Source organism: Providencia alcalifaciens (assembly GCF_020271745.1).
Lineage (GTDB): Bacteria > Pseudomonadota > Gammaproteobacteria > Enterobacterales > Enterobacteriaceae > Providencia > Providencia alcalifaciens_B.
Map to the genome: position 1 here is coordinate 173,015 of NZ_CP084296.1, position 230,686 is coordinate 403,700.

The 230,686-nt window shown below is 42.7% G+C and carries 188 protein-coding genes, 1 tRNA gene, 5 pseudogenes and 1 riboswitch (2 of these 195 cut by a window edge); of the genes and pseudogenes, 82 read left to right on the forward strand and 112 right to left on the reverse strand.

Translation table 11 applies throughout. The features are described from left to right. Both LDO51_RS00765 and leuO read right to left on the reverse strand, forming a co-directional pair. A protein-coding gene (locus tag LDO51_RS00765) for an AMP-dependent synthetase/ligase (RefSeq protein ID WP_225577195.1) crosses the window boundary here: on the reverse strand, positions 1-1,374 show its 5' portion. 384 nt of this gene lie to the left of the window's left edge; only the first 1,374 of its 1,758 coding nucleotides appear in the window; its start codon is at positions 1,372-1,374; the stop codon falls past the left edge of the window. Positions 1,375-1,695: 321 nt separating this feature from the next. Then, a complete protein-coding gene (gene leuO / locus LDO51_RS00770) occupies positions 1,696-2,643 on the reverse strand; it encodes a transcriptional regulator LeuO (RefSeq protein WP_225575992.1) in 948 nt (315 codons plus the stop codon). A 906-nt stretch (positions 2,644-3,549) separates the two neighbouring features. Here leuO and leuA point away from each other — a divergent pair. The 7 genes from leuA to LDO51_RS00805 all read left to right on the forward strand — a co-directional run bounded on the left by leuA (position 3,550) and on the right by LDO51_RS00805 (position 12,334). Then, entirely contained in the window at positions 3,550-5,130 is a 1,581-nt protein-coding gene (gene leuA, locus LDO51_RS00775; RefSeq protein ID WP_225575993.1) for a 2-isopropylmalate synthase, read from the forward strand. Positions 5,131-5,132: 2 nt separating this feature from the next. Further along, the gene (gene leuB / locus LDO51_RS00780; protein WP_225575994.1) at positions 5,133-6,224 is read left to right on the forward strand and encodes a 3-isopropylmalate dehydrogenase; all 1,092 of its coding nucleotides are present in this window, start codon (positions 5,133-5,135) and stop codon (positions 6,222-6,224) included. Position 6,225: 1 nt separating this feature from the next. Next, positions 6,226-7,629, forward strand: coding sequence for a 3-isopropylmalate dehydratase large subunit (leuC, locus tag LDO51_RS00785; protein WP_225575995.1), 1,404 nt, complete (start codon positions 6,226-6,228; stop codon positions 7,627-7,629). 11 nt (positions 7,630-7,640) lie between these two features. Beyond that, the gene (leuD, locus tag LDO51_RS00790) at positions 7,641-8,243 is read left to right on the forward strand and encodes a 3-isopropylmalate dehydratase small subunit (RefSeq protein ID WP_154602516.1); all 603 of its coding nucleotides are present in this window, start codon (positions 7,641-7,643) and stop codon (positions 8,241-8,243) included. A 372-nt stretch (positions 8,244-8,615) separates the two neighbouring features. Continuing rightward, a complete protein-coding gene (gene sgrR, locus LDO51_RS00795; RefSeq protein ID WP_225575996.1) occupies positions 8,616-10,292 on the forward strand; it encodes an HTH-type transcriptional regulator SgrR in 1,677 nt (558 codons plus the stop codon). Positions 10,293-10,860: 568 nt separating this feature from the next. Next, entirely contained in the window at positions 10,861-11,544 is a 684-nt protein-coding gene (gene mutH, locus LDO51_RS00800) for a DNA mismatch repair endonuclease MutH (RefSeq protein ID WP_423810953.1), read from the forward strand. Positions 11,545-11,605: 61 nt separating this feature from the next. Next, entirely contained in the window at positions 11,606-12,334 is a 729-nt protein-coding gene (locus LDO51_RS00805; protein WP_225575998.1) for a TerC family protein, read from the forward strand. Positions 12,335-12,360: 26 nt separating this feature from the next. On the opposite strand, the gene LDO51_RS00810 is transcribed toward LDO51_RS00805, so the two are convergent. Beyond that, positions 12,361-12,600 (reverse strand): helix-hairpin-helix domain-containing protein, encoded by a 240-nt coding sequence (locus tag LDO51_RS00810; RefSeq protein WP_154602513.1) that lies wholly within the window; start codon positions 12,598-12,600, stop codon positions 12,361-12,363. A 216-nt stretch (positions 12,601-12,816) separates the two neighbouring features. Here LDO51_RS00810 and LDO51_RS00815 point away from each other — a divergent pair, with 216 nt between their 5' ends. Then, positions 12,817-13,692 (forward strand): alpha/beta fold hydrolase, encoded by an 876-nt coding sequence (locus tag LDO51_RS00815; protein ID WP_225575999.1) that lies wholly within the window; start codon positions 12,817-12,819, stop codon positions 13,690-13,692. A 55-nt stretch (positions 13,693-13,747) separates the two neighbouring features. Here the strand turns inward: LDO51_RS00815 and speB are convergent, their stop codons facing one another. Together speB and speA are read right to left on the reverse strand one after the other, a co-directional pair. After that, positions 13,748-14,668: an agmatinase gene (gene speB, locus LDO51_RS00820; RefSeq protein ID WP_225576000.1), complete on the reverse strand. Its 921-nt coding sequence runs from the start codon at positions 14,666-14,668 to the stop codon at positions 13,748-13,750. A gap of 13 nt (positions 14,669-14,681) precedes the next feature. Continuing rightward, complete coding sequence (gene speA / locus LDO51_RS00825; protein WP_225576001.1) at positions 14,682-16,586, reverse strand: biosynthetic arginine decarboxylase; 1,905 nt, start codon at positions 16,584-16,586, stop codon at positions 14,682-14,684. A gap of 689 nt (positions 16,587-17,275) precedes the next feature. On the opposite strand from speA, the gene metK reads away from it, so the two are divergent. Further along, positions 17,276-18,427, forward strand: a complete 1,152-nt coding sequence (gene metK / locus LDO51_RS00830; protein ID WP_006661136.1) for a methionine adenosyltransferase — start codon at positions 17,276-17,278, stop codon at positions 18,425-18,427. A 173-nt stretch (positions 18,428-18,600) separates the two neighbouring features. After that, complete coding sequence (locus LDO51_RS00835; protein ID WP_225576002.1) at positions 18,601-19,719, forward strand: Fic family protein; 1,119 nt, start codon at positions 18,601-18,603, stop codon at positions 19,717-19,719. A gap of 78 nt (positions 19,720-19,797) precedes the next feature. Here the strand turns inward: LDO51_RS00835 and LDO51_RS00840 are convergent, their stop codons facing one another. From LDO51_RS00840 to LDO51_RS00850, 3 genes are read right to left on the reverse strand one after another with little or no spacing between them, the layout of a single operon-like run. Beyond that, positions 19,798-20,214: a DUF6691 family protein gene (locus LDO51_RS00840; protein WP_211886330.1), complete on the reverse strand. Its 417-nt coding sequence runs from the start codon at positions 20,212-20,214 to the stop codon at positions 19,798-19,800. Between the two features lie 4 nt (positions 20,215-20,218). Then, a complete protein-coding gene (locus LDO51_RS00845; protein WP_225576003.1) occupies positions 20,219-20,656 on the reverse strand; it encodes a YeeE/YedE family protein in 438 nt (145 codons plus the stop codon). Between the two features lies 1 nt (position 20,657). Continuing rightward, entirely contained in the window at positions 20,658-20,993 is a 336-nt protein-coding gene (locus LDO51_RS00850) for an ArsR/SmtB family transcription factor (protein ID WP_225577196.1), read from the reverse strand. Between the two features lie 117 nt (positions 20,994-21,110). Between LDO51_RS00850 and LDO51_RS00855 the strand changes: the two genes are divergently transcribed. Further along, on the forward strand, positions 21,111-21,638 hold the full coding sequence (locus tag LDO51_RS00855) for a SprT family zinc-dependent metalloprotease (RefSeq protein ID WP_225576004.1): 528 nt from the start codon (positions 21,111-21,113) through the stop codon (positions 21,636-21,638). Between the two features lie 31 nt (positions 21,639-21,669). Here LDO51_RS00855 and LDO51_RS00860 read toward each other — a convergent pair whose 3' ends face one another. From LDO51_RS00860 to hcp, 3 genes are all read right to left on the reverse strand, one after another. Continuing rightward, positions 21,670-22,740 (reverse strand): magnesium transporter, encoded by a 1,071-nt coding sequence (locus tag LDO51_RS00860; RefSeq protein ID WP_225576005.1) that lies wholly within the window; start codon positions 22,738-22,740, stop codon positions 21,670-21,672. A gap of 74 nt (positions 22,741-22,814) precedes the next feature. Next, positions 22,815-22,987, reverse strand: a riboswitch (M-box (ykoK) riboswitch). A 326-nt stretch (positions 22,988-23,313) separates the two neighbouring features. After that, positions 23,314-24,318: an NADH oxidoreductase gene (hcr, locus tag LDO51_RS00865; RefSeq protein WP_225576006.1), complete on the reverse strand. Its 1,005-nt coding sequence runs from the start codon at positions 24,316-24,318 to the stop codon at positions 23,314-23,316. 51 nt (positions 24,319-24,369) lie between these two features. After that, positions 24,370-26,022, reverse strand: a complete 1,653-nt coding sequence (hcp, locus tag LDO51_RS00870; RefSeq protein ID WP_225576007.1) for a hydroxylamine reductase — start codon at positions 26,020-26,022, stop codon at positions 24,370-24,372. A gap of 271 nt (positions 26,023-26,293) precedes the next feature. Here hcp and clcA point away from each other — a divergent pair, with 271 nt between their 5' ends. Further along, a complete protein-coding gene (clcA, locus tag LDO51_RS00875) occupies positions 26,294-27,682 on the forward strand; it encodes a H(+)/Cl(-) exchange transporter ClcA (protein WP_225576008.1) in 1,389 nt (462 codons plus the stop codon). 172 nt (positions 27,683-27,854) lie between these two features. Here clcA and tehB read toward each other — a convergent pair whose 3' ends face one another. The 5 genes from tehB to LDO51_RS00900 all read right to left on the reverse strand — a co-directional run bounded on the left by tehB (position 27,855) and on the right by LDO51_RS00900 (position 32,399). Beyond that, positions 27,855-28,742, reverse strand: coding sequence for an SAM-dependent methyltransferase TehB (tehB, locus tag LDO51_RS00880; protein ID WP_225576009.1), 888 nt, complete (start codon positions 28,740-28,742; stop codon positions 27,855-27,857). Positions 28,743-28,910: 168 nt separating this feature from the next. Next, the gene (locus tag LDO51_RS00885) at positions 28,911-29,990 is read right to left on the reverse strand and encodes a linear amide C-N hydrolase (RefSeq protein ID WP_154602500.1); all 1,080 of its coding nucleotides are present in this window, start codon (positions 29,988-29,990) and stop codon (positions 28,911-28,913) included. A gap of 212 nt (positions 29,991-30,202) precedes the next feature. Beyond that, positions 30,203-30,976, reverse strand: a complete 774-nt coding sequence (locus LDO51_RS00890; protein WP_225576010.1) for a topoisomerase IV — start codon at positions 30,974-30,976, stop codon at positions 30,203-30,205. Between the two features lie 273 nt (positions 30,977-31,249). Then, positions 31,250-31,828, reverse strand: coding sequence for a YceI family protein (locus LDO51_RS00895; RefSeq protein WP_225576011.1), 579 nt, complete (start codon positions 31,826-31,828; stop codon positions 31,250-31,252). 13 nt (positions 31,829-31,841) lie between these two features. Next, a complete protein-coding gene (locus LDO51_RS00900) occupies positions 31,842-32,399 on the reverse strand; it encodes a cytochrome b (RefSeq protein WP_225576012.1) in 558 nt (185 codons plus the stop codon). Between the two features lie 427 nt (positions 32,400-32,826). Here LDO51_RS00900 and LDO51_RS00905 point away from each other — a divergent pair. Beyond that, positions 32,827-32,975 (forward strand): annotated as a pseudogene (locus LDO51_RS00905) (glutathione S-transferase); the annotation flags it as partial. A 175-nt stretch (positions 32,976-33,150) separates the two neighbouring features. Here LDO51_RS00905 and LDO51_RS00910 read toward each other — a convergent pair. Next, complete coding sequence (locus tag LDO51_RS00910) at positions 33,151-33,771, reverse strand: malonate decarboxylase holo-ACP synthase (RefSeq protein ID WP_225576013.1); 621 nt, start codon at positions 33,769-33,771, stop codon at positions 33,151-33,153. A gap of 223 nt (positions 33,772-33,994) precedes the next feature. On the opposite strand from LDO51_RS00910, the gene LDO51_RS00915 reads away from it, so the two are divergent. Next, a complete protein-coding gene (locus tag LDO51_RS00915) occupies positions 33,995-34,972 on the forward strand; it encodes an FUSC family protein (protein WP_225576014.1) in 978 nt (325 codons plus the stop codon). Positions 34,973-35,191: 219 nt separating this feature from the next. Here the strand turns inward: LDO51_RS00915 and LDO51_RS00920 are convergent. Then, a pseudogene (locus tag LDO51_RS00920) lies at positions 35,192-35,338 on the reverse strand (DAPG hydrolase family protein); the annotation flags it as partial. A gap of 360 nt (positions 35,339-35,698) precedes the next feature. On the opposite strand from LDO51_RS00920, the gene LDO51_RS00925 reads away from it, so the two are divergent. Then, on the forward strand, positions 35,699-36,340 hold the full coding sequence (locus LDO51_RS00925) for an NAD(P)-dependent oxidoreductase (protein WP_225576016.1): 642 nt from the start codon (positions 35,699-35,701) through the stop codon (positions 36,338-36,340). A gap of 553 nt (positions 36,341-36,893) precedes the next feature. Here LDO51_RS00925 and LDO51_RS00930 read toward each other — a convergent pair. Then, on the reverse strand, positions 36,894-37,148 hold the full coding sequence (locus LDO51_RS00930; protein ID WP_225576017.1) for a helix-turn-helix domain-containing protein: 255 nt from the start codon (positions 37,146-37,148) through the stop codon (positions 36,894-36,896). Between the two features lie 966 nt (positions 37,149-38,114). Between LDO51_RS00930 and LDO51_RS00935 the strand changes: the two genes are divergently transcribed. Beyond that, entirely contained in the window at positions 38,115-38,999 is an 885-nt protein-coding gene (locus LDO51_RS00935) for a helix-turn-helix domain-containing protein (protein WP_225576018.1), read from the forward strand. 122 nt (positions 39,000-39,121) lie between these two features. Here LDO51_RS00935 and LDO51_RS00940 read toward each other — a convergent pair whose 3' ends face one another. The 15 genes from LDO51_RS00940 to napF form a co-directional block, all read right to left on the reverse strand. Beyond that, positions 39,122-41,164, reverse strand: coding sequence for a TonB-dependent copper receptor (locus LDO51_RS00940; RefSeq protein ID WP_225576019.1), 2,043 nt, complete (start codon positions 41,162-41,164; stop codon positions 39,122-39,124). Between the two features lie 181 nt (positions 41,165-41,345). Then, a complete protein-coding gene (locus LDO51_RS00945) occupies positions 41,346-41,774 on the reverse strand; it encodes a DUF2946 domain-containing protein (protein WP_225576020.1) in 429 nt (142 codons plus the stop codon). A gap of 250 nt (positions 41,775-42,024) precedes the next feature. Next, positions 42,025-43,098: a cytochrome c-type biogenesis protein CcmH gene (locus LDO51_RS00950; protein ID WP_225576021.1), complete on the reverse strand. Its 1,074-nt coding sequence runs from the start codon at positions 43,096-43,098 to the stop codon at positions 42,025-42,027. Further along, complete coding sequence (dsbE, locus tag LDO51_RS00955) at positions 43,095-43,652, reverse strand: thiol:disulfide interchange protein DsbE (RefSeq protein ID WP_225576022.1); 558 nt, start codon at positions 43,650-43,652, stop codon at positions 43,095-43,097. Before dsbE ends, LDO51_RS00950 begins: the two co-directional genes overlap by 4 nt. Beyond that, entirely contained in the window at positions 43,649-45,580 is a 1,932-nt protein-coding gene (locus LDO51_RS00960) for a heme lyase CcmF/NrfE family subunit (RefSeq protein WP_225576023.1), read from the reverse strand. The genes dsbE and LDO51_RS00960 overlap by 4 nt, the downstream gene beginning before the upstream one ends. Beyond that, positions 45,577-46,056, reverse strand: coding sequence for a cytochrome c maturation protein CcmE (gene ccmE, locus LDO51_RS00965; RefSeq protein ID WP_224058332.1), 480 nt, complete (start codon positions 46,054-46,056; stop codon positions 45,577-45,579). Before ccmE ends, LDO51_RS00960 begins: the two co-directional genes overlap by 4 nt. Beyond that, a complete protein-coding gene (gene ccmD / locus LDO51_RS00970) occupies positions 46,053-46,265 on the reverse strand; it encodes a heme exporter protein CcmD (protein WP_036952095.1) in 213 nt (70 codons plus the stop codon). The genes ccmE and ccmD overlap by 4 nt, the downstream gene beginning before the upstream one ends. Continuing rightward, positions 46,258-47,019, reverse strand: a complete 762-nt coding sequence (locus LDO51_RS00975) for a heme ABC transporter permease (RefSeq protein ID WP_225576024.1) — start codon at positions 47,017-47,019, stop codon at positions 46,258-46,260. Before LDO51_RS00975 ends, ccmD begins: the two co-directional genes overlap by 8 nt. A 136-nt stretch (positions 47,020-47,155) precedes the next feature. Then, positions 47,156-47,758 (reverse strand): cytochrome c-type protein NapC, encoded by a 603-nt coding sequence (napC, locus tag LDO51_RS00980; RefSeq protein ID WP_036952097.1) that lies wholly within the window; start codon positions 47,756-47,758, stop codon positions 47,156-47,158. Between the two features lie 9 nt (positions 47,759-47,767). After that, positions 47,768-48,217, reverse strand: coding sequence for a nitrate reductase cytochrome c-type subunit (gene napB / locus LDO51_RS00985; RefSeq protein ID WP_225576025.1), 450 nt, complete (start codon positions 48,215-48,217; stop codon positions 47,768-47,770). Then, positions 48,214-49,077 (reverse strand): quinol dehydrogenase ferredoxin subunit NapH, encoded by an 864-nt coding sequence (gene napH, locus LDO51_RS00990; RefSeq protein WP_006660698.1) that lies wholly within the window; start codon positions 49,075-49,077, stop codon positions 48,214-48,216. The genes napB and napH overlap by 4 nt, the downstream gene beginning before the upstream one ends. Then, positions 49,064-49,759, reverse strand: coding sequence for a ferredoxin-type protein NapG (gene napG / locus LDO51_RS00995; protein WP_225576026.1), 696 nt, complete (start codon positions 49,757-49,759; stop codon positions 49,064-49,066). The genes napH and napG overlap by 14 nt, the downstream gene beginning before the upstream one ends. A gap of 6 nt (positions 49,760-49,765) precedes the next feature. After that, positions 49,766-52,252: a nitrate reductase catalytic subunit NapA gene (gene napA, locus LDO51_RS01000; protein WP_225576027.1), complete on the reverse strand. Its 2,487-nt coding sequence runs from the start codon at positions 52,250-52,252 to the stop codon at positions 49,766-49,768. Next, on the reverse strand, positions 52,249-52,512 hold the full coding sequence (gene napD / locus LDO51_RS01005) for a chaperone NapD (protein WP_225576028.1): 264 nt from the start codon (positions 52,510-52,512) through the stop codon (positions 52,249-52,251). Before napD ends, napA begins: the two co-directional genes overlap by 4 nt. Continuing rightward, positions 52,502-52,993, reverse strand: a complete 492-nt coding sequence (gene napF, locus LDO51_RS01010; RefSeq protein ID WP_225576029.1) for a ferredoxin-type protein NapF — start codon at positions 52,991-52,993, stop codon at positions 52,502-52,504. Before napF ends, napD begins: the two co-directional genes overlap by 11 nt. 757 nt (positions 52,994-53,750) lie before the next feature. On the opposite strand from napF, the gene nrfA reads away from it, so the two are divergent. From nrfA to LDO51_RS01045, 7 genes are all read left to right on the forward strand, one after another. Then, on the forward strand, positions 53,751-55,184 hold the full coding sequence (gene nrfA / locus LDO51_RS01015; protein ID WP_225576030.1) for an ammonia-forming nitrite reductase cytochrome c552 subunit: 1,434 nt from the start codon (positions 53,751-53,753) through the stop codon (positions 55,182-55,184). Between the two features lie 45 nt (positions 55,185-55,229). Then, positions 55,230-55,802, forward strand: a complete 573-nt coding sequence (gene nrfB, locus LDO51_RS01020) for a cytochrome c nitrite reductase pentaheme subunit (protein ID WP_225576031.1) — start codon at positions 55,230-55,232, stop codon at positions 55,800-55,802. Continuing rightward, complete coding sequence (gene nrfC, locus LDO51_RS01025; RefSeq protein WP_225576032.1) at positions 55,799-56,470, forward strand: cytochrome c nitrite reductase Fe-S protein; 672 nt, start codon at positions 55,799-55,801, stop codon at positions 56,468-56,470. The genes nrfB and nrfC overlap by 4 nt, the downstream gene beginning before the upstream one ends. Next, on the forward strand, positions 56,467-57,423 hold the full coding sequence (gene nrfD, locus LDO51_RS01030; RefSeq protein WP_225576033.1) for a cytochrome c nitrite reductase subunit NrfD: 957 nt from the start codon (positions 56,467-56,469) through the stop codon (positions 57,421-57,423). The genes nrfC and nrfD overlap by 4 nt, the downstream gene beginning before the upstream one ends. A gap of 23 nt (positions 57,424-57,446) precedes the next feature. Beyond that, on the forward strand, positions 57,447-59,240 hold the full coding sequence (locus tag LDO51_RS01035; RefSeq protein WP_225576034.1) for a heme lyase CcmF/NrfE family subunit: 1,794 nt from the start codon (positions 57,447-57,449) through the stop codon (positions 59,238-59,240). After that, positions 59,233-60,327, forward strand: coding sequence for a heme lyase NrfEFG subunit NrfF (gene nrfF / locus LDO51_RS01040; protein ID WP_225576035.1), 1,095 nt, complete (start codon positions 59,233-59,235; stop codon positions 60,325-60,327). The genes LDO51_RS01035 and nrfF overlap by 8 nt, the downstream gene beginning before the upstream one ends. Before the next feature lie 105 nt (positions 60,328-60,432). After that, complete coding sequence (locus LDO51_RS01045; RefSeq protein WP_225576036.1) at positions 60,433-60,834, forward strand: hypothetical protein; 402 nt, start codon at positions 60,433-60,435, stop codon at positions 60,832-60,834. A 57-nt stretch (positions 60,835-60,891) separates the two neighbouring features. Here the strand turns inward: LDO51_RS01045 and LDO51_RS19585 are convergent. Next, a pseudogene (locus LDO51_RS19585) lies at positions 60,892-61,127 on the reverse strand (GDCCVxC domain-containing (seleno)protein). Positions 61,128-61,310: 183 nt separating this feature from the next. On the opposite strand from LDO51_RS19585, the gene yegD reads away from it, so the two are divergent. Beyond that, positions 61,311-62,663, forward strand: coding sequence for a molecular chaperone (yegD, locus tag LDO51_RS01050; protein WP_225576037.1), 1,353 nt, complete (start codon positions 61,311-61,313; stop codon positions 62,661-62,663). A gap of 63 nt (positions 62,664-62,726) precedes the next feature. On the opposite strand, the gene LDO51_RS01055 is transcribed toward yegD, so the two are convergent. From LDO51_RS01055 to LDO51_RS01115, 13 genes are all read right to left on the reverse strand, one after another. Further along, complete coding sequence (locus LDO51_RS01055) at positions 62,727-63,398, reverse strand: ABC transporter ATP-binding protein (protein WP_225576038.1); 672 nt, start codon at positions 63,396-63,398, stop codon at positions 62,727-62,729. Positions 63,399-63,443: 45 nt separating this feature from the next. Further along, on the reverse strand, positions 63,444-65,150 hold the full coding sequence (locus LDO51_RS01060) for an ABC transporter permease (RefSeq protein ID WP_225576039.1): 1,707 nt from the start codon (positions 65,148-65,150) through the stop codon (positions 63,444-63,446). Further along, positions 65,134-66,168, reverse strand: coding sequence for a Fe(3+) ABC transporter substrate-binding protein (locus LDO51_RS01065; RefSeq protein ID WP_423810970.1), 1,035 nt, complete (start codon positions 66,166-66,168; stop codon positions 65,134-65,136). Before LDO51_RS01065 ends, LDO51_RS01060 begins: the two co-directional genes overlap by 17 nt. 441 nt (positions 66,169-66,609) lie before the next feature. Then, a complete protein-coding gene (locus LDO51_RS01070) occupies positions 66,610-67,551 on the reverse strand; it encodes a fimbrial protein (RefSeq protein ID WP_225576041.1) in 942 nt (313 codons plus the stop codon). 8 nt (positions 67,552-67,559) lie between these two features. Next, a complete protein-coding gene (locus LDO51_RS01075) occupies positions 67,560-68,051 on the reverse strand; it encodes a fimbrial protein (protein ID WP_423810971.1) in 492 nt (163 codons plus the stop codon). A gap of 34 nt (positions 68,052-68,085) precedes the next feature. Then, positions 68,086-68,622 (reverse strand): fimbrial protein, encoded by a 537-nt coding sequence (locus LDO51_RS01080; protein ID WP_225576043.1) that lies wholly within the window; start codon positions 68,620-68,622, stop codon positions 68,086-68,088. 10 nt (positions 68,623-68,632) lie between these two features. Beyond that, on the reverse strand, positions 68,633-71,269 hold the full coding sequence (locus LDO51_RS01085; protein ID WP_225576044.1) for a fimbrial biogenesis usher protein: 2,637 nt from the start codon (positions 71,267-71,269) through the stop codon (positions 68,633-68,635). A gap of 86 nt (positions 71,270-71,355) precedes the next feature. After that, the gene (locus LDO51_RS01090) at positions 71,356-72,054 is read right to left on the reverse strand and encodes a fimbria/pilus periplasmic chaperone (RefSeq protein WP_225576045.1); all 699 of its coding nucleotides are present in this window, start codon (positions 72,052-72,054) and stop codon (positions 71,356-71,358) included. Between the two features lie 63 nt (positions 72,055-72,117). Further along, positions 72,118-72,654 (reverse strand): fimbrial protein, encoded by a 537-nt coding sequence (locus LDO51_RS01095; protein ID WP_225576046.1) that lies wholly within the window; start codon positions 72,652-72,654, stop codon positions 72,118-72,120. 77 nt (positions 72,655-72,731) lie between these two features. Further along, positions 72,732-73,280, reverse strand: coding sequence for a type 1 fimbrial major subunit FimA (gene fimA / locus LDO51_RS01100; RefSeq protein ID WP_225576047.1), 549 nt, complete (start codon positions 73,278-73,280; stop codon positions 72,732-72,734). Positions 73,281-73,427: 147 nt separating this feature from the next. Continuing rightward, positions 73,428-73,703, reverse strand: coding sequence for a helix-turn-helix domain-containing protein (locus LDO51_RS01105; protein ID WP_225576048.1), 276 nt, complete (start codon positions 73,701-73,703; stop codon positions 73,428-73,430). Positions 73,704-74,832: 1,129 nt separating this feature from the next. After that, positions 74,833-77,121, reverse strand: coding sequence for an FdhF/YdeP family oxidoreductase (locus LDO51_RS01110; RefSeq protein ID WP_225576049.1), 2,289 nt, complete (start codon positions 77,119-77,121; stop codon positions 74,833-74,835). Positions 77,122-77,657: 536 nt separating this feature from the next. Then, the gene (locus LDO51_RS01115; protein WP_225576050.1) at positions 77,658-77,999 is read right to left on the reverse strand and encodes a hypothetical protein; all 342 of its coding nucleotides are present in this window, start codon (positions 77,997-77,999) and stop codon (positions 77,658-77,660) included. A 168-nt stretch (positions 78,000-78,167) separates the two neighbouring features. Here LDO51_RS01115 and LDO51_RS01120 point away from each other — a divergent pair. Further along, a pseudogene (locus LDO51_RS01120) lies at positions 78,168-78,632 on the forward strand (tyrosine-type recombinase/integrase); the annotation flags it as partial. A 21-nt stretch (positions 78,633-78,653) separates the two neighbouring features. On the opposite strand, the gene LDO51_RS01125 reads toward LDO51_RS01120, so the two are convergent. Further along, positions 78,654-78,730, reverse strand: a tRNA-Arg gene (locus LDO51_RS01125). 188 nt (positions 78,731-78,918) lie between these two features. On the opposite strand from LDO51_RS01125, the gene folD reads away from it, so the two are divergent. Next, positions 78,919-79,776 (forward strand): bifunctional methylenetetrahydrofolate dehydrogenase/methenyltetrahydrofolate cyclohydrolase FolD, encoded by an 858-nt coding sequence (gene folD, locus LDO51_RS01130; protein WP_225576051.1) that lies wholly within the window; start codon positions 78,919-78,921, stop codon positions 79,774-79,776. 17 nt (positions 79,777-79,793) lie between these two features. Continuing rightward, entirely contained in the window at positions 79,794-80,006 is a 213-nt protein-coding gene (gene ybcJ, locus LDO51_RS01135; protein WP_225576052.1) for a ribosome-associated protein YbcJ, read from the forward strand. A 49-nt stretch (positions 80,007-80,055) separates the two neighbouring features. Here ybcJ and LDO51_RS01140 read toward each other — a convergent pair whose 3' ends face one another. Together LDO51_RS01140 and cysS are read right to left on the reverse strand one after the other, a co-directional pair. Then, positions 80,056-81,141 (reverse strand): protein-tyrosine phosphatase family protein, encoded by a 1,086-nt coding sequence (locus LDO51_RS01140; protein WP_225576053.1) that lies wholly within the window; start codon positions 81,139-81,141, stop codon positions 80,056-80,058. A 383-nt stretch (positions 81,142-81,524) separates the two neighbouring features. Beyond that, a complete protein-coding gene (cysS, locus tag LDO51_RS01145; protein ID WP_154627527.1) occupies positions 81,525-82,913 on the reverse strand; it encodes a cysteine--tRNA ligase in 1,389 nt (462 codons plus the stop codon). Positions 82,914-83,213: 300 nt separating this feature from the next. Here cysS and ppiB point away from each other — a divergent pair, with 300 nt between their 5' ends. From ppiB to LDO51_RS01170, 5 genes are all read left to right on the forward strand, one after another. Next, positions 83,214-83,708, forward strand: coding sequence for a peptidylprolyl isomerase B (gene ppiB / locus LDO51_RS01150; protein WP_006659258.1), 495 nt, complete (start codon positions 83,214-83,216; stop codon positions 83,706-83,708). Between the two features lie 11 nt (positions 83,709-83,719). Beyond that, positions 83,720-84,442 carry a UDP-2,3-diacylglucosamine diphosphatase gene (gene lpxH / locus LDO51_RS01155; RefSeq protein ID WP_225576054.1) on the forward strand — a complete coding sequence of 241 codons (723 nt, stop codon included), beginning with the start codon at positions 83,720-83,722 and terminating at the stop codon, positions 84,440-84,442. A 186-nt stretch (positions 84,443-84,628) separates the two neighbouring features. Continuing rightward, positions 84,629-85,144 carry a 5-(carboxyamino)imidazole ribonucleotide mutase gene (purE, locus tag LDO51_RS01160; RefSeq protein ID WP_225576055.1) on the forward strand — a complete coding sequence of 172 codons (516 nt, stop codon included), beginning with the start codon at positions 84,629-84,631 and terminating at the stop codon, positions 85,142-85,144. Further along, a complete protein-coding gene (gene purK / locus LDO51_RS01165; RefSeq protein ID WP_225576056.1) occupies positions 85,144-86,229 on the forward strand; it encodes a 5-(carboxyamino)imidazole ribonucleotide synthase in 1,086 nt (361 codons plus the stop codon). Before purE ends, purK begins: the two co-directional genes overlap by 1 nt. Before the next feature lie 110 nt (positions 86,230-86,339). Continuing rightward, positions 86,340-87,593, forward strand: a complete 1,254-nt coding sequence (locus LDO51_RS01170; RefSeq protein WP_225576057.1) for a CynX/NimT family MFS transporter — start codon at positions 86,340-86,342, stop codon at positions 87,591-87,593. A 108-nt stretch (positions 87,594-87,701) separates the two neighbouring features. Here the strand turns inward: LDO51_RS01170 and LDO51_RS01175 are convergent, their stop codons facing one another. The 3 genes from LDO51_RS01175 to ybbA form a co-directional block, all read right to left on the reverse strand. Continuing rightward, a complete protein-coding gene (locus LDO51_RS01175) occupies positions 87,702-89,081 on the reverse strand; it encodes an esterase-like activity of phytase family protein (protein ID WP_225576058.1) in 1,380 nt (459 codons plus the stop codon). A gap of 232 nt (positions 89,082-89,313) precedes the next feature. Next, on the reverse strand, positions 89,314-91,761 hold the full coding sequence (ybbP, locus tag LDO51_RS01180) for a putative ABC transporter permease subunit YbbP (RefSeq protein ID WP_225576059.1): 2,448 nt from the start codon (positions 91,759-91,761) through the stop codon (positions 89,314-89,316). Further along, positions 91,758-92,444 (reverse strand): putative ABC transporter ATP-binding protein YbbA, encoded by a 687-nt coding sequence (gene ybbA / locus LDO51_RS01185; RefSeq protein ID WP_225576060.1) that lies wholly within the window; start codon positions 92,442-92,444, stop codon positions 91,758-91,760. The genes ybbP and ybbA overlap by 4 nt, the downstream gene beginning before the upstream one ends. Here ybbA and tesA point away from each other — a divergent pair. The 5 genes from tesA (at position 92,412) to LDO51_RS01210 (ending at position 96,308) form a co-directional block, all read left to right on the forward strand. After that, positions 92,412-93,047 carry a multifunctional acyl-CoA thioesterase I/protease I/lysophospholipase L1 gene (gene tesA, locus LDO51_RS01190; RefSeq protein WP_225576061.1) on the forward strand — a complete coding sequence of 212 codons (636 nt, stop codon included), beginning with the start codon at positions 92,412-92,414 and terminating at the stop codon, positions 93,045-93,047. The genes ybbA and tesA overlap by 33 nt on opposite strands. Before the next feature lie 114 nt (positions 93,048-93,161). Continuing rightward, the gene (locus LDO51_RS01195) at positions 93,162-93,947 is read left to right on the forward strand and encodes an SDR family oxidoreductase (protein ID WP_225576062.1); all 786 of its coding nucleotides are present in this window, start codon (positions 93,162-93,164) and stop codon (positions 93,945-93,947) included. A gap of 63 nt (positions 93,948-94,010) precedes the next feature. Next, positions 94,011-94,868 (forward strand): co-chaperone YbbN, encoded by an 858-nt coding sequence (locus LDO51_RS01200; RefSeq protein WP_154602450.1) that lies wholly within the window; start codon positions 94,011-94,013, stop codon positions 94,866-94,868. A 13-nt stretch (positions 94,869-94,881) separates the two neighbouring features. Continuing rightward, positions 94,882-95,832, forward strand: a complete 951-nt coding sequence (locus LDO51_RS01205; protein WP_225576063.1) for an SPFH domain-containing protein — start codon at positions 94,882-94,884, stop codon at positions 95,830-95,832. Beyond that, the gene (locus LDO51_RS01210; protein WP_225576064.1) at positions 95,829-96,308 is read left to right on the forward strand and encodes an NfeD family protein; all 480 of its coding nucleotides are present in this window, start codon (positions 95,829-95,831) and stop codon (positions 96,306-96,308) included. The genes LDO51_RS01205 and LDO51_RS01210 overlap by 4 nt, the downstream gene beginning before the upstream one ends. On the opposite strand, the gene cueR is transcribed toward LDO51_RS01210, so the two are convergent. Then, the gene (cueR, locus tag LDO51_RS01215; RefSeq protein WP_225576065.1) at positions 96,262-96,672 is read right to left on the reverse strand and encodes a Cu(I)-responsive transcriptional regulator; all 411 of its coding nucleotides are present in this window, start codon (positions 96,670-96,672) and stop codon (positions 96,262-96,264) included. The two genes, LDO51_RS01210 and cueR, sit on opposite strands and share 47 nt — an antisense overlap. A gap of 117 nt (positions 96,673-96,789) precedes the next feature. Here cueR and copA point away from each other — a divergent pair, with 117 nt between their 5' ends. The 4 genes from copA to ybaK all read left to right on the forward strand — a co-directional run bounded on the left by copA (position 96,790) and on the right by ybaK (position 101,739). Further along, positions 96,790-99,528 (forward strand): copper-exporting P-type ATPase CopA, encoded by a 2,739-nt coding sequence (copA, locus tag LDO51_RS01220; RefSeq protein WP_225576066.1) that lies wholly within the window; start codon positions 96,790-96,792, stop codon positions 99,526-99,528. A gap of 145 nt (positions 99,529-99,673) precedes the next feature. Next, positions 99,674-100,246: an HdeD family acid-resistance protein gene (locus LDO51_RS01225; protein WP_036952163.1), complete on the forward strand. Its 573-nt coding sequence runs from the start codon at positions 99,674-99,676 to the stop codon at positions 100,244-100,246. Between the two features lie 171 nt (positions 100,247-100,417). Beyond that, entirely contained in the window at positions 100,418-101,224 is an 807-nt protein-coding gene (locus LDO51_RS01230) for a TraB/GumN family protein (RefSeq protein ID WP_225576067.1), read from the forward strand. 35 nt (positions 101,225-101,259) lie between these two features. Then, positions 101,260-101,739 (forward strand): Cys-tRNA(Pro)/Cys-tRNA(Cys) deacylase YbaK, encoded by a 480-nt coding sequence (gene ybaK, locus LDO51_RS01235; protein WP_036952167.1) that lies wholly within the window; start codon positions 101,260-101,262, stop codon positions 101,737-101,739. Between the two features lie 47 nt (positions 101,740-101,786). On the opposite strand, the gene ushA is transcribed toward ybaK, so the two are convergent. Beyond that, positions 101,787-103,457 (reverse strand): bifunctional UDP-sugar hydrolase/5'-nucleotidase UshA, encoded by a 1,671-nt coding sequence (gene ushA, locus LDO51_RS01240; RefSeq protein ID WP_225576068.1) that lies wholly within the window; start codon positions 103,455-103,457, stop codon positions 101,787-101,789. 316 nt (positions 103,458-103,773) lie between these two features. Here ushA and LDO51_RS01245 point away from each other — a divergent pair, with 316 nt between their 5' ends. Continuing rightward, on the forward strand, positions 103,774-104,988 hold the full coding sequence (locus LDO51_RS01245) for an MFS transporter (protein WP_225576069.1): 1,215 nt from the start codon (positions 103,774-103,776) through the stop codon (positions 104,986-104,988). Between the two features lie 295 nt (positions 104,989-105,283). Next, the gene (ybaL, locus tag LDO51_RS01250; protein WP_225576070.1) at positions 105,284-107,032 is read left to right on the forward strand and encodes a YbaL family putative K(+) efflux transporter; all 1,749 of its coding nucleotides are present in this window, start codon (positions 105,284-105,286) and stop codon (positions 107,030-107,032) included. Between the two features lie 73 nt (positions 107,033-107,105). On the opposite strand, the gene LDO51_RS01255 is transcribed toward ybaL, so the two are convergent. From LDO51_RS01255 to LDO51_RS01270, 4 genes are all read right to left on the reverse strand, one after another. Next, a complete protein-coding gene (locus tag LDO51_RS01255; protein ID WP_225576071.1) occupies positions 107,106-107,459 on the reverse strand; it encodes a DUF1937 family protein in 354 nt (117 codons plus the stop codon). Positions 107,460-107,574: 115 nt separating this feature from the next. Beyond that, positions 107,575-108,351, reverse strand: coding sequence for a DeoR/GlpR family DNA-binding transcription regulator (locus tag LDO51_RS01260; protein ID WP_225576072.1), 777 nt, complete (start codon positions 108,349-108,351; stop codon positions 107,575-107,577). A gap of 35 nt (positions 108,352-108,386) precedes the next feature. Further along, complete coding sequence (locus tag LDO51_RS01265; protein WP_225576073.1) at positions 108,387-109,616, reverse strand: NAD(P)/FAD-dependent oxidoreductase; 1,230 nt, start codon at positions 109,614-109,616, stop codon at positions 108,387-108,389. Continuing rightward, a complete protein-coding gene (locus tag LDO51_RS01270; RefSeq protein WP_225576074.1) occupies positions 109,613-111,013 on the reverse strand; it encodes an NAD(P)/FAD-dependent oxidoreductase in 1,401 nt (466 codons plus the stop codon). The genes LDO51_RS01265 and LDO51_RS01270 overlap by 4 nt, the downstream gene beginning before the upstream one ends. A 242-nt stretch (positions 111,014-111,255) precedes the next feature. Between LDO51_RS01270 and LDO51_RS01275 the strand changes: the two genes are divergently transcribed. After that, positions 111,256-112,695, forward strand: a complete 1,440-nt coding sequence (locus tag LDO51_RS01275; protein ID WP_036952535.1) for an FGGY family carbohydrate kinase — start codon at positions 111,256-111,258, stop codon at positions 112,693-112,695. A gap of 34 nt (positions 112,696-112,729) precedes the next feature. Further along, positions 112,730-113,980 (forward strand): ethanolamine utilization protein EutH, encoded by a 1,251-nt coding sequence (eutH, locus tag LDO51_RS01280; protein WP_225576075.1) that lies wholly within the window; start codon positions 112,730-112,732, stop codon positions 113,978-113,980. Positions 113,981-114,086: 106 nt separating this feature from the next. Here eutH and LDO51_RS01285 read toward each other — a convergent pair whose 3' ends face one another. The 9 genes from LDO51_RS01285 to apt form a co-directional block, all read right to left on the reverse strand. Further along, positions 114,087-115,400 carry an inosine/guanosine kinase gene (locus tag LDO51_RS01285; RefSeq protein WP_225576076.1) on the reverse strand — a complete coding sequence of 438 codons (1,314 nt, stop codon included), beginning with the start codon at positions 115,398-115,400 and terminating at the stop codon, positions 114,087-114,089. 108 nt (positions 115,401-115,508) lie between these two features. Next, complete coding sequence (gene wzz(fepE) / locus LDO51_RS01290; RefSeq protein WP_225576077.1) at positions 115,509-116,636, reverse strand: LPS O-antigen length regulator Wzz(fepE); 1,128 nt, start codon at positions 116,634-116,636, stop codon at positions 115,509-115,511. Positions 116,637-116,747: 111 nt separating this feature from the next. Beyond that, positions 116,748-117,722, reverse strand: coding sequence for a ferrochelatase (gene hemH / locus LDO51_RS01295; protein ID WP_225576078.1), 975 nt, complete (start codon positions 117,720-117,722; stop codon positions 116,748-116,750). Between the two features lie 141 nt (positions 117,723-117,863). Next, a complete protein-coding gene (gene adk / locus LDO51_RS01300) occupies positions 117,864-118,508 on the reverse strand; it encodes an adenylate kinase (RefSeq protein ID WP_036952549.1) in 645 nt (214 codons plus the stop codon). A 192-nt stretch (positions 118,509-118,700) separates the two neighbouring features. Beyond that, entirely contained in the window at positions 118,701-120,575 is a 1,875-nt protein-coding gene (gene htpG / locus LDO51_RS01305) for a molecular chaperone HtpG (protein ID WP_225576079.1), read from the reverse strand. 340 nt (positions 120,576-120,915) lie between these two features. Beyond that, complete coding sequence (gene recR, locus LDO51_RS01310) at positions 120,916-121,515, reverse strand: recombination mediator RecR (protein WP_036952553.1); 600 nt, start codon at positions 121,513-121,515, stop codon at positions 120,916-120,918. Continuing rightward, entirely contained in the window at positions 121,515-121,844 is a 330-nt protein-coding gene (locus LDO51_RS01315; RefSeq protein ID WP_006659291.1) for a YbaB/EbfC family nucleoid-associated protein, read from the reverse strand. The genes recR and LDO51_RS01315 overlap by 1 nt, the downstream gene beginning before the upstream one ends. Before the next feature lie 43 nt (positions 121,845-121,887). Next, complete coding sequence (gene dnaX, locus LDO51_RS01320) at positions 121,888-123,834, reverse strand: DNA polymerase III subunit gamma/tau (RefSeq protein WP_225576080.1); 1,947 nt, start codon at positions 123,832-123,834, stop codon at positions 121,888-121,890. 118 nt (positions 123,835-123,952) lie between these two features. Further along, positions 123,953-124,504: an adenine phosphoribosyltransferase gene (gene apt / locus LDO51_RS01325; RefSeq protein WP_036952557.1), complete on the reverse strand. Its 552-nt coding sequence runs from the start codon at positions 124,502-124,504 to the stop codon at positions 123,953-123,955. Between the two features lie 143 nt (positions 124,505-124,647). Between apt and priC the strand changes: the two genes are divergently transcribed. Next, positions 124,648-125,196 carry a primosomal replication protein PriC gene (gene priC / locus LDO51_RS01330; protein ID WP_225576081.1) on the forward strand — a complete coding sequence of 183 codons (549 nt, stop codon included), beginning with the start codon at positions 124,648-124,650 and terminating at the stop codon, positions 125,194-125,196. A 10-nt stretch (positions 125,197-125,206) separates the two neighbouring features. Then, positions 125,207-125,377 (forward strand): DUF2496 domain-containing protein, encoded by a 171-nt coding sequence (locus tag LDO51_RS01335; protein ID WP_225576082.1) that lies wholly within the window; start codon positions 125,207-125,209, stop codon positions 125,375-125,377. A gap of 6 nt (positions 125,378-125,383) precedes the next feature. On the opposite strand, the gene mscK is transcribed toward LDO51_RS01335, so the two are convergent. The 3 genes from mscK to acrR all read right to left on the reverse strand — a co-directional run bounded on the left by mscK (position 125,384) and on the right by acrR (position 129,949). Further along, on the reverse strand, positions 125,384-128,785 hold the full coding sequence (gene mscK, locus LDO51_RS01340; protein WP_225576083.1) for a mechanosensitive channel MscK: 3,402 nt from the start codon (positions 128,783-128,785) through the stop codon (positions 125,384-125,386). A gap of 147 nt (positions 128,786-128,932) precedes the next feature. Continuing rightward, positions 128,933-129,286, reverse strand: a complete 354-nt coding sequence (locus LDO51_RS01345) for a DsrE/DsrF/TusD sulfur relay family protein (RefSeq protein ID WP_154602429.1) — start codon at positions 129,284-129,286, stop codon at positions 128,933-128,935. A gap of 12 nt (positions 129,287-129,298) precedes the next feature. Further along, positions 129,299-129,949: a multidrug efflux transporter transcriptional repressor AcrR gene (gene acrR, locus LDO51_RS01350; protein ID WP_225576084.1), complete on the reverse strand. Its 651-nt coding sequence runs from the start codon at positions 129,947-129,949 to the stop codon at positions 129,299-129,301. Between the two features lie 134 nt (positions 129,950-130,083). On the opposite strand from acrR, the gene LDO51_RS01355 reads away from it, so the two are divergent. Continuing rightward, complete coding sequence (locus LDO51_RS01355; protein WP_225576085.1) at positions 130,084-131,274, forward strand: efflux RND transporter periplasmic adaptor subunit; 1,191 nt, start codon at positions 130,084-130,086, stop codon at positions 131,272-131,274. Positions 131,275-131,289: 15 nt separating this feature from the next. Beyond that, positions 131,290-134,448 (forward strand): efflux RND transporter permease subunit, encoded by a 3,159-nt coding sequence (locus LDO51_RS01360; RefSeq protein WP_225576086.1) that lies wholly within the window; start codon positions 131,290-131,292, stop codon positions 134,446-134,448. A 65-nt stretch (positions 134,449-134,513) separates the two neighbouring features. Here LDO51_RS01360 and LDO51_RS01365 read toward each other — a convergent pair whose 3' ends face one another. Beyond that, a complete protein-coding gene (locus LDO51_RS01365) occupies positions 134,514-140,894 on the reverse strand; it encodes a TcdA/TcdB pore-forming domain-containing protein (RefSeq protein ID WP_225576087.1) in 6,381 nt (2,126 codons plus the stop codon). 296 nt (positions 140,895-141,190) lie between these two features. Between LDO51_RS01365 and LDO51_RS01370 the strand changes: the two genes are divergently transcribed. Further along, a complete protein-coding gene (locus LDO51_RS01370; protein ID WP_225576088.1) occupies positions 141,191-141,817 on the forward strand; it encodes a hypothetical protein in 627 nt (208 codons plus the stop codon). 130 nt (positions 141,818-141,947) lie between these two features. On the opposite strand, the gene LDO51_RS01375 is transcribed toward LDO51_RS01370, so the two are convergent. From LDO51_RS01375 to dgt, 8 genes are all read right to left on the reverse strand, one after another. After that, the gene (locus tag LDO51_RS01375; RefSeq protein ID WP_225576089.1) at positions 141,948-143,333 is read right to left on the reverse strand and encodes an SLC13 family permease; all 1,386 of its coding nucleotides are present in this window, start codon (positions 143,331-143,333) and stop codon (positions 141,948-141,950) included. Positions 143,334-143,702: 369 nt separating this feature from the next. After that, on the reverse strand, positions 143,703-150,539 hold the full coding sequence (locus tag LDO51_RS01380; protein ID WP_225576090.1) for a TcdA/TcdB pore-forming domain-containing protein: 6,837 nt from the start codon (positions 150,537-150,539) through the stop codon (positions 143,703-143,705). A 206-nt stretch (positions 150,540-150,745) separates the two neighbouring features. Next, the gene (gene eno / locus LDO51_RS01385) at positions 150,746-152,047 is read right to left on the reverse strand and encodes a phosphopyruvate hydratase (RefSeq protein WP_006659306.1); all 1,302 of its coding nucleotides are present in this window, start codon (positions 152,045-152,047) and stop codon (positions 150,746-150,748) included. Positions 152,048-152,111: 64 nt separating this feature from the next. Then, positions 152,112-153,749 carry a glutamine hydrolyzing CTP synthase gene (gene pyrG / locus LDO51_RS01390; RefSeq protein ID WP_225576091.1) on the reverse strand — a complete coding sequence of 546 codons (1,638 nt, stop codon included), beginning with the start codon at positions 153,747-153,749 and terminating at the stop codon, positions 152,112-152,114. A 364-nt stretch (positions 153,750-154,113) separates the two neighbouring features. Beyond that, complete coding sequence (mazG, locus tag LDO51_RS01395) at positions 154,114-154,908, reverse strand: nucleoside triphosphate pyrophosphohydrolase (protein ID WP_225576092.1); 795 nt, start codon at positions 154,906-154,908, stop codon at positions 154,114-154,116. A gap of 317 nt (positions 154,909-155,225) precedes the next feature. Next, positions 155,226-157,457: a GTP diphosphokinase gene (gene relA, locus LDO51_RS01400; RefSeq protein WP_225576093.1), complete on the reverse strand. Its 2,232-nt coding sequence runs from the start codon at positions 157,455-157,457 to the stop codon at positions 155,226-155,228. Positions 157,458-157,473: 16 nt separating this feature from the next. Then, entirely contained in the window at positions 157,474-158,805 is a 1,332-nt protein-coding gene (gene rlmD / locus LDO51_RS01405; RefSeq protein ID WP_225576094.1) for a 23S rRNA (uracil(1939)-C(5))-methyltransferase RlmD, read from the reverse strand. A gap of 205 nt (positions 158,806-159,010) precedes the next feature. Continuing rightward, a complete protein-coding gene (gene dgt / locus LDO51_RS01410) occupies positions 159,011-160,543 on the reverse strand; it encodes a dGTPase (RefSeq protein ID WP_225576095.1) in 1,533 nt (510 codons plus the stop codon). Positions 160,544-160,674: 131 nt separating this feature from the next. Between dgt and mtnN the strand changes: the two genes are divergently transcribed. Both mtnN and btuF read left to right on the forward strand, forming a co-directional pair. Continuing rightward, the gene (gene mtnN, locus LDO51_RS01415; protein WP_225576096.1) at positions 160,675-161,367 is read left to right on the forward strand and encodes a 5'-methylthioadenosine/S-adenosylhomocysteine nucleosidase; all 693 of its coding nucleotides are present in this window, start codon (positions 160,675-160,677) and stop codon (positions 161,365-161,367) included. 96 nt (positions 161,368-161,463) lie between these two features. Further along, entirely contained in the window at positions 161,464-162,273 is an 810-nt protein-coding gene (btuF, locus tag LDO51_RS01420; RefSeq protein WP_423810972.1) for a vitamin B12 ABC transporter substrate-binding protein BtuF, read from the forward strand. Positions 162,274-162,509: 236 nt separating this feature from the next. On the opposite strand, the gene erpA is transcribed toward btuF, so the two are convergent. After that, complete coding sequence (erpA, locus tag LDO51_RS01425) at positions 162,510-162,854, reverse strand: iron-sulfur cluster insertion protein ErpA (protein WP_225576098.1); 345 nt, start codon at positions 162,852-162,854, stop codon at positions 162,510-162,512. Positions 162,855-163,091: 237 nt separating this feature from the next. Between erpA and hemL the strand changes: the two genes are divergently transcribed. Further along, the gene (hemL, locus tag LDO51_RS01430) at positions 163,092-164,381 is read left to right on the forward strand and encodes a glutamate-1-semialdehyde 2,1-aminomutase (RefSeq protein WP_224058534.1); all 1,290 of its coding nucleotides are present in this window, start codon (positions 163,092-163,094) and stop codon (positions 164,379-164,381) included. A gap of 316 nt (positions 164,382-164,697) precedes the next feature. Here hemL and mrcB read toward each other — a convergent pair whose 3' ends face one another. Then, complete coding sequence (gene mrcB / locus LDO51_RS01435; protein WP_225576099.1) at positions 164,698-167,244, reverse strand: bifunctional glycosyl transferase/transpeptidase; 2,547 nt, start codon at positions 167,242-167,244, stop codon at positions 164,698-164,700. A gap of 211 nt (positions 167,245-167,455) precedes the next feature. Beyond that, a complete protein-coding gene (gene hrpB / locus LDO51_RS01440) occupies positions 167,456-169,915 on the reverse strand; it encodes an ATP-dependent helicase HrpB (RefSeq protein ID WP_225576100.1) in 2,460 nt (819 codons plus the stop codon). A gap of 162 nt (positions 169,916-170,077) precedes the next feature. Between hrpB and sfsA the strand changes: the two genes are divergently transcribed. From sfsA to panD, 7 genes are all read left to right on the forward strand, one after another. Then, on the forward strand, positions 170,078-170,794 hold the full coding sequence (gene sfsA, locus LDO51_RS01445; RefSeq protein ID WP_225576101.1) for a DNA/RNA nuclease SfsA: 717 nt from the start codon (positions 170,078-170,080) through the stop codon (positions 170,792-170,794). Positions 170,795-170,984: 190 nt separating this feature from the next. Continuing rightward, positions 170,985-171,440, forward strand: a complete 456-nt coding sequence (dksA, locus tag LDO51_RS01450; RefSeq protein WP_006659320.1) for an RNA polymerase-binding protein DksA — start codon at positions 170,985-170,987, stop codon at positions 171,438-171,440. A 377-nt stretch (positions 171,441-171,817) separates the two neighbouring features. Beyond that, positions 171,818-173,344 (forward strand): polynucleotide adenylyltransferase PcnB, encoded by a 1,527-nt coding sequence (pcnB, locus tag LDO51_RS01455; RefSeq protein WP_225577197.1) that lies wholly within the window; start codon positions 171,818-171,820, stop codon positions 173,342-173,344. 71 nt (positions 173,345-173,415) lie between these two features. Further along, positions 173,416-173,898 (forward strand): 2-amino-4-hydroxy-6-hydroxymethyldihydropteridine diphosphokinase, encoded by a 483-nt coding sequence (gene folK / locus LDO51_RS01460; RefSeq protein ID WP_225576102.1) that lies wholly within the window; start codon positions 173,416-173,418, stop codon positions 173,896-173,898. 66 nt (positions 173,899-173,964) lie between these two features. Next, positions 173,965-174,756 carry a 3-methyl-2-oxobutanoate hydroxymethyltransferase gene (gene panB, locus LDO51_RS01465; RefSeq protein WP_036952616.1) on the forward strand — a complete coding sequence of 264 codons (792 nt, stop codon included), beginning with the start codon at positions 173,965-173,967 and terminating at the stop codon, positions 174,754-174,756. 34 nt (positions 174,757-174,790) lie between these two features. Beyond that, positions 174,791-175,654, forward strand: coding sequence for a pantoate--beta-alanine ligase (gene panC / locus LDO51_RS01470; RefSeq protein ID WP_225576103.1), 864 nt, complete (start codon positions 174,791-174,793; stop codon positions 175,652-175,654). A 218-nt stretch (positions 175,655-175,872) separates the two neighbouring features. Further along, positions 175,873-176,253: an aspartate 1-decarboxylase gene (gene panD / locus LDO51_RS01475; protein ID WP_006659325.1), complete on the forward strand. Its 381-nt coding sequence runs from the start codon at positions 175,873-175,875 to the stop codon at positions 176,251-176,253. A 130-nt stretch (positions 176,254-176,383) separates the two neighbouring features. Here the strand turns inward: panD and LDO51_RS01480 are convergent, their stop codons facing one another. Continuing rightward, positions 176,384-177,154, reverse strand: coding sequence for an ABC transporter permease (locus tag LDO51_RS01480; RefSeq protein WP_225576104.1), 771 nt, complete (start codon positions 177,152-177,154; stop codon positions 176,384-176,386). Continuing rightward, positions 177,151-178,092, reverse strand: coding sequence for an ABC transporter ATP-binding protein (locus LDO51_RS01485; RefSeq protein WP_225576105.1), 942 nt, complete (start codon positions 178,090-178,092; stop codon positions 177,151-177,153). The genes LDO51_RS01480 and LDO51_RS01485 overlap by 4 nt, the downstream gene beginning before the upstream one ends. A 254-nt stretch (positions 178,093-178,346) precedes the next feature. On the opposite strand from LDO51_RS01485, the gene can reads away from it, so the two are divergent. Beyond that, entirely contained in the window at positions 178,347-179,000 is a 654-nt protein-coding gene (gene can, locus LDO51_RS01490) for a carbonate dehydratase (protein ID WP_225576106.1), read from the forward strand. A 252-nt stretch (positions 179,001-179,252) separates the two neighbouring features. Here the strand turns inward: can and hpt are convergent, their stop codons facing one another. Both hpt and cueO read right to left on the reverse strand, forming a co-directional pair. Continuing rightward, a complete protein-coding gene (hpt, locus tag LDO51_RS01495; protein WP_225577198.1) occupies positions 179,253-179,789 on the reverse strand; it encodes a hypoxanthine phosphoribosyltransferase in 537 nt (178 codons plus the stop codon). A gap of 115 nt (positions 179,790-179,904) precedes the next feature. Beyond that, positions 179,905-181,569, reverse strand: a complete 1,665-nt coding sequence (cueO, locus tag LDO51_RS01500; protein ID WP_225576107.1) for a multicopper oxidase CueO — start codon at positions 181,567-181,569, stop codon at positions 179,905-179,907. Positions 181,570-181,881: 312 nt separating this feature from the next. Between cueO and LDO51_RS01505 the strand changes: the two genes are divergently transcribed. Continuing rightward, a complete protein-coding gene (locus LDO51_RS01505; protein ID WP_036955602.1) occupies positions 181,882-182,229 on the forward strand; it encodes a YacC family pilotin-like protein in 348 nt (115 codons plus the stop codon). Between the two features lie 64 nt (positions 182,230-182,293). Here the strand turns inward: LDO51_RS01505 and LDO51_RS01510 are convergent, their stop codons facing one another. Continuing rightward, positions 182,294-183,334, reverse strand: a complete 1,041-nt coding sequence (locus tag LDO51_RS01510; RefSeq protein ID WP_225576108.1) for an AbrB family transcriptional regulator — start codon at positions 183,332-183,334, stop codon at positions 182,294-182,296. A 191-nt stretch (positions 183,335-183,525) separates the two neighbouring features. Continuing rightward, positions 183,526-184,164, reverse strand: coding sequence for a TetR/AcrR family transcriptional regulator (locus LDO51_RS01515; RefSeq protein WP_225576109.1), 639 nt, complete (start codon positions 184,162-184,164; stop codon positions 183,526-183,528). A 402-nt stretch (positions 184,165-184,566) separates the two neighbouring features. On the opposite strand from LDO51_RS01515, the gene LDO51_RS01520 reads away from it, so the two are divergent. Both LDO51_RS01520 and LDO51_RS01525 read left to right on the forward strand, forming a co-directional pair. After that, entirely contained in the window at positions 184,567-185,787 is a 1,221-nt protein-coding gene (locus tag LDO51_RS01520) for a Tm-1-like ATP-binding domain-containing protein (protein ID WP_225576110.1), read from the forward strand. A 10-nt stretch (positions 185,788-185,797) separates the two neighbouring features. Next, entirely contained in the window at positions 185,798-186,625 is an 828-nt protein-coding gene (locus tag LDO51_RS01525) for a phosphoenolpyruvate hydrolase family protein (protein WP_036955608.1), read from the forward strand. 90 nt (positions 186,626-186,715) lie between these two features. Here LDO51_RS01525 and LDO51_RS01530 read toward each other — a convergent pair whose 3' ends face one another. Together LDO51_RS01530 and LDO51_RS01535 are read right to left on the reverse strand one after the other, a co-directional pair. Then, positions 186,716-187,477, reverse strand: a complete 762-nt coding sequence (locus tag LDO51_RS01530; protein ID WP_225576111.1) for a hypothetical protein — start codon at positions 187,475-187,477, stop codon at positions 186,716-186,718. A gap of 201 nt (positions 187,478-187,678) precedes the next feature. Next, on the reverse strand, positions 187,679-188,575 hold the full coding sequence (locus LDO51_RS01535; protein ID WP_225576112.1) for a diaminopimelate dehydrogenase: 897 nt from the start codon (positions 188,573-188,575) through the stop codon (positions 187,679-187,681). Positions 188,576-188,768: 193 nt separating this feature from the next. Between LDO51_RS01535 and LDO51_RS01540 the strand changes: the two genes are divergently transcribed. After that, positions 188,769-190,115 carry an MATE family efflux transporter gene (locus tag LDO51_RS01540; protein WP_225576113.1) on the forward strand — a complete coding sequence of 449 codons (1,347 nt, stop codon included), beginning with the start codon at positions 188,769-188,771 and terminating at the stop codon, positions 190,113-190,115. 196 nt (positions 190,116-190,311) lie between these two features. Then, positions 190,312-191,637: a serine dehydratase subunit alpha family protein gene (locus LDO51_RS01545; RefSeq protein ID WP_225576114.1), complete on the forward strand. Its 1,326-nt coding sequence runs from the start codon at positions 190,312-190,314 to the stop codon at positions 191,635-191,637. Between the two features lie 171 nt (positions 191,638-191,808). On the opposite strand, the gene yjiA is transcribed toward LDO51_RS01545, so the two are convergent. From yjiA to LDO51_RS01565, 4 genes are all read right to left on the reverse strand, one after another. After that, entirely contained in the window at positions 191,809-192,774 is a 966-nt protein-coding gene (gene yjiA, locus LDO51_RS01550; protein WP_225576115.1) for a GTPase, read from the reverse strand. 39 nt (positions 192,775-192,813) lie between these two features. Beyond that, positions 192,814-193,017 carry a YbdD/YjiX family protein gene (locus LDO51_RS01555; RefSeq protein WP_154602399.1) on the reverse strand — a complete coding sequence of 68 codons (204 nt, stop codon included), beginning with the start codon at positions 193,015-193,017 and terminating at the stop codon, positions 192,814-192,816. A gap of 101 nt (positions 193,018-193,118) precedes the next feature. Further along, a complete protein-coding gene (locus LDO51_RS01560) occupies positions 193,119-195,272 on the reverse strand; it encodes a carbon starvation CstA family protein (protein WP_225576116.1) in 2,154 nt (717 codons plus the stop codon). A gap of 394 nt (positions 195,273-195,666) precedes the next feature. Next, complete coding sequence (locus LDO51_RS01565) at positions 195,667-196,155, reverse strand: WG repeat-containing protein (RefSeq protein WP_225576117.1); 489 nt, start codon at positions 196,153-196,155, stop codon at positions 195,667-195,669. A 359-nt stretch (positions 196,156-196,514) separates the two neighbouring features. Between LDO51_RS01565 and LDO51_RS01570 the strand changes: the two genes are divergently transcribed. Beyond that, the gene (locus tag LDO51_RS01570) at positions 196,515-198,122 is read left to right on the forward strand and encodes a GMC family oxidoreductase (protein ID WP_225576118.1); all 1,608 of its coding nucleotides are present in this window, start codon (positions 196,515-196,517) and stop codon (positions 198,120-198,122) included. 50 nt (positions 198,123-198,172) lie between these two features. Here the strand turns inward: LDO51_RS01570 and purT are convergent, their stop codons facing one another. Together purT and rarD are read right to left on the reverse strand one after the other, a co-directional pair. After that, positions 198,173-199,351 (reverse strand): formate-dependent phosphoribosylglycinamide formyltransferase, encoded by a 1,179-nt coding sequence (purT, locus tag LDO51_RS01575; protein WP_225576119.1) that lies wholly within the window; start codon positions 199,349-199,351, stop codon positions 198,173-198,175. A gap of 161 nt (positions 199,352-199,512) precedes the next feature. Beyond that, the gene (gene rarD, locus LDO51_RS01580; RefSeq protein WP_225576120.1) at positions 199,513-200,439 is read right to left on the reverse strand and encodes an EamA family transporter RarD; all 927 of its coding nucleotides are present in this window, start codon (positions 200,437-200,439) and stop codon (positions 199,513-199,515) included. Positions 200,440-201,082: 643 nt separating this feature from the next. On the opposite strand from rarD, the gene LDO51_RS01585 reads away from it, so the two are divergent. Then, complete coding sequence (locus tag LDO51_RS01585) at positions 201,083-201,712, forward strand: response regulator transcription factor (protein ID WP_225576121.1); 630 nt, start codon at positions 201,083-201,085, stop codon at positions 201,710-201,712. Positions 201,713-202,420: 708 nt separating this feature from the next. On the opposite strand, the gene LDO51_RS01590 is transcribed toward LDO51_RS01585, so the two are convergent. From LDO51_RS01590 to LDO51_RS01600, 3 genes are all read right to left on the reverse strand, one after another. Further along, a complete protein-coding gene (locus LDO51_RS01590) occupies positions 202,421-203,053 on the reverse strand; it encodes a helix-turn-helix domain-containing protein (RefSeq protein ID WP_225576122.1) in 633 nt (210 codons plus the stop codon). Between the two features lie 216 nt (positions 203,054-203,269). Continuing rightward, positions 203,270-204,604: a 30S ribosomal protein S12 methylthiotransferase RimO gene (rimO, locus tag LDO51_RS01595; protein WP_225576123.1), complete on the reverse strand. Its 1,335-nt coding sequence runs from the start codon at positions 204,602-204,604 to the stop codon at positions 203,270-203,272. 165 nt (positions 204,605-204,769) lie between these two features. Next, positions 204,770-205,699 (reverse strand): haloacid dehalogenase-like hydrolase, encoded by a 930-nt coding sequence (locus LDO51_RS01600; protein WP_225576124.1) that lies wholly within the window; start codon positions 205,697-205,699, stop codon positions 204,770-204,772. Between the two features lie 276 nt (positions 205,700-205,975). On the opposite strand from LDO51_RS01600, the gene LDO51_RS01605 reads away from it, so the two are divergent. The 5 genes from LDO51_RS01605 (at position 205,976) to efeB (ending at position 210,020) form a co-directional block, all read left to right on the forward strand. After that, positions 205,976-206,533, forward strand: coding sequence for an iron transporter (locus tag LDO51_RS01605; protein ID WP_225576125.1), 558 nt, complete (start codon positions 205,976-205,978; stop codon positions 206,531-206,533). Between the two features lie 101 nt (positions 206,534-206,634). Then, positions 206,635-206,973: a cupredoxin domain-containing protein gene (locus LDO51_RS01610; protein WP_225576126.1), complete on the forward strand. Its 339-nt coding sequence runs from the start codon at positions 206,635-206,637 to the stop codon at positions 206,971-206,973. An 8-nt stretch (positions 206,974-206,981) separates the two neighbouring features. Beyond that, entirely contained in the window at positions 206,982-207,839 is an 858-nt protein-coding gene (locus LDO51_RS01615; RefSeq protein WP_225576127.1) for an FTR1 family iron permease, read from the forward strand. Continuing rightward, positions 207,832-208,719, forward strand: coding sequence for an EfeM/EfeO family lipoprotein (locus LDO51_RS01620; protein ID WP_225576128.1), 888 nt, complete (start codon positions 207,832-207,834; stop codon positions 208,717-208,719). The genes LDO51_RS01615 and LDO51_RS01620 overlap by 8 nt, the downstream gene beginning before the upstream one ends. An 11-nt stretch (positions 208,720-208,730) precedes the next feature. After that, positions 208,731-210,020, forward strand: a complete 1,290-nt coding sequence (efeB, locus tag LDO51_RS01625; protein ID WP_225576129.1) for an iron uptake transporter deferrochelatase/peroxidase subunit — start codon at positions 208,731-208,733, stop codon at positions 210,018-210,020. An 89-nt stretch (positions 210,021-210,109) separates the two neighbouring features. Here the strand turns inward: efeB and LDO51_RS01630 are convergent, their stop codons facing one another. The 3 genes from LDO51_RS01630 to LDO51_RS01640 form a co-directional block, all read right to left on the reverse strand. After that, on the reverse strand, positions 210,110-210,844 hold the full coding sequence (locus LDO51_RS01630; protein WP_225576130.1) for a vWA domain-containing protein: 735 nt from the start codon (positions 210,842-210,844) through the stop codon (positions 210,110-210,112). A gap of 144 nt (positions 210,845-210,988) precedes the next feature. Continuing rightward, positions 210,989-211,876 carry a hypothetical protein gene (locus LDO51_RS01635; protein WP_225576131.1) on the reverse strand — a complete coding sequence of 296 codons (888 nt, stop codon included), beginning with the start codon at positions 211,874-211,876 and terminating at the stop codon, positions 210,989-210,991. A 179-nt stretch (positions 211,877-212,055) separates the two neighbouring features. After that, entirely contained in the window at positions 212,056-212,991 is a 936-nt protein-coding gene (locus LDO51_RS01640; protein WP_225576132.1) for a LysR family transcriptional regulator, read from the reverse strand. Positions 212,992-213,135: 144 nt separating this feature from the next. Between LDO51_RS01640 and LDO51_RS01645 the strand changes: the two genes are divergently transcribed. Then, on the forward strand, positions 213,136-214,962 hold the full coding sequence (locus tag LDO51_RS01645; protein ID WP_225576133.1) for an adenine deaminase: 1,827 nt from the start codon (positions 213,136-213,138) through the stop codon (positions 214,960-214,962). Beyond that, positions 214,962-216,305: an NCS2 family permease gene (locus LDO51_RS01650; protein WP_225576134.1), complete on the forward strand. Its 1,344-nt coding sequence runs from the start codon at positions 214,962-214,964 to the stop codon at positions 216,303-216,305. Before LDO51_RS01645 ends, LDO51_RS01650 begins: the two co-directional genes overlap by 1 nt. 88 nt (positions 216,306-216,393) lie before the next feature. Here LDO51_RS01650 and mdlC read toward each other — a convergent pair whose 3' ends face one another. Further along, complete coding sequence (gene mdlC / locus LDO51_RS01655; protein ID WP_225576135.1) at positions 216,394-218,025, reverse strand: benzoylformate decarboxylase; 1,632 nt, start codon at positions 218,023-218,025, stop codon at positions 216,394-216,396. Between the two features lie 706 nt (positions 218,026-218,731). Between mdlC and gltS the strand changes: the two genes are divergently transcribed. The 5 genes from gltS (at position 218,732) to LDO51_RS01680 (ending at position 224,560) form a co-directional block, all read left to right on the forward strand. Continuing rightward, complete coding sequence (gltS, locus tag LDO51_RS01660; protein ID WP_225576136.1) at positions 218,732-219,937, forward strand: sodium/glutamate symporter; 1,206 nt, start codon at positions 218,732-218,734, stop codon at positions 219,935-219,937. Positions 219,938-220,092: 155 nt separating this feature from the next. Beyond that, on the forward strand, positions 220,093-221,001 hold the full coding sequence (locus LDO51_RS01665) for a LysR family transcriptional regulator (RefSeq protein ID WP_225576137.1): 909 nt from the start codon (positions 220,093-220,095) through the stop codon (positions 220,999-221,001). Between the two features lie 56 nt (positions 221,002-221,057). Beyond that, entirely contained in the window at positions 221,058-222,299 is a 1,242-nt protein-coding gene (locus LDO51_RS01670; protein ID WP_225576138.1) for a D-amino acid dehydrogenase, read from the forward strand. 3 nt (positions 222,300-222,302) lie between these two features. Continuing rightward, a complete protein-coding gene (locus LDO51_RS01675; protein WP_225576139.1) occupies positions 222,303-222,656 on the forward strand; it encodes a RidA family protein in 354 nt (117 codons plus the stop codon). 248 nt (positions 222,657-222,904) lie between these two features. Next, positions 222,905-224,560 carry an alpha-keto acid decarboxylase family protein gene (locus LDO51_RS01680; RefSeq protein ID WP_225576140.1) on the forward strand — a complete coding sequence of 552 codons (1,656 nt, stop codon included), beginning with the start codon at positions 222,905-222,907 and terminating at the stop codon, positions 224,558-224,560. Between the two features lie 54 nt (positions 224,561-224,614). Here the strand turns inward: LDO51_RS01680 and LDO51_RS01685 are convergent, their stop codons facing one another. The 7 genes and pseudogenes from LDO51_RS01685 to LDO51_RS01710 form a co-directional block, all read right to left on the reverse strand. After that, the gene (locus LDO51_RS01685) at positions 224,615-225,160 is read right to left on the reverse strand and encodes a DedA family protein (RefSeq protein WP_225576141.1); all 546 of its coding nucleotides are present in this window, start codon (positions 225,158-225,160) and stop codon (positions 224,615-224,617) included. Between the two features lie 202 nt (positions 225,161-225,362). Beyond that, positions 225,363-225,632, reverse strand: coding sequence for a DUF1471 domain-containing protein (locus LDO51_RS01690; RefSeq protein ID WP_225576142.1), 270 nt, complete (start codon positions 225,630-225,632; stop codon positions 225,363-225,365). Positions 225,633-225,877: 245 nt separating this feature from the next. After that, a pseudogene (locus LDO51_RS19590) lies at positions 225,878-226,233 on the reverse strand (hypothetical protein); the annotation flags it as partial. Between the two features lie 200 nt (positions 226,234-226,433). Further along, positions 226,434-226,976, reverse strand: a complete 543-nt coding sequence (locus tag LDO51_RS01695) for a fimbrial protein (RefSeq protein ID WP_225576143.1) — start codon at positions 226,974-226,976, stop codon at positions 226,434-226,436. Between the two features lies 1 nt (position 226,977). After that, positions 226,978-227,517, reverse strand: a complete 540-nt coding sequence (locus tag LDO51_RS01700; RefSeq protein ID WP_225576144.1) for a fimbrial protein — start codon at positions 227,515-227,517, stop codon at positions 226,978-226,980. A gap of 13 nt (positions 227,518-227,530) precedes the next feature. Continuing rightward, positions 227,531-228,592 (reverse strand): pilus assembly protein FimA, encoded by a 1,062-nt coding sequence (locus tag LDO51_RS01705; RefSeq protein WP_225576145.1) that lies wholly within the window; start codon positions 228,590-228,592, stop codon positions 227,531-227,533. 9 nt (positions 228,593-228,601) lie between these two features. Next, the gene (locus tag LDO51_RS01710) at positions 228,602-229,342 is read right to left on the reverse strand and encodes a fimbria/pilus outer membrane usher protein (protein ID WP_225576146.1); all 741 of its coding nucleotides are present in this window, start codon (positions 229,340-229,342) and stop codon (positions 228,602-228,604) included. 70 nt (positions 229,343-229,412) lie between these two features. Between LDO51_RS01710 and LDO51_RS01715 the strand changes: the two genes are divergently transcribed. Continuing rightward, positions 229,413-230,117, forward strand: a complete 705-nt coding sequence (locus LDO51_RS01715; RefSeq protein ID WP_104872945.1) for an IS6 family transposase — start codon at positions 229,413-229,415, stop codon at positions 230,115-230,117. Between the two features lie 279 nt (positions 230,118-230,396). Beyond that, on the forward strand, positions 230,397-230,686 hold the 5' portion of the coding sequence (locus LDO51_RS01720; protein ID WP_000562370.1) for an antibiotic biosynthesis monooxygenase family protein. 31 nt of this gene lie beyond the right edge of the window; only the first 290 of its 321 coding nucleotides appear in the window; the start codon lies at positions 230,397-230,399; the stop codon falls past the right edge of the window.

Consider the following 230,686-nt stretch of genomic DNA (forward strand, 5'->3'; position numbering starts at 1 on the left):
TTTCCCGTTAGACGTTTTCATTAAATCTTTCAGTCTATCCGTAATATATAAATTGCCTTGTTCATCGATTTTACCGGCATCCCCTGTGCGCAACCAACCATCTGCAGTAAACGTATCAATCGTTTCTTGCGGACGATTATAGTAGCCTTTCATCACAACAGGGCCTTTCACTTGGATTTCGTCATTTTCCCCAATACGAACAGAGATTGCAGAAAGTGGCGTCCCAATAGAACCTAATGGGTATTTATTTTCTTCCCAACATGAAACAGTTGCACACGTTTCACTCATTCCATAGCCATATTTGATATCAACACCCGCAGATAAGAAAAATGCAATCACATCATCATCGAGACGCGCGCCCGCCGCTGGCATAAAACGAATACGACCACCGAGCCCTTGGCGAATTTTGCTCAGAACCAGTTTATCTGCTAATGCATATAAGCGGTTGTTGATAAATGAAAGCGATTTACCTTTCGCCATCGCTTTCACTTTTTGTTTTCCTATCGCAATCGACCATTTGAAAACCGCACGACGCATAACAGATGCTTGGGATACTTTACTTTGTACGGCGCTGTAAACTTTCTCATAGAAACGTGGCACGGCACACATCACCGTTGGCTTAACATCAGCAAGTGCCTCTTTCACCAAATTGGTATTGGTTAAATAGACATTACGAGCGCCACAATGCATGACATAAAAACTCCATGCACGCTCAAAAACGTGGGAAAGCGGTAGGAAGCATAGTGAAACATCGTCTTCGGACAGTTCTAAACGGTTGTCATGAAGATAAAGCTGAGCTGCCATATTATAGTAATCCAGCATCACCCCTTTCGGTTCACCCGTGGTACCCGAGGTATAAATAATGGTGAATAGGTCACTTAAATTTTGAGCTGCAATTCGTGCATCTAACTCAGCTTGATAGTGAGGCTGAGCTAGGGACATAAATGTCGATAAGTGCATGCTGTTAGCCACTTGACTATCTAGTTCGACATTATCGTCTAATGCAATGATAGTAGTGAGTTGCGGACAATGTGTGAGTAATTGGCAAGCAACTTGGTATTGTTCTTGGGCACCAACAAAGAGGATCTTAATGTTGGCGTCATTAATGATATAGGCGGCTTGATCGATACTGCTTGTGGCATAGAGAGGCACCGTCACGGCTTTGATTTGTAATACTGCGATATCGACCAAAGACCAATTCATACTATTATGAGCAAAAAGCCCAATATTCTCTTGTGGGGCAATATTCATCGCCAAAAGCTGACGTGCAATCGCAGTAGTTTTGGTGCCTACCTCCGCCCAAGTCAGTTCTGATTGATGTCCGTTGTCCCATTGACTGAAAGCTATCCGATCCGCTGACTCGCTCGCGTCCATTCTAGAACGTATGCGGTTAACAATATGATATGGATATAGATTTTCAGTAATCAAAGTATATTCCCTATAGGTCATTAGAATTTTAAGTCATTCGGCAAACTCACAAACGACCTAATATGATACTTTTTATTATTTTCAGCTTACATCTGTTAGCTGAATATTTGGAGTGTATAGCGGAAAGATAAACGAGGAAAGGAATAAAGTGTAAATTTTTGGCAAATACGACAGACAGAACAAAACTCGCCAATATTTCCATCATGGCGAGTTAGTATTTATGGGTGCTCGCTAACGTTATCTTGTAATGAATTGAGTCAATTTAGTTTACAACTGTTCTATCATTTGGCAAAACTGCGCTTTCATCCATTGATGGCCTTTATCTCGCGCCGTCGATTCATGCCACGTTAAATAACATGAGCGAGAATTATCTTCCCAAGGCAATGATAAGGTACGCAGTTGCAGTTGACTTGCGTGATGTTCCACTAACCATTTAGGTGCAATCGCCACTAAGTCTGTTTGTGCCACAATGTTCAATACACTGTTTAAATCAGTTCCTTGATAACTGACAGTGTGTGAGAGTTCTGTATTATGGTAATACAGTTTACTAAATGAACCGATATTATCCATTGCCATAATAGCGTGTCTTTCATTCACTAATATTTCTTGATTAATGATATTTTCAATTCTTGGATGCTGATTAGCGAAAACTAAAACCAATTCATCATTAAATAAAACCTGATGTTGATACTCGGGTTTTTCGAATTGATTATAACCTAAGAAAAAATCTATCTCTTGATATTTCAATTGATGCGCTATGTTATTTCCTAAAAAAGAATGAATAAAAACTTGAATGTTTGGTGAGGCAATTTTAAATTTATCAACAATGGTTGCCGCTAAGCGAATATCTAATGGAGAGCAAATAGATAAGTTAAATGCTCTTTCGCTTTGCTTAGGATCAAATCCCGCACCCGGTAATTCATTATGCACCAATTGAAGCGCTTGCCTTACTGGTCCAAATAATTGTTTAGCACGCGAAGTAGGTTGAATACCACGCCCATAACGAACAAACAATTCGTCATTGAACATAGATTTTAAACGGGATACGGCGTTACTCACTGCCGGTTGAGACATACCGAGAACTTGCGCTGCACGAGTGACATTTTGCATTTGCATCACAACATCAAAAACAGTTAATAAGTTCAAATCAACATTACGCAGATGAATATCGCTATTTTCTTTTTTTGCTGTTGAGATCGTATCAAAATCAGTCATTTTTAACTCCACTAAATATATTTATCATTTTTAATTAATGAACATGATCCATCAAAGCAATATTGACGAAAAATATAAAATCATTAAATATTATTTTTAAAACAACTTATACATGATAAGTTATTTCGCTTTCCCTGCATTTATTAAAACGACGCTTCTATTCTTTTTGCCCATAAATTAGAATCGAGGTATAGATATCATCATAAAATGCAAATATTCATCAATGTAATGAGTGCGTGTAACTTATTAAAGCCAGCATCATTCCGATAAAAATAATAAAACAAATTCAAGAATAAATCATAATAAATCTCTTCTATAAACGCGCTTGAATCTCATTATCAGATTAATTTTTAATTATTTATTTATTAGATAATTAACCTTATTTGAAGCATAACCCCAATCAATACCAATGAAGATTCTTATCTAACCTCTGCATACTTTCATTACATAAACATAATAAAAATCATTACGTTATAAAAAAATCATTATGTCATTAATTTTTAGACGAAATTTTAACCTGATTTTTACTGCCTAATATAGACAAAAACATCATAAAAATTATAAATATCAGACGCAAACTCCAATAATCGATAAGAACTCACTTTCACGCTTTTAGCACTTAAAAAATTAAGTTTGACATCATTATTGAAATCACGTATCAATAAATACAGATTATTTGAAATTCAAAGAGAGCCAGTTATCCATGATATTTTCTATCCGCCTACTAAGCCTACTACTACTCGCAGTCAATTTGCGCGGTATGCTTATGGATGGAAAGTAACACAAATACTGTCCACAAACATAAAGAAGCCCGCGCAACCAGCGGGTTTTTTTATGCCTGCGGCTAGATGGGAATCCAAGAAACAAAATTAAAAACAACAAAATTTAGTCTATGAGGAACGCATTATGAGCAACCAAGTTATCATCTTCGATACTACCTTACGTGATGGTGAACAAGCCTTGCAGGCCAGCTTATCAGTTAAAGAAAAGTTACAAATTGCTTTCGCGTTAGAGCGCTTAGGTGTCGATGTTATTGAAGCTGGGTTCCCTGTCTCATCTCCGGGTGATTTTGAATCTGTTCAAACTATCGCCCGTGAAATCAAAAACAGCCGTATATGCGCATTAGCACGCTGTGTTGAAAATGATATTGATGTAGCGGCTGAATCCTTGAAAGTGGCTGAAGCATTCCGTATTCACGTTTTCTTAGCGACATCCAATTTGCACATGCAAAAAAAGTTAAACAAAACGTTTGATGGCGTCATGGATATGGCGATTAACTCCATTAAACGCGCACGTCGTTATACCGATGATGTGGAATTTTCGTGTGAAGATGCGGGCCGTACAGATATTGATAACTTATGCCGTATTGTCGAAGCTGCCATCGGCGCAGGCGCAACCACCATTAATATCCCAGACACCGTCGGCTACACTACCCCATATCAATTCGGTGGCATTATCTCTTCTTTATATGAGCGCGTACCTAACATTGATAAAGCCATCATCTCCGTTCATTGCCATGATGACTTAGGGATGTCCGTCGCTAACTCTATCAGCGCCGTTCAAGCTGGTGCCCGTCAAGTGGAAGGTACCATTAATGGATTAGGCGAACGCGCAGGAAATACCGCATTAGAAGAAGTGATCATGGCGATTAAATTACGTGAACAAATGTTAGGTGTGCACACCAATATCAATCACAAAGAAATTTACCGCACCAGCCAGTTAGTCAGCCAATTATGTAATACCCCCATTCCTGCCAATAAAGCAGTTGTCGGTAGCAACGCATTCGCGCATTCATCAGGGATCCACCAAGATGGCGTGTTAAAGAATCGCGAAACTTACGAGATTATGACCCCTGAATCCATCGGTTTGAAAGAGCAGCAATTAAACTTAACGTCCCGTTCAGGTCGTGCCGCCGTTAAACACCGCATGGAAGAGATGGGCTATAGCGAAGGTAAAGATTTTAATTTAGATGAGTTGTATACCGCATTCTTGAACTTAGCAGATAAAAAAGGGCAAGTATTTGATTATGATTTAGAAGCTTTAGCCTTCTTCGCGAAACAACAAGATGAAACAGATCATTTTGTCATGGATTACTTTAGTACACAGTCAGGTTCAAGCATTGTTGCCACTGCTACCGTCAAAATGCAGTGTGGTAAAACAGAAAAATCAGAAGCGGCAACCGGAAATGGTCCTGTTGATGCTATCTATCAAGCCATTAGTAAAATCACCAACTACCCAATGAAATTGGTTTCTTACCAATTATCCGCGAAAGGCCAGGGGGAAAATGCATTAGGGCAAGTAGATATCGTCGCTGAATGTTTTGGCCGTCGTTTCCACGGTATGGGATTAGCAACGGATATCGTTGAGTCATCCGCAAAAGCCATGGTGCACGTATTAAATAGTATTTGGCGTGCAGAACAAGTCGAAAAACAAAAACAAAAAATCTCTGACCAAGAGTTACAAATTAATACAAAGGAAGCGGTGTAAACATGTCTACGAATTTTAATATTGCGGTATTAGCGGGCGATGGAATCGGCCCAGAAGTGATGGCTCAAGCTCACAAAGTATTGAACGCTATTAGCAAGCGCTTTGCTATCACGATTTCAACCAAAGAATATGATGTGGGCGGCGCTGCTATTGATAATCACGGAGAGCCATTACCGCAAACGACAATCAAAGGTTGTGAAGAGGCTGATGCCGTGTTATTCGGTTCAGTGGGTGGTCCAAAATGGGAACATTTGCCACCAGATAGCCAACCTGAACGCGGTGCATTATTACCATTGCGTAAACATTTTAAATTATTCAGCAACTTACGCCCTGCTCGCTTATACCAAGCATTAGAAGCATTTTGCCCATTACGCGCAGATATTGCTGCTCAAGGGTTTGATATTTTATGCGTCCGTGAATTAACCGGCGGGATCTACTTTGGTCAGCCAAAAGGACGTCAAGGCGAAGGCGCTGAAGAATATGCTTTCGATACCGAAGTTTATCACCGCTATGAAATTGAACGGATTGCCCGTATTGCCTTTGAATCAGCTCGTAAACGTCGCCATAAAGTGACTTCAATTGATAAAGCTAACGTTTTACAAAGCTCCGTATTATGGCGCGAAGTGGTGAACCAAATTGCCAAAGAGTACCCAGACGTTGAAGTTAATCATATGTATATCGATAACGCAGCGATGCAGATGATCAAAGCCCCTTCTCAGTTCGATGTGGTGCTGTGCTCCAACTTATTCGGTGACATTATTTCCGATGAGTGCGCGATGATCACCGGGTCAATGGGCATGCTGCCTTCAGCCAGCTTAAACGCAGATGGATTTGGCTTGTACGAGCCAGCTGGCGGTTCAGCGCCTGATATTGCGGGCAAAAATATTGCCAACCCAATTGCACAAATTTTATCCGCATCCATGTTATTGCGCTTCAGTTTGAATCAAACGGAAGCAGCTGATGCCATCGAAAGAGCGGTGAATAAAGCATTAGAAAATGGCTATCGCACTGCAGATTTAGCGGGAAATGGTCAATCAATCAGTACCAGTGAAATGGGTGACATTATCGCCCGTTATATTGAAGAAGGGGTTTAACATGTCGAAGACTTTATACCAAAAATTATATGACGCTCACGTTGTCCGTGAAGTTGAAAACGAAATCCCTTTAATTTATATCGATCGCCATCTGGTACATGAGGTGACTTCACCGCAAGCGTTTGATGGTTTAAGAACCAAAAATCGCCCGTTGCATCAACCAAGCAAAACATTTGCAACCATGGATCATAACGTGTCAACGCAGACTAAAGACATCAATGCCTGCGGTGATATGGCACGAATTCAGATGCAAGAATTAATGAAAAACTGCGAAGAATTCGGCGTGACTTTATATGATTTAAACCACCCATATCAAGGTATTGTCCATGTTATGGGACCAGAGCAAGGCATCACTTTACCTGGTACAACTATCGTTTGTGGTGACTCTCATACTGCCACTCACGGTGCATTCGGCGCATTAGCCTTTGGGATTGGGACGTCCGAAGTTGAACACGTCATGGCAACCCAAACCTTGAAACAAGCGCGAGCCAAGACCATGAAAATTGAAGTGGTGGGTAAAGCGCCTGCGGGGATCACGGCAAAAGATATCGTCTTAGCCATCATAGGCACGACGGGTAGTGCAGGTGGAACGGGCTATATTGTTGAATTCTGCGGTGACGCGATTGAAGATTTGAGTATGGAAGGTCGCATGACCGTCTGTAATATGGCAATTGAGTTAGGTGCTAAAGCCGGCATTATCGCCCCCGATGAAACCACCTTTAATTATATGAAAGGTCGCCAATTTGCACCGAAAGGTCAAGATTGGGATGATGCTGTCGCGTATTGGAAAACGTTAAAAACCGATGATGATGCGAAGTTCGACAAAGTGATCACCCTCCAAGCCGAGACGATTGCACCGCAAGTGACTTGGGGAACCAACCCGGGGCAAGTGATCGCCATTAACCAGCCGATCCCGGCACCAGAATCTTTTGCTGACCCCGTCGAACGCGCTTCTGCGGAAAAAGCCTTGGCGTATATGGGATTGGAATCTGGTATTAAGTTATCTGACGTGAAGATTGATAAAGTCTTTATTGGCTCTTGCACTAACTCACGCATTGAAGATTTACGCGCTGCTGCTGCCATTGCCAAAGGTAAAAAAGTTGCGTCTGGCGTACAAGCCATTGTGGTACCAGGTTCAGGTCCTGTTAAAGCCCAAGCGGAGCAAGAAGGTTTGGATAAAATCTTTATGGATGCCGGTTTTGAATGGCGCTTACCGGGCTGTTCAATGTGCTTAGCAATGAACAACGACCGTTTGAATCCAGGAGAACGCTGCGCATCCACCAGCAACCGTAACTTTGAAGGTCGTCAAGGCCGTGCGGGTCGCACCCACTTAGTCAGCCCTGCAATGGCTGCTGCCGCAGCGATTAACGGTCATTTTGCTGATGTTCGTGACATTCAAATCTAAAGGAGAAAACCATGGATAAGTTTATTAAGCATGTTGGGATTGTTGCCCCTTTAGATGCCGCAAACGTCGACACCGATGCCATTATTCCAAAACAATTTTTGCAGAAAGTGACGCGCACAGGCTTTGGTCAGCACTTATTTAATGACTGGCGTTTTTTAGATGATAAAGGCCAGCAACCTAACCCTGATTTTGTCTTGAACAAACCTGTATTTAAAGGCGCTAGCATTCTGTTAGCCCGTGAAAACTTTGGTTGCGGTTCATCTCGCGAACACGCGCCGTGGGCATTGACCGATTTCGGTATCCAAGTGGTTATTGCGCCAAGTTTCGCCGATATTTTTTATGGTAACTCGTTTAACAATCAGCTGTTGCCAATCAAATTAAGCGAACAGCAAGTGGATGAGATGTTCAACTATGTAAACAGCCACGAAGGTTGCCAGTTTACTGTCGATTTAGAAGCGCAAACCGTCACCGCAGGCGACAAAGTGTATACTTTCGAGATTGACAGCTTCCGCCGTCATTGCATGATGAATGGCTTAGACAGCATCGGTTTGACATTACAGCACGTTGACCAAATCAAAGATTACGAGCAAAAGCTCCCCGCCTTTATGAATTAATCTCCAGCCCACTCCGGTGGGCTTTTTCTTGCGTGTTTATACGTATAAAAGTGGAACTCAATTCCAGTAAACCACACCTACCAATAAATCCTTCCCCATTAATTCTTAATATGCAATTATTCAATTAATTACCCATTTATATTTTTCAAAATAGTTCGCGTTGTGACAAGGCGACAAGCAATCACAACCACAGCGTGAAATATGAAGAAAAAAGAAAAGCCAGCGAATGCTGGCTGGTAAACATATACCATTACTCAATAAAGGGGGAGTAAACCTGCAATAGACAGGTTAATAGAGCTACTTACTGCCCACTATTATCTACGGAATATAGGATATTAAAATTGATGCAATTTATTCTGGAGTTCCTCTTTTATGTCTAATTCTCGATTACAAACGCAATTTGTACGTTTGTGGCAACACTTTCAGGGAAAAAACACTAAAACCACATTGCAAGATATTGCCGATATTTTGTTTTGCTCTCGCCGTCATGTTCGCACCCTGCTCAATAATATGCAGTCCCATGGCTGGCTCAGTTGGCAAGCAGAAGCAGGACGCGGTAAACGCTCCATATTAAGCTTTCATATCAATGGATTAAAACTACAACAAGCGCAAGCTGAACAGCTTTTAAAAGAAGAGAGTATTGAAAAACTCGTGGCGCTCGTTGGCGATAAAGAGACTATCCGCCAAATGGTCTTATCCGAGCTCGAGCGCAGCTATCGACAAGGTAAGAACTTACTGCGTATCATTTATTATCGTGATTTTCCCAATTTACTTCCCGGCACCCCAATGCGCCGCTCTGAAATCCACTTAATGAGTCAAATATTTAATGGATTAACTCACTTAAATGAGGAAAAAGGGGAAGTGGAAGATGGTATAGCTCACCACTGGCAAGCTATTAACGAGCAACATTGGCGCTTTTATTTACGTCCGGCTATCTATTTCCATCATGGACGTGAAATGCAAGTGGAGGATATTATCCACTCTCTCCTGCGCCTAAAGCAGTGCTGGCCACTGTTTTCACATATTCACTCAGTCACCTCTTCGCAACCTTATGTGATTGATGTCCATCTTAGCCACCCTGACACGCAATTTCCTTGGTTACTTGGCAGCCCACATGCCGCCATTCTCCCGAAAGAATGGGAAACCATCAACGGCTTTAGTCAACGCCCTATTGGTACAGGTCCTTATGAAGTAGAAACCAACATCCCGCAAAAACTCACCATCAGTGCTTTTGATCGCTATTTTGGCTATCGCGCCTTATTGGATGAAGTGACCATTTGGGTGGTTCCCGAACTTTCTGAGCAGATGGTGTGCACCACATTAAAAATGGATGGTGATAAACGCCACAATGGCTCTCTCGAAAGCCGCATGGAGGAAGGTTGTTATTTTCTGTTATTCGATCAACGCTCCAATATTTCTCAACGGGAAGATGTGCGTAAATGGCTATGCAGCTTTTTAACCCCCGTCAACCTACTGGCACACTGTGACCCCTTCTATCAACGCCACTGGGCGCCAGCTTATGGGTTACTGCTTCATTGGTATCACAGTAAAATGCTTTCCCAGCGCACCAAACCTGATGACTTAACTGAGCTAACTGTCACCTTTTACCGCCATCATCATGAATTCTATGCCATCAGTCACATCATGAAGCGAGTCTTAGAGACCCAAGGAGTGGAGCTTAAAATTAACATCGTTGATTATGATGATTGGTTTAATGGGGATGCTAAGAGCGATATCTGGCTCTCCACTGCCAACTTTTATAAGCCTCTTGAATTCTCAATCTTTGCCACTTTGTACGAAATGCCGCTATTGCGCCAATGTTTGAGGAAAACCCTCGATGAAGAGTTACAACTGTGGCGCCAGCAAAAATTGGATGTGGAATCTTGGTGTGAAAGCTTGATTGATTCCCAAGTTTTTCACCCAATTTTTCATCACTGGCTAGAACTACAAGGACAAAGAACGATGCGGGGTGTTCGTATGAATACCTTTGGCTGGTTTGACTTTAAATCAGCTTGGTTTAAGCCAACTGAGGATAATACACAGAATTGATGATAGTTATAAACAGTTGGGGTGAGTAAAATGGATTTTATTCACTTTTTCTGTGGATATCCATGTGAACAACCAGATAGTAATCAGGGTATATCCCAACGGTTCATTTCTAACAAAAAATCATACTAAAAAATAAAACATTATAAATCATAGTAATAAATGGATTTCACATGAGATATCCACTGCCTGTTTCCCCACCTTTTTTTGTTAGGAGTTCAACTGAGCAAAGATCAATCAATGCATGTTTTATCCACAAGGAATGTACTTAACTTACCCACTTTTTGTGACGAGCTTCAATAAATGGCATTAGTCAAGGCTGTAAATGCACACAGTAATCGCAGTTTTTCACAGTTATCCAGAAATCCTGTGGATAACCTAGTGCATGATCCTGTGATTATCTTGGGATGAAGTTGAATAACCCTAAATATTCATAATCTCCCCTGTGATTATTGTCTAATATCCATATATATATCATGAAGTTAAATACGGTGACTAAAAAGTGTTATACTCACCCTATCTTGCGATCATTTTATTGGTTATTTTTTATACAAAATAAATTTTATTGCCTATGTCTTTTATACCGCCTTCACCTCCAGAAAACGAAACCGTCTTATTAGCTCGAGCGCAAGCCCTTGCTGGCTATACGCTTGGTGAGCTCGCGACTATCGCAGGTATCCCAATTCCACCCGACCTTAAACGAGATAAAGGCTGGGTCGGGACACTGTTAGAATATTTTTTAGGTGCGACCGCAGGCAGTAAAGCCGAACAGGATTTTGCAGATATTGGCGTGGAGCTTAAAACAATCCCAATCGATCACCATGGCGTACCATTAGAAACGACATTTGTCTCTGTCGCACCACTCACAGGCAATAGCGGTCTAACATGGGAAAATAGCCATGTCCGCCGCAAATTATCTCGCATTCTGTGGTTCCCGATTGAAGGTGAACGCCAAATTCCACTTGCCCAACGCCGTATTGCAAACCCTCTGATCTGGAGCCCTTCTGCGCTTGAAGAACAACTTTTACGCCAAGATTGGGAAGAATTAATGGATTTAATTGTGCTGGGAAAAGTCGAAACTATCACGGCTCGTCACGGACAAGTCCTACAAATTCGCCCCAAAGCGGCAAATAATCGAGCGCTAACCGAAGGTATTGGTGAATTTGGGCAACCAATAATGACATTACCGAGAGGTTTCTATTTAAAAAAAGATTTTACAGGTCCATTATTAGCGCGGCACTTTAACCTCAGTTAATCAGTCAAGGTATCGCCTGTGCCAAACAGACGATTTTTTATTCCATTTTTAAGGCAATAAGATGTTTGAGTGGTTCTTAGATCCCCATGCTTGGATGGCATTGGCAACATTAACAATTTTGGAAGTCGTTCTGGGTATCGACAATATTATTTTCTTAAGTATTGTCGTCAGCAAATTGCCCGCCCATCAACAAAATAGCGCCAGACGTATTGGGTTAATTGCAGCGATGGGTATGCGCTTGGCACTGTTAGCGTCCATTGCTTGGCTCGCGCGCCTCACGACCCCACTTTTCACATTAGCTGAACATACCGTTTCTGCCCGCGACTTAATTTTGTGTGCTGGTGGCTTATTCCTCATTTGGAAATCCAGTCAGGAGATTTTCGATACCATTGAAGGGGAAGACGATGAAGGAATAGCTCAGAAAAAAGTCACTTCATTCTGGGGGGCCATTATGCAAATCGCAATTTTAGATATTATCTTCAGCTTAGATTCGGTGATCACCGCCGTGGGACTATCTGACCATCTGTTTATTATGATGGCTGCGGTGATTATCGCGGTCATGATCATGATGTTCGCGGCGAAACCTATTGGTGATTTTGTGGAACGTTACCCTTCGATCAAAATTCTCGCACTCTCTTTCTTGATCCTTGTGGGCTTCACACTATTACTTGAGAGTGTTCAGGTACATGTTTCAAAAGGTTATATCTATTTTGCTATGTTCTTCTCCATGTCAGTGCAAATGCTCAATATTCTGCGCAGCAAAAAGTGGAAAATGAAAAACAAGCATTAAATGAAACATAAATAGTCATAGCCAGCTTAACGTAAGGCGTCCTTTGCTGCTGCAATCGCGCCTTCCACCGCTTTTTTAGCTTGAGGGCTGTTTTTCCAACAACTTGACCCCGTTAGTGCCGCGCCTGAAATTAAAATTTCATCATAAGAAGCTTCACTTAACTGCGCTAAAGACGAAAACCCCATTTGTTCTAATCGACTAATCACTGTTGGTCCAACTCCCTTCACCGCTAATAGAATTTGCTTTTCTGAGTCTGAAAATGGCATAAATTATCCTTTTGGCTGTAAAACAGCCGTAATTAAGCGTATATTTTGCAATTGGCCTATTTCTTAATTTAAAATTCTGAGCTATTTATAACAGGTTGAGTTACCTGCCCTACAAATCTGTTTTAGCAAATAGGAAATAACAACGGTAAAGTCATTGACGACTCGCGATAGAAACTAACATGTCGCACTAAAAATTCTATCTTGTAGGTATTTATTATGTATAGCAACAAAATATCCAATACTCGCCATATGTCGATGATATTATCTGATGGGCGCCTTTTGTGTTGGTATGAATCAGGTCCTGAACAGGGGTTCCCTGTGATTTTTTGTACTGGCGCAGGGATGAGCGGTACACTGGGCTTTGGCATTGACCGTCTTGAAGAGCTAAATATTCGCTTAATCACCCCAGAACGTGCCGGACTGGGTCAATCCACCTTTGATGAGCATAAATCCCTACAACGTTTTGCTCAAGATATCCAAGAACTTCTAAATGCTCAAAAACTGCCGTCATTTTCCGTTGTCGGTTTCTCTCAAGGTGCCGTTTTCGCCATGGCTCTCGCCTGCTACGCCTCTCCAGTTTCATTATCGCTTGTGTCAGGGCAAGACCAATTTGAGTTTCCCGCAACCCGGGCACAATTAAAGCAAGATGTCATTAATATGCAGGAACAAGCCATTCATACCCCCGGTGCTTTATCGGAATGGCTGATGCGCAATGTGACCTCACAATGGTTACTGGCGTTTATTCTTAACTGTAGCGCAGAGATAGACCAGCAGGTTTATGGCGAAGAGAGTTTCTTAGCCGCTTACAGTGACTGTATGGAACGTGCGTTCATGCAAGGTAATCAAGGCTATGTTCAAGATCTCTTAGTCGCACTGCAGCATTGGCCGTTCAATCCTGAAGAGATCCACTGCCCTGTCGCGCTGTGGTATGGCGAGCAAGATGTGAGCACTGTGCATTCCCCTGATTTTGGTAAAACACTGGCTCAGCGTTTTCCTGATAGCGAACATTTTTTGTTCTCTCATGAAGGCAGCTCCGTTCTGTGGACACAGGCCTATTCCATTCTTGCCCAATTGAAACAACGCAGCCTTTAGGTATAAAAAAAGGAGCCCAATGAAACATTGGGCTCCTTAAATAGCGGATTAAAACTTATTTTTTAGATGCTTGGATATATAACAGTTCCAATGCAATCGTCGCTGCAGCTAATGCCGTAATTTCTGATTGGTCATAGGCTGGCGCGACTTCCACCACATCCATCCCAACAATATTCAGTGACTTAATGCCACGCAGCAGTTTTAAGGCTTTATCTGATGTTAACCCACCAATCACTGGCGTACCAGTTCCTGGCGCAAAGGCAGGATCCAGGCAGTCAATATCAAACGTCAGATAAACCGGCATATCACCCACTATCTGTTTGATCTGAGCAACCATGTCATCCACACCACGATCATTCGCTTGAGCGGCATCCAATACCGTGAAACCGTTGTCAGAATCATGCTCAGTACGAATACCAATCTGCACAGAATGATTTGGGTCGATCAAACCTTCTTTTGGCGCATGATAGAACATGGTGCCGTGGTCATACAGACTGCCATTACCGTATGTGTCAGTGTGCGCATCAAAATGCACTAACGCCATTTTACCGAAGTGCTTCGCGTGGGCGCGCAGTAATGGCAATGTCACAAAATGGTCGCCACCAAACGTTAGACAACGTTTACCTGATTCCAGCAGTTTTTCAGTATGCGCTTGCAATTTGTCGCACATATCTTGCGCGTCACCGAATGCAAACACCACATCACCGCAGTCAACCACGTTGAGTTTGTTCTTTAGTTTGAAATCCCATGGCCAACGATGACTTTCCCACGCTAAGTTTGTTGAAACTTGGCGAATGGCCGCAGGCCCATGACGGCTACCTGCACGCCCAGAAGTTGCCATATCAAATGGAACACCCGTGATCACCCAATCAGCATCTGAGCTGTATGGTTGGAAATTTAACGGAAAACGTAAAAAACCAAATGCGTTTGAAACCAGTGAATTATCAACCTGATTTCCTAATGTGCTATTCATCATCACTGTTCCTTAATCATTCATCTTCTAAGTAAGTGTAACCGTACAACCCACTTTCAAACTCGTTCACAAAATCTTTTTGCAGCTCGTCACTCAGCCCTGTGCCTTTCACTTGCTCAATGAAGCTTTCTAACAGCACTTCAGGAACCAGCTTCACGTATTGCAACATATCCGCAACGGAATCGCCTTCTTCACTTTGCAAGTAACGAATGTTGCCTTGGCTATCAACCCACACATCGATGGCGGCAGTATCGCCGAATAAGTTGTGCATGTTGCCTAAAATTTCTTGGTATGCCCCAATCATAAAGAAGCCAATCATCGGTGGATTTTCTGGATCATACGCTGGCATTGGCATAGTGGTTTCCACCCCATCACCGTCAACATAATGGTCAATAATACCATCCGAGTCGCAAGTGATATCCAGTAACACCGCACGTCTGTCTAACGGCTTATCTAAGCCTTCAATAGGCAAGACTGGGAACACTTGGTCAATTCCCCAAGCATCAGGGAGCGATTGGAACAGCGAGAAATTCACATAGAATTTATCCGCCATACGCTCTTGAAGCTCATCAATAATTGGGCGATGGGCACGGTTGCTAGGGTCTAAATCTTGCTGAATACGACGGCAAATATTTAAGTATAGCTCTTCTGCCCATGCCCGTTGTGTTAAGTCCAACACACCATGCGCATACTGAGTGTGTGCTTCTTGCAAGTCAAACTGACTATCGTGTAGCCATTCACGAAGTGATCGGCTATTACCTTGATGCTGCATGGATTCCCACGTTTCCCATAACGAAACCAGTGAACGTGGCGCATCTTCGCTCGGCGGTGTGGTTTTGGTGAATTCGTTACGCTCAACCCCAATCACGTTAGAGACTAATACGGTATGGTGAGCGGTCAATGCACGCCCAGACTCAGTAATCACCGTTGGGTGTGGCAAGTTAAACTCTTCACACGCATCGCCAATCGCCCAAATCACGTTATTCGCGTATTCGTTCAAGCCATAGTTAACCGAACAATCTGACTGAGAACGTGTACCTTCATAGTCAACGCCTAAGCCTCCGCCCACATCAAAGCACTGAATGTTGACACCTAATTGATGCAACTCGACGTAGAAACGGGCTGACTCACGAACACCTGTCGCGATATCACGAATATTCGCCATTTGAGAACCTAAATGGAAGTGCAATAATTGCAGGCTATCCAAACGATTCGCATTACGTAAAATTTCAACTAATTGCAGAACTTGGGTTGCAGCCAATCCAAATTTAGATTTTTCACCGCCACTCGCCTGCCATTTACCTGAACCTTGGGATGCTAAACGGGCACGAACACCTAAACGAGGCGTCACTTCCAGTTTTTGCGCTTCTTCCAGCACCATCTCAATTTCAGACATTTTTTCGATAACCAGGTACACTTTGTGACCCAGTTTTTCGCCAATTAATGCCAGACGAATATATTCGCGATCTTTATAACCGTTGCACACAATCACCGTACGAGTGCGACCTGCGTTGGCTAATACTGCCATTAACTCCGCTTTTGAACCTGCTTCTAACCCTAAAGGTTCGCCAGAATTCACTAGCGATTCAATCACACGGCGTTGTTGGTTAACTTTAATTGGATAGACTAAAAAATAGTCGCCCTTATAACCATAAGATTCCCGTGCACGTTTAAACGCCGCGTTAATTGAACGTAAGCGGTGTTGCAGAATTTGAGGGAAACAGAAAAGCGCGGGTAACCGTAAATGTTCCTGCTCTTCTTTAACTTGGTAGACTAAATCAGCTAAATCAACAAAGGTGTCAGGGTTTTCAGGATTAGGGCAAACACAGACATTTCCGCGCTCATTCACCTGATAGTAACCACCGCCCCAATACGCAATATTGTAAGTTTGGCGCATTTTGCGAGCGATATTATCATTCATAATAAACTCCTAGTATGGAGGGGTGAGTGATGCGTTCTTCTTCCAGACAAGCGGCCACCAAAGGCATGATGCAACTAGGCAGTAATGTCAGAGAAACAGCGATACTCAGATTGTAATTAAAAGTGCTTAGAACTTCTAAACGGTGACAATATACATCCACAGACTTAGCAGATTACTTTTTAAGATTACTGACTAAGTATTAAGGACCTATGATAGGTATGACGGTAACTTCGCGATGAAGTCAACATAGACAGGAAAGTAAAAGCCAATGTCACACGGCGATCCGCGTAAGACGGTTGGATACTGTTATTCAGTAGATTATGGATCATCGCCCATTAACCCCTAATATAACTGTTTTCCCCTTGAAAATTTTAATAATGTATTAAAATTTAACCGGTTATAAACATTCCTGATAGAAAGCAGATTCATAGCTGACCTGCTGGTATATAGCGGGAAATTACAACCATCCGCTACGGTCGCAGTTTATACCTTGAATAGCCCCAAAATGCAAAAGCAAATTATCTAAAATGCTATTTTTATAATAAAACGAACTGAATTAATGAATTATACCCTTATCATTTTATAGCTTAAAAATTGGTAGAAATTCTCTAATGAAAAGTCTAGAATAGCCGTCTAGATGTTAAAACATCCAACTATAATGTTCTTTGAATTCTTAAGGTATTAATCTCATGTCTACACACCTCTTTACTTCTGAGTCCGTATCAGAAGGGCATCCTGATAAAATTGCAGACCAAATTTCTGATGCGGTCCTTGATGCTATTCTTGAACAAGACCCTAAAGCGCGCGTAGCTTGCGAAACCTATGTCAAAACCGGCATGGTCATGGTTGGTGGTGAAATCACTACCAGTGCATGGGTCGATATTGAAGAAATTACGCGTAAAACCGTTCGCGAAATCGGTTATACCAGTTCAGACATGGGCTTTGATGCCAACTCTTGCGCAGTATTAAGCGCAATTGGTAAACAATCACCAGATATCAACCAAGGTGTTGACCGTGCAGATCCTTTAGAACAAGGTGCTGGCGACCAAGGCCTAATGTTTGGTTATGCAACTAACGAAACTGACGTATTAATGCCAGCACCGGTGACTTATGCGCACCGTTTAGTGCAGCGCCAAGCTGAAGTTCGTAAAAATGGCACACTGCCATGGTTACGTCCAGATGCAAAAAGCCAAGTCACTTTCCAATATGATGACAACAAAATTGTCGGTATTGACGCGGTAGTTCTGTCCACACAGCATTCAGAAGATATTGACCAAAAAGCTTTACACGAAGCGGTTATGGAAGAGATCATCAAGCCGGTTCTGCCTGCTGAATGGTTATCTCCAGCGACCAAATACTTCATCAACCCAACAGGCCGTTTTGTTATCGGTGGACCAATGGGTGACTGCGGTTTAACGGGTCGTAAAATTATCGTTGATACCTACGGCGGTATGGCTCGTCACGGTGGCGGTGCATTCTCCGGTAAGGATCCATCAAAAGTTGACCGTTCTGCTGCCTATGCTGCGCGTTATGTTGCAAAAAACATCGTTGCAGCAGGTTTAGCTGACCGCTGTGAAATCCAAGTTTCTTACGCTATCGGTGTCGCAGAACCTACCTCTATCATGGTAGAAACTTTCGGTACTGGTAAAGTTGACGAAGCATTACTCGTGAAATTAGTCCGTGAATTCTTTGACTTACGTCCTTACGGTCTAATTCAAATGCTGGATTTATTACACCCAATGTACCAACAAACCGCTTCTTACGGTCACTTTGGTCGTCCACAATTCCCGTGGGAAAAAACCGACAAAGCGGCTCAACTGCGCGAAGCTGCTGGCCTGTAATTTTCGCTAACGTCCCTGACGCTAAGCGCAAAAATCAGCTGAATAAAAACCCATCTTAATGATGGGTTTTTTATGTCTAAAATTGCTCACTGATGTGATGAGTTAAATAACTTTTCTATTCGCCTCACTTTTTGGGTAGAATAGATTTAGTATTCACCTCATCGGAGCGCAACATGTGGATTTGGGAGCAACCTAATTGGCCTACATTTACCTATGACCAAACGCAGTTACAAACACAACTGCGCGATGTTGTTTTTCTTCAAGGCAAACTTAATGGTCGATGCGATACCTTTGATACCCGCCAATACGTATTAGATAACATCCTTTCTAATATCATTTATTCCAGTGATATTGAAGGCGAGAAGCTCGATGCACGTTCTGTACGCTCTTCTCTTGCTAACCATTTGGGCATTTCCGATAACGCGCCTTTTCCGATAGATAAAAAAACACAAGGCTTAGTTGAATCCGCCTTAGATGCGATTAACAACCTTGAAGAGCCTTTAACAGCTGCGCGGCTTTGCCAATGGCATGCATTAATGTTTCTTGCGAATGATAACCTGTTTAATAAAATCACCGTTGGATGCTTTAGATCTAGTGCAATACAAGTTGTCTCTGGGCGATTAGATAAACCCACAATTCATTTTGAAGCGCCCCCAGCAGAGCAAATTCCTCATGAAATTGAACAATTTCTGTCGTGGTTTAACCTCAGCCAACATGACTCAACATTAGACCCAATTCTTCGAGCTGGCATTGCCCATTTATGGTTTCTCACTATTCATCCATTTGATGATGGAAATGGCAGAATAGGACGTTTAATCATGGATTTAGCCTTAGCACAAGCCGAGAAAACCACGGTTAGGCTGTATGCGATGTCTCAACGTATCAATGAGCAAAAAAAGCAATACTATCAAATACTCGAACAATCCCAACGTGGAGATGTTGACCTCACCCAATGGCTGATTTGGTTTATCGACACTCTACATGGTGCCATCAATGAAACCTTGCAGCAGATCCAATTAACTATTGAAAAAACAAAATATTGGAATCGATTTGACCAACGTATTTTACGCCCAGAGCAGTTAAAAGTGCTTAATAGGATGCTGGATGGTGACTTTGCTGATGGGATCAATAACCGTCAATATATGGCTGTGGGAAAAGTGAGTCGCTCAAGTGCCACACGCCATTTAGCTGAGCTTGTCGAGCATGGTTTTCTTGAAGAAGGTGCTAGCGGTGGACGCAGTACACGATATCGCTTAAGCCAAGAACCGCTATTTACAGGTTCATGGTGCTAAATCGATGAGTCAATTAACTGATTTATTCGCCTCATTTTTTGGGTCGAATAACCAAATTAATTGACTCATTCGTTTTGATTACTTTTCAGTTCGTTGAAACAGCTGGAAAATTGCCATTCCTGCAATCATTGCCAACGTAAACAAAATACCTTGAGTCAGCCCCATGCCGGTTAATAAAATGGCAGGTCCCGGGCAAATTCCCCCAAGTCCCCAACCTAAACCGAACAACACGCTGCCTATCACTAATTTTTTATCAATAACTTTACTGGTTGGGATCTGCAATGGGCAATTCAGTACACTAGTTTTGCGCTTTTTCACTAACTGGAATGCGATACCGCTTATCACCATTGCCACTGCCATGGTGACCAACAACGAGGGATCCCAGTTCCCCGTGATATCCAGAAACGCCAAGATTTTTGCGGGATTACCCATACCGGCTAACAGTAAGCCCAACCCAAATAAAATACCGGAAACTAACGCGATAATGATTGGCATCACTTTATCCCCTTAACCCAAAGTGGTTAATCACGGCGACCGTGATAAATGCCACCAGCATAAAAATAGCCACCGCTACCATAGAGCGACGGGAAAATCTCGCCATGCCACAAATACCATGCCCACTGGTACAACCGCTACCTAGTCGTGTCCCAAAGCCCACTAATAACCCCGCCGCAATCAGTAATGGCGTGCTCGTTGCAATAGTGACTTCTGGCGTATACACAAAGGTAACAAACAGTAATGGAGCTACCAAGATCCCGACAATAAATGCCAGTTTCCACGCCGTATCCCCCTTAGTGGGTTTAAGAACACCCGCTAAAATCCCGCTGATCCCTGCAATTCGCCCATTAAAAATCAATAATATTGCCACTGCCAAACCAATCAAAACACCGCCAATTGCCGCAGAGCCTGGCGTAAAGTTCGCCCAATCAATCGTCATTTTACATCTCCTTCACAGGACAATAGAGTTGATACAAGGTATTGAGTAAGGTGAATAATTTCTCATCCGCAATGGAGTAATAGATGCGCTTACCTTCACGACGCGTCGCGACCAACCCTTCATTTCTTAATACGGTTAATTGCTGCGATAAAGTCGGCTGCACAATCCCTAACGAGGCTTCTAAATCACTCACACAAGCCTCACCTTGTGTTAACTGGCACAGCAATAATAATCGGTCTGGATTCCCGAGTGTTTTTAATAATGACGCAGTTTGCGTTGCTGCTTGGCTCATTGCTAAAAGTAGCTGTTCTGAGTTTGGTTGTTCATTATTTGGCATCATTGGATCCCTTGTTACTAATGCAAATTATTATACCTTATAATAATATATATTTTGATATATTGAATGTCAATTATCACTTGTTAGAACTCTATGACTTCACGTATTCTTGAGGACATGAAAACAATCCGAGTACCCATCCATCTTCAACAGCGTGTGATGAAAACCCTGCGCGAAAAGCTAGTGTTAGCTGAAGAAAAGCTGGAACAGAAATTTCCAGAACCTACCATCAACTATAAACAGCGCGGTACCACCGCGGGTAGCGCCTATTTGCAAGATTGGGAAATTCGAGTCAACCCAATGCTATTGATTGAAAATCCAGATAATTTTGTAGATGAAGTGATCCCTCATGAACTCGCCCACTTGTTGGTTTACCGTGTATTTGGACGTAAAGGAATCGCCCCTCATGGCAATGAGTGGAAATGGATGATGCAGACTGTTTTAGGGGTAACGGCGAAACGGACTCACAACTTTGCAGTGACCAGCGTCAAAAGCCAAACCTTTCGTTATCTTTGTGGTTGCGACACAATTCATGAACTTACCATCAGAAGGCATAACAAAGTTGAGCGAGGGGAAAACCAGTATTTATGTCGAAAATGCGGTGAAATTCTTAAGCGAGAAATTGAGTCAGCGGCAGAGTGTTAATTCCCTGCCGCATCAAGAGGTAGGACTGAACTTAAGCGAACTCCGTCATCACTAATTTCGCGATTTCAAAGTAAATAATCAAGCCAGTACCATCAATAAATGTCGCGATAAATGGTGCAGAAACCACCGCTGGGTCAACCTTCAGCTTCTTCAGAACCATTGGGATAATAGAAGAAACAATCGCGCTCCATACGGTAATAGCCACAATCGTTAAACTCACCACGATAGTCACTTCATGACCCACACCTAAGATCCAGGCACGAATTAACGCCGCACCACCAATGGTGATAGCCACTAAGAACGAAGTTGAAACTTCTTTTTTCAATACCGCACCGAGGTTACGTAAACTCACTTCCCCCAACGCCATCGCTCTCACGAGGGTCGATGTGATCTGAGTTCCGCTGTTTCCGCCGGTACCAATCAATAATGGAATAAAGAACGCCAGTGAAATGGCGGCTTCAAGTTGCTCTTCGAACGCTTTCAGCACGGTCCCAGTATAGGCTTCAGCCACAAACAGCATTAATAACCACACAACACGCTTACGCCATAAAGTGACTGGACTGGTGGTTAAATATGGCTCTTCGAGTGGCGTAGTGGCCCCCTGCAATTGTGCATCGAGGGTATTTTCGTCTTCAATAAGCTCTGCAATATCTTGAGGACGTAATACCCCCATCAACTTGCCGAACTGAACAACGGGGATCATATCCAAACCACTATGATTAATTAAATCATAAACATCATGGCGGGATTGTTCAGGGGAAACAGAGAAATAATTGTGGCGCATAATATCCGACACTAATAAATCTTCTGCTGAGGCAAGTAATGATTTAACGGACAAAATTCCATTTAAATAGTTTTCACTATCTACGACAAATAAATACGTTGGAATTTGTTCGCCTTCGAGATGTTCAATAAGACTTTTCTTCACACATGCCACAGAGTCGGCAACCGATACTGGCAAATATGATTGGCTCATATAAGCATTAACAGTTGAATCATCAATTTTAGTGGGTTGTGTTTGATTAGACTTTTGACGAGCGTCTTTCATTGCGGATTGTGCAATCGCTACTGCACCCGCTTTGTGCTGGGTAGAAAATGACATTTTTTTTAGTCCCTATTACTGTTGTTTACTCAAACAGTACTCACATAGGGGCGAAACCAGATGAGAGAATGCGTTTGCTATCTCTTCGTCTCGGTTTTAGCACTATACAACGTATCCTGAATAAATCAGGAAGTTACATGGGGATATACCTTCGGTCGATATATCCTGTCCTAATCTTGGGCGTCTCTCGACGTCGTCAGATCAGTAACCTATGTTTGTATAGGAGCCTCGCCTAACGAGATACTGCACTTTGGATGCGGCGCGAATTATACCCACTGAGTGTTCAATTACCACCCTTTTACCCCGCTCTTTTTTTAAGAGCCCACCCTCGTTTAAGTTTTGTTTAAGTTAATGTATATCAAGAATTCAGCGTGTAACCATTTGTAACTTTAATAGAAACTTATATTATTCATAATACATAAAGTCATAATCACGCTATAAATTACTTTATTATTTTTTGATTATCTTTTGCCGCTAAAATAAATCGATTAATAAACAAAAAAGCCACCTTATTTATATTCATAATAAGATGGCAATTAATGAGGCATTAAATTTTATATTATCGAAAATCAATTAAGCGATTTCTGTGTCACCTTGTAATTGGCAACTGCACGCTAAAACATAGCCGTTAGCAATTTCGTCTGCGGTTAATGTCATCGTGCTGCTGGTTGTGTAATTCCCCGAAAGCACTTTGGTTTTACAGCTACCACATACCCCCGCGCGGCACGCTGCAATTACCGGCTGTTTATTCTGTTCTAACGCGGACAGCAGCGAGGTTCCCACAGGTACTGTAAAATTCACTAAACGGTGACGAATTTTTAAGTTCAGTACCTCTTCACTCACGGCCTCATCCCCGCCAGTAGTAAAGCGTTCCATAAAGAAGTGTTCCGCAGGTACGCCCAATGCCTTAGAAAACGCCTGCACATTTTTCATATACGGTACAGGTCCACAAGTCATTACCACTCGCCCATGAATATCTGGAACTAACTCCAGCAGTTTTTCTTGGCTTAATCGACCTTGTGCAATACCGCCGTGATCGGGTGTTTCTGGCATGATACACAGTTGCAAACGCTGCGGATATTGCTGCACCAATCTTTGCCACTCATTGGCAAAAATGACCTGTTTTTCATCTCGCACATTAAACAGCACTTTGACATCCGTTTCAGGGCGATTCGCCATCAGCCAACGGGTCATCGACATAATCGGCGTGACGCCACAACCTGCTGCTAACATTAAATATTGGTGGCTTTGTACATTGGCACATGTAAATTCCCCTTGCGCCTCAGACAACCAAAGATAGTCCCCCGGCTTTACCGTTCCAGTCAGCCAACAAGAGCCTGCACCCTCGTCTAATCGTCTCACCGTAATGGAGATAAAACGGCTTTGTCCTGGCGATGAAGACAAGGTATAAGCGCGCATCACGTCATCACTGTTTCTGATACTCACCAGCGCATATTGCCCCGGTTCATATTGGTAAAAATCATGATTAATTAGGTTAATAGTCCAAACATCAGGGGTTTCCTGCACAATTGAGTGAATTTGCATTCTGTTCGGGCATAGGCTTGTTGGCATGGTCATGAGTTACTCCTTGCAAGGGGGAAAGCCGCTTCCCCCCTGAGTTCCTTCTAATTACGCTGGCAGGATTTCCGCCAGATCTTGTTCAACCGTGGTAATGCTGCGCATACCAAATTTTTCATTCAGAATATTCAGCAGATTTTCGGTTAAGAAGCCCGGAGCTGTTGGGCCGGTGTAAATGTTTTTCACACCCAGTGCAAGCAGGGTTAACAAGATCACAATCGCTTTTTGCTCGAACCAAGATAGGATCAGGCTCAGCGGTAAGTCATTCACGCCACAACCTAATTTCTCTGCTAAGTTCACCGCTAACATAATGGCAGAATAGGCATCGTTACATTGACCCACATCCAGTAAACGCGGTAAGCCTTCTAAAGTACCGAAGTCCAGTTTGTTGAAACGGTATTTACCACAAGCCAGCGTTAAAATCAGGCAGTCTTTCGGTACGCTGCGAGCGAAATCCGTGTAGTAACTGCGCTCTCCACGGCTACCATCGCAACCACCAACTAAGAATACGTGACGTAATTTTTTCTGAGCAACGAGATCAATCACTGCATCCGCAGCACCCAGCAGGGTTTGACGACCAAAACCGACAGTAATTTTGTGTTCGATTTCAGTGTATGGGAAGCCCGCCATTTCCTGCGCTTGCGCTATCATTTCGGCGAAACTGTCACCTGTAATATGTTTCACACCCGGCCAACCCACAATGCTGCGAGTCCAGATACGCGCCTTATATTCACCCACATCAGGGTCGATAATGCAGTTAGAGGTCATTAAAACAGGGCCTGGGAACTTAGCAAATTCCACTTGCTGATTTTGCCAACCGCTGCCGTAGTTACCCACTAAGTGAGCATATTTTTTCAGTTCAGGGTAGCCATGAGCAGGTAACATTTCACCATGGGTGTAAATATTAATGCCGGTGCCTTCGGTCTGTTCTAACAACATTTTTAAATCTTTCAGGTCATGACCTGAAATCAAAATACATTTACCTGCAACTGGGCGTACGTTAACTTCCGTTGGAACTGGATGACCAAATTCCCCGGTTTCACCTGCATCCAGAATTTCCATGATTTTGAAGTTCATCATGCCGATAGCCATTGCATTGTCGAGCAGCTCATTCATATCCGCTGGCAATGTGCCTAACCATGCCATAATTTCATGGTATTGAGCATAAATCTGGTTATCAAACTGACCTAAAACGTGAGCGTGCTCCATATACGCCGCCGCGCCCTTCAAGCCATACAGGCACAGCATACGTAAGCCATGAATATCATCGCCAATTTGCGCTTTATCGATATCTAACGCAAATTGTGCCGCTTGCTGTTGCAGGGTAGCAATATCCTGCCCTGCTAATTGCAGGTTAATAAGCGGATGGTTAAATGCCACTGCGCTATTCACTGACAGGCAGTGTTTGATTAATTTATCACGCAGATAAATGGCTTCACGGGCATAACCGATAATACGTTCAGAATCGAAGTTAACGTTAGTCAATGTAGAGAAGAAAGCGCGCGGTGCGAAACTGTCGACATCATGATCAATAATGCCCAGTTCACGCGCCACCACCGCACTTGCAGATAAGCTTTGCAGGACAGCAACTAATAAATCTTGCAGGTCTGAAGTTTCAGCGGTTTTACCGCACATACCTTGCGAATAAGCGCAGCCATTGGTTGCTGGAGTTCTAATTGTTTGTTCACATTGCACACAATACATGGAGGAAACCTCTTTAAGTTGCATTTCATATACAACATTAAGATTACCCCTTTTAAATAAATAGAAAAGCACCAAAAAATTCTATTTGAAGGTTTATTGATCTACATTAACTTTCACTATAAATAAGAATTATTCAATGTTGTAGAATAGGCAGTTTCACTGATCTCATTTGATTTTTCGCTGGGGTTTCAAAGCAGTATTGCTATACTATGCTTTCATTCATACTTCATAAGTTATTGTTGTTAAATCATTTTAAGAGAATCAAAAAGCGATGATGCAGGCTAATTCGACTCCAAAATCAGACAACAAAACCCATTTTAGTTTTTTACGTCACGTGAAAGAATCCGATAAAACGCCACTCAAAGTGCTTGTTTTAGCGGCTATTATTGGTGCCGCCGTTGGGCTGATTGGCTCCCTATTTATGCTAGGTACTGAGTGGGTCAGCAATATTCGTATCGCGTCTGTTAACCAATATGTCACCAACAAATGGTTGGTGATCCCTGCCATGTTTGTGACTTCTGCCCTATTAGCCATGCTCGGCTACTATTTGGTTAAACGCTTTTCACCTGAAGCGGGGGGCTCAGGGATCCCAGAAATCGAAGGGGCATTGCAAGATTTGCGCCCTGTCCGTTGGTGGCGCGTGATCCCAGTAAAATTTATCGGCGGGTTAGGTACGTTAGGTTCCGGTATGGTGCTCGGTCGTGAAGGACCAACCGTGCAACTGGGGGCGAACATTAGCCAAATGTTTTATGACCTATTTCGCCTCAAAGATAATGAATCTCGCCATACATTATTGGCGGCGGGTGCTGCTGCTGGTCTTTCTACCGCCTTTAATGCCCCATTAGCAGGGATCCTGTTTATCATCGAAGAGATGCGTCCACAATTTAAATACAGCCTGATTTCCATCAAGGCCGTGTTTATTGGTGCCGTCAGTGCCACCATTGTTTTTCGCCTAATTAATGGTGAAGCCGCGGTATTGAATATAGGGCAATTCTCCTCTGCCCCCATGGAAACCCTGTGGTTATATCTGATTTTAGGTATGTTATTTGGGATCGTGGGAATTGGCTTTAACCGCTTCTTGCTCTACCTGCAAAGCCTATTTTTAGCTTTCTACCAAAATAAAGTGTCACGATTTGTTTTGATGGGCGGTTTGATCGGGGGGAGCTGTGGTGCTATCGGTGTGTTTGCCCCTGAAGTTGTAGGAGGCGGCTATAGTGTGATCCATCAAATGGTCGCCAATAGCTTCACTATCACCATGCTAATGGTGTTTTTTGCGTTACGCTTTTTAACCTCAACCATCAGCTTTAGTTCTGGGGCGCCAGGAGGGATTTTCTCACCGTTATTAGCACTTGGTACACTGTTTGGTGGAATCTATGGTTATGCGGCACTGGAGCTGTTCCCAAATTATTCTATTGAAGTCGGTACCTTTGCGATAGCCGGCATGGGGGCGCTGTTTGCCGCTACAGTGCGTGCGCCATTAACGGGTATTGTCTTAGTGCTAGAAATGACCAATAACTATCAATTGATTTTACCTATGATTATTACCTGCATTGGCGCAACGATGGTGGCACAATTCTTAGGGGGTCGACCACTTTATTCTGTGCTGCTCGAAAAAACCTTAGAGCGTAGTGAAAAACAAGCGGCAGCATCCAATCCCTAAAATTGATTTTATCCCTCACCATAGAACGCAAGATGGGTTGCCTAGGCAACCCATTATGTTGATGACAAAGAGGGATAAAAGCGTGGTTTTTCCCTCTTTGTGTTATCAGGCGAAAATCAATAAATTGATTTTCCTCGTTAATTTTACAACCTATTATCTTCGCTATCGCAGGTTATTTTTTCTTAGCAATCAACGTTGCAAAGTTCAGTTTAATTCGGTTACCTTGTGCATCCGTTCTATGCAAGTGTCCTGGGTTTTCATTGTATTTGAGAATTTCCCAGTCTTGATAATATTGCTGTAATTCACCCGGTTTTAAGAAGCACTTAAATGGCACCATATCCAGTGGTGCATCCGGTGTTTCTACCGCGCATACCACTATATTAATCCCACCCGCTCGAGTGTGTGATTGCATATCCGCGATAATGTCAGCAATTTTGTCCCGTTGTAGGAACATTAATACGACTGTGGAAATAATCAAATCATAGTCACCTTGGATTTGGTGGCTATTAATGTCATATAGCGCGGCATGGATATTTTCTATACCTGATTGCTGCTTAACAGTTTCAATGGCTTGAATATGGTTTTGGTTGATATCCACCGCCGTCACATCGTACCCTTGCTGGGCAAGGTAGAAGCTATTACGCCCACGCCCTGAACCTAAATCCAAAACTTTGCACGGTTTCGCCAAGTTATTCTCGCAGAGGTAACGAACTTCTGAATGCGGAATACTAAGATCATATTTTTTATAAAATTCAATCTCAGGGCGACATAAAAAAGAGAGCTGGCAACGCATATCATCACTACAATCGGCGATACGATGCCAGACCTGAGGCTCAATCACGGGTGGTTGGTTTTCGGTGTCGAAAGTAAATTTTTGCTCACTTCCATCATCATTAAAAATAATAAAATCCAGAGAGCCTTGTAATACCTTCAATTGAGCAAATGTGTCTTCTTTGGTGTTATGGCGGTCTTGAAACATTAACGGAACCGAAGCCTTATCCCAAACAGGCATGGTTTTGTAGCATACTAATTCAGTCATGGGGTCACCTTTAAGTTGCATATTAAATACATCTTATGACGTTCATCTGGATAGTGCAACGTTTTCATAGAGAGAGAATGGATGATTTGATGTGAATCAACCTCCTGCTACACAGGAGGTTAAATTCAGAATCTTGAGCTTAGAAACTTGGGCTTAGCAACCTGACGTTAAAAACCTGACTTTAAATACTTAGTAACCCAACTGCTCGGCACTCAACCCTAAAAATTCAAACGGTTTGGTATCAACATATTGCGCTGTCGCATCCCCCGAATAGATATGGCTTTGCTCTTCACCGAGATCTAATTTTTTCACTTTTCCGGTCTCATTGGAAAAATCAATTTTCTTTAAGTCCGTCCAAAAAATGTTCGGCGTTAAAGCAGACTCAAAGAAATAGAGTTGACGCTTGCTATCAACCAGTGTGCGCCAACGGGTAGAAGAAATCTCAGGAGACGTTTCCGACGTTAAACCGTATGGAACAGACACATTACGGATCACCCCAAACACACTGGCAACCGCTTTATTTGGCGTCGTTTTTTGTGGGATAGCATTGATGTAGAACTGAGCTCTAGCAAAACGATCCGCTGAGCGGTTGGTTCCTGGTAGCATTACCGTGCCACCAATACCTTGCCAATACTCTTGCATCGCTAACTGCTTTTCATAAGCCGGTGAGTTAGTCATGACTTGGTATTTACGGCTATGGTGAATGACTTGTTTGCCATCGATATATTCGATAATCGCGCTATCACCGCTCGCATCGGACAGCGATAAATGCAGAGTCGCTAAGCGATTTTGTCCCGGAACCTTATCAGTCGCGACTATCAATGGCGTTTTTTCTAATGCGGCAACCGCTTCTTCAACCGTGGCATAGTTATCCAGCATATATTGTGCCCATAACGAAATAGACAACGCAGGCTTTTTATTATCTAACTCAGGGTATTTTGATTCGGCGAGCCAGAGTAAATTTGCTACTAAGCCTTTTTCATTAACGCCATCCGTCGTAGAAATATCGTAACCTGACGCTATCACGCTACCGTATTTGGATTTCCATTTGAGTGATTGTGGCCCTGCTGCGCCATTTCGCTCCATACCTCGTGGAAAAATCCATAAATTGGTGCCCACATCATATTTCCAATCCATGGTTCTGCCTGTCATGATTTGTTGGTCTTCTCCGAGATAAACAACGCGGGTACAAGCCTGAGAAACCATGGCAGGAACATAAATTGCAGCGATGGTTAAGAGCGTAACAATGCTTTTCTTCACAAATCGCATCTTGCCTCCAAATGGTATTGAATGAGTAGCGCAGATAAGCCACGCGAATAAATAAGTACTATTTATATTAGACAGTATATCGTTTTCAGCGTGTTATTAGAGGATAGATATTGAAACAAAATGCAACAAGGATTAACTCGCCTAATCAAACTGTTGACGTTTTCCAGTGAGTTAATCCTATTAAAGAAATCAAATAGATTGGCAGCCCGCTGTTATTTTTTCTTTGCAGAAAACCATGAGCGTAATAATGCCGCTTTTTTCTGATTGTCTGGAATATTCAGAGCAGAGTCATACAAACTAATTGAAATTTGGCAAACTGTTGCGGGTGATTTTTTCCCTGCCTTCACATCAATCAGCATGGTGACGTCATTTCCGTATTTTGCTGTTAATTCGCTTCTCAGAGAGTCCATCAATATCTGATACTCTACTTCAGATAACGTTGTGCGCTTCTCGCTAGTTTCGCTGGAAATCAACAACGCATCGATCGCACTCACTTGTTTTAATAAGACATCTTGACTTTTTTGTGGCGGAATGACATCCGCAGGGTCCCTTAACTGTGGGAATAACGCGTCATAACACATTTTTCCTGATGGATCTTGCTCTAACAAGGATTTGATATTGTCGTTCACTTTAGCGACAAAATTAATCACTGTTTCATCGGAAGCATAAGGCATGCGATCAACGACCAACGTCATTGATTGGCTAACAACCTGATCCAATAATTGACGGCGTAAATCTTCGTTAGCAGGATCATATTGAGACATTAAAGGCTCAAAGCTCTGGTAAGTGACAGGGCTTAATTTTTTGATAGTGACTAAAATCGGCAGTTCTTTTTCAACTTGAGCAATGGCCTCGGAATGAATTTCGCTATTACTTTCCGTCGATAGTACGTTGTTATCTTTACTTAACCAGTAAAAACCCAGCGCAAAGATAATAAATATGATGCTAACGACTACTGCGATTTTGCGTGAACTGTTTGTATTCAAAGTGAATCTGCCTTTTAACAATCTGTCTTTTAACAATTTGTCTTTTAACTATCTGTCTTTTAAAAACAAAAACCAAAAAACGAATACTAATAATAAACTCTTAGTATTCTAGTCGTGAATGCGCCCATATCGCTATAGGAATAAGAGTAAATACGAAGAAAAAAGCAGAAAATTAACAATTCCCATCGGAATTAAGAATGAAAAAACCGCAGACACTTATTTCAGTCTCTGCGGTTTTGAAAAATCGAAGGAAAAGCATTCGAAAAATGCGAATTACTTAACTTGAACACCTTCAACAGACAGCATTAATTCAACTTCTTGCGATTTAGGACCTAAATCAGATTTGATATTAAACTCTTTCAGTTTAATGTTCCCTTTCGCTTCGAAGCCTGCGCGGTAACCACCCCAAGGATCTTTACCTTCACCTGTTAATTTCGCATCCAAAGTGATTGGCTTCGTCACGCCGTTTAAGGTGAAGTCCCCTGTTACGAGGTATTTGTCACCCTCTTTTTTCACTTCTGTAGATACAAATTTTGCTTCTGGGAATTTTGCTGCATTTAAGAAATCTGGGCTACGTAAATGCTTATCACGCTCTGCGTGGTTAGTGTCGATGCTGCCAGTTTTAATCGTCACTTCAACTTTATCTTTCGCCGGATCTTTCGCGTCGTAAGTAAAGTTACCATCAAAATCTTTAAAGCTACCGTATAACCAGCTGTAGCCTAAATGTTGAATACGAAATTCAATAAATGCGTGTTGGCCTTGTTTATCGAATGTGTAAGTTTCTGCAAAAGCAGAGCCGGCTGTTAATAACAAAGCACCAGATGCAAGACCTAAAATAGATTTTTTTAACATAACTCTCTCCACGTTATTTATCGGGGTTAAAACCCAGCATTCTTTTTAAAGTAATATCACCATCAAAGAAATGGTGTTTTAAAGCTGCAAATGCATGCAGAACAGATAACAAAACAACAGCCCAAGCTAAATAAAGATGAATTTCACCTGCTGTATCCGCTTGTTCTGCTGCACCTGTAAATAATGCAGGCACGTCAAACCAACCAAATACACTTATTGCTTGTCCATCCGCGGTTGAAATTAAATAACCGCTGATCAAAATAGAGAATAAAATAATATAAATTAAAATCTGAACCGTAATTGAAGCAAATTTCGTTAATTTGCTATAGCTCGATAACGGCTTAGGTGGTGGAGAAATCCATCGCCAAACCACACGAAAAAGCATGATAAAGAATAGCAACATTCCTATGCTTTTATGTATTTCAGGGGCTTGATGATACCAGGTGTCATAATAGCCTAATGACACCATCCATAAGCCTAATGCAAACATTCCATATACGACAATTGCGACCAACCAATGAATGAGCAGCGAAAGGTGCCCATAACGAGTTGTGTTATTTTTCCATTGCATAGTTTAAAAACCATATAGTTTTAAAGGTAATTACTTGTTTTACCAAGAGGGAATAATCATAAGGTTAATCTGGCTTTATTCCTATCCTAAAGTTAAACAAATATTTTGTCGAAGATATTCAAATAGTATCATCATCATGATAAAAAAGAGGTAATTTTTATTATTACAAGCGTAAAGCTTTAATAAAGAATATTCTATTTATGTAAATAGATTACACCTAATAGATTGTAGAATTATTTAACCTGCTGTTTTTCTTATTACCTATCTTAATATGATAGAGAAATTTGTTATAAATATAGTTCAGCTTTTCTAAAATAGGTAGGTGATATTTTTATTTCAATGAATAAATTAACCTAATTTTTTCTATTCCTGCTAAATTGATACTCTGCCTATGAGTTATTTTTTCTTCATTCTTAGAGGCTAGCGTATGTATACATTATGGATTGCCAACAAAAATTATTCCTCATGGTCTCTAAAAGTTTGTCTCCTGTTAAAAACATGGCAAACCCTTTTCAAGAGAATATTTGCTTCTTCGAAAATGGCAAAAGTAGCCACGAAAAATTTAGCCGTCTATCCAACACTAATTTTCAAAAAAACGTCAAAATAGGGTTAGCAATAACCCTATTGTTCTAAATATCTACCATCACGCTGTTTTGATTACTAAAAAAACATCTGCACGGGCATCAAAATTGATTTTTGAGCAATCCGAACAAAAAACAGACCTAACCTGCTTATTTTAGTGGCAAATCACCTACAGACTTTCATCCCAAGGATCTGCGGTCATCACATCCCCCGTCGGGGTGTGCAGCGTCACTTGGTCATTTTTAAACCATTCCGCTAAAGAAAATCCGCCTTTCGGTGTTTCCACATGAATATCAATTGGGCAATATGGCGTATTCGCTTTAATCGCAAATTGCGCAAAATCTTCTTTTTGCTGACGAGTTGGGCAGCGGATCACAACATCCAGATCGCAATCTGTCAGCATACTTTGAATATCTGTCGCCAGTGTATAAGCGCAGCTACCCGTCACGCCCCATTTCCAAGGCCAATTGTGCTGAGAAATTAGTAACAAAACTTGGATAGGCGGTAACGCAATAAACATCGAACGTTGCAGCTCAATGGAATTCGATACTAAAGATTCCACATTCATAATGTGCGTAATCGCCGATTTTGAAATTTGGGTCGTCACTCGCTGATGAGGCTTAATACCACGAATAGCCACAGTTAATTGATTTTCATCAGCTTTTTCTCGGTGTACAATAAGGGGGAGTTTACTATTCCACTGCGTTTGAACCCATTCCGGCAGAGTATCAAGAGGGACATCGTTATTACTACTGACCCAAACAAAATCATGGGGATTAATTATTTGCATTTATTCTTCCTTATCATGACGACAAATTGCTCTCGCTCTGCGCTATTATGCATTTTTTCAGATAGATGAATACATTCACGCATAATCAACATCTTTATTTGTACCATCAAAAACAAAGATTCATACGTTATTGAAGGGGAAATTTATCTTCAAACAGCAGTATGTTATCATGGAATATTCTTAATAATTAAATGGTTATATAACGAATTTTGAGCATCATAATATGAAGAAAATCCCTGCCATCCATGACGGAATTCTGTTCAGTAGCTGCTTAGTTTTAAGTGCCCTCACTGCACTCGCACTGATCGATGTTCAGGCCGCCATGTGGGCAGCATTTTCGACGCTCTACTCATTTAACCTATTTAACGCAGCTAAAGAATATAAAAATTACTTCTATACTGCTTTTTGGCTATCCATGATTTTAGTCGCTATCTATATTGGCGATACGCTACGTTTAGGCACTGGGTTTTATATTTATCTGGCTATATTTTCATTTATCTATTATCAGCTCTATGGCACAGATCCTGTCATGGACTTAACCATGAAATTCATGATTATCATGTCCACCATTGGCACAATCTTGCCTGAAGTGTCAAAAAGCCTGACCTTAGGTTTTTTAATTGGTAGTGGCGTCACCTTGCTCACCTATTATTTTCTCAGTCATAAAATGACTCGCCATTCCATTATTACGCCACTTTCCGTGGAAAAAAATTTATTTACCCTACGTAAAAATATTATCCCACGGTCAATGACCTATGCCATTGGATTACTATTAACTTTGGCTATTCCTCGGATGATAGACTTAGGGCATTTCTATTGGACATTGCTGACTTTCGTTTTTGTATTACACCCAAAATCTGAAAGTATTGTGCACATTACACTGCAACGGGTGGCAGGTAGCTTAATTTCCGTGTTATTCCTATTCCTATTATTTAATACCCCGTTGATGCCTTATATTGGTCTAGTGGCTATTTTAGTTTTCGCCTTTTTGCTGCCAATGAGTTTTCATCACGGCTATACCTTTATGACTTTTGTCGTCACCAGTCTAATCCTCTCGGTTCTTGAACAAGTGGTTTATTGGCATCACCCTGTCTATACCTTACTATTTGACCGAGTTCTTGAAACTGCCTTAGGTGGCGCTATCGCTATCATTACCAGTATTATCTTGAAACTGTTTAGAGAAAAAAAACCGGAAAGCTAACGCGATTCAGAGGGATAGCGCTAACCATCCAGACTTTGTTTATATTTTTATCATGTTGATATCTCATTTAAGCTCTCCCCTACTTCACCATGATTAATGGCCCATTTCCTCCATCTGGGTGCTCGCCGTAATACAACGATGGCAAGAAACGGCTACGTAATGCAAAACCAATCGAAGAGCAAACTACGCCGAAAATATCCCCTACTTTATGGCTTTTTCATGAGCTGAAGCCTCAAAAAAGGTAAACCACCATACTAACATTCGACCTTTACAACCCTGTAAATCTGTACGAACAGCAATTGTTAATAACCCATTTTCATCACGCTCAATACCCATTTCCACGCGTAACGGATGTGGAAGTAACAACTAATTTATATCGTCAGCTGCCCATGTTTGATTAGAAAAATACCAATAAAACGGTATTGAGCGCAGCCACCAATGACTCAATCAATGGTTAACCCGCCATGCGCAAGACATAGCGATCCAATAGCATGATTTCGTCATTATCAGCGATTTGATCCTCTCTATGACGATAGCTGAACCATTACGACAAGTTTCATAGGACTTTTCCGTGGGGCTGTCCCCCGAATTTCAGTAAAGGGCCTCCCATGTGATTGATTTTTTTGCTCTAGAGTTTAGATAAAAAATAACTAAATAAATTTTCATGCTCTATACTTTCATTAATATTCATCAAGCCTGACAAATGAAAGGCTGCTGGAGCTAAACATGAAAATATCGATTCTAGGAGCCACGGGTTTTGTTGGTAAGGCGTTGGTTTCTGAAGCCTTAATGCGTCACCATCAAGTCACTGCGATTTCTCGTCACAGCAATCAACTTCCTCAACATGCTCATTTAATTGCTGAATCCGGAGATATTACGGATGTGGCATGGCTAACATCTCGGCTTAAAGGTCAAGATGTGGCACTTAGCGCATTTAATGGTGGATGGAGTAACCCTAACCTGTACCGCGATACTGTTGCTGGTAACCAAGCGATCTTAGAGGCCGTAAAAAAAGCAGGTATAAAACGATTTATTGTGGTTGGTGGTGCCGGATGCTTAGAAATCGCCCCTGGTGTCTTATTGCTCGATTCCCCCGATTTTCCAGCCAATATCTGGCCCGGAGCCCAAGCAGTCAAAGAATTTAAAACGACGTTGGAATCTCTCGATAGCTTAGATTGGACCTTTGTTTCTCCTGCCGCAATGCTTGAAGATGGCGCTCGGACAGAAACATTTCGCCTTGGCGGAAAACAGCTATTAATGAACGGAAATACCCCTGCAAAAATATCCGTTCAGGATTTAGCAGTGGCGATATTAGATGAGATAGAGCGCCCACAATTTATTCGTCAGCAGTTTACAGCTGCATATTAATATTGATAAATGGATCACGAATAAATCATGACTAAATGTATCTATTTATTTGTTTAACATAAAAAGTAATACAATCGTTAACGTTTAATAAATATTCGTATATTCCCGTATAAAAATATGACTATTTACTTATAAATTATTAAATTAGGACTGTTATTACTCGGATAAAGTTAAATTTATCCATCGATATAATTTAGATTTGTGCTTCATTAATTCACATTAAGACTAGAGTTTTATTTTATTTTTAGATGCGATAATTTTGATGAGCTTTATAAGATTATTTATAATAGGCAGTCATTGTATGTAAACAATAGTATGAAAGTATAATCCAAAAACCGTGTATTATGCCTAAAAAAACAACCTATAGTAGTAAAACAGAGTATTAAGCCGGAAGAAACAACCTATAATGGTAAAACAGATAATCTCTTCCGGTCAGACGATTAAATTCATGGTATCTCTTTTATCAAAACAGTCTCGAAAATAGAATTTTTTTACTTTCCTAGTGATAATTAACCTTTAAAAATAAATGATAAAAATATAACTCACTGATATTTTAGTGAATTGTACTACGCACGCCACTATTTATGTTCACAACACCATATAAGAATGATGCGGGTTCCAAGTTAAATAAATACGCAAATTGAAAAAGAGAATCAACATCAATGCAGCTTTCTCCACTCTCGAAACGATTCATTTCATCCTCAGAGACACCAATTAAATCAGCTGCTTGCTGAAGACTCATTTTATGACTCTCTCTTTGCATACGGATCTTAATCCCTAGCTTTTTCGCAATTTCATTTTCATTCATAAATACTCCTTTTACTATTAGATTGAATACCAATTATGAGGGCAGCTAAATTATCATCACACCAAGTTGAATTAATTGACTTATGTTAATAAAACACGACATACATCACATCATTTAGTGACATTCATAAATAGATATCTTTCGCTTAAAACTGCAATAGATTGATTTTAATTACAAATAAAACCAATCATCCATGTAATATAAAAATAAAATCGTGATAGTAATCACATAAAAATCGGATTAATACCTGTGTATATTTACTTATCACGTCCATAAAATAATGAAGCAAAAATTTAATTACTCATTTAATGATGATTCACGGTATGGATATATTACAAAATCACAAAAACAATGATCAAGATTTATCTTAGATTTTTTCAAATAATGATAATTTACGTTTATATACTTAAGTTTATTCTTATATTTTATAATCATCTACTAATGACATATTCACTTAAACAATAAGAAATATTCTATATAATACCTGACTAAATCATCTATCACTATCAGAATCATTTTTTATCATTTATTTAACTTTTCTCAAATAACCCATTTTGTTATACAACGTATGAATATTAAGGAATAACGATTGAACTATATCCCCACCAACTGAATCGAGTAACCTATTGAATATTTGCTTTAACCCCATTCATTTGTTAATTAATTTTGTTCTATTTGTATCAATACCATTGCGTTTGCATAACTACTCAGTTAACAAAAAATGCGTTGTGCCCTATCAAAAATTCAGCGTATTCCTAATACATTATCTCTGTTCAATAAGCTAACCACCCATCATTTAGAGTGTAAAAACCTGATTAAAACTTACCTAACTTCACATTGCTTACAAAAAAGTTGTCAGTAGACATGCTATCCTATGTTCAATTACGATAAGTTTTATCTAACTTTAAATGCTCAGATTTGGCGCTTAAAATAACGCCTGTTGCAAAAGTGACTGGAAAGGTAACCATGCTACAAGAAAGTGTTATCAGGGAAATCATTCTCTGGATCGAACAAAATTTAGAGTCGCGGCTCTCCCTTGATACCGTTGCTGATAAATCTGGATACACTAAATGGCACTTTCAACGATTATTTAAAACCCAAACAGGCCTCGCGTTAGGCGCGTATATTCGCGCTCGTCGTTTATCCTGTTCTGCGGTTGCTTTACGCTTAACGAGCGATAGCATCATGGATATTTCACTACGCTATCGTTTTGATTCACAACAAACTTTTTGTCGTGCATTCAAGAAACAGTTTGGTGTAACGCCTTCAGAATATCGTAAACGCTCTGGCTGGCATATTGAAGGATTCTGCCTTCCTCTACGTGAAAGTAAAGAACTCGAAGCTCATGTGGAGTTAGTTGAATTAAAAGAGATCCATTTAATGGGTATGACGCATCGCTACACACAAGGCATTAATGAGTGGAACTTAAAAACAGAAGAATTACGACGCCAGTATTGGAAAAACTTTTTAGATAAAAACAAGATTGTTACCAAAAATTTGTATGCTGTCCACGGTGTCGATACAAGCTCCGATGAAGAAGGTCGCTTTCTCTACTCCACGGCATTTGATGAAAACGATCTTGACGTCATACTACCATTTACTAAAAAACTGATGGTTCCCGCTGGCAATTATTTGCAAATTAAATTTATAGGTAGTTTGCAAGGCACTGACTATAACGACATTATTTATACCGCTTATGGAAAAGTACTGGCTGAGATGGATATAGCTCGCGGCTTAGGGGCTGATATCGAACATTATGTTTTAAAATCAACACCAACTTATGAAGACTTTGTTAGCCACCCTCATACTTACATCCAAGAACTGAATTACTATATTCCTGTGATTGCATAGTTCCTGTGATTGCATAGTTCCTGTGATTGCATAGTTCCTGTGATTGCATAGTTCCTATTATCGCATAAAAACTAACAACCCGCTTTTACACGGGTTGTTAGCTTAATTCAGTGCTGAATAAATTAGAACGTGACGTTCAGTTTACCCCAGAATGTTCTACCCGGCTCATTAACAGGGCTATTGGACGAATAACCAAATCCGCTATTACCTGCTAAGTTCAAGTGCTCACTGTAGGTTTTATCAAACAAATTATCGACTCCCGCGCTCAGTTTTACACTGTCATTAATACGATACGCAGTATTCATCGAAAATACCGTAAAGCCTGCACTCTCACTGAAGTCTTTTCCGACAACATTACCTTCGTTGATTGCCACGCGATCTTGGCGACTCACCATGCGCACCAACCCCGTTGTTGTCCAATCTCCTTTTTCCCACGTTAAACCTAAGCGGCTTTCCAACGGCGGCATTTGGGGTAACGCACGCCCATCAGTTCTATTTTTTCCCCAAGAATACGCAAGACTCGCATCCGCTTTCCATTCATCACTCAGTTGATAAGCCACGCCCATTTCACCGCCCATGATCATCGCATTGACGTTTTCAACTTGGCTCATTCTGGCGTTAGTTGGGCTATAGCGGAATAAAATAAAGTCATCGACACGCCCTACATAAGCAGAAACCCATGCATTGGCTTTATCATCACTGTATTTCGCACCAATATCTAACTGTGTCGTTTTCTCGGTTTTCACGTTGTCGAAAACATTTTTGCTGCCATTTGGCCCCATTTTTGGCGAGAACAACTCCCAATAATCAGGGAATCTTTCTGTATACCCCACCCCTGCGTACAACATCACTGGCGTTTCAGGTAATGCATGTTCATAGCGAACAAAACCTGCTGGCATGACCGTGTTACGACCTGATGCCCCTACATCAGTGTAATTATCCACCAATACGCGATCTAAACGTCCACCACCAATCACCTTACTTTGCTCGCTCGCCGTCCAAGTGACCTCACTAAATACCCCATAATCTTGGAATTGTGCATCTTTTTTCCAGCTATTATTGCTGTTTTTACGGTGCTTATTGGTCTGCATATCTGCCCCAGCACGCAGCTCATAATCACTCCATAACCACGTCCCCATGACTCGACCGCCCATCGTCTCACGGTCAACACGCATTTTCATTGGCATATTCATCATCATGCCGTGGCCGCCATGACCACTGCTCATATGCCCGCCGCCTGATCCCATTGTGCTCGTTGGGCTACGCAGTGAGTAGTTATCCATAATATGGTCAGCGTAGTTGTAATACACATTCCCTTCGATTTTATCGAATACTTCACCGATATTGCTTTTCTCGAAACGCAATCCTAAACTTTCACGCTTGAATTGAGAGCCATCCATTCCTCGTCCTGCATATCGCGCTTCACCATCACCTTTCCCAGCGGAAAGCTCGAATAATGTGTATTCATCCGGCGTCCAGCCCACTGCAACGTCCGCATTCCATTTATCCCATTTAGACGGTACTTTGTCCCCGTTACCATCTTTATAGTCATTAGAGCGTGATTTATTGCCCGTCAGGCGTACATAACCTTTCTCATTTCCCAAGCTTACATCCGCATTAGCATCCCAACGCTGGTTTGATGCTGTCAATGCGCTCGCATTCCCTTGAACGCCCCCCTTGGTAAAGATAGGCTTTTCACGCTCAAAACGTACAGTACCCGCTGAGTTTCCAGGCCCCCATAATACGGTTTGCGGCCCTTTCACCATGGTAAGCAAGTCAAAGTTTTCTGGTGAAATATAGGACGTCGGTGCATCCATACGGGAAGGACACGCTCCCAACATTTCACTGTCATTCGTCATGATCTTAAGACGGGAACCAAACATGCCGCGAAAAACAGGGTCACCATTGGTACCACCGTTACGGATTTGGGAAAAACCAGGGATCGTTTTCAAGTAGTCAGAGCCATCACTCGCGGGTACTGGCTGTCTTGGGGTTTTCGGCGATGTCGAAATGGTTAACGGCGAATCCACTGGCGCGGTGACAATCATGACCGAGCTATCGGTGATTGAACTTTTATTTTCTTCTTTAGCGAAAGTGGATGTTGACGCGATAGCTGAAATTACCAGCGCAGTCACCGGTGCAAATTTAAAATTAATTGAGTTCATTTTTAGCCTATTTTTATCTGTTTCTTACTGCTATTGGCTCAAGGGGTTAATGACCACTCGGCTTCTTTTGAAAAATAGCCTAGCCTCCTGAAAATGAAGCTCAATTTCAGGATAAGCGAAGTGGTTTTGCCCATTGAAGACAAAATGCAGTTTTAAATTACGTTAAATAAAGAAATAAGAATCAATAGGACGTGGGTGGTGCGCGAGCTAACTGCAATGACCAAGGACGGAAAATTCGTAATTGAATACAACGTTCGAAAGGAACAAAGATAGCGAGGGTTGCTAATTGGCGGATCACAACAGCAACAAATAAAATCAAAAATGGGAAATGAACGAGTAGTTGGCAGTAACCACACGCAATGTCTTCCATCGGTGATTGTCCGACCCCCGTCATCAGCATATGGTTCATCACACCGCCATCTTCGCAATGTTCAGACAATGGCATTTCATGATGCTGCTGCATCGAATGCTCCGCCATTTTCTCATGCCCCATCAAGCAGTTGTTCATATGTGATATTGATTTTGAAATCAATGGCGCAACGAACAGCATCGCTACAGCGAGTAAGGCAAGGTAAGCGGCAAATTGTCGAATTGTGTGACGTAAATGCAACGGTTTTCCGGTGTTTCATAGCCTATAGATGGGCGCAGATTGTATCGTAATAAGAGGATTATTGTTATTGTTTTTTGACATTACTGTTAAACATTAAATACTTAATTGAAATGGATCTCGTTTGCTATTTTATTGGTTAATCATAATGGGTTATTCATAAGTAAAAGCTTGCCATTACTTCTTTGTAACAATAAAGGGAGCCTAAGCTCCCTTTATTCAATCAGATTAATGCCAGATACCCCGAAAATCGTTATTTCCCTTCCGGTGCCTCTTTCTTCTCATGCAGCATCATCAACGATTGCTCGACACTGCGTTCTATAATATCTCGGCGCTGATCATTTTCAGGCAGCAGTTTTAACATCATTTGCCATGCCGAAATGGCTTCTGGATAACGCCCTTGTTCGAATGCATTAAAGGCAAATATGCTGAGCGCTTTAACGTTAGTCCGGTTCTTCGCAATCAGCTTTTTAAGTAGCTCATTGCCTTCTTGGTTATCACTTGGGTCTGACGAACGGGTTAATACCTCCGCATAGCCTAATGCGACTGCATCATCGTCAGGGGATAAGCGGTAAGCACGACCATAAGCATCCGTTGCCATGGTGGCGTTGCCTAATACCATCCCAATGCGACCGAGCATCACCCAGCCATCAATATTTTGTGGATCTTCTTGAAGGCGAGTACGTAAGCCTAAAGCCAAGCTCTCCATTTCTTCATTATTCAGTGGAAGTTCATTGACATTCAGCGCTCTATCTAACAATGCTGGCGCTTGCTGATAAGCCACATTCCACTCTTTCACTTTGCTGTAGCTACCCACTTCATAATACGCAGCACCTGCAACGCCCAGCGCTATCACAATTCCGGGGATATATACCCAAGCACTCACACGGCTCGCTTCTGGCAGAGGTTCGTCATCATCATATTGAGCGACTTGGCTGGCTCTAACGCGCTTTTTAGAACGGGCGTAAATCAACCATCCCCCGACGGCAATAGCCACAAATGGCATTCCCCATAACATCACAGTGAGCGGTGTTAATGGCGGGTTGTATGTAACAAAATAACCGTATCTCGCCACCATATAATCGATGATTTCATCGCGGCTTTTCCCCTCTTGCATCAGCTCATACACCTTCTGGCGCAAGTCTAGGGCTATCATGGAGTTGGAGTCGGCAATACTGTTATTTTGGCATTTCGGGCAGCGTAACTCTTCTGCCAACTTACGAAATTGCTGCTCTTGCTGTTCATTTTCGAATGTAAAAACTTCCGTGGAAGCCAAGCTTACACCTGCGCTGAGCGCCCACATCATCAAGGCAATCACATATTTCATTGATTTGCCTCCTTGCTATAACGATCCCACAGCGGCTTCAGCTCGTTTTGCCAAACTCGTTCATCAACCGCACCCGCATGGCGATAACGAATAATCCCTTGCCCATCAATTAAAAAGGTTTCAGGCGCGCCATATACACCGAGATCAAGCCCCAGCATGCCTTGCCCATCGAATAAACTTAATGCGTATGGATTACCCAATTCGCGCAGCCAGCCGATCGCTTTTTGGCGATCATCTTTATAATTCATCCCCACAACGCGGATCCCTTGGGACGCTAACTGATTCAAATATTGGTGCTCAGCACGGCAAGTCGGGCACCATGTTGCCCATACATTCAATAGAATAGGTTGCCCTTGGATCAGCACCTCGGTGTCATATTCCTGCCCAGGATTTTCCAAGGATTCCAAACGGAAAACAGGGACTGGCTTGCCAATCAAGGCGGATTCTAACAAGCGTGGATCATCCCCTTCAGCATTACGTACTAATTGCCATAACAGCACGGCAGCAATCGCCGCAAAGATAACAAAAGGAATTAAAAAAACTTTGCGATTCATACAGCTTCCCCTTGCAGCTTGCGACGACGATAACGCGAGTCACACAGGCAGCATAACGCGCCTATTGCCATAAATACCCCTCCTGCCCAAATCCAGCGGACAAACGGTTTATAGTACAAACGCAATGTCCACACATTTGGGGAGATCTCCTCACCCAACGCCGCATATAAATCACGGGTAATCCCGCCATCAATAGCCGCTTCCGTCATCACTGAGCGGCTAGTGCTATAAAAACGTTTTTCTGGATGCAGCGTGGTGAGCACCTTGTCATTCTCTTTCACGGTGATAGTGCCAATTACTCCTTGATAGTTTGGCCCATCCGCTTCATGTACCCCATTAAATACAAAGGTATATCCGCGAATGACAATACTGTCGTCGGGTTTCATTTTTACATCACGTTCAATACTGTAATTCTGGCTAAAAGCGATCCCCACGATAGTCACCGCTAAACCAAGGTGCGCCAAAACCATTCCCCAATAACTTGAGGTCAGTTTGATTTTTTTGCTGATGCGTACCTTCATTTCAGCGAAGGCCAAAATAACAATCCAGCATGCCATCATTAAGCCCAGCACCGTCAGTGCTTCGACTCTATCTTGCATTAACCAAGGCAGTAAGAAAGAGAGAATGAATGTCAACACTAACGCCATTAGCAGCAATTTGCGAATTGCCGCAGGACGGTCACGTCCCCAACGTACTAGCGGTCCAATACCCAGCAACAATGCAAAGGGCACCATCAAGGCAATAAACATCGTGTTGAAGAACGGTTCACCAATCGAAATTGTTCCCAAACCAATTTGTTTATGGATAAGCGGCAGCAATGTACCTAACAACACCACCAACATGGCGGCTGTCAAAATCACGTTATTCCCTAACAACAGGGATTCCCGAGACCATAATGCGTTGTTGACCTTAGAACGTACTTTATGGCCGCGTATTGCAAACACCAATAACGAGCCGCCGATCACTAACACCATAAAGGCAAGAATAAATAGCCCTCGTGCGGGATCAGAAGCAAAGGCATGCACCGAAACCAATACACCTGAACGGACCAAGAATGTACCCAATAAACACAGGGAGAAGGCAAATATCGACAATAATAGCGACCATGCTTTGAAGGTGGCTCGCTGCTCAGTGACTGATAATGAGTGGATTAAGGCCGTCCCCACTAACCACGGCATAAACGACGCGTTTTCTACCGGATCCCAGAACCACCAGCCACCCCAGCCTAATTCGTAGTAAGCCCACGCCGACCCTAACATAATCCCCAGCGTTAAGAAGAACCATGCCGCCAGCGTCCAAGGGCGTGCAAAACGGGTAAAGGAGCTATCTAAGCGACCACTGAGTAATGCCGCAATCGCGAAGGCAAACGCCACCGAGAAGCCCACATAGCCCATGTACAGTAATGGTGGGTGGAAAATCAGTCCCGGATCTTGCAGCAGAGGGTTTAAGTCACGACCTTCAATCGGGAAGGAGGGTAAGGTGCGAGAGAATGGGTTTGAGGTAAAAATGATAAACAGCAAAAAGCCGACGCTGACCATTCCCATTACCGCTAGCACCCGCGCCACAATATCCAGAGGCATACGATAACTGAATAACGCCACAGCAAATGTCCAGCCACTCATTAGCAGCACCCACAGCAACAGTGACCCTTCATGTGCGCCCCATGTTGCCGCCACTCGGTACCAAATCGGTAATTGCGTGTTGGAGTTATTTGCCACGTAAGTGACGGAGAAATCATTCACCACAAAGGCATTAATCAACACTAAAAATGCCCCTGTAATACAGAGAAACAGCAACCATGCTAATGGTCTAGATGCCGCCATCATACGGGCATCATTACGCGCCACACCCCATAGAGGATAAAAAGAGAGTAATACAGAGACCCCTAATGCTAGACACAACAGGATATTACCAATCTCAGGGATCATGATGCATTGTCCTTATACATTGCAGCAGGACGTTTATGGTTTTCTTGCATCGCTTGCTCAATTTCTGGTGGTGTGTAGTTTTCATCATGTTTGGCTAACACTTCTTTCGCCATCACATGATTATTCGGTTCTAATTCCCCTTGCACCACCACGCCTTGCCCTTCTTTGAATAAATCAGGGAGGATACCGTCATAACTCACATCAATTTCAGCTTCTGCATCATAGACCGTAAAGGTGACTTTCAATGAATCAGGATCACGTACCACGGTGCCGGGCATAACCATTCCACCAACTCGCAAACGCTGCCCGACTTCAGGCACTTTCTGCGTTTCTCGCTTCCCGTAAATCACTTCACCGGGGGTATAAAATAGGTCGATACTGGAACTTAAGGCATATAGCACCAATGAAAAAGTCAGCCCAACACCTAAAATAATGGATGAAACCAACCACAGTCGGTTACGGCGACGAATATTCACATCCCCTCCCTGCGCGCTCTAGCGGCTTTTTGTCTTGCTTCACGCGCTTGTTGCTGAACAATCGCGCTAAAAATCATTTTTCGTTGAATATAAGTATGGATACACAGTGCCGCTAATGGCAAAAGGGTTAGCGCAACCGCTAACCAAACATAAAATCCATATCCCCCCATGGCGATGAAGTCACTCCAAGAGGCAAAAGCACTATTCATGGTTGTTCCCTCGTTCATGGCGGTTTCCTCGCTTAGTCATCAGTTCCAGTACCCAAGGTCGGTTACGCTCTAACATTAACAGTTGGTTACGCAGACGAATTAGCGTCAACGAAATAAATAGGAATAAATACCCTAAAATAGCTAAACGTAACGGGGTACGCATAGCCGGATTAATACTTTCTTGCATACGTGTTGATGGTTGATGCAGGGTTTGCCACCACTCAACTGAGTAGTGAATAATAGGCAAATTGATCACCCCAATTAACACTAAAATGGCAGCTGCTTTTCCTGCTGTACGGCGGTCATCAAAAGCGTGCCATAGGGCAATAACCCCAACATATAAGAATAATAGGATCAATTCGGAGGTTAGGCGCGCATCCCATACCCACCAAGCTCCCCACATCGGTTTACCCCATGTGGCGCCAGTGACAAGCGCGATAAAGGTGAATACAGCGCCGACAGGCGCCATTGCAGCAATGGCTAACTCAGAAATTTTCATTTGCCAGACAAGACCGATGAACGCCGTGATAGCCATCGTGGCATAAATCCCCATCGACCACATGGCCGCAGGGACATGAATATATATAATCCGGTAGCTATCACTCTGTGTTTTATCGGTTGGGGCAAAACCAAAGCCCCAAACCCAGCCCACCGCCAGAAAGATCACACTTAACACAATGAACACTGGAGCTAATCGCCCGCATATTTTATATAGGTTCATTGGAATTGCTAATTGGTGAAGCTTTTTCCACATAGTTAATAGCCCCGATTTGTCTCACAAAATGCTGTGCATTAATATTAGCTACAATACACAAAAACCACGTAATTTTATTGATTTATCACAAATACAACTTAGGCTAGCTGACTCAATTAGCCAACTAGCCTATTTCTTAGAAGCCTGGTTCCACTTCCCGCATATCTGGTAACTTATGCGCAATACCTTTATGGCAATCAATACAGGTTTTTCCGTCTTTTAATGCTTGGTCATGCATTTTTGCAGCGACACTTTTTTGAGCGGTAAAATCCATATAGTCGAAGTTGTGACAGTTACGGCACTCTTGGGAATTGTTATCCTTCATCCGCCGCCACTCATTCTGCGCCATTTCGAGGCGATGTGCTTCAAATTTTTGTGGTGTATCAATCACGCCAAAAATCTTACCATACAGCTCTTTACTGGCTTTGATTTTTCTCACCATTTTTGGCACAAACTCATGAGGTACGTGGCAATCTGGGCATGTCGCTCTCACCCCACTACGGTTAGTATAGTGAATGGTATCCATATACTCTTCGTAGACGTTTTCACGCATTTCATGGCAGCTAATACAGAACTCTTCCGTATTGGCCTTCTCCATTCCGGTATTAAAACCGCCCCAGAAAATAACACCGCCGACAAAACCGATAATCAACAACGTGCCTAACGCTAAACGGCTTGGACGCCACCACCACTGCCAAACCCGGCGAATGATACCCGGTTTATCACTTTTATTAGTCATATCCGCCCCTTATTTCCCGAAGCCTTTAGATGGGGTAAAGGTATTATCGATAATCGGCGCAGTATCAGATTGAGGAACATGACACTGTAAGCAGAAATAACGATTTGGTGCCACTTCACCTAATACTTTACCTGTCGCATCCATAAAGTGTGTTGGGCTAATACGTGGTGCGCCAGTGGTACGATAATTTTCGACACCATGGCACTGCAAACAACGGTTTGTGTTCGTGGTAATTTGATACCCTTCAACACTGTGAGGGATCATCGGTGGCTGATTAACGTAGTTCAGCGCCATTTTTTCCTGCTCTTTCGGAATATGAATGCCACTTTCTGGTGTGCCTGACACTTCTGGTGATTGAGTCAGATCGACGCCATTCGCCGACCATGCAAAACTGCTCACGACAACGGCCATACCCGCTATCCAACGGCTTAATGTTCTTTTCAGGACAGGGTTTTTCATGATTTAGCTCCCGAACTCCATTTTAGTGTTATTTTAAAAACGTCCTCAGAACAGACATCAATACAACGACCACACGTTGTGCAATCTTTCGCCGTGATCTGTGCTGGGGCTTGTTTATCAAGAACCGGAACGCGCAAAACTTGCGGCTCAGGACAAACGTGGAAACAATCCATACAGCGGTTACACTGCTCTTTTTTATGGGCGGTCACGACTAAAGCCCCTTTACACCCCGCGACACCGTACAGTGCGCCGAGTGGGCATAAGTGACCACACCAACCATGTTCCACGACCAATAAATCGAATAAAAATAGTGCAATTAAAACTAAAGCGCCGCTACCAAAACCAAAAATCAAACTACGTCCCATCAGAGAAACGGGGTTAATCCATTCCCAAAGCAGCGTACCTGTTAATGCAGATCCCAGCAAAATAACACCCAGCAAAACATAACGGATGTAACGTGGGATCGTGGCGGATTGATTGAATTCGAATTTTCGACGTAGCCATGCCGCTGCATCCGTGACCGGATTCACAGGGCACACCCAACTACAGAAAACCCGTTTTCCTAACAGGGCATACACCCCGAAAACAATCCCTGCACCGATTAACGCGGAGATCCCCGGTAAGTAACCACTTGCTAAGCTTTCAAGAGTAATCAGCGGATCCGTCAATGGGATCGTATCCAGCAATAAGCTGCTACTGTAGTTGCCATGTAAGATCCACACACCAAACCATGGACCACTTAAAAACATGGCTAACACTAACAACTGACTGGTACGTCTTAATACCAACCATTTATGGCTTCCCCACCACCCTTTTTTCGCCAGAGCCTCACGTCCGGCATCGTGCTTACGATTTGCCATTGTTTCCCTCCAGCCAACCAAAACGGTAATGGTGACCTAATTCCCCTTTCGCCAGCGAACGTGGCAATACTTTAATTGCCGACTCCTCAAGCACACACGCTTGTTCGCATTTACCGCACCCCGTACAGTAATTACTGTTCACAGTCGGTAAGAAACGCGCGTGTTTACCCGTTCGGTGGTTTTGTTCAAGTTCCAGTGTGATAGCTTCGTCAATCACAGGGCAAACTCGGTAGCACACATCGCATCGTAACCCTTGAAAGTTCAAGCAGTTTTCTTGGTCGAGTAACACTGCCAGCCCCATACGTGCATCATTGATGGAGTCAATATCCTTATCCAACGCACCACTTGGGCACACTTTGGCACAAGGAATGTCTTCACACATTTCACACGGGTTTTCACGAGCAATAAAATACGGTGTACCGGCTGCCATGCCAGACGCCAATGTGGCGAGTTTCAACATATCGTAAGGACACGCTTGCACACATTGACCACAGCGCACACAGGCACTTGCAAAGGCACTTTCGTCTAAGGCACCCGGCGGGCGAAGATGCACTCCGCTCGCTCGGGAGGTTTGTTGCTGAAGCCCCAGTACCACACCAACAGCCGCCAGTCCACCCGCAGCGCGAGCAACATCACGCAAAAAACGGCGGCGACTATTCTGGGAACTCGGTTTCTGGGACATACGCAATTACACCTTTTCCACTTTAACTGCACATTTCTTGTAATCCGTCTCTTTCGATAGCGGATCCGTTGCATCCAGAGTGAGGTTATTCACTAACTGAGATGCATCGAAGAATGCCATATAAATCAAACCTTTCGGTGGACGGTTACGGCCACGAGTTTCCACGGTTGAGATCACTTCACCACGGCGAGAAAGCACTTTCACTTTATCTCCACGGCGCAAGTCTTTCGCTTTCGCATCCAGCGGGTTCATAAACACGACGGACTCAGGGAATGCACGGTGCAACTCAGGCACACGGCGAGTCATACTGCCGGTATGCCAATGCTCAAGGACACGCCCTGTGGATAGCCATAAATCGTATTCTGCATCTGGGACTTCTGCAGCGGGTTCAAATGGCAGTGCAAAAATTACCGCTTTACCATCTGGCTTGCCGTAGAATTGATAACCCTGTCCCGCTTTTACGTAAGGGTCATTACCTTCGCTGTAGCGCCATTGCGTTTCTTTACCATCCACAACTGGCCAGCGGATACCGCGAGCTTTGTGGTATGCATCGAAATCCGCTAAGTCATGACCATGACCGCGGCCGAAACTTGCATACTCTTCAAATAGCCCTTTTTGCAGGTAGAAGCCGAGTTCACGGGATTCATCATTCAGTTGGTCAGCAGCCAGTTCTGTAATCGGGAATTTGGTCACCGCCTCGTTAGCAAACAGAATGTCGTATAGCGTTTTTCCACGATATTCTGGTTTCTTCGCTAATAACTCTTCCGGCCAAACGTCTTCCGCTTTGAAGCGGCGAGAGAACAGTACCATCTGCATTAAGTCAGATTTAGCTTCCCCTGGTGCGGGCACTTGCTGACGCCAGAATTGTGTACGGCGCTCTGCGTTACCGAATGCCCCTTCTTTTTCTACCCACATCGCTGTCGGTAAAATCAGGTCAGCAGACAGTGCGCTGACAGTTGGGTATGGGTCTGAAACCACGATAAAATTACGTGGGTCACGCCAGCCCGGCATACGCTCTTCATTGATATTTGGGCCCGCCTGCATATTGTTATTGCACATCACCCAGTAGAAATTGAGCTTGCCATCTTTTAATGCGCGGTCTTGAGCAACAGCGTGTAATCCCACTTTTTCTGGAATAGTTCCCGCTGGTAATTTCCAAACGTTTTCCACTTTTTCACGGTGTTTTTCGTTGGTGACCACCATGTCGGCAGGTAAACGGTGAGAGAAAGTCCCCACTTCACGTGCAGTACCGCAGGCTGACGGCTGACCCGTTAAGGAGAACGGCCCACAACCTGGCTGAGAAATTTTACCGGTCAATAAGTGCAGGTTATACGCCAAGTTATTCGCCCAGACGCCACGAGTGTGCTGGTTGAAGCCCATTGTCCAGTAGGAAACCACTTTCACGTTAGGATCTGCATACAGCTTAGCTAACGCTTCTAACTGATCTTTCGGAACACCCGTCATTTCAGCGGTTTTATCGAGGGTATATTCCGCAACAAACGCTTTGTACTCTTCGAATGTCATTGGGTCAGACGCATCTGAACCTGGGTTCTTCGCCTTCTGCTCTAAAGGATGGGTTGGACGTAAACCATAACCAATATCAGTAACCCCACGACGTAAATTAACGTGTTTATCAAGGAAGTCCTGATTCACCGCATTGTTTTGAATAATGTAGTTAGCGATGTAGTTGAGGATCACTAAGTCTGATTGCGGCGTAAAGACAATGCCGTTATCCGCTAATTCGAAGCTACGGTGTTTAAATGTAGACAGTACAGCGACACGAACATCAGGGTTAGATAGACGACGGTTGGTGATACGCGACCATAAAATTGGGTGCATTTCCGCCATGTTCGAACCCCACAGCACGAAAGCATCTGCATGTTCGATATCATCGTAACAGCCCATCGGTTCATCCATACCAAAGGTACGCATAAAGCCGACAACCGCCGATGCCATACAGTGACGCGCATTTGGGTCTAAGTTGTTTGAACGGAAGCCACCTTTAAATAGTTTGGATGCGGCATAACCTTCCCAAACCGTCCACTGACCGGAACCAAACATTCCGATACCTTCAGGGCCTTTCTCTTTGAGGGTGGTTTTGACTTTCTCTTCCATCACATCAAAGGCTTTTTCCCATGTAATTGGGGTAAATTCACCGTTTTTATCGTACTCACCGTCTTTCATACGCAGGAGTGGTTGAGTTAAACGGTCTTTTCCGTACATGATTTTTGGTAGGAAATAGCCTTTAATGCAGTTCAAACCACGGTTAACAGGGGCTTCAGGGTCACCTTGGCTCGCGACGATACGCCCGTTTTGCGTTCCAACTAAGACCCCACAACCTGTACCGCAGAAACGGCAAGGTGCTTTATCCCATTTAATACTTTCTTGCTGACCAACCACTGCTTTCGCAATACTTGGTACGCCAACGCCTGCCGCCGCAGCAGCGGCCGCTATCGCATTGGCTTTCATAAAGCTACGACGACTGAGTTTCATACTTTTTCCTCACATTGCTCATCCTGCTGGTGATAAACCAGTGAAACATCCAATACACCATCGATATCACGAATAAAATCGATAGTATCTAAAAGCGTTTTACTGTCTTCCCCTTCCACAACCACAATTAACTTGCCATTTTCAGGGGAGGAAATAGCCACTTCGCAGTTAGGTTGTTTCGCTAATTTTTTGGTTACAGCGGAAATGCGTTCACTTTTGACTTGAACAATCAAACTGCAAACTTGCCAGTTATTGTGCATCTTCATGCTCCATGGTAATGGCTGATACAGGACATCCCGCGACACATGCGCCACAACCTGTACAACCCTGCATATCAATATTTGGCTGGTAAATACCGGCCAGTGATGGACGAAAGGCGATCACTTGAGGTTCACAACTGTCTTCACAACGGCGACATTCAATCGATTTGTACGCCAGACAGTGTTGCCCAATGGCAATCTTGATATTCCAAGGCTGGGTATTTTGAGGAAGGAATATAGGCTCAGGACAGGCCTCTGCACATGCATAACAGAATGTGCATTCACCACGCTGAAAATCGACCATGGGATAGCCACCAGGACCCGGTTGCAAAATTGCCGTTTCGCAACTCGCGATACACTGGTTACAACGCGTGCACTGTTCAATAAAATGTGCCTCACTACCACTCCATGGTGGTCGAATTACGGGTGCAGTATTACGCCAAGCCCCCGTTAAAACTCCCCGACGAGTGATATCAACCATGTTTATTTCCTTTACATTGCCCAACCAAAAATTGCTAAAAGAGACTGATAAACCGCACTTTTTATATGATTATTTATAGTCGATATTAATTAGCTAACTATCAAAAATACATACTACCTAGTAGGTAAACTAACTTTTTGCATTCTTATAAAGAAAATAGCCATTCTTTGACGTTTCACATCAAAAACACAGTATAAATATTGAGAAATGCAGATATAAGGTCGTTTTATAATTATTCATTAACATTTCATAAATATGAAATACGAATTTAAACCTTATTTTTAATAGTCAAATTTATAATTAATGAAAACATATACCACTAAAGTAGTATATCATGAGCACTTTTACAAAAAACTATATTTACTTTTTTTGATTTTACGCACGTTTTAATTTAAAAATTAACCAATTTATTTATTCATCATATTGGTAAAAATACAATTTACCATAAATATCATTAAGATAATAAAAAAACCAAAAGAAAATGATAATCATTACTATTTGATGATTGAATCCATATTATTTTTTAAAAATTAAAATTTAATATTTTTTTATTTAGTCAATTTTCTCCATTTTTATTATTTTCCATCGATTAAAAAGTAAACTCATTTTAATTATTGATCAAAGACAATATTTTTTGTGTGGTTTTTTGCTAATTATATAAGTTGGCAATTGTCTGATAGCAATAGTGCGATTGTTATCAAATATAAAAATAAATACAGCTAATGGGATGGCTGGCTGAAAAACACTCGAGGCCCTTATGGCAAAGATAAGAAATAATGCACTGCATTTACTGAGTGTGTTTGTAGGGATATTTCTATTTACCTCTGTACAGGCACAAACTCCAACAACAGATTCCACATCAACCATCAACGCTCGAAACGAAACGTTTGAAGCGGCGCACCCTGATCAATACCATTCATGGCGAGCAACTTCAGAACAATCACAACGAGAAGATGCACTGGATGAAGATCCTCGCCTTGTCATCTTATGGGCAGGGTATCCATTCTCTCGTGACTACAATAAACCTCGTGGTCACGCCTACGCGATTATCGATGTTCGTGAAACACTGCGAACAGGTGCGCCCAAAAATGCTGAAGACGGTCCTCTTCCTATGGCGTGTTGGAGCTGTAAAAGCCCTGACGTTGCTCGATTAATTCAGGAACATGGGGAAGATGGCTACTTCAAAGGCAAATGGGCAAAAGGCGGCCCTGAAGTTGTCAACGTATTGGGTTGTGCGGATTGCCACAAAACAGACTCCCCTGAGTTTGCCAAAGGTAAGCCTGAACTCACTCTATCTCGCCCGTACGCTGAGCGTGCCATGGAAGTCATTGGCAAACCATTCGATAAAGCGAGCCGCTTCGACCAACAATCTATGGTGTGCGGTCAATGCCACGTTGAATACTATTTTTCTGGCGAAACCAAATCGGTGAAATTCCCTTGGGATAACGGCACCAAAGTCGAAGATATGGAAGTGTACTACGACAATATTGGGTTCTCTGACTGGACAAACTCCCTATCTAAAACCCCAATGATTAAAGCCCAACACCCTGAATATGAAACTTGGAGCGCGGGTATCCACGGCAAAAACAATGTGACCTGTATCGACTGTCATATGCCGAAACTGCAAAACGAAAAAGGGGAACTGTATACCAGTCATAAAATCGGCAATCCGTTCGATAACTTCGAACAGACTTGCAGCAGTTGCCACACACAAAGCAAAGAGCAGCTGCAAAGCGTCGTTGCTGAGCGTAAAAAAGCTATCCAAGAGATGAAAATCAAAGTGGAAGATCAGTTAGTGCGCGCTCACTTTGAAGCTAAAGCAGCTTGGGATGCGGGTGCAACCGATGCTGAAATGAAAGATATCCTCGCAGATATCCGTCATGCACAGTGGCGTTGGGATTTATCTATCGCGTCACACGGTATCCACATGCATGCCCCAGATGAAGGGTTACGTATGCTGGGTGGTGCAATGGATAAAGCTGCAGATGCCCGTGCCAAACTGGCCCGTTTACTGGGTTCAAAAGGCATTACGCATGAAATAGCAATCCCGGATATCTCCACTAAAGATAAAGCGCAGCAAGCCATCGGCTTGGATATGCAGAAAATTAATGCTGAAAAACAAGAGTTTTTAAAGACTGTGGTACCTGAATGGGATGCACAGGCACGTAAAAACGACCTGTTAGCCAAATAACCACTCACCCCAGTTCACTGGGGTGCGATAACCAATGGAGTGAATATGAGCGTACTACGTTCGTTATTAACTGCTGGGGTGCTGGCGTCAGGCTTGTTATGGGCAATATCCGCGTCGGCAACACCACAAATGGCTGAAGAAGCTAGCAAAGACGGTCGTTGGCAAGTTACGCAGCAGCGTAATCCAGACAATGCTTGCCTTGATTGCCATAAACCCGATAAAGAAGGGATGCATGGCACCCATGCTGAGGTCATCAACCCGAATAATAATTTGCCAGTGACGTGTACCAATTGTCATGGTAAACCGGGCCCAAATCACCGTGAAGGCATTAAAGATGTCATGCGGTTTAATGACCCGATGTACAGTGTGGAACAACAAAATAGCGTCTGTCTATCTTGCCACTTACCTGAACAGCTGCAAAAAGCATTTTGGCCACACGATGTTCACGTGGCCAAAGTGGCTTGTGCGAGTTGTCATGACCTCCATCCTAAGCAAGACACCATGAAAGTGCTGAATGATAAAGGTAAGGTCAAAATCTGTGTAGATTGTCACTCAGATCAGCGAGATAACCCGAACTTTAACCCAGCTGCGGTGAATGTTCTTAAGGAGCAGCCATGAGTTGTTCTCGTCGTCAATTCATTATCTATTCGGGCGCACTGGCGGCGGTAGGCGGTGTGGCGGGGCATTCCCTCGCCAATACCATGAAAGTTGACGGGGTGCGGTATGGCATGATCCACGATGAAACACTGTGTATCGGCTGTACCGCCTGTATGGATGCATGTCGGGAAGTCAACCAAGTTCCTGAAGGCGTATCACGCCTAACGATTATTCGTAGTGAACCTATCGGTCAATTCCCTGACGTCAAATATCGGTTCTTCCGTCACTCTTGCCAACATTGCGAACATGCCCCTTGTGTCGATGTATGCCCTACAGGGGCTTCATTCATTGATAAAACCACGGGGATTGTGGATGTAAACCCCGATCTGTGCGTTGGCTGTCAATACTGTATTGCCGCCTGCCCTTACCGCGTCAGATTTATTCATCCCATCAGCAAAACCGCCGATAAATGCGACTTTTGCCGTAAAACCAATCTCAAAAAAGGGAAACAACCGGCTTGCGTCGAAGCATGCCCAACCAAAGCGCTGGTGTTTGGTAATTTAGATGATCCAAACAGTGCGGTATCGCTAATGCTGGATGAAAAACCGACCTATCGATTCAAAATTGCTCTGGGAACGAAACCCAAAATGTACCGAGTTCCCTTTAAATATGGGGAGGTTAGCCAATGACAACCACTTCAGCTTTTCATTTTGAGTCGTTAGTCTGGGACTGGCCTATCGCTGTTTACCTGTTTTTGATTGGTATCTCTGCGGGGTTAGTGGTTCTGGCAGTATTGATGCGCCAATATGTACCCAATGCTGCCGCCAGCAATAGCACCATCATGCGTACCACGCTAATTTTAGCACCGACCACCATTATTCTCGGTTTACTGATCCTCATTTTCCACTTAACTCGTCCATGGACGTTCTGGAAATTGATGTTTCACTACAGCCCAACCTCAGTGATGTCCATGGGGGTGATGCTGTTCCAAGTTTACATGGCAGTGTTAGTGGTTTGGCTGGCTAAAATTTATGAGCAGGAACTCATCCAACTGCAACAAAAATGGCTACCAAAGCTAACGATGGTGCCTCGCGTTTTAGGTTGGCTAAGTCGCATCATGCGCGGGTTAGATATTGCTATGCTAGTCTTAGCAGTATTACTGGGAGCTTATACGGGATTCTTGTTATCGGCCCTCAAATCCTATCCGTTCTTGAACAACCCAATATTACCGGCTTTATTCCTCTTTTCGGGAATTTCGTCGGGACTGGCGGTGAGTTTACTGGCGGTAGTCCTGCGCTATCGCAAAAATGTTCATAACCCTGAAACGGTCTTTTTACACCGCGTAGAAAGCTTCGTCGTCTGGTTAGAGATATTTTTGCTAGCCGCATTCTTTGTGGGGTTAGCGCTCGGTGATGATGGCAAACTGCGTTCGTTAATTGCGGCATTAGGCGGCGGTTTCTGGACGTGGTGGTTCTGGCTTGGCGTCGTGGGGATTGGATTTGTTATTCCCCTTGCGTTGAAAAAATGGCAACAACAAGGTAGCCAAGCTTTTCGAGTTATTGTGGTCAGTGGCGCGAGCTTAATTGGCGTGTTTTTCCTGCGTTTTTTTGTCCTGTACGCAGGACAACTGACCGTCGCATAACCGACTTAGAATAAAGGTGATACTTGGAAATTTTCCTTCCCGAAATAGGGTTTATCAGCTTGCTACTGGCGCTGTGTATCACCGGCTATCATACCCTATTGGGGTTTATTGGCGTTTTCAGGCACGTCCCGAGGCAAATGTCTCAGGGCGTGCTCTGGACGTCTTTGCAATTTATTTTTTTATTAACCGCGTTTCTCTGTTTAACCGCCAGCTTTGTTTTCAGTGATTTTTCCGTTATTTATGTGGCCCAGCATAGCCACAGTTTATCCCCCCTTGTTATCAAAATTGCAGCTGTCTGGGGAGGACACGAGGGTTCACTGCTCCTGTGGGTGCTATTTTTCTCCGGCTGGAGTGCGTTATTTGCCTGGCGTTATCGCCGCCAAAATAGTCCCTTTTTCCCTTTAACGTTGTGTGTACTGGCTGCTATTTGCACCGTGTTATTGCTGTTTGTTGTGTTCTATTCCAACCCGTTTGAACGCCTGTTTCCGCCTGCAATTGAAGGCCGCGATCTCAATCCGATGCTGCAACATTGGGGGCTCATTTTACACCCTCCACTACTTTACCTTGGTTACAGCGGATTGATGCTAGTGGCAGCAGTAGTGCTTGCGTCATTAATTGCGACACCTACCCTACTTCACGAAAATTCCAGTCAGCCGATTGCTCAATTGTGTTGGCGCTTTGCGGTGCCAAGTTGGTACATACTTACTAGCGGTATCATCCTCGGTTCCTGGTGGGCATACAGTGAATTGGGTTGGGGAGGATGGTGGTTTTGGGATCCGGTTGAAAATGCATCCTTACTTCCTTGGCTTTCTGCCACGGCATTACTGCACAGTTTATCTATCACTCGTCGAACAGGACTGTATCGCCATTGGAGTCTGTTACTGGCGATTATCACGTTAATTTTAGCGCTGCTCGGTACACTGATTGTCCGCTCTGGGATCTTAGTGTCCGTTCATGCGTTCGCCTTAGATAACGTGCGTGCTGTTCCACTATTTTTGCTATTTAGCGTTTTAAGCCTTGGTGCTCTGTTTATTTATGGTTGGAAGGCAAAATTCCCCCCTCAAGAACCCCGGCGCAAAACATCACAAGAAATCTATTTATTACTGACATTGATTTTGTTTACCGTGGTTCTATGTATCGTACTAACTGGCACGTTATATCCGATGCTCTATGGCCTATTAGGATTAGGTAAGATCTCAGTAGGCGCCCCCTATTTCAATCAGACGTTATTGCCATTTGGTCTGTTTATGCTGGTGGTGATGGCCCTTGTCACGCTCAAATATCGCGATATTGCCAAAAAAGATAATCACAAGCCACTTCAACGGCTGTTAATTATTTTACAGCAGAAATTCCCTGCCATTATCGCTCACGCAGGGGTTGTTCTGTTCGCCATGGGGATCGCCCTTTCCTCAACACAGAAAGCAGAAATCAGCCAAAATATCGCCGTCGGGCAATCTATCTCAGTTGGCGGATATCAATTCCAATTTCAGCAATTACAACTGGCAGCTGAATCCAACTACACCACCGAAAAAGCGCTGATCCATGTCAGCAAAAACGTAGACCAAAACTCAAAAAATGGCTTTGATATTGTGACTGAGCGCCGCCTATATATGGCTCGCCAGCAACTGATGATAGAGCCGGGGATCCACTGGGGATGGTTGCGTTCTTGGTATGTAGTGCTGGGAGAAAAAACGGGCCCTGAACGCTATGCGATGCGTTTTTATGTGCAAGAAGGCATTCAATGGATTTGGGGTGGTGGATTTGTGATGTGCTTAGGTGCGCTGATAAGTTGGTTTAGGGGGCGGAAACATGATTAAAAAAATCGTTACGCTACTCCTACTGCTGTGCTCCTTGAATGCGCACGCCCAAATTGTGGATACATGGGTATTTAACTCCAATGAGGAGCAAGAGTTATCCTTGCAGATTGCTTCACAGCTACGTTGCCCGCAATGTCAAAACCAAAACTTGTTGGAATCCAATGCGCCTACGGCAGTCAGCATGCGCCATCAAGTCTTTAAAATGGTCTCTGAAGGAAAAAGCGAATCTCAGATTAAACACTATATGACCGAGCGTTATGGTGACTTTGTTTTATATAATCCCCCATTAACGCTTAGCACCCTACTATTATGGTTACTTCCCGTATTTGCTGGTCTTTGTATTATCTTTATTTTATGGAAAACATTAAAAATAAAAAATAGAATTAATCAGCGAGTTATATTATTAGACTCCGCTATTCCATTAATAGAAAAATGCAACCAAGATCACTCTGACATCCAGTTATTACCGACTATCAATAATGAAAAAATATTTCACTATTCTCATTGGAATAAAATAAGTAACACCCTTATTGCCATCATAATCTGCATTATGATAGCGGGCTATTTTTTATTACCGCGATTCCAGTCCACTCTTGACTTGTATCAAAGACAAAATGACCCCATTTTACTTTTTACACCACTGGAGCGTGAAACGCAGGATCTACAACGTTTACAAGCAGATATCCGTCAATCCCCTGAAAATAGTGAGCTTTGGGCTGTTTTAGGTGAATACTATCTTTATCAAAATAGCTATGAAAATGCCTTAATTGCCTATGGCTACGCACTCAAATATCGCGGAGAGAATGCGCAACTCTATGCTGCAATCGCCACCGTGATGTATTATCAAGCAGGACAAGTGGTTACAAATGATACACAGAAAATGATAGACAAATCATTAAGTCTAGATAAGAATGAAGTCACCGCATTGATGTTATTAGCCTCGGATGCCTTTATCAATGCCAACTATACAACGGCGATTAATATCTGGCAAAATTTACTCGATAGTAATAATCCAAGAGTTAATCGCGCTCAAATTATTGAAGCCATTCACATGGCTAAATTAATGGAAAATAGAGGAAAACAGTGAATAAAAATAATAAAGGCTCCTGAACCTTTATTACCTCGTGGTATCCATAATTTATAAAAACAATAATATGTTTATTTATTAAATATAATAGTCTAGAAAAATATCATGACGAATAAGATGCTTTCTATCTTAGTGATTATTCTTATCGCAGGAGGATCATTCCTTGCGGGAGTAATAGCTAACTACACACCTGATTTAGATGTTATCAAGAAATCAGAACGGGCAGTGGAAGACCTGTTAAACTTTCCTAAAACCGTCGAGTTTAAAGATGTGAAATACCATGTCATCAGAGAGACCTCTGACCGTGGTACACTAGGCTACGTTTGTGGTCAAGTTCTGGTATTTGATGCAAAAAATAGCTATACCTACAAACGTTTTATGGTGAAAACATACCAAAATGAAGATGGTAGAAATATCGTTTCTATTGCCCTATTGGATAGAGATGAAATGGAATTTCCGCTCGAAGAGTTTAATCACTTGTGGCGTAAAAATTGCCAGAATAGATAATTATACTTGATTAAATATTATCTATTCCCCACGAAATTAATTATTTTTCTCTGCGCCTTATTTACAGCAACATGAAGGCTTGCCTGTTAATTCAGCTTCTTGGATTGGCGGGCATTTCACTGTGCCATAGGAAAAAAAACGCAACAATCCCCTTCTAATGGCTTTAATAATACACCGCAACCTGTACATTCATAAAACCACCGACAAGTATTGGTTGGTATCTTTTCCATTTTCGAACACTCACATTCTATGTACGTAGTTTCAGACATCAATTCAATTTTGGCTTGATTCATTTGATCCCCGATAGACTATTTCTGAATAAATAATTCTGCTCATCCTACACAATTATGTTGTCCTTCTCCTTGCGTCAAATTAGGTTCCCACACAAAATAAAAATACGGTTCCAATAGCATTTCCCGCAAGGTTGATATACAGTTTTGCACTTTTTTCAAAGCACCCTAGATTTTGGAGGCGAAATGTTTATTGGTTTTGACTACGGAACATCTAACTGCTCCGTCGCAATCATGAAAGATGGAAAACCGCAATTGTTACCCCTTGAAGGCAGTAATTTTTATATTCCATCAACTTTGTGTGCGCCAACAAGAGAATCAGTTTCAGAGCACTTATTTCGCCATCTGAATATTTCTCCGACGGACTCAGTAGGCCAGCAAATCCTCCGTCGCTCCATGGCGTTTAATCAGGATGAAGGCATTGAATTAGAGCCGGAAGATATTGTTTTCGGGCAAGCTGCACTGGACTTATATTTAAGCGACCCTCGTGATGTCTACTATGTAAAATCACCCAAATCTTTTTTAGGTGCGTCAGGCTTACACGAAACTCAAGTGAGCTTCTTCGAAGATTTAGTGTGCGCCATGATGGCAAATATCAAGCATACCGCCGAAGCAAGTACCCAGCAAACCATCACTGACACCGTGATTGGTCGCCCAATTAACTTCCATGGACGTGGTGGTGAACTTGCTAACCAGCAAGCGGAAGCTATCTTATTAAAAGCCGCTAAACGTGCTGGATTTCAGAATATTGCGTTCCAGTTTGAGCCGGTTGCCGCAGGGTTAGAGTATGAATCCACCCTCACAAAAGATAAAACCATCCTAGTCGTCGATATTGGGGGGGGAACCACTGACTGTTCACTGATCCAAATGGGACCCAGTTACAAAGACAGCCACGACCGCACTAACTCTTTGTTAGCACATACAGGTCAACGTGTTGGCGGAAACGATCTGGATATTTTCATCGCCTTAAAACAGCTAATGCAGCTCTTTGGTATGGAAAGCCAATATCAATCGGGGATAAAAATGCCTCTGTTGCAGTTTTGGAATCCGATTGCCATTAACAATGTGGAAGCGCAAAAAGAGTTTTATTCTCGCGCTAACCTCAATGCATTAACCCGCTTACAGCAAGATGCTCAAGAACCAGCCCTGCTCGCACGTTTGCTCGAGGTTTATCACCAAACGCTGGGTTACAGTATTGTACGCAAAGCGGAAGAGGCGAAAATCGCGCTCTCTGACGAACAAAATTACTTAGCGAAAATTGCATTATCAAAAGAGCTGCTTGAAGTGAATATTGGACGTAATCAATTGATTGATGCGATTGAATCACCAAAAAGCAAAATGATTGAGTTGGTGAAAGAAGCCGTTGTACAAGGCGGGGTTCAACCAGATGCTATTTTTGTCACTGGCGGTAGCGCCCGCTCGCCTATCTTACATCAAGCGATTCAAGAACAACTGCCGAACATCCCCATTGTTCGTGGTGATGATTTTGGCTCGGTTACCGCGGGGTTAGCCCGCTGGGCGCAAACCTGCTTTAAATAATCGCGTTCCCAATGCCGTTCACTCGGCATTGGTTTTTCTATTCCTTCCCATGAGTACTTTCAGCTACTCCTCGAGCAATCGCCCTTCTTTTAAATAACTGATTTTATTTGCCATTAACTGAGCTTCATCTTCACTGTGGGTCACCAACAACGCTGTTTGCCCAGCCGCGCGTAAAATATCCCGCACTTCTTGCCCTAAGCGTTTTCGGCTATCAGGATCAAGGCTAGAAAGCGGTTCATCCAATAACAGCACCGCTGGCTGCGGCGCTAACGCTCGCGCTAATGCAATGCGCTGCTGCTGACCACCCGACATTTCATGAGGATAGCGTTCCGCTAAACCACTCAATTCAACCAATGTTAATAGCTGCTGGACACGAGTGTATTGCTGCTCTTTAGGCTGTTTTCTTAACCCAAATGCCACGTTCTGCGCCGCCGTTAAATGAGGGAACAATGCATAATCTTGGAAAACCATACCAACATTACGCTGTTCAGGTGGTAGGTGACGATTTGGGCCTGCAACACAGCGCCCCCCCACGTAAATGGTTCCTTGCTCTACCTGTTCAAACCCAGCAATCGCTCTCAATGCAGTGGTTTTTCCGCATCCCGAAGCGCCAAGTAAACAACCAATTTCCCCTGCATCAATATGCAAAGAGAAACCATTAAGCACATGGTTACGTTGATGTTTATTGCCATAAGAAACATGGACATTGTCAAGAACTAAGGTTGAATCTGACACCGAAGACATTCCTTAACATAATCAATTTTATTAAGATGATTGTTTTTATTGAGACGACCGTTTTGATTGAGATGAAGTCAGCTGGCTGCGCGCTAGAAGGATCACAGGCAATGTCCCTGCTAGCACAATTAATAATGCTGCAATCGCACCTTCTTCATAGGTTCCTCGTGCTGCCTCTGCATACAACGAGGTTGCCAACGTCTCAAAATTCACTGGACGTAACAGTAATGTGGTCGGCAACTCTTTCATCGCATCCGCAAAGACCAATAATGCACTGGTGACGAGAGCCGGACGTAATAGCGGAAGGTGCACGCGAAAGAACGTTCGTAGCTCGCTTTCCCCTAGCAGCCTTGAGGCTTGTTCCATGCTCGGAGGAATGCGGGTTAACCCAGCATCAATCGCCCCAATGGAGATAGCCATAAATCGAATTGAGCAACAAATGACCAATAAAATTCCCGTTGATAACAGTGGTAATCCTCTAAAATCCAATAGCTCAGCCAGAAAATTATCCAGCGCCATACCCGGAGTTAACAAGCCTATCGCCAACACCGTTCCGGGCACGGCATAACCCAGAGAAGCAATTTTCATCAAGGTGCGTCGCCATTCTTGAGATGAACCGGAAATCGCGCTCGCTCTTGCATACCAAGCCACGACAATACTCACCAACGTCACGACGACGGTAACACCCGCCGCCAGTAATAATGAGTTTTGCAATGACTGCAACAAGCTGCTTGAGATTGTCATGCTGTCACTGATGCGTTTAAGGCTTTCCCACCCTAAAAAAAGTGCCGGTGCTAAAAAACCTAACACAACAGGTAGCGCGGTGACACATGTGGCTAATATGGCTCGCCACCCGACCAAGCGCGATGGCAAGATCCCGCGCATTTGCCGCCCAGTACTGTAACGTTGATTTTTTCGACCGTAATATTCTAATGCTAGCAGTAAGATAATCACGGTTAACATCGAGCACGCAATTTGCGCCGCAGCGGGCAGATCAGAGCGAGTCACCCATGTGGTGTACACCGTCACAGTCAATGTATTCACACCTAAAAATTCCGATGCACCGATATCATTGAGGGTTTCCAGCAGAGCGAGGCTAGTACCCACCACTAAGGCAGGTCGCGCCATCGGTAGCGCCACTCGGAAAAATGTTCCCGTGGAACTGAGCCCAAGAGTTCGAGCAGCTTCCAGCAAATGTGCTGGTTGGCTCATAAACATGGCTCGCATGGTTAAGTAAACATAGGGATAAAGCACCAAACCAAGCAACAAAATGGCACCCGTCATCGAGCGGAGATCAGGAAGGCGGAATTGGCGCGGTGTGTCGTACCCCAACAAGCTACGAATAAATTCTTGAATCGGCCCAATAGGATGCAGTAAATCTAGCCATGCAAACGCCACAATGTAGGTTGGCATCGCAAGGGGCAGTAGTAGCGCCCAGCTAAACAGCTTTCGACCCGGGAAATCAAACGCTGTCACCAACCATGCACACCCCGCGCCAATGGTCATCACCATGGCACCAACACCCAGCAGTAAAATTAAGGTATTTAAGGTGGCATCGGGAAGCACATAGCGCATCAAATGTTCCCAATGGCTGAATCCTGAGCTTGCTGCCAGACCTAATAAAAACAACAAAGGGGTCAGAACGCCAAGCGTAATGACCACCACAGAAAGAGTTAATGGCGAGAAACCAACGCGCGGCAACCCGAAAGCCCCGCGCGTAGAGGTTAAGCCAGTTTTATTGATCGAATCCAACTTTATCTACCAACTGACTCGCTTGTTTACGGTATTTCACAATCTCGGTAAGTGGAAGGGTATCCACATTGATTTCACCAATCGCGTTATTGATAGTGGCATCCAGTGGAACACCTTTGCGAATTGGATATTCATAGTTTGCTTGAGCGTACAGTTGCTGTGCAGGAACAGAAACCAGATATTCCATCAGTTTAACCGCTTGCTCTTTGTGTGGTGCGTTACGCGAAACTGCTGCACCAGTAATGTTGACGTGCGTACCGCCATTGGTAAAGGTTGGCTGAACCACTTTGATAGCATCCCCCCATTTACGCGCGTCAGTGCCCTCTTTGGCATTTTTCATGTGACCCACATAATAAGAGTTCGCTAAACCAACATCGCAGATACCGCCAAGAATATCACGAGCGACATCGCGATCACCGCCCGTCGCTTTACGCGCTAAGTTAGCTTTCACGCCGCGTAACCATGCTTCCGTTTTCGCTTCGCCGTCGTGGGCAATCATTGCTGCCACTAACGCCGTGTTATACGGGTGTTGACCTGCGCGGATACAAATTTTGTCTTTCCATTTTGGATCGGCTAAATCTTCATAAGTGATGCTAGTTAGCGGTAAATCTTTTTCGGCATACAACACTCGAGCGCGCATAGATAAACCAAACCATTGATTATCTTTATCGCGTAATGAAGCAGGAATAGCATCCGTTAATACTTTTGAATCAACAGGCTGCGTAACACCTGCTTCAACTAGATCGATGAGGTTCCCAGCGTCTACCGTCATTAATAAATCTGCCGGGGAGTTTTTACCTTCCGCTTTGACGCGCTCTAGCATGCCGTCTTTGACATAGACTGTGTTGACGTCAATGGCAGTTTCTTTGGTAAAAGCATCCAGAAGTGGCTGAATCAGTCCCGGTTCACGAGTGGTGTATAACGTTAGGGAATCCTTTGCCATAGCAGGCAGTGCGCAGGTAACAATAAGCGATGAGGCCAACGTAATTAAACGCGTTTTATTACGTAAAAAATACATTTTTTTCAACATGTTGCTATCTTCTCCAAGGTGAAGTGATGCTTAAACTAGTACATTGAGTATTTTTAACTGGTCTAAAAAAGTATATTGATAATCAATCTCGTTTGCAAATTGTTTTCATCGGTTAATAATATGCATTAATGACTATTAAAATTTACTGATGTTTTATTATTTGGTATTTATTTTTTTGTGAAGGATTTTTTGTGGATAGCCTGCCATTCAATGCCTTTTGAATGGCAGCTCGCATTATCAAAATGACAATGACGGCTTTATTCCACAATAGTATTAATGAGTTAGCATCTCAGTGATGGGGAAATGATAAAAGATCCAGCGCTACATACGGATCAATAGGATTTCCGCCAAGTATATTGAATCTTTATTAAAAACAAAAAAAGCTCAAAATATTTCTTCTTGAGCCTTTTCATCTATCTAATTCATTCACTAATCATACATAAATGTCACGCCAATCACGGACTGCACTTTCCCTGCGGTCACCTGACCTTGGGTTCTTGAATATCGCGCACTTAACCCTAAGTTCACTGCCGACGTTCCTACTCGACCTAACTGGACATTTTGATTTGCTGGAATCGCGTTACCATTACTAACCATCTGGATCCCTACCCCTTTTGCGGCGTTAGCGCCTGAGAGTGTATTCGCAAAAATGTTACTGCTAGTATCCGTTGTCCCCGTTAAATAATAGGAGATATTTTGGCTCGAAGCGCAATAGATAGATAACGGTACCGGCTGAGCATTTCCCGGATATTCCGGTAAGTTGACCACCACATTACGCGAAGAAATATCACAACCACCAATAGGTACCACAACATCATTGTTGGCATACAAATTCCATGTAAAGGTCGATGTATTGACGTTACCGCCCCCCACGATGTTAGAACCAACTTGGTACATTACCAATGTTGCAAAGTGGGTTCCTCGGTTAATCACTACACCACCCGCCGCAGAAATGGGGGTTAAATACAATTGAGTATTCCATGCTGTGTAATTGCCCAATGGAAAATCTTGCTGGTGAGTTGCGTTAGTCAAAGGGAACGTATAGCTTGAGCCATAATATCGTAATGAGCCTCGAAAGTTATTCAATACCCCACCATAAGCGGAACCACGGATCATATTCACTTGGTCACGTCGCGCTGATGGGTCATCGTTCTTACAAAATATTGAATTCGACAAATCGACCACTAAGTTTTGACCTAATTGAACACTTGGCTGCAAATTAACATACGCATTGGCGGTCACTGGGCTTTGTGTGTAGCTTAAAACGTTTCCTGTTGAGTCGTAACAGGTAAAAGCATACGCCGAAGAAACCCCGACAAAATAGATAAATGAGTTAACAAAGATTAATTTAACTAGCTGTTTTATATTCATAATATTGCTCACAGATACGTGTAGGTGACATCAATTGCCGCTTGAATGGAGCCTTGTGTCGCCCCGCCTCTCACCGATATTGCCCTTACCTGTAAAGGAAAACTGGTTGAAAGCGTTGCATCGCTGACTGGCATGCGTTTTTGTGCGCCGTTATTTAAATTATTGCCCGATGAATCTTGAAGTTGTAGCTGGATATTGCCTGCCGTACCTTGGTTTTTGTAGTATCCCACCGAATCAGCGACACCTTTAAAGGTCGCCATGACCACCGATGTACCAACAGGGCAATTGGTCAAATCCAGCGACACAGTATGCCAATCCGATGCCGACCCCGGTGAGGTCAAATTGAACGTGTAAAGATCACCCAGATCCACATTGGCCGTCTTGGTTGATACCGTACAAGGTTTCGCAACAACGCTCCCATTGACCGTTACTATTACGTCAGCCGCATGTATGGAGGTTATTGATGAAGATAACAGCCCCAAAATTAAAGCTGTCATCATTGTTGATTTATACGCCATTCATCGCATCCTCTATTTACTGAAATTCGAGCGTAAATGTGGCAGTTGCTCGAATATGCCCTGCCGTAACGGGCAATTTTGACGCCATTAAACGTGCATTGAAATTGAGCGTATTGGCTTTTCCTGCCACTAAAGGCGTCCATGCAATATTATTTGAGTCCGCATTGAGGACTAATGGATCTTTAGCGCTGTCTAAAATCTGAATACCTGCCCCTGTCGCATTTGCGCTACCGGGTTCTAATGCCAGCAAGGTTTTGTTACTCGAGTCTACTATACCGACAAACCCGACTTTGACTGCCGTTACCGCAGAACCGCAAGGTGTTAGCTCAATACGAAACGGCACCGTTGGTGTCACTTCCCCCACTGAGTGCAGCTGTTTCACCGCATTCAGTAGCAAATCCACCACTTGGCTTTGTGAACCAGGAGCCACGGCACAAGTGTTATCTCGTACATTGCCTTTAATATTAATGGTGCTGTCGGCCGCCAATACATTGGAACATAAGCACAAAGAGGTCAGTATTGAGGCAAAAAAAATATTCGATTTATCAAACACTATGAGCTCCTTAGAGGCACTCGGCACTATACTTGCTGAGGATTTGATACTGGCTTTCTGCTGGCAGTGTGTAATTGACCTTACACTGAGCATCCCCCCCATTCCCCCAACGTGCGATTAATTGTCCGGTTAGCGGCAACCCTGTTAAGTAAACTTGCCCATCTTCCGCCACAATATTGCCACCATTATTTTCGCCGGATGAGACCACCGAACCGAATGGCACTGGTTTTCCATGGCGAGTTAACGTCATCAAAACTTTGATCCCAACTTTCGGTTGGAAATCAGCGCGAACTACAGCACCACGAGTTGGCACCACATTCATGACCGGATCATCCAAATCCACGTTGTTCGCTAACGTATTGGTGTTCAAAGCAATACGGTTTTCACGATATTCAGTGGCATAAGGTAATACCGCATAGCCCCGCCAATCAGTTTCAACCCCAGTTTGGTTTTCAACTTTTACATGCCCTGCACCCGGCGCTTTCACTAATACCACGGTATCGTTCATTGGCTGGCTCAGCGTTAATCCATTTTCATGCGCTAAGACGCCCCCACTCACACCGTAGTAAATTTGGCGAATGTTATCGGCGTAGCTATAACCGACGTTGGCATTTCCATAAGCCCCACGATAGTTCAGTGACGTATAGCCTGTCTCCGAAGAGTTGCCTTGCCCACCACCTGCATACCCAGCTTGAACGCTATAACTTAAGTTATTGTCTTCCAATAATGTTCCGTATAAACCTGCCGTGTTGTTCACACGACCTTTGAGATCGTGTGAAACATTGTAACTTGCGCTGGCATTACGCCAGATAGACTGACTATCCGAACGTAACCACTGGCTAAAGGGAATATTAACGTTCAATGCCAGCATTTGGTCGTTGCCATCCTGCCATGAGTTTTTGGACAGACTGTAACTTAATCCCCAGCTAATCCCTTTAATCAGCGTGTTAATTCCTACCTGTAATTGCTTATCCGCTTTACTGGTATTCCAATATGTTTCATGACTTCCCGTTACATACATCGTGGATTGCTCACCCAACTGCTGAGTTAGGGTTAACTGGATTTTTTCGCGTTTGTTATAGGCTAAGTTGTAATAGTCAGAAAACTTAGGAGTTACTTGGATAATGCCGTCTTGCGTCGCAAGGTTATACCCAGACATCCGCTTGTAAGTCGTATCCGAAAATGAGTAGTAACCCTTTGTTGAATATCGATAGCCCGCCAGCTGAATAATCGTCCCCGTTTCATTCAGAGACTTGTTATATAAGAAACGAATTGACTGGCCTTGATGGTTGCTGTCATCTGGCAGCTTGGCATTGGCATGGGTAATATCGATAGATAACGCCCCAAAGATACCGATGTTTTTACCCACCCCAGCGTTAAAAGCTTGGTAGCGATTGGCTAACTGAGTTCCACCATAGAGCGTCCAGCCATATGACAAACCGTGCAGTAACGTCGTTTGTAAGAATGTCGGTTTTTCCTGATTACTACTTCCCGAACGGTAATCCCCTACTGTTACAGCATATTGAGTATGCCCTTCACGTTGGAGTAACGGAACGGATGAATACGGCACGGTAAAGCTCTGTACGGATCCATCTGCTTCCGTGATCGTCACATGCAAATCACCACTATTCCCCGCAGAATAGAGATCGTTAATCACAAACGGTCCCGGGGGGAATGTGTTGCGATAGATCTCATAACCATTTTGCTTAATAGAGACATCCGCTGTGCCACGAGCAACCCCTCGGATCACGGGCGCAAATCCTTTTTGGCTTTCAGGCAACATATTGTCGTCCGAGGCTAATTGAATACCTCGGAAGTTAACACTATCGAAAATTTCCCCCGGAGTGTAGCTATCACCCAGTGTTAAACGAGAGCGGATCACATTGATGCCGCGCTCTAAATAGGTATTAATATGTTCCCAGCGAGTTTCGCTATTTGCTGTGCCTGTGCTCTGGCTCCAAGTAGAGTTATCCCGTAAGCGCCACGCGCCAAAGTTTAAACCACTTTGTAAATTCAAATAGTTATAGCTACTGTACTTTCCGTCTTGGTTACGCGCACGGCTTCCCGTCAGGCTATAGTTTAAAAGTCCTGCCGTGATCCCTGAATCCCAAAGCTCTTGAGGAATAAAACCTCGCGCTTTGTCTTTCATAAACAGCTGCGGAACAGTGATATATAACCGCTGCAAGCCCACATCAAATTTCGCCGTCGAATCCTTCACGATGGAGGCTAATGGTTCACAGGTATCTTTGGGCTTCGTCTGTAATTCTGGCAGCGCTAGTGTATTGATCCCCATCTTGGCCAGTTCATTCGGCGTTAAACAAGGGGATAACTGTTTATCATTTTTATCCAGAACAAAATTCACATCCCGGGTGAGTAAATAGCCATCATTAAGATAGAGGTCAACACGATAAGTCCCTTCAGGCACTTCTTGCCCTTGTTCAAACGCAGATAAATCTGCGACTGCCGAAGGATCATCCGCTAAAAAGCGAGGGTTAAAATACAACTCTGCCATCGCCCATGTTGGATAAAGGCATGCGCCTATCAAGAATGCCAGCGGAACCAAAGGAAAAAGGCGTTCGAATCTGCATCCCAAAAATGATCCTTTTTTTGAAACTAATAGCCCTTTTTTAGATGTCAGATGTGACATGTTCCCTCCGATCAACAATGTTGCTCAGCAAACTTTCCAATTAGGAATGATGTTTAATTATTTTCGAGAAATAAAAACGTCAGTTTTTACTGTATTTTTCCTGTCATTTTCGGCGTTAATGCGCCGTAATCATTAATGGTTTGATAGCTAATAGCACCATTTCCATTGGAAGGAACATTCACTGACGCATCACCAAATGGCGGAACAAGCACGTTATCCAATTTCGCTGCACCGATTTTTAAATCTGTGACAGTGGCAAAATAAGGTGTTGGGTTAACCACAATCAGTGAGCTACCTTGGCGCTTAAAGCGTAATTCTTCAGCCACTTTATCCGGTGCAATAGAGAGAGCAGTAGGACGGTAATACAATTTAATGCGGCTAATAATCGCTAACTGCAGTGTGTTTTCGCTCATGTTCGCTTTATCCATTGCTGGAATCGCTTTCACATTCAACCAAAACAGCGTTTCTCTATCTTTCGGTAGTTGGTTATTTGTCGCATCGATAATACGCAATGTATTTTCTTTAACGCCTTTCATCGTGAACAGGGGCGGTGTAATCGCAAATTGGCTATCTTTTTGACCATTGGCATTTTCAACCCATGATTGGATCAGAAAAACACTCTTTTCATCATTATTGGTAACAGCAAGTTGAACCTGTTTTTGATCCGCAGGATAAATCACTCGCGTTGCACCTAATGCAACACCCGCATAAACCTGAGTAGACACGGTCGAACAGAGTAAAAGTAATAAGGTGGTAATAAACTTATATATTTTTCTGGTTTTCATGTTTACATCTGTCCTTTTTTACTAAAAAATTAAATAAATATGTCACTGTCTTTTTCGATATTTTTATTCATAAGTCAGTGAGAATAGTGCTTGTGCATTCGCTTTCCCGCCCATGATGCTCTCACTTGTAGAGCGATACTTAGCAACAAAATGCAATGTCATATCCCCATCACGCAGATTCGCCATTTTACGTGGAGCACTATTCACCGGAATTAAGGCATTTTTTGAATCAAAAATGGCAACTCCCACACCTTTCGCAGTGCTAGGTCCATCACCGATGGCAAAAATATCAGGGTTCATTTCATTAGCCACACCATTGAAGGTTATGGATACATACTCGCTGACAGCATCGCTACACTCTCTGAGGTGAAGATCAAACGCAGTCGGTGCTGAATCTTGACCTGGAGCCTTGAATGCATTGGTACGCACTTGCCCCATATTCACTACCAAATTACGGTCTGAAGTTTCAACAGTGCAGCCTTCTGCAATTAACTCCCCTTGAAAGCGCATCCCACCGCCAGGAAGTTGAACTTTCCATTTATTCCCAGCTTGCAAAAATGGAGAAAACAGCAGGAGTGAAACTACCAGCAGCTCTCTCATAAACTTCCACCTTTTGGTTTGTGAATAAAAGCCATCCTTGGCTTATCAACCGGAATATCCCTAATCCTTTTTAGTGATTACTCGTATTGAACTGCGAAGGTTGCATCTGCGTTAGCAACACCAGCAGTTGTTGTACCCAGTGCGAAGTAACGGGCTTGGAATGGCAGAACGTTTGTACCGTCATTCAGAGCGATAGGGTTACTGAATGTTGCACCATCCAGACCCAGAGGCACACTCTTACTATCTAAAATTTGGATACCAACGTTAATCGCTGCACCTGCAGCTGAAGAAGCAACAGATAAAACGGTTGGGTTAGTTGCATTTGCAGCAACACCTGTAAAGGCAACCTTTGCGGAAGTAGCAACTGTTGTGTCACAGTCGTTTAATTGGATGTTGAAACCAACAGAACTACTGGTATCACCCAATTTAGCTAATTTAGCAGTACGAACTTGACCTAAACGTATAGTTTGCTCCACAGAACCCGCATCAACAGCACACGCAGCATTCACTAGCTCACCTTTAAAGTGCACCTGACCGCCATTTACGGTTGTTGTTGCAGCCATTGCAGCGACTGAACCTAAAGATAAAGCTGAAATAATAACAAGTGCTAGTGATTTAACTTTCATAATATTTCCTTATGTTTATTTATTAAGTACATTTTGATAGAAAAAACAAATATAGGCTTCAGGACACCATAATTAAAACGACCAAATTTAATAAAATTGCCAAAACAATTTAATTAAATTTGAGTTATTTTAATAAATAAGGGTGTGTCACTCTATTTTAGAGTGTTTACATACACTAGAATCAAACAGACACTTCATTTTTTCGAAGAAAACATCAATATCTCTGCTACTCATCTCAAGCGCATTGAATAATATAACAAGTTTGTCAAATGATATATTATTCACGCCATTTTCATACCGAGATATTTGTTGTTGACTTACATTAATACGCTTCGCTAATTCACTTCCTGTTAACCCAGCGCGCCTACGATAGGCTTTTAACACCCTACCAATATTATTTGATAATGGTTCATAATCTCGCATTTCAAACCTCTCAGATCATATTTCGCTGATTATTTTATATTATCGATATAGAAAAACACTTTTCAGCTGTTATTAAATTATAGAATCAAAACCGCAGTTAAAAATTGTTTTTTCCGATCAAAAAAGAGCTGTTTGATATGCACAGGCTATCAATCATAAACATTAATTCATTTAAATCAATAAATAATCAAATATGAGTAAAATATTAAAACATAAAAATCAACATGTTATAAAGCCAGATGATTTTCTAAATAGATAATAGAAGATATTTCTTTAAATGAAACAAGGCTCGCATAACACGATATACATGTGAAATAGAAACAATAATTTACAATAATAACCAATATATAAAAATAAAACCGTTAATTAATGGAAAACAATAACCACCAAATCGGAATTAATCCGTAAAGATAAAAATAAATCAAAAAAAGACAATCCAAATTTGAATATAATGAATTCATAAAAAACAATAAAACAGTACAGACTGTGTAACACACAAAAAACCCCAATTAAGAGTTAAAAACAATTCCCAAGAAAAACAAAAAATTGAATTCAGTATATCCACATGCAAGAATAATCCTAGCAGCAGTTAAATAAATATGTAAATAATTATTACAATCACTATTTCACCTTTATTTATAGATTTTAATCATAGTATTTAATTTAAATCCAATGAATTTATAAATTAAATAATTAAACTTCCATAAAAATATCAGCGTAACGTACCCATAAATTATCATATCTTTATGCAATGATTTATTCACCTCGAATCGTTGAGCTAAACTAACAAGATATAAATTAAAAATAATTTAGAAATATTAATGTATTTAGGCAATATAAATACTACGTAATATTGAATGGATTGTTTATAGAGCGCCAAGGAAAGCCAGCTCGCCAATGTTGAATGAGTTTAGCCGATAGCATGGGAGGATGAGAGGATGAGAGGATGAGAGGATGAGAGGATGAGAGGATGAGAGGATGAGAGGATGAGAGGATGATTAGATAAGAAATACAGTAAAGATACTCGGCATAACAGAAGAGAAACCGACATCATTTAAACGACGTCGTTGATATACCTTTAGAGTGCCAAATAAACCACCCCTATAGGGGTGGTTGTGATTTAAAACGATTAGGATACAACACTTGCCTTCTCTAAGATTACTGGAATATTTTTATACGCAGGAATACCACATTGAGGGTCAAAGTTATCTAGCGCTATCAAATTATTTGCTTCAGGAAAATAAGTGGCAACACAGCGATCCGCCATATCATAGATAACTACTTTTAGGTTATCTAAACGACGTTTAGTTCTATTTTGCTGATTATCCAAGGCAATAACATTGACTCTATCACCAGCAGATAATTTTTGTTTTTTTGCCTGCGCTTCACTGATAAAAATGACGTCTCTCTGACCAAAAACACCACGATAGCGGTCATTCATTCCATAAATGGTTGTATTGTACTGGTCATGACTGCGTATAGTTGCCAAAACTAACTCGCTATGTGTCGCAGACTTCGGATCTTCAATAACACCTTCAGTTGTTATAAAGTTTGCCTTACCTGATTGAGTTAACCACTTACGCTGAGCCGCTGCATTTGTTAAATGAAAACCACCAGGAACTCGGATTCTTTTATTGTAATCGTCAAAACCTGGTAATACAGCTTCCATTGCATCACGAATTTTATCGTAATCATCAATGAAATCATCCCATTCAACTTTTGAATTAGGAATTGTCGCTTTGGCAAGACCAGCAACAATTGCACATTCAGACTTTAAATATGGGCTAGCAGGTTTTAGCTTGCCATGTGAAGCATGTACCATTGACATAGAATCCTCAACTGTAATGCTTTGCGGACCTGATTTTTGAATATCGACTTCTGTACGACCTAAGACAGGAAATAAAAATGTATTCTTTGCCGTCAACAAATGTGACCGATTAAGTTTGGTCCCAATATGAACAGCCATATCAAGTTTTTTCATTCCACTGTAGCACGCATCTTTATCCGGCATAGCAACAGCAAGATTCCCACCCATACAAATCAATGCGTTGACTTTCCCTTCAGAGATTGCTTGCATGCTAGCCACGGCCGCATGACCAAAAGCGACTGGAGGCTTAAAACCAAAGCGTTGCTCGATTTTGTCTAGAAAAGATTGGCTTGGCTTTTCGGTTATTCCAACGGTACGATCGCCTTGCACATTAGAATGCCCTCTCAATGGACAAATTCCCGCACCATCCCGACCAATATTACCTTTCAATAATAAAAGATTGATGAGTTGCTGAATATTTTGAGTGCCATGCTGATGCTGCGTAATTCCCATTCCATAACAGATAATAGTGCTTTTTGCTTCAATATAAAGTTGAGCAATTTGTTCCATTTCATCGCGAGTCATGCCACTCACAGATAAAATATCATCCCAAGAAGTAGACAGCACATCGTGCTTAAGCTTCTCGAAACCAACGGTATGAGTACTTATAAATTCATTATCTAATATAGGCGCTTGACCTTTTGCTACCGCCGCATCGTGATGCTCAATAATGATGCGAATGACACCCTTAATTAATGCAGTATCTCCACCGATTCTAACTTTATAGTAATATCCTGCGAGAGGCGTGGACTCTAGCGCCAACATCTCAATTGGATCTTGCGGATAAGTAAATCGCTCTAATCCTCTTTCTTTTAAAGGGTTAATTGCGATAATTTTGGCACCTCGTTTTGATACTTCACGAAGTGAACTGAGCATACGAGGATGATTCGTTCCTGGATTATGTCCAATACAAATTACTAAATCAGCCTTGTCAAAATCGTCAAGTAATACCGTACCTTTACCCACACCTATTGAGGCGGCAAGACCGACACTTGTCGGCTCATGGCACATATTTGAACAATCTGGAAAATTGTTGGTTCCATATTCTCTGGCAAAAAGCTGATATAAAAATGCAGCTTCATTTGAAGTTCGACCTGAAGTATAAAACTCAACAGAATTAGGATCTGAGTAATTTGATAACCGTTGGCCTATTTGAGCAAAAGCATCGTCCCATTCAATTTTTTCATAGCAATCTGTTTGCGCATTATATTTCATTGGGTGAGTTAGACGACCTTCGTTTTCCAAGTCATAATCATCCCACGTTAACAATTCACTAACTGTATGTTTCGCAAAAAACTCAAGTGTCGTTCTCTTTGCCGTAGCTTCCCATGCCATCGCTTTTGCACCATTTTCACAGATATCAAACGATGCACTATGTTTAGGGTCGGGCCATGCGCAACCGGGACAGTCAAAACCTTGAGGCTTATTCATTTCAAACATAGTAATAATGTCGGGTACAATATCCATCTGTTCACGTATAGCTTCAGCGACAGCTTTAACAGCCCCCCAACCTGCCGCAGGCCCAGTGTAATCTTCGATTTTTTCTTTCATTTTCATTACTCTTTTAAATTTAAATGTAACAAGAAATAAACGTTATTTTATTGCAATGTAATTATGAATAATGTGGAGTGACGAATACCGACTTATCTTTTTCTGAATATAATTAAATAAATGAATGAAATATTATTTCATAGATAACATATCAAATAGAATTAGTAATAATAAGGAATTATCTTCCATTAATGACTTTTAATTTATTCGTCATAGATGAAAACTCCAATACACCACAAGAAACTTTTTATTATCAATAAAATAAAAACCAAGACCTCACTCATAACCTTGCTTTACTTTAAACAATCAGGACTCTTTAACAATAAAATATAATCCAATTAATGAAGTGTTAAATAACAAAATGAACAATGCGATATTATATGGTTAAGTTTAAGCAGAAACCGCCATATTCATCGCCGAGCAAGGATATCAATAGCCAATGAATGACCTAATGGTTATTGCTGAAGCTTCAGATACTGATGTGGGTGTGATGCTGAGGATGTATAAACAGAGATAGTATGTGAGTGGGTTTTAAGTTAGATAACTATTTCCTTTTTAGCCTGCGCCCACGCTTTAATCGCGTTGAATGTTGATGACATTTCAGACTCATTCAACGCTCTGTTATAAATAGCAGAGTCACCGATAGCACCTTGCGTTCCTGTTCTGCCTAAAACCAACGCCCTATGCATAGCTCTTGTCGCTTTATTAGCGGTGATATCACCAGCAATACCAATGGTTTTAATTTCACTATTATTTATTACCCACTTCCCATGTTGAGGACGATGTATTTTCGGGCTGTCTATGCTTGTTACCATGCTGCCAACTTGAGACTGGCTATCTGATGCTAGCGTTTTTCCATCCCATACTATTGTTGTCATACACACCTCAATCAGAACGTTTAACTAGTCATGTTTATATATCCTCGGCAATCAATGTACCTTTACCGATATAAACTTATATAAACACCTATTAATGTCGCTCAATAAAGGACGTTTGTAGAATTTTATAAACTGGTTATTCTGCTAATTCACCAACAGGCGCGTATCCGGGTCGCGTGGATAAACCCAGAAGAAAGCGAATCAGGCCAAGCCATTGGTGTAGCTTTGAATGATACAGTTTGCCTGACTCTCATGGAACAAATAGGGAACCATCACAAATGGGTATTTGTTCATACTGAATCTAAAAAGAGACCAAACGGAACGTTGACGCCAAGAGTTAGAAAAATGCGAGTTGATTCTAACACCGCATGACGAGCCGTACTCAAAAGTGCAGGAATAGAAAACTTCCGCTTTCATGATTTACGGCACACATGGGCGAGTTAGCTAATTCAGTTTGGAGTCCCCCTTTCAGTTTTACAAGAAATGGGCAGCTGGGAATCCGTTGATATGGTGAGAAGATATGCTCACTTAGCACCTAATCATTTAACTGAACACGCGAAGCAAATAGACACTATTTTCGGTACTTTCGTCCCAAATACGTTCCAGTTAGCAAAAGTAGAGAATTTTAAATGATGGTAAGTGATTGAAAATTAATGGTACGCCCTACAGGATTCGAACCTGTGACCTACGGCTTAGAAGGCCGTTGCTCTATCCAACTGAGCTAAGGGCGCATTGTATGCGCAGGCAGCCTATCTGGCTGATGGCGTTGAATTATACGGTTGCTGAGCGCTGAGTCAATGGCTTTTCACTACTTAAATAACGATATGACCACTTTATCTATCAGATAGACCTGACATTATGGGTAAGTTCTGACAAAATAGAGGCATCCCCCGTGTCTCATATATGGATTAAGTTACAGATGTTAGCAAAAATTATTGATGGGAAAACGATTGCGCAAGCAATTAGACAGGAAGTTGCTCAAAAAGTACAAACTCGTATTGCCAATGGTAAACGAGCACCCGGGCTTGCCGTTATTCTCGTAGGCGCTAACCCCGCATCTCAAATTTATGTTGGCAGTAAGCGACGTGCTTGCGAAGAAGTTGGCTTTATTTCTCGCTCCTATGATTTACCAGACACGACGACTGAAGCTGAACTGCTCAAGCTAATTGATGACCTTAACCAAGATAGTGAAATTGATGGCATCTTAGTTCAGTTACCATTACCTGCTGGCATTGATAACGTCAAAGTGATTGAACGCATTCACCCCGATAAAGACGTCGATGGTTTTCACCCTTATAACGTCGGTCGCTTATGTCAACGTGCACCTCGCCTACGTCCTTGTACTCCAAGAGGGATTGTTACCTTACTTGAGCGTTACGACATTAATACCTATGGTTTAAACGCCGTTATCATTGGCGCATCAAATATTGTTGGTCGTCCGATGAGCCTTGAATTATTATTAGCGGGCTGCACCACCACCGTCACCCATCGCTTTACCAAAGATCTCGAACAGCATGTCCGTAATGCGGATTTACTGGTCGTGGCTGTGGGTAAACCTAACTTTATTCCGGGCGAATGGATAAAACCGGGCGCTATCGTTATCGATGTGGGGATTAACCGCTTAGAAAATGGAAAAGTGACTGGAGATGTTGATTTCGATGAAGCGTCAAAACGCGCTGCATGGATCACGCCAGTACCGGGCGGTGTTGGGCCAATGACCGTGGCGACACTGATTCAAAACACGCTACAGGCGTGCGAAGAGTACCACGATATTTAATGTAATTTGGAGTCACAATGGATATTTTTCATCTTGATGGTCATCCCCATATCGAGCTATGCGACCTGCTAAAAATTGAAGGTTGGGCAGAAAGTGGCGCGATGGCAAAATCAATGATTGCTGAAGGCTTAGTGCAAGTTGATGGCGTTGTTGAAACGCGCAAGCGCTGCAAAATCGTCGCAGGCAAAGTCGTTTCTATGGGAAGCGAACAAATTCAGGTTCAAGAATAGGTTAGTCTAGGTAAGCTGAGACCATTTCAGCTTACCTTTTATTATTCAATCAAAAAGCCCACTTACTGATTGTTTTTTTTGGGGATAATGGCACATTTATTAATGCTTGTAATTGCCGATATTGCGCTTCATTTTGAACCATATTCGGGCTTCCTGTCTCCCGTAACGCTAATACGATATTTTCCATCGATAGTTTATTTCCTGCCTTTCTCCACTGCATGCATGCCGCTAATACCCCTGTTCGGCCAATGCCAGCTTTGCAATGAATAACCGGAAGCGGTTTATTTTTTCCTTCTATATCTACTCCTTGATTTTTATAGAGCTCAAATAAGCTACCTTCATTGATGATTCTAATGATCTGGTTTAATTTAACTAATTCCGCTGTTGTCACCGTCCCACCATCATCCCAATTAGTCACGTGGATCACAGGGATTGAATGCTTTTTATAACCATTAACAATATCCATTCTATATTGGCTAAATTCCAACGGTTTCCCCCCTGTATTTGTTTGTTTAGGGTCTACTATATAGTCTTTTTTTTCTCGCTCAGCAGTGACTTCAATAGCACCATACTTTTGACTTCTCATAAAGTAAGGTGGAAGCTTATTTTTTTGAAAAATAGAGCCGTGGATCTCTTGTTTTGATGCTAAAACGACTAATAACGGTGTCTTGTTTGCCATAAGCATAGAGAGATGATTTTCAATGGCTTGAGCATTATCTTCGGGGTATTGGCAGCGAATGGCTAAATTTTCCCCATTAATTTGTAGTCGATTTGCAGCGAGAGGCACAATGGATTTATTGGCGCTCCGTATTGATATTTGCGTGTGTTTCGCACTACCGATATCCTGATAGCGCTGGCCTCTATTCTCCATGTCGTATTCAATGTTTTTTTCATTTATCAGTAACCGCGTTTTTTCAGTTAATTTATCAAATGCCGTAGCTTGAGTTGCAGCTTCTATATTTAGTTTTAGCTTTGGTCTATTTCTTTTGACGGGTTTTGTTTCAGCCAAATTTTGGCTAAGTTCGGAGATATTTTGGATAGACTTAATACGCTTAGGGAAATGGCTTTTACTTGATGATGCTGGAAATTCTGTCGATTGCGATACGGTTAGTCGATTAGCGTTTATTGGAAACATATTTATCCTTATCTATGTTTTCATTGTGAGTGAATTCACCGTTTCGGTGACCCAATGTTAAATTCCACTGTCTATATTTCACTGAACAGTATCGACAACTGCCCCACTCTACGCTTGCATATTTAGCCGCAACATTCATAAAAAAAACCACCAAAAATTTGCTTATTTTTAGTGGTTTTATTCTTATTTGTTAAGCTAGTTAAGCTAAATTATTCGAATTGTAGGCAAACAGGTGTTACGTGAAAAACGATAAAGAACAATATTCTAAATAGTTCGTGTTGTGGCTAGGCGGCTAGCAAGGATATCTCGGGGAGCATACATGAGTATGTGACCCGAGTAGCCGAGTGACGCCAACAACGCCACAATGCGAAATATGACGAATATTACTTGCGACGCCACGTTGTACCGGCTGACGAGTCTTCTAACACAATCCCCATCGACGTTAACGCATCACGGGCCTGATCCGCCAGCGCCCAATCCTTGCTTTGACGTGCATCGTTACGCTGTTTAATTAGCGCTTCGATTTTTGCAACTTCCGCATCATCTTCGCCTTGTGCGCCACCTTGCAGGAAGGTTTCAGGATCTTGCTCTAACAGTCCCAGTACTTTTGCCAGCTCACGTAATTGAGCCGCCATACCATTTGCGGCGTCCATATTTTCAGTTTTCAGACGGTTTAATTCACGCGCCATATCAAACAACGCCGAATAAGCTTCTGGTGTATTGAAGTCGTCATTCATCGCTTCACAGAAACGACTCTTATACACTTCCCCCCCCGCTGGTGCAGCCGATTTATCCGTACCACGCAGTGCTGTATACAAGCGTTCTAACGCAGTGCGAGCCTGCTTTAAGTTCTCTTCTGTATAATTCAGTTGGCTACGATAGTGACCCGAAAGCAGGAAGTAACGTACAGTTTCTGCATCGTAGTACTCCAATACATCGCGAATGGTAAAGAAATTATTGAGAGATTTAGACATTTTCTCTCTATCAACCATCACCATACCGGAGTGCATCCAGTAATTAACGTACGGGCCATCATGGGCACAAGTCGATTGTGCAATTTCATTTTCATGATGCGGGAACATTAAATCTGAACCGCCGCCATGAATATCAAAATGGTTGCCTAATGTTTTGCTGTTCATAGCCGAACATTCAATATGCCAACCTGGACGACCTAATCCCCACGGTGATTCCCAGCTTGGCTCACCCTCTTTGGACATTTTCCATAACACGAAATCCATTGGATTACGTTTTACATCAGCCACTTCAACACGGGCACCCGCTTGGAGTTGGTCTAAGTCTTGACGAGATAATAAACCGTAGTTTGGATCAGTTTTGACCTCAAACATTACATCGCCATTATCTGCAACATAAGCATGACCGCGCTCAATCAAGCTTTCAGTTAGCTCAATAATTTCATGAATATGGCGAGTTGCACGCGGCTCGCTATCTGGACGTAGGATATTTAATGCATCAAAATCTTTGTGCATTTCCGCTAACATGCGCGTCGTTAGCTCTTCCACGCTTTCATTATTTTCAGCGGCGCGTTTAATGATTTTGTCATCAATATCCGTCACGTTACGTACATAATTCAGGTCATAACCTAAATAGCGTAAATAGCGGCTAATTGCATCGAAAGCCACAAAAGTACGACCGTGACCAATATGACACAAATCGTAAATGGTGATGCCACACACGTACATCCCAATCTTTCCAGCATGGATGGGTTTAAATTCTTCTTTTTGACGACTCAGTGTATTGAAAATCTGCAGCATCTTTTTATTTCCATTTTATTAGTACGTGTATATCTATCATACATCAGATTATCGCGATGTTGAGGATAAAATATCCAGATTCAACCTTACGAAAATAGCACGGTATTGAATCGCGATCACCCGAAGAAAGCAAGGTTAGCACCTGACTTTATCGCCTTATTTATTCGGCCATTGTTATGGGATAACCTATTTTACAAACACACTGTCGCTTCAAGTCAGGTTTTATCTGTGATATAAACTTGCTGATCTCAACGCTTTCGCAAGTTAGCGCATAAAAAACAATTATTCAGGATAGCTATTATGGTTACATTTCATACCAATCACGGTGACATCGTTATCAAAACTTTCGCAGACAAAGCACCTGTCACTGTCGAAAACTTTTTAACTTACTGCCGCGAAGGTTTCTACAATAATACCATTTTCCACCGTGTTATTAACGGCTTCATGATCCAAGGCGGTGGTTTTGAGCCGGGCATGAATCAAAAAGACACTAAAGCGCCTATCAAGAACGAAGCTAATAACGGACTGAAAAACAGCCGCGGTACATTAGCAATGGCTCGTACTAACGATCCACACTCAGCAACAGCACAATTCTTCATCAACGTCGCTGACAATGACTTCTTAAACTTCCGTTCAGAGCGCCCAGATGGTTGGGGTTACTGCGTATTTGCTGAAGTCGTTGAAGGCATGGACGTTGTTGACAAAATCAAAGGCGTTTCTACAGGTCGCAGTGGTTTCCACCAAGACGTACCTCGCGAAGACGTTGTGATTGAAAAAGTGACTGTCAGCGAGTAATCCCTGAATTTATGTCCACTTATATCATTGCAGATTTGCATTTAAGTGAAGATGAACCGGCGATCACCGCCGGTTTTCTTTCCTTTATTGAACAGCAGGCCATCCACGCCGATAGCCTGTATATTCTCGGTGATTTTTTCAATTATTGGATTGGCGACGATGATAATACCCCTTTGCATCAGCAAGTGTCTCAAGCCCTAAAACAACTGAGTGAACGCGGTATTCCTTGCTATTTCATTCATGGCAATCGCGATTTTTTATTGGGTCAACGTTATGCAAAACAGTGTGGCATGACCATTTTGCCCCAAGAAACCTTACTTGAGCTCTATGACCAGCGTATTTTAATTATGCACGGTGATACGTTATGCACCGACGATGCCGCTTATCAGAACTACCGTAAAAAAGTCCATACACCTTGGATCCAGCGAGTATTTTTACTTCTACCACTCTTTATTCGCCGCCGCATTGCACAAAAAATGCGTCGCAATAGCCAATATGCCAGCAGCATGAAATCCGAAGCCATTATGGACGTCAATTCTGACGCAGTGATTGATGCCTTAAACCGACATCAAGCACAATGGATGATCCACGGACATACCCATCGACCAGCTATCCACGAGATTAATCTTGGTGGCCAACTTCATTTTCGTGGAGTCTTAGGCGCCTGGCACAGCGAAGGCTCCGCCTTTGTTATCAACGAAAACGGCATTGAGCTTATTTTCTTTCCTTTTTAACATTATTTCCTTTTTACAATTCCTATCTTGATAAAGACACACAGGTAAATTGTGGGTCATCAACACGACCGTTTGCTTATTTTATAATCACGCAAACGTTTTCCTTACCCGATTACCGTGATATGATCGGGGCAATTCACATTCCCACCCTTAGGGTGATATTTTTCAATACAGGGATCACACCAAATGACTGCCCAAGTTCCTGCTCAATCTGCGGCAAAAATCGCCATTGTTATGGGTTCTAAAAGTGATTGGACAACCATGCAGCATGCCGCTGACGTGCTGACCGAACTGCAACTGCCTTTCCATGTTGAGATTGTTTCCGCCCACCGTACGCCAGACAAACTGTTTTCCTTTGCTGAAAATGCCAAACAAAATGGTTTTGAAGTGATCATCGCTGGTGCCGGTGGTGCAGCCCATTTACCGGGAATGTTAGCCGCAAAAACGCTAGTCCCCGTTCTTGGCGTCCCAGTTCAGAGCGCGGCATTAAGTGGTGTCGATAGCCTGTATTCTATCGTTCAAATGCCAAAAGGTATTCCAGTTGGTACACTCGCGATTGGTAAAGCGGGCTCAGCTAACGCCGCACTGTTAGCCGCACAAATTTTAGCGGCTCATGATAGTGAGCTATACAATCGCTTATCCGCATGGCGTGAAGCACAAACCAACGACGTATTAAATAACCCAGATCCGAGGGAAGCGTAATGAAACCGGTTTGTGTCCTTGGGAATGGTCAATTAGGCCGCATGCTGCGCCAAGCAGGCGAACCACTGGGTATTTCTGTCTTTCCTGTTGGATTAGATGCAGAGCCTGAAGCCGTTCCTTATCAGCAAAGTGTGATCACCGCTGAAATTGAGCGCTGGCCTGAAACCCCATTAACCAAAGAATTAGCACGTCATAATGCGTTTATTAACCGTGATATTTTTCCACGGCTAGCTGACCGCTTCCCACAAAAAAGCCTGTTCGATTCGTTAAATTTATCGACGGCGCCTTGGGCACGATTAGAATCTCCAGACCAATGGCCAGAATTATTCGCCACTCTGGGTGATTTTTTGATAGTGAAACGCAGAACGGGTGGCTACGACGGTCGTGGTCAATGGCGTGTTCGCCCCGGTGATGAACAAGCGCTCCCGGCAGAAATTTACGGTGAATGCATTGTCGAGCAAGGGATCCCATTTGATGCGGAAGTCTCCGTGATTGGTGCCCGTAGCCAATCTGGTGGATCCGTGTTCTACCCAATCACCCATAATCTTCATCAAGAAGGGATTTTACGCACCAGTGTCGCCTTCCCTGATGCAAACCCTGTCCAGCAGCAACAAGCACAGGCGATGCTCAGTGCCGTGATGGATGAATTAGGGTATGTTGGTGTGATGGCAATGGAGTGTTTTGTGGTTGGCGATAAACTGCTGATCAACGAAATCGCCCCTCGCGTTCATAATAGTGGGCATTGGACTCAAAACGGCGCTTCCATTAGCCAATTTGAGCTTCATTTACGCGCAATTTTAAATTTACCGATGCCAACGCCAGAAGTTTTCAGCCCTGCGGTGATGGTCAATTTAATTGGAACGGATGTTAACCAAGAATGGTTAAATCTGCCTTTAGTCCATTTACATTGGTATGAGAAAGAAGTGCGCCCAGTCCGTAAAGTGGGTCACCTAAACCTGACCCATAGCGATGTCCATCAACTCGAAAATACCCTAGATAATTTGATCCCTATGTTACCAAATGAGTATAAAAGTGGCATTGAGTGGGCAAAAACAAAATTAGGCTGGTACTCTCGCCAAAAATAGGGAAAATAGCGCTATTCGTGCCTGAAATTAATATTTCGGGCATTGTGCTATTTTTGCCCTACTCCTCTTGTGAGTGATGACTAACTCACTAGGGCGCCACTGGAGTGTATATGCCAGAAACACAAGCCTCACCATTTAGCCCATTATACCAATGGTCAATTCTTATTCTCCTCGGACTGGTCTACTTCCTTGCTACCGCCACTACTTTCACCTCATTAGGCGTCGTATTACCGAGCATGATCGGCGAATTAAAATGGAGTTGGACTGAGGCAGGCTTCGGTTTTACATTACTCGGTTTAACCTGCGGTTTAGCGAGCTTTCTACCTTCATTGCTAATCCGTAAAGTCGGTGTTCGCCTCACGTTACTTTTAGGTATGCTTGTGTTCTGCTCTGGCTTTTATAGCCTCTATTCCACCGAAGCAATCAGCACCTATTTCTTAGGCACCGCCTTGATTGGCATCGGATTTACACTCTTAGCGACCGTTCCGGGCACCTATGTACTTTCTCGCCTATTTGAAAAACAATCTCTGGCATTTGGCTTATACTTCACGATTGGTGGATTAGGCGGCGTTGCGGGTCCTTGGATTTACTTCTACGCATCGAATCAATTAGGTTCTTGGCGGATGCACTGGGTATTATGTGCAGTTTATCTTAGCATCGTCACCATCATCACTATCTTGGCATTATGTGAAGGGAAAAAAGAACAAGATCACGCCAAGAAAGTAATGCAAAAACAAGTCAGTCATGCGAGTAAACCTATTTATCGTACCTCAGAGGTTTGGACAGTTCGCCGCGCATTACGCACTTGGCAGTTCTATTTAATTGCTGCGACTTATACCTCTTTTTTATGGTGCGGTATTACAGTAAACAGTTTTGCAGTGGCACACATTGAAGAGCGTGGATTTGGTATGACCATCGCGGTTTCTTTGCTGAGTACCATGGCATTTGTGAATGCATTTTCGCGCTTCTTAGGGGGCGCTGCGGGTGAATGGCTGGAGCCTAAACGCTTACTGATTGGTAGCCTAATTATCATGGTGCTTGGCGTAATAGCGCTGAGTATCTCCACATCATGGTTCTGGCTGATTTTGTTCGTGATTTGTGTAGGTGTCGGCTACGGTATGACCTTCTTAGCGTCCAGTGTTTTACTGTCTAATTATTTTGGTCGCGGACCTTATTTAGAGTTATTCTCCGTCGTCAATTTAATCTCAACAATTGCCTGCTTGGCGCCATTTATCGCAGGTGCAATTAAGGATATTACAGGCAGTTTTACCCCTGCATTCTTAACCATTGCCGCTCCGGTTATCGTGATCCTATTTTTTACTTTAATGATGAAGCCTCCGGCTTTAGAGGTAAAAAAAGATTAACCCCTAAACAGAAAAAAGCTCGGGGGTAACCCGAGCGAATATCAAACCAAGGGAAAAACAAGGATCCATTTACACATTCGACTTCTTACCCGTACAACCGATGACGAATTACTTCAATAACTCAGGTACTTTCAGCAAGATAAATTCATTATCATCCGCTTGATTGGGTTCACGACTGGAAGAGAACGGGTAGTTATTATCGTTACCGACGATAATATGTTCATTATCCACCACATCCACGTTCTCAATCGTGAAGAATGGGAAAGTAAATACCCCATCATTTAGCGGTTTTCTGGCTAGCTTGTTAGGGTCTTGGATGTTCATTAAGTCAACATAGGCTTGCTTATCCACTGCTCCACCTGCATTTTTATCCGAAAACTCAATGCGATAAACACGTTTGAATTTCGCTAAGTTGCTAAAGCAGTTTTCTTTGTTTGTGGCGCCTTCCGCACACGCTTTATCCGCAGTACCTTCGCCATTATCACGTTCGATAATCAAACCGTGAGTGTCATCAATCAGGTTAAAATCACCGATGGCATTTTGATTATCTTCAAACACATATAACCAACTGCTCCCAGTCCAATCTTGCTTTTTCACATCAAATTCAAGAATACGCGCCGCTTTTTTGCCGTTCACATTCTCATAATCTTGTTTATCTTCTTGCCACAAAGCCCCTTCCAGCATCGGATAAAGTTTGGATCCATCCGGCGATGATGCCATCCCCTCAAAACCTTTTGAGCGATTGACTTGGAAAGTCACTTTATCCGCAGGTTTGCCCGGCGTTGTCAGTGTATAGTGGTCAGGGGAAACAACTTTCTTGCCTTCAACTTGCGTTTCAAATAGCGCCAAAACCTTGCCATCTAAATCCATTTTGATGAGATAAGGTCCAAATTCATCTCCCACCCACAAGGCTCCATCGGCAAATTGAAAACTTTCTGGATCAAAGTCACTGCCTGTTAAGTAACGCTGCTCACTGCTTTCGTTAATAATATGAAAAGGGATAATTTTATTGGGGTCGTGGAAAAAAATTGTTTTCAGCGGGTTGGCTTTTCCCGTTTTAAAATCAATATCATATTGAGTTAAATAGAGCATAGAATCAGGGGAATTCATTTTATTCCCAAAACCGTTATCAGTGAGCACCCAGTAAGTACCATCATCCATACGTTTGATACCCGAATGACCTTGTAACGGCTGCCCCTTGATTGGCACAAACTTGCCCGTTGGACGCCCATCGGATTTTCCCTCTACTTTACTCAGTGTATCAACACGGGTTCCTGTGGTGTATTTACCACTGTGTTGCATATCCGAAGGTGCATTTTCCGGCGTTGATACTGTCGCATCCACCGATAAAATGGCATGCCCTGCAAGTGTGGCGGGTACTTGTTTCTGTGAAATTTGTTGAGCGGCCCCTGCGGTGCTAAATGAGAGTAAACCAATTAATAAAGAAAGGGATGTTAGTTTGAAAGTTATTGGTGTAAGGCCAACCATTGTTATTTTCCTATTTCATACCGTCAATAATTGATAGGCGAATAATAACCATGGTGAATGAAGCTTTTGTGAAGGATTAGAGACAGTTAGTTTAACCATTCGTACTAACAAAATAATATTTATTTGATGTCGGATACATTAACTTAAAAAATTTATAAAATGAAACTCAAGCATCCGATTTTCATTTTTAAATTGAATAGCCACCTTCGTGGCTATTCAACTTTTGATAAATTTAACCGTTCGATAATCGACGATGCTGATTGCCAGTGCCGAGTAACCTCAGTCCCAGCCAACCGCCACACACCGATAACAAGAACCCAGCACAGAGCGGCAATAACACCCACAGGCGCCATTCTGGCTGCCACGGGAAATCAAATACCTTAGTTTGCAGTAACCATAGCGCGACTTCAGCCCCAAATGCCGCGGCAAGCCCTGCCATTCCACCAAGTAAGGCAAATTCACTCCATAAAGTACGGCGCATCAGTTTTTTGCTCGCGCCAAGGGTGCGATACACCACCAGCTCACGCTCTCGTTGGCTCATCCCCACTTGAATCTGTGCGAGTAACAATAATAAGCCACAGAAAATCACCAAGACCACCATCACTTCTAAAGCTTGGCTGACCTGTTGTAAAATTTGCTGAATTTGCGTGATGATAGCGCCTGTATCCAATACATTAATGGTTGGATACTGATGACTCAGCTGGGTTAACAACTGCCCATCACCATCATAATGGAAGCTACTCAACCACGTTTCCGGCATTGGTGATAACGTTTCTTCCGCAAAAATAAAGTAGAAATTTGGGCGCAAACTTTCCCAATCCACTTTACGAATACTGCTCACTTTTGCTGTGAAAATCTGCGATCCGGCATTGAACGTCAATTTATCGCCGATTTTTAGCCCTAACTCTTTAACGACGGTTTGCTCAATGGAAACTTCCCCCGCTTTTGGTGGCCAACTCCCTTGCTCTAACTCGTTCGCAGGCGGCAATGTGGATTGCCAGGTTAAGCTAAGCTCTCGCCTAACCGTGTTATTATTAGGATCGCGCGCATCCGCCCACTCCATCGCAGACTGGTCATTAATTTCCGATAAACGCGCTAACACAACCGGATTAAATTCCGTTGGTGTGACTTGGTACTGCTTTAAAAGCTGCGTGACAGGATCAAGCTGAGACTGACTCATATTGATCAGAAAATAATTCGGGCTATCCGCAGGCAGCTGCTGTTGCCAGCGATCTAAAAGATCCCCTCGAACCAAAATCAACAACGCCAACAACATAAATGACAGTGAAAACGCACTCATCTGCGTGATAGTTTGTAATGGTTGGCGCAATAAGCGACTCACTGATAAACGCAGACTTAGCTGGCGAAACTGTATTTTTTTCAGCAACCACAGCCCTAACCAACCAATCAATGCTAAAAGCACCGCTACCACGACAATCCCCAGCAAAATTGACCATAATAGTGGATTGACTCCCGCAAACAGGAATAACCCGCCGACCACAATCAGCGTAACCACAGGCAGATAATAATACAGCGGCCAAATTGGTGATTTAGCATCTTCCCGTAACACTCGAGAAGGCTGGGTTCCCATTAATTGGTAGTAAGGACGGATCCCCACAATAATCGCGATGATAAATAATGTTGCCACCGCCCATATCCACGGCCAAAAACTGGCGCTCGGCAAGGCTTTAGGTAACATCGCCGACAGTATCTGCATTAAAATGCCTTCAAAAGCCAGCCCCAGCAAGGAACCTAATAATGCCGCAGCGACTAAAATCACTAACCACTGGCCGATAATCCACTTGCGTAGCGCACTTCGGTCTGCCCCCAAGGTCTTCAATACCGCTATCAGTTGATGACGGCTTCGACAATAATGGGTCATCGACACCACCACCGCCGCAATCGCCAATAACAGCGTTAGCAACACCGATAACAGTAAAAACTGCTGAGCGCGCTTAAAGGTTTTTCCCACCGCACCGCTGTCATCATCCAAGGTATACCAGCGCTGATCGCTACGTAACTGAGCATCATATTTCTCTTTGAATGCATCAATCGCTTGGCGAGAACCCGCAAACATATCGCGATACGTTAAGCGGCTTCCGACTTGAATCGCCCCAGTTAATGGCGCATCCTCAATCGAGATCAACACCCTTGGCGCTATTTGGAACGGGTTAAAACCACTATCAGGTTCCTGAATTAGCGTCCCTGAAATCGTAAACGTCCCATCGCCGATATCAATCTGTTCGCCAACCTTTAAGTTCAGTAATTCCAATAAACGCGGGGCGACAAGAATATGCCCTTTAGTGGGTTTTAACCCCGCAGGTTCGGTGACTAAGTCACCGTATAGGGGATAACTCGCATCTGCCGCTTTCACTAACACTAACTGCGGGCGCCCCTCTTCATCAGCAGTAGAATACGCCATGGTCGAAAATGAAATCTGCTGGCTCAATGTCAGCCCGGCTTGCTGCGCCGCAGCTAGCCATACAGGCTCACTCGGATGGGATGAACGCAGCACCAAATCTCCCGCTAATAGCTCTTGGCTCTGGTAGCTCATACTATTTTCAATGCGATCGCTGATCCGCCCTAGCGCCAGCACGCAGGCGACTGCCAAGGTCAATGCTAGCCACACAATCAACAGAGACGGCGTTTTCCATTCACGCCAAAACCAGCGCCAAATCATGACTCTTCCCTCAACTGCCCATCCACTAACCGTAATCGACGTTGGCAACGAGCGGCTAACTCATTGTCATGGGTGACCAAAATCAACGTAGTACCGTGCTCTTTATTCATCGCGAATAACAAATCAGCGATTTTATCCCCCGTATGGCGATCAAGGTTCCCTGTAGGTTCGTCAGCAAATAAGATTTGTGGCTGACCATTAAACGCCCGTGCCAATGCCACGCGCTGCTGCTCACCACCCGAAAGCTGTGCTGGCATATGCTTTAAGCGATTTCCTAACCCTAAATCCGTCAGTAAGCTCACCGCCTGTTGATGACTTTTGGTTTCGGACTCACCGCGTAGCAATGAAGGTAATTGCACATTTTCAAGGGCGTTCAGCGTTGGTATTAACATAAAAGATTGGAAAACAAAGCCGACACTTTGCGCCCGTAATCGCGCCCGTGCTTCTTCGTCCATGGTCGTTAAGTCTTGGTCAAGCAACTTCACGGTTCCGCTAGTGCCATCATCCAACCCAGCAATAATACCTAACAAGGTGGATTTTCCTGACCCTGACTCACCAATTAAGGCAATTGTCTGACCAGACTCGACAATTAGCTCGACTCCTTGCAATATAGTCAGTTCATGTTCACCTTGACCAACACGTTTAATGAGATGATGAACTTCAAGAATATTTTGCGCCGACATATATTGGTTTTTCTCCTATTAGTCACCGCCAGTGGACAAACACTCGCGGCAACGAAACTATTAATTCTCGGTGATAGTCTTAGTGCAGGCTATCGAATACCCGCCGAGCAAGCTTGGGCAACATTACTTGCCGAACGTTGGCAAAAAAAATCGCCACCGATTTTAGTTATTAATGGCAGTATCAGTGGTAATACCGCCTCTCAAGGGTTAGAGCGTCTCCCCGCTCTCCTCGCTCAGCACAAACCTGATTGGGTGCTGATTGAGCTGGGAGCTAATGATGGTTTGCAAGGGCTATCTGTTGAACAGTTAGGTATAACATTACAACAGATTATTGACCAAATAGAGCAAAATGGTGCTAAACCGCTCTTAATGCAAATTCGTATACCGCCAAACTACGGCAAACGCTACACATCCAGCTTTGAAAAAATCTACCCAACGCTGGCTGAAAAAAATCACCTTCCGCTGATCCCATTTTTTATGGAAAGCGTGATCACCAAACCGGAATGGATCCAACCTGATGGTATTCATCCAACCGAGCAAGCCCAACCCACAATTGCGGATTTTATGGAAAAACAACTCGCACCCTATTTATTAGCTAAGTAAACGTTATCAGAAAAATCATCTCGGAAATTCTATTAATTGAATTTCCGAATCGTTTTAAATAAATCATAATGAACCAATATGATAGCGAAAATTCCGCCCAGAGTAGGTAAAGTTATGCAAAAAACGGTATTAGTGACAGGAGCGTCAAGTGGCATAGGATTGTGCGCTGCGCAGACTTTAAAACAGCGTGGTTATCGCGTGATTGCCACCTGCCGAAAACAGGCTGATATTGAACGATTACAATCACTTGGCTTCGAAACCGTGGCATTAGATTTAGATGACTCTGCCAGTGTTGAGGCTGCCGCTCAGCAGGTTCTGACGCTGTGTAATGGGAAACTTTTCGGATTATTCAATAACGCTGGATTCGGGGTATATGGCCCATTGAACACCGTGAGCCGCCAGCAATTGGAATCCCAATTCTCCAGTAATTTTTTCGGAGTTCACCAATTGACCTTCCTACTGCTTCCCGCCATGCTGCCGCACCATGAAGGTCGTATTGTGCAAACAAGCTCCGTGATGGGCATTATTTCAACGCCGGGTCGCGGAGCTTATGCCGCCAGTAAATACGCATTGGAAGCCTGGTCAGATGCATTACGTTTGGAGTTACAAGGCTCGGGTATTCACGTCAGCTTAATTGAGCCAGGTCCCATCCACAGTGCCTTTACCCAAAATGTGGCACAAACTCAGCAAGATAAGCCAGTTAAGAATCCGGGGATTGCCGCAAAATTTACGTTATATCCTGAAGATGTGGTCAAAAAATTGATTTTGGCATTAGAGAGTCCGCGTCCACGTGTGCGCTACTCTGTCACATTATTAACGGTTTTTGTGCGTATACTAAAACGTGTATTACCCGATAAGCTGATGGACAAAGTCCTCGCGGGCCAGGGCAAGAAAGATTGAAAAAACAGAACTAAGCCCCCATTTCATTGACATGATTAATAACGAATTTTAAAGAGACTCTTTATGTTAGCTAACGCACAAATTATTGATATTAACGAGACCAACCTACACCAGACCATCGAACAATCCATGAACATGCCTGTCATGTTCTACTTTTGGTCACCACGCAGCCCACAAAGCTTAGAATTCACCAGCATGTTAGAGCGTATTGCTCAAGACTACGCAGGGCTGTTTATCCTCGCCAAAGTTAACTGCGATGAAGAACAAATGATTGCCAGCCAGTTTGGCTTAAAAGGCGTTCCGACGGTTTATGTACTGCAAAATGGTCGCCCAGTTGATGGCTTCGAAGGTCCACAGCCTGAAGAGGCGGTGCTGCAAATACTCTCTCGCGTATTACCAAGCCCGGAAGAGTTAAAAGCCGCGCAAGCCGCTGAATTAGTGGCCGAAGGCAAACTTCAAGAAGCCCTACCATTACTGAAAGAAGCCAACCAGCTTGCACCTAAAAACAGCGATATCACGTTCTTACTAGCCGAAGTGCAAATTGGTCTACATTTAATTGATGATGCCGAAACCTTGTTAGCCACCGTGCCAATGCAAGATAAAGACAGCCGTTATCAAGGATTAGTGGCTCAAATTGAATTAACAAAACAAGCTGCGGATACCCCAGAAATTCAGCAATTAATAAAAGAATTCAATCAAGATCAAGAAAATACCACGTTAGCTGTTCAACTGGCGTTAAAGCTTCACGAAGTCAATCGCAATGAAGAAGCGTTAGACATGCTGCTCACTTTCTTGCGCAAAGACTTAAACGCAGGGGATGGCGCAATCAAAAAAACCATGATGGATATCATGTCAGCAATGGGAACAGGTGATGCACTTGCGAGCAAGTTCCGTCGCCAAGTTTATTCATTACTTTACTAGTTAAGGATTACCTATGGATTTGTTCGCTTCTGGTGCCATACCAATTATCATTCTTGTCGCTGTTGCCGTGGTCATCGTTACCACCTGCGTAAAAACGGTACCGCAAGGCTTCCAGTGGACGGTTGAACGCTTTGGGCGTTATACCCGCACTTTACAGCCGGGTTTACACCTTTTAGTGCCATTTATGGATAAAATTGGTCGCCGTATCAATATGATGGAGCAAGTCCTTGATATTCCATCCCAAGAAGTTATCTCTCGTGATAATGCCAACGTGACCATTGATGCAGTCTGCTTTATTCAAGTGATTGACCCAGTGCGTGCTGCGTATGAAGTCAGCAATTTAGAATTATCCGTTCTGAACCTGATCATGACCAACATCCGTACGGTCCTTGGGGCGATGGAGCTGGATGAAATGCTCTCCCAACGTGATTCTATCAATGGTCGCTTACTGCACGTGGTGGATGAAGCCACCAACCCGTGGGGCGTAAAAATCACCCGTATCGAAATTCGTGATGTCAAACCGCCAAAAGAGCTGGTCAGTGCAATGAACGCCCAGATGAAAGCAGAACGAACCAAACGTGCCGATATTCTGGAAGCGGAAGGTATTCGTCAAGCGGCTATCTTAAAAGCGGAAGGTGAAAAGCAGTCGCAAATTTTGAAAGCGGAAGGTGAACGTCAATCAGCCTTCTTACAAGCAGAAGCGCGTGAGCGAGCGGCTGAAGCGGAAGCCAAAGCGACTCAAATGGTTTCTGAAGCGATCGCCGCTGGTGATATGCAGGCTATCAACTACTTTGTGGCACAAAAATACACTGACGCCCTTACCAGCATTGGCTCAGCGGAAAATAGCAAAGTGATCATGATGCCATTAGAAGCCAGCAACTTAATGGGCGCGATTGGTGGGATCACTGAACTCATTGGCGAAAGCAAAAAAATGGGCGCAAACAAAAAGCAGGCTAAAGAATGATAGAGCTTATCAGCACTCAACCCGTCTGGTTTTGGCTATGTCTTGGGGGACTATTGCTGATTGCTGAGCTTCTTGGTACCGGTGGCTACCTATTATGGTCCGGCATTGCCGCCGTCACCGTTGGGGTGCTCACCTTTGCATTGCCATTCCTCAGTTGGGAATGGCAAGGTATCTTATTTGCGGTATTTACCGTCGTTTCTGCGATTTTATGGCGAAAATGGCTCAGCCACCGCAAAGCCAGCAGCGCCGATGATGTCAACCAAATCAGCCACCAGCTGGTTGGTATCAGGGCACGCTTGCTAACTGATACCGAAGAGGGGTTTAGCCGCGTGCGCCTCGCCGATGGCAGTTGGCGCGTTTATAGCGACATCCCTTTAAAAGCTGAGGCCGAAGTGGAAGTGATTGCGGTAGATGGAATAACCTTAAAAGTTAAACCTTACCATGATGACAACAGCCACGTGCCAGGTGGTCGATAATTGGACAATCTGCCCCTTCATCACCGGGGCAGACATCCACTAATTCTTGTAACGTATCGCGGATAGCCGACAGTTTTAAAATCGTCTGCTGAATTTCATCAATTTTCGCTATCGTCGCACTTTTCACATCTGCACTGTGGCGACTTGGATTACGAAATAATCCCAGCAATTCTCCGCACTCTTCCAGCGTAAACCCCACATCCTTGGCTTGCTTCAATAGCATCAGCTCATCGAGATGTCTGGCTTGGTAATAGCGATAACTATTATCCCCGCGTTCCGGTGGTGTGATCAGCCCTTTATCTTCATAAAAGCGAATTGCTTTGGCAGTCAGACCGGTTTTTTTGGCAATTTCACTAATATTCATAATTCCCCTTGACCTTCACCTTGTGGGAAGGTTTAACCTTAACTACATAGCGGATTATAGACTGATTTTGTGTACAAATTATAGCCCCTAATTATTGGAAGGCTCGGAGAATCAAAAATGAAAATAATTCTATCCTTACAAGGTTTGAGCTGCATGCATTGCGTCGGCTCCGTGACAAAAGCACTGCAAGCACGCCCTGATGTTGAATCGGTCAAGGTCACTATTGATTATGCTGTGATTGAAAGCAGCGCTAACGTCGAATCCCTCATTCAAACCATTGTCGATGCAGGTTATGAAGCCACTGAAGCTACTGCGCCAAATGTAGAATTGCAACTCTCTGGCTTAAACTGCATGAAATGCGCAGGGAAAACTCAGCAAGCATTAGAAGCCGTTGAAGGCGTTGCTGCCGCGGTTGTAGATACTCAACTAGCGAAAGTTTATGGCACTGCCTCTGCTGCCGATTTAATCGCAGCGGTAGAAGGCGCAGGATTCCACGCAGAACTTGCCCAAGAAGGTGCTAGCTCCCCAAAAACTGAGCCGCTGAAAACATCAATTGAACAGCCGGAAACGGGTTCAGCGGCAGTTTGTGATATTCCGGCACAAGAGTCTGACCTCGGCGAACAACCTGATATTGCTGTTACCGATGACAGCATTCAATTATTACTCGATGGCATGACCTGCGCCAGCTGCGTCAGCAAAGTACAAAAGGCACTTAATAGCGTACCTGGCGTGGAAAATGCGCGAGTGAACTTAGCGGAACGTAGTGCGTTAGTGACAGGAACCGCTAAGCCCGATGACCTCGTTGAAGCAGTCGTAAAAGCAGGTTATGGCGCTGAAATTATCCAAGATGAAGCGAAACGCCGTGAACGCCAGCAAGAAGTGGCTCAAGCGAATATGCGCCGCTTCCGTTGGCAATCTGCGCTTGCCCTTGCTTTAGGTGTACCCGTGATGATTTGGGGGATGATCGGCGACAACATGATGTTAAGCGCTGATAACCACAACATTTGGCTCACTATCGGGGTATTAACGCTGCTGGTGATGATTTTTGCGGGTGGGCATTTTTATCGCAGTGCATGGCAAAGCTTAAAAAATGGCAGCGCCACCATGGACACCTTGGTTGCCTTAGGTACTGGAGCGGCTTGGCTCTATTCGATTGTCGTCAATATTTGGCCTGAACTGTTCCCAGAACAAGCTCGCCATCTTTATTACGAAGCCAGCGCCATGATCATCGGTCTGATTAACTTAGGTCATGCCCTTGAGCAGCGCGCACGCCAGCGTTCCTCCAAAGCCTTAGAGCGGTTATTGGATTTAACGCCACCAACGGCCCGTGTTGTCACTGAGCAAGGGGAAGTCGATATGCCTCTCGCACAAGTGAAACAAGGTATGGTTTTACGCTTAACCACAGGGGATCGTGTCCCTGTCGATGGCGAAATCATTGAAGGCGAAGTGTGGCTGGATGAAGCGATGCTAACCGGTGAGCCCATCCCACAGCAAAAAAGCCGTGGCGATGCCGTGCACGCAGGAACGGTTGTACAAGATGGTACCGTGTTATTCCGCGCCGCCGCTGTGGGTAGCCAAACCACGTTAGCGCGTATTATTCATCTGGTTCGTCAAGCGCAAAGCAGCAAACCACAAATCGGGCAATTAGCTGACCGTATTTCGGCGGTATTTGTCCCTGTTGTGGTGGCTATCGCAGTGATTTCAGGGGCAATTTGGTATTTCGTGGGCCCCGCGCCACAAATTACCTACGCACTGGTTATCACGACCACGGTACTGATTATTGCCTGTCCGTGTGCCTTAGGTCTTGCAACGCCAATGTCGATTATATCCGGTGTCGGTCGCGCGGCGGAGTTTGGGGTATTGGTGCGTGATGCCGATGCCTTACAGCAAGCAAGTACGCTCGATACCATCGTCTTTGACAAAACGGGGACCTTAACTGAGGGGATGCCACAAGTTACCGATATTCACCTGTTCAACGGCTTTGATGAGTCACAAGCTCTGCAACTTGCTGCGTCCCTCGAAAGTGGCTCTAACCACCCACTGGCTCGTGCAATTGTTAGCCGTGCAAAAGGGCTGGATATTGTTGCCAATCAGCAATTTAGAACTTTAGCTGGATTAGGCGTCTCAGCGGTTGTTGAAGGTAAAACCGTTTTACTGGGCAATCAAAAACTGCTGACTGAAAACCAAATTGATACCCGTGAAATCGATGAAACGCTCCATCAGCAAGCGTCTCTTGGGGTCACGCCGGTGTTATTGGCGGTTGATGGTAAGATTGCGGCACTATTGTCTATTCGTGACCCATTACGTGAAGACAGTGTCAGCGCCCTCGCCCGTTTGCATAAACAAGGCTTCCGCTTAGTGATGCTCACAGGGGATAACCCTGTCACAGCCAAAGCGATCGCCAAAGAGGCCGGCATTGACGAAGTCATTGCAGGTGTGATGCCAGACGGAAAATCTGCGGCGATTGAAGCTTTGCAAGCCAAAGGTCATAAAGTAGCAATGGTGGGTGATGGTATTAACGATGCTCCCGCTCTCGCTCGCGCCGATGTAGGAATCGCCATGGGCGGCGGCAGTGATATTGCGATTGAAACTGCTTCAATTACCTTAATGCGCCAAAGCCTACACGGTGTTGCCGATGCAGTGTCTATCTCCAAAGGGACTCTGCGCAACATGAAACAGAACTTGTTTGGGGCCTTCGTGTATAACTCGTTAGGTATTCCGATTGCAGCCGGTATTTTATACCCAATTACGGGCACGTTATTGAACCCTGTTGTGGCAGGCGCAGCCATGGCGCTCTCTTCCATTACCGTGGTCAGCAACGCCAATCGCCTATTACGTTTCAAACCTGAAAAATAACCTTATCAAGCCACCTTTGCACCTTAAAAGGTGGCTTTTCCAACATTTTGACTCAACGCAATAAATCGCCCGAATACCTCAGTGACTTTATCATTCCTGTTCTATAATTAAGTGATTTTAATTATTTTCACTGTTTGAGGGTTCCATGTTAAATATTAATCGCGAAAAGCTCACCAACTTAGCCAATGGTGACGTGAAAAAGCAACGTAATATTTTGGCGGTTCTCGCCGTGTTATTACTGCTAGGTGGTATCGCCTGTTTAGCTAATCCGGTCGCCTCTGGTATTGCTGTCAGCGCTATTGTGGGTGTGTTATTAATCTTAAGTGGCGTCGGCGCCATCGTGAGCATCCTGAGCACCACTATCTATACGGGTTGGTCTCGTCTCTTTGGATTTGTCATCGGGATTATTTACTGCATCGTCGGTTATGCATTTATCAAAGAGCCTTTACAGGGCCTAATCGCCATGGCAATGGTGATTGCGGCATTATTTATTATTGGCGGGGTAATGCGCCTATATGCCGGTATCCAGCAAATTAAATCTGCGGGTGGTTGGATGCAGATTATTATCGGGGTTCTGGACTTCTTTATTGCTTACCTATTAATTGGCAATGGTCCGATTACCTCTATTGCGCTGTTAACCGCATTAATCGGTATCGAATTAATTTTCAGTGCATTCGGTTTATTCTCTCTATTAAGCCTATTAAAGCGTAAAGACTAATTTGCATAATTGACTCACGTAATATAATTAATAGCGCCTGATAATGAGGCGCTATTTTTTATATGCAATTCTTCTGTTTAGTAATAGACCGTATCGTGCGGTGTGATTCGCAAATTCCCACAAGATTGTTTACTCTGTTTATCTCAGTCGTTAAATCAGGATAAATATCAAATGGGAAAACTACTCGAAAACTTAAAAAGTTGGCTGCACCGAGGAGTCGCGCCAAATTACCCTTATCCTGCTATTGATGTACGGCTGTCTAGCCAGTTAAAACTGCACATTGTCGGCAGTATTCATATGGGAACCGAAAATATGTTTCCCTTATCCGCGACCTTGCTCGATAAAATCAACCTCGCAGATGGGCTGATTGTTGAAGCGGATATCACTCAAGCAAATTCCCCATTCCCTGCATCTACAGCCTTGATAGCGCCTATTTCACAGAGATTAACGGACGCCGAGTTTGCCCTGTTTTTGCAATACTGCCAAGAGATACGACTATCCCCAACTCAGTTTGACCATCTTCCTTCTTGGCAAGTCGCCCTGACTATGCAAGCCACTCAGGCGCAGTTATTGGGTTTACGGGGTCACTACGGGATTGACTACCAACTGATCCATAACGCGCAATCTCAAAATAAGCCCATCATTGAGCTAGAGGGTGTAGACTCCCAAGTGCAATTATTGCTCAATTTACCCGATGATGGCTTGCCATTATTGCAAGATACCTTAATCCATTGGCGTGCTAATGCCCGTTCCTTGCAAACTATGATTAGCTGGTGGCTGGATTTTCAACCAGAAAATTGCGTTACATTACCCAATACCTTTAGCGAAGGGGTTTATAATGTGTTGATGACCCAGCGTAATCAGGAATGGGCGAGCAAACTGAAAACCTTGCCAGCAGGTAATTATGTGGTCGCCGTAGGGGCACTGCATTTATTTGGGGAACAGAGCTTGATTGATTATTTACGAAACGATAATTGATCAAATCCAGTCATGAAAAAAGAAAAGGAATAATTATGACTCCGGCAGTAAAATTACTGGAAAAACAAAAAATTAAATTCACGCTACACCCTTATGATCACGATCCAAATGAAAGTAATTTTGGTGATGAAGCCGTCCAAAAATTAGGCCTAGATGCCAAACAAGTCTTCAAGACCTTATTAGTCGCGCTTAATGGCGATCAAAAAACCTTAGCGGTGGCTGTCACTCCCGTTTCTGGGCAACTCGACCTCAAATCTGTCGCCAAGGTATTTAAAGTCAAAAAAGTGGAAATGGCCGATCCGCAAATTGCCCAAAAAACTACGGGATATTTGCTGGGTGGGATCAGCCCATTAGGTCAGAAAAAACGACTTCCAACCGTGATTGATAGCCAAGCCCAAGAATTTACGACTATGTTTATTTCCGGCGGCAAGCGCGGTTTGGATTTAGAACTCGCCCCAAGCGATCTGGCGAGTGTGTTAAATGCCAGCTTCGCGGATATTAAAAAAGAATCGTAAAAAACAAAAAAGCCCCAATCAAGGGGCTTTTTGATACTCATTACCGATTATTTATTTTTATAAACAATCTCGCCTTTTGGCTCGTAATCAGCGGCTTTTAATGGGGAATGTTTCTCAATATAGCCTTTGAGCACTTCCGCATCCACAAAACCCGTATTAACGTAGTTTGGATGAGTATCGATAGCTGGATAACCATCACCGCCAATCGCGTTAAAGTTTAATGTCGCCATACGGTAAGTTTTATTCTTATCGACGGGTTTGCCATCAATCTTCACGTCGCTGATTGTGCCATCAGCATTCAGAGTCAGGCTCACATTATAGAACTGGCCGTAAGCACCTGAGTCAGGTTTCATATTAGCGACGGCTTGCAGATATGGCAGAACCTCTTCGCCTTTAAAGTCCACATACACTAATTCGTTAGCAAATGGCTGTACTTTCAGGACATCTTTATAGGTAATATCACCGCTTTCGATGGAGTCACGCACACCACCGCCGCTCATGATGGCAAAATCAGCCCCTGCACGCTCTTTTTGAGCCGCCAGCAGTAAGTGCCCCATATTGGTTTGCTCAAAGCGCACTTTATTACGGTCGCCAATCAACTTGCCTTCCACTGAACCGACTTTCACACCTAATTGCTGGTCACCTTTATCTTGATAAGGGGTTAGCAATTTTGTCATTTCAGGGTTATGCGCAATTTGCTGTGTGTAGTAGACGTAATCCGATGATCCGTCGTCCTTCTTCACTTTTTTCTTCAGGTTAATAGGGATCAGTTGATAGTGTTTTAAGGTGAATTTACCATTTTTGAATTCAAAATCGGCGCGACCCACATATTTACCCCACTCATGGGCTTGAACAATCCAGGTGCCATTTTGGTTATCTGGTGCACATGGGGTTCCCGGCACATAGTCTTCTTGTTTGTAGTTTTTATTTTCTTGAGACATACAAACAGGGTCTTGTGAGTGACCACCCACTATCATATCTAAATAGCCCGCGGGTAAGCTGCGCGCCATTTCCACATCCCCTGGCGCGTTAGAACCGTGGTTGCCATCATCGTAGTGCCCCATATGGGTTGCCGCGATAATAATGTCTGGTTTCTCAGTTGCACGTAGCTCTTCCACCACTTTTTTGGCTTCATCGGCTGGTACACGGAATTCAACATCAGGGAAGTTCGCAGGGTTACCGATTTTCGCGGTATCATCCGTCGTTAAACCTAAAACAGCAATTTTTACGCCTTGTTTATCAAAAACTTGATAAGGTTTAAAGAGACGTTTACCTGTACTGGTTTGATAAATATTGGCAGATAAGAATGGGAACGTTGCCCATTTTTCTTGCTGCTTTAGGACTTCTAGTGGGTTATCAAACTCGTGGTTACCAAGCGCCATCGCATCGTAGCCCACCAAATTCATACCTTTAAAATCAGGCTCAGCATCTTGTAAATCAGACTCTGGCACACCAGTATTAATATCCCCACCAGAGAGTAATAAAACACTACCACCTTGCTTCGCCACTTCGTCACGAATTTCATCAACCACGGTTTTTTGTGCCGCTAAGCCATACTCACCTTTTTCATTGTGCCAAAAATGACCATGGTGATCGTTAGTATGCAAAATAGTGATGTTGTAGGTTTTATCTTTTTCCCACGCATTTGCCATCGCTGCGGGTAACAGCGCTAACGAGACAGTTAATGCGCACGCGGATGCCTTAAATGTCAGTTTCATACATTCTCCCTGCTGGTATAGAAATCTCTACCGATTACGTAGTTTGTTATGTGTCAATGAGCTATGTGTTAAGTAAGCTTAGAGTTAAGCAACCCAGTCTTATAGCATAAAAATGACGGCAAGATCTGAGCGGCTATGCACAAACAGAGCGCTGTTACAAAGAAATGAGATCTGGATCGACTAATATTTTCTACCAATTTACCCATTCCTCTCATATTGCCATTTAAATAATTTCTATATTAGTTATATTGGTTACAATTACGCAACAAACTAAATCTTTCCTCAAATTACATTTTCACCAACTAAAGTGACGATCATGAGTAAGCAAACAGCAGTGAATGGCGGCGCCAAACCCGCCAATAAAACGGGAAAAACCGTTTTCAGTATTCTGACGGCAATCAGTGTCTCTCACTTACTAAATGATATGATCCAGTCGCTAATATTAGCGATTTATCCCTTATTACAATCTGATTTTTCCCTTAGCTTCGCTCAAATTGGGATGATTACCCTCACTTACCAAGTCACGGCATCACTTTTACAGCCGATTATTGGTTATTACACAGATAAACACCCACAACCCTATTCCTTACCGATAGGCATGAGCTTTACCTTGTCAGGCTTACTGCTATTAGCCATGGCAGAAACGTTTCCAACTATCTTGGTAGCTGCCGCGTTAGTGGGTACTGGCTCTTCTGTATTCCACCCCGAATCGTCAAGAGTCGCGCGGATGGCATCCGGTGGACGCCATGGTTTAGCCCAATCCTTTTTCCAAGTGGGAGGTAACCTCGGTGCATCATTAGGTCCCCTACTCGCCGCACTGATCATTGAACCTTATGGTAAAGGCAACATCGGCTGGTTCTCGTTCGCGGCACTACTCGCCATTATTATTCTTTTGCAAGTTAGCAGTTGGTATAAACAGCAACATCGCGCCGCAAAGAAAAAGCCCGTCATTCATGGTGAAATTAAAGTACTGCCTCGAAAATTGGTGATTGGCTCACTCAGCGTTTTATTAATTTTAATTTTCTCAAAGTATTTCTATTTAGCGAGTATTAGCAGCTACTACACTTTCTATTTAATCGATAAGTTTGGTGTTTCGGTACAAAACGCCCAAATTCACTTGTTTGTGTTTTTATTCGCCGTTGCGGCGGGTACCATGATTGGTGGCCCTATTGGCGATAAAATTGGGCGTAAGTATGTTATCTGGTTTTCTATCCTTGGCGTTGCCCCATTTACGTTGATTTTACCTCACGCTTCACTATTCTGGACTGGCGTCCTAACTGTGATCATCGGGATGATTTTAGCCTCAGCATTCTCAGCCATTTTGGTATACGCTCAAGAATTAATCCCGGGTAAAACGGGGATGGTCTCAGGGCTATTTTTTGGTTTAGCCTTTGGTATGGGAGGTGTTGGTGCTGCTGTCTTGGGTCATATTGCAGACCAAACCAGTATTGAGCAAGTTTATCAATACTGTGCCTTTCTACCATTATTAGGCATTTCTACCGTATTATTACCAAATATAAACAACAAATAGTCTTATTACCTTATTTTATCCATACTTATGTTTTTATAAGTATGGATAACCATTCCTTTATTTAACAAAAGACATCCATAAAAATGACTAAAATAAAAAGCTTGTAACGATTTAGCCTTATCAGCTCGATTTTTTTTAGAAACTAGGCAATTTTTTAAAGAAATTTGTTTTCAAAACCGCTAAAATAGATAAACACGCAATTTGTATTTCAAAATGGTGATTAACGTCATCAACATTTTGAAAGCCAAAGGCATGTACCCACCTTTTTATTCATAAACAAACCAGAGGAGACTTAATGGAGCATTCAACGCCCTTAATTACAACCATTGTTGGTGGTCTCGCCCTTGCATATATATTAGGCATGCTCGCGCAGCGCTTAAAAATTTCGCCACTTGTCGGCTATCTTGCCGCAGGTGTGTTAGCAGGTCCTTTTACCCCCGGTTTTGTTGCTGATTCCACACTCGCCCCTGAACTTGCTGAGATTGGGGTTATTCTGCTGATGTTTGGGGTTGGTCTGCATTTTTCACTGAAAGATTTACTTGCCGTTAAGGCCATTGCCATCCCCGGCGCTATCGCACAAATCGCGGTTGCCACCCTATTAGGTTTAGGGCTTTCCATGCTGTTTGGCTGGAGCATATTCACAGGGATTGTCTTCGGACTTTGTCTCTCCACTGCCAGTACCGTTGTACTATTACGAGCCCTAGAAGAGCGGCAACTTATTGAAAGCCAGCGTGGTCAAATCGCCATTGGTTGGTTGATTGTTGAAGACCTTGCCATGGTTCTGACGCTGGTTCTGCTGCCTGCCATTGCGGGTATTATGGATAGCAAAGAGTCCAATTTCGGCGAACTGGCGATGAGCCTTGCTTGGACAATCGGCAAAGTCGTTGCCTTTATCCTAATTATGATTGTGGTCGGTCGTAAGGTTATTCCTTGGATTTTATCCCGCACCGCATCCACGGGTTCCCGTGAACTGTTTACACTGGCTGTTTTAGCCCTTGCGCTGGGTATTGCCTACGCTGCTGTTGCTATCTTTGATGCATCATTCGCGCTGGGAGCCTTCTTCGCTGGGATGGTACTCAATGAGTCTGAGCTGAGCCATCGCGCTGCACAAGACACATTACCTCTGCGCGATGCATTCGCGGTGCTATTCTTTGTCTCGGTAGGGATGCTGTTCGACCCAATGGTACTTATTCAACAACCGCTCGGCATCTTAGGCGTGTTAGCGATTATTATCGTAGGTAAATCCGCAGCGGCACTGGTTCTCGTTAGAATGTTTGGCCACTCGCGGCGAACCGCACTCACCATCGCCGTCAGCTTGGCACAAATTGGTGAATTCGCCTTTATTCTGGCAAGCATGGGTCTCGCCCTTAACGTAATGGATATTGAAGCACAGAACTTAGTATTAGCCGGTGCTATTGTCTCCATCATGCTAAACCCAGTATTATTCGGTCTGTTGGATAAATATCTGGAAAAAACCGAGACCATCGAAGAGCAACTTCTGGAAGAAACACTGGAAGAAGAAACTCAGATCCCAGTGGATATTTCTGGTCATGCGGTGATCGTCGGTTACGGTCGCGTTGGCGGCATGCTGGCGGATAAACTGCGTCGTCGTGAAATCCCACTGGTTGTGGTTGAAGATACCCGAGCACGCTTTGAAGAGCTGGCTGAAAATGGTTTCTGTGCCATCTTGGGTAATGGCGCAAGTAAAGAAACCCTAAGCCTTGCCCGTATTGAATGCGCGAAATCACTGTTACTGACCATTCCAAACGGTTATGAAGCAGGTGAGATTGTTGCTACCGCCAAAGAGCTAAATCCGAATATCACTGTGGTCGTGCGTGCCCACTATGATGATGAAGTGAGCTTTATTAAAGAGCGCGGTGCTGACCACATTATTATTGGTGAACATGAGATTGCAAAATCTATCACCACGTTAATGTGTAATGATGTGGCTGAATTTGGTTGTGCTATCCCGGATGATAAGGATAAAGATAATCACAACCTTGATGGCAAAAATTTGGATGAGTATCTAAAACCGAGCCACTAAGTTCATGGTCAATTAAGTTTATTTTTAATTGAAAACAGAAAAGCCGTAACTGATTAATGTTACGGCTTTTTTATTATGAATTCAGCATTTGTTCAGAAAATTCACTGTCAGTCCACACAGGTAAACCTTTATCTTTGAAGAATTGGATTTCTGCGGCAACACCACCGCTTTTTTCCCATCCCGCGAGAGTCAGAACAATCAAGCCATCACAGCGCTTTAAAAATTCCATATCAATCGCTGACCATGCCACTTTTTGCCCTTGCGAGGCTAGATACTGGTTGATTGGATGAGTCATGGTAATTTGACTGTAGGTTGCAATGCCTTTAAGCGCTAATTCCGCTGCATATTGGGTACAAGCTTGAAAACGCATTTCCACAATATCGCTATCAGGATCAGAGTATGGGCACGCAATAAAATAAAGTTTCATTTCAGTTCCTAGTGTCGTATTTAACGAATTTTAAGTACAGTAATCCTATGAAAAATAAATAAATTATTTTCCATAGGGTATAAATTAAATGAGTAATACTTTGATTTATTATGGTTTACAGAATATCTGCAATAATAATTTTGGTTTTTGGGCGCTTTTTATTTTCAGCTAATTTAAACTCTTTGCTAGTGGTAATGAGATAATCGATATTTTCCCATCCTGCAACAAAATTAATCGCATGCTTATGGGCTTTTGTTCCATCAGCTAGCACCATCAGCTTATCGCTATTTTCCTGCATTTTTTGCGCAATTGCCGCCTCATCAACGTGTTGATCCATCACACCATGTTGAGGATGAAAAGCGCCAGCGCCGATAACCGCATAGTCTGCGAAAAACTCTGTAATATTCTTTAATGCGATTGCACCTAAGCAGGCATTTTGTGCCGCATTAAATTGTCCACCAATCAAAATCGTTTCGATGGTAGGGTTTTCTTGCAATGTATTGGCTAACAACGGTGAGTTTGTTATCACCGTAATATTATCAATCGACTTAATGCGTTGGCTAAACTCAAACGTTGTCGTGCCAAAATCAATAAACAGTGTGTCTCCGGGCTTAATTAATTCCGCCGCTTTTGCGGCTATCGCTTTCTTTTCATCAACAGCAGCTTGCGCTCGCTCTGTAAAATTACGCTCAAATTTGGACTGAATATTGACAGCCCCACCATGAACTTTCTTTAATAATTTTTGAGTTTCAAGCTTGCTAAGATCACGGCGGATAGTTTCTTGCGCCACATTAAAATGCGTTGCAAGCTCCTGTACATACACCTGCCCTTGAGTTGATAACATCTCAATGATGGTTTGGTGTCGTACTTTTGAGGAGCGTCCCTCACACATAGTTTAATCCTTCTGACCATTTAACATTTCCAGCACTATACAACAGTGACAGTAATTTCAGTAGCACTCGCTTGGATTTTTGTTAAATCGATATTTTTCAGCAAAATACGACGTGTCGGTAAGCAGCGACGACGCTTTTCATACAGCACGGTATTGCCCGCCATCACGCGAATTGTTCCCGTTATCGCCGTATTGACTTGAATGTTGAAATCCACATTTTTCGCTGTATTTTCGGACACATTGATACATGCAGGTACCGTAAAACGAATTGGCTCAGCAAATCGAATAGGTAATCTATTTCCTTGCTGTACATCCATTTGATGATGATTAGCTAATAAATCATCTGCAATATACCCGCCGGTGATCTCCCCTTCTTGGTAGCATTGATCCCCCATATCCGCAGGGTGCAGCATATTCCCCGCCGCATAATAGCTGCCATCAGAACAGCGGCTACGCTGGTCAGTTACAGGTTTTCCTGTATTGGCTTCAAAATTCAGGTGGCTTTTACGAATTAACGTATTTTCGCCCACAAAGCCCCCTGTAAAAATCACAGAGTCACACTCAATTTTGCGTATTTGCCCTGAGGTTTCCACCATCACATATTCGACTCTTTCTAATCCACCTATTTCTGTGATTTTGCTATTCACATACAGCGGGGTTCCCATGGCTTTAGCAAACAATGAAGCGGGTTTGAAAGCCAAAATTCGTTCGCCGCTTTCAATCATGGCTTTGGCTTTTACACCCGCATTTTTTAGCGTCCATAATGCGGAGAAACTGACTAACTCACTGCCAACAATTACTGGGTTCAAGCACGGCTTTTGCCCTTTTAAATAGACAAATTGCTGCAATGCCCCCGCAGTTAAAATACCTTGAGGACGTAAACCTGACACCAGCCGAGGATGACGTGGAGTTTCACGAACCCCAGTGGCAATCAAAATACGTTTACCGCGCATCTCAACCACACCATCTGGTGTAGTGACCGTTAGTACACCATTTGGCTGTAATTGAGTGACCGTACAACGCGTCAATATTGGTGTATCTCCCAAGTCTTTCACAATTTTCTCAGCAAACTGGTTGCCTTTCATTGGGCGTTTAAATACTAACAAACCGAAAGTTGGGTGTTGGCAATGGCGTGGAACACCACCCGCGTGGGCTTCACGCTCTAAAATCGCAATATTGTGAATACCACGGCGACGCAATGTTTGTGCTGCCGCGATACCCGCCGGCCCAGAGCCAATAATGATCACATCGTAATTTAAGCTCATTTCACTGCCTCCACCGCTAAAGTATTGTCAAAGCGACCGTTAATAATTTCAGCGACCTGACTACTACAATAAAAACCGTTGCAACGCCCCATCATGACGCGAGTTCGACGACGAAGCGCACCTAAACATTCTGGTGGAATGTCAGAATCAAACGCGGCTTCAATTTCTCGTTGAGTCACTAATTCACAGTGACACACAATGCCGCCATTATTTTTACATTGGTAATCACGCTCATCGTATTCAGAAAGCATCGGCATCTTAGGCCAAATTAATTCAGTTGGCGGTGATAGCTCAAATAATGCGTCAAAATTCTCTTGGTAAAGTTTCCCTAAGTGATTGGCGACCCCCAATGCTGCCGTTAAGCCCGTTGAGCGAATTCCCCCTGCACATATCCACTGCTTTTCGGGGTAATCATTAATTCGATAATATTTCTCTTCTGTGGCGGGACGTAATCCGGCATAGGTGGCCGTCACACTGTAATTATGCAGTGATGGCAACATACGTGAGCCTTGGTCGATTAAATCTTGCAAGACTTCTTGCTTCACTTCTGCTTTCCAGCGGTCTTGCTGTTCTTCTGCTGTCGGGCCTAACAATAAGTTACCGAAAATGGTCTTCGATAACAGAACACCTTTCGTAATCGCGGTGGGTACTGGCAAAATGATCGCATTGATATCTGCCGCAGCTGCTTTGTCGTATACCAAGAACTGACCTTTGCGCGGTTTAATTTCAAATGGTGATGGGTGGCAAATAGATTCCACGATATCCCCATTAATACCTGCACAGTTAATCACTAATCGGGCAGAAAACTCACCTTTTGATGTGGATAATGTCCAAATTCCCGCATTTAGCTCACCTGCTGTCACTTCACAGTGGAATTGATATTCTGCGCCGTGTTTCACGGCTTGAGTTAAATACGCCAGTGGTGTGCTCCATGGGTCAATCACCGACTCCCCCGGAACTTCAACCGCTGCCAGCGCACCTTCAGCCAAATGGGGTTCTCGACGATAAAGTTCTGCTTTATCTATCATTCCCACATCCATGACGTTGTTAGTGTGTGCTTGCTCTACAATACCTGGCAGCTTATTGAGCTGCTCTTCGTTCCAAGCCACGACTAACGCACCTGTTTTGAGTAACGGTAAATTCATTTTTTCTCTAATATCAATGAATTCCTGATACCCATCTTGCATGCATTCCAATTCTAATGTCCCTGGTGTGGCATCAAAACCAGTATGTAACAACGCGCTATTTGCTTTACTTGCTCCTGATAAAATATCGCCACCACGCTCTAACAGCAGTGTTTTAGCGCCCATCAATGTGAATTTTCGGGTCACTGCACAGCCAATGACACCCCCGCCGATGACAATGACATCCCACATTTTTTTATTATTAGCATTCATGGCTGAAATCCTTAATATAAAACTTGGACACATAAAACCACATAATTCCCACAACCTCAATATATAAAACAACATAAATCACAATAACATTCCAAAAACTTCTCACATTGTTATCTTATTGTGACAGTTCTCACATTCACAGAAGTTATTGTGAGTTTTTTGTGGATTTTATTTCCGATTAAACGATAGTAGGCAAAAAAACAAACCTATTTACAACATTTATAACACTGGGAAATTCAGCGATGCTCAATCAACGTTATGCCGCTATCGATCAGGGAACAACGGGAACCCGGGTCGTCGTCTTTGAAGAAGGCGGCCATTACCATTCCCCGATGAGTATTCCACACAAGCAAATCACCTTAAACAGTGGTTGGGTTGAGCACGATCCTGAAGAGATCCTAACGAACATCATCAAGTGTCTGAATAGCTGTGAAGTCGTGGATGCTATTGGTATTTGTCACCAAGGCGAAAGCATTGTTGCATGGGATGCTCAGACTAAACGCCCTCTTTATAACGCGATTGTTTGGCAAGATTTACGTACTGAAAAAACCATCCAGCAGCTTAAAGATGCAGGGCTTGAGCCTCTTGTTCAATCAAAATCGGGACTGCCCTTAGATCCTTATTTCTCTGCCAGTAAAATGGGATGGATTCTGGAGAATGTGGTGGGTGCCAAATCCCTTGCGGATAAAAATCGACTACGCATAGGTACTATGGATGCATTTTTCCTTGACCGTTTATGCGATGTTTTTGTGACGGATTATAACTCCGCATCACGTACCTCTTTACTCAACATTCATACCCTAGAGTGGGATCCACAGCTGTGTGAGATTTTTGGTGTACCAATCCATTGCTTGCCACCACTGCGCGACAATATCGGTGACTTTGGCGCCGTCAATCTCGACGGACATCTCACGCCAGTCACCGCCATTATTGTCGACCAATTTGCTGGAACATTTGGTCATGGCTGCCGCCAAAAAGGGGATGCCAAGATTACCTTTGGTACTGGCGCATTCTTGCAAGCCTTGACGGGAAGCGATATCCCACAAACTCATCAAAGCGGGTTGTTACCCACACTTTGCTGGAAATTTCCGGGTGAAGCCCCTGTTTTCGGTTTAGATGGTGGCGTGTATAACGCCGCCTCAGCAATCAACTGGGCACGTAAAATCGGTCTGTTTGAGGATTTTGATGAGCTTTCCGATTTTCGCGATGAACCCGCAATTAAACGTGGTTTAGCGTTTGTTCCTGCACTCTCAGGTTTAGGTTGCCCTTATTGGGATCGCAGCGCTGCCGGCTTGTGGGCAGGACTCTCATTAGATACCGATAAGAAAGATATGATGCAGTCGGTCTTAGAAGGAATAGCCGCCCGCTCCGCCGAAGTTATTTTCGCAATGGAGAAAATCTCTCCATTAGGTCAGTCCATTTCAGTCGATGGAGGGTTATCGTCAAATCAGTACTTTAAGCAGTTTTTAGCCAATTTATTACAAAAAAATATTGAAGCACCAGCAAATCGTGAAGTCACAGCACTCGGGGCTGCCTTGCTTGCTCGTAAAGGTTTGGGAATAAGCCATGAAATGGCGATACGACGTAACACCAGTGTCACGCGCCCAGACGGCACCAACATGCAAGGTGTAATGGAACAGTATCGCGACATTATTGCCCGTTCTCGCCAGCTCAGAAATTAATTTTCCAACAATAAAAAAGAAAGGAAACCCTACTATGGCCGAATTCGGAAACTATATTATCTACTTAATCATGTGCGGAGCCGTGATTGGTGCCGTTGCATCGATTGTCAGACCTGCCAGCGACCTCGGAAAAGAGTTTGTAAACGGTATTTTTTCTATTGGTCCCGTGTTTCTCGCTCAAGCAGGGATCATGGCAGCCGTTCCGCTACTTTCACAATTGATATCTTATATCTTAGGGCCAATATTTAGCTCTGTCGGCTCTGATGTTTCCATTGCAGCACTATCGATTATCGCTGTGGATATGGGGGGTTATCAGTTAGCAGATGCCTTAACCACGAATCGCGATATGTGGATCACTGCGATGTTGATCGGTTATACCTCTGGGGCAACCATTGTGTATCTGATCCCCGTTGGTTTAACGATGTTAAATCGTAAAGATCACAAATATTTAGCCTTAGGGGCAATGGCAGGATTGATCTCAATCCCATTCGGGGTATTGGCTTCATTGCTGTTGATCACACTCAATAATATTCCTGTTCGCGATATTATTTCGACTAACTCCCCAGCCACGCATCAACTCACCCTTGATTTCTTGACGATGCTGCAATATTTAATGCCGCTATTCGCTTTCTGTTTCTTGCTGGCTGCGGGCTTAAAATATCGTCCAATGCTGATGGTTACGGGCTTTTTGATCTTTGGTAAGATCATGGATGCTTTCGTAAAATTAGTATTAGCTTTCTCCATTGTGGAACATTTTACAGGCGTATTTAGTAAAGTCTTTGGGGCTTGGGGTTTCGATCCGCTATTTGCCGATCAAAATGAGTTATTCCGTGCGATCGAGATTGCAGGTTATATCGGGATCATGCTCGCAGGAACATTCCCTATCTGTTACCTGTTCCAACGTTACTGCAAACCGCTAGTCAGCGCACTCAGCCGTCGATTAAAACTGAGTGATACAGGTTCATTAGGCTTTATTATGGTGATGGCAAATATCATCGCGACTTACCACTTATTCAAAGAAATGCGTGCAAGGGATAAAGTATTGTGCGTGGCCTTTGGGGTCTGTGCTCAAGCGACGATTGGCGACCACTTAGCCTTTACTGCAAACTTCCAACCCACATTAGTGCTACCCATTCTGTTAGGTAAATTAGTGGGCGGTTTCTTAGCGGTATTTATTGCGATTAAAATCTCTGTTCCACAAGCGATGCGCTATGAACAAGAAGATGAGAAAGCGGTTGCGGCGGTTAAAGCTGAGCACCCTGCGGGGATCGCCAAAGAAGCTTAATCGTTCGCTTCATGATAAAAATAAAAACACCTCAGTCGAGGTGTTTTTTTATTTCTATACTATTTATTTTTGTACTACCTATTATTTTTGTACTACCTACTTTAATTTAGCGATCCCAATAGGATTCTTCTAAACTATCTTCTTTTTCCGGTAGCCCGCGGGTTAAACGCGGTGAATGCTGAGAAAGCACTTGATAACTCACACGGTTCGCATACTTACAAACCTGCGCCAGTGAAGAGTAAGTGAGATATTGGCGTTCGTGCTTACTGGAATTAGGCACATTTGAACGGTGATACGAGTTCGCCGTAATATCATGCAGTAACGCAGATAATGCCCCATCTCCCGCACCATTGGTGTTCATGATTTTTTCGGGGCCGCCCATATAAGGTTCAATATGGGAGAAGATGCGACGAGGTTGTTTGCAATCTTGCATGCGCATCGCGCGGCTAAATTCATACAGGTTAAATTCAGCAATAGCACCCGGCAATAATGGGTGCTGAGTTTTACGTTTATATTCTTCTTCCGTAAAACCTGCCATATACAGCCCTGAAGGCCCTGCAGTACACAAAACAAGGTCAACCCAATCCAGCGCCATATTGGATGCCAATAGGGGATCGCTAAAGCCAGTTAATTCCATCGCTTCATCTTCATTCATAGCGACCACTGAGACATGATCTTTGAGGAAATCACGCCAGAATTGCGGATCTTGAGCAATAACAAACTTGGTTCCCAATGTGAGTACCACAGGAACATTATGTTTTTTCGCATAATGGATAGCTTGCATCGTCGCATCCGGCATGGTTTCCCCCGGCTTACAACGCACTAAATAAGCCGTTAATACCAGCGCTGATGCGCCTGCAATAATCTCTTCAGGAATGCTATCAGGGTGTAAGCGGTTCATATGCCCAGGGCTAATCGCAAACGTACGTTCACCATTATCAGTGACGAGCGTAAAACAGCGCCCGATAGGACCATCTACCCCTTGTAGGTAGTTTAGATCCATACGGCTTGAAGTGTGGCAAAGGTAGCGATAAGCATAACTACCAATCTGAATATTGTTGCACATCGTGCCCAATAAGACGGAACGGTCATCGGCTAAGACAGAGTAATTGTGAAGCGTATTCCCTATTGTGCCGCCTGCAAATTCATGGGTGATCAGTTTGTTATCGGTGAGCTCTTTATAGAGCGCTTCAGCTGCATCATCTTCGATGACTAAAGAGTGACCTTTACTTAGTTGATAACGTTCAATAAATTCATCATCAATTTTTGCTTCAATATCGACGAGTGTTTGATCGATACCCACAATATACGATTTGCAGTTTTCATCATCAGATAACATCTCTTTCATCGGTTGTAAAAGAGGGTCTCTGAGGGAGACGGGAAAGTAATGCTTAGATTTGCGTTGACCGGGGAATTTCATATTGGGAACATTAAAAAAGGAACATTACCGTATTCTAACACGATAAAACAAAACCGACACCCTTCGATAAAAAGGTGCCGGTTAGGTATTTATAACGCTTTAGAGTGATTACTTGCGGCGAGTATTTTGCTGATTATAGTTACGGTACAGATCACGACCTAGTACAAACGCACAGCTCATAATAAAGCCAAGAATAGCGCCTAATGCGACGATAAGCATCGATTTAGGTGAGTCTTTAGTAATCGGTAAATCGGGAGTCAGGATAAATCTGACGGGTTCAAACTCTAATTCTTTGGTCGTCAGCGAGTTTAAGTTATCAATGTAGACTTTTGCATTTTGCAGTTTTTCACTGATTAATGCTAAGTCACGGTTCTTTAACTCAATACCCAGTTTTTCTTCTAACGCTTCTGAACCTAATGCAATTGGATAATCAGGGTCATCATTGATTGCCACTGAATCTCTTGCGATTGGACGTGTAATTCCAGCAGCTTTCGCGATGGTAATAGCACGTTTTAAACGCTCAATTTTAACATCATACGAAATTTGGATTTTGTTGGTATCTTGTTTTAATGCTTCAACGCTATAAATCAGTTGGCGTGCAATCGCATTATCCACTTCAGTTTTCATTCTTTTACGAACAATACTCGCCGTATAACGAATATAGCCATCCATTAAGTCTTGGGCTTCAACCGCTGTTGGCGCAGTAAATGACAGAACGATGTCGCTATCATCACTGTCTTTTTCTTTACCGTTGTATTTCAGTTTAATCGAATCCGAAATGATACGATTTACTAAGCGTTGAACCTCGAGCGGATCATTTTTATTCTCGAGTTTATCAAGCAGTGTTTTAAAATAATCGGTGCTTTTAACGAAAGCTTCTTGGTTAACTTTAGAACGGTATTGAACGATAAATTCGTTGTAAATACGCTGAGAACCCAAGTCAACTTCCATGCCTAATGCATTTAAGCGCGCTGAAAATTCATTCGCTTCTTTTACCTCTTCAGACGTTGGCGGGATAATCACCGCTTCACTCGTCCACTTCTGAGGTAACATTTTGACAACCCCAATACTCAGTGCGGTAACAATGACTGTTGCAATAATAATCAATGATTTATTCTTGAACAGAACCGCCAGCAGCGCCATGAGATCGATTTCATCATTGTGCTGCAATTTATATTGCGGATCTTGCTCTAGCTGTTTTTTTAATTCTGGAGATAAATTGGTTTTTTCAGTCATGTTAAGTCCAAACAACGCACTCTAAATTATACCGTTGAATAATGAGGTCATAATTATAGTCAAAATTTAAGTTTTGGATATAACCATTAACCTTCTTTATAAAATTACCTATCAAATCACCCTTTCTAAGTAATTTTTCAGAATTAACTGAATCATATTAATGCTGATATCGCTGTCATTCAGTGCAGGAATATAACGATATTGCTCACCACCATTATGTAAGAAAAATTCTTTATTTTGCTCGCTAATTTCTTCTAATGTTTCTAAACAGTCTACCGAAAATCCTGGGCAAACCACTTGCACTGACTTAACCCCCTCTGACGGTAGCTTTTTCATTGTCTGGTCAGTGTATGGACTTAACCACGGTTCTCGACCAAATCGAGATTGGTAAGTCATTAACACTCGGTCACTTGGGAATTTCAGGGCTTGCTTTAATAATTCGGTGGTTTGCTCACACTCTTTATCATAAATATCCCCTGAATCGCAGTAACGCTGCGGGATACCGTGGAAAGAGAGGATCAACCTATCCGGCTCACCGTGCTCAGCAAAACTGGCTTCAATAGATTCAGCTAAAGCTTGAATATACGCCGGGTGCGTAGCATAACTACGGATAAACTGCACAGACGGGATAGTCCGCATAGATTTAAAAGCGCGAGTGATAGCTTCATAAACCGCGGCGGTGGTGGTGCATGAATATTGAGGATACAACGGTAAAACCACTAAATCCGTGACATTTTGTGCAATTAAGTTGTCGATAGCACTCTTTATTGACGGAGAGCCGTAAGTCATTCCCAGCTCAATCGGCGTATTAGGAAAAAATGCAGATAATTTTTCTTTCTGACGCAGTGAATAAACGAATAATGGCGAACCTTCATCCATCCAAATTGAACCATAAAGTTTGGCTACTTTGGAAGCGCGGATTGGCAAAATAGCGCCATACAAAATAGGCTTCCAAATCAATGGGGAAACATCGATAACACGGGGGTCAGTTAAGAATTCTGCTAAATAGCGTTTAACGGCGGCTGTTGTTGGGGCATCGGGAGTTCCCAAATTTACCAATAGAATTCCATATTTTTTTTCTAACATTAGAACAGCTCCTAATTGATAATTATTCCCAACAATAACAGATTTTAATAACTAATTTTGCCAACTTGTGGCACAAAAAGAAAGGCAGCGTTTTTGCGCTGCCTTGTTTATTTGAATCTATTTAGATCAAGCTCAGAAAAATTAGCCTAAAATTTTTGCTAACTCTGCGCTCACTTCAGTCACTTTGCGAGTGCCATCTAACTTGAAGTACTGAGTGCTGCTCGCTTTCGCTTCATTTTGATAGTAAGCGATTAATGGTGCAGTCAGTGCATGATATTCAACTAAACGTTTACGAACCGTGTCTTCTTGGTCGTCTTTACGAATAGTTAGCTCATCACCTGTCACGTCATCTTTGTTTTCAACTTTAGGTGGGTTGAAAGTGACGTGGTAAACACGACCTGAAGGTGCGTGAACACGGCGACCAATGATACGCTCAACAATGATTTCGTCTGGAACGTCGAACTCTAAAACGTAATCAACGTTGATGCCAGCTTCTTTCATTGCATCTGCTTGAGGAATGGTACGTGGGAACCCATCCAACAAGAAGCCATTGCGACAGTCATCTTGTTTGATGCGCTCTTTCACTAATGCGATAACCAGTTCATCAGTCACTAATTTACCGTTATCCATCAGCTCTTTAGCTTGTAAACCTAATTCGCTCCCTGATTTTACAGCGGCACGTAACATGTCGCCGGTTGAAATCTGAGGGATCCCAAACTTCTCCATAATAAATTGAGCTTGAGTGCCCTTACCAGCGCCTGGAGCGCCAAGCAGAATGATACGCATTGCGTAAACCCCTTGCTATTTAGTTTTTTATAATTTGAAAAGAAAACGCTCTACCATACCATTAGCATGGCATCTGACTCAAGAAGACACGTAAACGTTTTCCCATTTATCTTTTTTCGCAAAAGAAAAAAACCACGCAAAAAATCGCTTTTTTACGTGGTTTATGCTCGAAAACGAAAATACCTTAATGGACTACTTTAAAAGTAATTCGTTGATTTTTTTGATGAATAAGTTTGGATCTTCCAGCGTGCCACGCTCTGCCAATAAGGCTTGGTCGAGTAGTACATCCACCCAATCTGCAAACACGCTTTCATCTTCCACTTCAGATGCTTTTTTCACCAATGCATGGCTCGGGTTCAGCTCGAAGTTATATTTCACTTCTGGCGCAGCTTGACCCGCAGCCGCGAATAATTTCGCCATTTGGGTGCTCATTTCATCCGCATTAGTGGTCACAATAGCTGGCGTATCGGTTAAACGATGAGTGAGTTTCACCTCTTTTACACGATCGCCCAAGAAGGTTTTCACACGCTCAACAAATGGCTCTAACTGCTTCTCGGCTTCTTCTTGCTCTGCTTTGTTTTCATCCGCTAATTTGTCTAATGACTCATCGGCTTTGCTCACAGATTGGAACTGTTTGCCATCAAACTCAGAGAGATAGTTCATCATCCATTCGTCAATGCGATCAGATAACAGCAGAACCTCAATGCCTTTCTTACGGAACAGCTCTAAATGCGGGCTGCTTTTCGCCGCGGCGTAGCTATCGGCAGTGATAAAGTAAATCTTCTCCTGACCTTCCACCATGCGGCTTACGTAGTCTTCCAGCGAAACATTTTGTACGCTACTGTCGTTATGAGTGCTTGCAAAGCGCAGCAGTTTTGCAATCGCTTCACCGTTCCCCATATCTTCCGCAGGACCTTCTTTCATGACCAGACCGAATTGCTGCCAGAATGTTTGGTATTTCTCTGCGTCGTTTTTCGCCAGTTTTTCCAGTGTTTGCAGAACACGTTTTGTCAGTGCACTGCGCAAGTTACGCGTCAGAGCGCTATCTTGCAGAATTTCACGAGAAACGTTCAACGGTAAATCGTTAGAATCCAACACCCCACGAACGAAGCGTAGATAATTAGGCATAAACTGCTCAGCGTCATCCATAATAAAGACGCGTTGAACATACAGTTTTAACCCGTGGCGCTGGTCGCGGTTCCACATATCAAATGGGGCTTGAGATGGAATATACAGCAGGCTGGTATATTCTTGCTTTCCTTCCACACGGTTATGCGCCCAAGTTAGTGGGTCTGCGTAGTCGTGGGAGATATGCTTGTAGAATTCCACATATTCTTCGTCTGAAATTTCAGATTTGCTGCGCGTCCACAGTGCTTTCGCTTGGTTAATTTTTTCCCAAGTAACTGTGCCGTCTTCTTCGTTTTTCTCTTCGATTTCAACGGGCAGCGCAATATGGTCAGAATACTTGCTGATAACAGAACGTAAGCGCCAGTTATCTAAAAATTCTTTTTCGTCATCACGTAAATGTAAGGTGATTTCGGTTCCGCGATCGGCTTTTTCGATATCTGCAATAGTGTATTCACCTTCGCCAGCAGATTCCCAGAATACCCCTTCGCTCGCATCAGCACCTGCGGCGCGGCTGCGCACGGTGACTTTATCCGCGACAATAAACGCAGAGTAGAAACCCACACCAAACTGACCGATCATTTGGCTATCTTTGACTTGGTCACTGCCTAATGATTCTAAAAATGATTTAGTGCCTGATTTAGCGATGGTACCTAAGTTTTCAATCACTTCTTCACGGCTCATACCGATACCGTTGTCACTGATAGTGAGAGTACCTTTGTCTTTGTCTGCGCTAATACGCACACGCAGTTCACCGTCATTTTCATACAGTTCAGGCTTAGATAATGCACGAAAACGCAGTTTATCCGCCGCATCGGATGCGTTGGAAATGAGCTCACGCAGAAAAATTTCTTTATTTGAGTAAAGAGAGTGGATCATCAACTGTAGCAGTTGTTTGACTTCTGATTGAAACCCACGAGTTTCTTGTCCTTTCATACTCATTAATCGCCTCTATATCATCAATCTAATAGTTAGTTTTGACTTATCGATGGAAACTAATTTGGGGACAAAAAAATAGAATTCAACCACTAACCACAAATTAGCAGCCAAATTAATCTAAACGAAAGGAAATGACCAAAAACTACGAAGGTTTTGCTTTAAGATTTTTGCTTTGAGGGGTTTGCCTTTAAATTTTAAAAACAACTCCCCACCATCATCCTCTAAATAGTTCAAAGTTGTAGGTAGGCGGCAAGCAAGCTTATCCCTAGGAGCATACTGAAGTATGTGACTAGGGTAAGGTTGTGCAGCCAACACCCCTACAATTTGAAATATGACGAGGATATTACAACTTCGAGCGGCCTGACAACGAATGAGAAAGCGTCGTACTATCAACCATCTCTAACTCCCCACCGACAGGCACCCCATGCGCAATCCGGCTCGCCGCCACCCCATACTGCGCACACATCTGGCCAATATAGTTCGCCGTCGCCTCCCCTTCTACTGTCGGGTTGGTCGCCAAAATCACTTCAGTGATATTTTCCGATGCCAGTCGCTCTTCGAGCCTATCCAGCCCGATATCCATCGGTCCGATACCGTCTAATGGCGACAAATGCCCCATGAGTACGAAATAGCGACCCGAGAATTGTCCGGTTTGCTCGATAGCGTAGATATCTGCGGGGCTTTCCACTACGCAAATCAGGCCATTTTGCTGACGGCGCGGGTTATCGCAGATATTGCAGGTGTCTTGCTCAGTAAATGTGCGGCAATCGCGGCAATGCCCGATTTCGGACATTGCACGAGTCAGCGACTGAGCCAAACGCATTCCGCCACTACGGTCACGTTGCAGAAGTTGGAAAGCCATTCGCTGCGCTGACTTGGGTCCCACTCCAGGGAGACAGCGCAGCGCTTCCATCAATGATTCAAGAAGCGGACTCGTTTGCATTAGAATGGCATCTTAAAGCCTGGTGGCAGTTGCATCCCGCTGGATACGCTAGCCATTTTTTCCTTTTGTGTTTCTTCGATACGACGCGCTGCATCGTTGAATGCCGCAGCAATCAAGTCTTCCAGCATATCTTTGTCATCTTCTAACAGGCTAGGATCGATTTCAACACGGCGGCAGTTATGTGAACCGTTGATGGTCACTTTGACTAAGCCAGCACCAGATTCGCCAGTAGCTTCGAGTTGAGCGATTTCTTCCTGAACTTTCTGCATTTTATCTTGCATTTGCTGGGCCTGTTTCATCAGGTTACCCAATCCACCTTTACCAAACATAGTTTTCTCTCACAACTGAGGCTACAGATTCGCAACTGTAGCGTTAAACGGGGCGAATACTCTCTTCATCCAACTGCGCATCAAACATGGCACGCAATTTTTGAATTGTTTTATCCGCAATAATAGACTGACGGGCTTGCGCCAGTTTCTCTTCATAAATCGCCTGACGCCATTCCAGCGGCGTTTTCACCGCCGTATTATCATCGTGAACGATTTTCAGTTCAACAGGGCGACCATAATGTTCACTCAACGCATCTTGCAACGCTTTTAGAGCGTTAGGTTTATCAAGATGGCGTTGAGCGGAGCGCAAGTGCAATACAATTTGCGACTCGTTCAATTCTTCTTTATATGAATTCAAAGCCAATTGTTCAACTAGCTTAGGAATATTTAATTGCGCAATTTCCCCCGACCAACTATCACGCTCGCGCCCTTCTTCGGTGATTTTTATTGCTAATTCAGGGGTTTTTTCATATTCCAACGCCTCTTTGATCTCAGTTGGCGTTGTCACAGTCTCTTTTGCGTCGAGAACTTCACCATTTTGAGGCTTCCACTGATAGGGCTTCGGCTTCGCAGGCTTTGTCTTCTGTGACGCTTTCTCCATCACATTTTGCTGATGTTTGCTGGTTACCGCGGCCAGCCGTTCAAGTGCTGAAACCGCCGGCTTAGCCCTTTCGGACGTCACCGGATGAGTCTTTTTTGGACTCGGATCCTCACTTTGTGGCGTTTGTAGTGCCTGTCTGGCTTTCAATAGCTGCAAGGTTGGGCTATTTTCCGGTAAGTTATCTGCACTCGCTGGTTGCGGAGCTGGACGCCTTACCGTTGATGGAGCAGGTTCCGGCTGAAAAGCAGGCGCTGGCGCACTTGAAACCAATTTCGGTGGCAATTCCACTTCTTCAATAATGCTCTTTGGGTGGAAGGCTAACGCTCTTAATAGCGCCATTTCCACGCCCATGCGTCTTTCTGGCGCGAATGTCAGTTCTTTGCGCCCCACCAGCAAGGTTTGGTAGAAAAGTTGAAGATCCGCTGGGGAAATTAATCGAGCCACTTGTCTTAGGCGCCCTTCCGTAGAGGAAGGATCCGTTTCTTGTTCCGCGGGCAGTAGCTGGATCATTGCAATGCGATGAAGCTGAGAGAGCATTTCAACCAGTAAATTTTCCCAGTCAGCACCACGGGCAGCGGCTTGCTCCACTTGCGCCATCACACCAAGACCATCTGCACGAACTAAGGCTTCAATAATGGCAAGCGGCTGTTCATCGTCAAGCGTGCCCAACATTTGGCTCACGATATCCGCGGTCACTTTACCTTGCCCCATGGCAATTGCTTGGTCAGTCAAGCTCAACGCATCACGCAAACTGCCGTCTGCGGCGCGGGCAATCAACTGACGAGCGCGAGTATCGTGTTCAATATTTTCCGCGTTCAGGATCAACTCAAGCTGTTCGCTGATTTGAGGGACATCCAACGCTTTCAGATGGAACTGTAAGCAGCGGGATAAAATTGTGACAGGCAGTTTTTGCGGATCCGTCGTGGCAAGTAAAAATTTGACGTGTTCCGGTGGCTCTTCGAGTGTTTTAAGCAGCGCATTAAAACTGTGGCGCGACAACATGTGAACTTCGTCAATGAGGTAAACTTTAAAGCGACCACGCGCTGGCGCGTACTGGACGTTATCCAGTAATTCTCGCGTATCTTCGACTTTCGTGCGTGATGCCGCATCAATCTCAATCAGGTCAACAAATCGCCCCTGTTCAATTTCCAAACAGTTGGCGCATTTCCCGCAAGGTGTTGCCGTGATCCCCGTTTCGCAGTTTAACCCTTTGGCAAACAAACGGGCGATCGTGGTTTTCCCGACACCGCGGGTACCCGAGAAAAGATAAGCGTGATGAAGCCGTTGGTGCTCAAGCCCATTAGCAAGTGCAGTCAACACATGCTGCTGACCAACAACGTCTGAAAATTTTTGGGGGCGCCACTTACGGGCAAGTACCTGATAGCTCATGGATTCCACTGTTATTCAACATGGGATATTGATAAATATAATAATAGTACCATGCTACCACAGCCTCAACCCATTGGGCGAGACCGCAGTAAAAATAGTAAGAAGAGTGTGGAGCAGATTAGTGGCCAGGGAACTCAACAAGACTATAGGAAGTAACGCCTTCTTTTGCTAAACGCTCAACACCGCCTAAATCTGGCAGTCCGATAACGAAAGCAGCATCCACGACTTTTGCGCCTAGCTGTTTGATCATTTTCACGGTCGCTTCGACAGTGCCGCCGGTTGCTAGCAGGTCATCCACTACTAGCACGTTGTCTTGTGCGGTAATGCTGTCTTTATGGATTTCTAGTGTGTCGGTGCCGTATTCCAGATCATACGTCATACTTAAAACTTCACGCGGTAATTTGCCTTTTTTACGCACAGGCACAAAACCCACGCCTAAGCGTAATGCAACAGGAGCGCCGAACAGGAAACCACGGGCTTCAGTACCAACAATTTTGGTCACACCTTTGTTTTGATAATGCTCAACCAGCATATCGATTGTCGCTTGATAAGCCGCCGGGTCATTTAACAGTGTGGTAATATCGCGAAACAGCACACCCTCTTTTGGATAGTTAGGGATAGTCGCGATACTTTCTTTAATCAATTGCAGTTGTTGCTCTTTAGCGGTCATAATAAAAACCAATATAGTAAATACGAAAGGGTAGAATCTATGCAAACTGCCATCAAAATGCAATAAGAAGCCGTCTATTTGCTGTAAGTTTTATTGTTGGATATCAATATTCCGCCACTTTTCACATTTATTGAGAATAAAAAATGAAAACACAGGCTCTGTTAGAGGCATTGAAAAAGCAGATTGATGAATTAGCGGCGCGCGTCGCTCCCATCAAAGACCATGAGTTTTCACACTCCCGATTTGATATGCAGCTATTTAGCCATAAATCCACCAAGCTGGGTGATTGCCAGAAAGAGCTCAATACCTTGTATCAGCAATTGTGTAATAGCGTTGCCCTGAACCATACCCAGCAAGTAAACTTTTTAACTGAAAAAATCGTGCATCAAATGCAAGCTATCTCTCGTGAACTGTCTACACAAGGACTACGAGAAAAAGAAGATTCTTTTCGGACGAAAAAGGAACAGGTTGATTTATATGAACGTTTATCACAACATCAAGATTATGAACGCCGTTTACAGGCGATGGTGAGCGAAAAAGAACTCTATTTAAGTGGCTTAACTGACGCATATTTACAGCACCAGTGCCAAAAAGAGCTCGCCGCGTTAGCCGGTCGTTTATACCGTTGTAGACAAGCATTAATGCGTATTGAAAAAGCCATTGAGCACCAAGAAAACCAATTTTTTGATTAAAGGGTCATGAATGGAAACACTGGACACTGCACCACTCGAAATCCAGCTCGCTGTGGATTTAATTTACTTGTTAGAATCAGCTGAAGTCGATACCAGTACCGTACTGAAAGCGTTAGAGATGGTTAAGCAGGATTACCTCAAGAAACAGGCCGCCGAAGCAGCCTGTCAGAATGGTAATTAACGCGGGTTATTTTTCATCGCCATTTTTATCATTATCTTTGTCTTTGATAATTTTCGTCACTTCCTGCACTTCATCACCCTGATTGTTATGTAAATGCACTTCCAATTGATTGAAGGCGATGTTGATATCGTTTTCACGGCATAACCGGTCAATTTCACGGTTCACTTCATCACTGGTGATGGTACGCTCACCAATTTGACGCACATAAAAACGTAATTCGTGATCTAATGTGCTGGCACCAAAACTTAAGAAGTATGCCGCAGGCGCAGGATCTGTCATCACTTTACTGTTAGAAGTTGCCGCTTGCAGTAATACCCGCTTCACTTTTTCCAGATCTGATCCATACGCGACACCTATAGAGACCGTAATTCGCGTGACCGTGTCTGACAGCGACCAGTTAATTAAGCGCTCAGTAACGAATGCTTTGTTCGGGATGATCACCTCTTTGCGATCGAAATCCACGATTGTGGTGGCACGAATACGGATCTTACTGATCGTGCCCGAATAAGTTCCGATGGTGACGGTATCCCCAATACGAATCGGTCTTTCGAACAGTAAAATAATCCCCGAAACGAAGTTCGCAAAAATTTCCTGTAAACCAAAACCAAGACCAACGGTTAAGGCAGCAGCTAACCATTGCAACTGATTCCACGTGACCCCAATCATCCCGAGGGATGCGATCGCCCCGATGCTAACAATCACATAGGTCAACATGGTGGTGATAGCATAAGTGGAACCTTGACGCAGTTTGAGCCGCGATAGCACCAACACTTCCAGTAACCCCGGTAAGTTGCGCGTCATGATCCACGCCACCACCACGATGACTACGGCTAAAATCAGGTTAGCTAAGGTCACATGCTGCATGATAGTTGCCCCTTCCGCAGATGTGGCGGTATAGCCCCATAATTGGATACTATCGAGGAAGGAGAAAATCGTAATAAAATCAGACCAAATGGCGTAAAACGCAAACGCAAAGATAATAAACAACACCATGGTCGTTAAGCGCAATGACTGCTGACTAATTAACTCAATGGTCATTGGCGGTTCTTTGATAGGCTCGTTTTCCGTCTCTTCTTGCTGTTTTGACTGCGCTCGACGCTCAAGCGCACGTTTATACGCCAGTTTTCTTGCGCCTAAACTGAGTCCGCGTAAACAGACATTATACGTGATGTACCAAAGCACCAGCAGGTACAAGCTATCTAACCAACGGTTGGCTAAACGGAGTGTGGTGTAATAGTAACCCGCAATCATCAAGCCGATTAAAATCAGTGGGGAGAATGTCAGTAACGTGATCAAAATCGAGCGCGTTAAGTGGCTACCCGTTTCCTTCCAAACCTGTTTACAGAACGGAATAGTAAAAATACACAATAATAATAAACAAATAGAAACCACGAGCTGCCCAATCACATCCTCAGACACCTTCAGAGGGTTAATCATTCCATAGGTGGAAAAGAAGATAAGCGGGATCAGCGGTACCGATAAACGCACCATTCGACGGCGCATACGCTGGGCATTTTCATGCTCAATATTAAAGTGTTTCTCTGCGATACCTTGAGGTTTTAACACCCTGAACGTCAATTCAAATAGCGCCCAGAAAATAGCGAGTTGCAAGAAATAAGACCAAATAAACTCCCCTTGCAGGTTACCGGTTTTTAAGAACCAGTAACCAATGGCGATAACCACCAATGAAATTGGAATGGTTTGCAGCAACGTGAGTAACAGAGCCAGCGGCGTATTCAATACGCTGTCGTTACGCAAGCTGGATAAACGCTGATCAATATCATGCAGGCGCTGGGTGATTTTTCGATTCAACCAGACAAAAATCAGTGCCGCCAATAACAAAGGGATCGTCACCCAAAGTGAATTCATCAGGCCTTTTTTCAGGCTAGAGAATGAAAAATCAAAATCAAGGTGAGTTAATTGATTTGTGGCCGCTTCTGGGAACGCTTTTAACCACTCAATATCCATCGGTTTATTACTGTTTACCCAGAAAATCTGCTGAGCCAATGTATGTTCAAGCGAGCTGACCACACTCAATAATTGGTTTTGATCCAATTGCAAATTAATGGCTTGGGAGATTTGCCCGCCTAGCTGTAAATTCAATTCATCCAATAATTCACGGCGAACATCCAGAATTTTTACCAGTGCCGCTTTATCTTCCGGGGTAAACAAACGGGTATTTTCTTGCTCTCCGACCTTAACCGCTTGCTCATGCTCCAAATTATTAATGTAATCCGTAGGTTGGTATAACGCATCACGCTGCTGGTTTATATCAAACTGCTCCAAACGTAGGTCAGCGATGGTAACAGGCAAATTTTTGGTTAGGATATCAGCGGGTAAATCAACTTGTTGCTGAAAGAGGATTCGCGATAACAGCAAACTGCCGCGTAATACGTTGATTTGCTCTTTTAAGTTTCGCTCTGACTGCGTGGCGCGTTCTAGCCAAGTTTTCACTCGGATGCCATTTTGAACCATTTTGTTGCCATCTTGGGTTACTTCAATCAAGCGGTTGCTCAGCTTGTTATTGATCTCCACCTCTTTTTGGATAATAGGATTTTGCTGTACCGAATCATCGGTAGAGGTATTTTGAGCTTCACGTACCGTTGATTGAGAGTCATTGAGGCGCTCTTTACTGATCGATTCTTGAATGACTTGGATACGACCATCGAGCTGTTCAATATACGCTGCCGTGTAATCACGTTGTTTTTGAAGAACATCTTGGAGTTGCGTATTGGCTTGAAGAACGTGCTTTTGAAATTCATTTTGCTGCTGTAGAAGGTATTGCTCAAGTTGCAGCATATTCACTTGTGTGGTGCGCAGCTTGCTGGAGTCAGTCAATGTGCTGTTAAGCTCGTTGCGGATCTCTTGCAGTCTTCTGGCATTGTCCAACATGATAGCCTGAGCGCGCTCAGGTTGAGTTTGCAAGCCGATCAATTGGCTGTTGTAAGTGGCGAGATCATTTTGCTCCGCTTGTAGGGAATCCAAATGGGTTGCCAACATGGACTCTAATTGTTGCAGACTGCTATTTTCAATTTGGTGCTGAAAGTTAATATCAGGATTTTCATTCTGATTTTTTATTTGTAATAAACCTTGAACCGCTTTTTTTGATTCCTCACCGGAGTGGCTTAATTTTTTTTGCAGTTCGTCTGAACGCTGATCGAGTTTTTCCAGTTCATCATAATAATTTAATGACTTTTCCAAATCAGCGATAGCGAGTTTATCTTCTTGCCCTGCATTATTTTTTTTATTTAGCGAATTGAGCTCTGTTTTTATCTCATTTTTGCTGGGAAGGTTATTAATTGTTGCTGCGGAGATTTGAAAAGAAAAGAAGGTGATGGCAAATACCAAAAATATTCTGATTGAATATAACCACACTTTTCTATATTGCAATTGCATCAGTGAGCCCATGATATCTCGTTGTGATCCTACTATTATCTAGCGCTTAATTAAATTGTTTAGCTCTAATATTAATTAGTTCTAACTTGCTATTTGAGCTGCAATTTTGACAAACCGCAGCCCAATCTTAAAAAGCTTTTTTAATCAATGGCTATAAAATTAAAAAGTGAGAACTTTTTCAGCGTCTAATGTCCATGCAGCCAAATCAACCAATGTGCCGATTTCGACGCCATCAATTAATGGTAGCTCACTGATACCGCGAGCATCAGTACAAGTTTTACATAATTTCACAGGGACATTCTGCGCGGTTAAAATCTCTAGCATTTGCTGAAGGTTATATCCTTCTTTCGGTTTTTGCGCTGTGATCCCGGCAGTAACTGCGTCAGACATTAAAAAGATTTTCAGGTCTGTTTGTGGGTGTTGCTCTTTTAGTGTGATGGCTAAGCGCAGAGAATTAAATAACATTTCACTTCCGTATGGCGCGCCATTTGCAATGATCAAAATGGATGACATGGTTTTCTCCGATTATTCGTTTGGCGTCAATTTGACTCGCAGCGAAACGCTATTTTTGAGCGTTTCTAATAGAGTATCGACTAACGTCGTCGTATGTGCGTCTATCATAAAACTCTCTGGCTGTAATAACCAGTTTTCGAGTAAGCCTGACATCAGTGCACGGATCATAACTGCACTACACGCTAAATCTAAATCGGCAGGAAGTTGTCCCGCATCCACACAATCACGTAAATTTTTAATAATCCGCTGCTCGATTGCCAGATAGTTTTCACGTTTAAAATCAACGACAGCAGCCATTTCTCCGACTAACTCACATTTTAAGAAAAAGATTTCCATTAATGCGCGGTTTTTAGGAGTACTAATAAAATCAGTAAGAATATATATTAGCAATTCTCTTAGGATTAAAAGTGGATCATTCGTATATTTCGAACGATAATAATCCTCAGCTTGAGTAATTTGATTATCGCTAAATTCGCAGGCTTGATGGAACAGGTCCACCTTATTCTTAAAATGCCAATATATAGCTCCTCGGGTAACACCCGCAGCTTTAGCTATATCGGCTAATGATGTGGCTGTCACTCCTCGTTCAGAAAATGTTTTGATGGCTGCATCTAATATTTCCTGACGGGTTTCTTCAGCCTGTTGTTTAGTTTTTCGTGCCATTGACGCCCGTTTTTATCGAAAGCTGATTTACATACATTAGTGTATGTTTGTACTATAGCATAGTGATAAATCATATAATTTGCTTTTTTTCTTAATTTTGTTTTGAACTCATATCGATTAATTGAGGTTAACTTATGCGAAAAAACAGAGGGGTGTTACCTCTGGCTCTGTTGGTCCTTTCAGGCGGCTTAGCGTTATCTGGTTGTAACGAAGAACAGAAAGGTGGCGGTGAACGCCCGGCGCCTGATGTAGGAATTGTTACGCTGAAAGCTGAACCTCTGACCATTAAGACCGAACTTCCAGGCCGTACATCTGCATTTCGTATTGCAGAGGTTCGCCCACAAGTAAGTGGCATCATCCTAAAACGTAACTACAAAGAAGGTAGCGATGTTGAGGCTGGCGTATCGTTGTATCAAATCGATCCGGCACCTTTCCAAGCGACCTACAATAGTGCTAAAGCAGAATTAGCTAAAGCGCAAGCAAATGCAAATCTTGCCGCATTAACAGTTAAACGTTATAAGCCACTTCTTGGTACGAATTACATTAGCCAACAAGAGTACGATCAAGCTAGCTCAACGTATGCACAATCATTAGCAGCGGTAAAAGCCGCTGAAGCGGCAGTTGAAACAGCACGTATTAACTTGGATTATACCAAAGTCACTTCCCCTATCAGTGGACGTACGAGTAAATCTAACGTGACTGAAGGTGCTTTAGTTTCTGCTGGTCAAGCAACTGAACTGATGCGCGTTCAACAGTTAGATCCAATCTATGTGGATGTCACTCAATCGAGTGAAGATTTCCTACGTTTAAAAGCTGAAATCGAAAATGGTGCTCTGCAAAAAGAGCCTGGCAAAGCGCCTGTTAGCTTAGTCATTAGTGGTGGACAAGAATACGCGCAGAAAGGACAGTTAGAGTTTTCTGACGTGACTGTTGATGAAACCACAGGTTCCATCACAATGCGTGCCGTATTCCCTAACCCGAACAAAGAGCTGATGCCAGGTATGTTTGTTCGCGCTATTTTAGAAGATGGTGTGAAAGAAAGCGCGATTTTAGTCCCACAACAAGGTGTTGCACGTACTCCGCAAGGTGATGCGCAAGTGATGGTTGTTGGCGCTGAAAACAAAGTTGAAGTACGCAAAGTACAAATCGCACAAGCAATTGGTAACAACTGGTTAGTCACTGATGGTGTTAATAGTGGTGATAAAGTCATTGTAATTGGCTTACAAAAAGTCAAGAAAGGTGACGTGGTTGTTCCAAAGCAAGCAAACTTAGAAACTCAATCCATTGTAGACACTCAGGCCAAACCTGAAACCGCGTCTAAATAAGGGAGCTATTGATTAATGCCTAAGTTTTTTATAGATAGACCAATTTTTGCATGGGTAATTGCGATTATCACCATGCTTGCGGGTCTGCTGGCAATTATCAAGTTACCTGTCGCTCAGTACCCGACGATTGCACCGCCGGCTGTTTCCATTTCAGCTAACTACCCAGGGGCGGATGCGTCAACGGTACAAAATACGGTGACCCAAGTTATCGAACAGAATATGAACGGTATCGATAACTTGGTGTACATGTCATCAACCAGTGATTCATCAGGTTCAGCAAGTATTACGCTGACTTTTGAAGCGGGTACTGATGGCGATATTGCCCAAGTACAGGTACAGAATAAGCTCCAGTTGGCGATGCCACTATTACCTCAAGAAGTACAGCAACAAGGTATTAGTGTGGATAAGTCAACCAGCTCATTCTTAATGGTTGCAGGCTTTATTTCTAAAGACGGTTCAATGGGTCAATACGACATTGCCGACTACGTAGGGTCAAATATTAAAGACCCACTTAGCCGTGTAAATGGTGTTGGTGAAACCCAGCTATTTGGTACCCAATATGCAATGCGTATTTGGTTAAAACCAGAGCAACTTGTTAAGTACAATATGACAACTTCGGATGTCATTAACGCGATTCGTGTACAAAACAACCAAGTTGCAGCCGGTCAGTTAGGGGGAACTCCTCCTGTTGGCGGTCAGCGTTTGAACGTCTCAATTATTGCTCAAACCCGTTTAAGTAACGTTGAAGAGTTCTCTAACATCTTACTGCGTGTGAACCAAGATGGTTCTCAAGTCCGTTTAAAAGATTTAGCCACTGTTCAACTGGGTGCGGAGAACTACAGTACCGTTGCTCGCTTTAACGGTATGCCAGCAGCAGGTATTGGTATTAAATTAGCAACGGGTGCTAACGCACTGGATACCGCTAATAACGTACGTGCAGCTTTAGCTGAGATGGAACCGTTCTTCCCGGAAGGGTTAGAAGTTGTTTACCCATACGATACAACGCCATTCGTTAAGATTTCGATTAACGAGGTAGTTAAAACGCTAGTTGAAGCGATCATGCTGGTTGTTGTGGTTATGTATCTGTTCTTACAGAACATCCGTGCAACATTGATCCCAACTATCGCCGTACCGGTGGTTCTGTTAGGTACCTTTGCTATCTTGTCTGCTTTTGGCTACTCGATAAACACCTTAACCATGTTTGCGATGGTACTTGCCATCGGTCTTCTCGTGGATGACGCCATCGTTGTTGTTGAAAACGTTGAGCGTGTTATGCAAGAAGAAGGTCTGCCACCAAAAGAGGCGACCAAAAAATCCATGGGGCAAATTCAAGGTGCTCTGGTCGGTATTGCAATGGTGCTGTCTGCGGTATTTATCCCAATGGCCTTCTTCGGTGGGTCTACAGGGGCAATTTACCGTCAGTTCTCTATCACTATCGTTTCATCGATGCTGCTATCGGTATTAGTTGCGATGATCCTGACCCCTGCACTGTGTGCAACTATGTTGAAGCCAATTGAAAAAGGCAGCCATGGTTCCACAAAAGGGTTCTTTGGATGGTTTAACCGCGTATTTGAAAAGCAAGCTCACCATTACACAGACAGCGTCAGCCGTATGTTGAATGGTACAGGTCGTTACCTTGTGATCTACGTATTACTGGTCGTAGGTATGGCATTTATGTTCGTTCGTCTGCCATCATCCTTCTTACCAGCAGAAGACCAAGGCGTGTTCTTATCCATGGTGCAGTTACCACCGGGGTCAACTCAAGAGCAAACCGAAGTCATCTTGGATGAAGTGAGTAATTACTTCAGAGTAGATGAAGGTAAAAACGTTGAGTCTGTATTTACTGTTGGTGGCTTTAGCTTTGCAGGTGCAGGGCAAAACATGGGTCTGGCGTTCGTCGTTCTGAAAAACTGGGATGAGCGTAAAGGCAAAGAAAACCATGTTGATGCGATTGTTGCGCGTGCAAACGCTGCGCTATCTAAAAAACAAGGTGCGATGATTTATGCCTTTAACTTACCTGCCATCGTCGAATTAGGAACATCAAATGGTTTCGACTTCGAACTGGTTGATAAGGGTGGCTTAGGTCATGAAAAACTGATGGAAGCTCGTAATCAGTTACTTGGACTGGCAGCTCAGCACCCTGAAATTCTGCAAGGTGTTCGTCCAAACGGTCAGAATGATACATCGCAATACCGTATTTATATCGACCAACAAAAAGCTCAGGCGCAAGGCGTTGCTATCAGCGATATCAACGCAACTCTCAGCTCCGTGTTTGGTGGTACTTACGTCAACGACTTTATCGACCGCGGTCGTGTGAAGAAAGTTTACGTACAAGGTGACGCGGAAAGCCGTATGCTGCCGTCAGATATCAGCAACCTGTATGTTCGTAATAACCAAGGAAAAATGGTGCCATTCTCGGCATTCTTAGACACATCTCAAGATCCTTGGAAATATGGTTCACCACGTTTAGAACGTTATAACGGTGTTCCAGCAATGAACATTCAAGGTCAAGCAACAGAAGGTCAAAGTACCGGTGCTGCAATGCTGATGATGGAAAAACTGACCACAGAAAACCTACCTGCGGGTATCGGTTATGAGTGGACAGGTATGTCGTACCAAGAGCGTTTGTCTGGTAACCAGGCACCTGCCCTGTATGCGATTTCCCTGATTGTTGTATTCCTGTGTCTGGCTGCACTGTATGAAAGCTGGTCTGTACCGTTCTCAGTTATGTTAGTGGTTCCACTTGGGGTTATCGGTGCGTTACTCTTCACCTCAGTACGAGGCTTAGATAACGACGTTTACTTTAAAGTAGGACTGTTAACCACCATTGGGTTATCGGCGAAGAACGCAATCTTGATTGTTGAATTCGCCAAAGACTTGATGGAGAAAGAAGGTAAAGGATTGATTGAAGCAACATTAGATGCGGTTAAAATGCGTCTAAGACCAATCCTGATGACATCACTGGCATTTATGCTGGGCGTTATCCCTCTGGTATTCAGTAATGGTGCAGGTTCTGCGGCGCAGAACTCGGTCGGTACAGGTGTACTGGGTGGTATGTTCGCAGCAACATCATTGGCTATCTTCTTCGTTCCGGTATTCTTTGTGGTGATCCGTCGCCGTTTTGCAAAGACACCAGAGCACGTTGATAACCATCAGCCGCCAGCAGCTCATTAATCACTAATGCGTTAAAAAAAGCCCCCTTCATTGGGGGCTTTTCATTTTATTCTCATCCAGCATGATTAGCTTAGAAAATGCTGAACTGCATTGACTGGTAATATTTTTGATGTGTGCTGATTCAATAGCCCGTTTGCGCCTTGAAAAGGACTGAGATCATTAGTTGGCGTTAATTGGCTACAACTATCAGCTAAAGAATCCAAATTATCATTACACTCTGATTTATCTTCAAAATAACGCGATAGATACATTGCACCATGGGCTGTATTAAGGACATTCGCAAGGTCACTTGTATTTATAGTTCTGTCATCAAAATGAATTATTAAGTGCCGATTCTCTGAATCATTTGAGCCATAAATATTATGTAACACCAATGATGTTTGATTAATGGAGTCAGTAATAATTAGATCACTATTACGTCGATTAACAAAAATCGAATTATTCTCAACTTTTATCGGGAGCATCAGATAATCAACGGCCTTATCTTGTGATTGATTATCAATAATAATTGCCTGATGATGCTGCCAATCCTCCATACTCAAGTGATAGGTATCTTTCCCTTCCCCACCGCTCAAGATCAACGTCTGAACATCTTTTAATTGCGTTGGTGCAAGAATGTCACCATGATTAGTCCCTTTTATTACTAATGATGAGCCGAATTGACTTTGATTAGATAATGGATAAAAAATAATTTGTCCTTCAAGAGTGAGTATCATTAACCCATCCCCCATTTTCTGCACATTTTTTATCGCTATCGTCGGATATAAATCAACTGGGTTAGGTAAAGACTCCGGCAATTGTAAAACAGCATTATCAGTGAATATTTCAGCCAATTGGGTACTAGAGATGGCTTTTTGCTGATACAGTTTTTTAGTCTGTACATCAAATATAATTCCACTCTCTGCATGTTGATCAAACCCTAAAAACTGTAATGTATTCTCAGATGATGATGATTTGTTAATAATGATTTGGCCTTTAAAATACCAAGCGGGTAAAATTTGCTCTTCTTCTTTACCTTTTAGACCCAATAATGTGATTGCATTCGGCTCATTAATAAAATCATTTAAGATATTCCAATCAACTGGTTTATTTTCAGCCCCTAATTTATTCAGCGCAACCACCTCAGCACTGCCATTAACATTAAGTTGCTTTACTACACCATTTTTATGTAAAACCAATAAGTTACCTTGCCAATTAAAAACTGTTTCTATTTCACTAAAACTTAGTCGCTTAGCCGTTGGATTATGAAGATCAATAACCTCTTGCCCTGGCCCCTCTTGGCGGAAAATAACATCATCCTCTTTGCTGTAAAAGAAAAAAACCTCGCCTCCATTATCGTCAAATAGGCTACCAACCAATGTTAGATCGGTTGGTGGCTCCCAATTCCAAGTATCCGTTAGTGGATCAAAACATTTAAAACGAGTGCCTACAATTTTTAACAATGTCGGTGTTGTTTTACTTACCGTGAATAAACCTTCAATTTCGAGTAATTCATGTCTATTCATAAAACCAACATAAGTATTTCCAATCACTTCTTCGAATGGAATTCTATTCGCAAGCTGCCTATCCATATACGCTAATTCATTCGGATTACTCGAAAACCAATGTAGTGTCTGAGATAGATGTGAAACTTGCTCTTGGTCATAATTATAAGGTCTTTCTAAGTTAGGCTTAATTAATACGCCATCATCAGTGCGTAACCAATAAACGTGCATGATACCTAGATGATCTGTATTTTTAATCATCACCATTTTGGCTAATTTAGGTAATGGAGACAAAGGGGATTCATCAATATTTTCTTGGCTAGATTCAATGGTATTCGAATGGGTCAAATAGCTGTGTTTTAAAATTTGATCACGTCTTTGAGGAGGAATAACCGCATTTGTTTTATTCAATATAGACATTAAAACTGCATCATTAGAAATACAGTAAAGCTCTAATTGATTATCCACTATACGGTAGGTAAGATTTACTTTACTTCCTCTATATATCTTTGTTATTTCGACACAGACTATATTATTAGTTATTCCCATTTTCTCAATTTTTGCATCATGACCTAAAAGATCTATAAAATCAAAATGCATTTTTAGAGAGCCTGAATGAATATCAGCTACCCATGCAATATTTTCTTTTTCAGAATAAAAATAAACATCATCACCACTAATACAAACCAATATCGCAGATTGATTTTCTTTATTTATAGAGTTGCTATAAAACATACGCTTATCTGCAATACTATAGAAAGCACGACCAATATCTACACCATGATGTTGATAATGATTAACAACCACATACTGCTTATGTAACTCACCTTTTTGAGCTAACTCATCAAGAAAAGACTCAATTGAGCGCTCTTTTAAATTCCAGTGTATTCCATTCAGGCTAATCACTTCTGCCACTTTATCTTTAAAGTTAATTTCTGTGATCTCTTGCTGGCTATTAACCAGACGAATTACATTAAGTTTAGCTGAATCATCAACATAGATAGTCATGCTACCGACTTCTATATGATCATCCATAATTTTAATCGCCATATTTTGGTCACTATCAATAAAGCTGGTATCAATAACCCAGGTAGATTGATGATTTAAAAATGGTGACTGCTTTAATTTTAAATAACTTCCATGATTGACAGAAATTTGATATTCACCACCATACCCAATAAAATCGTACTCTATATAACCATGCCAAGAATCTGGTAATGTAGGAATAATTAAATGCTTATTTACAGAATCCAGCTTGATATTAATCGGTGTAAAAACATATTCAAAGTTTAACTCTGAAATAACATATTCCAAGCCACAATAAAAATAATCGAAATAAAATTGATAGTTTTCCTCCATCTCTCTAAGAATAGAGTAACCACTATCTCCTCGGGATGTTCCACCAAATAGAGAGCTGTATTTATAATTAATATACGATTTAGGAATAGCAGGCAGCACAATGGTATTAGACTGTGTACTATCAAAGCTGACCTTATTTGAAAAAATGCCAACAGCTTCCCTCACATTAATAGCGTTACGTTTATTAATCTCCGCGCGTGGTGACGATTGAAAATCACTTAAAGCACTATGTCCTATGCTCCATGATCTTTTTTCACCACGGTAAATATATTGGCTCCCTAAAGTGAATGTTCGCTCTAAAAAATCGATATCCTCTATGACAATACCATTTGTTGGTATCAATAGTTTTTTTTCAGCATGATAGGATATAGCTGCATTTTGATAGATTTCTTTATAATGTGTAAAAATAGCACCAACTTCTGCCGCTTCACCAGCATGACGCTCATTAATTCTTACTAATTCCGCGACCCCTATGCCAAGACCGGTTAAAGGAACAGCTAGAGGCATTGCAACACCCGCAACAGTTTCAGCACCTAACATAGATGCTCCATATCCCACAATACTGGTGGTAAGTACAGAGGAATCAAAGGCTAATCGAGTTCCAATAACTGCACTTTGCTGCTCATTCTCTACATTTGCGAGCTCATAAATATCAAAACCAACCATCGCACCTTGAAAAATAGCGCCAACACCTTCATTTGCTGTGCGTAAAAGGGAAGATGAAAAACTATTCATCTCTGTTGTTACAACCGCCGCTCCATCCTTCCAAAGTGTACTTGCCAATTGAGTAACTCTTGATATGTCATTTAGTGCTCCATGAGCCATCATGGCATAGCTCACATAAGCATGAATTTTCAAGGCTGCATCTAGATTGGAAGAACGTTCTGAGGTTACTGATTGGCGATTACGATTTGCAGACCATTCAATCAATGCCTTAATACCAATGGCGGAATTAAGCCCGTCAACATGTTCAGCATTAATCGTACCTTCTGACATATCCTCGTGTTGTAGCTCTAAGTCATTAAACGTGTAGTGCTGGCTAAAATTCGCTATGGACTCATTAAAATATTGTTTGAATTCAAAAAATGTAGCGTCCTCCGTTTCAATCCAACGAGGCGCCTCTTCATCGCCTCGATGGATAAACTGAACCCGATATTGCCCACTATCAAGTTTATCTGTACTAGCAAACACTGGAATCCAACCTTCGTCTAACTGATTTAATTTGCTAATTTTATTGATTGACGATTCAAGGCGAGCTCCCCATTGTTCAGCATTTAAAATACAAAGGGAGGTTTTGATTTGTCTGTCTTCCATTAAGGTGTTTTGTTTCTCTAAAAAAACTTTCATGACTTGGTGACTCTGAGTAACCTCAGATAGGTCCGTAGAAGAAACGAGATCTCCTACATTTAATCCCGAGCCAACACCAACACTTGCCATTTTCTCAACATCAATAGCAATAAGCTCAAATATAGGCTTTGATTTATCAATTAACGCATCATATTTATAAGCCATTTTCTTCTTATTCATAAAATGGTTTAAAGCAGAGAATAATTTTTTATGATCATCAAAGGTATAAATTCCAAAGTTAGGGTCATAAAAATAATAGTAAACCTTGCCACTGTTACTTAATTTTCCTATTAACATTGAGTGGGTTTGAGTATTTAAGGCATACATTTTCATTGCCTCACCTTCAGTGAGTGCCTTTTCTATCCCAGTTAAGTCAAGTAAAGCAACGGAAGTGGATGCTTCGACAGCTTGTATATTTGAATGTAAATTTTGCAATGATAATCTTAATAAAACAGAATTTTTTTCTTTTGGTGAGGCTGCCGCAAGGAACATTTTATTCAGTAATTCATCAGCACCTTTATTACCATCTAATGCTAGAGCCACTGACATAGCCCGAACTAAAGGGTAACAACGTCCACCTGAATCATCTTCCATTAAAGGTAAATAAAAATCTTGAGGGGCTACTCGTTGCTGAATACTTCCACTTTTTTGGAAAAATGCATCCATCTGAGATGTAAGATCTAAAATATTTTTTATATAATCGGATTTTTCTTTTATTTTAATATATTGAGACAGTGCGCCTCTTTCCTTTAATTTCAATCCACCATTAATATAAAATCTTTGCATCTCCAATAAAGACATTTCATGATCAAACCCGGTGATATTTATATCTTTATAATTATCAACCCCATAATTAAACTCAGCACTCCCCTTCCATATATCATTATTTAATATTATATCAAATTGATTCCTTAGTCTTAAATCATAAGAACTCACCCCTGCTTTAATATTATTTTCTTCCATTTGAATAACTGCCTTCTCTCCATGATGATTTTTAATTTGTAACCATAACCAACTTCGCTCTACTGATAATAACTCAGAGAATATAGGGTCATAGTTTTGTTTGTAGTATTCACGTAAGTTTTTATTCATATTAATAATTTCATTCAGCTCATCTTTTTTTATCCTATTTTCATATGAGATACCAACTTCACTTGAAGTTAATTCATTTATCTTATCAATTTCCATCCTAGCATTATCTATTCTTTCATTAATATGAATTCTTTCATCATTGATTTTTTGTTTTATTTTATTATTTAAATTTACCCATGAATCAATAGCAGGATGCTCTGATGAAAAATCGCCACCCAAGTAAATTTCATCTTTAATATTAGATGTATCAATATTGAAATCCTTTCCAAGATCGATTACTTTTTTGTGTATTTTACTACGATAACTATTGAACCTTTCTAAACTTAAGTGAGAAAATTCATTATTAGGGTATAAATGACTAATTATTTCTCCTTGTTCACGTAAGTGTGGAATAGGAGCAACATCAAGAATTTTATATTCCTGGCGTTGTAATATTAATTCCCATTGCCCCTCTTTATATCGCATATAAACTAAAGCTAAACCTTCCGCTGTTCCAGGGACTTGATAGTCTTGAAAATCAAATGCCATCACCACATTATCATAGAGTATTGAACTGTTAACGCGCCCATCATGATAGACCCTGTATGTACTATCATCATGTTTTGTCACAACAATTGAGCACCCACTTAACCCACCAGTAAATAGAAAGCTATCTTCTGCTGCTTGTATTGGAATATCTACATATGCAGGCATGCGATTTGACTGATTCGCTCCGTTATAACCTAAAAAATACGCATTGACTGTTAGCTCGGGATTAAGGGTTGCAGAACCTTGCGCCAACTCAATAGCATATATATTCGGCGCTATTTTTGTAAATTGAGCAAGACCATTAGAAGGCAATTTCCCTATTTTCATTATACTATCTCCACTAATAGCGAAAGATTGAGAAAATAATATGGAATTCTCTTTAAATTGTGCAATGTTAGGACTTGCTGAATTCAGTAAAGCGGGCGTCTTCCACCATAAAGGCGACTTTAAAGTACTATCAAATAATATTTGATTAATTATTCTAGGAGACGAACTTAACGTTTTATAATCCAATTGAATATGCTTATCTTGTATATTATCCTTTAATAAAATAACTCGTTTTTCAGAGTAAAACTCCCGGTCAACATTAAAAAGATTAATATATAAAAACTGAGAGCGGAATAAATCCATATTCATACCTATAATTCCTTTTTTAAAATATCACTTCAATCCATAAAACCCCAAAATAAAAGAACACGCAAATTATTACACTTAATATTTTATTTCATAATAAAACTTATCATTCACTTTAACTTTAAGACGAACTATATACAGTAAAAGCAAGGTTATTCATTTTAATGTCTGAGCATAATTAATGAGCTCTTATTAAAATTTTTAATAGTTCTCTCTTATTTTTTGTTAACTTCAGAATGGAAAATTAGCGTTATAGTCATTCTCGTTAAGGACATTTAATAGCAAGGAACTTATAACAGATGACTCACACAATAATGCTAACTAGACCCTTTCAGCTCAGTTGGAATATTCGTTCAACAGCAGCTATTGAGCATAATTTTTTCTTGAGTAATGAAAACCATGGTCAGCGGAGTTTGACCATCCAAATCGCCAAGATGATATGGGCGAGAATCACCCAAAGGGAGGGATATTCGCCAAAACAACGAGTCATCAAGCTAGCTAATTCACATACATCTAGCCAATCCTCATCATTCTCACCTTTTCAATTAGCAAAGCTAGCCTTGTTTGCTAATCGCTTCAATCACCAAAATACCCCTTTTATCACTTCTTCGAAACAACACAAATTCAATCCATCAAACACCATTTCCCCCTCCCTTCATGACGGTATTTTGAATGCGGATCGTTATACGAAAATCGAGACTTTTCATCAACAAGCACACCATCTTGTGACAGACAAGGACGTCACGACTTTTGGTAATATCCGCCCTCTTGAAAGCCATCAAATATTATGCAAAGTATGCACTCTTTGTCCGCAGGATATAATTGATATTAAAGGATTTACTCAAACCAGAAATCCCTCACTACGAGGTAATAGTGAGATTTCAGTATTCAGAACAGGAGCCTTTCTGCTAGGAAAAAACCAATAGGTGCTTGTCACTTCAACAGCATCAGAAATAAAAACGGCCTCATTCTCTGAGGCCGTACTATTTCTTATGTTGCTATTTTTGTATTGAGCTTTAGTAGCAACTTCTCTTTTGATTCATATTCTGAGTGCTATTACAGCCAGAAGAACCAAGCAAACAGAGAAATTACAATGATACATGCCACGTTTAATACAGCACCTACGCGTACCATTTCAATTTGTCGAATATAACCGGAACCAAATACAATCGCATTCGGTGGTGTTGCGACAGGTAACATAAAGGCACAAGATGCACCGATACCGATGATCATGGTTAGCGCCATGACTGGCATACCTAATGCTTCCGCAACTGTTGCAAAGATTGGAACCAACAGTGCCGCACTAGCTGTATTACTGGTAAATTCCGTCAGGATGATAATAAAAGTCGTCACTGCTAGAATGATCACAAACCAATGGCTTTCACCAAATGTCATTTGCATCCAGTCTGCCATGATTTTACTTGCACCAGATGAGCTCAAAATCGCGCTGAGTGTCAAGCCACCACCAAACAGCATTAATACGCCCCACTCAGTATTTTTTTGGATTTGTGACCAACTCGCCACGCCCGTAATACCGATTAATACTGCCGCACTCAATGCGATGATGGTATCTAAATCTTTCACACCACCTAAAGCTTCGCTGATAAATGTACTGGTGATCCAACAAATAACCGCTAAAAAGAAAATGCTCATTGCGGTAATGCGTTTACCATTCCATTCAACTTTTTCTAATTCAATGTCAAAACGGTGTTTTAAGTTCGGACGCAGCATCATGTACATCAAAACAAACATCATTGGCAGTAAAACTACCATGATTGGAATACCGTATTTCATCCATGATAGGAAATCTAAGCCAAGCGCAGAAGCGGCAATCGCATTCGGCGGGCTACCTACAATCGTTCCTAAGCCACCAATGCTGGCACTATAAGCCACGCCCAATAACACGAATACAAACGTATTGCGCTCATGGCGAACATCAAGGTTAGAAAGAATACCTAAAACCAGCGGTAACATCATTGCGGCTGTTGCCGTGTTACTGATCCACATGGATAACCCAGCGGTTACCCCAAACAATAGAATTACTGCGACAGATAAACGTCCACGAGCAGCCATCAACAGGCGGTTAGCTATTAGGCGGTCAAGGCCTTGAATATGCAGTGCCGTCGCGAGAGCAAATCCACCAAAGAACAAGAAGATAATTGGGTTCGCGAAAGCTTTTAACGCATCCCCTGTCCCCATTAATCCCAGCCCAACTGCCAGTAATGGGATACATAATGCCGTAATAGTGACGTGAATTGCCTCTGTTAACCAAAGTACGCCCACAAAAACCATTAAAGCCAGTCCCGCGTTTGCTTTTGGATCAAAAGGCAAAAATTTTAACAGTAAAAGTAAAACTACAATATCAACCGCTAGGATAATCCAACCACGCTTATTTGAAGGGGTTGGAGAAGCGGATGGTGTCAAAGATTCGGAAGCATCCATGTTAACTCCATAGCTCGGAAGCAATTTAAGTTTTCGAGTAAATTTTGTTAATCGTTTTTTAAGAGGAGTAAAATATAGAGTTAATTGAATGGGATGAAAATGTAGAGAACCTAAAATTGAGATCTATGCCCCGCAATTTACTCACTTTATGGTGAAAATCGTAAAAATCTCACTGGTAATTCACAAAAATGGCAATTAATTACTTAAGACAACACATAGGTAAGCATAACTAACTACTACTTTTCTCTATAAATTATCCTCAACCGAAATATATAACAATTTGATAGTTCAGATAAATAATTCTATCACCATTTTGTGAGCTGCAAGCCAGCTAACGATGTAATTCAGTCTGGCTTACATTTTTATGAATTACCCTTGGGGTGAGTGACTAAACAAACTATTATGCAATGTCATACTCGGTAACCAATGCGTATCCATTCGAGCCATTCCTAATGAATCTTTCTGCTCAAAACCTGCCGTTTGTTCCGACAACAACGAAAAATAAACATCGCTTTCAATACGCTGATAATTCTTAAGGTCAATATGCGTTTCTGCCAGATTAATCGTTAAATTCAGTGAGTGGCGCTGAATAAATTGTTCCAATGACACATCTTTTGTTTGGTTGATAAAACGTAACTGCAAATGTTGATGAGCCTGTTTTTGATCGCCAAAAACTTGCCTTAACACTAGCGTGGTATTTTGGCTCATATCGGTGATAAATAAATCGTCATTATGCTGGCTCACCACCAACTCTTCACTCTCCGAGATAGGTAAAATTAACGTATCTAACTGAAAATCAAGCGCATGATTATCGATAATAATGGAGTGGTAATACGCCCATGCTTCTTTTGAAATCCTGTAGGTATCCTGCCCATCCCCGGCACTCAACACGATGTTTTTCACATTCTGAATGATTGCAGGTGATAACCTGTCATTTTTCTTACTACCACGAATAATCAATGAAGAACCGATATGAGCGCTTTGTGATTGGTATTCATTCGCTAAAATATCGACATACAGAATTTCACCGCTTTCAGCAAACATTAACAGACCATTGCTGACAATTTTCACATTATCAAACCGTAAACTCGGGTAAACATCGACAATTTTTGGTAACTGAGCGCCGCTAATCAAGTTATGTCCTTGTCCAAATGCAGAAGATAACTGACTCTCCATCGCAAATGGCTGGCGATACAATTTCTTAGCAATGGGATCAAAAATCAATCCAGCTGAATTATCTGCACTTAATCCTAGAAATTGGATATTATTTTCTAATGATAATTCATGAGCAATAATCACGTTTCCATTCAAATACCACGCAGGAATAGCTTGCTGGGAATTTTCTTTATTTAGCCCAATCAATGTGATTGTTTTACAGCAATAATAACCGCCCAATTTTTCCCACCAGTTTACCTGCTCTTTAAACCAAATCTCATTTAATGCAACGGGATGATATTTCCCGCTGGCATCGACTTGGCAAACGACACCATCCGAATCAGACATAAATAAATTACCTTGCCAAAATACAACATTTTGTAAGTTATGAGGGGTATTTAAAAACCATGCCGTCGGTTTAATCACGTTTAATATGTCCTGCCCCGCGCCTTCTTGGCGATACAGTTCTTTATTTTTACGGCTATAAAAAAAGAAAATTTCCGTTCCTTTATCATCAAATAGACTTCCCATTAATGCCAAATCTGGCGGAATAGCCCAATGGCTTTGGTGTAATCGGATATTGGTCGGCTCTTCACCATAACCAAGAGAGGGGGATAGATTGGGTTTAACGAGAAGGTTATCCTCCGTTCTTAACCAATAACGATGCAAAGTTTGGTTACTATCAACCCCTGATATCGTCACGCACTGACCTAAATCAGCGTCAATCTGCACAGACTGCTTACCATTAGATTTATGAATGCTACTTAACATATAGTTTTGTAGGAATGCTTGAGGCGTTATCGCCGAAAACTGAGTTGGTGTTTGAGCTAATTGTTCTAATAAAATTGAATTTGTGTTTAAGCCAATTAACCTAATTTTATTTTGCTCAAATTGAAAATTAACAACTTCATTGGTATCAATATATTTACATGAAAAATAAATATGTCCATCACCTTTCCATAACTGTAATATTTCAAATGGACGATTATTTTGATTTTCTAATTGATATTCAGCATTCACCACGCCTGTTGCAATATCCACTTCCCATATTTGTTTTTGTTCTGGTAAGTAGAAATAAGCCGTATCATCCATCACTGTACTTAAAGTAGCGTACTGTTTATTAGCATCAAGAGTATCAATAAAAATATAGCGCTGATTGCTCACATCATAGAAAGCTCGCCCCACATCCTTACCATTGTATTGATGATTATCGATAGCAATATACTGCCGGTGAGTTTGGTGCTGCCTCGCATAGTGCTGTAAATGTTGTTCTAAACTTTTGGACTTTCCTTTCCAAATTTTTTCATCTTCGCTCAAAATAATTACCTGAGCTGATGAAAAATCAATTTCTTGCACTTCTTTATTTTTATCAATGACAATGATTTGGCCTTGCACACTGTCAATATCGACATCAATTTTAATATTACCAACCATCAGTTGATTATTTAGAATTTTAACTGTGCAATCTTCAAGCCCACTAGCATCTATAATCCATTTTGAATTTTGATTGTTTTTCACATCATCCGTTAGACTGATACAAACCCCATTATTTAGATTGAGCTTATACGTTCCACCGTAGCCTTTTATTTTATATTTTATTTTTCCATGCCATTCCTTTGCTAGCTGTGGAATAACTAACTCACGATTTTTTTCATCCAAAATAACATCGATGGAAGTATCTACATATTCATGGAAAATCTGTGTGATAGTATTTTCACTGGGGAAAATATAGAAATCATAATCAAAATTATCGCCTTGCTCTAGTCGGCGAATGACATCAAAACCATTATCATGACGCGATGTACATCCCGGCCATAAGTTGTAATTGTATTTAATATAGGACTTAGGAATAACAGGTAACATAACGGAATCGGCATGACTAAAATCTAATTCATGCATCGCTGACTGGTAGCCAATTCCCTGACGGATATTTATTGCTTGCCCTCGGTCTTTAACCATCGTTGGGAAGTTTCCTGCCCAAAATATATAGTTATGGCGACCTCCTCCCGAAGAGCGTGAGCTTGTTCGGTAAATATATTGGCTATCAAATTGAATTTGGTTATTTCTTAAGTTAAGCGAATTAAATACAGCGCCAAATTTGGGGAGCAGCAACTTTTTATCTGCCATAAAATCGTAGCCATTGCCGTTATAGGCGCTATCCAACGTAGAAAAATAGAGGCCGACGGCTTTTGCATCTTCGCCAATAATCGCAAAATTACGTGCCAGCCCCACGAAGCCAATACCTAACCCTGCGACCATCACACTCGCGCTCCCTAATGCAGCTGCTGCCGTGGCACTCCCCATTGCACTTAGCCCAATCCCACCAACGCCAGTCACAAAACTCGCTGAATCAAAAGTAAGTTGAGTTCCAAATATAATGCGCTCGGGATCATTGTCTGCATTTGTGAGTTCGTAAATATCAAATCCCACGAGTACACCACTAAAAATGGTTGCTAACCCTTCATTTGCTGTTTTTGCCATTGATGAAAAGAAGCAATTCATCTCCGTTGTACTGATTTCACTTTCCGTTTTTAATCCGAGCTTGATGATTTTATTTATTTTCGTCATATCATTGACGGTGCTATATGCCATCATCGAATAATTCACGTAGGTATGAATTTTTAGCGCCAAAAATAAATTGGGCGAATTTTTACTCTCTGAGACGTCATTGCGATTTCTATTTTCCACCCACTGAATAATAGATTGAATCGCAATCCCTGCATTCAAACCATCAACGGAAATAGAATTCACTTCATTGAGCTGTGCTTTCATTTCATTTTCTTCAAATCGATAATACCGACTGAATATCCCCATTTGCTCGATTGAATATTGGTGAAACTCGATAAACGTTTTATCACTTGTTTCAACCCAACGAGTTAGATTGGTGTTATCAACATGGATAAATTTAATTCGATATATATTATTGTCTGCTTGCTCCACACTCGAAAATAGAGGGATCCATTTTCCATTAACGTGTTTTTCCGCAGTGAGTTTCATTGTTGCTTCACTGATTCTTTCTCCCCACTGCTGAGCATCCAGTATTGTCAGTGAGCTTTTTAATTTTGTGTCTTCAATAATTTTTTTTTGCTTAAAAATTAATTCTTCGACTTTTTTCCCTCTATCGCTTAAATCAGATAATTTTTCATCCGTACTTAAATCATTGACTGTTAAATGATGACCGATAGGGACCTTTGCCATATCATCTGTATTAATAAAAACCAATTCAAATGCCGGTTTATTATCAACTTCATAGGCTGAATAGTAATCAGACATTTTCTTTTCATTGAAAAATTTCTTTAAGCATGAAAAAAGCAACTTACTATTTTTAAATGAAAACAAACCAAAATTAGGATCATAAAAGTAATAAGTACCTTTCCCTTCAATCACTGTTTTACCTATCAGCATTGAGTGACTTTTGCTATTCACAGCAAACATTATGGTTTCAGGCTTAATATCCAGCAGGGTTTGGATTTTTTTCAGTCCCATAATGCCGTGGGAAAAAGAGGCTTCTACAGCTTCAACATTAGAGTGTAATTTTTTCAGAGAATCTTGTAATAATAGAGAATCTCGACTTTCTGGGTTGGCCGCTGCGATGTATAGCTTGTCAATGAGTTTATCTGCACCTAGATGCCCTTCTCGCGCTAAGCTCACTGACATCCCTCTTACCAGTGGGTAACAGCGCCCACCAGATTCATTTTTTACTAACGATAAATAAAAATCTTGTGGAATTAATCGATTTTCCTTACTACCAGATTCAGAAAATAACTCGCTGATTTTCCCTGTTTGCGTCAATACGTTAGTGATATATTCAGCATGTGCTGTTTCTTGAATAACACGATATAACGCACCTCGTTCTCTTGCCGTATACTCATTTGTGACGTACATTTTTTTCAGTTGCTGTGAAGGGACTGCGTCATTGACACCTTGCATACTGATGTCTTTGTATTTTTTTATTCCTTCATTAAATTCATTTTTAAATCGAATATTTCGCGTTAACTTATGCAGGTAAATTAAATTTTCATACCGTTCATTGATTGTTAAATAGTAAGCATATGGCGAGTTTATTTCTATATTCTGATCAAGCTCTTTAATTTTAACAACTGCATTCATGCCTTGCTTTGTTTTAATACGTTGCCATAACCAACTGTATTCCACTTCACGTAAATGATAAAAAATCTCGCCATATTGTTTATTTTGCATTGAGACAATCGTTTTGTTCATTTCAATGGCATTTTCTATTTTCTTTTTACGTGCTATATCCGTCACACCAATTAAACTTTCCTCTAGTAACTGGCGATTTTTTTTTAATTCTTGAGTTTGGGTATCTAATTTTTGTTTTACCTGACTGCCAATATCCAGCCACGTTTTTAATGATGAATCGTTTTCAAAGGGTTCGGTCAGTTGTTCTGATGATAGAGTTTCTTCATTTGGAATATCGTCAATTTTTATATTAACTTTTTTGGCCAACATTTTTAATTCACTATGAAGTTGCTCTCTCATATTTTCAAAATGCTGCTTTCTATTGGAAAGATTATAGTCCCCCGCCTTTTGGACTCTAACAATATTTTTCTCCGCACTAAGGGAGATTCGATTACGTTGGGGTTGAACAATCAATGTCCACTCATTGCCATTAAAATACATAAATGCGCTAGCTTTACTAATATTTTGCTCCGCGATCGTGTAATCCCGCGCGTCAACAGCCATCACAACATTATCATAAAGTAATGAGGCATCAGCGCGGTTATCGCGATAGACACGGTAGTTTTCGTGGTCTAATTCAGTCACCACAACAGACTCGCCACGTAATAACCCGGTAAATAAAAATTCTTTCTCCGGATGATTTTTAGGAATATCTACATATTCGACACGTTTGCTTTCTTTATTTCGCGCCTTTGAGTCTAAAAGATAGCAATCTATGGCGTAACGTGAGTCTTGACGATAACTGGCGTCTACATATTCAACTTGATAGCCTTTACCAAAATTTTTACTGAATAATATTTTTCCTTCCGTTGGTATTTGCAAAATAGAGTTAAGTATTTTGGTATTAATATTGTAGTCGCGAGCGAATTCAATTGGGTTCTGCTTAAATTTGTCAATGTCTGGACTAGGCTGATTGTCTGAATTCGTTCCACGGCCTGTAATTGAAATATCAAAATACGTTTCCTTAACAGACTGAGACAACAAAGCCGGCTGTTCCACATCGTAGCCTTGCACCCTTAATACTTTAGAAAGGCTTTGTTCTAATGGTTTATCTGAAATCAGTGATAATACAATCCCTTTAGATATCATTTCAGATCTTGATTCACCATGGCTACTGGATTGCCCTTCAAGAGTTTCTGAATAAGAAAAGCCTTTTTCAATTCGATACATTCCCATAGGAACGTGCTCAATCATCGCATCTTCGGGTAATAATGCTTTTAGTTGCTGGCTAATTTCTGTCGCACTTTGTAGATTCGCTTCAGAAAAATAAATCACCGCTTGATCCGTTATTCGACCTAATTTTTTAGGCCCCATAATTTTTGACTGCATCACTTTTCCATGAGGATCATTCTCATAGAGTTGCATCAATGCTTTGGCTAAATCGGAAAAATATTCTTTCTTCACATTGACTGTTAATCGAGACATTAACATTGAGCGGCTATTATATCGCTCACGATAATTCTTCGGTAATATTCGATATGCAGCACCATCTAACAATTCATCATCATTTAACGATGAAAAATTATTATCATTTTTCCCTTGAACTTTAACTTCAATATTTTTATGTTCTAAGAAATCTTTTTTAAAATCAGCTAAGAATTGTTTTTGCTCAATGATATTTAAACCTTCGATACCCGAAGGAATCGTGTGGCTATAATTAATATAGGTAATATCTGTAATTTTCTCTTCTAATGCCACTTTTCGATTCGAAAGTGATTCATTCCACGCACCATTTCGCTGATAATCTAATTTTATTTTAGCGGCGCATTTCATTAAGTCCGCATTTTTTTTCACATATGCATGCATTTGTTTTGCTGCGGTAAATAGCGACTCATGGCTATCCTTCCCCATAATAATATCCTTATTTAATATTCATGTTAATTATCCAAACAATCACTATTTGATTGCGGCTTTATTAGTAGCATAAAAATTAAAAAGGACGAGATGGAGTTATTCCGCATTATCTATAAGGTTTAAATACTTTCAAAATTATTTATTTCAGACAAAAAAAATGGGTCGATTTCTCGACCCATTTATAAAACTAAGCAAACAAAAAATTATGCTTGGCCTTTAACTTCTTTCAGACCGTTGAATGGCGCGCTGTTACCCAGAGCTTCTTCAATACGGATCAGTTGGTTGTATTTAGCAACACGGTCAGAACGGCTCATAGAACCGGTTTTGATTTGACCTGCAGCAGTACCAACCGCTAAGTCAGCGATAGTTGCGTCTTCAGTTTCACCTGAACGGTGAGAGATAACGGCAGTATAGCCAGCATCTTTCGCCATTTTAATCGCAGCTAATGTTTCAGTCAGAGAACCAATTTGGTTGAATTTAATCAGGATAGAGTTGGCGATGCCTTTCTCGATACCTTCTTTTAAGATCTTGGTGTTAGTTACGAATAAATCGTCACCAACCAATTGGATTTTATCGCCAAGAACTTTAGTTTGGTATGCGAAACCATCCCAGTCAGATTCGTTTAAACCATCTTCGATAGAAACGATTGGGTATTGTTTAGTCAGTTCTTCTAAGTAATGAGTGAACTCTTGTGAAGTGAAGGTTTTACCTTCGCCTTTCAGCTCGTAGTTGCCAGTTTCTTTGTTGTAGAACTCAGAAGCTGCACAGTCCATCGCCAGAGTCACATCTTTACCCAGAACGTAACCCGCTTGCTCAACCGCTTCTTTGATAGCAGCCAGTGCAGCAGCGTTAGATTCTAAGTTAGGCGCATAACCACCTTCATCACCAACAGCCGTGTTCATACCTTTAGATTTCAGTACTTTTGCTAAGTGATGGAAAATTTCAGAACCCATACGTACCGCTTCTTTCAGAGTCGGTGCGCCAACTGGTTGGATCATGAATTCTTGGATATCAACGTTGTTGTCTGCGTGCTCACCACCATTGATGATGTTCATCATTGGCAGAGGCATAGAATATTGACCGTGAGTACCATTCAGGTCAGAAATATGCTCATACAGAGGCATACCTTTTGCCGCAGCAGCTGCTTTCGCGTTTGCTAAAGAAACTGCCAGAATTGCGTTTGCACCGAATTTAGATTTGTTTTCAGTACCATCTAAGTCAATCATGATTTTATCGATGTTTGCTTGATCTTTAGCATCTTTACCGATAACGGCTTGAGCAATTGGACCGTTAACAGCCGCAACAGCTTTCAGAACACCTTTACCCAGAAAACGTGATTTATCACCATCACGCAGTTCCAGAGCTTCACGAGAACCTGTAGATGCGCCTGATGGAGCCGCAGCTAAACCAACAAAACCACCTTCTAAATGTACTTCAGCTTCAACAGTTGGGTTACCACGAGAATCAATGATTTCACGACCGATCACTTTAACAATTTTGGACATTAGGTTTTCCTCAGTACAAGTTAAATTTCGGGAAGTTGGCGAAAATTGCCGACTTCCCCGTATCTTATTTCAACTCACCTTTCTGGTACTTACCAGCGGCTTTAACAAAACCTGCAAACAACGGATGACCATCTCTTGGGGTCGAAGTGAATTCTGGATGGAACTGGCAAGCCACAAACCATGGGTGGTTTGGATTTTCAATGATTTCAACCAGTTTATTATCCACAGAACGACCTGCAATGTTCAGCCCCGCATCTTCGATACGTTTCAACAGCAGATTGTTCACTTCGTAACGGTGACGGTGACGCTCAACAATTGTTTCTGCGCCGTACATACCGCGCACTAAGCTGCCATCGGTTAAATGACATTGCTGACCACCAACACGCATTGTACCGCCAAGGTCGCTCTCTTCAGAACGCACTTCAACGTTGCCATCTTCGTCACGCCATTCGGTAATCAGCGCAACAACTGGGAATTTGCAATCTGCATCAAATTCAGTGGAGTTCGCGTCTTTCATGTTCGCAACATTACGTGCAAATTCAATCAGCGCCACTTGCATTCCCAGACAAATACCTAAGTAAGGAATTTTATTCTCACGGGCATATTGTGCCGTCAGAATTTTCCCTTCAATACCACGAGAACCGAATCCACCTGGGACTAAAATCGCATCCAGATCTTTGAGTAGCTCAACGCCACGGGTTTCGATATCTTGAGAATCAATCAGCTTAATATTCACGGTTAAGCGATTTTTCAGACCCGCATGTTTCAGCGCTTCGATAACTGATTTGTATGCATCTGGTAATTCAACATATTTACCCACCATACCAATGGTGACTTCACCAGCTGGATTGGCTTCTTCGTAAATAACTTGTTCCCACTCAGATAAATCAGCTTCTTTGCATTCAAGGCGGAAACGGTTACAAATGTACTCATCCAAACCTTGAGCTTTAAGCATGCCAGGAATTTTATAGATAGAATCTGCGTCTTTCAGAGAGATAACCGCTTTTTCTGGAACATTACAGAACAGGGCAATCTTCGCGCGCTCATTCGCAGGAATGACGCGATCTGAACGACAGATCAGCACATCAGGCTGAATACCAATTGACAGTAACTCTTTCACTGAGTGCTGTGTTGGTTTTGTTTTCACTTCACCCGCAGCCGCTAAGTATGGCACTAATGTTAAGTGCATATACAGTGTGCGCTCACGGCCCACTTCCGCAGCCATTTGACGAATAGCTTCTAGGAATGGCAGAGATTCGATATCACCAACTGTACCGCCGATTTCGACTAATACAACGTCATGACCTTCACCACCACGGATGATGCGATCTTTGATTTCATTAGTGATATGAGGAATAACTTGGATGGTCGCGCCTAAGTAGTCGCCACGACGCTCTTTGCGCAGGACTTCAGAATAAACACGTCCAGTCGTAAAGTTGTTGCGACGTGTCATTTTGGTACGAATAAAACGCTCATAATGACCTAAATCCAAGTCAGTTTCAGCGCCGTCTTCTGTAACGAAAACTTCCCCGTGTTGGGTTGGGCTCATTGTGCCTGGATCTACGTTAATGTAGGGATCCAGTTTCATAATGGTCACATTGAGTCCACGGGCTTCGAGTATAGCCGCCAAGGAGGCTGCGGCAATGCCTTTACCCAGAGAGGATACGACCCCGCCGGTCACAAAAATATAATTAGTTTTCATGCTGAACCTGAACGTTTAGGTTTAAAAGATGATGGATATAACAGGACGGGAAAACAGTATACCCGAACCTTAAATCTCCTACAAATGTTCTAAGCTCAATAAGGCCAGTTTTCATTAATACCTTAAATAAATCAGCAAGTTAAAAATAAAAATATTTATCGTTTGATAAATAGTCACTTTCTAGGGCGCTATTCAACTGTTTTGCAAGATTAACACATTTTTGTGTAAATGCTAAATCCTTTCAGCTTAATCTATCACTGAAAAAACATCATTTTGCCGATTGTTTGATTTTGAATAACTCTTTCAATCCATGACTATCATTATCGACAAGCATTCTTTGCAAAATTTAGCAGCCTGGATTGGGTCATTCATCTAATTTGATAGACACCCACAATGCTTCCATCTCATCAAGTGTAGCAGTTTCTGTCGATTTGCCAGTTTTGGCTAATCGTCTTTCGATTTCACGAAAACGGCGCTCAAATTTACTGCACGCTTTTTGTAAGGCAAGCTCAGGTTTGTGCCCTAAATGGCGAGAGAGATTGACGGTCGCAAATAACAAATCGCCAATTTCTTCTTCAAGATGCTGTTCATCCACGACTGCTTGAGTGGCTTCTTCCATCACTTCCGCTAACTCTTCGGTGACTTTGCCTGCCACGGGGCCCAGCGTATCCCAATCAAAACCGACTGAGGCACAACGTTTTTGAATTTTATAGGCTTTCATTAAGGCAGGAAGTGCATTTGGGATATCATCCAATACCGAGTATTGGTCTTTCTCTGCTCGTTCTTTGGCTTTACGTTGTTCCCAGCCTGCAATGACTTCTTGGCTACTGAGTTGGTTATTTTCGTCGAAAATATGAGGATGGCGACGTTCGAGTTTGTCACTGACAGCTTGGCAAATATCATCAAAATTAAATAGATTTTGCTCTTGTGCCATTTGGGCGTAGAACACCACTTGAAAGAGGAGATCCCCCAACTCGCCTTTTAAGTCAGTAAAATCTTCTCGTTCAATGGCATCTAGAACTTCATAGGTTTCTTCAAGGGTATAAGGGGCTATGGTCTTAAACGTCTGTTGCGTATCCCACGGACAGCCATTTTGCGGGTCACGCAAACGCGTCATAATAGTGAGTAACCGTTCAATTTGTTTATTGCCCTGCTGCATATTTAACCCTTATCAAAAATTATTACGTGGTGATTTAATGAGGTTGATACCTTAACCAAATTAAATTAAATACGCTAAATCTTTTAAGTTTTAGTTCAGTAAACGACAGAGAGGATATTTTCAAAATAGTTTGGATGGGCAGCTAGGCGGCAAGTAAGAAAGACCCTAGGAGCATACATAAGTATGTGACTAGGGCGAACGCGCGCAGCCAACAACGCTGCACGCCAAAATATGAAGAAAATTAGGAGCATACATAAGTATGTGACTAGGGTTAGTGAATGCAGCCAACACCCCTACAGCTCAAAATATGAAGAAAATCAGGAAGAGTGGCGTTTCGCCTCAATAACATCCGCCAACTGATTCAGTTTTGAAAGCACCCTTCCCAGCACTTCGATATTATACAGCTCGATGGTCATATCGATGGTGGCGAGCTGCTGCTTCACATCGCTGCGGCTGCTTACCCCTAACACGTTGACTTTTTCGTTTGCCAGAATCGTCGTAATATCGCGCAGCAATCCACTGCGATCATTGGCTATCACTCTCACCACTAGCGAGTAACCGCTCGAGTAGTTTTCACCCCAAACTGCATCAATGACACGCTCTGGCGCGTGGCTTTGTAGCTCTGCAAGCTGTTCACAATCCGCGCTGTGAATCGAAATTCCGCGACCTTTGGTAATAAAGCCGACGATTTCATCCCCCGGAATTGGCTGGCAGCAACGAGCAATATGGTGCATCAGGTTGCCGACGCCCTCAACCACCACGCGACCACTGCCGTGGGATGGCGCTCTTGGTACGCCAGATTTATTCTCCAGCGACTTCATCGCAGCGCGATCTTCTTCCTCTGCCGTCGCTTTATTAAACTTAGCTTGTAGGAAGTTAACCAATTGGTTGATACGAATATCACCACCGCCAATTCCCGCTAACACTTCATCCAGTGAGTGCACGTTATAGCGGGCAATCAACTGTTTTTCTGCGTCTCGTAAACTGATATCCAGATGGGATAATTCGCTGTCGAGAATTTGACGCCCCGCCAGAATGTTTTTGTCGCGGTCTTGTTTACGGAACCAGTTTTGAATTTTCGCCCGTCCACGGCTGGTCGTCACGTAACCGAGATTAGGATTGAGCCAGTCACGACTCGGGTTTGGGTGTTTCTGGGTGATAATTTCAATCTGGTCACCCATCTGTAATTGGTAGCTAAATGGCACGATGCGCCCACCAATTTTCGCCCCAATACAGCGGTGGCCGACATCACTGTGAATATGATACGCAAAATCGAGAGGTGTTGAACCTGTAGGTAAATCCACCACATCGCCTTTTGGCGTAAACACATAGACTCGGTCATCAAACACTTGGCTACGCACTTCATCCAGCATTTCGCCAGAATCCGCCATCTCTTCTTGCCATGAAATCAGTTTACGCAGCCATGCAATACGGTTTTCGTAGCTACTGCCTTTACCGACACCACTTGCACCTTCTTTATATTTCCAGTGCGCCGCAACGCCCAGCTCTGCATCTTCATGCATTTGGCGGGTACGGATTTGGATCTCTAAGGTTTTACCATTTGGGCCTAAAACCACCGTATGAATTGACTGATAGCCATTTGGCTTTGGGTTCGCTACATAGTCGTCGAACTCATCAGGTAAATGGCGGAAATGGGTATGAACAATCCCCAATGCCGCATAACAATCTTGTAGGCGTTCAACCACGATACGCACCGCTCGCACATCGTATAATTCGCCAAATGCTAAGGATTTCTTCTGCATTTTGCGCCAAATACTGTAAATGTGTTTTGGTCGTCCGTACACTTCCGCTTGGATTTGCTCTTGGAGCATATATTTACGTAGCGTGCTGACGAAATTGTCGATGTACTCTTCACGGTCAATACGGCGCTCGTGCAGCAATTTCGCAATTTTTTTGTATTCATCAGGGTGCAGATAACGGAAACAGAAATCTTCTAATTCCCATTTTAATTGCCCGATCCCTAAGCGGTTTGCTAACGGCGCATAAATATTGGAACACTCTTTTGCCGCTAAGACGCGTTCATCTTCGCTGGCATCTTTGACTTCACGTAAATGGGCGATACGCTCGGCGAGTTTAATCACCACGCAGCGGAAGTCTTCCACCATCGACAGCAGCATACGGCGGATGTTATCCACCTGCACGGAACTGGTTTCGTTAGATTGCGTGGCTTTAAGTTCGCGGATAGCGTCCATCTCAATCACGCCTTTCACCAGCGCATGAATGGATTGACCGAAATCATCAATAACGGATTGTTCGTCGAGTTTTCCCTCTTCAACCAGAGGGAACAGTAACGCAGCTTGTAAGCTACCGATATCCATGCTGAGCGTGGATAAAATTTCGGTCATTTCAATGCCGCGCCACAGTAGCAGAGGCGCAATATCCTGCCCCGATAATTTATCGTGGCAATACTGCCAGGTATGGATGAGTTTTTCTTCTGATTGTTTGTTATTCAAACCCAAATCATTAACCCACTTTTCGGGGGCAAATTCACCTGCTGGGGTTAAATGCGCACTTCTTACTGCAACCATATATTCTCCCTACCTGTTACACCTCTGGGCTACGAACAAATAGCGCCATAGATTCCAGATGACTAGTTTGCGGAAACATATCCAACATCCGCAATTGAGATAACTGATACCCGCCTTCAAGTAAAACTTTACTGTCTCTTGCCAACGTTGTTGGATTACAAGAAACATAGACAATTTTTTCTGGCATCAGTTTAATTAAATGTTCCATTACGCCAGCGGCACCTGCTCGAGCAGGATCTAGCAGCACTTTATTAAAACCTTCTTGCGCCCACGGCTGAGTGTGGATCTGCTCTTCCAAGTTCTCATTATAGAACGCCGCATTCTCAATTGAGTTGCGCTGGGCATTACTTCTGGCTTGAGTGACTAAATTTTCAACACCTTCAACGCCAACCGCCATTTTTGCTAAACGGGCAATGGGTAACGTAAAGTTACCCATTCCACAGAAAAGATCCAATACCCTATCTTCAAGACTTAGATCCAACCATGCTAAAGCTTGCGCCACCATGTGCTGGTTAATTTCGCCATTCACTTGAATAAAATTGGCAGGGCTAAATTGTAGGGTTTCATCCGCCACCTGATATTCAGGTAACGGGGAGTCAGTCTCAAGCGGGACTAACTGCCCTTCATTCCCGGCTAACCAAATACTGAGTGCATGAGATTTGGCAAATTCTCGCAAGCGCTTTCTATCAGATGCGTCAACAGGGACTAAATGGCGTAACAGGATAAGATTGCCATTATCCCCATGAATCAGTTCAACATGCCCTAATTTGCTGGCAATCGATAGCTGATTTAAACAACTGGACAATGGTGTTAGCAGAGCATCAAGTTCCGCGTGTAATACGGAACAACTTTTAATGTCCACCAGCGTGTTGGTTTGGTTTTGGCGAAACCCCATCATTAAGTGATTGGATTTATTTTGATATTGCAGCCCTAAACGCGCACGGCGGCGATAGCCATATTCTTCACCACCAATCACCGAGATAGGTGGCAATACAGACCCAGTTTCACGTCCCATTAAATGCTGTAAAGCCTGCGCTTTGCTTTCGCGTTGAAGCCCAATCTCTACATGCTGCTGTTGGCATCCGCCACATTGATTAAAATAACGGCAGCGGGGTTTCACACGTTGAGAGCTGGTACTGAGACGTTTAATAACTTTGGCTTTGGCAAAATGACGTTTATCTTCAGTCAGTTCGACTTGAGCCTCTTCCCCGGGTAATAAACCAGTGATAAATATGGCTTTGCCATCATGGCGGGCTACACCTTGCCCAGCGGCATCTAAACTATCGACATGAACCGTGATTTGACGGCGTTGGGTGGTGCGGCGATTTGGCGAGTAAAATTGGGCCATAAGTAGTCACTAAACGGGGTTAAATAATTTCTATTTCAAGCCGCAGGTTGGTAAGTCCGTGTTTGCTGTATAACGGCTTACTTTATCACTGCGACTACCTGATAATTGGGTAGACAAATTAGCGGGCTATCATAGCATTTTTTTACCAAAATTAGTGACCACTTAGTTTTTTTGTCACGCTATATACTGACTTTTTTTATCAACGTTAATTCGTCACCATAAATTTTCGATACTCTTCATAAGCATAATGGTCAGTCATTCCGCTAATGTAGTCTTGGAGCAGCCTGGCTCGATAATAAAACTCTAGCATCGATTTATCCGCATCACTGGTGACTGAGATTTTTTCTAAGGCTTCGTTATAGGAGAGTCGATGTTTATTCGATAACTTATGAAATAGGCGAGTTTCGATAAAAAAGTGTTTATGGTAATTTTGCGCCACTAATGCCGCAAAATCCGCTCTATCCATCATCAACAGTGGGCTGTAAATATCTAATAACCCACTGATAATTCGGTAGCCTTGTAACTCTAACTCTTCCACTTCATGGTGATTAAATACATGCTTAAAGGCCACTGTTTTTAAGGCTTTTAATAGGCGATGCTCTTGGCTTTTATCTTCAAGTAACGCGCTGTTAAAACTGCCGTGATAAATCTCAGGCAGGTTTTGAATAAACCGCTGAGCACTGTAATGGGCAAGTTTTCCTGTAATATTGACGCGTAAATACATGAAAAACTGATCTTGCTGAATGCGCCTTGTGTGGTTATCGCTGATATTATTGAATGCGCGCAGGATGGTTTGATCGAAGAGATCCCCTGATTTTACCTCACCCCACTCCGCTTTTAGGTACCCAATTAATTGCTCAACGGTATAAATACCCTTTTCTGCTGCATCGTCTAAATCCGCAATACAGTAAGAGATATCATCCGCGGCTTCCATGATATAGGAGAGCGGGAAACGGCAATATTTGCCCATTTCCAACTTTTTACTTAACTCGCTGACAAAATCCGCTTCAGACCAGTAATAGCCTGGTTTTTTCATTAAATAATTAAATTCAGGCGGGATAGGCTCAAGGTCATAAGCGCCGCGAGTGTATTTCAAAATAGAGCCAATTTGCGCGTAGGTTAAATTCAGTTTGAGTAATCGGTGAGCCATACGCAGCCCTTGTGCGTTCCCTTCAAACGCGCATAAATCACGCTTAAGCTGACGACGGAAGAGATCCTGCTTTTCATTACCTGTTAGTTGCAACGCTTTAATTTTACAAGGATCTGGCGATTCAGGAGTGAATAGATAATCTGGCGATAATAATTTACTGAACCAACGTTGAATCGCCGCTTCACCAAAATGCCCAAACGGTGGGTTGCCAATATCATGCATTAAGCACGCCATTTCCACGAGGCTTTCAAAGGCATCACAACGGTCGGTTAAACCATATTCATCAAGCAGTTTTTTCTTTTTCAGTTCACCCAACACCGTTTTGCTGATGTAGCGCCCAACTTGTTGGACTTCAAGAGAATGGGTTAAACGGCTGCGTACCGCGGAGTTTTGTTCAAGGGGAAAAACTTGGGTTTTCTGTTGTAAACGACGAATCGCAGCGGAATTGATAATCCGCCCACGGTCACTTTCAAAGAGACGGTTTACGGCATCTTCATCATCGGGTGAGACTTTTTGATTTTTTCCACTACTCATGTAGTTACGTTGGAAACTCAGTTTTTTAACAAAATTAATCTCTTTTCCCGCCATGCTAGCCTCTGCGCCTTACCGTTTTATTCCTGAATCCTCAAAGAAAAGGCAGAGGAAAACCCACCTTTCAATGTTACACTTTAGCCATCTACGACATAAGTGTCTAATTAATCAACAGTGAGTATGACATAATGAAAATCGGTATCATAGGTGCGATGGAGCAAGAAGTTGCGAGCCTGCGCGAAAAAATCGAAGGTTGCCAAACATTGAGCCTTGCTGGCTGTGAAATTTATACAGGAAAAATGAACGGCATTGATGTTGCTTTATTAAAATCAGGCATCGGTAAAGTCGCTGCGGCAATCGGTACTACTTTACTGTTAGAACACTGTAAACCAGATGTGGTGATCAACACAGGGTCAGCGGGCGGTTTAGATCCACGTTTAAATGTTGGGGATATTGTTGTCTCTACGGAAGTTCGCTATCACGATGCGGATGTCACCGCATTTGGCTATGAACCTGGTCAAATGGCGCAGTGCCCACCTGCATTTATTGCCGATGCAAAACTCATTGAAACGACCGAAAAATGTGTCAAAGCGCTAGATATGAATGCGGTGCGCGGTCTAATTTGCAGCGGTGATGCTTTTATTAATGGCGCCGAACCTTTAGCGCGCATCAAAGCTACCTTCCCGAACGTTGCTGCCGTTGAAATGGAAGCCGCGGCTATCGGCCATGTTTGCTACCAGTTTAACGTGCCTTTTGTGGTGGTTCGTGCAATTTCAGATGTGGCAGATAAAGAGTCCCACACTAGCTTTGACGAGTTCTTACCTGTCGCTGCACGTCAATCATCCCTGATGGTTACTGCAATTGTCACGGCATTAGCGTAATTTATTTCTTACTCTCTTAAGGCATAACTGACCTTCATTTATGCCTTTTCTAATACCTTTTTGTGAAGTAATGCTATGAATCTAACGACCAAAATCATGCGCTCACTGATTGGTTTTCTATTTTTCTTAAGCCTAGTCAGTAGCGCATTCGCCGCCCCAAAATCCCGAGTTATTAGTTTATCCCCTGCCAATACGGAGCTGGCTTATGCCGCGGGGTTGGAGGATAGCCTAATTGCCGTGAGTGCCTATTCCGATTATCCGGAATCAGCCCAAAAACTCGAACAAGTTGCGGATTGGCAAGGCTTAAATGTGGAGCGGATTATTGCCTTAAAGCCGGATTTGATCTTGGCGTGGCGAGGCGGTAATCCACAGCGACCATTGGATCAGCTGGCGTCGTTGGGGATTCCAATTGTCTATTTTGATTCGCAAAGCATTGATGGGGTTATCTCCTCACTAGAGGCGCTTGCACAATACAGCCCTCACCCAGAAGTGGCAGAAAAAAATATCGCCCGAATGCGCAGCACGTTAAAGATGCAAAAAGATAAATTAGATAATAATAAGAAACCTAAGCAATTATTTATTCAATTAGGCACTCAGCCATTATTTAGTGCTGGTGATCATACTCTTCAAAATGATGTGGTTAAGACTTGCGGCGCTCAGAATATTTTTGAAAACAGCGCAGTACAATGGCCTCAAGTCAGCCGTGAGCAAGTCCTCACTCGCAAGCCCGATGCCATCATCATGACTGGCTCACCCGAGCAAGAAAATGCCGTCAAAGCTTTCTGGGGCACCCAACTCAATGTTCCCATTATTCGCTTAAATGAGGATTGGTTCCACCGCGCCGGCCCCCGCATCATCAATGCCACCGAGCAGCTATGTGATCAACTAAACGCACTACCAAACTAAGAAAAGAAGTTAAGAATCTAAGATTACAGCAGGATTTTTTGAGCAGAATTAATACAACAGGACAATAAGATAATTAAACTAATTTTTTTCGTTTAAAATCTCACGAAATAATCTTTCTAAATAGTTTGTGCTGTGGCTAGGCGGCAAGTGAGGATATCTCGGGGAGCATACATAAGTATGTGACCCGAGTAGCTGAACGAAGCCAACACCGCCACAGCGCAAAATATAACGAAAGATCAGATGCTGAACGACGAACCACATCCGCAAGTGGATTTTGCATTCGGATTCGTCACAATAAAGCGCGACCCTTCTAACCCTTCGGTGTAATCCACACTTCCACCCACTAAATATTGCAGGCTCATTGGGTCTACAACCAGTGCGACACCTTGTTTTTCGATGGTCATGTCCCCTTCGTTGATTTGATCATCAAAGGTAAAACCATATTGGAAACCACTGCAACCACCGCCCGTAATATAGACGCGCAGACGCAGGTTTGGGTTATTTTCATCGGCAACTAAGTCTTTGACTTTGATTGCTGCTTTATCGGTAAATTGCAGAGGCAGAGCTACATCATCACTCATTTATTACTCCAGACCGGTGACCGGTAAATTCATATGTAAGGCAACGCCTACTTAGATCAATTTCTCAATTATCCGTCACATGACTCATAGGTTCAAGTGTTGTTACACAATTGAGCACAGAGTTACTATTCATCCTTATGATTGAACCATCATTGTGATTGATAGCATTGGTTTAATCGCCCTTGTGCTTTAGAATAGCGGCAACTTTTTATTTAGTCTCTTTTCAGGAGCCCTGCAATGCACCATTCCGAAGAATTATATAATGAAGCCCAACAGCTGATCCCTGGCGGTGTTAACTCCCCGGTTCGCGCCTTTAATGGTGTGGGTGGTACCCCGTTATTTATCGAGCGCGCTGATGGCGCTTACATTTATGATGTCGATGGCAAAGCTTACATTGATTATGTGGGTTCTTGGGGTCCAATGGTATTGGGTCACAACCATCCTGCTATCCGCGATGCGGTGATTAAAGCCGTCAATAAAGGCTTAAGCTTTGGTGCGCCAACGGCTGCTGAAGTGGAAATGGCAAAACTGGTGTGCGAATTAGTCCCATCTATCGATATGATCCGTATGGTCAACTCCGGTACTGAAGCCACCATGAGCGCGATCCGCCTTGCTCGTGGTTATACAGGTCGCGATAAAATTATTAAGTTCGAAGGTTGCTACCACGGTCACGCTGACTGCCTATTAGTAAAAGCAGGTTCCGGTGCACTGACAATGGGTGAGCCTAACTCTCCAGGCGTACCTGAAGATTTCGTTAAGCATACTTTAACCTGCACATACAACGATTTAGCCTCTGTGCGCCAAGCTTTCGAAAACTACCCAGAAGAAGTGGCATGTGTGATTGTTGAACCTGTCGCGGGCAACATGAACTGCGTTCCACCAACCGCAGAATTCCTGCCGGGTCTGCGCGCATTATGTGATGAATTCAATGCACTGCTGATCATTGACGAAGTGATGACAGGCTTCCGTGTTGCACTCGGTGGCGCTCAAGATCACTACAACGTACAACCGGATTTAACCTGTTTAGGTAAAATCATCGGTGGCGGTATGCCAGTAGGCGCTTTTGGCGGTCGCTATGAAGTGATGGAAAAATTAGCGCCAATCGGCCCTGTTTACCAAGCAGGTACACTTTCTGGTAACCCTGTTGCCATGGCGGCGGGTTTAGCCTGCTTAAATGAAGTCTCTCAACCGGGGGTTCATGCACGCTTAACGGAGCTGACCGATAAGCTGGCTCGTGGCTTAGCTCGTGTTTCTAAAGAGCAAGGCGTGCCTATGGTAATCAACCATGTGGGTGGGATGTTTGGTCTATTCTTTACTGACGCCGAATCAGTAACATGCTACCAAGACGTGATGAAGTGCGATGTAAATCGCTTTAAGAAATTCTTCCACTACATGTTAGAAGAAGGCGTTTACCTCGCCCCATCTGCTTTCGAAGCGGGCTTTATGTCTATCGCCCATAGCGATGAAGATATTCAACGTACCATCGATGCCGCGGAAATTGCACTGGCAAAAATCAAAGCCGAATAATCCCCGCACACCCATAAAAATAGGCTCAATCTGCAAAGACTGAGCCTATTTTTTATCTATTTCTTAAGATCTATTTTTTGATCTGTTTTCTTTTCCAACCAAACTCAACATTCTCCTAAATCCCGTACGCTGTAGCTAGGCGGCAAACGAGGAGTTCTCAGGAAACATTCCCCAGCAATGACACTATGTCAACGCAGGCACAACATGAACAATGCAATTCTCTAAATAGTTCATGTTGTGGCAAGGCGGTGAGCAAAGACATCTTGGGGAGCATACATAAGTATGTGACCCGAGTATCCGAGTGCAGCCAACAACGCTACGGCGTGCGGGATGACGGAGAATTGGATGGAGAATCGCCAAACATATCCTTAACCCAGTCAGGAGCGGTATCCTCTTGTGGCGCCTCATTATTTCCATTTAAATTCCATGCTGGATCTTGCGATGCTGATCCTTGGCATAGGCTTTGCGGATCATCTGTCCAGACTGGCAACATTCTGCCGCCACCTAAATCGGAGCAGCTAAATTGACCATCCATCATGACGCGCATGTCGGTTATCCCTTCTGGCGCTCGGTTGATCAGTGTTAGTGGCGTTTGGTTATCTAAATAGCGCTGATAAACGCGTAATGCCCCTGTTGAGCCTGTTAACTGTGTTGGTCCGTTGTTATCACGACCGACCCAGACAATAGCCACTTCCTTACCGTCGATACCCGCGTACCAGCTATCACGCAGGTCGTTGGTGGTACCCGTTTTACCTGCCAGATTGTATTTACCATATTTATTCAGTAATACGCGTCCAGTCCCTTGCTGCACGACTTGCTGCATACCAAATAGCGTTAAATAAGCAGCTTGAGATGGTACGGCACGCTCTGCGGATGGGTAACTTTGGTACAGCTCTTTGCCATCACCATCAATCACTGAACGTAATGCAGATAATTTTGCGCGATTACCTTCGCCACCAATGGTTTGGTATACTTGCGCCACTTCAGCTGGCGTTAAGTTCACCGCACCTAATAACATCGCAGGCACTTTTTCCATCGCACTTTCTGGCGCACCCAGACGGATAAACGTATTCATCACTTGGTCGAGACCAATTTCCATCCCTAAGTTTACGGTTGGAATATTTTGTGATTTCGCTAATGCATCCACCAGCATCATACGGCCATTGAAGTTACGGCTATAGTTTCGTGGACTCCAACTTTGATTACCGACTTTGATAGTCAGCGGTTCATCGGATAACCACGTATTTAAGCGGAAGCGGTCTGGCTCACTTAACGCCGTTAAATAAACCGGTGGTTTTGCTAAAGAACCAATGCTTCGACGGGCATTCAGTGCTCGGTTGAAACCTGAGAATTGAGGATCAGAGCCGCCGACCATTGCACGCACTTCGCCGTTAATACGGTCGACAACCACCATGGCACCTTCGATATCATCCAATTTACGTGCTTTACGTAAATCAGCCACACCGAACTCTACCGCATTTTCCGCTGCCGTTTGCGCCACAGGATCTAAGGTGGTAAAAATTTTCGCGCCAGAGAGATCTTTAACTTTATCCCCAAGCTTCTCGCTCAGTTCTTGTCTCACCATCTGCATAAATGCGGGTTGAGATGCGACTAATCCCTCTTTATTTTTCACACCGAGCGGTCGAGCACTCAGAACTTGGTACATCTCATTATCGATAACACCGCGGGTTTCGAGAATTTTAAGCACAATATTACGGCGTTTAATCGCATTTTGTGGCTTAGTCCACGGGTTAAAGGTTGATGCACCTTGCACCATTCCCACCAGCAACGCTTGTTGGTCAAAACTTAACTCATTGATTGGTCGACCAAAGTAATACAAACTCGCCAGCGGGAAGCCGCGAATTTCATCATTACCATTTTGCCCTAAATAGACCTCATTCAAATACAGTTCAAGAATACGTTCTTTACTGTAATTGTAGTCTAAAATCAATGCCATTAAGGCTTCGTTAGCTTTACGTTTCAGGGTTCTTTCGTTAGTTAAAAATAGGTTTTTCACCAACTGCTGCGTTAAGGTACTTCCCCCCTGCACGGAACGACCCGCAGTGACGTTCGCCACCACCGCACGGCCGATAGAATATAAGCTAACACCATCATGCTCATAAAAGTTTCTATCTTCCGTTTCGAGGAGGATTTTCACCAAGGATTCAGGGAAGTCCGCCATTGGCAGCACTAAACGCTGTTCATTATTCGCAGATTGCATCATGGTGATCAGTTTCGGATCTAAACGGAAGAAACCGAATGAGCGCCCATTTTCAATATTTTCAATCTTGCTTAACATGCCATTTTCAAACACCAGACGCGCGAGGACTTGCCCCTCTTTTTGGTCTGGGAAATTAAATGGACGACGCAAAATTTCAATGGTATTGCCTTTCACTACAAACTCACCGGACGTGGTGATTTTGCTGACTTTACGGTACTGCATCCCTTCGAGCAGGTTGGTCATTTCAGCTTGGCTGTAATCCATACCCGGCTCAAGATTTACCATGCGTCCGTATACCGCTGCAGGCAAGTCCCACACCTTACCATCAAGGCGTTCTTTAATTTGTTGGTTTAGATAAAAACCGTAAGCCGCCAGTATTACTGCGAGTACCAGCATTAATTTAACTAGCAGCCAGAACCAGCGCCATTTACTCTTGCGAGGTTTGTTCTTTTTTGAGCCTTTTTTGGTCATTTGCTCTTCTTCATCGTCTTCATCATCAAGATATTCATCATCAATATCTTCATCATCATAGAGATCTTCATCATAATCATCGCGGCGTCTACGGCGGCGTGAAGAGGATGACGGTTTCTCAGCAGCGCGTCTTTTACGTCTACCAATGGGTTCAAAATCTTTACCGGACATGGTCGCTCCATATCTCCTATACCTAAATAGGCATTAAAATCTAACTATACATGCACAAGTACAACTACAGATACGTAGATGTAACATAAGGCTAATTTTGGCTCATAATTCAAGGAATTTCACGAAAGAAAGCTCCTAATTACACTTCCTTACGCTGTCTATTGGGTGCCATTGCCTAATTTACAACCCGTTATTAGAGCACAAAATTAGGTTATTTCGCACGCATCATTGCTTTTTTTGTTTGTCGCGTTGGTTCGGCATTCTCAGGGTCATCTGGCCAAGGATGTTTTGGATAACGCCCCTTCATCTCTTTTTGTACCTCTTTATAGCTTCCTTGCCAAAACGCACCAAGATCTTGAGTTATCTGAATAGGGCGCCTTGCCGGCGAAAGTAGCGATAATGTTAGCGTCACTTTACCATTTGCCACGGTTGGATTGGCTTTTTCACCAAACACTTCTTGCAAGCGAATTTCAATCACCGGTGGCTTGTCTAGCGCGTAGTGAATACTTACCTCGCTCCCAGAAGGGGCGACATAGGTTACAGGGAAAGTGCTGTCTAGCCACTGGCGTTGCTGCCAATCCAATCGATTCAATAATAAATTCATTAAATCAATTTCTTGCAGCTTTTTCTTGCTTGTCACACCATTCAGATAAGGGGCTAACCATTCATCAAGCGTCTCGAGCAAAGTATCATCATCCATTGCAGGTAATGGTGAGTCAGGAAAATAGCGCGCCGCTAATTCACAACGAATACGTAATTGCAGGGTATTTTCTTGCCAGTTTAACTGTTGCAAACCATTTTGCTGAAGCCAGTAAACCAGTGCATTTTTAATCTCTTCTGGTTCTGGATTAGTCAGCCGTTGAGATTTCACAACTAACTGTCCACATTGCAAACGCCTCCATGCCAGCAAGCTCCCCCGCTGCTCATCCCATTCAACTGTCTCTTGGGTACTAAAAAGATGCTGACAATCCCGTTGAAGTTTTTCAATGTCAATAGGATATGCCAGTGAAATACGCGCATCAGCAGAAGTTTCTGACTGCCATAATGCCGCCACCATCAGCCATTCATTGCCCATCAACGGGTCATTATCGTTCAGTGTTGCCCCTAACCCGCTGGCTAATTGATAACGGGTTTGATTGTCGCGGGATTTCGCAATATAGTCAGGAAACCCTGTGGCAAGTAAGGTTGGTAACCACTCACTAATCAACCCAGTGGTTTTTCCTAAAGAATAGGTAACCTTTTCACCACTCAAAATAGAAGCGCGTTTGCACCAGTTATCCGTCGGACGTTCTAAATGGGTATGTAGGTCGACCACACCGCCACGGGGAGGCTCTTCAATAATTGCCGTTAATAATGCAGCAAGTTGAATAACGGATTTATGTTGAGTTTGCTGCGCGTGATACAGCATGGCAGCAGTACGAACTGACGTTCCTGTTCCCGCCATTTTACTGCCCATCGACGTGAGTTTTCCTTGGGCATCTGTGATACCCAATTTGAATAATAGGGTTTTCGCTGCCGATAATGCCGCTTCGGGGGGAACATCTAACCATTGGAGTTGAGAAATATCGTGACAGCCCCATTGAAGGAGCGCTAACCATAACCCGCTTAAATCACTATTGTTGATTTGTGCTTCACTAAATTGCGCTGCACGTTCGGCTTGTTCGGCACTTATTAGGTGCCAACATACTCCCGCCTCTAAACGCCCCGCACGCCCCGCACGCTGAGTCATTGAGGCTTGGCTAATGCGTTTTTTAATTAGCTTTGTAAGCCCACTTCGTGGGTTAAATTGTCCCACTCGCTCAAAACCACTATCCACCACCAAACGAATTCCCTCAATGGTGAGACTGGTTTCCGCAATGTTGGTCGCCAGCACGACCTTACGTTTTCCTTCAGGGGCAGGCAGAATCGCTTGTTGCTGGGCTTGAATTGACAGCGCACCATACATTGGGCACAACATCACATCGTCAGTCACTACCCCTTCTAACTCGCTTTTCGTCCGCTCAATTTCACCCACTCCCGGTAAAAAGAGTAACAAAGAGCCAGCTTGTTGCTGCATCAGTTGCCAAACCGCACTTGCAACTTCTTGATGAAACGGTTTGTTCGGATTGATAGGCTTATATTCTCGTTGAACAGGGAATGCCCGCCCTTGTGAACTGATCACTGGCGCATCAGGAAATAACTGACTCAGCCCTTGATCATCAAGCGTAGCGGACATTAACAGAATTTTTAAATCGTCCCGTAGCGCTTGCTGAGAATCCAATAATAGCGCTAACCCTAAATCAGCCTGCAAATTACGTTCATGAAATTCATCCAAAATGACCAATCCAACACCTTCAAGCATCGGGTCATTTTGTAATTGACGCGTGAGAACCCCTTCCGTCACCACTTCCAAACGTGTTTTTGCACTCACTTTGCTTTCTGAGCGCATACGTAAACCAATGGTTTCCCCTACCGATTCCCCTAACTGCTGGGCTAAGCGAGCGGCGACTGAACGCGCTGCAATACGCCGCGGCTCTAACATAATAATCCGCCCTTCTATCTGTCCACGTTTGAGGATTTCTAACGGCAGTACCGTTGATTTCCCTGCCCCCGTCGGCGCATGCAATAGAACTTGAGAGGATTTCGCTAAAGCAGCGAGTAAGTCATCACTTACTTCTAAGATAGGGAACACTAAGGGGTAACTCCATGACGTTTAACTTTCTATGAGAAGCATTGTAGCATTAACGAATTGTAGCATTAACGAATATGACGCATTAATACTGTCTATTACCTAAGCCCATATAGAACATGGTGTTATGTTATGTCACGAACAACTCGGTAAAAAGGAGAATACATGGAATTTATCCCCCCTTTAAAATCAGCCACATTAATTAAACGCTATAAACGTTTTTTAGCGGATGTCGTCACACCCGAGGGAGAGGAAATGACGATACACTGCGCAAATACCGGGGCGATGACGGGCTGTGCAACCCCCGGAGATACCGTATGGTACTCCACATCGGATAACCCAAAACGAAAATATCCGTACAGTTGGGAGTTAACGCAAACCAAAAATGACCATCTGATTTGTATTAATACGCTGCGGGCGAACCAATTAGTGGCAGAAGCATTGGCAAAAAAGCATATTCCAGAATTATCTGACTACAGTATAGTGACCCCAGAAGTGAAGTATGGCAGCGAAAACAGTCGGATTGATTTTTTACTCACTCAAGAGGGATTAGCTGATTGTTTTATTGAAGTAAAATCTGTTACTTTGCTGGAAAATAACCATGGCTATTTTCCTGATACTCAGACAACCCGAGGACAAAAACACCTTAGAGAGCTGACTTTGATTGCTAAAGGAGGAAAACGCGCCATACTTATGTTTGTAATTTTACATAGCGGTATCCACGTAGTATCCGTAGCAGCACACATTGACTCTCAATATGCAGCGTTATTAGAACAAGCTATAACCAATGGCGTCGAAGTTCTGTGTTATCAAGTGGATATATCTAAACAAAAAATGCAAATAGGGACATCAATTCGCTTCACCCCGACTAAGTCATTTTAGTTTAGTCGATATTTAAACAAGGTCATCGAGTTAGGAGTGCTAGTGAAGGGAAGAAACACGCTTATCCTCACAGCATTGCAAAACTCATCACATGAACGATTGCCAAGACGGCTGTCTTCTGATATTTATAGCGACCTTAAATTTTCCCCCTTGGGGTTTTTGTAAAATTTGCGTGTGTAGGAGAAGCATTATGCAAGAAGGGCAAAAACGTAAGACATCGTCCTTAAGCATTCTCGCCATTGCCGGGGTTGAGCCCTATCATGAGAAGGCTGGCGAAGAGTACATGAACGAAGCCCAATTGGCGCATTTTAAGCTCATTCTCGAAGCATGGCGCAATCAACTCAGAGATGAAGTGGACCGGACTGTTACTCATATGCAAGATGAGGCAGCTAACTTTCCAGACCCCGTTGATAGAGCCGCTCAGGAAGAGGAATTCAGCCTCGAATTACGTAACCGCGACCGCGAACGTAAATTGATCAAGAAGATCGAAAAGACGCTGAAGAAAGTTGAAGATGAAGATTTTGGCTACTGCGAATCTTGTGGTGTGGAAATTGGCATCCGTCGTTTGGAAGCGCGTCCAACAGCAGATTTGTGCATCGACTGTAAAACATTAGCAGAAATCCGCGAAAAGCAGATGGCTGGCTAATTGTTGTTTTGGGAGTCCTCAACGGCGCATTAACCCTGCGCCGTTATAAGGATTCGCACCCTCAAAAAAGTTTAAACTTCCCTTTTTCTCATTTTGACCTCTCTCATGTTCTCTACATTTGTTATCGTTTGCGCCTCGCTCAAAAACTACAATTTGTATAATATTCATTAAGTTAATTGATATAAAATATAATTAGCCATGACTTTTATTCGTTTAACCATTCTCAAAGAAACTTCAGTGAGCTATGATTAGCCGCTTATTTTGTTTAATGAATCTATGTAATGACATCGAGGTGTACTATTTTTAACCGAGTAGCAAATTTCTGCCGCAATATTTTATCTCGCAATGAGCCAGCATCGTCCGCAGAACAGGACTTGATGCCAAAGCGTGGTGCGCGAGACACACAGGCAGCCGGTGAAAGGCCAGTCACTCCTTCTGCATCAGAGAAAAAATCTGAGAGGAAAACTCGGCATGAGCAGAATACTAGACATGACCAGAATACGAGACAAACAAAGAAAGCGGTTCGTCCCTCTAAACGTTCCGATGCTCAAACACAAAAGCGAACATCCGTGACGAAACAAGAATCGATTACCGTTATTCCACGCGCTGAGCACACAATCTCGCGTGATGACATCAGTGAAAATGCACTGAAAGTGTTGTACCGCCTCAATAAAAATGGCTATGAAGCCTATTTAGTTGGCGGGGGTGTACGTGATTTATTATTAGGCCAAAAGCCAAAAGATTTCGATATCACCACCAATGCAACCCCAGAACAAATTCGCAAGCTATTTCGTAATTGCCGACTGGTTGGTCGTCGATTCCGCCTTGCTCACATTATGTTTGGTCCAGAAATTATTGAAGTCGCCACCTTCCGAGGTCACCACGACCAAGAAGTCGATGATAAAAACCTGTCATCTCAAGCGCAAAATGGCATGCTGCTTCGCGACAACATTTTCGGTTCCATTGAAGAAGATGCTATCCGCCGTGACTTCACCGTCAACAGCCTGTATTACAACATTGATGATTTCTCCGTACGCGATTACGTCAATGGGTTACAAGACTTAAAAGAAGGTGTCATTCGTCTGATAGGCGACCCAGAAACACGCTACCGTGAAGATCCGGTTCGTATGATCCGCGCCGTTCGTTTCGCCTGTAAACTGAATATGCGCATCGAGCCAAATACCGCAGAGCCGATTCATCGCTTAGCCCCGTTGCTGCGTGAAATCCCTTCCGCTCGACTGTTTGAAGAGTCATTAAAATTACTTCAAGCCGGTTATGGCTACGCCACCTATAAAATGCTGAATCAGTACCATCTGTTTGAACAACTGTTCCCTGTGATTGCGAGTCGCTTCACTGAGAATGGTGATTCACCAATGGAAAAAGTCATTGAACAAGTGTTAAAAAACACCGATTTCAGACTAAAAAATGATAAGCGCGTCAACCCTGCATTTTTATTTGCAGCCATGTTATGGTATCCCGTCACTGAGCACGCAGAGAAACTATCACAGGAAGGCGGTCTCGCTTACTATGATGCCTTTGCACTTGCCATGAACGATATACTGGACGAACAGTGCCGCTCTATCGCAATCCCAAAACGTATCACCACCACCATGCGTGATATCTGGATGTTGCAATTACGCTTACCTCGTCGCCAAGGGCGCCGTGCGAATAAATTGATGGAACACCCGAAATTCCGTGCAGCCTTTGATTTATTAGAGCTTCGAGCCAATGTGGAACACCGTAATGAGCTACAAGAACTCGCTTTATGGTGGAATGACTTCCAACAAGCCAATGCTCAGAAACAGCGTGAAATGATTTCGGAACTCGGTAGTGCGCCAACTCGCCGCCGCCAACGTCCGCATCGTTCATCACAATCCAGTAATAGAAAACCGAATAAATCATAATGGTATCAATCGCAATGGCTTAAGCAATCGTTGCGATCACCATCGAGAGATAAAGATAGAGAGATAAAGAGATGGAGCAAGTGTACATTGCCATTGGCAGCAACTTAGGCGAGCCACTGAAGCAAGCACAACAAGCGATTGCCGCATTAGATGCGATTCCAAGCACTCGCGTTGTGAGCACTTCCTCTATTTATCGAACTAAACCCCTCGGCCCACAGGATCAGCCTGATTATCTCAATCTGGCGGTATTACTGGAAACTGAACTCGAACCTGAAGACTTGCTCAATCATACCCAAAAAATTGAACTGGATTTAGGACGCGTTCGTAACGATCAGCGCTGGGGGCCGAGAACATTAGATCTCGATATCATGCTGTTTGGCAATCGAGTGATCCACACCGAGCGCTTAACTGTTCCACATTATGGGCTAAAAGAGCGTGAGTTTATGCTGTACCCGCTCAGTGATATTACCCCTTCCCTGATTTTTCCTGATGGTGAAAAACTGTCAGAAAGACTTACACATGTCCCTCGAAATGGCCTAATGCTTTGGGAATAAATTCCTAATGTGTTTAACCTCGTTCAGGTATGGTCATAAGAGAAATCATTTCCGGAGGTTATTTTAATGAAACCCATTTCTCTTGCTGATTTGTGTCAATATAAAAAAGAGAAACACAAATTTGCCACCATTACCGCCTATGATGCCAGTTTTGCTCAACTGTTTGCTGAGCAAGGTATCCAAGTGATGCTGGTTGGTGACTCCTTAGGTATGACTATCCAAGGCGAAACCAGTACCCTTCCTGTCACTGTCGAGCAAATTGCTTACCATACCCGCTGTGTACGCAAAGGCGCCCCTAACGCATTTATCATCGCTGATATGCCTTTTATGAGTTATGCCACCCCTGAGCAAGCCTGTGCCAATGCCGCTATTTTGATGCAGGCTGGGGCAAATATGGTGAAAATAGAAGGCGGCAGCTGGCTATGTGAAACCGTCAAAATGCTGTGTGAACGTTCCGTACCGGTTTGTGGCCACTTAGGTTTAACCCCGCAAGCGGTGAATGTCCTTGGGGGTTATAAAGTCCAAGGTCGTGATGAAGTCACCGCCAACCAGCTTATTAAAGATGCGATTGCTCTTGAGAATGCAGGCATTCAACTGCTGGTTCTTGAATGTGTACCGACATCTCTTGCTAACCAAGTCACTGAAGAATTGTTGTTACCTGTCATTGGAATTGGTGCGGGTAATGGCACTGATGGGCAAATTCTGGTGATGCATGATGCACTAGGGATCACGGCCAAACCACCAAAATTTGCGAAAAACTTTTTGGCTGAAGCGGGCAATATTCATGATGCTATTCGCCTATATATTCAAGAAGTTGAGCAAGAAATTTATCCGAGTGACGCTCACTCATTTTCGTAATTCTGTATAAAATATAACGATAAGGATGGGAAGTATGCGGATCGTTGAAACATCGCCAATCTTGCGCCGTGAAATTCGTCGCTGGAAACAAGAAGGCAAACGCATTGCGTTTGTCCCAACGATGGGCAATTTACATGATGGGCACCTGACACTGATTGACCAAGCTAAACAGCAAGCCGACATTGTCATTGCCAGCATTTTTGTCAATCCAATGCAGTTTGACCGTCAATCCGATTTAGCCAATTACCCACGCACCTTGCAGGAAGACTGCGAAAAACTGAAACGTAAAAATGTCGATTTAGTTTTCGCCCCGTCTGCCACCGAGTTTTACCCTGAAGGTATGGACAACCAAAGTTACGTTGAAGTACCTGAAATTTCTACCATGTTAGAAGGGGCTAGCCGTCCTGGGCATTTCCGTGGCGTTGCAACAGTACTGACCAAGCTATTCAATCTCGTTCAGCCTGATATCGCATTATTTGGTGAGAAAGATTATCAGCAGCTTCAGTTAGTGCGTAAATTGGTGACTGACCTTTCTTTCGATATTCAAGTTGTTGGCGTGCCGATTGTGCGGGCCAAAAATGGCTTAGCACTGAGTTCCCGTAATAATAATTTGTCTGCTGAAGAGCTGAAAATCGCACCACAATTATTTGCCATTATGCAAAAAGCGGGCGAGAAATTGGCTGATTCTCCCGCTGCTGCTACGGGTTTAATTGGTGAAATGGAAGCGTCTTTGCGCCAAGCCGGATTTACCCCTGACGAATTATTTATTCGCGATGCAGATAACCTCGGTGAACTGACGGTTTCCAGCCGCCGCGCCGTAATTTTAATGGCTGCGTGGTTAGGTCAAACCCGTTTAATCGACAATCTGCAAGTCGAGTTACCGCTCGATATCGCTTAAAAACAAAATACTTTAGATTCAAGTCACCTAATATTTATTCAAACTCATTGCTGTCACAGCTAGGCGGCAAGTAAACGCGACCCTAGGAGCATACATAAGTATGTGACTAGGGCAAGAGCACGCAGCCAACAACGCTGTGGCATACAATGAGGAAGAATAAATGTGACTAGGTAAGAGCACATAGCTAACAACGCTGTGGCTTGAATGAGGAAGAAGAAATGCAAAGAAAAATGCTACTAGGTAAGCTCCACCGCGCCACCGTCACTCAAGCTGACCTCCATTATGAAGGCTCTTGCGCTATCGATCAGGATTTCTTAGATGCCGTTGGCATTTTAGAATACGAAGCTATCGATATTTATAATGTGGATAATGGCGAACGTTTTTCGACCTATGCAATTGCAGGGGAACGCGGTTCTAAAATAATCTCTGTCAATGGTGCAGCGGCACGTCGCGCGGCGGTTGGTGATAAACTCATTATTTGTACTTACGGCATGTTGCCTGACGAAGAAGCCCGCCAGCATCAACCCAAAGTGGCTTACTTTGATGCGAACAACACCATGAGCCGCATTGCTAAAGCCGTACCGGTTCAAGTGGCTTAATTTAATATAGAAATGCCCCTATTAGGGGCATTTAAAGTGACAAATAAAGAGGGATAAACGCGTGATTTTCCCTCTTTATGCTATTAGGCGAAAAGTCCCATTTCCCCCTCAGCTCAACCTATTTGCTAGGTTAACTTCTTAATCCACGACCTCGTTCAATTAAATACCATGTCAAAGCATAGAAAATAATTAAAAACACCATTAATACACTCAAAGTCACGACGATAGACACATCTGCAATGCCTAAAAATCCATATCTAAAGCCGCTTATCATATACACAATTGGGTTGAGCTTAGAAACCGCCTGCCAGAATGGAGGCAGTAAAGATAACGAATAGAAAACTCCCCCCAAATACGTTAGCGGCGTTAATACGAAGGTCGGAATAATACTAATATCATCGAAGGTTTTGGCAAAAATCGCATTCAATAAACCAGCAAGGGAGAATACAATCGCCGTCAGCAGCAGTGTTACCACTACCATTACCCAAGAATGCACCTGTAATGGAATGAAGAACAAGGAGACAACGGTGACTAAAAAACCTACTAAAATCCCACGTGCCACACCGCCACCAACAAAACCCGCAATAATCACGTGAGTCGGTACGGGAGCGACTAATAACTCTTCGATATTTTTCTGGAATTTAGAACCAAAAAATGACGAACAGACGTTGGAGTATGAATTAGTGATCACCGCCATCATGATAAGACCAGGGACAATAAACTGCATGTAGTCTACGCCGCCCATATCACCAATTCGTGAACCAATTAAGTTTCCGAAAATCACAAAATAGAGCGACATGGTGATCACAGGTGGCAACAACGTTTGCACCCAGATACGACCAAAGCGAGTGACCTCTTTGATCCAAATCGTTTTTAGGGCAACCCAATATAGCGAGATCATTGCGCACCTTCCTGCTCAGAAACTTGGTTATCTTTTTTCACTAAGCTGACAAACAGCTCTTCAAGGCGGTTAGCCTTATTGCGCATACTCAAAATTTGAATTCCTTGGTCACTTAACTGGCTGAATACACCATTTAGCCCTTGCTCACGTTTCACATCCACTTCGAGAGTTGACGTATCCACTAAGCGAGATTCATACCCCGTTAGACTTGGAATTGGGCTTTTTGGCATCAAATCGAAAATAAACGTTTCTGACTCTAGCTGGCTTAAAAGCTGCTTCATACTGGTATTTTCCACCAGCTCACCATGCTGAATGATTCCGATATTACGGCACAGCATTTCTGCTTCTTCCAAATAGTGAGTGGTCAAAATAATGGTGGTGCCCTGTGCATTCAGCTTTTTCAGGAACGTCCACATAGAACGACGTAATTCAATATCAACACCGGCTGTCGGTTCATCGAGGATCAACAGCTTTGGTTGATGCATCAAGGCACGAGCTATCATCAGGCGGCGTTTCATTCCCCCGGATAAATTACGGGCGCGTTCATCACGTTTTTCCCACAGATCTAACTGTGTGAGATACTGTTCAGCGCGTTGATTTGCCACACTACGAGGAACGCCATAGTAACCCGCTTGGTTTAAAACAATCTGTAAGACCGTTTCAAACGGGTTAAAGTTGAACTCTTGAGGCACTAATCCAAGTTGTTGTTTAGCCAGCACAACTTGCTTATCTAAGTCATAGCCAAACACTTTCACCGAGCCACTGGTTTTGTTGACCAATGAGCTAATAATGCCAATCGTTGTTGATTTTCCTGCACCATTCGGTCCAAGTAAGGCATAGAAATCACCATCTTCCACGCTTAAATCAATGCCACGCAACGCTTTCACGCCACCTGCATAGGTTTTGGTCAGCTGCGATAGTTCCAGTGCGTAAGTCATATATTAAAAATACCTTTATTCTTGGTGCTGTTTGGAGGCAATATAGATCAATGATGCCACTTTTTCCTGTCGGATGTTATGCAGAAAAGTGATAATAATTTAACAATATATTATTCAACATCCCCCTTAATGAGGGTTGTCATGTATAAATGAGTGGTTCATCATAGATGTAAAATTAGTATAACTAATTATTATTTAATCAATAAATGCTGTATAAGATTTTATCGCAAAGTCACACAACTAGGCTATAAGTCATGATGAGAAAAATTGAAGAGCTGTTTGCTAATAACGAAGCATGGTCAGCGTCTGTAAAAGAAAAAGATCCTGAATTCTTTAAAGAATTGTCAAAAGCTCAAAAACCAAGATTTCTATGGATCGGCTGTTCAGACAGTCGAGTGCCTGCCGAAAAGCTGATCAACGCAGCCCCAGGGGATCTCTTCGTTCACCGTAATGTGGCGAACTTAGTTATCCATACGGACTTAAACTGTTTATCAGTTATTCAGTATGCTGTTGATGTTCTGGAGGTCGAGCACATTATTATCTGTGGTCACTATGGATGTGGTGGTATTGAAGCTGCGGTGGATAACACCGAATTAGGTTTGATCAATAACTGGTTATTACACATTCGAGATATCTGGTATCGCCATAGCTCTATGTTAGGTGAACTGAAACCGTGCGAGCGCTTAGATCGTCTTTGCGAATTAAACGTGGTTGAGCAAGTGTATAACTTAGGTCACTCCACTATTATGCAATCCGCATGGAAACGTGGTCAGAAAATCATGATCCACGGCTGGGTCTACGGTATCAATAATGGTCGCTTACACGACTTACACATTACCTCTGATAGCCGCGAGAAGTTAGAGTTAGGTTATCGTGAGTCTATCTCTAAGCTCACACAGAAAAAATAATTTTTCGAAAACAATCATAGTATTCGAAACTGAGATAGCAAAAGAGCAGCCTAGGCTGCTCTCAGACCATTAACAAACCCATCAGGTTTGGAAATGGTTCGTTTGGGTTGTAAAATTAACAAGGAAAATCAATTTATTGATTTTCGCCTGATAACACAAAGAGGGAAAAACCACGCTTTTATCCCTCTTTGTCATCAACAAAAGAGCAGCCTACGCTGCTCTTTTTATTGCTAAGAATACCGTTTAAAAAACTTACTCTTCCAGCAAAGTAACATGCCCAATATACGGCAGGTGGCGATACTGCTGCGCGTAGTCGATACCATAACCGACAACGAATTTATCTTCGATTGAATAACCAATCCACTCAACTGGTACATCCACTTCACGGCGAGATGGCTTATCAAGCAATGTACAGATTGCCACAGATGCTGGCTCACGCAGGCCAAAAATTTCACGGACTTTATTTAACGTGTTGCCTGAGTCAATGATATCTTCCACGATCAGCACATGCTTACCGCGAATATCTTCATCTAAGTCTTTCACGATTTTCACATCACGGCTTGATGTCATTGCATTGCCGTAGCTTGATACGGTCATGAAATCAACTTCATGAGGTACAGTGATTTTACGGCATAAATCCGCCATGAAAATGAAAGAGCCTTTTAACAGACCAACCAGTACTAAATCACCTTGTTTGTCTTGGTAATGAGCACTAATGCTGTCTGCTAATTCACTGATTCTTTGAGTAATCTCTTCTTCAGAGATCATTACATCTAGAGTATGTTTCATCATCTATTACGCATGTATGGGAAAGGAAAGCGCGTAATTTTAACATAAGCCACACAAAGACGCGACGACAAAACAATTGACAGTGACCACATCGCCACTGCCAGTTTCGATGACCTTAACCTACAGTAAAGCCCATCATCATGCCGGTATCTTCATGCTCCAGTAGATGACAATGTGCCATATAAGGGTGCTGTGGCGTCGCAGTATGTTTAAATTCCACTAATACTTCACTCACTTGGCCTTCCACTTTCACAATATCTTTCCAGCCTTGGCGATGCGGTTCAACCGGACGACCATTTTCTTTGAGGATCCTAAAACGCGTTCCGTGAACATGGAATGGGTGCAGCATCATATCGCCACGCCCTGAAATCACCCAAACCTCTTGCTGATTTAATGGCGCATTAAACGCAGGATGGGTCATTGAGAAAACCTGCCCATTGATGGTGTTCGCATTATGAATATCCAGATCACCCGTGCCCATACCGCAATGACCGCCACTGTTTTGCGTGCCAGCCGCCATATTGCCATGGCCCATATTGCTGTTATTCATATTTCCATGGTTCATGTTTCCATTCCCCATATTGCCACCATTCATATTGGAATGGTCCATATTCCCCATCATACCGCCATGACCGCCCATGCTCCCCATCGCCTGCGGACCATATTTTTCACGCAGCATCGCCATGCCTTGCATGTCCAAGCGCATATCCATCATCAAATGGAATTTACGGCGATTTAGCCCCGTCAGTGAAGGAATAGCAGCAATCGTTGCTAATTGCTCAGGTAATTTTCCAGCACCTGCACTCAAAGTCGTTTCAATGCGTAAAACAGGCAGTGGCTGATCAAATGGCGCGATGGTCATCCCCATTTGGCCGACAGGTAAAGTAACAAGATCGAAGGAACGACCGTCTGAGGCATCAATCAATACTTCAAAGCGCTCGCCCATTAAAATCGGTAATTCAGTTAATGGGATAGGTTCAGCCAACAATCCACCATCACTGCCCACCACATACATTTTACGTCCATCACTGGTCGATACGTTCAAGCTACGAGCATTACAACCGTTTAATAAACGCAGGCGGATCCAACCTTTCGGCGCAACATGTTTAGGATAAACCGCTCCGTTGGTCAGCATCATATCCCCAAACCAGCCCACGGCCGCACTCATGACGTCTAATTGATAATCAATTTGTCCATCATCTTTTAAGCGTTTATCTTGCAGAATAACGGGAATATCATCGACGCCCCACTCGCTCGGTAAGCCATGCTTTTGGCTATCTTCATCTTTAACAAGTACTAATCCCGCTAACCCCATCGCCACTTGGTAACCCGTTTTTCCATGGGTATGAGGGTGGAACCAGCAGGTGGCTTCCGGTTGGTTGAGGGTGAAATTGACTTTACGGCTAGCACCGGGAGCGATAATCGCTTGAGGTCCGCCATCTTGCTCGCCGGAGATTTCCAGCCCGTGCCAGTGTACGGTTGTCTCTTCGGATAATTGGTTGGTGATATTAATGTTTACTGGCTGCCCATTTTTCAGGCTAAGTGCTGGACCCAATAAATCGCCGTTATATCCCCACGTCGTGGTTTTTTTACCCGGTACAAACTGTGAAATACCTTGCTTGATGGCGATTTGAATATTCCCTTGTGAATCCGGTTCTACAAGTGGTGGAATAGCCAATGTGGGATAATTCCCAGCAGCAACAGCCATGCGGCTCCAAACTGGTAGTGCGCTCGCGGCATAAGCGATAGCACTCAGCTTCAGAAAATCACGACGTAACATAGATAACCTTCCTTTTATTTATCAAAATCAACAATCAGTGAGCACGGTATGACAAGTCTGAAATTGCTCTTGCCAAGCAAAACGTGGTTTAATGATTAGAATCATAAAGCTTCCCCTTACAGGAAGGTCAATAAACCCATGCATCTAATATGGGTTTATTACAAAGATTTAAGAAAGTTAGAATTGACTAACAAATCTATACACAAAATAATCTAAAGTGCATAGTAGACATAAAGAAATCAGGCAACTTGATGTAATGCGAGTATGTTCTTATGCTAATGTTACTTGACATAAAAACCAGATGAATATCGAATGCAAAAATTTATATTGATGTCATGCTTAATGATGCTTTTGGGGCTAACCAACACCGCTAAAGCACTCTCTACCAATGAAGCTGAAGACCTCGCTGATCTGACCGCCGTATTTATTTATTTAAAATATGATTGCGGCTATTCCCAAATTCCTGACAGAGAAATTGAACGCGCCATTGTTTACTTTGCAAAAAGTAATAAATGGGACTTGGGAAACTATAACTCAGATAAAATGAGCAAGCTGAATAAAGAAAGCTACGATGATTTAAAAGGTATTCCACTGACCCAAGAGTTTAAATGTCAATCCTTGGCGAGAGACTCTTTAGGGCTATTTGCTTACGTAAAATAAGCCTAAAATTCCTGCGGAAACATGTCGATATCTCTTATCATCCACATCGATACATGTTTCCTTCTTATCCCTCTTTCTTCCCTTTTCGTTCCTGCCAAAACAGAACTATCGATGGAATCGTTTGGATAATCACCATTCGAATAATATGGTTAGACATCACAAAGCCAGCATCCAAATTCATCGTTATTGCAGCAAAAGTCATGGCTTCCATACTTCCGGGCGCCCAAGCCAGCAATAACACCGCAATATCATACCCCGTGATCCACGCAGCAAACACCGTGATCAAAAAAGTCAAAATAATATTGATGATCACCACTTGGGCTGAAGAGTAAATATTTTTTATCAGCGCGGATAGTGGGAACACAATGAAATGATTACCGATATTCATCCCAATTAAAACCATGCTCAACTCAGTCAACATCAATGGGAAATGGAGCTGAACATCAATCCAACCTTGAATTAACGTTGCCGCCCCGAGGGACGTTAACATAAAAGGAGCCGGCACTCGGAGGCGTTGCAAAAACATTCCGACCACCACCCCTACCGTCACAATCACCAATAACCAGAATGTGGATTCGAGGGTTAACGCTGGCCATTCAATTAGCGGCTGAGGCTCCCCCTCACTTCCCACGACCAAACCCGCCAATAAAATAAGGATAATCAAACGGATAGTATGAGAGATGACAATTTTTTGCGGTGGCGTATGGGTATGATCCGTTAAGGCAAGGATAGCCGCCATCGCTCCCGGTACCGAGCCTAACATCGCTTCCTGTTTTGTCCACCCTACCTTGCGGTAAAACCAGAAAAAACTAAATGAAAACTGCACTGCCAAACAGACCACCAGCATCAATAACAGTAACAATAAGTTATCTGCATCCTTGAGCGATACTTGATTAAACATCAATCCTACAGAGGTTCCGAGCGTCACTTGAACAAAGGTAATGGTGTGCTTAGGGATGGGGAATGAGAAACCAAAGCGGTGAAAAATAATAATGGCGATAATCGGACCAAACATCAACGCTAAAGGAATGCCGATATAAGTGAGTGTGCCGCCAACAATGGCACAAAGAATGATCCCGACACTCATTTTTATCAGCTTTATCATTGGACAGTAACCATTGATATAATTAATTATGTGATTACGTTATATCACAATCATTCAAGATCATAAGGCTAAGAATGCTGAAATGATCATCATGTCTGTTTTTCGTGAAGGTTTAACTGATAATCCTACGAGGTGCATAAAATCCCCCGATAGACAGGAGGATATTAGGCGAATTTGAGAGGGGGAAATGTCTATGGCGTTTCAATCTGCTGTTTGTCTGCAGTAGCCTGATTAATAATGGCTTTTGCCATCCATTGTGCAATTTCAGTGACCTGATCGTTATCCAATTTCCAGATATCTTTTAATACCAAGAAAATTTCCGAACCGTAGATCACAGAAAACGCTTTGATAACTTTATCAATGACTTCATCCGGAAACTCAGATTTCATCGGTGATGTGACCATCGCCAAAATATCTTTACGATTACCGCGCTCTAATCGTTTCTCTTCGGGTTCCGGTGAGGGTAATGAACGCCCAAGTGCCCACTGTTGAAGTGATGTTTGTAAGGCCGCACGCAAAACGCCTTCGTGAGCAAACATGCGCGGGAACGCGTAGCGTAACAGCTCATCGATCCGCTCTTCTGTTTTTTCGCTTTGCGGTTTCCACGTCAAAATAGGACCGAGGCTAACATTTACTGTCGCTGCAATCAGATCACTTTGCGTTGGAAAATAACGATACGCAGTCGCTCGCGAAACCCCCGCTTCCATCGCTAACTCAGACACTGACGGCATTGCCCCTTTTTCAAATAGCTCAACCGCCGTTGACACGAGTAAGTTATAGGTACGTTTACGCGTTCCTTTATAGTCTGGCATGAGATGGCTCAGTGGCATATCTTTATCCTTAAAATCGCCTTTCTATGAGTGTAGACAATATCTTTCACAATACATATTCGCCGATAAGCATTCTTAATCATCTGGTGAGCATGTTGTGTGCTCGCTCTCGAAATTACGCTATAAATACAGCACGGTAAATCATTATATTTAAATATTCATGGACAAAAACCATTACTCTGATTTAACTATTTTATGATAGCCACTCTATTTATAATGTTTTATCAACAAGATACAAATCATCATCTGAATATCCAAACAAACAACACAAAAAATGAGACTCCAGTCTCATTGTTGACTTATCATAAATGATACTATAGTCTCATTGAGATGAAAAATTCAACAAACCCTACACATATTAAGTAACCAAATAAAGTTACATAAAAAACAAAGGATTTTTCTATGCCAAAGCATCAGGGTTTTATTTATGTCGCAAGTACCCTAGACACCAAAAGCGCTGAACTTTTTTATGTCAGTGACTTAATTAAAAATGCAGGGCTTGCTGTACGTACCGTTGATTTAAGTACTCAGCCATCATTATTAGAAAAAAATGCTGATGTTACCGCTGAAATGGTTGCCAGTTTCCACCCTCAAGGTGCTGGCGCCATTTTCTGCGGGGATCGCGGGAAAGCGATAGAAGCGATGGCGCAAGCCTTCAGCCTCTATCTTGCTGCACAAACTGACGTCGCTGCAATACTTGGGCTAGGCGGCTCAGGGGGTACGGCACTGATTACACCAGCAATGCAAATTTTACCTGTCGGTGTGCCAAAACTTATGGTCTCCACCATGGCATCAGGCGATATTTCCGGGTATATCGGCGCGAGCGATATCGCCATGATGTACTCCGTCACGGATGTTTCTGGACTCAATGCCATTTCACGTAAAGTCCTGAAAAATGCCGCCAACCAAATTGCCGGCGCAGTCTGGTTTGATAACGGTGAAACCGATACCGCCGAAAATAAACCTGCAATTGCCTTGACCATGTTTGGTGTCACCACCCCTTGCGTCCAGCAATTGACTGCAAAATTAGAACACGACCATGACTGCCTAGTGTTCCATGCAACAGGAAGTGGCGGCAAAGCCATGGAAAAATTGATTGATAGCCGCTTATTAGATTCCGTTTTGGATATCACCACCACGGAAGTGTGCGACTACCTATTTGGTGGCGTGTTGGCTTGCGATGAAGACCGCTTTGGTGCCATCGCACGAACTCAAACACCTTGCGTATTATCTTGCGGTGCATTAGACATGGTGAACTTTGGTCGCCCTTCCACCGTGCCAGAACAATATAAAGATAGACAGTTTTATCACCATAATGCCCAAGTCACTCTGATGAGAACGACCGTAGAAGAGAATCGTCAAATGGGGCATTGGATAGCAGAAAAGCTGAATGCTTGTGAAGGCGAAATTCGTTTTATTATCCCAACAGCTGGTTTTTCCGCATTAGATATCGACGGTGCACCATTTTGGGATCCTCAGGCAGACCAAGCCTTTATCGACGCATTAACACAGCACTTAGTCACAACAGAAAAACGACAATTAATATTAAGCCCGCATCACATTAATTCCCCTGAATTCTGTGAGCAGGTTATTGAATTACACCAGGAAATAGTAAACAAGTAGAGGTTCATCAATGAAACATAACCGCGAAGACTTACTGAAAAATTTCAGAGAGATGATTGCTCGTGGAGAACCCATCATTGGCGGTGGCGCAGGTACTGGTCTGTCCGCTAAATGTGAAGAAGCCGGTGGCATCGACTTAATCGTTATTTATAATTCAGGTCGTTACCGTATGGCTGGACGCGGCTCTCTCGCCGGTCTGCTGGCTTATGGTAATGCCAACGAAATCGTGATGGATATGGCGAAAGAAGTTCTTCCTGTCGTGAAGCACACCCCGGTGCTTGCAGGGGTTAACGGTACCGACCCATTCTGTCAGTTCGATAAATTCCTTGATGATATCAAGGCGACTGGCTTTGCTGGGGTACAAAACTTCCCAACCGTCGGGCTGATTGACGGTAACTTCCGCGCCAATTTAGAAGAAACCGGCATGGGCTACGGTTTAGAAGTCGATATGATCCGTATGGCACATGAAAAAGGGTTATTAACCACGCCATACGTCTTTAGCCGTGAAGATGCCATTGCAATGGCACAAGCAGGTGCAGACATTATTGTGCCACACATGGGCCTGACCACTGGTGGTAACATTGGTGCGGAAACCGCCGTCACACTGGCAGATTGCGTTGAACTTATCAATGATTGGGCGAAAGCCGCAAAATCCGTGCGTGATGATGTGATTATTCTGTGTCACGGTGGCCCTATCGCCACGCCTGAAGATGCAGAATATATTTTAGCGCACTGCCCAGATTGCCACGGCTTCTACGGTGCAAGTTCTATGGAACGTTTGCCGACAGAAGTGGCATTGAAAGAGACCACACAGCAATTTAAATCAATAACTCGCTAATTTTCATTCTGTATTTTTTGTTTTATTTTATTTTGCCAACACCAGGACGCCTACTTCGGTAGGCGTTTTTCTTTCTATTTATTATTCAACTTATTGGCCATCCACATCGACCATTTGGTCTTTTTTCTTTTTGCGTAAACTCAGTAGCCCAAATAATGCAGGCAAGACAACAGGCAACGAAAAATAAAGCACGCCAAACGCAAACGCCACATGCGGCTTTTCAGGAAACTCTCCGCCCGTACCAATAGAATCTAAATAATGAATGGATTCAAGATACTCTGGAGTAAGCCCACCATAAGGCACCATCCACGATAACAGCAGCGCAGTAACGATACTGAACATAAAGTTTATTGCCATTAAGGCAGAATAACCCAGGTTCTCTTGCCGCTCTTGGTCAGTTCGACTGGTTAATCCAAACAGCATACGGTTTGCAACGGTCGCACTGTAGAGATAGAGGATCACTGGCGAATCCCCCAATACTGAGGCATTGATAGCTAGAGCAAAAAGACCATAAACCAAGGCGAATCCTAATATCACAAAAAAATTCTTAGATACCGACATAAATACGCCGGAATGCACCAGAATAAACTCGAATATAAGGATCAGCGTGAGGTTATAAATAATCTCGACACTGTAATTTTCAGGGAAAAACCAAACTGAAATAATAAAACCCACATAGAATAACGAAAATCCGTAATTCATTATTTTGGAAAAGGCACGAATGATACTGAATGAATTGTGGCTCTCTTTTACACTTTTTACCGCTTTCTTTTTAGGGAAAAAACTTGCCGCTGAAGATTGGCGCCCTTTATTTTTATTCGTAACCGGTTTATTTTCCCTTGGTGTTTCCATTCCATGTCTCCATTGGCACTCGTTTACACTTGTGTCGAACTAATCCTAAATAATGGCGTTATTCTGAAGGGGAATAAAATAAAAAGCGAGGAGAGAAAATGGCACGCGGTCACAAAACTATTTATTATACCGCGCACCATTAATCAGTGATTAAAGCTATTTAAAAATTAAATCTATCTAAAAATTAAATCTATCTAAAAATTAAACCAGCTTAGCGATTAAGCTATCTAAATCACCTTGCAGGAAATTCACTGGTGGGATTTCAATGACGGTATAAGCGCCCGCAGGCTGTTTCATGGTCGCTCTTGCGGCAGAAACCATAAATTGCGATGTTAATGCTGGGTTATTGATACGCATTGAATATTCAAATAATTGGTTATGCGTCGCACCAGAAACCCCTTTATGGGTCATGTGAACCCCGTGCCCCACATCTTTTAATGCATCAATGCTATCCACTTGACGAATATGGGTTTCATCGGAAGAGAAATAACTATCTTGCTTTATCCCACGCACCACATCATCAAAATTTGCACCGGCTTCCAGCTCAACATACACCATACGGCGATGGACGCCAGTGCCTAGAGGGATGGTGACTGAAAGCGCATCTTTCACGCCATCAACCGCTTTCGCAGCCACACTGTGTCCCATGCTCATACCTGGTCCAAAGTTCGTGTAAGTCACCCCTTTTGGTGCCATCGCTAACATCAGAGTACGCATGATGGAGTCAGAACCCGGATCCCAGCCTGCCGATACAATTGATACACTGTTATGTTTCTTCGCGACGCTATCAAGCTGGTGTTTTAATGCCACGATATCAGAGTGCACATCGAAGCTATCTACAGTATTAATCCCTAGGCTTAAGATTTTCGCAGCTAAAGTTCCAATAGCCCGTGTAGGGGAACAAAGTAACGCAACATCCACGCCACCTAATTTTTCAATATCATCAACCACTTTATACCCGGTTAATTCCGCTGGAATATCTTGGGTATTACGACGTACAATTCCGACTAATTCGAAATCATCAGCGGCTTGAACAGCTTCTAGTGCATAACGACCAATATTGCCGTAACCCACTATTGCTGTTTTAATTTTTGTCATTGTAACTCCTCGGTCATTCTGATGTCATATTTCAAATACAAGATACATATCAATAACAAATTTATATAGATTAAACAAAGCTTAATTCTCTAAAAACTTCCGGCTTTTATTACTAGGTTACTTTATCAATTAGAGGTAGAATCCGAGCAAATCTCGTTCTTTTCTCTAATTTCAACGAATACAAAGGTTCTTAATGCATCAGCCCGATGTCACTGAGAGGTCACTCTATTCCCTCAGTTGGCCAATCTTTATTGATATTTTTCTTCATTTGGCCACCTTATTAATTAATACCTACATGGTGAGCCATGTATCGACCGCCTACCTCGCTGCAATGGGGGTCGGGAATCAAGTCTTTGACCTATTTATTACTATCTTTAACTTTATTAGCGTGGGATGTAGCGTCGTTATCGCCCAATATCTGGGGGCGGGACGTCGTGATAAAGCCAGCCAAGCTATTCATATTTCCATCGCATTTAACTTTATATTAGGTTTCTCCAGCGCCTTAATTGCACTCTTTTTTGGCTACAAAATTCTGACCATCATGAATACCCCATCCCACTTAATGGATGATGGGTATGCGTATTTACACATTTTGGGTATTTGTTTAATTCCAGAAGCGATCTCCATCATTCTCGCGGCTTGTTTACGCGTTTATGGCAAAGCTCAGCCCGCGATGTGGGTCACGCTGATTGCCAACATCATTACCGTAATTGGTAACATGATTGTGCTGTATGGGTTCTTTGGTTTACCGCAATATGGCCTGGAAGGCGTTGCATGGTCAACGGTGGTTGGGCGCGTTGTGGCAGTCATTTTACTGTTCTGCCTGTTGTTCTATGGTTTAAGAATTAAGTTTAGCCCAATGATGCTGATCCGTTGGTCCAGTAAAATGCTCAGCAAAATCCTGCATATTGGTTTACCTGCCGCGGGCGAAAACTTGGTGTGGATCCTGCACTTTATGACCGCATCCGCCTTTATCGGCTTAATGGGTGAAACCGCCCTTGCGGCGCAAACCCTCTACTTCCAGCTTTCGCTATTTATTATGCTGTTTGGAATTTCCATCAGTATTGGTAATGAGATTATGGTTGGGCATTTCGTGGGCGCTAAGCGCTTTGAAGATGCCTATCGCCGTGCGTTTAAGAGTTTGAAATGGGGCTTTTACGTCACTATCGGCGTGGTGTTTGTATTTTGGTTATTCCGCGCACCCATACTCGAAAGCTTAACGGACGATCAAGGTATCATTCAGCTATTACTGCCAATTTTCTTATTATCCGTGTTCTTAGAGCCGGGACGTACTATCAACATCGTCATGGTAAACGCCCTTCGTGCCTCCGGTGATGCGAAGTTCCCATTATTGACCGCCGTACTCTTTATGTGGGGTATCGCCATTCCATTAGGCTATTTCCTTGGTATAAAAATGGAAATGGGGTTAATCGGTATCTGGATTGGATTCTTTGTCGATGAATGGGTTCGCGGGCTCACCAATGCGTGGCGCTGGCGTTCACGTAAATGGCAAAGTAAACGCCTCGATTTAGAAAGCTAAGCTTACTGGATCCTACCTATGAAAATAGGTAGGATTTTTGTGATCGGCATCATATTTAAAAATATTTCCCCCTAATAAATCATATTGGAGATAAATTTTCTCTCCAATCCCCATTTATCCATAAACATTGTGAAGTTTTTCTCCGCCCTCTTCATTAAAATAATTCCATCACCACATGACTTTTAGGGATATAACCATGGCAACGCAAACTGAAGAACTTCTCTGGCAATATTTTATCAATGCCGTCAAACAAGACGTGAAACCTGCGCTGGGCTGTACTGAACCCATTTCCCTTGCTTATGCAGCGGCAAAAGCAGCGTCTTATCTGTCATCGCCAGTGATCCGCGTTGCCGCATTTGTTTCTCCAAATCTCATGAAAAATGGTATGGGTGTCACCGTTCCCGGAACAGGAATGGTAGGATTACCCATTGCCGCAGCGCTAGGTGCTGTGGGCGGAGATGCCGATGCAGGGTTAGAAGTGTTAAAGTCAGCATCACCTGAAGCGATTGCTCGCAGTAAAGCGATGCTCGCAGACGGTTCCATCACCGTTGATATTAAATCCCCTTGTGATGATGTTGTTTATTCAGAAGCGACAGCCTACAGCGAAAATGACTCTGCCACGGTGATCATCGCTGGCTCTCATACTCATATTGTCAAAATTATCCACGGTGATCAGGTTCTGTTCGATATTACTGAGAATAAAACAGAAATCCGGGATCCCGTTGATTGTGGTACCGATGTCAGCTTACCGAAAGTCACCGCTAAAGCGGTTTATGAGTTCGCAACTCAAGCACCATTAGACGATATTCGTTTCATTCTTGAAGCCGCACACTTAAATGATGCGTTGTCTCAAGAAGGTTTACGCAATAGCTATGGCCTGCATATTGGTAAAACGCTACAGGCTCAACGTGACCGCGGTTTATTATCCAAAGATTTATTATCCGAAATTATGATCCGCACGACGGCAGCCTCCGATGCACGTATGGGCGGTGCGGTATTACCCGCAATGAGTAATTCCGGTTCCGGTAACCAAGGTATTGCTGCAACCATGCCAGTTGTCGTCACTGCTGATTATCTGCAATCTACCGAAGAACAGCTAGCTCGTGCGCTGATGCTCTCCCATTTAATGGCCATTTATATTCATAACCAACTGCCTGCGCTTTCTGCATTATGTGCGGCAACCACCGCTGCGATGGGCGCTGCCGCAGGGATTGCATGGTTATTAGAAGCCCGCTATGAAGTGGTCGCAATGGCAATCTCTAGCATGATCGGCGACGTCAGTGGCATGATCTGTGATGGCGCATCCAACAGCTGTGCGATGAAAGTCTCCACCAGTGCGAGTGCGGCATACAAAGCCGTATTGATGGCGCTAGATAATAGCTGCGTAAGAGGCTCGGACGGGATTGTATCGGATGATGTGGATCAGTCGATTACGAATTTGTGTTCGTTGGCAGCAGGCTCAATGCGGCATACGGATATCCAAATCATCGAAATAATGTCCTCTAAAACTCTTCGTTCTTAACGCTGCTGGTGCGTTGACTTCTCTTAGCTACCCTAGTCACATACTCTTGTATGCTCCTAGGGATAGCTGGCGTTTGTCGCCTTCCTTCAGCGCTAATAACTTTGAGTTTGATTCTGACTTTGAATTTTATTCTGACTTCTAATTTCTATTGCTGTAGCTTAATTCTGATTTTTAATTTCTGGTTTCTAGTGCGGCGAATTTTTCGCGGATTTCGGTTTCTGGGAGGTCGATGCCGATGAAAACGAGGACGCTGCTGCGCGTTTCATCTTCCCCCCAATCTCTGTCCCAATCGGCGCTATAAAGGCGCTGGACGCCTTGGAATAATAGGCGTTTTGGTTCGTCGACGATGGACAAAATTCCCTTATAACGTAATAAATTATCTGCAAAACCAAGCAGCAAATCTTCCATCACTTGGGAGACGGCCATCAGCTCTACAGGGTAATCAAACTCCAGCACAATCGACCCTACTTCATTTTGCTGCTTAGGGGCAAAACGGAAAGTCGGCTGCTTAACATTGAGTTTTGAATCCAGCAAAAAGCCTTCAATATCTAACAACAAATCTAAATTAATATCCCCATGAACCACCGGATAAATCGGCGCTCGGGCATTAATTCGCTGCAAACGCTCAATCAACGCATCGGTATTTGGCTCTATGTCAGTTTTGGTGAGAAGGATTCTGTCAGCATAGCCAATTTGCGCTTGGGCAATGGCGAAATCATTAAGTTGCTTATCGGCGTGAACCGCATCCACCAAGGTAATAATGCCATCCAATAAATAGCGCTCGCACAGCACTTCATGGGAGAAAAATGTTTGTGTAATCGGCCCCGGATCGGCCATGCCCGTACATTCAATCACTAAACGCTCAAAATCGAGTTTACCGCTGTCTAAGCCGTCCAATAAATCCAACAACGCATTCTCTAATTCATTAGAACGACTACAACAAATACAGCCATTACTTAAGGTAGTGATTTGCGTGGCACGGTCGCCAATCAATGCATTATCAATCGGCACTTCGCCAAATTCATTCTCGATAACGGCAATTTTATGACCATGACCCGCATTGAGGATATGGCTCAATAGCGTGGTTTTTCCTGCGCCCAGAAAGCCCGTTAAAATCGTTACATTGATTGGTTTCATTATTGCCCTCATCATGCCATTCATTTATAAGAAAGTGCGTTAACAGCAGCGAAATCCGCCTTTACCATTGCCGCCGTAGCGAGCATCTTGTCGTTCACGAAAGAACTCTTTATAGGTCATCACAGGTTTGTCGGGGTGATTATCTTTCATATGCTGCACATAGGTATCGTAATCGGGGATCCCCACCAGCATACGCGCCGCCTGCCCTAAATATTTACCGGTTTTACCCAAGTTTCCAAACATAACCATCTCCAAAGGCAAAATGCCCGACACTGCGTTTTCGTACAATGCCGGGCTTCCCTTATTGTTTCGAGTGAAACTTAACTCGATGCATTATTCTGCTCTTAGTGTGAAGATGACACTTTCACACCCTCTTTCGGAACAGGAACATAAGGGGTTTCTTTATCTGTACGATTTGGGTTTTTATGGGCTTTCATTCCCACACGAATACCGTAGAAGATAATACCGTAAACCACCACTAAGAACAGAATACTCAGACCCGCGTTAGTGTAGTTATTAATAATAATGTGATTCATATTAGTAATTTCTTGTGCCGTTAACTCAGCACCACCCGCGGCGATTTTATCTTTGTAAGATTTCGCTAAGTATAGGAAACCTTCTAATTGAGGATTATCGCTGAATAATTTCAGTCCCAGTGCCCATGTAGTACAGATTAATAACCATACCGCTGGTAACACAGTCACTAAGATGTATTTACTGCGTTTCATCTTAATTAATACAACTGTACTGAGGACTAACGCTACCGCTGCCAGCATCTGGTTGGAGATACCGAACAGTGGCCACAAGCTCTTAACGCCGCCCAGTGGGTCAACCACACCTTGATACAGTAAATAACCCCATAAGCCTACGCATCCTGCTGTACCAATGATCCCAGCAAACAGAGAATCGGTTTTCTTCAGGAATGGCACGAAGTTACCCAGTAAATCTTGCAGCATAAAGCGACCAGAACGGGTACCCGCATCCAGTGCAGTTAAGATAAACAGTGCTTCAAACAGAATACCGAAGTGATACCAGAAGCCCATGTTGGCAGCCGGCATAATTTCGTGGAATACAAACGCAATACCGACAGCTAAGGTTGGCGCACCACCCGCACGGTTCAGAATCGAAGGCTCACCGATATCTTTTGCTGTTTGCATGATTTGTTCAGGAGAAATCACAAAGCCCCATGAACTGACCGTTGCTGCCGCATGAACAGACACATCTTTCAGTTGCGCCATAATTGCAGCGCCATCAGGACCACCCAGCTCATGCAGGTTAGGCATAGTGATACCTAATGCTGATGGTGGAGTGTTCATTGCAAAGTACAGGCCTGGCTCGATGATAGAAGCGGCCACTAACGCCATGATAGCCACGAAAGATTCCATTAACATCGCACCGTAGCCGATGTAACGTGCGTCTTTTTCGTTCGCTAACAGTTTTGGAGTCGTACCTGAAGAGATTAAGGCGTGGAAACCAGACACCGCACCACACGCAATGGTAATGAACAGGAATGGGAACAGTGTACCTTTCCAAACTGGACCAGAACCATCAACAAACTGCGTCACCGCTGGCATTTTCAGTTCAGGGTTCAGGATAACAATACCCACCGCTAAACCAACGATAACGCCGATTTTCAGGAATGTCGCTAAGTAGTCACGAGGCGCCAAAATCAGCCATACTGGCAGTAACGCGGAAACAAACGCATAACCGACTAATGCATAAGTAATGGTCGTATCTTTAAAGGTCAGCGCTGGACCCCAGTAAGGGTCATGAGCAATCACACCACCAAACCAAATAGATGCGACTAACAGTGCAATACCGATAACGGCAATTTCACCCACACGCCCTGGTCGGATATAGCGCATGTATATCCCCATAAAGAGCGCAATCGGCACAGTAGAGCAAACCGTGAACACACCCCATGGGCTTTCTGCTAGTGCCTTAACCACGATCAGCGCCAATACTGCAAGGATGATGATCATAATTAAGAAGCAGCCAAACAGTGCTAGCGTACCTGGGATTGGACCCAATTCTTCTTTAACTATCTCACCAAGGGATGCACCGTTACGGCGTGAGGAGATAAACAGCACCATAAAGTCCTGTACCGCCCCCGCAAGGACAACCCCTGCCAGTAGCCACAATGTTCCCGGTAAGTAACCCACCTGAGCCGCTAATACTGGTCCAACTAATGGCCCCGCCCCTGCGATAGCCGCAAAGTGGTGACCAAACAGAACGTTTTTATTGGTTGGAACATAGTTTAAGCCGTCATTATTAATGACCGCTGGCGTCGCACGCGTTTCATCCAGCTTCATCACTTTTTTAGCGATATATAAGCTGTAGTAGCGATAAGCAATCAGATACACCGCCACAGATGCGACGACGATCCACAATGCACTAATGTGCTCGCCGCGTCTTAGCGCGACAACCCCTAAACAGATTGCACCGATGATACCGAGGATCATCCATGGAATGTGTTTTAAAATACCATTTTTGTTCATAGAACACCCTTCTAAGGTAGAACGAACATGCCATTAATACGTAATTACCGTTTATTAAACTGCGAAAACGTTGTTGTTAGTCGTTTTCGATGAATAACAAATGATTTTTTAATAGGCAGTGGTTGAATGATTTTGAATGTGAAAAATTGAGTTCTGCCATAGTGGGTATGGTAAGAAATTACTATCAGGAAAAGCGAAGAGTTACCTTGAGTGGTGGCATACAGAATTAAGCGGTTAGTTTTTTACAGTGAATGGTTTTCCAGCGTCGTCAAACCCTCAAAAAATGTGATCTGCGTACCAAATATTCTTTATTTCAACAAGTTAAGTAACTTTTAAAATCATGTTTAGATTGTGACTTTTGTTAAATTCTTGAGGTTAATACATGAATAAAACGCTAATTTTCTCTACGCAATGGATTAACAATTTCTTGCCATTCTCCCCCAACCCACCAGCTATGTTCTCCGTCAGTTTGCCGCTCGCACTTCTCACCGACCTTAGCTTTGCCGTTTTCGAATGGATATGCACAATCATAAATCGGTTCAATCACAATCTCTCCGGTTTGCGCGTTGGCATAACCGATCTTTTTCCCCTGACGAATTCGGTATAGCCCTTCACTCGCAGGATCGAGACCATTATCAAAATAGTAAAATTGATACACTTCATTACCCTGCCTATCCACGAGTCTGATACCATTTTTTGTGTATACGCTTCCTTTAAGGCAATAAAGGAAAGATGACGAAGGTTCAAAGCAGCGGATTTTTTCACTTTCATCTTCCGCCATTAACTGAAACTGTTCTTCAAGCGGCATGGCTGCCGCCATCGTTGCCATAAACACAGAAATAGATAAACCCATCAGCATGCTTTTTATTCGTATCAGGTTCATTCGTAAAGGCGCCTCTCATTTTATTGGGCTCTCAGCATCCCTTAAAGCGTCCCAAATGGGTATCAGATAATCGCGTAATTCCTTTCTATGCATCTTTTTCGTTCACACTATTTTTCACTAAGAATAATCCAATCAATAAAACATTAACTTGTTAATAAAATTAAAGACAAGACTAAAAAATTATGAAATTCATATTTTCCTTTTAAATAACAATAATTAGATAAAACCAAAAAATAATTACAGAGGAAATTGTTTTTGAAGTGAATCACACTAACAGAACATTATTTATACATTAATAATCCAAACGCGTTATTGTTAAATAAATGATATTTGAATGTTAATTTCAATGGGGAAATAAAATGAGCACACAAAAATATGACTATATTATTGTCGGTGCAGGATCCGCAGGTTGTGTTCTCGCCGCACGCCTGATCCAAGAAACTCAAGCTCGCGTGTTGCTTATTGAAGCTGGCGGTAGCGATAACCACATGTTTATCCGTATGCCTGCTGGCGTAGCAAAAATTATTGCCCAAAAAAGTTGGCCATATGAAACCGAACCAGAACCTCATGCCAATAACCGCAAAATGCAAATTGCTCAAGGTCGCGTGTTGGGGGGCAGTAGTTCAGTCAATGGTATGATCTACATTCGCGGACAAAAACAAGATTATGATAACTGGGAACAAAAGTACGGCTGCGAAGGCTGGGGTTATCAAGACGTCCTACCGTGGTTTAAAAAAGCAGAGCGCAATGAAAGCTTAACCGGAGAATATCACGGCACGGAAGGGCCACTTCCTGTCAGTGAAAACCGTTATCGCCATCCGCTTTCTATGGCATTCATTCGAGCTGCCCAAGAACATGGTTTACCTTATGTTAATGACCTTAATGGAGAGAGCCAACAAGGGACCAGTTTCTATCAAACCACAACCCATAATGGGGAGAGAGCCAGCACCTCTAAAACTTATTTGAAATCAGTAGCAAATAGCGACCGCCTAACCCTCAAGCTCAATACCCAAGTTAACCGTATTATTATTCACGATGGGCAAGCTGTTGGTGTGGCTTACCAAGGTAAAAATGGCCACGAAGTCGAAGCCCTTGCCCGTGAAGAAGTGCTGATTTGCTCCGGCGCAATGGGATCAGCGAAGCTATTAATGCTCTCCGGCATCGGTCCTGAAGAACATCTTTCCTCTTTAGGGATCAAAACGCTGGCTAATTTACCGGTGGGTAAAAACTTTCACGACCATCTGCATATGTCCATCAACGTCACCACCAAAGAGCCCATCAGCTTATTTGGTGCCGACCAAGGCTTTGCCGCTATTAAACATGGAGTTGAATGGATGGCATTTCGTAGTGGGCTACTCGCCTCTAACGTTTTAGAAGGCGCCGCCTTTAAAGACAGTTGCAACCAAGGTCGCCCTGATGTGCAAATTCACTTTTTACCTATTTTAGATAGCTGGGATGATGTACCGGGAGAACCACTGCCTGCGGCTCATGGTTTTTCACTAAAAGTCGGTTACTTACAGCCTAAGTCTCGCGGGGAAATTTTACTGCGTAGCCAAAACCCGCAAGATCCGTTAAGAATTCACGCGAATTACTTGGCTGATCCAGAAGATATGGAAGGTTGTAAACGTGCGGTGAAATTCGGTTTAGAAGTATTAAGCCAACCATCATTGCAAGCTGTCAGTAAAAATACGTTAATGCCTACAGCCCAAGTTCAGCATGATGACACTCAATTAGAAGAGTTTGTCCGTAATTTCTGTAAAACGGTTTATCACCCCGTTGGCACCTGCCGTATGGGTACTGATACCACAAACTCCGTCACTGATTTACGTCTTCGCGTTCATGGGGTCAACAAACTACGCGTGGTAGATTGTTCCGTGATGCCAGAAATTCCAAGTGGCAATACCAATGCACCAACCATCATGATTGCGGAGCGCGCAGCCGCTATGATTATTGAAGATAGACAATAGTCACCCTAAAAAGCCCCCCCGCCAAAACCCAATAGGCGGGGGAATAATCACTATCCTGTTACTTTCACTCTAGCCGCCGCCGTTTTTGCCATCTCTAACGCTTGCTCAATCGAATCCCCAATCGCGAGCGCCACACCTAAACGACGAGTCCCAGCAATTTCCGGCTTACCAAATAAACGCAATTGAATATCAGAATCGAGTGCCTCATGAATGCCAGAAAAAACCACATTCTGACTATGCAGCTCAGGTAAAATCACGGCCGATGCGCTGGCACCATACTGGCGAATAGTGCCAATCGGTAAGCCTAAGAAAGCGCGAACATGTAATGCGAATTCAGACAGATTCTGAGAAATCAACGTCACCATGCCGGTATCATGAGGGCGAGGAGAAACTTCATTGAAAATAACCTCATCGCCACAGACAAACAGCTCCACGCCGAATAAGCCGTATCCACCTAAAGCGGTGACAATTTTCTTCGCCACGTCCTGCGCTTTTTGCAACGCAACGTCGCTCATTGCTTGCGGCTGCCAAGATTCGCGATAATCACCTTTTTCTTGGCGATGACCCACAGGCGCACAAAAATGCACACCGTCTGCCGCGCTAATGGTTAATAAGGTAATTTCAAAATCAAAGTTCACCATTTTTTCAACAATCACGCGACCTTGACCTGTACGCCCGCCTTCTTGGGAATAATTCCACGCACTATCCAGCTGCTCCGCTGAGCGAATGACGCTCTGCCCTTTTCCTGATGAGCTCATAACCGGTTTTACAATGCAGGGAAAACCAATTTCATGGGCTGCGGCTTCAAAATCCGCTTTCGTTTCTACAAAGCGGTATCCAGACGTCGGCAGTTGTAACTCTTCAGCGGCTAAACGGCGGATCCCTTCACGGTTCATGGTTAGGTAAACCGCATTGGCGGATGGCACAACTTTTTGCCCTTGCTTTTCGAGCTCAACCAAGGTTTTAGTGGCAATAGCTTCAATTTCAGGAACGATAAAATCCGGCTTTTCACTCGCAACAAGTTGACGTAGTGCTTCACCATCCAACATATTAATGGTGTAACTGCGATGAGCAACATGCATCGCGGGGGCATTGTCGTAGCGATCTACCGCAATCACTTCAATACCCAAACGCTGGCACTCAATCGCCACTTCTTTACCTAACTCCCCCGATCCGAGAAGCATAACTTTTGTCGCGCTAGAACAAAGTGCAGTACCTAATTGGCTCATGATAATGACCTTATATCCCCAGAAATAAATGCTGCTACATAAAAGATAATGTATAAAAGATGGCTGGGATTATATACGCAATCGTTTGCCTTGACCATAATAGAAGCATAGCCCGCTAACAGTATTATCTGCAAAATAGGCTAACCAATTAAAATTTCAGGTTAAATTTGAGGAGGTTCATCCCGCCCGGTCACATAAGGTTGGCGACGAGCGCCTTTGCCATAGCGTTTATGGAGTAGTGCTAACACACAAAATAGTAGACCAATCCAAATCAAGGTAAAGCTGACCCCTTTGACCCAATCGAAAATTTCATTAAACAGGAAAACCGCTAACAAGAATTGAATTGTTGGCTCTATATATTGCGCTAAACCAATCACCGTTAATGTTGTGCGTTTAATCGCTGCCGTGAAAAAGAGTAATGGAATGATAGTCACAGGCGCAGCCAGCATGTACAGCACTTTGGTTTGCCAATCACCATTTTCTACCGCACTCATTCCATTCGCTGATAACCACCAGGTAATACCTATCGCCAAGGGTAATAACCAGAGCGCCTCTAAAAACAGCGAGGTGATAACATCAAAACGAATAAATTTACGGATCAAACCATAAACCGCAAAGGCGCTTCCCATGACTAAGGCTAAAACGGGCAGTTCCCCATATTGAATAATTTGGTAGGCAACACCCGAGAAAATAAACACAACCGCAAGTTTTTCAGCGAAGACTAAACGCTCTCGCAAGAAAATCACACCAAGCAAGATAGAAAATAGCGGATTAATAAAATAACCCAAGCTCGCGGCCAATACTTGTCCATGAGTTAAGGCATAGGTGAAGGTTGTCCACGACACAGCCATAATCGAGGAGCTAAAAAAACACAGCACAATTGAACGTTTATCCGCCCACACTTGCTTCCACAGAGATTTATTCTTGATAAGTAACCGAATAAAAAATAAGAACGGAAGAGACCAAATCAGTCGTTGCGCCAGTAATTCCATGGCTTGAGCATCAGGAAGTAATCGATAAAACAGCGGGGTTATCCCCCAAAGGATATAAGAAAAGATAGCTAATGCTACCCCTGAACGCAGCAACATAATTTATCCGTATGAAAGTATGGTTGATTTTTTTCTCTATAATACGCCAATAACGCAAAGATAATAGGTTGAAGTGAAAACTATCACTAAGGTTATCGACCAGTTTAATCAAACTAAACATTTTTATTAATAATACGCAAACCAATATCGCAATATCTTTTAAGGAAATCATTACGTGTATTCACTCAAATTTTCAGAATACTTTGCAACTTTACTGCAATAATTTTAATGGCTTCACCACAATACATAAAAAAAACAGATAAAAAATATCAAGAAGGATGATTAATTAAATTTCATAAAATTGCTAATAGTGCTTTTTATGACTAGCATTTTGCGATATTATTACTTAGCTAAATAACATTATTTTCAGGTTATCTAGAAAACATAATAATCGTAAGACAAGCTTAAAACTCTATCTTGTTACAAAACATTAAACAGATGTTACGTTTTGACACATACTTTAACCTTTGTTTCTTTTTTATATTAAAATTAGTCAAATACTTTTTTTAATATCATTTACGTTCAGCAATAATCTATAAAAAAGAATAGTTGAAAATATATTACTATTTTCATCGGTAAATTATTCTCATTCTATTAAGCTACGTTAATTTGAATGTCAAATCCGTTTAACAGGAGTTTGGTGATGAATAGCGCCATTCATGTAATCGTTGAAAACGATAATGTCTTTAAGAATAAACTGAAATCAAAGATGGAATCTTTTGATTTTATTTTTAAATTCTATAATGACGAAGAGATATTTATTAGTACTTATACCTACCCTCAGGAAGAAAATGCAAAGGATTGTGTTTTATTATTCGTAGGCAATGACTCAAATCATATTAATAAATTAAAAAATCTTACTCAATCTTTAGCTGTCGTCCCTGTTATCGTCATCGCAGAAGAACCTTCGGCGGCACTATGCAGAGACTGTTTCAAGGCTGGAGCCTTTGATTTCTATGCATTTCCATTTGATGACAAAGTGTTTCTAAGCGCTATTCAAGGAGCTAATGAACACTTTGATAAACAAAATAAAAATCATAAAAAATATATCTATTTAGCAGATAAATTCGATCGCCTCTCTGCAAGAGAGCGTGAAATCATGGACATGATTTTAGACGGAAATACCAGTAGAGAAACTGCTGAAAAACTGTCCTTATCGCCAAGAACCGTAGAAGTACACCGTTCAAATATTTATACAAAACTAGGAATAAAATCACTACCTCAATTAATCCAAGAGTATGAATATATTAATACTTATTCTGAAAACACTTAATTCTTATTATTCAGCAGTTCTCCTTCCTGTCTAATGGTTCATCAAAAAGCCATTAGGCATTTTTTCGCTTTCGCAATTGCCCAGAAAAATATAATTAAATTTAGATTTTCATTTAGATAATCATTTAATTTAATCATTTAACTTAACTATTCACTTAACTATTCGGTTAACTATTTTTCACTATCAAACTTAACATGACAATTATGCTTTCTATTCCTCATTCATTAATTTAGCATCCTAAAATAACTATTTTTTAGTCAACAATGAAAAATTAAATAAATTGCACTATCATTTTCACACAAGGAAACTATAACTCCAGTATTAACAATAAAAACCGCATTCATAGATAAATTTAAAATCAATATATTTAGCTTAGAATAAAATATAAAACTATATGCACCCCAATAGCCATTCACTCTAACATCGAGAAAGCAAGTTCACTAAAATAAAAATCTATAGCATCAAATTAAAACCAATTCCTAAAAAAAAGCGTACTGAGCTCAACATACTTATCGACAAAATAGGTTGATAATCTTCACTCTTTTTCATTTCTTCTCTTTCGTTTCGCCGCAAGGCGTGACTGAGCCCACAATCAATATACATTGATATCTTGGGCTTAGTGATTACCGTAAGGCTGTGTGATTTGGATGCTTCGAACGTTTTCAACATTACTGCTGAAAATCAGTAGAAGCTTTTTTATTGGCGGGGTTAGAATTTATATTCACGAATATCAATCTGGTACTGCTTCAGCTTACGCCACAGCGTAGTACGCCCCATATTTAACGCTTGATGCATCTCCTGAATTTTTCCACCGTATGCCAGCGCGGCTTCGATAATTAACGCTTTTTCCACTTCATGGATGTTTAAGTCATGGAACAGATTATGTCCGTGAGTCTTCTCTGAAAGCTTTTGCCAGTAAAAGTGACACTTCAGCTTTTCACTAATTTCTCTCCCTAGGGTAAGAGTGAGTGCTAACAGTATATTGCTGTAGGTTGACTCCCCACGTAACACCAACATGGCTAGCAACCGCGTTTCATCATAAATAGGGGCAAAATAATAAGTATGTCCTTGTGAGTTAATCGGCTGGTCATCTAGCGCAGTGACCTGCATTTGAGAGAATATCCAAGATGGCAACACGGTACTGCTGTCTGATTTACAGTTAGACCATAAGGTTTGACCGTATTTATCCAACAACATCCCTTCAATATCGAAATCATGGATAGGTGATAAGCCACTAGCGATGGCTTCACTTGCCAGTTGTACCAATAACTCCGGATTAATGGAGCATGATGATTTTTCTGTAAGCTGTGCGAGTTTGGGAATTGTAAAATCAATTGTCATAATCAGCCTTATTCTTCGATAAGTATTCTCCCTGATTATGTCAACTTGCCAGTTAAGTTTTATATTCTAGATCAAGTTATGATTTGATAGATCTTGGCGGGATGATGTAGATCAAGCATTTGAAAAATAGAAAAAACTCAAAATAGTGAGTTATGTCGAAAAAAGCCTGCGAAGTGATCCGCAGGCTATATTTCGAGCTAAAAGATAGCCTGTTTTTTATTCGGTAACAACGGTGCCCCACAGGTCATATTCATCAGCATGCTCAATCTGCACTTTAACGACATCCCCTGCTTTCACATCAAACTCCCCATTGAGGTACACCATACCGTCAATTTCTGGCGCATCAGCCATACTACGACCCACTGCACCTTCGTCATCGACTTCGTCGATAATCACTAAAAGTTCGCGCCCCACTTTTTCTTGTAAGCGCTGAGTTGATATCTCTTGCTGAAGCTGCATAAAGCGATGATAACGCTCTTCTTTAATCTCTTCAGGTACTTGGTCAGCCAGTTCATTGGCTTTTGCGCCTTCAACTGGGCTGTATTTAAAGCAACCGACTCTATCTAATCGAGCTTCTTGTAAGAAATCCAACAGCATTTGGAAATCTTCTTCTGTTTCACCTGGGAAACCGACAATAAACGTCGAACGCAATGTCAGCTCAGGGCAAATTTCACGCCAGCGTTTAATACGCTCTAACGTTCTTTCTACCGCACCCGGACGTTTCATTAGTTTTAAAATTTTCGGACTGGCGTGCTGTAATGGAATATCCAAGTAAGGCAATACTTTACCTTCTGCCATTAATGGGATCACATCATCAACATGTGGGTATGGGTAAACGTAATGCAGACGAACCCAAACCCCCATAGAAGCTAACTGCTCACATAATCCCACCATGCTGGTTTTCACCGGCTGACCATCCCAAAACCCAGTACGATGTTTAACATCCACACCATAAGCAGACGTATCTTGAGAAATCACCAGTAACTCTTTAACGCCTGATTCCACTAAACGCTTGGCTTCATTTAATACATCACCAATAGCACGGCTATCTAAGTCACCACGCATAGAAGGGATGATGCAGAAAGTGCAACGGTGGTTACAGCCTTCGGATATTTTTAAGTAAGCATAATGTTTTGGCGTTAATTTTACGCCTTGTTCTGGGACTAAACTAAAGAACGGATCATGCTCTGGTTTTGGCACATAGTGATGAACGTGATTTAACACTTGTTCATAACTATGTGGGCCCGTAATTTCTAATACCTTTGGATGAACTTCACGGATTTGGTTCTCTTTTGCGCCCAGGCATCCTGTCACAATCACTTTACCATTTTCGTTCAACGCTTCGCCGATAGCTTCTAACGACTCTTGAACGGCACTATCAATAAAGCCACAGGTGTTCACGATAACCAGATCGGCATCGTCATAGCTAGGAACGACTTGGTAACCATCAGTACGCAGCTCCGTTAAGATACGCTCTGAGTCAACGAGGTTTTTGGGGCAGCCAAGCGAAACAAAGCCAATCTTTGGCACTGAATTCGTATTTTGCGACATAGCTCACTTCTTTATTATGTTATAGATATTGTTTTAAAAAATGGGCTGGATTTTACCTGAAGTATAGCGGGAATTGTATATTTTTTTAGCGATGAAAATGATATTTCGAGCGAAATTCCCGCGCTATTTCTAGTGCAGGAATTTCACTCAGAAAAACAGCAAAAATTAGCGGTTAATCGAGCGTGCGATACGGGAATAGGTGTGTCTAACTCCGCGGATCACAATACTGTAATTCAAGATATTCTCAGGTAAGGCGATGCCGTTATAACCCGAGTCACCAATATGATGTAGATCCGTTCCTGCCATTTTGCACATTAAGGCAATCTGACGAATCGTTTGCAGATCAGCCCCTTCTTGGGATGTACCAATCGCAGTCATGGTCATTACTCGCTGAGAGTGACAATAACTCACCATTTTCTGCACAAATTCCGAAGATATTCCCGGAACAGTTCCCGGTGCTGGCAGTAAAATAATATCTGCACCGCTCTTAATAAAGGAATGAATATCCTCTTCGGTAATTAACTGCTCAGCAGACGCATTGAGGACTCCCGCGGCATGCATTTTTCCCGTAATAAGAACAATATCTTCCCCCACCACCGCTTTGAGTTCTTTGAGGCTTTGGTTGATTTCTTGGTTAGTGACACCATTACCCGGATTCCCAGTCAGGACAATAATATCTGCCCCCATCTGTTTTAATTTCAGGGCATTTTTGACAGTGGCCAAACGCCCTTCTGAGATTTTCCACTGTTTATCTTGATGGGGATTATTAAACCCTGCAGGAACAGGTTCCAAATTCACACCAATCGCACGTCCTGTTAAGTGCTTTAAGGTACGGATAATGTCATCAGCTGCAATGCCTTCTGGCAACCCCTGCATCACAGGATTATTCACATCAAAAACATTCAATAGCAAAATGTCGGCGCCTTGACTTGCTGCCAGCTCCGCATTGGTGACGTTCATCAAGACAGGCTGAATAGTCCCGATAGTTTCACTCACCAGTAACCGCCCTTCACTGGCTTTAATCGCTTCCAGTAAGCTTTTCTTATTCATTTTTGCAATTTCAGAAGCGGAACAATCCAAATAACGTTTTTGCATCTCCAGCACCTCGACTTTATAGCTAATAAATACCGTTTAACATTTCGACTATAGCATATAGAACCGACTACGGTGTCTGAAGCCAATCATCTTTCAATAACTTATTTTTTATCACCAAAAAAGAAATTATTAACACTTTGATTAATATTAAATTTAAATATATTCACAGTAAGGATTGGATATAAGCCTAAAACATTCTGCTTGTTTTTTGTTAATAGTAATGATTATCATTACACCCCCCCTCTTATTTTCACTTTTTCAGGTAAGGATGTCACAATGAAATTATCTTATCAGACAGCCGTTTTGGGCTTAACCTTATTCTCTCTATCTGCCTTTGCTCAAGAGTATCCTCTCGGTCAACCTGTCATTAAAAACGGCATGGAAATCCAAGGTGTTTATTTACAGCCTATCACTATGGACACCGGAGAAGGTCATCAAAAGATGTCTCACCTGCCAGCGGATAAAGCCGACGTTCACTTAGAAGCCGACATTCGCGCGGTAGAAGAGAACCCGAATGGCTTTGCAGAAGGCGATTGGATGCCTTACTTAACTGTCGAATATACCGTCACCAAACTGGGTGATAAGCCACAGACTCAATCAGGCACCTTTATGCCGATGGTAGCAAGCGATGGTCCTCACTACGGTGAAAATATTAAACTGAACGGTAATGGTAAATATCGCGTTACCTATAAAGTTTATCCACCTTCACACAATCAACAAGTCGCTTTCGGCCGCCACATTGATAAAGAAACCGGGGTTGCTCCTTGGTTCGAACCGTTCGAAGTCTCTTGGGACTTTGACTATGCCGGCATTGGTCGCAAAGGCAGTTACTAATTTTTCAATCATGCGCTGAGGGCTTTCGCGGGGGTAATATTCTGTGCGAGCCCTTTTTCGCTAGTAAGGAACTCTCAATTTTCAATAAGTTTGAGCCAACGATGAAAACATTACTCCGCTTTTTACTGGTATTTATTTGTGCAGTACTTCCGCAATCTGCCCTAAGCGCCGAAAAATATACCGTTGAATTAGAAATGAAAAATGGGGATTTAATCCCACGCGTTCTGGAAGTGCCAGCAAAAACTATTATTCGTATCAAAATTACCAATACAGGCACTGAACCCGCAGAGTTCGAAAGTTTACAACTGCGCAAAGAAAAAGTATTGGCGCCCGGAGCCAGTTCCGTGGTGGTTATTGCACCTTTAAAACCAGGTAGTTACACATTTTTCGACGATTTCCATCTGTCACATCCAAAAGGCGAGATCATCGCTAAAGAGTAGGATTCAACATGGGACAAGTTCTCTTTGTAGTTTGGCGCGAAAGTTTTGAAGCGCTGTTAGTGATCGGCATCATTTATGCGTGGATAAAACGCCACCCTGATGCTCGCAACGGGATGAAATACCTATGGGGCGGCGTTGGACTCGGTATCGCCATGTCCATCTTACTCGCTCTGCTGATTTATGGCGTATTCAATGTCCTTGATGACACCGGACAATCTATTTTCATGATAGTCATGGAGATCCTCGCCTGTATCTTGATTGTTCAAATGGTCTATTGGATGAACAAAAGCGGCGGCTCGATGAAAAAAGAGCTGGAATCAGGTATCAATCGTAATGCCGAACACCATAGTTGGTGGGGTGCGACCTTAATCATCGCCATCGCAATTGCCCGTGAAGGCAGCGAAATTGTTGTTTTCCTTTCCAGTTTTATCATGTCGTTAACCGCTGAAAATGCTAACGAATTTATCTTTGAAGTTGCCGCAGGTATCGTTATTGCAGGCATGACTCTGTATGCCTTCTTATTAACTAACCGAATTATTTCATGGAAAATTTTCTTTAAAGTCACTGGCGTGATTTTACTGTTCCTCGCCCTCTCCTTATTACTCCGAGGCGTTGAAGAGATTTCAAACTTAATGATTGAGTTTGACTATCCAATTCCTGAATTTTTAATCTACCCTGCATGGGATACCAGCGCATTACTGGATGACTCCGGTGTGGTTGGCAACTTTATCTCATCATTCTTTGCATACCGTTCACAGCCAATTTGGCTCAGTGTCATCACCTTTGTTGTCTATTGGATTGTGATCCTCGCACTGTTTGTTTGGAGCAAAAACCATGCCGCTAAACGGAACTTACAAAATGCGTAAAATCACCCGCTTAGCCATAAGCGTAATCGTCGCGTCACTCATGGCATCTACTGCCTATGGCAAAGCCCTACGCTCCCCTGTGCAAACAGGGGACAACATTATCATTGCTAAGGGGGATATTCCTACCCCTGAAAAATATCAGCCTGCCATTCAAGAATACTTATCTTTCGTCAACAATGAGTTAAGTGAAATGGTGGTGCAATTAGAAAAGCTCAATCAAAGTGTCCAAAAAGGCCAATTAGCGCAGGCGAAAGCGGCCTATATTCAAGCCCACCAGCACTATGAAACCGTGCGTCCAGTCATTGTGCTATTTGGTAATACCGACCGAACTATCAACTCTCGAGCGGATTATTTTCTGGATAAAGAAAAAGATTACCGCTTCGTAGGATTTCACTTGGTTGAATATCTCCTATTTTCCAAACAAGATCTCAAAGCGGCGCTGCCAGCTTCTGATGAATTACGATTAAAAGGGCGCGATCTGCAAAAACGAGTCCTGACCGAAACCATTGAAATACCGAAACTAGTGCAAGCTTCCGCCGATTTTGTGGAGATGATCCTCGAAATCAAACTATCGGGACAAGAGAATATTTATAGCCTCTCTGACCTGTCGGATATGGCGGCAAATATCAAGGGGTCTCAGGCCATCATCGAGGTGATCAGCCCGTTTATTGAATCCAAGACCCTTGATCAGATAAAAGAAAATGATCAAAAAATTAATAAAATTGTGCAGTCATATCAATTAGCTAAAGGTCAATACGCGCCTTATAGCCAGCTAAAACAACAAGACAAAATGGCGCTCTATTCCCTGTTAACGCAACAAGCTGAACTGCTCGCGACATTACGCGCTCAGTTGGATGTTGATGTTTACTATAAATATTAAGGCATAAATTTATGCAAGATAAACTAAAAAGCGAGTCACAACCTTTGGGGTTTTCTCAATCTAAAGTATCTCGCCGCCATGCGCTAAAAACCTTAGTCATGGGGGGCGCTATCCTTGCTGCACCCGCCCTCAGTGCTAAAGCATCCATTGCGGATTGCGAGCTGACTTATGACAAAAGCATCAATTATTTAGGTTCACACCAAGCAGGCGTGTTAACCCCAGAACAGAAAAATGCTTCATTTATCGCTTTTCGAATCACGTCGACGACTCTTGATGAGCTGCAAACGCTGTTCACAGTATTAACTCAACGTATTGCCTTTCTGACCCAAGTACAAAAATCTACGCCGAATCAGAATGATAAAATGCCTCCCGCAGAGTCTGGGATTTTAGGTACCCTCATTCAGCCTGATGCCCTAAGTGTCACGGTCTCCTTGGGAGATAGCTTATTTGATTCACGCTTTGGATTAGAAAAGCTTAAACCGAGCCAATTGGTGGAAATGACCAGCTTCCCGAACGACCGTTTAGAAGACAAATGGTGTGGTGGCGATGTGGTGCTGCAAATTTGTGCCAATAGCCAAGAAAGTGTGATTTATGCGCTGCGTGATATACTTCGCCATACTTCACCTTATTGTTTCCCGCTATGGAAAATCGATGGGTTCTTACCATCAAGGGATATCGATAAACGCTCTACCCCAATTAATTTATTTGGCTTTAAAGATGGCACCGGTAATGCACCAACCGATGATAGCAAATTAATGGATGAACTAATTTGGGTCACGGAAGATAGCAAAGAGCCAGCCTGGTGTGTCGGTGGAACCTACCAAGCCGTTCGCCTAATTCGTTTTAATCTCGAATTTTGGGATAGAACCCCACTGGAAGATCAAGAAAATGACTTTGGACGCCATAAAGCAACAGGCGCGCCAATGGGGATGAAGTCCGAAATGGATGACCCCGCGTTCGACAAAGATCCTCACGGTGACCGCGTCTTATTTGACTCCCATATGCGCCGTGCCGAACCAAGAAACCCAACTCGCTATACCGCAAAATTACGCCGCCGCAGTTACAGCTATTCCCTCGGCTTAACCGATAACGGCGCATTGGATATGGGGCTGATTTTTGTTTCATATCAAAAGAACTTAAAAACTGGTTTTATTGATACTCAAAAACGGTTAAATGGCGAACCACTGGAGCGCTATATTAAACCGTTTGGTGGTGGTTACTATTTCGTTTTACCCGGTATTCAATCAGAGCAAGACCAACTCGCTAAAGAATTATTTGCCGCGCTGAAAGCCACTAAATAACGTCATAAAAAAGGCCCCGACTATTATTTCGGGGCCTTCAGCATCTTCATTTACAACACGTTCATTTACAGACTGATTTTATTATCTTCTTATTTTTTGCGATCCTTCGCGTCTTGCTCAACTTCCTGTTTCCATTCCTCTGATATTGGTGCGGCATTCTGTTTTGCTTCTACGGCTTTATTGACTGCTTTATACGCCTTATCGTAACCCGTGCCATCTTGGACATAACCTGTGGCATTAGAACTCTTAATACCGATATTATCCGCAGCCGTAATCGCATCAATATTGGCACCTAAGAAAATAAAGTCCCATTTATCCTCAACTTCTGCAGATTTAATCATAGATTTAATCTTAGACTGACTGTATTTCGTACTACTGTTCTCTTCACCGTCAGTAATAATCACAAACAACACATTATTATTCTTTGTGATTTTTCTATTCTCACGCATTTTTACCATGGTATCGCCAATGGCATCTAATAATGCGGTGTTTCCACCGACAGAGTAGTCATCCAGCGTGAGATTTTTAACTTTATCAATGGGTTCTCTATTGTGTAATAAACTGCTTTTATTATTAAACAACACCGTAGTAATAAAGGTTTTACCCGCTTTATTTCTATTTTCTGTCAGCACGCTGTTATATCCGCCGACAGTGTCAGATTCAAAACCAGACATGGAACCGCTTTTATCCAAGATAAACACTAAGTCTAATACTTCAGAATCTTTAACTGGTTCAATAATGGATTTAGCGCCAGAGACGCTGGAAAAAAAGAGTAGGAATACGGCAGATATAGCAGTAAAAAATGAAGTCTTAAATAAATTCATCACTGAGCCTCTTTATCATATTATCCTGACGAAACTACCTCTTAGTTTCCGTGTTTCAACGGGATATCACATAAGATTTCTCTGCTTAATTTATAAGCAAATTCCTAATTATAAAGACGCTCAGATAAATTTGATGGAATATACTTATCTTACCCACACACCATAATTTCTGAGTTTATTAATTTCTTTTATAAATCCATTAAGTTTTATATATTCTTCAGCCACATTGCTGGAAGGACTTTCAGTATATGTTTCGACTAACTGAACAGTTAATTGATGATATTGTTTATTCAAGTCTTGATGAATATCGACTTTGTTCGCATTTTTCAGCATTTCTGTCAACGCTATAATCTGATTAGCCACCGATTGAACCTGTGGATCACTGAAAGCCGCTTGAGGTACTTGATAACTTAAATGCTGACTAATCGAGTTATTGTCTTCATTTTGCTGTGAATTAGGTACTAAATTTTGGTCGTGTTCGTTCGCAAAATATTCAATTAGCTCTGATTGATCAAAACACTTTGATTTAATATCTTCTTGCTTGTATTGCTTATTCTCGGCACCCGGCAACGCTTCGCCAATTGGGTAAGTGCAACGGAATAAATTGCCATCAATCACCGTAGCATTACTGCTTTTGATAGGTAAGCTTAATTCATGCCCATAAATAGTGACATTTCGCGGTGCTGGTTGATAACCCTTATATTTATCTTGCTCGGTATACACTTCAGAGAATGTGTAATATACCCCATGATTAGGGTTTAGGATCCCCCCTGAGTTATGTTCAAACACCATAAATTTGGTGACATTTCCTGCACCATCTTCAAGCGTATGTTCACCACTGGCTAATGATACTGCTCCATACTGGCCAGGCTCGACCTGATAATCTTTACCATCCACTTTAAAGGAAATCGTGCTTTCTGTCGGATTGCTATAATAAAACTTTCCTTTATTTCCCATAATATTGAGATCACCACAGGCAGTAACCAATAGCATTACTGTTGTGAGCAGGCTGGCTTTCAATATAGCTTTCATGTATATCCTCAACATATTACACATCAAAAAAAAGACCAAAAAATAAACAGCCAAGGGGGATGATTTTATTCATCTCAATAAAAATAGTTTTACCATTAGTGCTTAGCACTCCTTAATCGTTAAAAATCAAACAATAATGGCAAACTATAAAAAATTAGGTATAGAAAAGCGCTATTAAATTAAGATTGATGAGTAGGCGTGCGACGTAATGCTTTAAATAATAGCTGGAAAACAGATTCCATCATTGGTGTTAGCGTTTGGCTATTACGCATTAATGATATTGAACGCGTTAATGCGGGTTGTTGTAACTGTAAAACTTTTAGCTCAGGATCCCGTAAATGCACCGTATATAACTGAGGCAAAATGCCAATCGCTAATTTCGATCTCACTAATCCATATAAGGTTTCAATATAATCGACTTGATATCGAGGATTAATATTAAAACGATTACTTTCAATTGTTGCGCTCACTAATCGATTAATATTTCCTTTTGAAAACATGGCAATATCACGATTATTTAAACATTTCCACGGCAGATGAAATGTATTATCTGAAATAAATTCATCACAGTGGATCACCGCAACAAATGGGTCATCCTGCAAAGGGTATAAGGTTAACTCTTCAGGAACGGAGCTATCTAATACGCCTATCCCAAAATCAATTTCGTTATTCACCAATTTATTCACTAATGCGTCATTAGTTTGGTCATAAAACTCCACATTCAGCTTAGGAAAATATTGCTGTAATTGTTCAGGAATAATCGGGAATAATAACGAGCTGACGGAAGGAACCAACCCAATTCGCAATGTGCCATTGCCACCCTCTTCGATAATTTTTTGAATATCGCTGAAGCCTCGGTGGGAAACACTTAAAATACGCTCCGCATGCGGTAAGATTGCGGCGCCTAGCTCCGTCAATGTCACTGACGCTGCCGTACGGTTAATCAACTTACCGCCAATCACAGTTTCAATCTGCCGTATCGCGCTGCTCAATGCTGGCTGACTCACCGCTAAACGATTTGCGGTTTCGGTAAAATGACGCAGATGTGTCAGAGTCACAAAATATTGCAACTGCTTTAGTGTTAATGCCGGAAGGCGCTGCCATGGCTCAGTCATTGTATTTCCTCGCAAATCGGATCGTCATTCTTATCATGATGGGCTGCATTATAACCTCTCTTTATGATTCGATAAATTTTATCATCTTGGCAAACGTTTGCCTTGCTCATAAAGTAGCGACATAAATCTTTGAGATGGTGTTTTATGAAGCTAACAAATCAAACTCGACGTCGCGCGGTACAAGCCGCAAAAGGCGAAATGCCTTTTGACCTTTTACTCACCAATGCCAATATTATCGATATGGTCACTGGGGAAATTCGACCTGCGGATATCGGTATCATTGAAGGGCTGATTGCCAGCGTACATCCAACAGGAAGTCGTACTGATAGCCATGAAACCCATAATTTATCAGGAAAATTTATTTCCCCGGGTTTTATTGATACCCACGTTCATTTAGAAAGTTCCCACCTTCCCCCTGCTCGTTATGCTGACATTGTCCTCACACAAGGCACCACCGCCGTATTTTGGGATCCCCATGAACTTGCCAACGTATTGGGATTAGATGGCGTACGCTATGCCATTGATGCTAGCCGTAATTTACCGCTTGATGTGATGGTTGCCGCCCCTTCTTCTGTGCCTTCAACACCAGGATTGGAAATGTCAGGTGCAGACTTTGCAGGACAAGAGATGTCCACAATGTTGAGCTGGTCGGAAGTCCGTGGCGTAGCGGAAGTGATGGATATGTTCGGCGTGCTAAATGGCAGCGAACGCATGGAAGAGATCCTCGAAGCAGGATTAAGCTCCGGCAAAATCATTGAAGGCCATGCCCGCGGATTAAAAGGTGCTGATTTACAAGCTTATCTTGCTGCTGGCGTTACCTCCGACCACGAACTCACTTCCGCGGAAGATGCCCTTGAAAAACTACGTGCGGGGCTGACATTGGAAATTCGAGGCTCTCACCCTTACCTGCTCCCTGAAATTGTGGCGGCATTGCAAACACTGCCTCATTTATCCTCACAAATCACGGTATGCACAGATGATGTTCCACCGGATATATTGATTGAAAAAGGCGGTGTCATTGCTCTGCTGAATTTATTAATTGAACACGGTATGCAAGCCACTGATGTGCTACGCTTTGCCACACTCAATGGGGCAATTCGCTTACAGCGCAACGATTTAGGTTTGATAGCTGCTGGCCGCCGAGCCAACTTAGTGGTTCTTGATTCTCTCGATACCTTAAAAGCGCAGCAAGTTTATGTTGACGGTAAAAAAGTGGCAGAAAATGGGCAACTTATTTCGCCGATTGCCACTGAAAATACGATTTTACCACCACGCGATACCATGCACCTGACACCAATCTCACCTCAGGATTGCCAGCTTCAATTAGCTGACTTACAAAATGGTACTGCGCGCTTACGCCATATTAGCGGCGCCCGCTTTACTCAGTGGGGAGAGGTCGATGTTCAAGTCGAAAATGGTATCGTGCTACTGCCTGATGAATTTAGTTTGATCCGCGTACAACATCGCCATGGACGCCATGACGCCAAACCACAAATTGCCTTACTAAAAGGATGGGGAGAATTACGCGGCGCCATAGCCACCAGCTACTCCCATGATTCCCATAACCTTGTGGTGCTCGGTCGTGATGCCAACGATATGGCAATGGCTGCCAACCTACTGATTGAAAGTGGTGGCGGTATGGCGTTAGTTCAAGACGGCAAGATCCTTGCTCATGTGGCCATGCCCATTGCAGGTATGCTCTCGGAATTACCTGCACCTGAGCTGGCAGAACAATTTCGCCAACTTAGAGAATTAAGCAGTCAAATTGCTGACTGGGAACCGCCATATCGCGTATTTAAAGCCATCGAAGGCACTTGTCTTGCCTGCAATGCTGGCCCACATTTAACCGATTTAGGGCTGACTTGCGGAACCACTCGCCAGATAGTTGACGCCGTCTTAGAACGAACCCAAAGCAATAGCGGTATTAAAAACACTCATCCAATAAAAAATAATGATAGGAGCGCCAATTAATGGCTAACGATTCTCTTCATCAGCCAACATCAGGGAGTTGGTTAGAAAGGCGTTTTGCACTGCGTGAACGTGGCAGTTCAATCAGAACAGAATGCCTCGCCGGAGCCACTGGGTTCCTTGCAGCCGCCTATTTGCTGGTGGTTATTCCCGGACTGTTAGCTGCCGGTGGTATGGATAAAGGCGCGGCGACCACAGGCACTATCATCGTGTTTGTCCTCGCCAGCCTATTAATGGCGTTCTACGCCAACCTGCCTTTTATTGTCGGTCCCGGTATTGGTGGCTCGGTGTTGGTGGGGGTCACGCTTGCAGGCAGTGAAGGGATTGATTGGCAAATCGGCTTAGGTATCGCCTGCTGGTCTGGCATTTTATTTTTCCTGTTAACCAAATTTGGTTTGCGCGAAGTGGTGACTCGTTCTGTTCCACAATCCATTAAACTGGGCTTAACGGCATCGATTGGGCTATTCGTCGCAGTACTAGGTTTTCGTAACGCAGGTCTGGTATTAGCCAACCCAAAAACTAACGCATTAATGCTGGGGGATTTTCTCTCTCCAGGCGCCTTAGTCGCTCTTGCGGGCTTCTTTGTAGCGATCGCATTACAAGCTCGCCGTATTCCCGGTGGGATCTTATGGGCCATTTTGTTCGCCACCCTACTGGGTATTCCGTTCGGTGTCACAAAGTTACCAGAAAGTTTTATTGGCATGCCCCATTCTATTGCGCCTGTCTTAGGTCAAGTGGATTTAATTGGCGCCTTAAACATCACCTTCTTACCTTTCTTGTTTGTGTTCTTCGCCGCGGAGTTTTTCTCCACCATGGGAACCACATTAGCCGTCGGTGGCGAAGCCGGATTACTGGATAAAGAAGGCAATATGCCGAATATCAACCGCCCGTTTATTGTGGATTCCATCGCAGCAGCATTAGGTCCTATGGTTGGTATCCCTGCGGCAACTGCATTAATTGAATCTTCAGCGGCGGCGGAAGCGGGTGGTAAAACGGGTATGACAGCATTAGCGGCGGCGTTCATGTTCCTGCTTATGTTACTGTTTACCCCAATCGCGTTAATGATCCCGGCGCAAGCCACCGCACCTGCGCTGATTTTAATTGGCTTAAATATGTTCAGCGGATTACGTAAAGTGGATTTAGCTAATTTTACCGATGGTCTGCCAGTATTAATGATGGTGATGATCACGTTAATCGCGAACAGTTTCGGTACAGGGATTGCAGGCGGGTTACTGTTTTATATCTTAATTAAAGCGGTGGCAGGCAAGTGGCGTGAAATTCCAATCAGTCTGTGGATCCTCGCAGTGCCATTAGTGTATTACTTCTCAACGTTAGTGAAGCACTAAATCTGCTCCCCTCTTTATTAAACCTCTTTATTAAAATAGCCTCTATTTGAGGCTATTTTTCTATCTGCATCCAATTTAAATCTGCATATTAAATCAGTGGGGGAATTTGAGGTTGAATAGGCACTTCAATCACCGTTGGGCCTTGGCGCTTAAATGCCTCACGACAAGCCGCTTTAACCTCATCCACCGTCGTGGCTTTTAACGCCGTGCAACCATAACCTTTACCCAACGCCACAATATCCAAGTTTGGAATATCCAGCCCCGGAACCCCCGGCGTTTCTTCTAACACAGCGAAGGATTTTAAAATGGCATACTCGCTATTTCGAGGGATCACAAACACAATCGGTAAATTATGTTGTGCGGCGCTCCATAGTCCTTGAATCGAATATTGCATCGAACCATCGCCAATAATCGACATTACAGGGCGGTGTCGGCCACTGTCTTTTTCCGCTAAAGCAATTCCCACACTTGCTGGCAAGTTCCAACCTAATGATCCACTGGCAAACGTATAGAAAAAATCCGGTGAATCAATTGGCCATTCACGGTGCAGCTCGCCAAGGTTTGACGGCGATTCTTCCACCAAGACGGTCTCTTTCGGGGAAGCTTCTCTCAGCGCTTTAAATAGCTGTGCTGCGCTTAATACCGTTGAATTTCCCTTCACTTCTGGCGCAGCAGGGTGTGGGGCCATACCATGAGACTGTTTCTCAATCTTATTTTTCGAGGCTGTTCTGGCATCCACTAACGGTGTCAGCCCTTCAATCGCGAGTACCGCATCACTGAGTAAGCTATCACCAACTGGTGCCCTTCCTACCTCGATAGGGTCATCAGTAATGTGTAGTAAACGCATTCCATCTGGTAAATAACTGCCTGCTACATAAGGATAATAACGGAAAACAGGCGCCCCAATAATCAACGCTAAATCATGTCCTTTCAGCTTGTCTGACAACGGCCCCATCGCGAAAGGCAATCCCCCCGCATACAATGGATGCGATTCAGGGAACGGCGGGCGCTCAGAGGCGGGAGCCGCCCAAACAGGAATATTTAATTTTTCAGCTAGCGTAATGCCTGCATCCCAACCTTCACCTCGCGCAATGGCTGAACCATAAATCAGTACTGGATTTTTGGCTGAATTCAGGGCATCCGCAAATGCCTGTAAGCGAACAGGGTCATAACCTATGCGCTGCGAAACTTCACGAACAACCGCCTCTTGTGCAATGGCAGGTTTATCCCAATCATCAAGGGGAATTGATAGGAAAACGGGTCCCGCGGGTGGCTGAAGCGCCATCGCATATGCCCGCATAAAAGCGGCAGGTACATCTTCCGCACGCTCCGGCTGATAGCTCCATTTGACCCATGGCTTTGGTAGGGTTTCAGGCTCGATATTGGTTAACCAAGGTTCCATCAGCAACATTTCACGAGTTTGGTTACCCGCCGTAATAATCAGTGGCGTACGGTTCATATAGGCGGTCAGGATATTACTCATTCCATTACTAAGTCCCGCAGAGGTATGCAAGTTGACCATTGCTACTTTGCGCATTCCCTGAGCATAACCGTCAGCTGCCGCCACAGCAGAAGCTTCATGTAATGTTTGGATATAACGAAAATCACTCGGAAAATCTTTTAAGAATGTCTCTTCAGTCGAACCAGGGTTACCGAAAATGGTCGTAATATTCAATTGACGTAGTAAATCAAAAGTCACTTGGCGAATGGTTTTCTTCATTTAAAATACCCTAATTAAGATATCTGAATTAATCTTCATCATAACCAATCCCCCAATAAAAAACATTTTCCCCTCAGAGAATGAATATCATTTAAAATCTGAAGATTGTTTTTTATTTTATTTAAATACAATCAGTTAAATGATCATCTTGTTTCGATGATAACAATACAATGGAAATAAATACTGCACCCTAAGATTTAATCCATATAAAGCATGAAAGGTGCTTCAAAATATTGGTCTTTATACTAATTTTAGCCTCAATTTGATGTAGAAAAAGCAGATTCATCGCCATTAAAACTAACTAAAACGTGAGTTGTATTGCAACTTTTTAACATTCATTAACAATATAGTGGCTTTTATGCCACCCATCACATTTCCAACAATTACCATGACTTAACCCCAGCGCTATCAATCGAAAAAAGATGATAAAGTTACGTCATTTTCCCACCAGGTGAGAGAAAAATAAATAACCCATTAAATCAATGCAATAAGTAATGACTAGTGATTTCATTGATTAAATAACCCTCTATTAATGACTAAAACCAATCAATGAAAGTACTTTTTTAGAACGATTTAGTTAACTAAAAGTTATATCAACCCCAACAAAACTCATTGTTAAACAAAAGTTAAGCAAAGTAATTTTATTTAACACTAATGTTAAATTACAAAAGTGAATGCTCTGGTAAACAAATGTGAGGTAAAAATAATGACCCTAGATGCCAGCTATACGCTATTGTTTGCATGCTTAGCGCTGCTTATTGGGATGATTGTGGTGAAAATCAGCCCTTTTCTACAGAAAAACCATATTCCTGATGCTGTTGTCGGCGGATTTATTGTTGCTATCGTTTTATTAATTGTTGATAAAGCGGCTGGCTATACTTTTTCGTTTGATACCTCATTACAAAGCACATTGATGATCGCTTTCTTCTCGTCAATTGGTCTGAGCTCTGACTTTGCTCGACTAATTAAAGGCGGGAAACCTCTCGTTATTTTAACACTTGCTGTTACCATTTTAATTGTGATCCAAAACGCGGTGGGCATGGGCATGGCAGTCATGCTAAACGAAAGTCCATTTATCGGTCTGATTGCAGGTTCAATCACATTAACAGGCGGTCACGGTAACGCTGGTGCTTGGGGACCTATCCTTGCAGATAAATATGGCGTAACAGGTGCTGTTGAGCTAGCGATGGCTTGTGCAACTATGGGGCTGGTTCTAGGTGGACTTGTCGGTGGGCCAGTCGCTCGCCACTTACTGAAAAAAGTGACAATTCCAAAAGCGACCGAGCAAGAAAAAGAGACCATCCTTGAAGCATTTGAACAACCAACGGTAAAAAGAAAAATCAACGCTAATAACATCATTGAAACGATTTCAATGCTGATTATCTGTATCGTTGCGGGTAGCTATATCAGTGAGTTAGTAAAAGATACACCAATGCACTTACCGACTTTCGTTTGGTGTCTGTTTGTCGGCATCATCATCCGTAATATCTTAACTCACGTGTTTAAACATGAAGTTTTCGAGCCCACTGTTGACGTTTTAGGCAGCGTGGCGCTCTCGTTATTCCTTGCTATTGCGCTAATGTCATTGAAGTTTGGTCAATTAGCTAGCATGGCAGGTCCAGTATTAATCATTATTGCGGTACAAACCGTGGTGATGGTGCTATTCGCCTGCTTTGTCACCTTCAAGATGATGGGCAGCGACTATGATGCCGTCGTTATTAGTGCAGGTCACTGTGGGTTCGGAATGGGAGCAACGCCAACAGCAATCGCCAACATGCAAACTATTACTCGAGCATTTAGCCCATCACACAAAGCCTTCTTAGTGGTACCGATGGTCGGTGCGTTCCTGGTGGATATCACCAACAGTATCATCATCAAGTTATATATTGAATTAGGCGCATCCATCGCATAATTCTTGATAACCCATGCCGGCTCATAACCAAATGTATATGAGCCGGCATTTTTCATTTCTGGTAAGTGACCCCGATATCGGATCCATGATATTTTTTTCTGTAGAATAAGAAAAAATGCAAAGTATTACCCAGTTCTAACCATGGACGACCAATAATGAAGTTACGGCACCTTGATATCTTTTATGCAGTGATGACCTGCGGTTCACTCACTCGCGCAGCTGAAGTTCTGCACATTTCCCAGCCAGCGGCGAGTAAAGCCCTCAAACATGCTGAACAGCAATTGGGACTCGTTTTATTCCAACGGATCCGAGGGAAATTACTGCCAACAGATGAAGCCAATTTATTATTTGAAGAGGCAAAAGAGGTTTATCAGAATTTAGATAGACTCAGAATTTTGGCACAGAATTTATCTAGAAACCCACAAGGCAAATTAGCTATTGGGTGTTTACCAAGTCTGGGGCTTAACTTAGTGCCTGAAGTTACCGCGCTGTTTATCAAAAAACATCCAAATATCAAACTCACTATTGGTACCCATCACACCACAGATATTTTGCAATTATTAACTCAACAAGATCTTGATATTGGCATCGCATTTAATTTGGCCATTGAAGGTGGGATCACCGTATTGCCTGTTGCTGATATTCCTCTCGTCTATGTGGATAGCCAAGCTCCTGCAAAATCCCCTGTTTCACTGGTGGATATCGACCAAGAACGCTGGATCCACCCAGGCTCCGACTCCCTCTCGCAACTACTACAACAGGTGCATGAGTTTCAGGAATCCAATATCAGCGTGCATACCTACCACATGGCCGCGGAGTTCGTTCGTGCTGGTCTAGGTTGCAGTATTACCGACATTTTTTCTGCGGAACATACCCTGCCAGAATCGATGATTTATCCGCTTAAAGAAAATTTGCATTTAGCCGTATCCGTTTTCCATCGCGCGGATAGGCCGCTCACGAAAGCCGCACAAAATTATGTAAACACCTTGTCGCTAATACTAAAAAAACGCAACGCAGTAGTTAACCAAAAGTTATACTCTGGTGATGAAAACTCAATTGTTTAGTCTAACTATTCGCCGTTAAATGATAACTCCTAAGTTATTATTGGTTGCTGAATATTATGACTAAACATGTGGTAGTGATCGGTGCTGGAGTGATTGGATTAAGTACCGCATATGCTTTAATTAAAGCGGGTCAAACCGTCACATTAATTGAATCTGATTCTGACGTTGGCATGGAAACCAGCTTTGCTAATGGTGGACAATTAAGTTATCGCTATGTTTCGCCGCTTGCAGATGCGGGCGTTCCATTACAAGGCTTACGCTGGATGGGTAAAAATGATTCTCCATTAAATTTGAGAATCGATTTTACATTACAACAGCTATCTTGGATGACCCAATTCACCTTAGCCTGTAACCGCACAACCAATAAAATTAATGGCGCTCATTTATTACGATTATCGCTACTCAGTCAAAATGTCATGAATACTTGGCGTACCAATGGTGATATAGCAGACTTTGCTTGGGAAAAATCGGGAAAATTAATTATCCATCGCGAACAATCTAGCTTTAAAAAAGCCAGTGAAACCGTGGATAAAGAATTTCAAAAAGTCCTTAATGCCGATGAAATCGTTGAATTAGAGCCTGCATTAAAGAATATTCAATCACAATTAGTGGGCGCAATTTACGCCCCTGATGATGAAACCGCAGATTGCTATTTATTCTGCAAAAATATTCTGGCTTATTTATCGACACAGCCACAATTTACATTATGCCTTGAGCACTCGGTCAAATCCTTTATTAAATTTGGCAATGCCATTACGGGTGTCGAAACAAATCAAGGCACAATTCAAGCGGATGATGTGGTGATTTGCGCAGGCAATGGTAGCCGTGAGCTATTAAAACCCCTTGGCATTGATGTGCCAATTCTCGGTTTAAAAGGCTACAGCCTCAGTGTGGAATACCCACAAATGGCACATATTGTTCCTAAACTTAGCGTTACCGACTACGGCAATAAAATTGTCTACGCCAAACTTAATGATCAATTACGCATCGCGGCCATGGTCGATATTGGTTATGACAAATTTGGATTACGAGAAAACAGAATTTCTGCATTAAAAAGTATTATTAAAAAAACATTCCCTAATTTGCCTAAAATTGATGAAGCAGAAACATGGTGCGGTTTACGTCCGTCAACACCAAAGGGACCACCAATGTTAGGCAAAACGACACACAATAACTTATGGCTCAATGTGGGTCACGGCAGTTTAGGTTTTACATTAGCAGCGGGTAGCGCAGAGATATTAACTCAGCTAATTACCCAGCAGCGCTCTCCTATTTCACTAGAAGGATTAACGAGGTAATTAATGTCCATTAAACGTAATAACCCAAAACCACGCTTAGCAGACAGCGTTGAATATGCTGGATTAGTTTACTTATCTGGACAAGTGCCTACGGATTTAAGCAAAGATATTACCGCTCAAACCCAAGATGTATTAAACAAAATTGACATATTATTAGCAGCTAGCAACAGCGATAAAACCCGTATTTTATCTGCTCAAGTGTGGATAAAAGATATGAAACGTGATTTTGCTGACTTTAATACCGTTTGGGAAGCTTGGATGCCGGCTGAATTTAGCCCTGCTCGAGCCGCTGTTGAAGCGAATATGGCTCGGGAGCAAGTACTCGTTGAAGTTATGGTGACCGCAGCACAGCGCTAGTTTTAATTTATTCTATGGCATTCAAAAGATTAAATTTATTCTCTTGAATGCCTTTTATTCCTTTTGTCATCTTTTTTGTTCAATTCCCTTCTTAATCACTCTTTTTATTACCACTTCTAATAAAAAAAGACACTCTCCTCTTGGTTATTCCATCTACTATTATCTATATGCATTTGAAATAATTGACTGAAAATTAAAAATAAAACCAATAATTATCGGTTCGTATTAAAACTACATGGAGAAATTACATGACCCAAACCGTCATTGAGCATGTTTTATCCAGATTACAGTCTCTCGGCATTAATGATATTTTTGGTGTTGCAGGTGATTATGCCTTTCCTATTAATGATGCCGTCTGTGCGGATCCAAATTTACGTTGGGTAGGAAACTGCAATGAATTAAATGCTGCCTATGCCGCAGATGGTTATGCCCGCTTAAAGGGGGTTGCAGCCCTCTCGACAACCTTTGCAGTTGGAGAACTCAGTGCGTTAAATGGTATTGCAGGGGCTTATGCGGAAAGATTACCTATTTTTCATTTAGTTGGAATGCCCGCCAGCCATATCCAAAAAAATCAAACTATTATGCACCATACTTTAGGTGATGGTGATTTCGATGTATTTTACAACGTCGCTCAATCCTTTTCGTGTGCTCATGCGATTTTGACACCAGAAAACTGTGTCAGTGAAATGACCCGTTTAATCACTCAGGCTTTTGCTCAAAGACGCCCAGTTTATATTGGCATTCCTGCTGATTATGCAGTGAAACGCATCGTTGTGCAGAGCATCAAACCGCTCACATTACCAAGTAGTCGTCCTGATACCTTAAAAAAAGTCATCAGTTTGATAGCCAATAAACTCAACTACAGTGAATCTCCATGTGCCTTACTGGGTTCACTCATATCACGGTTTGATTTAGTCAAAGAAGCGGAAGCCCTGATTAAAGTCACTCACTTACCTTATGCCACAATGTTTATGGATAAAGGCGTTTTAAATGAAACCCACTCACAATATATAGGTATGTACAGTGGGTATTTAATGAACCCTGCCATTGCCGAGTTTATTGAACGCTGCGATTGCATTCTAAATATTGGCGCGGTAATGAGTGATGTGAATACAGGGTGTTTCACCGCGAATCTTCACACTAATAATATAATCCATATCATGGATAATTATGTGGTTATCGATTCGACGGTCTATTCTGATGTCTATATCTATGAGCTACTTTCTGAGTTAAAAGATATTCTGACATTTATTCCGAGTAGTACGATAAAAGTTCGCGGTTTAGGGGAACCAATTAGCAATGACAACAGAAAAATAACCAGTGATTATTTATACCCTCGATTTGAAAAGTTTATTAAGCAAAATGACATTGTGATAGCGGAAACGGGAACATTTTCCATGGGACTAAGTTTTGCACTTCTTCCTAAAGAAGTTTCTTTTCAAACTCAATCTCTATGGGGTTCGATTGGCTGGGCAACCCCTGCGGCACTTGGTGCAGCACTTGCCGCACCTCATCGCAGGGTGATCCTGGCTACTGGCGAAGGTGCCCATCAATTGACAGCGCAAGAAATTAGCTTATTTGCTCGCTGGGGGTTGAAACCACTTATTTTTGTGCTTAATAATGATGGCTATTTAATTGAGCGTTTTTTATGCAATGAACCCGAAGCCTATTACAACGATATCCCCCCATGGAATTATACGCAGCTCCCTTCCGCACTCGGATGTGAGGAATGGTATTGCCAAACAGTCACCACCTGTGAAGAGCTTAATGCCGTTCTTAATCATCTCGATAAAATAGACTCTGCGGCTTACATTGAAATCATCACTGATAGATATGAAGCCTCAGATTTACTGCAAGCAATAGGGAAATTAATCAAGGCAGAAATACCAAAATATCTTAAATAATGACATTTAGCCACTCTCTGCTACGGTGGCTAACAATCATAAACGACGAGAGCCTCAGCGTCGCCCCCGGCGGATCCACCAAACTCCAACAATCACCAATACAATGATAGCTAGCCAAGAGAAATGTGGGTGAAATGGGAGCGTGAATACAAAGGAACTGACAAAGTAGCCGATCGACACAATCACGCATCCCCAAATCGCGCCACCAAGGAGATTTAATACAAAAAATCTGAGCGGATTCACCTTGCTGGCCCCAATAATAATCGGTCCAACAGTTCTCATTCCATATGCAAAGCGGATCCCAATAATAATCCAATTTTCATGGCGTTGTATTAACTGCTGAACACGTCGAATCTTATTCTGATGTTTTTGAAATCTAGGCAATACCTGCGCCCCCGCATAACGCCCGACCAAAAAAAGCACATTATCACTGACGACACCACCAAGCGCAGCAAATAACATAGCCAAAGGATAAGAGATCAATTGATTATGCGCGGCCACTCCCGATAGAAAAGCGGCTGTTTCTCCTTCAAGCATCGCGCCAAGAAATACAGCCCAATAGCCATATTCCATTAACCAATTAGTTAATACTTCAGACATAAGACTGAGATCCCTCCCTGAACAACTGATAATGGATATCTTTAGCTAAAATTTTAACACAGATAAAATTAAATTTTTGTTTGTATTCTTGGTAATTCAATAAGGTGGGAGTCTTGCGGCTAAAATGAATGGTATATAAAAAAACTGCACTTAACGACAACTTAAGTGCAGGGGATCATAACGCATAAAATATAAATATAGACTATTTATTGTATAAGCTAGCATTGATTGAAATATCGTTACCTTCACCTTCAGAGTTCACTGAGGTAATAATAAAGTAATTTGCACCTGCTTCATCCGCTTTTTGTGATACCGCATTCACATAATCCGTTGTTGTTGCTGCATTCATGACGATATTAATGTTGCCAACTAATTTCATTTCCATGGATTGGACATAATTAATCTCGGTTGCACTCATCGCAAATGGACTTAAAAACATCAAAGAAACCAATGCTATTTTTAATTTATTCATCAAAATCACCTTTTATTAAAATAACGTTACTCATTTAAATACACTCTTTTTTAGACAGTGAAATTACGAGCATCGTTAAAAGAATATTATTTACCTGATAATATAAGATTATATTTACCTATTAAAATAAAGAATGTAGCAATGAATATCAAATGTAATATCGAGCTAAATTTAGCAGATATTGCTTTTATTTATACGATTTCTAATATTTTAAATCAGCACTAAAAATATGACTCAGTTTCATGTCAAAACGAATATACGATACCACAGACTGACCTGATTTTTTTAGCCCGATCTGAAGAGGTGTATCTATCCATGACTGTCTCTATATAATCTGCCGAGTCCATCACTTCAGCTTGTTTAATGGCGGAGTCTAACATCACAAGTGGTGATTTTTTGACAATACCAATCAGTAAAACCTAATGCCGTTGAAGCTGCCCAATCAATTGCCCCCATAATGTTTGGTTGTGAAACTGAGCATCTTCGGCAGCAAAGCAAAACCCGAGCCCATTGATACCGTTCCTGTTTCTGCAATCACAATATCGCGTTCCTTAAACATTTTTTCTAAACGCGGATACAGATATTGTGCGGTAATTTTCCCATGTGAAGGTTATGGGCACGATGAGGCTGGCAAATGCCTGAACAACGCATGAAGGCGGTTGAAAAGGAACTAGATAATGAAAAACGGGCACACTTATTATTAAACAATAAAACGCCCGATAAAGTTTATCGAGCGTTTTATGCCTGAAAAGTTGTTAACCTATATCCGAACTAGTCAGGATTCTGCCATTGACGGCTTTTTTATTGGTAAATAATATCAATTGTCATAGAAGCATTTGCCGCACCTGCGGTTACTTTTTCTTCTATTTGTTTATAATATCCTCTCATTGAGATATCTATATCACTTTCTTTTTGCACTTTATCAATAATATTATTTCGCACATTTAATTTTAGTAATTGCCAATCGCTATTTTCTACTGAGTATTCAGTTTCAACACCAACGCCGATAGCACTACCTGCATCGGTATTTAGTGCCAATACATTTGGTTGGCCTGAATAACTGTTTCCTTTAGGGATCATAATAACTGGGATATCACTGGGGCACTTTAAGCTGATTGACCAACTAATTTTTTCACTCGTTATACCAACAGCGGAACCAAATCCCGTTGAACTCAAATAAATATCACCCAACTGGATATCTTCAATCGTTTTTGATGTTAACTCACAAGTCGACGGCTTCACAGATCCGGTAATTTGGACTAACGTGTCATAACTATAGGCTGGATTAATCACTCCGACCAAGAAACCCAATAAGATGCTATAGAACACTTTATTGCTCATCATATCAATTCGCCTGTATAACAAAGGTCACAGAGGCATTGGCTTTGCCTTGAGTCAATTTGCTGTTAGTTTGAACATAGCGAGCTCTTACCTTTAATGACGTGCTACCTTGGTTAACCGCTTCATCTTTCATAAAATTATAAAGAGTATTCATTTCTCGATTAACCCAGCTACCGCTGCTATTTTCGAAGCTTTGTAATTCAATAGCGGCTCCTGTTGAATAACCACTACCAGTATCTAATGCTAAATATTTCCCACTCGATTCTGACATCCCTTGAAATTGTCCATTTATCAAACTCATCGTATCAGGGCAATCAAATTCAAGCATAAACTCTATCCACTCAGACTGACTATTCACCTCATAGCCAAAACCACTTTTACTGTTAGTTAACCAAGTCCCCAAGTCAACACTCACATTCTGTGTTTTGATCCCACAACTTGAGTGTTTAATACTGCCTTTATAATTTACGGATACGGTTGCCAATGCATAACTGCTTAAGCTCAATAATAGAAATACATTCATGATTCGATAACGTAATTGCACAATATTATCCCCTTTAGTCATAACCAAAAGTGATGGTCAATGCAGCATTTCCAGAGCTGGGTTTACTGATAGATCCAGTTTTTACATATTTAAAAATAAACGGTAGGTTATAAATTTTTTGTGCCGACTCAGAACGAAATAGGAACCGATGATAACTCCCCACTTGCTTATCATCACCACCAACGTGTAATGGTACTGAGTCATTATTATAAAAAACTTGTACTCCATATCCAGGAGAGTTAGCCGTATCTGTTAATTGAATAACATTACTACCAATATTAGATGCCCTCCCATGTTCACCTATAGTTGCATAAACTCGGATCCCTGGATGGCAACTCATTGTGATATCTTCTTGTGCAAAACCAAAGTTATCCCCGATTCCAAGTTTGCTAACTTCCGCAAGATTATGATCACCTAAATCCACATTTAATGTTTTGGTATCAATATTACATGTCGAAACTGTCGAGGTCACAGTCGTAAAGCCATTGCTCACATAACCGCTATAGTAATAATCGCTATTATCTTTTTTATAGCAGGTAATAAAAGCTCTAGCATCACGAGTAATTCTATTTTTACCTGATGGCGGCAAGCCATCAACACGCACTCTAGCATAAGCAATTTCGATCATGAGATCTGTATTTGGTTTTTCAACAGCATAATAGTAATCATAGTATTGAGATTTAATTGTGCGCCATTCCGTAGTACCAACTTCTCTAAATCCCCAAGCATAACCAATTCCACTCGTAGTACCGTTATAGACAGTAAATGCTGTCCCCTCGTAATTAACGGTTAAACCAGTGTCCCTATTTGCTGCATCGTACATTCTAAAATAGGCGAAATTTTCTGTTTCTTTCGGGTTACTTAAATTACTTTCGCAAGCAGGCCCTGTAAAAACTTGCCAACCATCACCAATTAATTCACCAGATTGCTTTTCAGCTTCTACATTATCAAATGATAAATTACTATCAGGTATTGCGAAATCAGAATATATATCTGATTGCTCCGCACCATAAACATTCCATGAAACTGGAATAAGGAAAGTAAAAGTAAATAATATTTTTAATAATAGCTTCATTTTATTTCCTTATTCGCATGTTGCTTGCAACACGGCTACTGGCATTCGCTGCTGTTGTTCTGTTAATTGATAGTGTGCGGTACATTGCTCATCTGGATTTTTGCCCCATTTAATATGTACTTCACCTTTTTCAGGCATTCCACTTAAATAAATATCACCATTGTCGCCAACAATACCATTGCTAGAAATTTCATGATTAGCAGAAATTAAATTTCCCATTGAGCCAAAAGGAATGGCTTTTGATTGATGAGTTAATGTGAGTAAAAGGCGATATCCGGTATAGGTTTTAAATTCAGCGACCATTGCCGCCCCTTTTGTAGGCACTAAAGTCGCTGAGCTGGTTTGCAAATCAACATTATCAGGGAGTGATGTGGTATCTAATGTCACTTCATTTTGCGCATAAGCGTTAAGATAAGGCACAATCGCATAGCCTCTACCATCAGTACTGATCCCTGTTTTATTGCGTATTTTAACGCCTGGTGCGCCCGGTGCTTTAACTATCGCAAAGGAGTCATAAATAGGTTGTGATAAAGTAATACCATCTGAATGCACTACCACTGAGCCATTTAGTCCATAATTAGCTCGCTGCGAAAACTGGTCATAACTGTAGCCTGCATTCGCAATGCCATAGCCATTCTTGTAGGATAATGATGCATTACCTTGGGCTTTTTGATTATGATTACCGTACGACTGCTGAATAGAGTAATTGAGATTATTATCGTCTAACAGAGTCCCACTCAAACCCGTCATAAAGGGCACTGTTGCAAAGTTTAAGTAGCCGGTATGCTAAATTAACTATTTCATTACTGAGGTCCGTTTGGTGAATGCATTTAAAGGTCGTCATTTCACTGGTATTATCATTCTTTGGGCTGTACGTTGGTACTGCAAATACGGTATCAGTTACCGAGAACTTCAGGAAATGTTGGCTGAGCGCGGTGTAAATGTAGATCACACGACAATCTATCGCTGGGTTCAACGTTATGCACCAGAAATAGAAAAGCGGTTACGTTGGTATTGGTGTAATCCCTCCGACCTCAACAATTGGCATTTAGACGAAACTTATATCAAAGTGAATGGGAAATGGACGTACCTTTACCGAGCTGTCGATAGTCGAGGGTACACCATTGAATTTTATCTCTCGCCTCGTCGTAATACCAAGGCAGCTTATCGATTTTTAAGAAAAATATTCAATCGCGTTAAAAAATGGCAAATCCCCAGGGTTATCAATACAGATAAAGCCGCACCTTATGGCCGAGCGCTTAACCTTCTCAAAGAAGAAGGAAAATGCCCTACACATGTAGAACATCGACAAATCAAATTTCACAATAATGTCATTGAATGTGATCATGGAAAATTGAAGCGCGTGATAAATCCCACCTTAGGGTTTAAATCAATTAAAACAGCACATGCGACCATTAAAGGAATTGAGGTGATGCGTGCGCTTCGCAAAGGTCAAGCAGAACATTTTTACTATGGCCAACCGTTAGGAGAAGTGCGCCTCGTGAATAGAGTATTCGGACTTTAATCCACTTTGAGCGGAAAAGCTCAGCTTCACGATTCTATTTGCAACAGTGCCATACCATGCGGGATCCGCACTATTTTCGGTGATAGCAAAAAATAAAAAAGTATAAATAATAAACAAAATTATAAGAGAAGGAGAACATGATAAGCGCAGGCCGAGCAATTTAAAGAAGTGTGATATACAACATAAAACAGCAGCATGACCTTTCTATATTTCGTTGCTTATCGAAGTGTTAATTTTCGGGTGGATTACTCTGTTTGTTGATTAATAACGGAGAAAAATATGATTGCTGTAATATTTGAGGTGCAAATACAACCCGACCAACAAACTCGCTATTTGACTTTAGCTGAGGAGTTAAGACCACTATTAAGTCATGTAGCTGGTTTTATTTCAATTGAACGTTTTCAAAGTCTAGCTACAGAAGGAAAAATGTTATCGCTATCTTGGTGGGAAAACGAATACGCAGTTCTGCAATGGAAAAATCATGTTTTACATGCGAAAGCTCAACAAGAAGGGCGAGAGTCAATATTTGATTTTTACAAAATTAGTATTGCTCATATTACTCGCGAATA

Coding starts and splice junctions, on each gene's coding strand:
- leuO (WP_225575992.1), bottom strand. CDS start 2,643: ATGACTGATTTTGATACGATCTCAACAGCAAAAAAAGAAAATAGCGAT.
- leuA (WP_225575993.1), top strand. CDS start 3,550: ATGAGCAACCAAGTTATCATCTTCGATACTACCTTACGTGATGGTGAA.
- leuB (WP_225575994.1), top strand. CDS start 5,133: ATGTCTACGAATTTTAATATTGCGGTATTAGCGGGCGATGGAATCGGC.
- leuC (WP_225575995.1), top strand. CDS start 6,226: ATGTCGAAGACTTTATACCAAAAATTATATGACGCTCACGTTGTCCGT.
- leuD (WP_154602516.1), top strand. CDS start 7,641: ATGGATAAGTTTATTAAGCATGTTGGGATTGTTGCCCCTTTAGATGCC.
- sgrR (WP_225575996.1), top strand. CDS start 8,616: ATGTCTAATTCTCGATTACAAACGCAATTTGTACGTTTGTGGCAACAC.
- mutH (WP_423810953.1), top strand. CDS start 10,861: ATGTCTTTTATACCGCCTTCACCTCCAGAAAACGAAACCGTCTTATTA.
- LDO51_RS00805 (WP_225575998.1), top strand. CDS start 11,606: ATGTTTGAGTGGTTCTTAGATCCCCATGCTTGGATGGCATTGGCAACA.
- LDO51_RS00810 (WP_154602513.1), bottom strand. CDS start 12,600: ATGCCATTTTCAGACTCAGAAAAGCAAATTCTATTAGCGGTGAAGGGA.
- LDO51_RS00815 (WP_225575999.1), top strand. CDS start 12,817: ATGTATAGCAACAAAATATCCAATACTCGCCATATGTCGATGATATTA.
- speB (WP_225576000.1), bottom strand. CDS start 14,668: ATGATGAATAGCACATTAGGAAATCAGGTTGATAATTCACTGGTTTCA.
- speA (WP_225576001.1), bottom strand. CDS start 16,586: ATGAATGATAATATCGCTCGCAAAATGCGCCAAACTTACAATATTGCG.
- metK (WP_006661136.1), top strand. CDS start 17,276: ATGTCTACACACCTCTTTACTTCTGAGTCCGTATCAGAAGGGCATCCT.
- LDO51_RS00835 (WP_225576002.1), top strand. CDS start 18,601: ATGTGGATTTGGGAGCAACCTAATTGGCCTACATTTACCTATGACCAA.
- LDO51_RS00840 (WP_211886330.1), bottom strand. CDS start 20,214: ATGCCAATCATTATCGCGTTAGTTTCCGGTATTTTATTTGGGTTGGGC.
- LDO51_RS00845 (WP_225576003.1), bottom strand. CDS start 20,656: ATGACGATTGATTGGGCGAACTTTACGCCAGGCTCTGCGGCAATTGGC.
- LDO51_RS00850 (WP_225577196.1), bottom strand. CDS start 20,993: ATGCCAAATAATGAACAACCAAACTCAGAACAGCTACTTTTAGCAATG.
- LDO51_RS00855 (WP_225576004.1), top strand. CDS start 21,111: ATGAAAACAATCCGAGTACCCATCCATCTTCAACAGCGTGTGATGAAA.
- LDO51_RS00860 (WP_225576005.1), bottom strand. CDS start 22,740: ATGTCATTTTCTACCCAGCACAAAGCGGGTGCAGTAGCGATTGCACAA.
- hcr (WP_225576006.1), bottom strand. CDS start 24,318: ATGACCATGCCAACAAGCCTATGCCCGAACAGAATGCAAATTCACTCA.
- hcp (WP_225576007.1), bottom strand. CDS start 26,022: ATGTATTGTGTGCAATGTGAACAAACAATTAGAACTCCAGCAACCAAT.
- clcA (WP_225576008.1), top strand. CDS start 26,294: ATGATGCAGGCTAATTCGACTCCAAAATCAGACAACAAAACCCATTTT.
- tehB (WP_225576009.1), bottom strand. CDS start 28,742: ATGCAACTTAAAGGTGACCCCATGACTGAATTAGTATGCTACAAAACC.
- LDO51_RS00885 (WP_154602500.1), bottom strand. CDS start 29,990: ATGCGATTTGTGAAGAAAAGCATTGTTACGCTCTTAACCATCGCTGCA.
- LDO51_RS00895 (WP_225576011.1), bottom strand. CDS start 31,828: ATGTTAAAAAAATCTATTTTAGGTCTTGCATCTGGTGCTTTGTTATTA.
- LDO51_RS00900 (WP_225576012.1), bottom strand. CDS start 32,399: ATGCAATGGAAAAATAACACAACTCGTTATGGGCACCTTTCGCTGCTC.
- LDO51_RS00910 (WP_225576013.1), bottom strand. CDS start 33,771: ATGCAAATAATTAATCCCCATGATTTTGTTTGGGTCAGTAGTAATAAC.
- LDO51_RS00915 (WP_225576014.1), top strand. CDS start 33,995: ATGAAGAAAATCCCTGCCATCCATGACGGAATTCTGTTCAGTAGCTGC.
- LDO51_RS00925 (WP_225576016.1), top strand. CDS start 35,699: ATGAAAATATCGATTCTAGGAGCCACGGGTTTTGTTGGTAAGGCGTTG.
- LDO51_RS00930 (WP_225576017.1), bottom strand. CDS start 37,148: ATGAATGAAAATGAAATTGCGAAAAAGCTAGGGATTAAGATCCGTATG.
- LDO51_RS00935 (WP_225576018.1), top strand. CDS start 38,115: ATGCTACAAGAAAGTGTTATCAGGGAAATCATTCTCTGGATCGAACAA.
- LDO51_RS00940 (WP_225576019.1), bottom strand. CDS start 41,164: ATGAACTCAATTAATTTTAAATTTGCACCGGTGACTGCGCTGGTAATT.
- LDO51_RS00950 (WP_225576021.1), bottom strand. CDS start 43,098: ATGAAATATGTGATTGCCTTGATGATGTGGGCGCTCAGCGCAGGTGTA.
- dsbE (WP_225576022.1), bottom strand. CDS start 43,652: ATGAATCGCAAAGTTTTTTTAATTCCTTTTGTTATCTTTGCGGCGATT.
- LDO51_RS00960 (WP_225576023.1), bottom strand. CDS start 45,580: ATGATCCCTGAGATTGGTAATATCCTGTTGTGTCTAGCATTAGGGGTC.
- ccmD (WP_036952095.1), bottom strand. CDS start 46,265: ATGAATAGTGCTTTTGCCTCTTGGAGTGACTTCATCGCCATGGGGGGA.
- LDO51_RS00975 (WP_225576024.1), bottom strand. CDS start 47,019: ATGTGGAAAAAGCTTCACCAATTAGCAATTCCAATGAACCTATATAAA.
- napC (WP_036952097.1), bottom strand. CDS start 47,758: ATGACTAATAAAAGTGATAAACCGGGTATCATTCGCCGGGTTTGGCAG.
- napB (WP_225576025.1), bottom strand. CDS start 48,217: ATGAAAAACCCTGTCCTGAAAAGAACATTAAGCCGTTGGATAGCGGGT.
- napH (WP_006660698.1), bottom strand. CDS start 49,077: ATGGCAAATCGTAAGCACGATGCCGGACGTGAGGCTCTGGCGAAAAAA.
- napG (WP_225576026.1), bottom strand. CDS start 49,759: ATGTCCCAGAAACCGAGTTCCCAGAATAGTCGCCGCCGTTTTTTGCGT.
- napA (WP_225576027.1), bottom strand. CDS start 52,252: ATGAAACTCAGTCGTCGTAGCTTTATGAAAGCCAATGCGATAGCGGCC.
- napD (WP_225576028.1), bottom strand. CDS start 52,512: ATGCACAATAACTGGCAAGTTTGCAGTTTGATTGTTCAAGTCAAAAGT.
- napF (WP_225576029.1), bottom strand. CDS start 52,993: ATGGTTGATATCACTCGTCGGGGAGTTTTAACGGGGGCTTGGCGTAAT.
- nrfA (WP_225576030.1), top strand. CDS start 53,751: ATGGCAAAGATAAGAAATAATGCACTGCATTTACTGAGTGTGTTTGTA.
- nrfB (WP_225576031.1), top strand. CDS start 55,230: ATGAGCGTACTACGTTCGTTATTAACTGCTGGGGTGCTGGCGTCAGGC.
- nrfC (WP_225576032.1), top strand. CDS start 55,799: ATGAGTTGTTCTCGTCGTCAATTCATTATCTATTCGGGCGCACTGGCG.
- nrfD (WP_225576033.1), top strand. CDS start 56,467: ATGACAACCACTTCAGCTTTTCATTTTGAGTCGTTAGTCTGGGACTGG.
- nrfF (WP_225576035.1), top strand. CDS start 59,233: ATGATTAAAAAAATCGTTACGCTACTCCTACTGCTGTGCTCCTTGAAT.
- LDO51_RS01045 (WP_225576036.1), top strand. CDS start 60,433: ATGACGAATAAGATGCTTTCTATCTTAGTGATTATTCTTATCGCAGGA.
- yegD (WP_225576037.1), top strand. CDS start 61,311: ATGTTTATTGGTTTTGACTACGGAACATCTAACTGCTCCGTCGCAATC.
- LDO51_RS01065 (WP_423810970.1), bottom strand. CDS start 66,168: ATGTATTTTTTACGTAATAAAACGCGTTTAATTACGTTGGCCTCATCG.
- LDO51_RS01070 (WP_225576041.1), bottom strand. CDS start 67,551: ATGAATATAAAACAGCTAGTTAAATTAATCTTTGTTAACTCATTTATC.
- LDO51_RS01075 (WP_423810971.1), bottom strand. CDS start 68,051: ATGATGACAGCTTTAATTTTGGGGCTGTTATCTTCATCAATAACCTCC.
- LDO51_RS01085 (WP_225576044.1), bottom strand. CDS start 71,269: ATGTCACATCTGACATCTAAAAAAGGGCTATTAGTTTCAAAAAAAGGA.
- LDO51_RS01090 (WP_225576045.1), bottom strand. CDS start 72,054: ATGAAAACCAGAAAAATATATAAGTTTATTACCACCTTATTACTTTTA.
- LDO51_RS01095 (WP_225576046.1), bottom strand. CDS start 72,654: ATGAGAGAGCTGCTGGTAGTTTCACTCCTGCTGTTTTCTCCATTTTTG.
- fimA (WP_225576047.1), bottom strand. CDS start 73,280: ATGAAAGTTAAATCACTAGCACTTGTTATTATTTCAGCTTTATCTTTA.
- LDO51_RS01105 (WP_225576048.1), bottom strand. CDS start 73,703: ATGCGAGATTATGAACCATTATCAAATAATATTGGTAGGGTGTTAAAA.
- LDO51_RS01110 (WP_225576049.1), bottom strand. CDS start 77,121: ATGAAAGAAAAAATCGAAGATTACACTGGGCCTGCGGCAGGTTGGGGG.
- LDO51_RS01115 (WP_225576050.1), bottom strand. CDS start 77,999: ATGACAACAATAGTATGGGATGGAAAAACGCTAGCATCAGATAGCCAG.
- folD (WP_225576051.1), top strand. CDS start 78,919: ATGTTAGCAAAAATTATTGATGGGAAAACGATTGCGCAAGCAATTAGA.
- ybcJ (WP_225576052.1), top strand. CDS start 79,794: ATGGATATTTTTCATCTTGATGGTCATCCCCATATCGAGCTATGCGAC.
- LDO51_RS01140 (WP_225576053.1), bottom strand. CDS start 81,141: ATGTTTCCAATAAACGCTAATCGACTAACCGTATCGCAATCGACAGAA.
- cysS (WP_154627527.1), bottom strand. CDS start 82,913: ATGCTGCAGATTTTCAATACACTGAGTCGTCAAAAAGAAGAATTTAAA.
- ppiB (WP_006659258.1), top strand. CDS start 83,214: ATGGTTACATTTCATACCAATCACGGTGACATCGTTATCAAAACTTTC.
- lpxH (WP_225576054.1), top strand. CDS start 83,720: ATGTCCACTTATATCATTGCAGATTTGCATTTAAGTGAAGATGAACCG.
- purE (WP_225576055.1), top strand. CDS start 84,629: ATGACTGCCCAAGTTCCTGCTCAATCTGCGGCAAAAATCGCCATTGTT.
- purK (WP_225576056.1), top strand. CDS start 85,144: ATGAAACCGGTTTGTGTCCTTGGGAATGGTCAATTAGGCCGCATGCTG.
- LDO51_RS01170 (WP_225576057.1), top strand. CDS start 86,340: ATGCCAGAAACACAAGCCTCACCATTTAGCCCATTATACCAATGGTCA.
- LDO51_RS01175 (WP_225576058.1), bottom strand. CDS start 89,081: ATGGTTGGCCTTACACCAATAACTTTCAAACTAACATCCCTTTCTTTA.
- ybbP (WP_225576059.1), bottom strand. CDS start 91,761: ATGATTTGGCGCTGGTTTTGGCGTGAATGGAAAACGCCGTCTCTGTTG.
- tesA (WP_225576061.1), top strand. CDS start 92,412: ATGATGAACTTCAAGAATATTTTGCGCCGACATATATTGGTTTTTCTC.
- ybbA (WP_225576060.1), bottom strand. CDS start 92,444: ATGTCGGCGCAAAATATTCTTGAAGTTCATCATCTCATTAAACGTGTT.
- LDO51_RS01195 (WP_225576062.1), top strand. CDS start 93,162: ATGCAAAAAACGGTATTAGTGACAGGAGCGTCAAGTGGCATAGGATTG.
- LDO51_RS01200 (WP_154602450.1), top strand. CDS start 94,011: ATGTTAGCTAACGCACAAATTATTGATATTAACGAGACCAACCTACAC.
- LDO51_RS01205 (WP_225576063.1), top strand. CDS start 94,882: ATGGATTTGTTCGCTTCTGGTGCCATACCAATTATCATTCTTGTCGCT.
- LDO51_RS01210 (WP_225576064.1), top strand. CDS start 95,829: ATGATAGAGCTTATCAGCACTCAACCCGTCTGGTTTTGGCTATGTCTT.
- cueR (WP_225576065.1), bottom strand. CDS start 96,672: ATGAATATTAGTGAAATTGCCAAAAAAACCGGTCTGACTGCCAAAGCA.
- copA (WP_225576066.1), top strand. CDS start 96,790: ATGAAAATAATTCTATCCTTACAAGGTTTGAGCTGCATGCATTGCGTC.
- LDO51_RS01225 (WP_036952163.1), top strand. CDS start 99,674: ATGTTAAATATTAATCGCGAAAAGCTCACCAACTTAGCCAATGGTGAC.
- LDO51_RS01230 (WP_225576067.1), top strand. CDS start 100,418: ATGGGAAAACTACTCGAAAACTTAAAAAGTTGGCTGCACCGAGGAGTC.
- ybaK (WP_036952167.1), top strand. CDS start 101,260: ATGACTCCGGCAGTAAAATTACTGGAAAAACAAAAAATTAAATTCACG.
- ushA (WP_225576068.1), bottom strand. CDS start 103,457: ATGAAACTGACATTTAAGGCATCCGCGTGCGCATTAACTGTCTCGTTA.
- LDO51_RS01245 (WP_225576069.1), top strand. CDS start 103,774: ATGAGTAAGCAAACAGCAGTGAATGGCGGCGCCAAACCCGCCAATAAA.
- ybaL (WP_225576070.1), top strand. CDS start 105,284: ATGGAGCATTCAACGCCCTTAATTACAACCATTGTTGGTGGTCTCGCC.
- LDO51_RS01255 (WP_225576071.1), bottom strand. CDS start 107,459: ATGAAACTTTATTTTATTGCGTGCCCATACTCTGATCCTGATAGCGAT.
- LDO51_RS01260 (WP_225576072.1), bottom strand. CDS start 108,351: ATGTGTGAGGGACGCTCCTCAAAAGTACGACACCAAACCATCATTGAG.
- LDO51_RS01265 (WP_225576073.1), bottom strand. CDS start 109,616: ATGAGCTTAAATTACGATGTGATCATTATTGGCTCTGGGCCGGCGGGT.
- LDO51_RS01270 (WP_225576074.1), bottom strand. CDS start 111,013: ATGAATGCTAATAATAAAAAAATGTGGGATGTCATTGTCATCGGCGGG.
- LDO51_RS01275 (WP_036952535.1), top strand. CDS start 111,256: ATGCTCAATCAACGTTATGCCGCTATCGATCAGGGAACAACGGGAACC.
- eutH (WP_225576075.1), top strand. CDS start 112,730: ATGGCCGAATTCGGAAACTATATTATCTACTTAATCATGTGCGGAGCC.
- LDO51_RS01285 (WP_225576076.1), bottom strand. CDS start 115,400: ATGAAATTCCCCGGTCAACGCAAATCTAAGCATTACTTTCCCGTCTCC.
- hemH (WP_225576078.1), bottom strand. CDS start 117,722: ATGTTAGAAAAAAAATATGGAATTCTATTGGTAAATTTGGGAACTCCC.
- adk (WP_036952549.1), bottom strand. CDS start 118,508: ATGCGTATCATTCTGCTTGGCGCTCCAGGCGCTGGTAAGGGCACTCAA.
- htpG (WP_225576079.1), bottom strand. CDS start 120,575: ATGAGTATGAAAGGACAAGAAACTCGTGGGTTTCAATCAGAAGTCAAA.
- recR (WP_036952553.1), bottom strand. CDS start 121,515: ATGCAAACGAGTCCGCTTCTTGAATCATTGATGGAAGCGCTGCGCTGT.
- LDO51_RS01315 (WP_006659291.1), bottom strand. CDS start 121,844: ATGTTTGGTAAAGGTGGATTGGGTAACCTGATGAAACAGGCCCAGCAA.
- dnaX (WP_225576080.1), bottom strand. CDS start 123,834: ATGAGCTATCAGGTACTTGCCCGTAAGTGGCGCCCCCAAAAATTTTCA.
- apt (WP_036952557.1), bottom strand. CDS start 124,504: ATGACCGCTAAAGAGCAACAACTGCAATTGATTAAAGAAAGTATCGCG.
- priC (WP_225576081.1), top strand. CDS start 124,648: ATGAAAACACAGGCTCTGTTAGAGGCATTGAAAAAGCAGATTGATGAA.
- LDO51_RS01335 (WP_225576082.1), top strand. CDS start 125,207: ATGGAAACACTGGACACTGCACCACTCGAAATCCAGCTCGCTGTGGAT.
- mscK (WP_225576083.1), bottom strand. CDS start 128,785: ATGGGCTCACTGATGCAATTGCAATATAGAAAAGTGTGGTTATATTCA.
- LDO51_RS01345 (WP_154602429.1), bottom strand. CDS start 129,286: ATGTCATCCATTTTGATCATTGCAAATGGCGCGCCATACGGAAGTGAA.
- acrR (WP_225576084.1), bottom strand. CDS start 129,949: ATGGCACGAAAAACTAAACAACAGGCTGAAGAAACCCGTCAGGAAATA.
- LDO51_RS01355 (WP_225576085.1), top strand. CDS start 130,084: ATGCGAAAAAACAGAGGGGTGTTACCTCTGGCTCTGTTGGTCCTTTCA.
- LDO51_RS01360 (WP_225576086.1), top strand. CDS start 131,290: ATGCCTAAGTTTTTTATAGATAGACCAATTTTTGCATGGGTAATTGCG.
- LDO51_RS01365 (WP_225576087.1), bottom strand. CDS start 140,894: ATGAATATGGATTTATTCCGCTCTCAGTTTTTATATATTAATCTTTTT.
- LDO51_RS01370 (WP_225576088.1), top strand. CDS start 141,191: ATGACTCACACAATAATGCTAACTAGACCCTTTCAGCTCAGTTGGAAT.
- LDO51_RS01375 (WP_225576089.1), bottom strand. CDS start 143,333: ATGGATGCTTCCGAATCTTTGACACCATCCGCTTCTCCAACCCCTTCA.
- LDO51_RS01380 (WP_225576090.1), bottom strand. CDS start 150,539: ATGGGGAAGGATAGCCATGAGTCGCTATTTACCGCAGCAAAACAAATG.
- eno (WP_006659306.1), bottom strand. CDS start 152,047: ATGTCCAAAATTGTTAAAGTGATCGGTCGTGAAATCATTGATTCTCGT.
- pyrG (WP_225576091.1), bottom strand. CDS start 153,749: ATGAAAACTAATTATATTTTTGTGACCGGCGGGGTCGTATCCTCTCTG.
- mazG (WP_225576092.1), bottom strand. CDS start 154,908: ATGCAGCAGGGCAATAAACAAATTGAACGGTTACTCACTATTATGACG.
- relA (WP_225576093.1), bottom strand. CDS start 157,457: ATGGTTGCAGTAAGAAGTGCGCATTTAACCCCAGCAGGTGAATTTGCC.
- rlmD (WP_225576094.1), bottom strand. CDS start 158,805: ATGGCCCAATTTTACTCGCCAAATCGCCGCACCACCCAACGCCGTCAA.
- dgt (WP_225576095.1), bottom strand. CDS start 160,543: ATGGCGGGAAAAGAGATTAATTTTGTTAAAAAACTGAGTTTCCAACGT.
- mtnN (WP_225576096.1), top strand. CDS start 160,675: ATGAAAATCGGTATCATAGGTGCGATGGAGCAAGAAGTTGCGAGCCTG.
- btuF (WP_423810972.1), top strand. CDS start 161,464: ATGCGCTCACTGATTGGTTTTCTATTTTTCTTAAGCCTAGTCAGTAGC.
- erpA (WP_225576098.1), bottom strand. CDS start 162,854: ATGAGTGATGATGTAGCTCTGCCTCTGCAATTTACCGATAAAGCAGCA.
- hemL (WP_224058534.1), top strand. CDS start 163,092: ATGCACCATTCCGAAGAATTATATAATGAAGCCCAACAGCTGATCCCT.
- mrcB (WP_225576099.1), bottom strand. CDS start 167,244: ATGTCCGGTAAAGATTTTGAACCCATTGGTAGACGTAAAAGACGCGCT.
- sfsA (WP_225576101.1), top strand. CDS start 170,078: ATGGAATTTATCCCCCCTTTAAAATCAGCCACATTAATTAAACGCTAT.
- dksA (WP_006659320.1), top strand. CDS start 170,985: ATGCAAGAAGGGCAAAAACGTAAGACATCGTCCTTAAGCATTCTCGCC.
- pcnB (WP_225577197.1), top strand. CDS start 171,818: ATGCCAAAGCGTGGTGCGCGAGACACACAGGCAGCCGGTGAAAGGCCA.
- folK (WP_225576102.1), top strand. CDS start 173,416: ATGGAGCAAGTGTACATTGCCATTGGCAGCAACTTAGGCGAGCCACTG.
- panB (WP_036952616.1), top strand. CDS start 173,965: ATGAAACCCATTTCTCTTGCTGATTTGTGTCAATATAAAAAAGAGAAA.
- panC (WP_225576103.1), top strand. CDS start 174,791: ATGCGGATCGTTGAAACATCGCCAATCTTGCGCCGTGAAATTCGTCGC.
- panD (WP_006659325.1), top strand. CDS start 175,873: ATGCAAAGAAAAATGCTACTAGGTAAGCTCCACCGCGCCACCGTCACT.
- LDO51_RS01480 (WP_225576104.1), bottom strand. CDS start 177,154: ATGATCTCGCTATATTGGGTTGCCCTAAAAACGATTTGGATCAAAGAG.
- LDO51_RS01485 (WP_225576105.1), bottom strand. CDS start 178,092: ATGACTTACGCACTGGAACTATCGCAGCTGACCAAAACCTATGCAGGT.
- can (WP_225576106.1), top strand. CDS start 178,347: ATGATGAGAAAAATTGAAGAGCTGTTTGCTAATAACGAAGCATGGTCA.
- hpt (WP_225577198.1), bottom strand. CDS start 179,789: ATGAAACATACTCTAGATGTAATGATCTCTGAAGAAGAGATTACTCAA.
- cueO (WP_225576107.1), bottom strand. CDS start 181,569: ATGTTACGTCGTGATTTTCTGAAGCTGAGTGCTATCGCTTATGCCGCG.
- LDO51_RS01505 (WP_036955602.1), top strand. CDS start 181,882: ATGCAAAAATTTATATTGATGTCATGCTTAATGATGCTTTTGGGGCTA.
- LDO51_RS01510 (WP_225576108.1), bottom strand. CDS start 183,334: ATGATAAAGCTGATAAAAATGAGTGTCGGGATCATTCTTTGTGCCATT.
- LDO51_RS01515 (WP_225576109.1), bottom strand. CDS start 184,164: ATGCCACTGAGCCATCTCATGCCAGACTATAAAGGAACGCGTAAACGT.
- LDO51_RS01520 (WP_225576110.1), top strand. CDS start 184,567: ATGCCAAAGCATCAGGGTTTTATTTATGTCGCAAGTACCCTAGACACC.
- LDO51_RS01525 (WP_036955608.1), top strand. CDS start 185,798: ATGAAACATAACCGCGAAGACTTACTGAAAAATTTCAGAGAGATGATT.
- LDO51_RS01530 (WP_225576111.1), bottom strand. CDS start 187,477: ATGGAAACACCAAGGGAAAATAAACCGGTTACGAATAAAAATAAAGGG.
- LDO51_RS01535 (WP_225576112.1), bottom strand. CDS start 188,575: ATGACAAAAATTAAAACAGCAATAGTGGGTTACGGCAATATTGGTCGT.
- LDO51_RS01540 (WP_225576113.1), top strand. CDS start 188,769: ATGCATCAGCCCGATGTCACTGAGAGGTCACTCTATTCCCTCAGTTGG.
- LDO51_RS01545 (WP_225576114.1), top strand. CDS start 190,312: ATGGCAACGCAAACTGAAGAACTTCTCTGGCAATATTTTATCAATGCC.
- yjiA (WP_225576115.1), bottom strand. CDS start 192,774: ATGAAACCAATCAATGTAACGATTTTAACGGGCTTTCTGGGCGCAGGA.
- LDO51_RS01555 (WP_154602399.1), bottom strand. CDS start 193,017: ATGTTTGGAAACTTGGGTAAAACCGGTAAATATTTAGGGCAGGCGGCG.
- LDO51_RS01560 (WP_225576116.1), bottom strand. CDS start 195,272: ATGAACAAAAATGGTATTTTAAAACACATTCCATGGATGATCCTCGGT.
- LDO51_RS01565 (WP_225576117.1), bottom strand. CDS start 196,155: ATGAACCTGATACGAATAAAAAGCATGCTGATGGGTTTATCTATTTCT.
- LDO51_RS01570 (WP_225576118.1), top strand. CDS start 196,515: ATGAGCACACAAAAATATGACTATATTATTGTCGGTGCAGGATCCGCA.
- purT (WP_225576119.1), bottom strand. CDS start 199,351: ATGAGCCAATTAGGTACTGCACTTTGTTCTAGCGCGACAAAAGTTATG.
- rarD (WP_225576120.1), bottom strand. CDS start 200,439: ATGTTGCTGCGTTCAGGGGTAGCATTAGCTATCTTTTCTTATATCCTT.
- LDO51_RS01585 (WP_225576121.1), top strand. CDS start 201,083: ATGAATAGCGCCATTCATGTAATCGTTGAAAACGATAATGTCTTTAAG.
- LDO51_RS01590 (WP_225576122.1), bottom strand. CDS start 203,053: ATGACAATTGATTTTACAATTCCCAAACTCGCACAGCTTACAGAAAAA.
- rimO (WP_225576123.1), bottom strand. CDS start 204,604: ATGTCGCAAAATACGAATTCAGTGCCAAAGATTGGCTTTGTTTCGCTT.
- LDO51_RS01600 (WP_225576124.1), bottom strand. CDS start 205,699: ATGCAAAAACGTTATTTGGATTGTTCCGCTTCTGAAATTGCAAAAATG.
- LDO51_RS01605 (WP_225576125.1), top strand. CDS start 205,976: ATGAAATTATCTTATCAGACAGCCGTTTTGGGCTTAACCTTATTCTCT.
- LDO51_RS01610 (WP_225576126.1), top strand. CDS start 206,635: ATGAAAACATTACTCCGCTTTTTACTGGTATTTATTTGTGCAGTACTT.
- LDO51_RS01615 (WP_225576127.1), top strand. CDS start 206,982: ATGGGACAAGTTCTCTTTGTAGTTTGGCGCGAAAGTTTTGAAGCGCTG.
- LDO51_RS01620 (WP_225576128.1), top strand. CDS start 207,832: ATGCGTAAAATCACCCGCTTAGCCATAAGCGTAATCGTCGCGTCACTC.
- efeB (WP_225576129.1), top strand. CDS start 208,731: ATGCAAGATAAACTAAAAAGCGAGTCACAACCTTTGGGGTTTTCTCAA.
- LDO51_RS01630 (WP_225576130.1), bottom strand. CDS start 210,844: ATGAATTTATTTAAGACTTCATTTTTTACTGCTATATCTGCCGTATTC.
- LDO51_RS01635 (WP_225576131.1), bottom strand. CDS start 211,876: ATGAAAGCTATATTGAAAGCCAGCCTGCTCACAACAGTAATGCTATTG.
- LDO51_RS01640 (WP_225576132.1), bottom strand. CDS start 212,991: ATGACTGAGCCATGGCAGCGCCTTCCGGCATTAACACTAAAGCAGTTG.
- LDO51_RS01645 (WP_225576133.1), top strand. CDS start 213,136: ATGAAGCTAACAAATCAAACTCGACGTCGCGCGGTACAAGCCGCAAAA.
- LDO51_RS01650 (WP_225576134.1), top strand. CDS start 214,962: ATGGCTAACGATTCTCTTCATCAGCCAACATCAGGGAGTTGGTTAGAA.
- mdlC (WP_225576135.1), bottom strand. CDS start 218,025: ATGAAGAAAACCATTCGCCAAGTGACTTTTGATTTACTACGTCAATTG.
- gltS (WP_225576136.1), top strand. CDS start 218,732: ATGACCCTAGATGCCAGCTATACGCTATTGTTTGCATGCTTAGCGCTG.
- LDO51_RS01665 (WP_225576137.1), top strand. CDS start 220,093: ATGAAGTTACGGCACCTTGATATCTTTTATGCAGTGATGACCTGCGGT.
- LDO51_RS01670 (WP_225576138.1), top strand. CDS start 221,058: ATGACTAAACATGTGGTAGTGATCGGTGCTGGAGTGATTGGATTAAGT.
- LDO51_RS01675 (WP_225576139.1), top strand. CDS start 222,303: ATGTCCATTAAACGTAATAACCCAAAACCACGCTTAGCAGACAGCGTT.
- LDO51_RS01680 (WP_225576140.1), top strand. CDS start 222,905: ATGACCCAAACCGTCATTGAGCATGTTTTATCCAGATTACAGTCTCTC.
- LDO51_RS01685 (WP_225576141.1), bottom strand. CDS start 225,160: ATGTCTGAAGTATTAACTAATTGGTTAATGGAATATGGCTATTGGGCT.
- LDO51_RS01690 (WP_225576142.1), bottom strand. CDS start 225,632: ATGAATAAATTAAAAATAGCATTGGTTTCTTTGATGTTTTTAAGTCCA.
- LDO51_RS01695 (WP_225576143.1), bottom strand. CDS start 226,976: ATGATGAGCAATAAAGTGTTCTATAGCATCTTATTGGGTTTCTTGGTC.
- LDO51_RS01705 (WP_225576145.1), bottom strand. CDS start 228,592: ATGAAGCTATTATTAAAAATATTATTTACTTTTACTTTCCTTATTCCA.
- LDO51_RS01710 (WP_225576146.1), bottom strand. CDS start 229,342: ATGACGGGTTTGAGTGGGACTCTGTTAGACGATAATAATCTCAATTAC.